Raw genomic sequence first — 230,686 nt, 5'->3', positions numbered from 1 at the left:
ATGGCGTATTGCGCGGTGTAGTCGTAGATGAGGTCGTACTGGCGGCCCATGGTGACGGTCGCCCACGGCGTTTCGAGTCCGACCCAGGCCTGGCGGCCGAACAGGCGGCTGCCCTGGCGTGCCTCGCCATTGAGCGCGTCGAAGCCGTTTTCGAGCGTGAACAGCGCCTTCATGCCGCCGCCCAGGTCTTCGGTGCCTTTGAAGCCGAGGCGGTTCCCGGAGGCGATCGAGTCGTCCATCTTGATGTTGCGGCTGCCGCCTTCGTTGCTCACGTAAGTGGGGCCCACGTCCATGACGCCATAGATGGTGACGCTGCTTTGCGCATGCGCGGCGCTCGCCACCGTGGCGGCTCCGGCCAACGCTGCAAAACGACGGATCGTTCTCATGCCATTTCACTCCCTGTCATTGAAGCTATGGTTAGGAATGCCAATCGATCCCCATGACAGATGCGCCCGCGCGAATCTTTCTTCCTGCCCGACCCCGTAGCGGTTCGTGTTATGTGCGCATCGCGTACAACAAGAATCTTAGGCGTACAGCGCTTTCTGAAAAAGCGTGCGCTATGCTAACATTTGGGCGCAGTGTGAACAAAATAACGTCACGAGTTTTTCGCGAAATTGTGGCGCGAGGCGCAATTTTCTTGTGGGGCGTTCGAGAAAACCCTTAATTCCGCGAGCCAAAAAGGGCCGCGAAACGGGTGCGAACGCTCTGGGAACCCACCGGCCGCCACACTGCGGGTCGAGAATTTATGTGCGCATGGCGCCTGCCAACCTAATCGAGTATCGGAGCAATCAGTGAGCAAAACCTTCCGCGGCAGCTACGGCGTCACCGTGACGCCCTTCACGGACGACGGCAAATCGATCGACGAGGCAGCGCTCAAGCGCTTTCTCGACTGGCAACTGGAAGCCGGTTCGCCCGGCGTCATCATTCTGGGCACCACGGGCGAATTCCTCACTGTGACCGACGAGGAGCGCACGCGCTATGTGGAAGCGACCGTCAATCACGTGGCCGGGCGCATGGACGTGCTGGTGGGCACCATGAACGCCTCCACGGCGAACGCGGTGCGCTACACGCGCGAAGCCGAGGCGCTGGGCGCGGACGGCCTGATGATCGTGCCGCCCTATTACTACACGCCGACCGACGACGAAATTTTCGAGTATTACCGCGCGATTTCCGAGTCCACCTCGCTGCCGATCATGCTTTACAACAATCCGGTGACGACCAATGTGGACATGTCGGCCGCGCTGGTCGCGCGCATGACGAAGGCGTTCGACAACGTTCGCTATATCAAGGAAGCGAGCCTGGACGCGGCGCGCGTGTTCGATATCGTCGAGCTGACCGAAGGCGTCATGAACGTGTTCGCGGGCGAGCGTCCCGTCGAATGCTTCCTGCTCGGTGCGGTCGGCTATGTGAATCCGTACGCGAACTACCTTCCCGAGGCGTCCACGCGCCTGTGGGACGCGCTGGCGGAGGGCGAGATCGACGAAGCCAAGGAGATCCAGAAGCGCATCGCCGCGTTCGACCGCATCATTGCCGAAGGCCATCCGACTTACGGGCATCAGTGCTACTCGAAGGCGCTCGCGGCCGCACGCGGTTATCCGGTCGGCGACGTGCGTCCGCCGCTCACCACCTTCGCCGCGCTCGGCGAGGAAGGTCTCGAACGCCGCGCGCGCATCATGGCGATCCTCGGCGAGATCGACGCCTACGTGCGCGAGTGCGCCGCGCGCCGCGCCCAGCATGCTTGAGCGCACGCCGCCATCGCCCGCGAGCGCGAACGCGCCGGCCGCGCCGAAGGTCCGGGACGTGCCGGACGTGCCGGACGTTGCGGACCTTCCGGGCGAGACTGGCGGCGGCGTGCCCGCGCTGTTCACCCCGTTCGCCAGGCGCGCGCTGAGCGTGCGCAACCGGCTCGTCGTTTCGCCGATGTGCCAGTACCGCGCGCAGGAAGGCCGCGTTGCCGACTGGCATCTGGAGCACCACGCGCGGCTCGCGCTGGGCGGCGTGGGCGCCGCGCTCGTGGAGGCGACCGCGGTGACGCGTGACGGCCGCATCAGCGAAGGCTGTCTCGGCCTTTGGGACGATGCGCAGATCGACGGCCTCGCGCGCATCGCCGCGATCTATCACCGGCAAGGCGCGGCGCTCGGCGTGCAGATCGGCCACGCGGGGCGCAAGGGCAGTTCCGCGCCGCCATGGGACGGCGCGGGGCCGCTCGCGCGCGACGCAAGCGAGCGCGCCTGGCAGACCGTGGCGCCCTCGGCGCTCGCGCACGCGCCCGGCTGGCCCGCGCCCGCCGAACTCGGTGCGGCGCAGATCGCGCGCATTGTCGAAGCGTTCGCCAACGCGGCGCGCCGCGCCGTGCGCGCGGGCGTCGATTTCATCGAGATTCACGGCGCGCACGGCTATTTGATCCACACATTTCTCTCGCCGCTCGCGAATTGCCGCGAGGACGATTACGGCGGCAGCCCGCACGCGCGCATGCGCTTCGCGCTGGACGTAGCGCACGCGGTGCGCGCGGCCATTCCCGCGACCATGCCGCTGTGGTTTCGCGCGTCGTGCGTCGACGGCCTCGAAGGCGGACTCACGCTCGACGACACCATCGCGCTTGCGCGGGCGCTCAAGACGGCCGGCGTCGACGTGATCGACTGCTCGTCGGGCGGCATTCGCGGGCCGGTCGCGAGCGGCGGCGCGCGCGAAACGCCGGGGCATCAGGTGCCCTACGCGGCGGCGATACGGCGCGGCGCGCAAATCGCCACGGTGGCGGTCGGGCTCATCACCGACCCGCACGAGGCCGAGCGCATCGTCGCGCATGGCGACGCCGATCTGGTCGCGCTCGCGCGCGAGTTGCTCGCCGATCCCAACTTCCCGTATCGCGCGGCGTGCGCGCTGGGCTTGCCCGAGCCGCATCGGGTGCTGCCCGCCGCCTTTGCGTTTTTTCTGGCGCGTCGTAACATGCATGCGCGCCCGGTCGACGGCAAGCCGATCGACCCAGCCGATCAACCCGTCGATGCATCCGGCCGACAACGACCGCCGCGGACCTGAGCGCAGGTTCAGCCCGCCCGCGCGCCTCCGACAACCATGACGCAGTCCCCTTCCTTCCGCATGAGCGATGTCATCGTGATCGGCGGCGGCCTTGCCGGCTGCGCCACGGCCTACTATCTCGCGCGCGACGGCGTGTCCGTCACCGTGCTGGAGCGCGGCGAACTCAACACGCAGGCGTCGGGTTCGAACGCGGGCAGTCTGCATGCGCAGATTCCGCATGATCCGTTCGTCAACAAGGGCGCGGCCTGGGCGGCGCAATTCGCGCCGACCGTGGGACTGCTGCGCCGTTCGATCGAAGAGTGGCGCGGGCTCGACGCGCTGCTCGGCGAGCCGCTCGAAGTCGCGCTCAAGGGCGGCCTGCTGGTCGCCACCACGCAGAGGCAAATGGCCGAGATCGCCGCCAAGGCCGAGGTCGAGCGCGGCCAGGGGCTCGACGTGCGGCTGCTCGATCGCGCGGGCGTGCGCGCGATCGCGCCGTATCTCGCCGACAACGTGATCGGCGGCGCCTTCTGTCCCGACGAAGGCAAGGCCAATCCGCTCGCCGCCACGCTCGCCTATGCGCGCGCGGCACGCGCGCTGGGCGTGCGCATCGAGCGCGACATGCCGGTCACGGGCCTCGTGCGCGAGCGCGACGGCTTCGCCGTGCAGACGCCGCGCGGCGGGCTGCGCGCGCGGCGCGTGATCAACGCGGCGGGCGCCAACGCGGGCAACGTCGCGGCGCTGCTTGGCGTGAAGCTCGAGGTGCAGGGTTTCGCCATCCAGGTGGCCGTGACCGAGCGCGTCGATCCGTTCATCGCGCATCTCGTCTATTCGGCCGGCGAAAAGCTCACGCTCAAGCAGAACGGCGCGGGCTCGGTGCTGATCGGCGGCGGCTGGCCCGCGCGCTGGCATCCGCGCGGACACGCCGTGACCGACCCCGACTCGCTCGCGCGCAACATGGCCGTGGCGCTGGCGGCCGTGCCCGCGCTCGCCTCGCTGCGCGTGGTGCGCACCTGGGCCGCCGTGGTCAACGGCACGGACGACTGGAAGCCGGTGGTGGGCGAGGTGCCCGGCATTCCGGGCTTCTACATCAACTTCTTTCCGTGGATGGGCTTCACGGCCGGCCCGGCGATGGCGCGTATCGTCGCGAGTCTCGTGCAGGGCGTGGCCGCGCCGTTCGACATCGACCTTGCGCCGTTCCTGATCGGCGGCACGCCGGTGCCGCACTGAGCGGCAACGCCGTATTCGCTTCTGAGCGGCAACGCCGCATTCGTTTCGACCGGCGGTAACGAAACGGGCCGCGTCCGCGGCCCGCTTTTCTTCGCATTTCCCGTTGCGCCGGCATAGGGAGATGCGCGGCGATGCAGGGCGATGCGCGGCGCTTGCCGCGCCTTCGTCAGTGGCGCAATACCTTGCTCACGAAATCGCGCGTGCGGGATTCTTTCGGATTGCCAAATATCTCCGCGGGCGTTCCCACTTCCACGATCTGCCCTTTGTCCATCATGACGATGCGCGTCGATACCTCGCGCACGAACGCCATTTCGTGCGAGACCAGCAGCATCGTGATGCCGTCGCGGGCGAGTTCGCGCACCGTGTCGAGCACTTCCTGCACGAGTTCGGGGTCGAGCGCGGCCGTGATTTCGTCGAGCAGCAGCAGTTCCGGGCGCAGCGCGAGCGCGCGCGCGATGGCCACGCGCTGCTGCTGGCCGCCGGAGAGTTCCTCGGGATAGCTATGGTGCTTTTCGCCGAGGCCGACGCGGCGCAGCAGCTCTTTCGCCTCGCGTTCGACTTCGTCGCGCGCGCGCTTCTTGATCTTGACGGGCGCGATCGTCACGTTGCGCAGCACGTCCATGTTCTGGAACAGGTTGTACTGCTGGAACACGATCGCCATGCGCTCGCGCGCCTTGCGCACGCTCGCTTTCGAGCGGTAGTCGAGCGGTGCGTCGTCGAGCGCGACTTCGCCTTGCGTCGGCGGCAGCAAGCCCATCAGCACGCGCAGCAAGGTGCTTTTCCCCGAGCCCGACGGCCCGATCAGGCTGACGATTTCACCGCGCTCAACCGACAGAGTGATGTCGCGCAGGACCTGATGTTGCGCGTACGCGCTTGAGAGATTTTTGACTGCGAGGTGTGGCAAGGCGATTCTCCAGATGGGCACCCAGACGGCTCAGCGGGTAAGACAGGATGAAATAGGCGGCCAGCACGGCGCCATAGACGAGGAACGGCGAAAAGCCGCGGTTCATCAGCACCTTGCCGCTGAAGGTGAGTTCGACCACGCCCATTTGCGAGGCGAGCGACGTGTCCTTGATGAACATCACCATGAATGCGAACGCGGGCGGCAGGATCACGCGCCACGACTGCGGCAGCAGCACCGAAAACAGCATGCGCGCGTAGCCGAAGTTCATGACGTGCGCCGCTTCGATCTGCTGGCGCGGCACCGATTCGAGCCCCGCGCGAATCACCTCGGAGAGAAACGCCGTTGCGACGATGCAGATCGACACCGTGGCGATCGTGAAGAGGGAGATATCGGCGCCGAAGCCCTGCAACGCGAACATCACGATGAACAGGTTGACGAGAAACGGAATGCGCCGGAACACTTCCACCAGCACCGTCAGCACGAAACGCAGCGGCGCGAGCCAGCGCGTGTGCGTGAAGCGGACCACGGCAATCGCGAAACCCGCGGCGAGTCCGACCGAACAGCCGAGCGCCGTCATCGCGAGCGTGCGCAGCATCGCGTCGAACAGGAAGGCGAACGTGAAGCGCGTGAAGAAAGTGGGCGCCTGGGCGATGAGTTGGTCGAACATCAGAAGATCCTCGCTTTGACGCGAAAGGCGTAGCGGCCGGTCAGCGCGAGCGCGATCGAGGCGACGAAGGTGAGCGCCACGTAGATGGCCGCGACGACCGAGAACGTTTCGATGGTGCGCATGTTCTCGCTGGAGATGTTGATCGCGCGCCCCGTGAGTTCCTCCACGCCGAAGATCGCGCCGATGGAGCTGCCCAGCACGAGCCACACGAAGAAGTTGCATAGCGGTGCGTAGATGGTGCGCGCGATATGCGGCAGCAGCACGTAACGCACGGTTTGCAGCCGCGACATGCCGAGCGTTTCCGCCGTTTCCAGTTCCGACTGGCGCACGGACACGATGCCGGAGCGCAGGATGTCGGTGAGATACGCGCCCGAGTTGAGCGTGAGACCGATCAGCACGGCGGTCATGGGCGAGAGCGTGATGCCCACGTCGGGCAACGCATAGAACAGGAAGAAGATCTGCACGAGCGCCGGCGTGTTCGTGAAGAACGTCACGTAGAGCGCGACCGCGCGCTTGACGAGCACGCCGCCGTGCATCTTGCCGAGCGCGCCCGCGAGGCCGATCGCCGCGCCCAGCCAGAACGAGACGAAGGCGATTTCCAGCGTCAGGCCGGCGCCGGCGAGCAGATAGGGCAGATGGCGCCAGACATCGGCATATTGAAGGGTATAGGGCATCGAAGTGCGTTCGCTTGGCGCGGCCCGGAAAAGACGGGGCGCCGCGGCGGAGGCGCGGCCGCTGCCGCCTCCGCGCGCCCCACGCGTCAGAAGAACGGTTGCGGCACGACGGGCTTGAGCATCGGCGCGCCGTAAGCCGCTTTCCAGGTGTCGTTGACGTAGCCGCTCGAATGCAGGTCGTACAGCACCACGTTCAGATAATTGCGCAGCGAGTCGTTGCCCTTCGCCACGCCGATGCAGTCGTAATTCACGAAGATCGGATCGTTGAGCGTGCGCCACTTCACGTTCGGGTAGTTCTTCGTGAAGCTCATGAAGAAGTCGATGTTCTCGACGATGGCGTCGCCGCGCCCTTGTGCGACGGCGCGCACGGTGTCGGCGATCGAATCCACGAGCAGCATCTTCGCCTTCGGCAGCTTGTCCTTCACGTAATCCACCGACCAGTTGCCGCGCATGTCCACGAGCGTGACCGAAGGCGAGTTCAGGTCGGTCCACTTCGCGGCCTTGATCTTGTCGGTCGTGAGCACGGCCATCGACTCGGTGTGCAGCGGCACCGTGAAGTCGATCAGCTGCGCGCGCTCGGGCGAGCGCGTGAGCGCGCCGAGCGAGATGTCGATACGGTCCGAAACGAGAAACGGCACGCGCTGCGCGGCTTCCGTCGGCACGAATTGGGCCTTGACGTTCAGCGAGGCGGCAATCTTGTTGCCGACGTCGATATCGAAGCCGGCTAGCTGGTTCTGGGCGTTGTATGCGCTCATCGGCGGGAAATTCGGATTCACGCCGATACGGATCGTGCCGCTCTTGATGATCTGGTCGAGCGGGCGCGCCTGCGCGAAGGAGGCTGTGAAGGCAACGACCGCCGCCAGGGCGTACGTAACTGCTTTAAGCATTTCGAACTCTCCAGGATGGACGACAAAGGAACGGTCCCGGCGGATGTGCTCTCGTTTATAGACCGCCGATAAAAAACTCGTGTAATGACAAAAATCCGCTCACTAAAATGTGCGCCTGACGCACAGATGTTTGCACTATTTCGGGGGATATGCCATCGGAATAAGTGCGAATTGCCCGCAGGCCGATGCGCGAAGCGCGCGGCGGCGCGCTCAGCGCAGATATGTGGCGCCGTTGACGTCGAGCGTCGCGCCGCTCAGGTGGCGCTGGCGGCCGCTGGCGAGGAAGGCGACAAGCTCGCCCAGTTCCTGCGGCGGCACCCATTCGCCCATTGCCAGCGTGCTGTTGATGCGCTCCTCGCCGCCTTGGGTGGCGGCGAAGGCTTCCGACATCTGCGTGCGCACGACGCCGGGCGCGACGATGTACGCGAGCAAGCCTTCGCTCGCATACGCGCGCGCGATCGTTTGGGTCGCGGCGCGCACGGCGGCTTTCGATGCGGCGTACGCGATCGTGTCGGGATTGGTCACGCCGCGCTGCGCGGCCCAGCTCGAAATGGTCACGAGCACGCCCGCGCGCCGGGCGCGGAAGTGCTTCACGGCGCGGCGCATCAGACGGGCGGGCGCGAGCACGTTGACCGCGAGCGTGTCGTTCCAGACGGCGTCCCAGGTGGCTTTGTCGGACTCGAAACCGCCGTGCCAGAGCATGACGGCCGCGTTGTTGACGTACACGTCGATGCCGTCCCACGCCGATTGCGCGGCGTCCCACAGCGCTTCCGTTGCGTCGAGGTCGTGCAGGTCGGCCTGCACGAAGCGCTTGTGCGTCCCGGGCACGCCCGCGAGCGCTTCCTCGGCGCCCGCGCGGTCGCCGCCGTAATGCGCGACGACACGCGCGCCCGCGCGGCCCAGCGCGGCCGCGACGGCGGCGCCGACGCCCTTGGAGGCGCCGGTCACGAGCACGCGGCGATTGTCGAGGCGAATCATGTTAGTCATCCTTACTATTTGCTTCGTGCGTTCAGACGGCGCAGAAGCCTGCGTCCACGGGCAGCATGACGCCGGTGATGCCGCTCGCGAGCGGCGAGGCGAGGAAGAGGGCGCCTTGCGCGACTTCCTCCGCGGTGGCAAGACGCTTGAGCGCGTTGCCTTGCGCAAGCTGTTCGAGCGCGGCGTCGTGCGGCTGGCCGCCGGCGGCGGCGCGATGACGAATGCGTTCGAGCAGCGCGGCCGTGGCGATCGGGCCGGGCGCGAGCGCATTCACGCGCACGCCCGCCGGGCCGAGATCGCGCGCCGCGGCGCGCACGATGCCTAGCACTGCGTGCTTGGACGCCGTGTAGAGCATTTGTTGCGGATGCGCCGTGAACGAGTTGATCGACCCCATCGCCACCACGTTGCCGCGGCTTTCGCGCAGCGCGGGCGCGGCCTGCGCGAGCATCATTGCCACGCCGCGCGCGTTCACGGCCATCACGCGGTCCCATTCGTCGAAATCCAGCGCCTGGGTGGCGCGCCAGCCCGGCACGAGACCGGCGTTGGCGATCAGCACGTCGAGGCGGCCGAAGCGTTCGAGCGTGAGCGCGATGCACGCGCTCACGCTGGCGGCTTGGGTGACGTCGCAGTCGGCGGCGATCAGGGAAGCCGGCGCGGCTTCGCGCGGTGAGCCGGGAAGGTCGGCAAGCACGCCTTGCGCGCCGTGCGTGGCGAACAGCATGCCGATCGCGTGACCGAGACCGCGGCCCGCGCCCGTGATGAGAACGACCTTGTTTTCCAGCAATGACCGCATCGCAGCTTCCCGTTCACTAGTACCGAAAAAGTGAAACGATGTTAGCGCACAGAAGTTCGCGATGCAAACAAAAATAAAAACGAAGATGGGCGCGATGCGTGCGCCACGCGCGCCGGAACGAACGATAAAAAAAGCCACGCGGCGTTACCGCGTGGCTTTTTGTGACGACGAAGGCGGAGTCCGCGCGGCGGGCCGTCAGGCTTGAAGCGCCCGGGTAATGTCGCGCGAAGCTTCCAGCATTTCGGAAAGAATCCGCGTGCGGATTTCGGTGGGGGTGACGCGCTCGGCGGGGCAGCACACGTTGAGCGCGGCGACGACCTTGCCTTCGCGGTCGCGGATCGGCACGGAGATGGAGCGCAGGCTGATCTCCAGTTCCTGGTCGACAATGGACCAGCCTTGCAGGCGCGTTTCATCGACCAGCTCGCGCAGCTTCACCTTCGAGGTCACCGTGTGCGGCGTGAACTTCTGCAATTTGGCGGTTTCCAGATATCGATGAAACTCCGCGTCGGGCAGCGCCGCCAGCAGCACGCGGCCCGTGGAGACGCAGTGCGCGGGCGAGCGGCTGCCGATCGACAGATCGACGTTGACGAGCCGGTTCGACGAGGCGCGCGCCACGTAGATCACCGAGTCGCCGTCGAGCACGGCCGCGAAGCACGACTCCTGAACCGTGGCGGAAAGGCTGTTCATGATGGGCTGCGCGATGTCCCAGATGTTCATCGACGAAAGCGCCGAGAAGCCGATCTCGAGAATCTTCGGCTTGAGGCTGAAGTATTTGCCGTCGGTTTCCGCGTAGCCCTCGCGCACCAGCGTGAGCAGGAACCGCCGCACCGTGGCGCGCGTCATGCCGCTCGCTTCGGCCACTTCGCTCAGCGTGCGGCGCGGCGTGTGGCGGTTGAACACCTTGATGACTTCCAGGCCGCGTGCGAACGAACCTACGTAGTCGCGGTCGCGGATTTCGTCGTCCTCTTCCAGTCCCGCTTCATATGCGGCCATGTTTTTCCTCTCAATTGCGATTGCTTTGGGCGCGATGCGCACAAATCTCGGGCATTTGAAAGTCTATCAGCAGATTTCAGCGATGCACACATATTTGAGTTCGGTGAATTCCTCGATGCCGTGCGCGGAGCCTTCGCGGCCGATGCCGGACGCTTTCACGCCGCCGAACGGCGCGCCCTCGAACGACGTGGCGCCCGTGTTGACGCCCACGATGCCGGTTTCGAGCGCTTCGGAAACGCGCCAGACGCGCGCGTTGTCGCGCGTGAAGAAGTAGGAGGCGAGGCCGAATTCCGTGTCGTTGGCGGCGGCGATGGCCTCGGCCTCGGTTTCGAAGCGGAAGATCGGCGCAACCGGGCCGAAGGTTTCCTCGCGCGCCACCTTCATTTGCGGAGTGACGCCCGCGAGCACGGTGGGCTCGAACCAGGTGCGGCCGAGCGCATGCCGCTTGCCGCCCGTCACCACGCGCGCGCCCTGTGCGAGCGCGTCGGCGATGTGTTCTTCCACTTTCTCCACGGCGCTTTCGTCGATGAGCGGCCCTTGCTGCGTGCCGTCCGCCATGCCGTCGCCGACCTTGAGCGCGGCGACCGCGCGGCCGAGCGCCTCGACGAAGCGATCGTGAATGCCGGCCTGCACGTAGAGCCGGTTCGCGCACACGCAGGTCTGGCCCATGTTGCGGAATTTCGAGGCGATCGCGCCCGCCACCGCGACGTCGAGGTCGGCGTCGTCGAACACGATCAGCGGCGCATTGCCGCCCAGTTCCATGGCCACTTTCTTGATGGTGCCCGAGGCTTTTTCCATCAGCGAACGGCCCACTTCGGTCGAGCCGGTGAACGTCACCTTGCGTACGCGCGGGTGCGTGACGAGTTCCTCGCCGACCACCGAAGCCGCGCCCGTGAGGACGTGAAACACGCCCGCCGGCACGCCCGCGCGCGCGGCCAGTTCCGCGAGCGCGAGCGCGGAGAACGGCGTGGCGCTCGCGGGCTTGAGCACCATCGTGCAGCCTGCCGCGAGCGCGGGCGCCGCCTTGCGCGGAATCATCGCCATGGGGAAATTCCACGGCGTGATGGCCGCGCATACGCCGATCGGCTGGCGCAGCACGAGCATGCGGCGGTGCGCGTGCGGCGCCTGGAGCACTTCGCCGTAAAGGCGCTTGGCGTCTTCCGCGTACCACTCGAAAAACGCCGCGCCGTACAGAATCTCGCCGCGCGCTTCGGCGAACGGCTTGCCTTGCTCGGCCGTGAGGATGCGGGCGAGGTCGTCCACGTTGGCGACGATCAGATCATGCCAGCGGCGAATGATTTGCGAACGTTCGGCCGCAGGGCGCGCAGACCAATCGCGCAAGGCGGCTTCGGCGGATTCGACGGCTTGCGCGGTTTGCGCGCGCGTCGCCTTTGGCACGCGGCCCACGAGCTGGCCGGTCGCCGGGTTCGTGACGTCGATGAAACCGGCCTCCGTATGGGAGATCCACTCGCCGTTGAGGTAAATGGCCTGACGCAGCAAATTCGGATCGGCTAGTTCGAGCATCGAAATTTCTCCCCGCAAAAGGATGGTGGTCGCGTTGATTTATGTTCTCATATCGCCCACAATTGCGCAATGCGCACAAATTATCGTTCGCATATGCGACGAAAGTCAGTTTATGGATTGGTGTTTTCGGGAGAAAAGTGCATGGAATCTGCGGCAGCCGGTCTGGCGTCCGATCTGCATCGGGCCGACCGCAATTATTTTTTCCACCCGTTTACGGCGCTGGGCGATCACGAGCGCAACGGGCCGCTCGTCATCACGGGCGGTAAAGGCGTGTGGCTCGACGACGATCGCGGCAACCGCTATATCGACTCGATGGCGGGGTTGTGGTGCGTGAACGCGGGCTATGGCCGGCCCGAGATCGCCGCCGCGATTCACGAGCAGGCGCTCAAGCTGCCCTACTATCATGCGTTCGCTTCCATGTCGAACGAGGCGTCGATCCGTCTCGCGCAGCAGCTCGTCGAGATGTCGCCGGTGCCGATGTCGAAGGTCTTTTTCGGCAATTCGGGCTCCGATGCGAACGACACGCAAATCAAGCTCGTCTGGTATTACAACGAAGCGCGCGGGCTGCCCGCGAAGAAGAAGATCATTGCGCGGGACCGCGGCTATCACGGCGTGACGCTCGCGACCGCCGGGCTCACGGGCCTCAAGGGTTTGCACAACGGCTTTGGCCTGCCGCTGCCGTTCATCCGCCACACCACGGCGCCGCATCGTTTGTGGCAAGCCGAGCCGGGGCAGAGCGACGCCGGATTCGTCGCGCGCCTCGCCGGCGATCTCGAACGCCTGATTCTCGCGGAAGGCCCGGAAACCGTGGGCGCGATGATCGTGGAGCCGGTGATGGGCGCGGGCGGCGTGATCGTGCCGCCGCCGGGCTATTACGACGCGATCCAGAAGGTGCTCGACAAGTACGACGTGCTGATGATCGCCGACGAGGTGATCTGCGGCTTCGGCCGGCTCGGCAAGACCTTCGGCACCGAGGCGCTGGGCATGAAGCCCGATCTCGTCACCATCGCCAAGGGCGTGACTTCGGCGTATGTGCCGCTTTCGGCGAGCCTCGTTTCCGAAAAGGTGTGGCGCGCGATCGTGGCGGGCAGCGACCGGCTCGGCGTGTTCGGTCATGGTTTCACCTACAGCGGCCATCCGGTGGCGGCGGCCGCGGCGCTCGCCAATCTCGCGCTGATCGAGAAGGAAGGACTCGTCGAGCAGGCGGGCAAGCGCGGCGCGTTGATGCATCAATTGCTGCGCGAGACTTTCGCGGATCATCCGGCGGTGGGCGAAGTGCGCGGCATGGGACTCATGGGCGCGGTGGAGTTCGTCGCGCGGCGCGATCCGGCGCAGCGTTTCGACCCGGCGTTGAAGGTGGCGGGCCGCATCGCGCGCGCGGCGCTCGGGCACGGCCTCATCACGCGTGCGTTGCCCGAGGGCGATTCGATCGCGTTTTCGCCGCCCTTCGTGATTTCCGAGGCGGAAGTCGCGGAGATGGTCGAGCGTGCGCGCCGCGCCGTGGATCAGGTGTTCGCGGAACTCAAGGCGGAAGGCCAGTGGAAAGGCTGAGTCTTTTCGCGCTTCGTTGCGCATGACGCAAACAGAAAGCCGGCGCGTGCCGGCTTTCCTTTCGTTCCCGCGAAAACGGCCTTCGCCGTATCAGGCCGCCGCCTCGCGCGCCCTGGCCTGCTTGCGCTGCCACGCACGCCACGTCATCGCCCAGCGTTGCGGATCTTCGAGCGCTTCGCCGCCGAGCGCGCCGATCGCGTGCCGGTGCGGCGCGCCGCGCACGATCTCCGGCGTCGTGTACGCCTCGTGGCAAACCGTTTCGAGCACCGCGATCCAATAGTCGATATCTTCCTTCGACCACATTTCGCCGGCTTCCGGCGTGAACGGCTGCGGCACGATCCACGGTTCGTGCGCGAGCCAGAACGCGTCCACGCCGAAATCGACCATGCGGTTCTGCACCTGCGCGGCGCTCACGCCGGTCTCCTCGTAGAGCGGCTGGAGACTGAAGCGCGTCATCTCCATGCGCGGCGCTTCGATATGCGGGTGAGACACGCTCACGCCGCGCACCTGCTTGAGCCGCGCCGTCATGTAGTTGTTCGCGAGCACGGAGAGATCGGAGGCGGCCGCGATGCCTTCGCTGCCCATCGCGCGTACCCATGCGTAGGCCTTGAGCACCTGCTGAACGTTGCCGAGGAATTCGCGTACGCGGCCCACGCCGTCCGCCGCGCCCGCTTGCAGCGCGTAGCGCTCGCCTTCCTTCACGACCAGCGGGCCGGGCAGGAACGGCGCGAGCGCTTCGCTGCATCCATACGCGCCCACGGCGGGACCGCCGCCGCCCTTGGGCGCGCCGAAGGTCTTGTGCAGCATGAACATGCACGCGTCGAAGCCCAGCTCGCGCGCGCGGATCTTGCTCATCACGCCGTTGAAGTTCGCGTGGTCGTAGAAGCACAGCCCGCCCGCCTCGTGTACGATGCGCACCCACTCCTTGATATGCGGGTTGTAGATGCCCATGTCGTCGGGGTTGTTGATCATCAGCGCGGCCGTGCGGTTCGACACCACGGCCTTGAGCGCTTCGAGCGACGGATAGCCGTCCTCCTCGATCATCAGCGTGACGACCTTGAAGCCCGCCGTGGCGGCCGTGGCCGGATTGCACGGATGGGTCTGGATCGTCGTGATGATCTCGTCGCGCGTCTCGCCTTCGCCGCGCGCGGCATGCCACGCGCGCGTGAGGCACGCATGCGTGTAGGCGGCGTCGGCGCCCCCCGCGGGCTGGAACACGAAGCGGTCCATGCCCGAGAGTTCGCGCAACGCGAGATCGAGCCGATGCACGATTTCGAGCGTGCCCTGCAACGTGTCGGGATGCTGGCGCGGGTGCGTTTGCGCCAGTTCGTCGCGCGCGGCCAGCGCTTCGTTCACGCGCGCGTTGTACTTCATCGTGCAGGTGCCGAACAGCGAAATGCCCATCATGCCGAGCGTTTCCTGCGAAAGATGCAGATAGTGGCGCAGCACGTCGGGCTCCGACATTTCCGGCAGCGCGGGCGGCGCGCGGCGGCGCAACGCGGCGGGCAGCAGCGCGTCGAGCGGACCGGCCACGCGCGCGACCTCCGGCTCGACGGCGGGCACGCGCAAACCGCGCCGACCCGCGCGCGATTGCTCCATGACGATGGGCTCGTTCCAGACGGCGCCGTGATAGCGGCGCAAGGCGGTGTTATTTGGCATGACTGATCAATTCCGTGAGCGTGTCGGCAAGGCGGTCGATATCCTGCTGGCGATGCAGTTCCGTGACGCAATAGAGCGCGCGCTGGCCGCCTTCGGGGAAGTCCTCCGAGAGATCGTGGCCGCCGAAGATGCGCCGTTCGCGCAGCGCGGCGTTCAGGTCGGCGACGCGCAGCCCCGTGGCGTTGAAGTCCACCACGAACTCCTTGAAGATGGGCCCGTCGAACGCGATCGACACACCCGGAATCGCGGCGAGCCGGCGCGCGGCATAGTTCGCGCGCGCGACCAGCAGCGCGCCGAGTTCCTCGAAACCGCGCGGCCCCATCAGCGACAGGTAGACGGCATTCGCGATCGCCCACAGATACACCGAGTTGCCGGTCCAGTCCTTGCCGTGCTCGCGCGCGCCGTACGACGTTTGTTCGACGAGCGAGAGCCCGAAACCGTAGGTGCCGTGCGCGTCCTGCCCCGCGAGGCTCACGAGCAGCGTGGGATATTCGCGCGCGTAGCGCTCCTCGTCGCGCGTGGCGATAAAGCCGCCGAGACCGCCGCCGCCGTGCATATGCACGCCGAGCGTTTGCGTGGTGCCGACGACGATATCCGCGCCCCAGGCGGGCGGCGGCGCGAGCACGCCCAGCGAGAGCGGATCGACGCCCGCGATCGTCTGTGCGCCCGCCGCGTGCGCCATGGCCGCGACGCGCGGCGCGGCCTGCTCGATCACGCCGAACGCATTGGGCGTTTCCAGATAGACGGCGGCCGTTTGCGGGCCGAGCTTCGCCGCGAGATCGTCCATGTCGATGCCGCCCGTGCGGCGGTCGTGGCGCACGGTTATCACGCGCAGGTGATTCGGCATGTGCGGCGGCTCGCAATAGGTGTCGACGACGAGACGCCGCTCGCGGTCCATCGCCTCGGGCACGAGCACTTCGCGCCGCCCGGTGAGCCGCGCGGCCATGCGCAGCGCGTGCCCCGCGGCGCATCCCCACGTGTAGACCGGCAGGCCGACCAGGTCGCAATCGACCAGTTCGCCGAGCTGGCTGCAAAACTCGAACCATGCCTGATAACGGCCGTGATCGGACGAAGGCGTGCCCCAGACCGAAGTGAGAAATTCGCTGCGCCGAACGATCTCGTCGCACACGGCCGGAACGTGGTGCTGCCAGCAGCCGCCGCCGAGAAAGCTCAGGTAATCCGCGCAATGCGCGTTGCGCGAGAGCAGGTTTTGAAGATCGCGGCGCAGGTCGGCTTCGGCGGGGAGCGCCGCTTCGAGTTGCAGCGGCTCGCGCGCGCGATGATCGGCGGGAATCTGCGCGAACAGGTCGTCGATGCGCGCGGCGCCAATGGCGCCGAGCATCTCGTCGACAACCGCGTCGACCGAATTGGCCATGAAAGGATGGGCGTGAATCGACATTGCCAGACGAGCCTCCCGACGCTCAGCGTCATGAGAAAAGTTTATATTGCGCACTAATGTTTGTATGGCGCACAATATACGCAGTCAAATTCAATGTCGCAAGCGACGTGTTGCTTCACTCGGCGGCGGCGCTGGCCGCGAACATATCCATGAAATTTGTGCTGGGCGTCATCGTGAATCCGTACGCCGGAATGGGCGGCGCAGTCGGGCTGAAGGGCAGCGATGGCGCGCAAATCGTGGCCAGCGCGCGCACACTTGGCGCACGCGCGCACGCTGGCGAGCGCGTGGGGCGCGCTTTATCGGCGTTGCGCAGCGTGGATTGCATGGTGTTGACCGCCGCGGGTGCGATGGGCGCGGCGAGTTGCGAAGCGGCCGGCATTCCCGCGCGCGTCGTCTACACGCCGCCCGGCGCGCAAGCCGGGTATGCGCAGGCAACCGGTGCGCGCGACACGCGCGCGGCGGTGCGCGCCATGCTCGCGGGCGGCGCGCAACTGATCGTGTTCGGCGGCGGCGACGGCACGGCGCGCGACGTGGCCGAGGCCATGAAGGAAGCCGGCGAAAGTGGCGCCGTGCCCGTGATTGGCCTGCCGTGCGGCGTGAAGATGTACTCGGGCGTGTTCGCCACCTCCGTTCAGCGCGGCGGCGAACTCGCGGCGGCTTGCGCGCGCGGCGCCTTCGCCACGCACCGCGTCGAACTGCTCGACCTCGACGAAGCGTCGCTGCGCCGCGATGTGCCCGCAACGCGGCTTTACGGCGAAGTGCTCGCGCCCGTCGATCGTTTGCGCATGCAGGCGTCGAAGGCGAACGTGCCGGCGGCGAGCGATAGCGAGCTGGACGGCGCGTGCCTGCGCTACGTGCGCGAGATGGTGCGCGACCGGCTCTATATCGTCGGGCCCGGCACGACCATGGCGCGCCTGTGCGAACTCGCGGGCGTGGCCGGTTCCCGGCTCGGCGTGGATGCGATCGTGAACGGCGATCTGGCGGGCCGCGATTTGTCCGAGCGCGCGCTGCTCGATCTGCTTGCACGCTGGCCGGATGCGGCCATCGTGGTGGGCGTGATCGGGCGTCAGGGCTGCCTCTTCGGGCGCGGCAATCAACCGATCAGCGCGCGCGTGCTCGCACGCGTGCCGCGCGAGCGCATCGACGTGATCGCGAGTCTCGCCAAGCTGACCTCGCTGGCGGACGGACGGCTGTTTGTCGATACCGGCGACGCCGGGTGCGATCGCCGTCTCGAAGGCGCGTGGCGCATTCGCACCGGTGCGGCGCGCAGCGTGGTCATGCGCGTGCGGCTATAGCGATGCGGGCGCGTGGGCACGACATCGCATCACTGGGATCAACGGAGGAAAGAGCATGGGGACGAGCGGGGCGGAGCGGGAGATTGCCATCGTTGGCGGCGGCAGTATCGGCGTGGGATTTGCGATCGTGTTCGCGCGGGCGGGCCGGCGCGTGAAGATATACGACGCCTCGCCGCAGCGGCGTGACGCTATCGCCGACGAGATCGGCGCGCGGCTTTCCGATCTGCGCGAATACGGGTTGATCGAAGAGACGAACGATGCGGTGCTGGCGCGCGTCGAGGTCTGCGCCGATCTCGCGCACGCCGTCGCCAACGCGTCGCTCGTGCAGGAGTGCGCGCCGGAGCAGCGCGAGCTGAAAGCGCGCCTCTTCGCCGATCTTGACCGCCTTGCGCCCGCCGATGCCATTCTGGCAAGCGCGTCGTCGGCGCTCGTCACGTCGAGTTTCGCGCAGACGTTGGCTGGCCGCGCGCGCTGCCTCGTGGCGCATCCGGGCAATCCGCCGTATCTGATTCCGGTCATCGAGATCGTGCCGGCGCCTTTCACCGACCGCGCCGTGGTCGAGCGCGCGCTCGCCTGCTACGAGGCGGCGGGCATGAGCGCCGTGCGCGTGGAAAAGGAGATCGAGGGCTTCGTTTTCAACCGGCTGCAAGGCGCGGTGCTGCGCGAGGCGTGGTGTCTCGTGCGCGACGGCGTGGCTTGCGTGGACGATATCGACCGCGTCGTGCGCGATGGACTCGGTTTGCGCTGGTCCGTGATCGGGCCATTCGAAACGAGCGATCTGAACGTGCGCGGCGGCATCGAGGCGCACGCGGCGCGCATGGGCGCCGCCTACGAGCGCATGGGCGCAAGCCGCGGACAAAGCGACCCGTGGACGCCGGAACTCGTGAGCGAAGTCAATGGCCAGCGGCGCGCGCTGTTGCCGATAGAACGCTGGGAAGAACGTGTGCGCTGGCGGGATCGCGAGCTGATGCGGGCGATGGCGAGCCGCGCGGCGAAGCGTTCGTGATTGATCAGGAGAGCAGAGCGGTTCGACGGCAATTACCGATACTTCTCGAGAAACAACACGCTGTATTCGTTCCAGGCATCTTCGAAGGCGACCATCGCGGCCATATCGGCATTGCGGATCATCAGATGGTCGAGCCAGTTTGCTCGCCAGATTCCTTCGGGCGCGCGGTCGTCACCGCCAAAATCGCGCGCAAACCGGCCCACCGGATCGTTGCGTTGCGCTTGGGTACGGATCCACGTTTGAAAAGAAGTGATCATTTTCCTACTCTCTTGAGCCGACTGGCGGACGAGCGCGAGTTTCATCGCGACTCGTGCCGCTTCGCTCGAAAACAGGCACGCGGGACGCGTGCCGAGATCCCGATCCCGCTGCCGACGACGCGCGGAATGCGCGGCGAGCAAACGGCCGGGTTCGACGCGAACGATCGCGTTGCAACGGTTAGCGCGTGCTGCGCGAATGCGCGGGCGCGGCGTTATCGGAGAACATCACTTGCGATGCCGCCAGCGCGCCGAACGACATGAGAATGCCGGCGAAGATCGCGCCCGTGAGGGCGAATGTGTGGCCGCTGCGTTCGCTGGCGGCGGCGGGCGCGGAGCGCGGTTGCAGGAGCGCGCAAGTGCCCGTTTTCAGTGCCGATTCTTGATCGGCGATCGAATGATCGCGCGCACGAAGCAGCGAAACGTCGAGCAGGGAAAACGGGCTCATGGCTTTCTCCATCGGAATTGAGTGAACAGATGTCAGGATAGGCGCGGCCTGTTTCGATCTGAATCAGACGAATTCGATAAACGATGCCGGTAGATCGCTCCCTTTTTGAGCGGCTTGTCGTGCGCGGATTTGCGCGCATTGTGCGCGGAGTGCGCGCATTGTGTGAATTGCGCGGCATCGTTGCAATGGAATGCCGTGCGTGAATTTATCTGGATTCCTGACTATTTCGCGCGTCGCGGCACGCGCGACCGCGCGCCTGCGGAATCGCTTAGCGCAGCGGCTTCACTGAAGCGTTCGACACCCAGTAATTCATGCGTCCGCCCGGCCCGGCGACGAGTACCGCGCCCGGATTGGGCACGCCGTCGTCGGTGATCGTGCAGACCACGGTGCCGTCAGGAATCATCGTGACCTGCTGCGCGGCCGTCATGCGCGCGAGAACATCGGCATTGAGCGGATAGAGGTGGCTGAACACGTCATAGCTGATCGCGGCGGGCACGTCGCCCACCACGCGCACCGGCGCGCCGTGGGGGCACGGCTGCGCGTGCGCGGTTGCGGCGCAAGCAATCAGCAGAAGCGAAACGAGCGTTGGTTTCATGATGGAGTTGGCTAGAGACTTGCGCATGGCGCGCGGTTTTTCGTCGAATTTTATCGAATGCGAGCGCACGCAACGCGAAACACCGCGCGGCCGCGAGAAGCGCCGGTTACGACTTGCGCAGATACCGTTGCGCAAGCGCCTCATAGAGCGGCGGCGCGAACAGTTTCGAAACCTGGCTCGAAATGAGCGCGGTTGCCATCAACGAGATCACGAGTGCGTGCCCGTCGATCATTTCGATGACGATGACGAACGCCGTGATCGGGCTTTGCGTCACGGCGGCCAGATAGCCGACCATGCCGAGCGCGATGAGCATCGGCAACTGCATGTTCCCGAAAACCATGTGCAGCGCGTTGCCGATGCCCGCGCCAATGGCGAGCGAGGGCGCGAACAGGCCGCCGGGCGTGCCGGGCAGATAGGAACCCACCATCGAAGCCATCTTGAGCAGCGGATAAGCCGCGCCAAGCTGCACGTGGCCCTCCAGCATGCCGCGCGCTTCGGCGTAGCCGCTGCCGAAAAGGTGGCCGCCGGTCGCCACGCCGATGATGGCGATAAACAGCCCGCATACCGCGCCAAAGGCGACCGGCTGGTTCATGCGCAGCGCGTGGAGACGCCCCGGCATCCATCGCGCCGTGTTGAGCAGCAGCCAGCAGAACACACCGCCCGCGAGTCCCGCGACGACGCCGACCAGAACGACCGCGACAAAGAGCAGGTCGGGCAGATTGCCGTGAATGGCGATCGTGCCGAAGTAGACGTAATTGCCTTGCAGCGCGAGCGAAACGACGCCGGCAAAGATGATGGCCGTGATGATGACGCCGCTCGTGCGCGCTTCGAAGCTGCGCGCGAGTTCTTCGATGGCGAACACGACGCCGGCGAGCGGCGCGTTGAACGCCGCCGAAAGACCGGCAGCCGCGCCCGCGAGCGCCAGCTTGTGTTCGAGACCGACGCCGTAGACGCTGCTGCGCAGCCGCGCGGGATACCAGCGCCGCAACGAGTACATGAGCGCCGCGCCCACGTGGATCGTCGGGCCTTCGCGCCCTATCGTGAAGCCGCCGAGAATGGCGAGGAACGAGATGGCGATCTTGCCGACGAGGATGCGCAGCGTCAGCAGGCGCGGGCCCAGTTCGCGCACGTCGTGCAGCGAAGCGATCACTTGCGGAATGCCGCTACCTTCCGAGCCCGGAAACCACCGGCGCGTGATCCAGACGCCCAGCGCGGCGAACGCGGGCGTCACGATGAGCGGCAGCCACGGCGCGCGGGCCGTGGCGTGCAGGAACATCTCGTAGCCGAAATCGATCAGCCGCGCATAAAGCACCGCAACGAGACCCGTTGCAACGGCGCCGAGCCAGAACATGCCGAAATAAAGCCAGCGCCGCTGCCTGCGCAGCAGCCTGGGGCTTTGAAACATCGAAAGAAAGCGCATGGGCGAGAGGCGAAAAATACCAGTTTAGGCATATTGTGACATAAATTGGCGTGGCGCCCCGGCGGCGGGAACTATCCGCCTGGGCTGTCGGGGCCGTTGAATACCCAGCGAAATACGCCGTAAATCGCCTTGTGCTTCGCGGCGAGGTCGAGCAGCAACTGTTCGCCCGCTGCCGTGAGATGCACCTGGACCTGGCGGCGGTCGGCGGGATCGGGCTTGCGCGTCACGAGTCCGGCCGATTCGCAGCGCGAGACGAGGGCCGCCGTGCCGTTCGGCGCGGCCTGAAGGCGTTCGGCCAACTCGCCCACCGTGGCCCATTGCCGCTCGGGAAACCCGCGCACGTGTAAAAGCAACTGGTATTGGAGCGTGGTGATTCCCGCCGCATTGGCGATTTCTTCCGAGGCGCGCAGGAACTTGCGCAAGTCGTAACGGAACGCCGACATCGCCTGGAGGTCCAGCTTGCTGGGCGCCTTGCGCTTCGTGGGTTTGCTTGCACTCATGTCGTTTCCTTCAAGCAGGGCCGGGCGAGCGGGTTGCGCTTGCGGTGGCATTGCGGCGGTATTGCGTCGATATGCTTTGGTATTGCGTCGATATCGCGGCGAGGTTCGCAATGGCGGCAAGGAGCCGGGCCGCCGGGAGATTATCATGCATGTCGTTTTCGCCCTGGGGCACGCGTTATGGATGGCGTTCGCGATGCTCTGGCAATTGTTCTGGGGCTTGAGCCTCGGCTTCCTGTTTTCGGCGGTCGTGGAAGTCATGGTCTCGCGCGGCGAGATGTCGAAACTGCTGCCCGACGCCGCGCCGCGTTCGATCCTGCGCGCCAGTCTGTTCGGCGCGGCCTCGTCGTCGTGCTCGTATGCCGCCGTTGCGATGGCGCGTTCGCTCGTGCGCAAGGGAGCCGATTTCACGGCGGCGATGGCGTTTCAGTTCGCGGCCACCAATCTCGTGCTCGAACTCGGCGTGCTGCTCTGGGTGCTCGTGTCGTGGCAATTCGCGGCGGCGGAATTCGTCGGCGGACCCGTCATGATCGTCGTGCTGGCGGTGCTGTTTCGCCTGTTCCTGCGCGATGCGCCGAAGCGGCGCGCCGTCGAGCGCGCACGCGGCGAGGCGCGCGGCAAGATGGAAGGCCACGCCGACATGTCGATGGCGCCGGCCGGCGGCGCGTGGACGGCGCGCATCGTATCGAAGGAAGGCTGGATCGCCGTGAGCCACCATTACATGATGAACTGGGCGATGCTCTGGCGCGATATCGGCACGGGGCTGCTCGTGGCCGGCGCGCTGGCCGCCTGGGTGCCCGCCGCGTTCTGGCAGCGCTTTTTCTTCGTCGACCATCCCGCGCTCGCGATGGTGTGGGGCGCATTCGTCGGGCCGCTTATCGCCGTGATTTCGTTCACGTGTTCGGTGGGCAACGTGCCGCTCGCAGCGGTGCTGTGGAATGGCGGCATCAGCTTCGGCGGCGTGGCGGCGTTCATCTTCGGCGATTTGCTGATTCCGCCCATCGTCAATATTTACCGCAAGTATTACGGCTCGCGCATGACGGTGTTCATGGTCGCCGTGTTCTATGCGGCGATGGTGGTCGCTTCGCTCGCGGTCGAGCTGCTGTTTCGCGCTTTGGGCTGGGTGCCCGAGCATCGGCACGCGGCGCCGGTCGAGATGGCGATTCACTTCAATTACACGGCGGTGCTTGATCTGGGCTTCGCGGGCGTGTTCGCGGTGCTGGCCGTGGTGTTTCTGCGCACCGGCGGCCCGGACATGATGCGGATGATGAACGGCGGCGCGTCCGGCGCGCATCGGCATTCGCACTCGCATTCCCATCCCCATCCCCACTCCCATTCCCGCGAGGAATAACTGCTATCGCCGGCACCGGCCTTCTTCGGGCCGGGCCGCCGCTCCATCATGTGTTCATCGCTCACCCACCGAGGAAACCACGATGAACACCTTCAACGCCTACTCCGTCGAAAACGCGCCGGCCGACTCGCGCCCGCTGCTCGAAGGCACGCAAGCCGCATTCGGCTTCGTGCCGAACTTGCAGTCGTACATGGCGGAATCGCCCGAACTGCTGGCGGGTTATTCCGCGCTTTGGGATCTGTTCTCCAAAAGCACGCTGACGCCGCACGAGCAGCAGGTGGTCTATCTCACAGCGAACTTCGAAAACGACTGCCATTACTGCATGGCCGGCCACAGCACGCTCGCGAAGATGATCAAGATGGACCCGGCCGTCATCGACGCATTGCGCGCCGGCACCGCGCTGCCCGATGCGAAGCTTGAAGCGCTGCATCGCTTCGCGACGATCGTGGTGCGCGAGCGGGGCTTTGCCGACGATTCGGACATCGAAGCATTTATCGCGGCGGGCTACACGCGGCGCAATGTGTTCGAAGTGATTCTCGGCGTGGCAACGAAGGTAATGAGCAACTACACGAATCACCTCGTTCATACGCCTTACGACGCCTTCATGAAGGGCAATGAATGGACCAGGCCGGGCACGCCGGGCACGTTGCAAGGGGCGGCCGCGTCCGGCGTCTGAATGCCATTTCACGCTTTCGATACAGGAGAACGACCATGTCGCTGCAAGACAAACTCGACGCCTTCAAGGCCGACTTCAAGGGCGGCAAGCCGCCGTACCATGCGCCGCCCGAAATTCACCCGATCATGGAGCGCGCCACGGCGGAACTGATCGCGAGCGGCCAGGCGGCTCGCGCGATCAAGGCCGGCGATCGCGCACCGGGCTTCTCGCTCCAGGACCAGGAGGGCAACGCGGTGTCGTCGGCCGGGTTGCTGCGGCGCGGTCCGCTCGTCGTCACGTTTTATCGCGGCGTGTGGTGCCCGTACTGCAACCTCGAGTTGCAGGCGATCAACGACGTGCTGCCGCAAATCGAAGCGTACGGTGCGAGCGTCGTCGCCATCTCGCCGCAGACGGCGGTGAACAGCCGCAAGTCGGTGCGCGACAACAAGCTGGAGTTTCCCGTGCTGAGCGACGTGCATGGCGAGGTGGGCGCGGCGTTCGGCCTGCGTTTCGCGCTGCCCGACTATCTCGTCGATCTCTACAAGGCGCTGAAAAACGATCTGCCGGCGTTCAATGCCGACCCGGCATGGACGCTGCCGATGCCGGCGCGCTACGTGATCGGCCAGGATGGAATCGTGCTGTATTCCGAGGTCAATCCCGACTACACGCATCGTCCTGATCCGGTCGAGATGTTCCCGGTGCTGGAGCGTGCGAGCGCGAAGGCTTGAGCGAGCGCGCGCGTAGTGCCGCCTTCGGGCGGCTTTCTTTCTCGTGGCCTTATCGTTTCAATTCACATCATGACTCAACGCGTTTTTCTGGTGACGGGTGCCACCAAAGGCATCGGCCTTGCGCTCAGCGAACGTCTCGTCGCGGCGGGGCATCGGGTGATCGGCATGGCTCGCGCGCAAGCGAAGTTTCCGGGCGAACTCATTACGCTGGACCTCGGCGATCGCGCAGCCACCGAAGCGGCGTTGCGCGAACTGGCGCGGCGTTACCCGGTGGACGGCATCGTCAACAACGTCGGCCTGGTGCGGCCGCAACGCGTCGACGAAGTCGATCTCGACGCGCTCGACGAAGTCTTTTCCGTGAACCTTCATCCGGCCGTTCAGACCGTGCAGGCGTTCTTGCCGGGCATGCGCGAGCGCGGCTGGGGGCGCATCGTCAACCTCTCCAGTCTGACGATATTGGGCGTGACGCAGCGCACCGCTTATGCCGCCGCCAAGGCCGCGCTCGTGAGTTTCGCGCGCACGTGGGCGCTCGAACTCGCGACGACGGGCATCACCGTGAATTCGGTCGCGCCCGGTCCCACCGAAACCGAATTATTCCGCGCCAATAATCCGCCCGGAAGCGAAGGCGAGCAGCGTTATCTTTCGGCGGTGCCGATGAAGCGCTTCGGCAAGCCGGACGAGATCGCCGCCGCAATCGCATTCCTGCTTTCGGACGATGCCGGTTTCATCACCGGGCAGACGCTCTTTGTCGACGGCGGCGCTTCAGTCGGCAAGGCCGGCATTTGAGGCCGCGCGGTTGCCGTTGTCGGCAAAGAGGCTTTCGACGAAGGCGACAAAGGCGCGCGCCTTCGTCGTGGCCATGCGGCCGGAAGGAAACACGGCCCACACGTCGACGCCGGGCAGCGTCCAGTCGGTCAGCACCGCCTGCACCGAGCCGTTCGCGAGTTCCGGCGCGAACATCCACTCCGACGCCACCGCCAGACCCATGTGCGCGAGCACGGCCGCGCGCATGCCTTCGGCGGCGCTGAAGCGCACGCGGCTCGACACGGTGACGGCGGCTTCGGTGCCGTCCGCGTGGCTGAACGCCCACGAGTCTCCGCCGCTGCGCATCGCGTGAACGACGGCGTGATGCTGGCTGAGATCGGCGGGCGTGCGCGGCACGCCATGCCGGGCGAAGTAGTCTTTCGTGCCGACCACGAGCCGCTTTCCGCTTACGATGCGGCGCGCCGTCATGGCGGAGTCGTCGAGCCGGCCCATGCGCAACGCGACGTCCACGCCTTCTTCGAGCAGGTCGATCGGCCGGTCGTCCATCACGATTTCCACGTCGAGCGCGGGGTGCTGTTCGAGAAACGCGCCCAGCGCGGGAATGACGTGCAGTCTCGCGAACGTCACGGCCGCGCCCACGCGCAACCTGCCGGAAAGTCCGCCCGACGACTCGCGCACCGAATGTTCGGCGCGCTCGGCTTCCTCGATGGCGAGGCGGGCATGCTCGTAGAAGCGCTGACCCGCGTCGGTGGGCGTGAGACCGCGGGTCGAGCGCAACAGCAGGCGCGCGTTCAGACGTTCTTCGAGTTGCGCGATCGACTTGGAAACGGCCGGTTGTCCGATCTGGAGACGTCGCGCCGCAGCCGAGAACGAGCCCGCTTCCACCACGGCAACGAAGGTTTCCATTGCGGCCATGCGATCCATGGAGTCGGGTTCCGGATTGAGGATGAATAAAAGTGCTTGTCGTGCGGCGCTGTCGCGCGCCGCGCGGGTGATCGCGCGACTATACCGCAGCAAGGTGCCGCGCGTAGTTGCGCATTCGTTGCGTACTCGTTGCGCCTTCGTTGCGCGTTCCTTGGTCCGCACGCCCGGTTCGCGTTGCGCGTTTCGCCGATACGCTCTCCGTCGATGGATCGCATGCCGCGTAGCCGGTACGCGCGGCGGGAACGTCGCCGGGCTGGATTAGCGATGTCGATGGACCGCGCCGGCGCTTGATATGCGACTAACGGTCGAGCCGATTTTCCGGCCCGCTTACGCCTCGCGGCGCAATAAAAAACAAGCGTCTTTATCGCGGAAACGCGAAGTTTCATGAAGGCGCAACGCCGTGTTCTACGTACCGATTTGCGCGTGACCCGACGAACTCGCGCAGCCGCTTGCGCGAACGCGTCGGCGCATTTCAGGCGGCGCGGACAAAGCGCCCGCTCGTGCTGCCGCCCACGCATCGCGCCTTCGCTCAACGCTGCGCGCCGTCCGCCGCGCCAAACGGCGATTGCAGAACGATCGCGTCGTCGCGCTCGGGGCCGGTGGTGACCATTGCCACGGCAATGCCCGCCTCATGCTGAATCGCCTCGATCAGCGCCACGGCCTCGCGCGGCAGATCGCCGTACGCGCGCACGCCGCGCGTCGAACCTTGCCAACCGGCGAAGCGCTTGAGAATGGGGCGCAGGCGCTGCTGCTCGGCGTCGCTGGCGGGCAGGTAGTCGATGCGCGCGCCATCGAGTTCGTAGCCCACGCACAGTTCGATCGACTCGAAACCGTCGAGCACGTCGAGCTTGGTCAGCGCGAGCAGGTCGATGCCCGCCACCTTGCCGCTCTGGCGCAATTGCACCGTGTCCAGCCAGCCGCAGCGGCGCGGGCGGCCCGTGTTGACGCCGTATTCGCCGCCGCGCCGGCGCAGTTCGTCGCCGAGCGCGCCGGTCACTTCCGAGGTAAACGGGCCTTCGCCCACGCGCGTCGCGTAGACCTTGCTGACGCCGAGCACGCGCCCGAGCCGCGAGGGCGCGAGACCCACGCCGCTGGCCGCGCCGGCCGCCACGGTGCTCGACGAAGTGACGTAGGGATAACTGCCCCAATCGACGTCCAGCATGACCGCCTGCGAGCCTTCGAACACCACGCGCTGACCCGAGGAAAGCGCGCGATCGAGCCGCTCCCAGACGCGCCCCACGAACGGCAGGATGCGCGGCGCCATGGCGAGCAGGGCGCTCAGCATCGGCTCGCGCGGGACCGGTTCGAGGCCAAGACCGCGAAACCACGCGTTATGGTGCGCGAGCAGCCCGTCGAGCTTTTGCGCGAGCAATTCGGGTTGCGCGAGATCGCACACGCGCAGCGCGCGGCGGCCCACCTTGTCTTCGTAAGCAGGACCGATGCCGCGCAACGTGGTGCCGATAGGCTGCGCGCGCAAACGCTCCTGGGCCGCGTCGATCGCGCGATGGACCGGCAGCACCAGCGTGGCCGTTTCGGCAATGTGCAGCAGCTCCGGCGTGACGCGAACGTCCAGCGCGGCCATGCGGTCGATTTCGGCGAGCAGCGCTTCGGGATCGAGCGCGACGCCGTTGCCGATCAGTCCCGGCTTGCCGCGCACCACGCCGCTCGGCAGCAGCGCGAGCTTGTACGTTCGACCGTCCACGACCAGCGTGTGCCCCGCATTGTGGCCGCCGTTATAACGGGCGACAATGTCCGCCTTCTCGGCGAGCCAATCCACGATACGGCCCTTTCCCTCGTCGCCCCACTGCGCGCCGACCACGACGACATTCGACATCCGTTGCTCCCTGGTGAATTTATCGAACAGATTCCAAAGCGAAGCCGTTGCGAAAGGGCTCAATATAGAGCGCTCGTTATGCCGCGAAAAGCGATATAAACTCAACGTACTTGTCAGGAAAAGTCACATAGGATTCGCGCCATGCCACGTCGTCTGCCGCCGTTGAACGCCCTGCGCGTATTCGAAGCCGCCGCTCGCGCGGAGAGTTTTTCCGTGGCGGCCGAGGAGCTTTGCGTCACGCACGGCGCCGTGAGCCGGCAGGTGGCGCAACTGGAAGCGTGGCTCGGGCATGCGCTGTTCGAGCGGCGCGGGCGGCGCGTCGTGCTTACCGCTTCCGGGCGCGCGTATTTGCCCGAGATAGCGGCGGCGCTCGACCGCATCGCATTGGCCACGCACGAGCAGTTGCGCGCCACGCGTCAACAGATCGTGCGCGTGAATGCGCCCACCACGTTTGCGCTGCGCTGGCTGTTGCCGCAGCTTTCCGGTTTTCAACTGACGCATCCGGCCGTGGAAATCCGGCTCACGACATCGGAAGAACCCATCGAAAAACTCGGCGAGGAATGCGATGTGGCGATTCGCGGCAGCGAGCAGAAGTCGGCGGCTTATGCGGCCGACGAGTTCTTGTCGGAAGTGCGCTTGCCGGTCTGCTCACCCAGGTTGCTCGAAGCGCAGCCGCTGCGGCGCGTCGCGGATCTCGCGCATCACACGCTGCTGCACAGCGCGACGTATCCCTCGCTTTGGGCGCAATGGCTTGCGGCAAGCGGCAAGCCCGGACTCGTGGTGCGGCACGCGCAGCAGTTCGATCACTTCTATTTGACGCTGCAAGCCGCGATCGACGGCCTTGGTGTCGCGATGGGACCGACCGCGCTCGTCGCGCTCGACGTGGAAGAGGGGCGCCTCGTGTTTCCGTTCGACGGTCCCGCGTTGCCCGCATGGCGCTATTGCAGCTATGTCCGCAAGACGCGTCTTGAGGAACCGGCCATTCAGCTTTTTCTCGCCTGGCTGCGTGAGCTCGGGCAGCGGTTTTCCCGCACGGCTTAAGCGTCGCGGGCAAACGGCTGCTGAGCGGATTGCGCCGCGCGCTCGACGGCGCCGTGCCAATACAAACGCCGGGGCGGTCGTCGACGAAACTTGCCGCGGCCCGCGCCGGCTCGCGCCTCCCATGACGACGCCCGTGCGCGGCATCGCAATGCGCGGCCTGCGGGCCGGCCGCCTTCCCGGTAACATTCGCGTGGGCAATTTTTCAATGACGATGCGCGGCGCACCGTGAGGTTCGCGGCGTCTCGCGACAGGAAGGAAAGACGCAAACCATGAGCGAACCGTTGCGTAATCTGGAAGTCGTTCCCGAAGCGGAATACGGCCGATATTTGCCGGAAACGGTAGTGGCGGAGCTAACCGGCAAGAACATGACGGTTTTTCTCGTCGACGACCATGCCTCCGATACCGCGCAGTTCAGCGAGCGCTATGGTTTCGGCCTCGAGGACTGCGCCAACACCATCGTGCTGCGCTATCGCAAGGAGGGCGCGGACCACCATGCGGCCATCGTCACGCTGGGCTCGCGCCGGCTCGACATCAACGGCGCGGTGAAGGCCGAACTGGGCGCGCAGCGCCTCTCGTTCGCCAAACGCGAGGCGGCTGTCGAATTGACGGGAATGGAATTCGGCGGCATTACCGCGTTTGGCGCACCGAAAGACTGGCTCGTGCTCGTCGACGAAGCCGTCATGCAGCGCGAGCAGGTGGTGATGGGCGCAGGCGTGCGCGCGGCCAAACTGCTGCTGGCGCCCACTGTGTTGACGTATTTGCCGAACGTGAAGATCGCGGCGCTGGCAAGCGACGTTTAACGACGGGCCGATAACAACGATAACTATCGTGCCGCCATGCCGCCATGCCGCCATGCCGCCGCGAATGAGCCCGGCGGCAACCGGCTTTATCGGAACATGAATAATGACTTACGCGTGCCGTATTCGTGGGCGGGGCGCGATCACGCGAGAACCCGGCTTTAACGGCGTTTTTGGCGAAGTCCACTCACTGCCATTTCAAATAACTCGAAAGCGGTTATTCGACTGCTTCTAGTCGGTCAATCAAAACGTCAAGCATAAAAGACTCCCGTAATTACCCTGATTTAAGTGCGTGTTGACTAGTGGCATTCTTAAACGTGTTGCGTCCGCAACCAGTTTTATTACGAAATCCTGTCGGTTTGCGGATTATGGAGACCTTGAAGCAGGACGGGGATTCCCCTTAATTGAGCGGATAAAGCGCGCGGCTGGAGACAGCGCCGTTTCGCGTAATCAATACGGAATCCTGAGTAATCTGGATAAAGCGGCATGCGCTGGTGGTAAGAGAAGAAAAAGCCCGACGACACGCTGATCGTCGTTTCGAGACGCAAGCACAACATCCTCTTTCTTATGAAAAAAACAATCGTCGCCTTCGTTGCGCTCGGTTCGCTCGCGAGCGCCGCACACGCACAAAGCAGCGTCACGCTGTATGGCATCATCGACGAAGGTCTGGACATGATCACCAATAATAAAGGTGGCCATGTGTATCAGATGGCTTCGAGCGTGATGCAGGGCAACCGTTTCGGGCTAACGGGGAGTGAAGACCTCGGCGGCGGCATGAAAGCGGTATTCACTCTTGAAAACGGTTTCAATCTGAATAGCGGCGGCTTGAGCCAAAACGGCCTGATGTTCGGCCGCCAGGCGTGGGTGGGGATTGCGAGCCAATATGGCACGCTCACGCTCGGCCGCCAGTACGATTCGGTGTTCGATTACGCGGCGCCGCTCGCGGCAGGCCAACTGGGCGCGGGCGTGTACGGCGCGCACCCCGGCGACCTCGACAACTCGAACATCGACTACCACTCGAACAACTCCATCAAGTACGCGAGTCCCACGTATGGCGGTTTCAAGTTCGGCGGCACGTACAGTCTTGGCGGCACGGCCGGCAACTTCAGCAACAACCAGATCTGGTCGCTCGGCGCGTCCTATAACCAAGGGCCGGTCTCTCTGGGCGCGGCGTACCTGAACGCGCGCAATCCGGGCACGGGCATGTTCAGCACGAGCGCTTCGAGCTTGCCCGAAACCTTGATGACGCCGATCTACTCCGGCTTCATGAGCGCGAACACGTTTCAAATCATCGACTTCGGCGGGGCTTATACGTTCGGGCCGGCCACGCTGGGCGCCACGTATACGAACGCGAAGTTCATGAATCTCGGCAGCAATCCCATGCCGGCGGGCGCGAAAGGACCGGCTTCCGGCTACTCGCGAGGCAGCACGGCGACGTTCAACGACGTGCAGGTCAATGTCCTTTATCGCTTTTCGCCGGTGCTGCGCATGATCGTGGCGGCCGACTACGTGACGCGTAATGGATTGACCGAGCAGAACGGCGATTCGGTCGATCGCGCGAAGTATCTGCAATACGACGCGTCGCTCGATTACTCGCTGTCCAAGCGCACCGACGTGTACGTGCTGGCGCTTTATCAGCGAGCGCTCGGCGAGGACTCCACGGGCGGCGCGGCGGTGGCGGCCATTACCGATACCACGGCCATTTCGTCGAACGGCAATCAGTTCGTGGCGCGTATCGGCATTCGTCACAAGTTCTAGGCGCCGAGGCGTGGCCGCGCTCGACGGCGAGTTGAGCGCGGCCTCCTGACGTTGCCGAACTTTCGCGCCGGCGCCTCGCGCGATCACCGCTCGTTACCCTGCGGCGACTGCCCGTTGAACGCCCCGCGCGTTCGAACTGCGCGCGCGCGGCCATCGAAAGACGCATGGCCGCCGTGAGAGTCACGTCGAGCACTTCGCGAAACACCTCGTCGCGGTATTCGTCGAACGGGCGCGCCACGCCCGCCGCATTCACGAGCACGTTGAGCACGTCGAGCACGTCGAGCGTGTCGATGCGCGCCATGAATTGCTGGCCGCGCGCCCAAAACTTGATCGGTGGTTTTCCTGGTGGTCGTCAGTCAATCGAAAGGTCACGATAGACCCATTCCGAGGGCACATTCGGCGAGGAGACCAGCGCGCCAGGATGTGAAAAACGACCATTGCCGCGATGAACGGCGGTTCGTGAGCGTGCCGCCGCGAGCGGCCCCGCGAAGGTGAAGCCCGCATAAAAACGCGGGCTTTTTTTTGCCGCCCGTGACGCGCGTGAAGCCGGTTCGGTCAATCGCGCCGCGCGCGGCGCGCGAGCATGTTCAAGCCCTCCACGAGCGCGGAAAACGCCATCGCCGCGTAAATGTATCCCTTGGGCACGTGCGTGCCGAAACCCTCGGCGATCAGCGTCATGCCGATCACGAGCAGGAAGCTCAACGCCAGCATCACGACGGTCGGATGCCGCTCGATGAAACGCGAGAGCGGCTGCGCGGCGAACATCATCGCGGCAACGGCCACGATGACGGCCGCGATCATGATCGGCAGATGCTCGGTCATGCCCACCGCCGTGATGATGCTGTCGATGGAAAACACGATGTCGAGCAGCACGATCTGGCCGATCGCCGCGCCGAACGACAGCGCTTTCGGCGCGCGCGCCGTGGCGTCGTTGCCGTCGTCGTGCGCGGCGTGCGCGACGTGATGGCGAATTTCCGTCGTCGCTTTCCAGACGAGAAAGAGGCCGCCCGCCGCAAGCACGATGTCGCGCCACGAAAAGCCGTGACCGAAAGCGGTGAACGCGGGTTCCGTGAGCCGCGCGATCCACGCAACGGTGCCGAGCAGGCCGAGCCGCATCAGCAGCGCGAGCAGAATGCCGATGCGCTGCGTGCGCGCCCGCTGTTCGAGCGGCAGCTTGTTGGTCAGAACCGAGATGAAGATCAGGTTGTCGATGCCCAGCACGACTTCCATGACGATGAGCGTGACGAGCGCCGCCCAGACTGCGGGGTCCGCCGCGAGGGCGAGGAGGTTTTCCATGGTGGTCCCGGCAAACGCGTGGCGAAGTTAGCGCAATGGGTCCTTGTCGTGCGGCGAGGCGTTTCTGAACAGGCGCGCGCCGGAAAGGATCAGCAGGGCAATCGCCAGGCTGAAAATGGCAGTGGATTCGCGGCCCATGCCGGCCGCCATGCCGATGCCGGCGGCCACCCAGAGGCTCGCCGCCGTCGTCAGGCCGCGCACTTCGCGCTCGGCGCTGAGCTTCATGATCGCGCCCGCGCCCAGAAAGCCGATGCCGGACACGAGCCCTTGCAGCACGCGGCTCAGGTTGTCCTGCGAAAATCCCGCCTGTAGCGGCACCAGCACGAACAGCGCGGAACCCACCGACACCATCATGTGCGTGCGCATGCCCGCGTCGCGGCCGGCCATCTCGCGCTCGAAACCGAGCACGCCGCCCAGCACCAGCGCCACCACGAGCCGGATGAACAACTGGGTCAGATTCGCCGCCTCGCTCAGATCGGCGAATTCGCTTTGCACCGTGAGCCAAACCTGGTTCCACCAACCTGTCATTGCGGTCTCCCTGGCGCGCGCCGGGCGCCTCGTCAGCACGACTGTAGCGGAAACGAAAGCAAGCGGCCCTCAAGCTGCCGGCGCCGGTTTTTTCGCCGCGGCGATTGCCGGGAAAGCGCGACGCGCGCGGCCCTTTTTCCGCAAAGGTGATTTCGAGGTTCGGCACTTCTGGCGGCGAGGCCGCGCGCCTAAAGTCAGGTCAGCTTTCGGATGCGGTTCCTCGCGATGCCTCGTGACATCAGCGGGACCGCGCAAAGCGCCCTCAATCGTCATAAGGAGCACACCATGCTGACCAGAACGCCCGCCGCGCTGCTCGCGCAATCGCAGACCGAACCTCGCGCCGCGACCGGGGACGCGCAATTCTTCGAGTACACCTCGTCCGCCAATCCCATTGGCGCAAAGCTCATCTCGCGCGTGCCGTTCCGCAATTTTCCGCCGTCGCTCTATGCCGATGGCGCAACGCGCGTCGTGCCGCTCGACTTGTCGGCGGAACTGGGCTGCCCCGGCCCCGCGACCGGCCCGGGCTTGAGCGCGAATTTCCTGCACATCGAAGCGGGCGAGGCGTTGACGCTCGACCCCAACGCCACTTCGCAGGTCTGCTACGTGATCGGCGGCGCGGGCAACGTGCAGCAGGGCGCGGCGCGCTTTCCGTTCGCGCAGGGCGACTTCTTCGCGCTGCCGGGCGGCGAGGCGGCCGTGCTGACCGCCGAGGCCACGGCGTCGCTCTACTACGTCAACGACGCGCCCCTGCTCGCCTATCTGGGCACGAGCGGCGTGCAGCCGCGCTTCGCAGCCACGCGCTATCCCGCCGCCGAGGCGCAGGCCGCGTTGCGCCAGGTCGCGGAGCAGTCGGGCGCGGAGCGCCGCAACCGCATCAGCGTGCTGATGGGCAACGCGAATTTTCCGCAGACGCGCACGGTCACGCACGTGTTGTGGGCGATGTTCGGCATCGTGCCGCCCCATTCGGTGCAAAAGCCGCACCGGCACCAGTCCATCGCGCTCGACTTCATCGCGGGCGGCGGCCCGGGCGTCTACACGCTGGTCGGAACCGAACTGGACGCGCAGGGCAATATCGCCAATCCCACTCGTGTCGATTGGGAAGCGGGCATGGCGTTCGTGACGCCGCCGGGTTACTGGCACGCGCATTTCAATGAAACGGACGACAGCGCGTATGTGATTCCGATCCAGGACGCGGGCTTGCAGACCTATCTGCGCACGCTGGACATCCGCTTCGCGCGTTAAGGCGTATTCGACGGCGCGCGTTCGCGCGCGAGTTCCGCGTCCCAGTAGGGCGGCTCGCCGAACGTATCGGCGTAAAAGTCCACGAACGCGCGCACCTTCGACGAAACGATCTTCTTGGGCGGATAGGCGGCCCAGACCGCGGGTTCGGCTCGTCCGGTGCGCGCCTCCCATTCCGGCAGCACGTGCTGCAAGCGCGCGGCGCGCAGGTCGTCGGCGGCGAGCCAGGTCGGCAGAAGCGCCACGCCGCAACCGGCTACCGCGAGCGCGAGCACGGCTTCGGCGTCGTCGGCGCGCAGGCGTCCATGCAGTTCCACGAGCGCCGGCTCGGGCGCGGGTTTGTCCGCTTGTTCGTGCGCGGCGTGTTCGTCCGTTGGTGCGGCGGCGGGCGTGAAAAACCACTTGTCGTCGGGCACGAGCGGCAGGCGCAGCGTCTCGTGCGCCATGAGATCGGCGGGCGCGCGCGGCACGCCGCTGCGCGCGAAATACGCCGGGCTGCCGCAGACGATACGGCGATGCGGCGCAAGCCGCCGCGCCATCAACGAAGAATCGGGCAGCACGCCGGTGCGGATCGCCACGTCGATGCCCGCGTCGATCATGTTGAGCGTTTCGTCCGTCGAGACGATATCGAGGTCGATGCCGGGAAAGCGCGCGAGAAACGCAGGCAGATGCGGCGCGATATGGCGGCGCCCGAACGCGGGCGGCGTGGTCACGCGCAACACGCCTTGCGGCGTGCGATTGAGCGACGACGTGACTTCGCGCGCGTCCTCGAGCGCCTGCACCGCGACCAGCGCGTGTTCGCGAAAGAGGCGGCCGCCCTCGGTCAGAACGAGCCCGCGCGTCGAGCGGTTGAACAGGGCGATGCCCAGATCCTTTTCCAGTTCGCTGATATAGCGCGAAACCGTCGACGTCTTGACCGCCAGATCGCCGGCCGTCTTGCTGAAGCTTTGCAGCTCCGCTGCGCGAATGAAGGCCCGTACTGCGGCGAAGTAGTCCATGGAGATTCGGCGAGGTTCGCGAAGCGCGCGTTTCGATTGAGGTTTCGGCCGGGATTCGAACGTTAGTGTACTGCCTCGCTGCGGCGCCGCGATCCCGCGAAAGCGCTGTGCCGAAACCGCCGCGCGAAAAAAATGGCGCCGCGGGCGTTCAGCCCGGCGGCGCCATCGCGCGACCTGGTGTAAAGCGGCGGCAAGCCACGGCCCGAATTTCGCGCCGCAGCTTGCCGGCCCGCTTACATCGTCACGGTATCGGCCACTTCCTTGAAGTCCTGGATCTGGTCGAAGTTCATGTACTGATAGATCTTGTCGCCGTTGGCGTCGAGCACGCCCATGTCCGACATGTACTCTTCCTTGCTCGGGATCTTGCCCAGACGCGAGCAGATCGCCGCCAGTTCCGCCGAGCCGAGATACACGTTCGTGTTCTTGCCCAGACGGTTCGGGAAGTTGCGCGTGGACGTGGACATGACCGTCGCGCCTTCGCGCACCTGCGCCTGGTTGCCCATGCACAGCGAGCAGCCCGGCATTTCGGTGCGCGCGCCGGCCGTGCCGAACACGCCGTAGTGGCCTTCCTCGGTCAACTGCTTCTGGTCCATCTTGGTCGGCGGCGCGACCCACAGCTTGACCGGAATGTCGCGCTTGCCTTCGAGCAGCTTCGAAGCCGCGCGGAAGTGGCCGATGTTGGTCATACACGAACCGATGAACACTTCGTCGATCTTCGCGCCGGCGACGTCCGAGAGCGTCTTCACGTCGTCCGGGTCGTTCGGGCAGGCCACGATCGGCTCATGCACGTCGGCGAGGTCGATTTCGATGACGGCCGCGTATTCGGCGTCGGCGTCCGGTTGCAGCAACTGCGGGTCGGCGAGCCACGCTTCCATCGCCTGGATGCGGCGTTGCAGGCTGCGCGGGTCCTGGTAGCCCTGCGCGATCATCCACTTCAGCAGCGTAACGTTGCTGTTGAGGTATTCGATGATCGGTTCCTTGTTCAGATGCACCGTGCAACCGGCCGCCGAACGCTCAGCCGAGGCGTCCGAGAGTTCGAACGCTTGCTCGACCTTCAGATCGGGCAGACCTTCGATTTCGAGAATGCGGCCCGAGAAGATGTTCTTCTTGCCTTGCTTGGCGACCGTCAGCAGGCCCTTCTTGATCGCGTAGAGCGGGATCGCGTTGACGAGGTCGCGCAGCGTGACGCCCGGCTGCATCTTGCCCTTGAAGCGCACGAGCACCGATTCCGGCATGTCGAGCGGCATCGTGCCCGTTGCGGCGGCGAAGGCGACCAGGCCCGAACCCGCCGGGAAGCTGATGCCGATCGGGAAGCGCGTGTGCGAGTCGCCGCCGGTGCCCACGGTGTCGGGCAGCAGCATGCGGTTGAGCCACGAGTGGATCACGCCGTCGCCGGGGCGCAGCGCAATGCCGCCGCGCGTGCTGATGAAGTTCGGCAGCGTCTGGTGCGTCTTGACGTCCACGGGCTTCGGATACGCGGCCGTGTGGCAGAACGACTGCATCACGAGGTCGGCCGAGAAGCCGAGGCACGCGAGGTCTTTCAGTTCGTCGCGCGTCATCGGGCCGGTGGTGTCCTGCGAGCCGACCGAAGTCATCTTCGGTTCGCAGTACGCGCCGGGGCGCACGCCCTGGCCTTCCGGCAGACCGCACGCGCGGCCGACCATCTTCTGCGCGAGCGAGAAGCCCTTGCCGCTGTCGGCGGGCTGCTGCGGCAGGCGGAACAGCGTGGACGGCGCGAGGCCGAGCGCTTCACGCGCCTTGGCCGTGAGACCGCGGCCGACGATGAGCGGAATGCGGCCGCCGGCGCGCACTTCGTCGAACAGCACGTCGGACTTGACCTGGAATTCGGCGATCACTTCGCCGTTCTTGAGCGCCTTGCCTTCGTACGGGCGCAGTTCGACCACGTCGCCCATTTCCATCTTCGAAACGTCGAGTTCGATCGGCAGGGCGCCTGCGTCTTCCATCGTGTTGTAGAAGATCGGGGCGATCTTGCCGCCGAGGCACACGCCGCCGAAGCGCTTGTTCGGGATGTAGGGAATGTCTTCGCCCGTGAACCACAGCACCGAATTGGTGGCCGACTTGCGCGAGGAGCCGGTGCCCACCACGTCGCCCACGTAGGCCACGAGATGCCCCTTTTCCTTCAGCGATTCGATGAACTTGACCGGGCCGCGCTTGCCGTCTTCTTCCGGCGTGATGCCGGGGCGCGCGTTCTTGAGCATCGCCAGCGCGTGCAGGGGGATGTCGGGGCGCGTGGTGGCGTCCGGGGCCGGCGAGAGGTCGTCGGTATTGGTTTCGCCCGTCACCTTGAACACGGTGATGGTGAGGCTTTGCGGCACTTCCGGACGGCTCGTGAACCATTCGGCGTCGGCCCAGCTTTGCAGCACGGCCTTGGCATTCGCGTTGCCTTTATCGGCGAGTTCCTTGACGTCGTGGAACGCGTCGAACATCAGCAGGGTTTTCTTCAGCGCTTCGGCGGCGACGGTGCCCACCGCGGCGTCCGCGAGCAGCTCGATCAGCGGCTGGATGTTGTAGCCGCCCAGCATCGTGCCGAGCAGTTCCGTGGCGCGCTCGCGCGAGATCAGCGTGCAGGCGGTTTCGCCCTTGGCCACGGCGGCGAGGAAACCGGCCTTCACGCGGGCGGCTTCGTCCACGCCCGCGGGCACGCGGTTCGTGATGAGGTCGAGCAGCGTTTGCTCTTCGCCGGCGGGCGGGTTGGTCAGCAGCTCCACCAGTTCGGCGGTTTGCTGGGCCGTGAGCGGCAGGGGAGGAATGCCGAGCGCGGCGCGTGCGGCAACGTGAGCACGAAAGTTTTCAAGCATGGGGGACCTGCTGGTATTTGCGTTTCAGGGAAGGCTTTTCAGGCACTGCTTTGATCGCGATTCTAATTGCAAACACCAGTTAACGTCAAATGTCTTATATCTTATATAAGAGTTGAAAATAGAAATTTCTTTGGAATCAGGCGTGTAGCGATTGTTGGTGCGTCAATTAAATACGAAGGAGTGAATGTTGCGATGCACAAGGCGCGCTGCCGCTTCGTCCTGCCGTCCAGATCGAACGAATAACCGGTGGGCACCACGAGCCCGACCACGCCGCGCGGGCAGCCGAGCCTCTCCAGTTTGTCCGTCAATTGCGGCAGCGCCGCTTCGGAGGCGGACGTGCCGAGCACGATCAGCAATGCGTCGCGAATGAACGCAAGAAAGCGCCAGATGCTGAAGCCGCACAAGCGCGCCACGACGCCCAGCACGACGGCGACGAACAGAACGCGGTGAAATAGAACGCGCCGACGAGCTCGAGCATGGGCAGCAGCGAAACGATGCCGTAGCGCCGATCGTGAAACTCATCGCGCCGAATGCGCCGGTGGGGTGCGAGGCTCGTTATCGTCCGCACGATGCGAAAGAGCGCCTTCGAAAGCGTCTCGACCAGTTGCGTGACGGGCGCGGCCGTTTCGCCCAGCACCGCGAGCGCGGAGCCGGACAGCATCGCCAGCGGCGGGGCAGAATGTCGCCTTGCGCCTGGCGGCGACATGATCGGAGGAAAGCGGCGGCGTCGAGCGCAACGACCCTCACGCCCGACGCCGCTCAAACATCTTATGCAGACCTAAGCATTACCGCGAATTATTGCGCCGCCGGCGACACGACAGTCGGACGCGCCAGCGAGTTGTTGTCCTTGGGCGCGCTGGTGTGACGCGGCGCGCTGTTGCTCGTGCCGTCACGCATGCCCGACTTCGACTGGCCGACCGGCGTGCCGCTGTCCGAGTTGCCGGTGCCCGGCGCGCCATAGCCGCTCGACGTGTCGTTCATCTGGTTCGCCGCCGGGGTGGTCGTGGTGCCCATGTTCGAAGAACCGCCGTTCGAGCCGCCCGCCGTTTGCGCATAAGCGCCGCCCGAGAGGGCAAGTGCCGCCACGGCCGCGATCAGTGTGCTGGTTGCCTTGTTCATGATTCGCCTCCTTTGACTGAACTGAAATATCGACGCAGACGATGTACGCCTGCTTGACGATGATTCGCGCAATCAGCGTGCCGCGCGGACGTGATCAAGGATGAAATTTCGGCTTTCGCGAAGGGTTTGCTGCCGCCTGAGCCCCTGACCGGCCTGCAATCCAGCGGATTTGTAAGCGGATGTAGACGCGGCCGGAGACGCGGAAAACGCTTGCCGGGGAGCGGCTTTGCGTCGTGGTAAGAAAGGGTTATCGGGTCTCGATCGCGAATAATTTGGCTCGCGTGGCTCGGCGCGAGGCGTTGCGTATCGCGGGGTCGTATCGCGAAGCCCTACCGGTCAGGTGCCCGCCGATGCCGCGCAAGCGCCCGATATTAACCACGCTGAAACCGATGCGAGCGCGCGCGGGCCGCGTGTCAGCCGACATTGAAATGAACACGTATCTCCTGTTCGCTCTCGACGGGACGGCCTGCCTTCATCGCCGGAAAGAAGCGCCATTTCCGCAGCGTTTCCAGCAAAAGCTGGTTCAGCCGCGGGTTCTGTGTGGGCCGCACGAGCGCGACGTCGACAGAGCCGTCCGCGTGTACGGTGAAGCGGGCGAGGGCGACCGCCTGATACGCGTATTCGCGCAGATCGTCGGGGAGCGTGGGCAGCGGCTGAAGGATCGCGTGGGCGGCGGCGTCGCCCGAAGTCGTCGAAGTCGTCGAAGTCGAGCCGGCGACGGCGCTGGCGGCAGATGCGGCGGTAGGGGTTTCAGCGGCCGTTGCGTGCGTCGTCGCGCTCTGCGGTGCGGCGACGGGCGAAGGCTGTAGCGCGGGTTCTAAAGGCTCCGGCGGCGCATGAAGCGGCGTAGCGGGCGCATGAGCCGCCGCGCCCGGGCGCGTTACCGAGCGAGTCGCAGCGGCGGCGCGCGGCGCGGCGTGCGCATGAGCCTCATGCGTTGTAGCAGGCGTGGCCGCGGGTGCCGGACGCGCGGGCAACGGCGGTGGCGCGATCTCCACCAAACGCGCGTCGAGCGTCACGCGCCGGGCCGCCGGGATCGTTTCGGACAACTTACCGATAAAGACCGCGACAAAAGCGGACCACAGCGCAATCGCCACCACACAACCGACCAGGACGCGCGGCCCGCGCGCGTCGAGCAGCGCGGCCCAGCGCGCGAGGCTACGGGCGCTCACGCTGAACCGCGATCAGAAAATGGCCCGCGCCGCCTTCGCGTGCCCGCAGCATCGCCTGCACGACGAGGCCGTTGGGCGCGAGCGCATCGGCGGCCACCACGAGATTGCCGTCCGGCCCGATGCGTTGCGCCACCGTTGCGGCGAGGCGATCCAGCGTCACCGTCTGCCGGTCGACCAGAAGCCGGCCGTCGCGCGTCACGCTCAGCGTCAACGGTTGGCGCGCCTGCAAGGGCTGCGCCGTGCCCTTCGGCAGTTCGAGCTTGACCGCGTCGAGCCGCTGCATGCTCAGCGAAGCCAGCATGAACGTGGCGAGCAGAAAGAACATCACGTCGATCATCGGAATGATCTCGATGCGGCCGCGCTTCACGGCTCGCGAACGGCTCAGCTTCATGATGCGCGCGCCTCGCGTTCCTGCCTCAGCCGCAGATTGCCGAGCCACGCGTTCGCGGCCGATTCCAGTTCGTCCACGAGCCGCTCGACGCGCCGCGAAAAGTAGTTGAACGCGAACAGCGACACGAGCGCGATCACGAGGCCGATGGCCGTGGCCACCAGCGCCTGCGCGACGCCGCCCGTTATGCCGCCGGGGTTGACGAGACCGTCGTTGCCGAGCAGCCGGAACGCGCGCATCATGCCGACGATCGTGCCGAGCAGTCCGAGCAGCGGTGCGGCCGTCACGATCGTTTCGAGCATCCACAAACCCTTCGACATGTCGCGTTGAATGTCGAGCGCAAGCGCGTCGGCTCTGGCCTCGATCCACCATGCCGGTTTCGCGGCGTCGCGCATCAACGGCTCGAGCAGCCGGCGCAATGCGTGGCGCGCGGGCAGACGCAGCACGGCGCTGCCGTCTGCGTCTGCTTTTGCGTCGGCGTCGGCGTCGGCGTTGGTGTTCGCATTCGGCGCGGGCACTGCCGCGAAGCGCCAGAACACCCACGCGCGATCCAGAACGATGACGATCGCGACCACGGCAAGCAGCGTCAACGGATAAACGACCCAGCCGCCGACGCGCGCGGCCTGCACGATTCCCAGCCAGTCTTGCATGAACGTGTCCGGTGAGGAGTTGAGATCAGAAGTATTTGGTGACGCCCGCATAGAACGCGCGATACGGTCCATACTGCGGCGCGAACACGCCGATGCCGGAGCCGTCGCGCAATTCGTAAGTTCTGCCAAATGCATTGACCACGACAACACGCCCGTCGACCTTACCGATCATCGGCAGGTCGAAATGCTGGATCACGGCCAGATTGAACTGCGCGTAGAGCGGCAGCTTGCCCGTGTTGGCGAAGCCGTCGCGCAGGCCGCTGCCCACCGTGCCGTCCATCGTGAACGTGGTGCGGTGCCAGTTGTACGCGCCGCCGAACGAGGCGGTCACGCGCTGGTCGTGATCGAGGAACACCCAGTTGCTGGCGATGAACGCGAGTTCGTCGGCGCCGAAGTTGAACTGCGCGGAGTTGACGTTCTTGCCCTGCGCCCGGCTATAGGCGAGATTCAGATAGGCGGAGACGTTCTCGTGCTTGTAGTTGGCCGTGAATTCCACGCCGTACACGCGCCCGTATTGATAGTTGAACGGCGTATAGATGAGCGCCGCGCCGAACTGGCCGAGGTCGAGCAGGTTGTGCGCCTTCTTGTAGTACGCATCGAGACCGAGCGTGAGCGCGGAGCCGATCTGCTGCGTCACGCCCAGATCGAAGTAATCGTCGCGCTCGGGCTGCACGGGATCGTTTTGCGTGACTTCGCTCTGGTTCGTCGTGCCCGCGTAACGGTTGATCGTCGCGCTGGAAACCAGCTCCATCGAAGGCGGCGTGAAGTAGCGCGAGTAACCGGCGTGCAAGGTGGTCGTGGGCGTGAGCTTGAAAACGGCGCCGATGCGCGGGCTCACCTGGTTGGCCTGCACGTATTCGTCCATGCCGTCGTAACGCAGGCCGTAATTGATCGTGAGACGGTCGTTGATCTTCCACTCGTCCTGGAGATAAGCGCTGTAGAGGTAGCCCGTTTTGCCGCTCGAATCGGAGAGCGTGAACGGCACGTCGGAAGTCTGGTTGCCGTCGGCGTCGGCGGGGAACACCGACACGTTGTCCCAGAAGCTTGCGTGTTCCTGCTGAAGGAACAGGCCGGCGCGGATCGTGTGGCGATCGTTGAGCCGGTAAGTGGTGTCGGCTTGCAGGCCGTAGGCCGTGTCGTTGTGAAAATTCTGCGAGGCCACGCCGTTGAAGATCAGGTCGCCGGTGGGGTCGGGATTGAACTGGGTGCGCGTATAGCGCGTGAAGAACGCCACCTGGTAATCGAGCGCGCCGCCGTTGGTGCCCTGCAACGCCACCACCGCGAAATTGTTCAATTCCGACTGCGTTTCGTTGAGGTTGGCGGAGTCGAACGTCGGCACGCCGGCGAGCGAGAAAGCCGGCGCAAGTCCCGGCGTATTCGGAATTTCGAACTGGTTGGCCGTGGTCCCGAACATCACGCTTACGCGCGTGAGCGGATTGAGGATGTACGACATGTAGCCGAACGCATTGCCTTGGCGCGTGCGGTCGTGTACGGGGTCGGGCGACGAGGTGGGCGCCTCGATGCCCAGATTGTTCGCGCCCAGCGAGCCGCTGAAGAAGTAGCTGAAATCGCCCTTGCTGCCGTAGACGTCGGCGCTGGTCTGGAGCGTGCCGCGATTGCCGCCATACACGTCGAGCGAACCGCCGTTGCCGAGATCGCCCGATTTCGTGCGGATGTCGACAATGCCCGCCGTGCGGTAGCCGTATTCGGCGGGCAGCGCGCCCGTAAGCAGATTGACCTGGTCGATGATGCGCGTGTCGAGCGACTGGCCGAAGCCGCTGATCGGCTCGGGTATCAGAATGCCGTTGATGCGGTACTGCAAATCAGCATGGTCGCCGCGCACGTGAAGCTGGCCGTAGGAGTCGTTCGCGACGCCGGGCGCTTGCAGCAGCACCTGATTCAGCGGCGTGTTTTCGCCTTGCGGCATGGCCTGGATATCGGCTTGCGTGATCCGGTAGATGCTGCTGCCCGTTTCCGGCAGCAGGCCGTTGCGCGCGGCGTCGAGCCGTTTTGCGTTCACCTGCACGTCGATCGCCTGATCGCGGCTCATCACGACCGCCACATCGGCCGGTGCGCTCGCGGCGGCGGTGGCGATCTGCGAAGCGGCCGCGAAACCGGGCGCCGACACGCCCACCGCATAAGTGCCGGGCGACACGTGCCGAAGCGCGAAGCGCCCTTGCGCATCGGTCGTGGTCTGGGCGGCGTTCGCGCCGCTGGCATTGGTCAGCACGACAGCGGCTTGCGAAACCGGCTTGCCGGCGGCGTCCGTGACGGTTCCGCCGAGCGTGGCGTCGGCTTGCGCGGCCCAGGCGTGGCCCGCTGCGGCAAAGGCGAACGCAACGAGCGCCGCCTGGGAGATGACTGTGCGGTGGTTCATGATCCCGACTGAAGAAGTTATTTTTGGATGAGCCGGGTCGTCGCGAACCGCCGTGTCATCGGTTTTGCGCGAAATCCCCGGTCGAGCAATCGTAGTGTAATGTTATAACGTTACATTAGGCTTGCGTTTTTTAGTCGGATCGGCAAATTTTTTGGCGGGCGCGTGTTTTGTCGGCGTAAGGCGCCGTTGTTCTGTGTGGCGCGGAAGGCGCCTGGATGGGGGCTAACGCCTTCCAGACGCGTCGGTGGCAGCGCCCGGCGCGGGGCCGCCAGAGCGCTCGGGCGCGGCTTTAACGCCGCACGCGCGGCGCGCGCCAGTTCGACTCCCGCGCGAACTGGACGAACGAGCGCAGATAATCGACGGCTTCGTCGCCCTCGCGCGTGCCGAGAAAAATTTGCTTGGCGATGCCGTGCTTGCCGAGCTTCAGCGCCACGAGCGGCATGCGGTCGGCGTATTCCTCGGCCAGCCAGCGGGGCAGCGCGGCCACGCCGCGACGGCTCGCGACCATCTGCAACATGATGTCCGTGGTCTCGATCGTCTTGTGGCGGCGCGGCGCGATGCTCGCGGGCCGCAGAAACTGGTTGTACACGTCGAGCCGGTCGGTTTCCACGGGATACGTGATGAGCGTTTCGTCGACGAGTTGCTCGGGCTTCACGTAACGCTCGCTCGCGAGCCGATGATCCTCCGCCACCACGAGCACCTGTTCGTAGTCGAACACGGGCTCGAAGCGCAGCCCCGGCCGATTGAGCGGGTCGGGCGTGACCAGCACGTCGATGTCGTAGCCGAACAGCGCGCCGATGCCGCCGAACTGAAAGCGCTGCTTCACGTCGACATCCACGTCGGGCCAGCGCGCGAGATAGGGCGACACGACCTTGAGCAGCCATTGATAGCACGGCGCGCATTCCATGCCGATGCGCAGCGTGCCGCGCTCGCCGGCCGCGTACTGCTTCATGCGTTCTTCCGCGAGTTCGAATTGTGGCAACAGCCTTTCGGCCAGCGAAAGCAGATAGTGCCCCGCCTGCGTGAGCCGCAGGCTGCGCCCCTCGCGTTCCCAGATCGGCGTGCCAAGCTGCTGCTCGATTTTCTTGACCGTGTGGCTGAGCGCCGACTGCGTGAGAAAAAGCGCGGCGGCCGCGGCGGTGAGCGAGCCCTGGCGGGCCACTTCGCGGACGATGACGAGATGAACGCGTTCGAGCATGGAAACGGAGACCTTGGGCGCGGCGAATGTATGAATGAATGAAACTAATGGATGGATGAAATAATGCCATTTTTCTTCATCGACCGATAGCTCTATCATCGCTGCCACTTTCCCTCGTTTTCAGCACTTTCACCCGGACGGCAGCGCATATGGTCACTACCCACAACCTTGGATTTCCGCGCATCGGCGCGAAACGCGAACTGAAGTTCGGTCTCGAACGCTATTGGAAGGGCGCGTCGTCGCGCGATGAACTCAAGGCGCTCGGCGCGGAACTGCGCGCGCGCCACTGGGCGAACCAGAACACGCTCGATCTCGTGCCCGTCGGCGACTTCGCGTTCTACGATCAGGTGCTCGACATGAGCTTCACGCTCGGCAATCTGCCCGAGCGCGTGCGGGATTTTCACGGCGACCCGCTCGACAACTATTTCCGCGTGGCGCGCGGACGCTCCGCGCAGGACGCGGAGGAACACGCGGCGTGCTGCGGCGGCGTGGCGGCCGGGGAAATGACGAAGTGGTTCGACACGAACTATCACTACATCGTCCCGGAATTCACGGCGGACACGCAGTTCAATCTCGACACCTCGCGTCTTGCCAATCAACTGCGCGAGGCGCAGGCACTGGGCGTGAACGCGAAGCCGGTGATCATCGGGCCGCTCACCTATCTCTGGCTCGGCAAGGCCAAGGACGACTCGGACAAGCTTGCGCTGCTGCCGCGCCTGATGTCCGTGTACCGCGCGCTGCTCAGTCATTTCAAGGCGCTGGGCGCGCAATGGGTGCAGATCGACGAACCGATTCTCGTGACGGAACTCGAACCCGCGTGGCGCGAAGCGTTCAAGACCGCGTATGAAGGTTTCGAGCAGCGCAGCGTCAAGCTGCTGCTCGCAACGTACTTCGGAGAGCTAAAGGAAAATCTCGATCTCGCGTGTACGCTGCCCGTCGACGGCCTGCATATCGACGCCATCCAGGCACGCGGCGAGGTGACGCTCGCCGCGCACGCACTGCCCGAGCAAAGCGTGCTGTCGGTGGGCGCCGTCAACGGCCGCAACATCTGGAAGACGGATCTTGCCGCCGCGCTCGAATGGCTCGAGCCGCTGGCGGCGCAACTGGGCGACCGTTTGTGGATCGCGCCGTCGTGCTCGCTGCTGCACGTGCCCGTCGATCTCGCGAGCGAAGCCAGGCTCGATGCCGAGGTGCGTTCGTGGCTTGCTTTCGCGTTGCAAAAGCTCGACGAAGTGAACGTGCTGGCAAAGGCGCTCAACGCGGGCCGCGCTGCGGTTGCAGCGGAACTTGCCGCGAACGCCGCCGCGATCGACGCGCGCCGCCGCTCGCCGCGCGTCAACAACCCGGCGGTGAAGGCCGCCATCTCACGCATCGACGCGAAGCTCGGCCATCGCCGGAGCGCTTATGCCGAGCGCACCGGCAAGCAGGCCGCGCTGCTCAACCTGCCCGCGTTCCCGACCACGACGATCGGCTCGTTCCCGCAAACGGCGGAAATTCGCCAGGCGCGCAGCCAGCACAAGAGCGGCGCGCTCGACCACGCGGGCTATCGCGCGGCGATGCGCGCCGAAATCGAGCGCAGCGTGCGCGAGCAGGAAGCGCTGGGTCTCGACGTACTCGTCCATGGCGAAGCCGAGCGCAACGACATGGTCGAATACTTCGGCGAACAACTCGACGGCTACGCGTTCAGCCAGTTCGGCTGGGTGCAGTCCTACGGGTCGCGCTGCGTGAAGCCGCCTGTCCTGTTCGGCGACATCAGCCGCCCGAAGGCGATGACGGTCGAATGGATCACTTACGCGCAATCGCTCACGAACAAGCCGATGAAAGGCATGCTCACGGGCCCGGTGACGATTCTCAACTGGTCGTTCGTGCGCGACGATCAACCGCGTTCGGTGTCGTGCCATCAGCTTGCGCTTGCCATTCGCGAGGAAGTGCTCGATCTGGAGAGGGCCGGCGTGCGCGTGATCCAGATCGACGAAGCCGCGCTGCGCGAAGGCTTGCCGCTGCGCCGTTCGCAGTGGGCCGAATATCTGCGCTGGGCCGTGGAGTCGTTTCGCATTGCCGCGAACGGCGTGGCAGACGAAACGCAAATCCACACGCACATGTGCTATTCGGAGTTCAACGACATCATTGCGTCGATCGCCGATATGGATGCGGACGTCATCACCATCGAAACCTCGCGTTCGGACATGGAGTTGCTGGACGCTTTCGATACCTTCAGGTATCCGAACGAAATCGGGCCGGGCGTGTACGACATTCATTCGCCGAACATTCCGAGCGAGGCGCATATCGTGCAACTGATGCAGAAGGCGGCCGAGCGCATTCCGGCGCAGCGCCTGTGGGTGAATCCGGATTGCGGATTGAAAACGCGCCAGTGGGCCGAGGTCATTCCGGCGCTCGCCAACATGGTCGCCGCGGCCAAGGCGCTGCGCAGTCAGGCGCGTTGAGGCGAGGCGTCGAAGGGCGAAGCGCCGGGCGTCGTTAACACGCGACGCGCGCCGGTTTCGCCGTGGCGCGCAGTTCGTCGAGCAGCGCGCGCGCCGCTTCCAGACGCTGCCGGAGCGCCGGCGAGGCGGTCGTGATCGGCATGCGCGTTTCTGCCGTCACGCTTGCGTCCAGCGACATCATCGCCTTGATCGCGCTCGGGTTGGGCGCGCTAAAGAGCATGCGCAACACGGGTTCGAGGCCCATGAAGCAGCGGCGCGCGTCTTCGTCGCGGGCTTCGCCGAATAGCCGCTGCACTTCGGCGAGCAGGTCGGCGCAGACGTGCGCGCTCGCGAGTATGCCGCCCGACGCGCCCGCGTACAGGCAGTCGAGAAACGCGTCGTCGCTGCCGCATAGCATGTCGATGGGCAACGCGCCGAAGGCGGCGAAGCGCTCGCGCGCGCACGCCTTGATCGCCTTGACGTTGGCGATCTGCGCCAGCGCGCGCACGCTGGCTTCCTCGATCGCCACGCCGGTTCGGTGCGGCACGTCGTACAGCACGATCGCGCGTTCGGTGGCTTGGGCGATCTGCTCGAAGTGCCACACGACTCCGGCCTGATCCGGGCAAAGATACGCGGGCGCGCAAACCAGATAACCGTCGAGATGCCAGGCTTCCAGGCGGTGGATTTCGTCGACGAACGCGGCGGTGTCGATGCCGCCCACGCCCGCGATGACCGGCACGCGCCCCGCGGCGACCGAGGTGACGGCCTGCAACACCATGGCGCGCTCGCGGCGGTCGAGCAGTGCGGCCTCGCCGGTCGTGCCCAGCGCGACGAGCCCTGCGATGCCGCCGGACACGTGGCGCTCCACCAAGGCTTCGAGCGCCGCCACATCCACCGCGCCCGAGCGGAACGGCGTGACGAGCGGCAACCAGATTCCCGTGAACATGTCAGTGCGCTCCCGTGTTGATGCGCGGGCGCAGCGCGCCGACCGTCGCGGCCGGAACCGCCTTCAACAGCATGTGCAGCGTGAAGCCGAAGTCCTCGGGCGCGATGTCGAGGCGAACCGTGATCGAATCGCCGCGTTCGCGGGTTGCCTTCACGTACACGCCGAGCGGCGAATGCAGCAGCAAGGCCAGATGCGAACGCGTTTGCGCGAGCGATGGGCCTTCGAGCACGATGTCGAGCCAGGCGCGCGCCGCGCGGAACGGCAGGATTTTCGCGCTCGGGCGGCGCGTGACGCGAGGGGTAGCGGAAACGGCGAAGGAAGGTGCGTGAGCCATGCTGTCGGGCACGTCGTGCGTGCGTGGTGTCGATGCCGTTCAGCTTAGCGAGGTTCGCGTAAAACACGCGTAAAAATGCGGGGCGTTGCCGTAACGAACATGACGGGCGCGATGCGCGCCGTCGACGCGAACATCAATCGGGCAGCGCCAGTTCGGGATTGAGTTCCAGATGCAGCGCGACCAGCCAGCGCTTCGGGCAGCGCGCGGCGATCACCACGCTCGCGCCGCGCGCGGCGTCGATAGCCGTGCCGATAAAGCCGTTCTGCTTCGCGCTATGCCACGCGGCGCGCGCATCGGCCACCAGCCATTGACTCACCAGCATGCAGGTCGCGCAACTGAAGATCAGCGTGGGCGTTTCGCCGATGCCGGGGTCGAGGCTTTGCGTGGCAAACGTGAATACGGCCGTGAGCAGTTGATCGACGCCGATGGTCAGCAGCACGACCTTGAGCCAGCCGCGCCAGCGCATCCCCGCGCGCAGATGACGGCGGGTCGCCTCGTCCGAGGTGAGGGGACGTTTGTCGCGAGGTTCCGGCGTGTTCATTGCTGCGCTTCGATCGTTCGACTTGGGTGCGTGCCAGTCTACGTAGCGCGTGCGGGCGTCACAAGAAAAAATGTCGTAAAAATAGCGGGAAAATCGGCGAATTACACGTTCGCCGATGCGGCTTCGAGGCGCGGGACGGGCGTTCGAAACCTTGGCGCCGGACCTTGAAGCCGCGGCGGCGAAGCGATGCCTTCGCAGCCAGCGCGGGCGCCGCTGCCGCTCGCGGTTTTCGTCCACCGAGCCGGACGGCAGCGGCACCCGCCAGCCGATCAGGATCAGCCTGCAAACGCAGGTCCGTTCGGCTTGAGGCGCATGCCGGGCTTGAGATGCCGCCACGGCAGATCGGCGGGATCGGCGGTCATCGGGCCAGGCGCTTTCGCGACGAGCACGGCGCGCGCGATCGGCTCGAAGTCGGCGCGAAAATGCACGGAACTCTTGTTCACGAGAATCTTCATGCGCTCGGGTTCGATGCCGGCCACGCGGTAGAGATTGCGGTCGAGCATTTGCGCTTTCGTGGAACTCACCGCGAGCAGCACGCCGCCGATCCGCAGGCATGCCACCGGTCCCAGCTCCACCTCCATGCCGTGCATCATCGGGCCGTCGTAGCGGCAGCGGCCGTCGGAGAGCGCAACCACTTCGAAATGGCCTTCGAACGGCGTGTCGCCGGGCACGCCGCTCTTGCCGCCGAGCGAGAACGCGAGCGTCGCGCCCACGCCTGCCGCGTGCGCGGCCGCGGCGGCTTCGCGGTCGAAGAACAGGCCCATGGCGGCGTCCTGCACGTTCGCGGCCACGAGCGCGCGCAGCATGCCCGCCGTGTTCGAATCCGCGCCCGCACCGGGGTTGTCCTGCGTGTCGGCGATCACGACCGGCCCGGCTTGCGCGTGCGCCGCGTCCGCGCCAAGGCGCAGCGCTTCGGCCACGGCCGCGTCGGGCGAGAGGAACGGCACTTGCCAGCGGGCTTCGTCGGCGATCATGCGTTCGTAGAGCGCGCCGACCGCCGCTTCGACGGCCTCGGGCGTATCGCCGTAACCCCAGATCACCGGGCCGCATTCGGGGAAATCGGCCGCCGGAAAGCCGGGCGCGAACGACAGCGACTGCACGCCGCCGCGCCGCTCCTGCTCGCCGAGCAGCGCGTACATCGAGCGCGACGGTTCCAGCAGCGTACACATGCCGTTGATCGGGATGAGAAAGGGCAGGCGGCGCACGGCGCGCGCGAACGGCGTGCCGCGCCCGAACAGCGTGTTCAGCAGCGCGGCGGCGCGCGCACCGGTTTCGGCCATGTCCACGTGCGGATACGTGCGGTACGCCACCAATGCGTCGGCGTTCGCGAGCATGCGTTCGGACACGTTCGCGTGCAGGTCGAGCGAAGCGACGACGGGCACCGCCGCGCCCACGGCGCGCCGCACGCGCGCGAGCAATTCGCCTTCGCCGTCGTCGAAATTCTCGCTGACCATCGCGCCGTGCAGGTCGAGATACACGGCGTCGAAGCCGCCGCGCTCCACCGCCGCGAGGATCTCGCCGGCAATGCGCTCGTAGGCGTCGGCGCTCACGTGCGCGGACGGGCTCGCGCCCGCCCACAGCACCGGCACGAGGTTCCAGCCGGCGGACTCGGCGGCGCGGATGAAGCCGCCCGCCGGCAGATTGACGTCGCGCAGTTCCAGCATGGCCGCGCCGCGCGGCATGGCCGGATGGCCCTCGCCGCGCTCGAAATTGTCGTAGTTGGCCCTGGAAGGCGCGAAGGTATTGGTTTCGTGCTGGAAGCCTGCGATGAGGATGGTCTTGGACAAGGCGAAAGTCTCCGGGCTGGCGCTGAGGCGGCGGCGTGCCGCCGCGTGGTGTGGCGCGGTGCGGCGGGCGCGCGCCCGCGCGGTTTAAAAGGCGTGCGGTATCGGGCAAATAAGGGCGAATAAGGGCGAACAAGGGCGGTGCGGGCGAATACGGGCAAATACGGGAGATGCGCGGCGGCGGCAAGGCGCGCCGCCGCCGTGCGTCGGGGCGTGCGTCGCGCGCGTTGTTCGGTGCGCTGTCCGTGCGCGGCCCGTATGCGGTTGGCGTGGCGTTACATGCGGTTCGCGGCGGCGAGCGCTTCCGCCGTGGCGTCGCCGGGCAGCATGTGGCGCCTGGGCACGCGGATCGCCATCAGCAAACCCGCGCCGATCACGAGCAGCGCGACCATGACGTAAAGGCCCGCGTGCAGCGAGCCCGTCATCGACTGCGCGAAGCCGATGATGGTCGGGCTCAAGAAGCCGCCGAGCAAACCGATCGTGTTGATGAGCGCAATGCCGCCCGCCGCCACGTCGCCCTTCAGATACTCGGAAGGAATGGCCCAGAACACCGTGTAGGCGGCCCACATCATCAGCGTGGCGATCGTCATGAACAGCAGCGAGACAACGAGGTGCCCGCCCGACATCGTCGCGACGGCAAGGCTGACGCCCGCCGCGAGCGAAGGCAGCGCGCTGTGCCAGCGGCGCTCGCCGCGGCGGTCGGAACTGCGGCCCACCACGACCATGCCGATCACGGCCGCGAGATACGGAATCGTCGTGTAGAGGCCGATGCGCATCGTGTCGGTCACGCCGTCGGCCTTGAGTATGCTCGGCAGCCAGAAGTTGACCGCGTAGATGCCGCAGATCACGCAGAAGTAGGCGAACGCCATCAAGTAGATGCGCGGGTCGGCGGCCACGCTCAGGAACGAGCCGTGATGCGCCGCCGCGTGGCCGCGCGTTTGCGCGCGCAGCAGCGTGCGTTCCTCGCCGGAGAGCCAGCGCGCGTCCTCGGGGCGGTCGGCGAGCACGAACCACGCGAGCACGCCCAGCACCACGCACGGCAAGCCTTCGATGAGGAACATCCATTGCCAGCCCGCGAGTCCGAGCGCGCCGTTGAAGGCCGTCATCGACCAGGCCGAAAGCGGGCCGCCCACCACGCCCGAGAGCGGCCCGGCCGTCATCACGATGGCGATGGCGCGCGCCATGCGCGCTTCGCCGTACCAATACGTGAGATAGAAGATCATGCCCGGCGCGAAACCCGCCTCGAACACGCCCAGCAGGAAGCGCAGGCCGTAGAACGTGGGCACGTCGCGCACGAACATCATGGCTGCGGAAGTGAGACCCCAGAGCACGAGAATGCGGGCGATGGTGCGGCGCGCGCCCACCTTGGGCAAGAGCAAATTGCTCGGCACTTCGAAAAGCACGTAGCCGAGAAAGAAGATGCCCGCGCCAAGACCGTATACGGCGTCGGAGAGCGAAAGATCGCTTTGCATCTGCAATTTCGCGAAGCCGATGTTGAGGCGGTCGAGGCAGGCGAACAGGTAGCAGATCAGCAGGAACGGCAGGATGCGCCAGTTCAGGCGCCGATAAAGGGCGGCATGGCGCGCGTCGGTTGCGCTCGGCGCGCTCGTCGGGGCAGTGCTCACGGACAGGCTCCTGTGGGATGGGGCTGGCCGGCCGGATGCTGGGAGACCGGCTGGCTTGCGTGGTCGTTCGGCCCGCTTCGGCTTGGGGTTTCGACGATCGTCGGCGGACAATAAACCGTGAGCAATAGCAACTGAAGTCACGTAAAGTTGCCTTTCAGGCAACGCTCGGATCTTTCCCGCCATGCGCGACATCAATCAGAAACGGCTGCGGTATTTCCAGGAAGTGCTCACTCAAGGCTCGATTCGCGGCGCGGCGGACAGCCTGAACACGGCGGCTTCGGTCATCACGCGGCAGATCCGGCTGCTCGAGGAGGAGATCGGCGCGACCTTGTTCGAGCGGCGCGCGCGCGGCGTCGCGCCCACCGAGGCGGCGCAGCATCTCGTCGAATACTGGCGCGGCTGCCAGGCGCAGCAGGAGCAGTTCGAGCACCGGCTTCAGGCGCTGCAAGGGCTACAGCAAGGGCAGGTGCGCATCGCGACGAGCGAAGGCTATATCGACGGCCTGATGGACGAGGTGCTCACGGAGTTCTGCGTGCGCTATCCCAGGCTCGAAGTGGGCGTGGAAGTGTTGCCGGTCAACGACGTGGTGAGCGGCGTGGTGGAAGGGCGCGCGCACATCGGGCTGGCCTACAATCCGCCCGCGCACCCGCATATCGAATACCGCGCGAGCGCCCCCGCGCCCGTGGTGCTGCTCGTGCATCCGCGCCACCCGCTCGCGCAGCGCGCGCCGCCGCTGCGCGTGGACGACCTGCTGCCGTATCCGCTCGCGGTCATGCCGCCCGCGTTCGGTCTCGGCCAGATCGTCCAGATGCTCGCGTATGCCGACAACGTGCATCTCAACGCCACGCTCACGACCAATTCGCTCACGGTGCTCAAGCATTTCGCCAAGAAGGGCGAGGGCGCGACGCTGATGGGGCATTTCGCGGCGATGCACGAAGTGGCGGCGGGCGAACTGCTGGCGCTGCCCGTCCAGCATCCGCTATTTCTTTCCGCGAAGGCGCGCATGCTGGTGCGCGCGGGACGGCCGCTCTCGGCCGCCGCGAACGAATTGTTGCAGTGGATGCTCGCCCGCCTGAGCGCGTTTCGCGAGCGCGAATGACGGCTCGGGCGGCCGTGGCGGCGTTCCCGGCTACGCGCCCAGCTCGATCTGGATGATCGCTTCGTCGTCGGTGAAACGGCCCGTGAGCGTGCCTTCGTGGCCCCGGACGATGGCGTGCGCGATATACAGGCCGAGGCCGAGACCGCCGCGATTCGCGGGATTGTCGAGCGAGCCGCTCTTGAACGGATCGAGCAGCCGTTCGAACGGCAGGGCCGGGCGCTCCAGCACGCGATTGCGAATTTCGATCGAAACGCCCGCCGCCGTGGCGGTGGCCGTGAGCGTGACGGGGTGGCCCGTGTCGCCGTGCTTGCGCGCGTTGCCGAGCAGATTCGTGATGGCCTGGCCGAGCCGGTCGGGATCGACGTGAACGTCGCCGAGCGCGGGATCGAGCCGCGTTTCGAGCGTCATGCCGGGATGCGTGAGGCGCGCCTGTTCGGCAACCGATTCGAGCAGGCCGCGCAGCGCGACATCGACGCGATGTAGCCCGAGGCCCATGCCCGAGCGAATGCGGCTCACGTCGAGGATATAGCCGATCAGCGACTGCATGCGCCGCGTCGAGCCTTCCACGCGCCGCGCGGTGTCGTTGCCCGAAGCGAGGCCGCGGCCCATCAGCAGCATGGCCATGTTGATCGCCTGCAACGGGTCGCGCAGATCGTGGCCGAGCGTGGCGAGCAAGGTGGTGCGCGCGCGCTCGGACTCGCGCATCTGTATGAGCGCCACTTCCTGAAGGATCGAGCGCAGCTCGCGCGCGGCCGCCTGGTCCATGTCGCTCCACTCGCGGCTGCGGCCCGTCACGGTCTGCTTCCAGACTTCGAACGAACCGCGCGGCGTGAGGCGCGGGCCGTTCGGGCCGGTGGCCACCACCTTGTCGGGCGGCCCGCCCCAGTGGATCGTTTCCACGAGTTCGTCGCGCAGCCAGATGATGGTCTTGCGGCTGTCGCCGAGCATCTGGATGGCGAGGCAGCCTGCCACGCCTTCGGCCTTCAGGTCGTTGGCCAGCGCTTCGGGCAGCACGCCGCCGACGCACGCGCTCACGAAAAAATCGACGCTTTCGCGCGCGAGATGGTGCGAGAGTTCGAGCAGCACTTCGCGGCGCATCGCGCGATGGCCGCCGCGCACGGCCACTTCGCCGTCGACGACGATGGCCACCGCCTCGCAATGCACGAGCGCCGCGATGTCGGCCGCCGCGCCCACGAGGCCCGCGAACGGCGACTCCGCCAGCGCGAGCGCGTCGGCGATACGGGCGCGCTGGTCGTGAATCCGGCGGTCGGCGAGGGCGCGCTGGTTCGACTCGATCTGCGCGATCAGGATCGACACGACCTGCGTGAGCACCGTCGACGAAAGCCGCACCGCGTGCGAGGCGCGAAAGGGCTTCATGTGATGGCAGGCGAAGAGACCCCAGAGCTGCCCGTCGCGCACGATGGACACGCTCATGGACGCGCCCACGCCCATGTTGCGCAAATATTCGATATGGATGGGCGAGACGCTGCGCAGCACGGAATGGCTCAGGTCGAACGGCACGCCCGTTTGCGGATGCGTGGGCGGCTCGATGGCGACCGGTTCCGCGTTCACGTCGGCGATCTGCCGGATCGGGTTGAGCACGTAAAGGCGGCGCGCCTGCTGGGGAATGTCGCTGGCGGGATAGCGCTGCTGGAGATACGGCACGAGGTCGTCGCGTTTGGCTTCCGCGATGACTTCGCCGCTGCCGTCCGGCATGAAACGATAGCCCATCACGCGGTCGAAGCCCGTCATGGAGCGGATCGCCTCGGCGGCGGCTTGCAGCAGCTGCGGCACGTCTTCGTGGCGCGCGCCTTGCAAGCGCTGGATCGCGCGTTGGGCGAACAGCGCGAACTGCGTGGCGGCGGGCGCCTTGAGGCTGATCTGCTCGAATTCCACGACGAGCAGATCGCCGGACCAGTGAAGGATGAGGTCGAAGCGTTCGCCGTTCGCGCCCTTGCACTCCACGCTTTCGTCCTGCAAGGCGCGGTCGGCGAGCGCCGCGCGAATCGTCTGGCGCGAAAGCGGGCTCAGATGTTCGTCGCGGATCGTCTCGCCGGGCGCCGGCACCGCGCCGAGCCAGAATGCGGCGTTGGCGCTGCGCGTGACGAGCCGCCCTTGCGCGTCGAAGCACAGCAAGGCGCCGTGCGGCTGGATGCGCCCCAACAGGTGGATGGGCTCGCGGTCGCAGCTCGCAACGATTTCGGTGATTTCAGGTGCGTTCAATGGGATCGTGTCGTGTCGCCGCCAAAAACGGCCTTGGCTCCGCGTGAAAGCGCAACGCCCGCGAAACCTCGTCGTATTGCGGGACGAGCGTTGTTCAGGCGATTCGCGGGAAGCTTTCGCGATTGTACGATTCAGTGGGCGCAATAGGAATATTCCGCGCGTTTTTCGAGGGCGGCGTTGTCGGCAATCATGGGAAACGGGCGCCGCCGCGCGGCGGCCGCAGCGGTTCGCCCTTATGTGGGCTTATGTGGGGCTCGAACGATGCGACTATTTTGCGCAGCGTCGCACGTCTACAGAACCAGCTTGAATCCCGCGCCGTAGACCGACTGCACGATGTCCTCGCCCGGCGCGATCGCTTCGAGCTTGCGGCGAATCTTCCGTACGTGGCTGTCCACGGTCCGGTCCTCGACGACGCGCCCGTCCGTGTAAAGCCGGTCGATCAGCAGGTTGCGCGAAAACACCTGCGCCGGCCGGCTGGCGAGCGTTGCGAGCAGGCGGAATTCGATCGGCGTGAGGTCGAGCGTGACGCCCTGATAACTCGCCTGAAGCTTCGCTTCGTCCAGTTGCAACGGGCTGGTTTCCGGGTGGGCGTGAATGCGCGTGCGCCGCAGGATCGCCTTGACCCGCGCAACCAGTTCGAGCGGGCTGAACGGCTTGCACACGTAATCGTCCGCGCCGATTTCAAGCCCCAGCAAGCGGTCGATCTCGTCGACTTGCGCGGTGACCATGATGACCGGCACGTCGCTGTGCTTGCGCAAATCGCGGCAGATGTCGCGGCCGTCCTTACCGGGCAGCCTCAGGTCGAGGATGATGAGATGCGGCATGCGTTGCGCGATGGCCGCCTCGACCGCGAGGCCGTCGGCGATCCAGCGCGGCGCAAAACCGGCGGCGCGCATGAAATCCACGACGACCAGCGCGAGCTTCGGTTCGTCCTCGACGATCAGAATGTCGATATCGACGCTATTGGTCACGAAACGTCCCTTTGACGTGAAAGCGATCGCGATCCACGGGCCGCGTTGCGCTGCCTGGGCCGCACGGATGTTTCCCGGCCCGGCTCCGGCTGCATGCCTCGCGCGCCGCGACGATGCCGCGACGATGCCGCGGCGGACGCCGGGCCGAGTCCCGCGCCATCGGCGAAAAAAGCGCTTGCCGGGTGCATCGCGCACGGTTGGCGAGATCATCGCGGCGATTCTACTGTGAAGCGCGGGCATTGAACCGCCGCCCGCGCGACTTCCTAATTTCTTGCGAATTTGCTCGGGATAATCGATGCATCGGGCGTAGACCGCGCTCCAGGCATCGAGGCTCATGACATGCAATTCCCGCTTTCCGGGCGCTTGCGCAGTACGGCGCTGCTGGTTGCCGTCGCTTTTTCGGCGCTGCTGGCGGCCTGCTCGCAGTCGTCGAAGCACACCCAGCAAAAAGTCCAGACCGTGCAGGTGCTGACGGTGAAGGACACCGCGTTCACGCAGTCGGTATCGCTGCCGGGGCGCACGACGGCTTATCTGACTTCGCCCGTCACGCCCCAGGTGACCGGCGTGATCCAGAAGCGACTCTTCACGGAAGGCGGTGCGGTGCGTGCCGGCCAGGTGCTCTATCAGATCGATCCCGCGCCGTATCGGGCGACTTTCGATGCCGACGCGGCCGAACTGGAAAAAGCGCAGGCCGCGTTGCTGTCGGCGAAGCCGATCGCCGACCGCGACGAAAAGCTCGCCGCGATCGACGCGATCAGCAAGGAAACGCTGGAAGAAGCGCAAGCCACGCTGAAGCAGGACGAAGCCACGATCGACGCGGACAAGGCCGCGCTCGAAAGCGCCCGCATCAATCTCGGCTATACGCGCGTGAGCGCGCCGGTGAGCGGCACGATCAGCGCTTCGGCCTTCACGCCGGGCGCGCTCGTCACCGCGGACCAGACGACCCCGCTCGCGACCATCTACGCCTATGACCCGATGTATCTCGACGTGACGGAATCGAGCACGCAAGTGCTGGCGTTGCGTAAGCAACTCGCGTCGGGGGCGCTCAAGACCGACGCGCAGGGCAACGCGAAGGTGCGCATCACGCTGGAGGACGGCACGAACTACGCGCATGAAGGCACGCTGCAATTCGCCGGCGTGGGCGTCGATCCCGCTACCGGCACGATCACGTTGCGCGTGATCGTGCCGAACCCGGAAAAGCTGCTGCTGCCGGGCGAATATCTTCATGCGGTGGTGGGGCAAGGCATTGACGAGCGCGCGATTCTCGTGCCGCAGCAGGCGGTCACGCACGACCAGCGCGGCAACGCGACCGCGTTGATCGTGGATGCGCAGAACAAGATCGAGCCGCGCACGCTGACGCTCGCGGGCACCGCCGACAACAATCAGTGGGTCGTGACGGGCGGATTGTCGGCGGGCGAGCGCATCGTGGTGACAGGCTCGCAGTTCGTGAACCAGGGCGATACGGTGAAGGCCGATGAGTTGCCGCAGTCCGCCGCTGACGACGCGGCGCCGGAAGCCGCGAGCGCTCCGTCGGGCCAGGCATCCGCTTCGGCGTCCGCGTCCGCTTCGGCGAACTGACGGAGCCGGCGCATGCGTATCGCACACTTCTTTATTGATCGTCCGGTTTTCGCGTGGGTTCTGGCCATCATCGTCACGCTGGTCGGCGCGTTCGCCATCACGCAGTTGCCGCTTGATCAGTACCCCGAAATTGCGCCGCCGACGATCCAGATCAGCGCCACGTACAGCGGGGCGTCGGCGCAGACCAATCAGGACGCGGTCGTGCAGGTGATCGAGCAGCAGATGGTCGGGCTCGACAACCTCATGTACATGTCGTCGAGCGCGAACGCCGAGGGCACCATTTCGATCAAGCTCACGTTCGCGGCCGGCACCAATCCGAACACGGCGCAAGTGCAGGTGCAGGACCAGTTGCAGGCCGCCAACGCGCTGCTGCCCTCGCAGGTGCAGCAAAGCGGCGTGACCGTGCGGAAGGCGTCGCCGGACACGTTCATGGTGTTCAATCTCGTGTCCGAGGACGGCAAGATGAGCAAGGCTGCCATCGCGGACTATCTGTACAGCGATCTGGAAGAGACGATCGAGCGGCTGCCCGGCGTGGGTCAGGCGCAGCAGTACGGCTATCAATACGCCATGCGGATCTGGCTCGACCCGGGCAAGCTGCAAAAGTATTCGCTCATGCCCTCGGACGTCGTCACGGCCATCGACGCGCAAAACGAAGACGTGGCCGCCGGCGAAGTGGGCGCGACGCCTTCCGTGAAAGGCCAGGAGCTGGACGCCACCATCACGGCGCGCAGCCAGCTCACCACGGCGGCGCAATTCCGCAACGTCGTGCTCAAGACCGGAACCAACGGCGCCCAGGTGCTGCTCGGCGACGTGGCGCGCGTGGATCTCGGCCCGCAGCAATACACGGTGGAGGCGAACTACGACAACAAGCCCGCGGCGGGGCTGGGCCTGCAACTGGCGCCGGGCGCCAACGAAGTGCAGGTCGACAAGGAAGTGCATGATTTCCTGAACAAGCGCGCTTCGACCTTTCCCGCCGGGCTCAAGGTCGAGTATCCGTACGAGATGGTGCCCTTCATCAAGACGGCGATCTCCGAAGTGGTCAAGACGCTGATCGAAGCCATCGTGCTGGTCGTCATCATCATGTTTCTGTTCCTGCAAAACGTGCGCACCACGCTGATTCCCGCTATCGCGGTTCCGGTCGTGCTAATGGGAACGTTCGGCATTCTCGATCTGTTCGGCTATTCGATCAACATGCTGACGATGTTCGGCGTGGTGCTGGCAATCGGGCTGCTGGTCGACGACGCCATCGTGGTGGTGGAGAACGTCGAGCGCCTGATGAGCGAGGAGCATCTGTCGCCGCGCGACGCGACGCGCAAGTCGATGACCGAAATCAGCAGCGCGCTGGTCGCCATTGCGATGGTGCTGTCCGCCGTGCTGTTGCCGATGGCGTTTTTCGGCGGCTCGACCGGCATCATCTACCGGCAGTTCTCCGTTTCGGTGGTGTCGGCGATGGCGCTTTCGGTGCTGGTGGCGTTGACGTTCACGCCGGCGCTGTGCGCGACGATCTTGCGCGACAACCACAGCAAGCCGCAGGGCTGGTTTTTCCGGCGCTTCAATCACGGCTTCGACAAAACCACCAGCCGCTACCGGCGTTACGTCGACAAGCTGCTGCATCATCGCAAGCCCGCCATCGTGCTCTATGTGCTGCTGGTGATCGGCGCGGGCTTCCTGTTCATGCGCCTGCCGACCGCGTTTCTGCCGACGGAGGATCAGGGCGTGCTGATGGTGACGGTCACCGCGCCGGTCGGCGCGACCCGCGAGCGCACCGAGGCGACGATGGCGAAGGTCGAGGACTACATGCTGAAGCAGCCGCCGGTGTCGGCCGTGTTCAACGTGGCCGGCTATGCGGTGGGCAGCAACGGCCAGAACGTCGGCATGATGTACGTGAAGCTCAAGGACTGGAGCGAGCGCACTTCGGCTGCGGAGACGGCGCAGGGTTTCGTCACGAGGGCGTCGCGCGAGCTGGCGCAGTCGGTTCGCGATGCGAAGGTGTTCGTGTTGCAGCCGCCCGCGGTGCGCGGTCTCGGCATCAGTTCGGGCTTCGACATGCAACTGGTCGATCAGGGCAACCTCGGGCACAGCGCGCTCGCCGATGCGCGCGACAAGCTGATCGCGATGGCCAACAAGAGCGGCGTGGTCAGGCAGGTGCGCTTCAACGGCCTGAGCGACACGCCGCAGCTCGCGCTCGACATCGACGACCGGAAAGCGAGCGCGATGGGCCTCGCGATCAGCGACGTCAACACGACGATCGAGGACGCGCTCGGCGGCGTGTTCGTGAACGAGTTCATGGACAACCAGCGCGTGAAGCGCGTCTACGTGCAAGGCGATGCGCCTTTTCGCATGACGCCGGAATCGCTCGAGCAATGGTACGTGCGCAATTCGGCGGGGACCATGGTGCCGTTTTCCGCGTTCGCGACGTCGCACTGGGTGTACGGCGCGCCGGAGCTGGACCGGTATAACGCGCAATCGTCGTTCGAAGTCGTCGGCGATCCGGCGCCCGGCGTCAGTTCCGGGCAGGCCATGAAAACCATGGAGCAACTGGTGGCGAAGCTGCCCAAGGGCATTTCGTTCGCGTGGACGGGGCTCTCGTATCAGGAGCAGTTGTCCGGCAACCAGGCGCCGTACCTGTACGCGGTGTCGGTGCTGTTCGTGTTCCTGTGCCTGGCCGCGTTGTACGAAAGCTGGTCGGTGCCGCTCGCGGTGATTCTGATCGTGCCGCTCGGCGTGCTGGGCGCGTCGCTGGCCACGACGCTGCGCGCGATGTCGAACGACGTGTACTTCCAGGTCGGCTTGCTGGTGACGGTGGGGCTGTCGTCGAAAAACGCCATCCTGATCGTCGAGTTCGCGACGATGCTGGAGCGCGAGGGCGTGGCCACGTTGAAGGCGATCGAGCAGGCGGTCGCGTTGCGCATCCGTCCGATCATCATGACGTCGCTTGCGTTCCTGCTCGGCGTCGCGCCGCTCGTGATCGCATCCGGCGCGGGCGCGGCCGCGCGGCAGTCGATCGGGACGGGCGTGTTCGGCGGAACGTTGATCGGCACGTTGCTGGCGATCTTTTTCACGCCGCTTGCCTATTTCATGGTGCGTACGCTGGGCCGCAAGGGCGGCAACGCGACCGGCCCCGGCGGCGGCCCGGATGCGCCCAGCGACGGCGGAACTTCCCGCGACGGCCGGGACGCCGGGGAAAACGGCACGCCCGGCAAGGACGATGTCGTGCAAACGGATGCGAAGCCACGAGCGACGCCACGAGCGAAGCGCGCCAACCACGCCGCGGAACAGGGAGGCGCGCAATGAATACGGCATTTCGCTGGGCGTTTGCCGGTGCGCTGGTTGCCGGCTTGAGCGCCTGTATCAATCTCGCGCCACAGTATCAAAGGCCGGCGGCGCCCGTGCCGGCTTCGTGGCCCGATGCGGCTTCGTCGCCGTCGGCGGCAACCGGTAGTGCGTCGGGGAACGCCGCGACGGCCGCCGATATCGGTTGGCGCACGTTCTTTGTCGACCCGCGTTTGCAGGACACGATCGCGCTGGCGCTGGCCAATAATCGCGACCTGCGCATCGCCATCCTGAACATCGAAAAAGCGCGCGCCGAATACGGCATTCAGCGCTCGGCGCTGTTCCCCGAAGTCGATCTCGGCGCGCAGCAGGATGCGGGGCGCACGCCCACTTCGGTGCGGCAGGCGCAAACGGACGAATCGCAAAGCGCCACTACGGCCGGGCGCAGCGGCACCACTTCGCATATCTACAGCGCGAATCTCGGCTTCACCTCGTATGAGCTGGACTTGTGGGGCCACGTGCGCAATCTGAGCCAGGCGGCGCTGGAGACTTATCTATCGTCGAAGGAAACGCGCCGCAGCACGCAAATCAGTTTGGTGTCCGAAGTAGCAAGCGACTGGTTGACGCTCGCCTCGGACAAACGTCTGCTCGTGATCGCGCAAGAAACGCTTGCGAGCCAGCAGCGCACGTTCGATCTGGTCGCGCAGGAACATACGCTCGGTGCGTCGAGCGGCCTCGACTACGAGACGGCTCGCGCGAGCCTGCAATCCGCGCGCGACGCCGCGGCGCAGGCGACGACCACCGTCGCGCAGGCGCGCAACGCGCTCGATCTCGTGGCCGGCGCGCCGGTTCCCGACGCCGACTTGCCCGATGCGAGCGTCGATCCGGTGGCGAGCATCACGCGGATTCCGGCGGGCGTGCCGTCCTCGGTATTGCAGCAGCGCCCCGACGTGCTCGCGGCGGAGCATACGTTGAAGGCCGACAACGCCGATATCGGCGCGGCGCGCGCGAACTTCTTCCCGACCATCAGCCTCACGGCGGCACTGGGCTTCGAAAGCCCGGCCCTCGCTTCGCTGTTCACCGGCGGCAATCGGCAATGGTCGTTCGAGCCGGCTGCCTCGCTGCCGATCTTCGACGCCGGTGCGAACCGCGCGACGCTGGAGGCCGCGAAGGTGACGTTGCGCATTGACGTGGCGACGTACGAAAAGACCATCCAGCAGGCCTTCGAGGAGGTCGCGAACGCGCTCGCAACCCGCGCGACGATCAACGAGCAACTCGATGCGCTGACGCAAACGGTCGACGCCGACCAGCACGCTTACGACCTGTCGATGGCGTTGTACCGGGAGGGCAGCGACAGCCTGCTGGATGCGCTGACCGAGCAGCGGCTGCTCTACGCTGCGCAGCAGTCGCTCGTCTCGGCGCAACTGTCGGCGCAGACGAGCCTGGTGACGCTCTATGCGGCGCTGGGCGGCGGCATCGACGAGAACGGCATTGCCGCGCAGCGCACGAAAGCGGCGGTTCGGTGAGGCGCACGCGGTGCGCTAAATCAGCCCGGCCAACTCGCGCAATTTCCCGCGATCGAGCAACGTGATCCATCGCGGCCCCTTGCGCGCTATCGCGCGCTCCGTTTCCAGCGCATTGAGCGCGCGGCTCACTGTTTCGACAGACAGCCCGAGATAGTCCGCCATGTCGCGCCGCCCCATCGGCAGGACGAATTCGCCCGCGAAGCCGTCAGGCGATGCAGCCGCATGCTCGACCCACAGCAAGAACGCGGCGAGCCGCGCGGCGGCCTCGTGTTTTGCCACGGTGATCGTGTGACGCTGCGATGCGCGCAACTCGTGGCACAACTTGCACAGCAGCCCGATGTCGAGGCGCGGATCGCGTTCGAGAATCGCCTCCAGCCCCTCGACCGGAATGCGATACGCGATCAACGGCGTGAGCGCCTGCGCGCTGGAAACATAGCGGCCGTCGACGCTCAAGCCGAGCAGGTCGCGCGGAAAAAGGAATGCCGTGATGCGGCGGTCGCCGTTCGGCTGCGACTGGAACGTTTTGGCGACGCCGCTGATGACGTTGTAGACGAATCGCGCCTCGCCGCCTTCCGCATACATCAGCGCGTTGCGCCGTACGCTCACGAGCTGCGAGATTGCCATGAGCGCATCTTGCTCGGCAACGGAGAGCAACTCGATTGCCGTGCCGTCGCCGCCTTTCTGAAACGGCGCCGCGTAGATGGACGGCCGGTAGCGAAGCGGCGGCTCCACTGGCGTGCTCTCTTGCTCCGGCTTCGCGACTTCGTTGTCGAACCTGTTCATGACTGCCTGTTTCCTTGCTGGCACGATGGCGGCGCGTCGTCCGCGTGAATTGTGTCGTTCACGATACCGGTTCCGCTCCGGTTTCGCTCGTTAGCACCGACGTTCCCGCCGTGTCCTGCACGAGGCGCGCAATGTCCGAAAGCGCGCCGATTGTCGCGCGCCGCCCCGAGCGGCGTGCGAATTCGCTGGCGGCCTCGACCTTCGGACCCATGGAGCCGGCGGCGAAACCGTAGGCCGCGAGCGCGTCCGGATGCGCTTGCCGCACGCGTCGCGCGCGTGCCGTGCCCCAGTCGAGATAAACGCCGTCCACGTCGGTGGCGATCACGAACAGGTCCGCCGCGATCTCATGGGCGAGCAGCGCCGCGCTGCGATCCTTGTCGACGACGGCTTCCACTCCGTCATGCTGCCCGCTTTGCGTTCGAACCACCGGAATGCCGCCGCCGCCCGCGCAAATCACGACTGTGCCGCGCGCGAGCAACGCCTGCACCGCGTCGATCTGAAGAAAGCGCTGCGGCGCGGGGCTCGGCACGACGCGCCGAAAGCCATTGCCGTCGGCGGCGATGCGCCAGCCGTTCGCGCGCGCGGCGGCGTTTGCCTCGTCATGCGTCAGTATCGCGCCAACCGGCTTGTCGGGGCGCGCGAATGCCGGGTCGGCGGCGTTCACTTCCACCATCGTCAGCAGCGTCGCGCACGCGCGGGCGTCGCCCAGACGATTGCGCAACTCCAGCTCGATCAGATAGCCGATCATGCCTTCGGTTTGCGCATCGAGCACGTCCAGCGAAAACCGTTGCGCGGGCGGCGTGTTCTGCGAAAGCGCCGCGAGCAGTCCCACCTGCGGACCGTTGCCGTGCACGATCACGAGTTCGTTGCCCGGCGCGACCGAAGCGAGTTGCGCGGCCGCGTCGCGCACGTTGCGGCGCTGCGCGGCGGGCGTCATCGGCTCGCCGCGCCGCAGTAATGCATTGCCCCCGAGGGCGATCACGATGCGCATGCGAGTTCCCTCAGAGCGCGAGCGTGGCGACCAGCACCGCCTTGATGGTATGCAGGCGGTTTTCGGCCTGCTCGAACACGATGGACGCCTCCGACTCGAACACGTCGTCGGTGACTTCCACGCCGTCGGCCAGCCCGTATTGATCGGCGATCTGCTTGCCGACTTCCGTATGCGAATCGTGCAACGCGGGCAGGCAGTGCATGAACTTCGTGCGCGGATTCCCCGTTTTGGCCAGCAGCGCCGCGTTGACCTGATAGGGCAGCAGCGCCTGGATGCGTTCGCCCCATTTTTCCGGCGGCTCGCCCATCGACACCCAGACGTCGGTATAGATGAAATCGGCGCCCTTGACCGCTTCCCCGGGTTGATCGGTCAGCGTGAGGCGCGCGCCCGTTTTCGCGGCGATCTCGCGGCATTGCGCGATCAGTTCGTCGTGCGGCCACAGATTGCGCGGCGCGCACAGGCGCACGTCCATGCCGAGCTTCGCGCCCACCGTGAGCAGCGAATTGCCCGTGTTGTTGCGCGCATCGCCGATATAGCAGTACGCGATTTCGTGAAGCGGCTTGTCGCTGTGTTCGCTCATGGTCAGAACGTCGGCGAGCATTTGCGTCGGATGAAATTCGTCGGTGAGGCCGTTGTAGACGGGAACGCCCGCGTACTTCGCCAGTTCCTCCACCACCGCCTGGCCGTAGCCGCGATATTCGATCGCGTCGTACATGCGCCCGAGCACGCGCGCCGTGTCTTTCATCGACTCCTTGTGGCCGATCTGCGAACCCGCCGGGTCGATATAGGTGACGTGCGCGCCCTGGTCGTGCGCGGCCACTTCGAACGCGCAACGCGTGCGCGTGGAAGTCTTTTCGAAGATGAGCGCGATGTTCTTGCCCGTGAGGCGCGGCACCTCGGTGCCCGCGTAGCGCGCGCGCTTGAGGTCGCGGGAAAGATCGAGCAGATAGCGAATCTGGCGCGGCGTATAGTCGATCAGCGTGAGGTAGCTGCGATTGTGTACGTTGAACATGATGCAATGTCTCGTGGATAAAGGCCGCGGGTGGCGCGGTTCAGAGGACGATGGGATCGCGCGCGACAGGGCAACTGAGGCAATGACTGCCGCCGCGTCCGCGCCCGAGTTCGCCGCCCGGAATCTCGATCACTTCGACTCCGGCCTGGCGCATCTTGCGGTTCGTGTAGGCGTTGCGGTCGTAGGCAAGCACCACGCGCCGGTCGAGCGCCAGCACGTTGTTGCCGTCGTCCCACTGCTCGCGCTCGCTCTCGTAGCGGTCGCCGCCCGTGGTCAGCACGCGCAGCGATCCCACGCCGAGCGCGTTGGCCACGACGTGGAGAAACTTGCCGCCGTGGCGTTCGTAGCGGATCTGGCCGAGTTCGTCGCCGGGGTAGAGGCTCGTGCAGCGGATCTCGTCGGCGATGTCGGGATAGATGCTCACGAAATCCACATCGAGAAACGAGAACACCGTGTCCAGATGCATGTTCGCGCGCGACTTCGGCATCTGGCAGGCGATCACGCGCCTCGCGCCGTGGCCCGCGAACAGCGCGCGCGCGACCTGGGTGACCGCCTGCGGGCTCGAACGCTCGCCCATGCCGATCAGCACGACGCCGTTGCCGATCGGCATCACGTCGCCGCCTTCGAGCGTTTGCGTGCCGTGATCCTGGTCCGGGTTGCCCCACCAGGTGCGCACCTTGCCGGCAAAGCGCGGATGGAACGCGTAGACGGCCGCGAGCAGCAGCGTTTCCTTGCGGCGCGCGGGCCAGAACATCGGGTGCAGCGTGACGCCGCCATAGATCCACGCGCTCGGGTCGCGCTGGAAGATGAGGTTGACGAGCGGCGGAATCACGAAGTCCGATTGTTCGAGATAGCCGCCGAACAGGCCGCGCGCGTCGAACGGCAATTCCGATTTCGCCACGCCGCCGATCAGCGCATCGGCAAGCCGTTGCGCGGGCAACGACTCCAGCCACAGCCGCAATTCCCGCAACATGCCGGTGCCGACTTCCTCCTCGGAAATGCGGCGGTCGAGAATCCAGTCGCGCGCGGTCGTGTCGAGACAGACCTCGGCGAGCAGATGCTGGAATTCGAGTACTTCCACGTCGTGCTCGCGCAGCACGCGCACGAAGGCATGATGATCCTCGATGGCCTTGTCGACCCAGATCACGTCGTCGAACAGCAGCGCGCCGCAATTCGCGGGGGTGAGCCGGCGGTGCGCGAGGCCGGGCGCGCAGACCATCACGGTGCGCAGTTTGCCCGCTTCCGAATGAACGCCAAAAGACATGGCAAGTTCTCCTGAACGAAGTTATTCGGCGACGACGTAGGTATGGAGCCGCGTGCGCCCGTCGTCGCCGGTCCGGCGGTAGAGGCCCTGGATTTCGTTTTCGAAGCCCGGAAAGCGATTGCCGCCTTCCTCGATCACGCGGAAATAATCGAGCATCGGTTGCGCGTGCGCGTCGTAGCGCTCGCCGGGAACCACCACGCCGATGCCGGGCGGATACACGAGTGCAAGCGTCGCGGCGATGCGGCCCGAGATGCGGTCGATGGGCAGCAGCTCCACGTCGTTGCGCACGAGCGCGTGCATGGCGTCCTGCGGCGTCATGGCGGGCTGCGGGAAGTGCTCGGCGCGGAATTGCTCGCGCTGGAGCCGGCTCACGTCGCACTCGCGATAGAACGCGTGCATCTGCGCGCATAGATCGCGCAAGCCCATGCCCGCATAACGCTCGCGGTGCGCGGCGGCGAACTCCGGCATCGCGTCGTCGAGCGGCGCGTTGTCGTCGTGCAGTTGCTTGAAGCGCACGAGCGCGGAGAGCAGCGTGCCGGCCTTCGACGATTCGAGGCCCGGCGTGAGGAGAAAGAGAATGCTGTTGAGGTCGTTCTTTTCGGGCACGATGCGCTGGCCGCGCAGGAATTCGGCGAGGATCGGAGCGGGAATGCCGTGCTGCGCGTAGCGGCCGCTCGCGCGGTCGAAGCCGGGCGTGAGCAGCGTGAGCTTGTTGGGATCGGTCATCGCGTAGCCGGGCGCGAGCGCACCGAAGCCGTGCCACGCTTCGTTTGGCGCGAGTTCCCAGCAGCGCGGGTTGGAGGCCAGTTCGTCGGTCGACAGGTCTTCCCAGCGTTGCGAAGCGCCGGTCGTGCGCAGCATTTCGAATTCCGGCACGAACTCGGGTACGAACGGATCGAAGAACCAGCGTCGCGCCGGGTCGCTTTGCGTGGCCGCGTATTCGTCGCGCAGCGCGCGAATTTTCTTGCGCAGTTCGATACCCAGCCGGATCGTGTCGTCCCACAGCACTTCGCCCTGACGCCCGCGCATCATCTGCGCGCCCACGTCGAGCGAAGCGAACAGCGGATAGAACGGCGACGTCGACGAGTGCTGCATGAACATCTCGTTGAAGCGCCAGTGACTGACCTGGCGGCGCTGGCCGTTCAGGTGCGCATCCTTGATGTGGATTTGCGAGGCTTGCGAAAAACCCGCGAGCTGTTTGTGCGTCGATTGCGTCGCGATGATGCCGGGCGCGTTTGCGTCGAGCCCGCGCACGCCCATCGCGAAGCGTCCGCGAAACAACGGATGAAACTTCATGAAGCCCGCCCACGCTTCGTCGAACACGATGTAATCGCAAAGCGGCCCCAACTTTTCGACGATCAGTTGCGCGTCGTAGATCGTGCCGTCGTAGGTGCATTGCTCGATCACGGCCACGCGAAACGGTCGTGCGCGCGTGGCCGCATCGGCGTCGTTCACAAGCGGGTGGCGGCGGATCGCGTCGCGAATCGCGGTTTCGTCGAGCGCGGCGAAGTCGATCGGGCCGATCAGGCCGTGCGCGTTGCGCGTGGTCGGCAAGTAGACCGGAATGCCGCCGGCCAGCAGCAGCGCGCCGTGGTGCGCGGCCTTGTGGTTGTTGCGGTCGAACAGCACGAGGTCGCCGGGCGCGACGAGCGCGCTCAAGGCAATCTTGTTCGAAGTCGACGTGCCGTTGAGCACGAAGTAGGTGCGCTCCGCGCCGAAGATGCGCGCGGCCGCTTTCTGCGCGGCAAGCGCCGGGCCTTCATGCACGAGCAGATCGCCCAGCCCGACCACCGAGTTGTCGAGATCGTTGCGAAACACCGCTTCGCCCAGATGCTTGACGAACGCGCGCCCGACCGGGCTTTTCTGATAGAACACGCCGCCGTTGTGGCCGGGGCAGGTCCACATCTGGTTGGCCTCGCCCGCATAGTCGACCATGGCGCCGAAGAACGGCGTCTTGAGCGATTCGGCATAGGCATGCAAATGACCGATGAGGTTGCGTGCGACGAACTCCGGCGTGTCCTCTTCGACGAACACATAACCGGTGACGAGACGCAGCACGCGTACCGGAATCTCCTCAAGCAAATGGCGCTCGGCCAGAATGAAGATCGGCATCTCCAGTCCGCGGTCGCGAACGAACTGCACGAAGGCTTCCACTTCGTTCTCGGGCTCGGCCGACGACCATTCGACGACGATGCAACCGGTCGCGGCGTCGCTGCGCACGGCCGATGCGGCGTCGGCCGTGGTTGCCATTTGCGCGACATCGTAGCCTTGGCGCGAAAGCTCGTCGACGATGCGGCCCACGCGCGACTGCGGGAACGTGCGCGGCTGCGGCGCGGCGCAGCAGAACAGAAAACCGAACAACCGGTCGTATGACATGAGATTCACCTGTTCAGGATGCCGAACGAAATCAGCCGATGGAAACGATGCCTTTGGCGAACAGCACGAGCGCGACCACGGCGGCGAGCACGAGCACGATCACGGCGACGCGCTCGCGCGCGGTGAATACCAGCGCGTGAGGGTCTTTTTCGCGCTGCGCGTACCAGAACACGGGAATGCCGATCACGAAGAAAATCGTCGACATCAGCAGATAGGTCGGCCCGGCGGCATAGAGCAGCCACGCCGAATAGACGGTGCCCAGCACGCCGGTCCAGAGCGACGCGCGCTTGCCTTCGCCCGCGTGCACCTGAAAACCCTTTTGCGTCGCGCACTTCCAGAGAAAGCCGGTGCTCGCGAGGTAAGGCGGCAAGATCATCACGCCCGCCACGCTGATGAGCCACATCCACGCATCGTGCGCGAACAGCACCACGAACATCATGGCCTGCATGACCGCGCTCGACAGCCACAGCGAAGGCGCGGCGGCGTGGTGGCGGTTTTCGTGCGAGAGCACGCGCGGAAAGATGTTGTCCTTCGCGGCGGCATACGGCAGTTCCGCAACCAGCACGGTCCAGGCGAGCCAGCAGCTCAACACCGAGAACAGCAGCGCGACGACCACGAAAATCGCGCCCCAATGCCCGACGAGTTGTTGCAGCACGTAAGCCGACGAAGGATTCTGCAAGCCCGCGAGCGTCTTTTGCGGCATGACGCTGAAGGGCAGCGCGGAGAGCAGGAAGTACAGCGTCGTACACACCGCGAGGCCGATGAACGTGGCGGTGCCGACCTGGTGCTGATCGCGCGCGCGGTCGGAAACGACCACGGCGCCTTCGATGCCGATGAACACCCAGAGCGTCACCATCATCGTGCTCTTGACCTGCGCGAGCGTGCCGCCGAGGTGCTGCTGCTGGCCCCACACGTCGAACGAGAATTGCCCTTTCTGGAAGAACATCGCGATCACGACAATGGCGATCGAGAGCGTGACGATGTTCACGACGCTCGCCATCGAATTGAGGATGGCGGTGCGTTTCACGCCCGAAAGCACCATGAAGTGCATGACCCAGATGAGCAGCGATCCGCCCACGATCGACTGCCAGTTCTTGCCGTCGAGCGCCGGGAAGAAGTAACCGAGCGTCTGCATGATGAGCACGGCGAACGCGACGTTGCCGAACGCGGAGCTGAGCCAGTAGCCCCACGCCATTTCGAATCCGGCGAACTTGCCGAAGCCTTCGCGCGCATACGAATAGATGCCGGCGGTCAGGTCGGGCCGCTGGTCGGCGAGCGTGCGAAACGAGTTGGCGAGAAAGAACATGCCCACGAGCGTGACGACCCACGCGATGGCGATCGCGCCGAGCCCCGCGCCGGCGGCCATGTTCTGCGGCAGGTTGAAGGCGCCGCCGCCGATCATCGAGCCGACCACGATGCCGCTCAACAGCACCACGCCCAGCTTGCGCGTGTCAGGGCCGCCGCCCTTGCCGACGGGCCTGGGTGGCTGCGCAGGCGTGGCGAGGCCGGTTTTTTCCGCTGTCGGTTGATTCATTGTCGTTCTCCGGGAAGGTGGGGCCGGCGGCGTGGCGCGAGCGGCCGGCAATAGCGCATGCGAGAAAAAGGCGGCGGGCGTGGTCAGCGCGGACGAGAGGGCGCAGCGGTCAGTACGCTCAGGCGATAGGTGCCGTCCACGACTTCCACGCCGTGAATGTCGTGGGCGAAGCCCGGAAACGCGCGATCGAACGTTTCGAGCGCCTTGAGGTACGCGAGCGCGGGGCCGTTTGCCGCGCCCGCGTTTTCGCCGGGCATCAGGAGCGGAATGCCGGGCGGATAGGGCACGACGCCCGTGGCGAGCGTGCGCCCCGCGAGCGCGTCGAGCGCGACGGTTTCCACGCGGCCTTTCACGAGCGATTCATAGGCTTGCGCGGGGCTGAGGTCGGGCGAGGGCAGCACGGAAAACGCCTTCGCGAGCCGCTCCGTCGAGTGCAATTCGCGCATCGTGTCGAACATCGACGCGGCCAGGTCGCGCAGGCCGAGACCGGCATAACGCGCCGGATGCGCGCTCGCGAGCGCGGGGATCGCCAGGTCGAGCGGCGCGTTGCTCTCGTAGTCGCGGCGGAATTCGAGCAGCGCGTTGACGAGCGTGCCCCACTTGCCTTTCGTCACGCCGAGGGAAAACAGGAACAGGATCGTGAAATCGGCGGTCTTTTCGGCGACGATCCCGCGCGCGTCCAGATAGCTCGTGACGACGGAGGCGGGAATGCCGGTTTCGGCGAGATCCCCCGAGACCCGCACGCCCGGCGTGACGATCGACACCTTGACCGGATCGAGCAGGCAGTAGCCGGGTTCGAGCGCGTCGAAGCCGTGCCAGGCGTCGCCGGGTTCCAGCGTCCAGCACGACGGATCGCTGGCGAGGCGTTCCGCGCTCGCGAGGTGGAACGGCAGCGCGCCCGCTTGCGCGTCGCGAATCGTTTCGGGCTGCCAGGCTTCGAAGAACCACTCGCCGCGCGCGGCGAATTCGGCATGCAGGCGCGACATCATCTGCCGGAACGCGATGGCCTCGTGTAGCGACTCCGAAGTCAACGCGCGGCCGCCCGGGCCGTCCATCATGGCCGCGCTCACGTCGTTCGACGCGATGATCGCGTATTGCGGCGAAGTCGAGGCGTGCATCATGAACGCCTCGTTGAAGCGTTCGTGCGGAATCGGCTGGCGCCCGTCGCGCACATGGATCATCGACGCCTGCGAGAGTGCGGCGAGCAGCTTGTGCGTGGATTGCGTCGAAAACACCGTGGGCCGCGAAGCATCGTATTCGCGCGGCTCGCCGTGCATCGCGAAGCGGCGCGCATAGAGCGGATTGAAGCGCGCGTAGCCGTACCAGGCTTCGTCGAAATGCAGCCGGTCCACGCTTTCGCCGAGTAGCGTCTCCACGCGCGCGACGTCGTAGCACAGGCCGTCGTAGGTCGAGTTGGTGACGATCGCATGCACCGGTTTCGGGTCGACGCCGTCGCGCACGAGCGGGTTGGCCGCGATGGCCGCTTCGAGCGCGGCGGCCGCGAGCCGCGCGGGCGGGATCGGGCCGATGATGCCGTAGCGGTTGCGCGTGGGCAGCAGATACGTCGGGATCGCGCCGCTGAGCGTCATCGCGTGCTCGACGGATTTGTGGCAGTTGCGGTCGCACAGCGCGACCTGGCCACGCGTGACGCTCGCCATGAGGATCACGCGATTCGACGTCGACGAGCCATTGGTCACGAAGTACGTGCGATGCGCGCCGAACACGCGGGCCGCATGACGCTCGGCCTCGCCGATCGGGCCGGAATGATCGAGCAGCGAACCCAGCTCGCCCACCGAGATCGACAGGTCGGAGCGAAACAGTTCCTCGCCGAAGAAGCTGAAAAACGCGCGCCCGACCGGCGATTTGAGGAACGCCGTGCCGCCGGTGTGACCGGGCGTGTGCCACGAATACTCGTAGACCTGCGAGAACTCGACGAGCGCGCGGAACATCGGCGGCAACACGCGCTCGCGGTAGCGGCGGATCGCGGCGAGAATGCGCCCGCCGATGAAGTCGGGCGAATCCTCGTGCAGCCAGATGAAGTCGTCGACCTGCTCCATCGCCGCGGCCGGAATGGCGGAAGCCGCGTGACGGCTCGCGAGCAGGAACACGGGAAGCTGCGCGTTGCGCAGGCGCGCCTCGTCGAGCACGCGCGTGGCGCCGGCGTGGCCGGGGTCGTCGTGCAGATCCCAGTCGAGCAGCAGGCATTGGATGGAGGCGTCGGAGGCGAGAACCGCGCGGGCGTCGTCGGCGCAATGCGAACGGACGACCTCGATCTGGCGGCTGCCAAGATCCTCGTCGAGCGTGCGCGAGGCGCGGCCGGCGGAGGTGTCGTCGGCGAGTTCGTCGGTGACGAACAGCGCGCGCATGGGGAAGCGGTCGGTGATGGCGCGGATCATGGGCGGGCCTTTTCGCCGCCGCACGGCGCGCAGCCTGCATGGAGCGACGCGAATGGGGCGGAGGCAATGACCGGCGCTCTGCCGTGGCGCCGGCGCGCCGGCGCAGCGGCCGTCACCGTGGTGCATGGATGCATGGTTGAAGCCCGTCCACGTGGTTGGGCGGCGTGGACGCGCAGGCGAGCGACGCCTCGCGCGGGCTCGCTGGCGATGCGCCTGTCCTGGCGAGTCGTGCCGCCACGGTTGGATTCCCGTCGGCCGAATCTCGGTTCGACCGATCGCCTATGCGGCGCCGCCGCCGAGATGAGCGTCACGCGTCCGGCAATCCGGCGGTGACGATCCCAGCGATCTCGGCGATCCCAGCAGCGACGAATAACCGCCTGCGCAAAGGCATCGGCATCTTAGTCCGCGCCAACGCTCGCCAGCATTGACTTCGATCAAGAATGACCGCTTGATATGTAGGGAATTTCGTCGGTGTGTAGGACGCGCGCGGACACTGCACGCGGCCATGGCAGGCCGCAATAGTTGATCTGCGTCAATTTTCAGTGGCTCGCCTCGAGCTTCCCCGCCGCGCCACGGTTTTTCGTTTGCCTTTCAGCGGCGGCGTTGAGGGCATGCGAAATGCTCAGTGCGTTGTCTCAGGCGGATTTCACGCCCTGACTTTTCGCAGCTTCGTCTGCGCCTATCCCACTTCGATGGAAGGAATACAGCAATGAAACCTCGTCAACACTTGATCTCGGCTCTCGCCATGCTTTCGTTCGCGGTGTCCGGCGCCGCGCTGGCACAAGGGGCGGGCGGCGGCAGCAGCGCGGGAACGGGCCCCGGCGCGACCGGCACCGACGGGCAAACCGGCAATGCCTCGGTCAACCAGGCCATCAATCAAAACCCGTCCGGCGCGGCCACGACGACGCACAAGTCCATGCATCGCTCGCACGCCAAGTCGCACGCGACCAAGCCGATGAACGACACGACGAACACGCCGGGCGCCGATGCCAGCAGCGACACCAAGGGCCAGTAAGCCAGGGCGCCCGTAGCGCTTGCCCGTAGCGCTTGAATCCGGTTCGGACGATTCCGGTTTTGCCGCTTTCCGCGCGGGACGGTTGCGCACGGAAACCCGCGGCAGGCCGGATCGGTCATTCGTCGTCCATCAGATGACGGATGACCAGCGCGGGGTCGGCAATGTCCAGAATCAGCCGGCGAAGAATGCGCCTGCGCATGTGATTCTCGTCGAGTATCCAGGGCGCGCCCTTTTCGCTGAGGTAGCGGGCGAGCGCATCGTTCGCGTCGGCGCTCGCCGGAAGGTTGAGGCGAGCGGCCAGCAATCCCGCCACGACGTCGTCGATCTCCATGTCGAGCGGCTTCGAGTCGATGCAAAGTTCGAGTTTCATCTCGGTCTCCGATAATCCGGTAATCCGGTAATCCGGTCGGGTGCCCGGTCGCGGCTGTCGGCCGATGCGCGCATGAAAACCGCATGAAAACCGCATGAAAACCGCATGAAAACGCCGCGCCGCCGAAGTGCTTGCGGCGTCATCGTTTTTCTTCACGTTTTTCTTCACGTATCGCACCGCGCGCCTGGACGCGCTTTCGCGCGTCGTTCGGGCCGCGACGACCTGGCTGTTCACGATTTTTTCGCCGGAAGATCACAGCGCAATCGCGATGCGGGCATCGGCGAACCGCCGCCTCGATAGCCGCGCTGTGTCCGACGGTTAGCGAAATAGAGGTGCCCGGCGGCGCTTCAAGAGTCGCGAAAAGACCGGGTTGTAACGGATTGTTTCTGCGCGCCGCCCAATCTGCCCAATCTGCCCAAGCCAAGCCGCAATGAACCGCGCCGAGACGCGAGATAGCGGGCGCCACCGGCCTGCGCGCCGGAACGAAAGCGCCGGCGAGGCGAGCCGGCGGCCGTGGCGGCGCCTCTTGAAATTTTTATTTCTTGCGCTATTTTTAGCATCGCTCAGGCAGTCGCGATAAGCGCTGCGTGTTTCGATTTGTTTGTCATGGGTTTCCCACGGGCAGACGGACTGGAGCGCGTGGTCCGGTTCGAAGCTTCGTGAGAGGCCCCGATTTCAAGGAGCCAGTCATGAGCGATCTTCTTTTCCGCACCGATCTGCTGGGCGAATTCGACCGCCTGCAACAGCAGATGAGCAGCCTCTTCGCGGGCTTTCCCGCGAGCCTGCGCGCCACGCGCAGCGAAATCTTTCCTCCCGTGAATATCGGCAGTACCGACGACAGCGTCGAAATCGTCGCGTTCGCGCCGGGGCTCGATCCGGCGTCCATCGACGTCTCCATCGACAAGGGGGTGCTGACGATCAGCGGCGAGCGCAAGCCTGACGCGCCGGAGGCCGCGGACGGTGTGCGCGTCTATGCCAGCGAGCGCTTCATGGGCGCGTTCCGCCGGGTGGTCGAGCTGCCGCAGCATGCCGACCCCGACAAGGTTGACGCCCGCTATGCGAACGGCTGTCTGACGATCAGCATCGGACGTTCGGAGGCGTCGAAGCCGCGCGCCATCACCGTGCAATAAGCCAACGGATCAAACATGCGAATCACGGAGGACATCATGAACGACAGCACCGAACTGGCAACCCGTCAGGCGCAAACCGGACTCGTCAACCGCGAGCGCGACAAGGCCGCGAAGCAGATCGCCCGCATCGCGCCCGCCGTGGACGTATTCGAGGACAACCGCGGCATCACGCTCTATGCCGATCTGCCGGGCGTGCCGCGCGAGAAGCTCGACGTGCGCGTGCAGGACGGCAGTCTGAGCATCGAGGCGGAAGCCGTGATCCCAACGCCGTCCGGGCTGCGTCTGCAACACGGCGAGGTGCGCCATCCGCACTTCTGGCGCGTCTTCACGCTTAGCCCGGATTTCGACGCCTCACGCATCGACGCGCAACTGCGCGACGGCGTGCTCAAGCTCAGCATTCCGCGCCGCGACGAGGCGAAGCCGCGCCGCATCCAGGTGAAGGCGGAATAACGCGCGCGCCGGGAAGAGAAGAAGCGCAGCGAGCCGGACTCGCGGCGCTTCTTCTCCGGCACAGGAGAAGGCAATGCTCAGCCCACATGAATTCGCAACGTTGATGCTGGTTCGTCAGTCGCCCGACCAGATCGACATGAATCGCGCCGAACTCGACGCGCTGCTCGAGCGCCAGTTGGTCATGCTGGAACACAACAACGCGGGCCGGCGGCGAGCGCACCTCACGGAGAAGGGCCGATCGTTTCTCGACACGCTGTATCCCGATCCCGCGCGGCATGGCAGACACGCGCGCTCCGAGCCGCGCAGGCCGCACCGTGACGGCAGTTCCGCCGTGCCGCGCGGCGGGACGACGGAGCCGGGATCTCAGGAAACGCCGGCGCAATGACCTGCCGGCCACGCGACGCCATCGACGTTGGTTTATGAATTCCCGTTGATGCGCACCTCAGGCAACAGGCTTTGCCGGCATATCGAACTCGTCGGCCTTGCCCCCGGTGTAGCCCTGACGGGTGCCGGGCGCGTCGATCACCGTATAGGGGAAGATGGGCGCAATCGCGCTCACCGTGTCGAGCTTTGCGATCTGGTCGGCCGAAAGCGCGACCTTCGCGGCTGCGAGATTGCTTTCGAGCTGTGCCAGCGTGCGCGGCCCGATGATGGGGAGCGGGCCTTTCGCCGCAACCCAGGCGATGGCGATCTCACCCGGCGTCACGCCCGCTTCGTTGGCAACGGCGATGAGCGTGTCGAGGATCGCGGAGCGTTGAGGCGAATTTTCAGCCTGGAACACATTGCCGCCGAAGCCTTCGCGTCTACCGGTTTCTCCATTGCGGTATTTGCCGGTCAGCATGCCGCCGCCCAACGGCGACCAGGCGACGATGCCGAGCCCCAAGGCGCGCCCCGCCGGAAGCAGCTCGTGCTCCGTGCTGCGCTCGACGAGACTGTGTTCGACCTGTAGACCGGCAATGGGGACCGTGCCGCGCAATTCGGCAATCGTCGCTGCGCGCGCCACGCGCCACGCGGGAAAATCGGAGAGGCCGGCGTAGAGAATCTTGCCCGCGCGAACAAGGTCGTCGAATCCGCGCACAAGTTCTTCGAGCGGCGTAACGCCGTCCGACATGTGCGCCCACAGCAGGTCGATGCGATCCGTGCGAAGCCGCTTGAGGCTCGCCTCGACCGAGGCAATCATCGCCTTTCGGCTGTTGCCCGTGACGAGAATGCCGTCCTGCGGCGTGGCTCTGAACGTGAACTTCGACGCCAGCACGAAATCGTCTCGCCGGCCCGCGAGCAGTTCGCCGAGGATCTCCTCGGACTGACCGAACTGATAGCCATTGGCCGTGTCGATGAAGTTGCCGCCTGCCGCGGCGTACGCCTCGAAAATGCGGCGGGATTCCTCCGGCTCGGCGCCGTGCCCCCAGCGGGTGCCGAAGTTTCCTGCTCCGAGAACCAGATTCGAAACCCGCAGACCCGTATGCTCGCCAAAAAGCGTGTAACGCATAGAACGTACTCCTTACGATAGTGAACTGTGTGATGCGAAATTGATGCGAAATCGCCGACCGGGTTGTCCAGCTTCGATCGGCGCGCTCCACGGTTGAGACTCGCCGTTCATGTCGGCGGGCCAGGATTTTCGTCGGCGAAACGGAACAACGCGGCGGCTCGAATACGGACCCCGCCTTGATCACCGAGACCGCCGGACCGACGCCCGCTTCGTTCCTTTTGTGTACCGAGCGGTAAGTATGTGACGATGGACTGCATCGTGTCAACGGCTTAACATACCAATCGGTAAAAATCTTTTTGCGAGTAGACGATGGCAATGGGCAGGCCGAGGGAATTCGACGTGGACAAGGCGCTCGATCAGGCCCTGGAGATTTTCTGGGCCAAGGGGTACGAGGGAACCTCGTTGACCGATCTCACGGAGGCAGTCGGCGTCAACAAGCCCAGTCTTTATGCGGCGTTCGGCGGCAAGGAGCAGTTGTTCTTAAAGGCGCTTGACCGTTACCGCGAGCGGCTCGGCGCGTTTGCCGCGCCTTCGTTGATGCTGCCGTCCGCGCGCGAAGGCATCGAGGCGTTTCTTCGTGCCTTGGCGACGTTCCAGAGCAGGGCCGATACGCCGAAAGGTTGCCTGCTCGTTCAAGGCGCGCTGGCCGGGAGCGAGGATTCCCGGGAGGTGATCGGCGTGTTGTGCAAGGTCCGGGAATCGGGACGGGAAATGATCCGCAAATGCCTGGAGCGCGCCCGCGAGCAAGGCGAATTGCCGCCCGACGCCGATGTCGCCGCACTGGCGCGATATTTTCTTACCGTATCGCAGGGCATTTCGGTTCAGGCAAGCAGCGGGGTTCCGACCGAGGAATTGCACAAGACGATCGCTATCGCCATGACCGCATGGCCTGAATTGCGTCCGGTGCGAGGCCGGCAAGCGAAGCGGCCGAAGCCGGGGCCATGATCTTCAGAGATTCGTGTGTACCGCCAAAGCCAAGCCGCTTCGTGGAAATCCGATGACGCGCGAGGATGACCGGAGGAAAGCCGGCGCACATGCCTGGAACGGGGCTTGCTAGAGGCTTGCGTGAACCACAGGGGAAAGCCATGGACGACTCATCTCATCAACACTCCGCGGCAGCTCCGCTCGGCAGCGTGCCGGATTCGAGCAGCCCGGCCTATGCGCGCGGCAATCCCGCAAGCCGGCTTTTCGATTCGCTCGCCGCAGCGGTGACGAGATGGGCGGGGTCGCCGCTCGCCTTCGCGGTTGCCGTTGGCTGCGTGGTGCTCTGGATCGTGACCGGGCCGGTGTTCCATTACTCGGACGGATGGCAGCTCGTTATCAATACCGGGACCACCATCATCACGTTTCTTATGGTGTTTCTGATCCAGCAGAGTCAGAACAAGGACAGCGTGGCGGTGCATCTGAAGCTCAACGAACTTCTCGCGGCGAACCACTCGGCGAGCAACACGCTGATTGGGATCGAGGATGCTTCGGAGGAGGATCTTCGCCGGATCGCGGATGCCTATCTCGCGCTGGCCGAGAAAGCGGGACAACGACGTGGCGGCCAGCGGCCGAATGTCGAAGCTTCGGCGACGGCAGCCCGTGAGAACTGTCACGAACCCGGGCGGAAATAGCCGATACCCGAAGCGGCGAAATCGTTGCCCGTATGCGCCGCTTTCTCAAGCCGAGACTTGGCGGCGAATCGCGGCGAATTGCTCGTCCAGGTATTGCTCCAGCGGACGGCGCGCCTGCTCCGCGCTCCATTGATCGGAAGCCAGACGAATCGCACCGATACCAATCATGGCCGCGGCGCGCAATCCCGGCTCGTCGTCCGCTTCGGGCCATCGCTCCCGCAGCGCAGCCAGAAGCTCGCGTTCGTTTCGCTCATAGCTCGCCTGCTTCAAAGCCCGCAACAATTCCGTCGATCTCATGAAGCGATCGATCGCAATGGCCTGCTCGCTTTCATAACTCGCGATCATGCCGCGCAATGCCGCGTGTATCGCGCGAAGCGGCCGCCAACGCTTCGGCACTTTCGCCAGGGCAAGCCGGAACGCGTCCTCCGCGTCGCCTTGCAGGGCGACGATGATGGCTTCCTTGCCATCGAAATAATGGAAAAAAGTTCGTCGTGCGATTTCCGCCGCGTCCGCGATGGCATCAATCGTAGTGGCTTCGTATCCGCGCTCCAGAAACAGCGACAGCGCCGCCGCAACGATCCGTTGCTGCGTTTGCCGCCGCTTGCGCGCCCGCAGACCCTCTTGCTGTTGTTCTGACATGTCTGGAAATCGCTCCCGCGAGAATTATGCCACGCTTGCAAAATTGCACTACAGTGCAATATTATGGTTTTCCGGGTCGCGCACGTCGTGCATGCCGTGCAGGGCGCGACTGCATGCGCGGCGTGGATCGTTTATCGGGAGCAAACGAGATGGGTTGGTCATTGGCGGATATCCCTTCGCAGGAAGATCGGTTGGCGGTCGTGACAGGAACGGGCGGTTTGGGATACGAAACCGCGCTCGCGCTCGCGCGGGCAGGCGCCGACGTGGTTCTGGCAGGGCGCAACGCCGCCAAAGGAAACGCGTCCGTGGAAAAGATCCGGCGCGCTGTGCCTCGCGCGCGAATAGCTTTCGAAGCGCTCGATCTTGCGAGCCTGCATTCCGTCGAGCAGTTCGCCGCGCGCATGCTGGCGCATCGCCCCAGAATCGACCTTCTGGTCAATAATGCCGGCGTCATGAATCTTCCCGATCGGCAGACGACGGAAGACGGTTTCGAGATGCAGTTCGGAACCAACTACCTGGGGCATTTTGCATTGACGGCCAGGCTGTTCCCGCTGCTGCGCGGCGCACGCGAACCGCGTGTGGTCAATCTGAGCAGTCTTTATCATCGCGCCGGCCGAATCGACTTCGACGATCTTCAGGCTAGCCGGAACTACAAACCGCAAAAAGCCTATGCGCAATCCAAGCTCGCCATGCTCATGTTCGCGCTGGAATTGCAGCGTCGCGCCACCGCGGCGGGGCTGCAACTCATCAGCAACGCGGCCCATCCGGGCTTTGCGCTGACCGAGCTGATACCCAATGGGCCGGGCGCCGACGGCTGGCTGCAAGCAGTTAGCCGATGCCTCATTCAACCGTGGGCGGCGCAGTCTGCCGCCGATGGCGCGCTGCCCACGCTTTTCGCGGCAACGGCCGTGGACGCAAAAGGCGGCGCCTATTACGGTCCTGGCCGTCTTTTCGAGCTGAAAGGGCCGCCCGTCACGGCCAGGATCGCGGCGCAAGCGTTGGACGAGCTCGTTGCGAAGCAGCTATGGCGCGTCTCCGAAAAGCTGGTCGGGCTTTCCCCGCTTTGACCCGGCGCCGGTATCTTCGCGTGCCTCAGGCGGCTGCCGGGCGAAAGCGATGAGCGCCTGGCGGTATCAGATGGGTTCTTCGTGCGATGCCGAAGGGCCGACATATTCGTAGCGCGCCGTGTTCACGTGCGAGATGCGAAGCTCGACGGGTTCCTGATGATACGAATAGGCGACGCGTCGAACTTCGAGCAGCGGCGTACCCGGCGGCACTTCGAGCAACTGCGCGTCGGTCTCGTTCGCCGTCACGACCCGCAGCCGTTCTTCGGTGCCGACCACGTTGATGTGGAACGCGTCCTGATAGAAGTTGTAAAGCGTGCTGGGCCGCTCGCGCAACGCGGCTTCGGTCAGCCCCGCGAAGCGTTCCTCGGCCACGGTGATGCTGTCGATCATGACCGTTTCGCCGTGCAGCGCCAGCCGGTTGACGAACGAAAACACGCGCGCGTTGGGCTCGATACCGAGCGCCGCGGCGACTTCGCGCGACGCTTTGGTCCGCGAAAACGACACGTGCGCCACCGTGGGATAACTCTTCTCCCCATCCTGACGCACCACGCGGAAAAACCGGAAAAAGTAGCGGTCGCGCTGGTGCTGGGCGACGAACGTGCCTAGCCCTTGATGCCGCACGAGGATGTTGTCGGCGACGAGTTCGTCGATGGCCTTGCGCAGCGTGCCGATCGAAACGCCGAAGCGTTCGGAGAGTTTCTTTTCGGACGGAATTGCCTCGCCGCCTTTCCATTCCTTCGCCGACAACGCGGCAAGGATGCCGTTTTTCACTTCCTTGTACCGTGTCCCCCCAATGACAGGCGCGTTGGTTACCGCGCTCGCCTGGGTCACGCCGTTTTTCACTGTGCTCATTGCGCCGTACTCCCTTCCTGGCTTGTCTTTCCAGCGTTTTGCCGATTCTACCCCATCTGTCTGATCCAACACATATATATGATATGGTTGACATGTATGAGTGTGATGACTATTATCCGCTCCATGGCCGCGTGCCAGACCTCGTGAACACAATGGAGACACTCAAATGAGCCAGGCAGCTCAAGCAGCACAACAGGCGAATTCGACGGCACCTCAAGGCGATCCGGCGCGCAGGACGATTCACATCGTGCTGCACGAGGGCAAGGACACGGTTGGCGTCGCGGTCGTGGAGGGCATCAAGGCGGGCACGCAGTTGAATGCGTGGATCATGGACGAAGACGAAGTGGTGACGGTCGCGGCGAGACAGGACATTCCGATCGGTCACAAGGTGGCGCTCAAGGACATGGCGGTGGGCGATACGGTCTACAAATACGGCGTCGATATCGGCAAGGTGGTGGCGCCCATTCAGGCCGGCGAGCACGCTCACGTTCACAACATCAAGACCAAGCGCTGGTAAGCCGCGCCTTCAACGCGGACAGCCCGCCTGCCGCATTCCTCCCATACAGAGAGAGACACCATGAGCGTGATCGACCAGAACACCATCTTCCGCGGCTATCGCCGCACGAACGGCCGCGTCGGCGTGCGCAACCACGTCATCATCCTTCCCGTCGACGATCTTTCGAATGCCGCCGCGCAAGCGGTCGAGCACAACATCAAGGGCACCATGGCCTTGCCGCATCCCTACGGGCGGCTGCAATTCGGCGCGGACCTCGACCTGCATTTCCGCACGTTGATCGGCGCGGGCTGCAACCCGAACGTCGCGGGCGTGATCGTGATCGGCATCGAGGAAGGCTGGACCAAGCGCGTGGTCGACGGCATCGCGAAGTCCGGCAAGCCGGTGATGGGCTTCGGCATCGAACTGCACGGCGACCATGACACGATCATGCGCGCCTCCAAGGCCGCGAAGGAGATGGTGCAGTGGGCGACCACGCTGGAGCGCGAGGAGTGCCCGATTTCCGAGCTGTGGGTGTCGACCAAATGCGGCGAGTCGGATACGACGTCGGGCTGCGGGGCGAATCCCACCGTCGGCAATGCCTTCGACAAGCTTTATGGCCTCGGCACGACGCTCGTGTTCGGCGAGACGTCGGAGTTGACGGGCGGCGAGCAGATCGTTGCGGCGCGCTGCGCGAGCGATGAGGTGCGCGAGCGCTTCCAGTTCATGTTCGACCGCTATCAGGACATGATCAACCGCTGGAAAACCGACGATCTTTCCGAGTCGCAGCCGACCAAGGGCAACATCGCCGGCGGCCTCACCACGATCGAGGAAAAGGCGCTCGGCAACATCCAGAAGATCGGCAAGAAGTGCCGCGTGGACGGCGTGCTCGACAAGGCAGAGGAACCGACGCATTCGGGCTTGTGGTTCATGGACTCGTCGTCGGCCGCGGCGGAAATGGTGACGCTGTGCGCGGCTTCCGGGTTCGCCGTGCATTTCTTCCCGACGGGGCAGGGCAATGTGATCGGCAATCCGATCGTGCCGGTGATCAAGATTTGCGCGAATCCGCGTACCGTGCGCACGATGAGCGAGCACATCGACGTGGACGTGTCGGGCCTGCTCCAGCGCGAGCAGAATCTCGATCAGGCCGGCGACAAGCTGCTCGAGTCGATGCTCGCCACCGTGAACGGACGCTGGACCGCGGCGGAAACGCTGGGTCATCGCGAATTCGTGCTCACGCGTCTGTTCGAAAGCGCATGACGGCTTGAGCGACCCCTCGAAAGTCCGCCGGCGCGGCGGGCTTTGCGAACGTAGTTTCGCCGCAGCGGCGCGCGCCGATACGCAAAAGGCCGAGTGGATACGGCCGCGCAACCGGACCCGGCGGTTCGGTTGCGGTGCGCGACGCTGTTTCACGAAGCAGCAGCGAGTGGAGGAGACACCATCTTGCGCGTGCTCAGACATCTCTATGCCCAGGTCTTGATCGGACTTGCGGCCGGTATTCTCGTCGGCTTTTTCTGGCCGCATTTGGGCGTGCAAATGAAGCCGTTGGGCGACACGTTCATTCGCCTCATCAAAATGCTCATTACCCTGGTGATTTTCTGCACCGTGTCGCTGGGTATTGCCCGCATGGAAAACCTCAAGCATGTGGGGCGAGTGGGCGTCAAAACGATCGCGTATTTCGAAGTCATGACCACGCTCGCACTCGTGCTCGGTCTCGTGGTGGCCAATGTTCTGCATCCGGGGGAAGGGCTCAATATCGACCCGGCCACGCTCGATGCGCAAGCCGTCGGCCGCTACGTGGGCGAAGCGCATGCGGCGGCGTCGCAAAGCTTTCTCGACGAAATCGTGCCGAATTCGGTGATCGGCGCGTTCGCGCGGGGCAACCTGCTCCAGGTGCTGCTGTTCTCGGTGCTGTTCGGCGTGGCCTTGTCGATCATGTCGCGCCGCAGCCGCTTTCTCTCGCGTGTGATCGAGCAAAGCGGCGAGGCGCTCATGCGCATCGTCGAGATGATCATGCGGCTTGCGCCGCTCGGCGCGTTCGGCGCAATGGCGTTCACCGTCGGCAAGTACGGCATCGGCACGTTGCAACAGTTAGGCATGCTGATCGTCTGCTTCTATCTCACCAGCATCCTGTTTATCGTATTGGTGCTCGGCACGATATGCCGCTGGGCGGGCGTCAGCCTTTGGTCGCTGCTCAACTATCTGCGCGAAGAACTGCTGATCGTGCTCGGCACGTCGACGACCGAGTCGGTGCTGCCGCGCCTGATGGAGAAGCTCGAACGCCTGGGTTGCCCTCGCTCGATCGTGGGGCTCGTGCTGCCCACCGGCTATTCGTTCAACCTGGACGGCGCCGCCATTTATCTCACGATGACGTCGCTTTTCATCGCGCAAGCCACCAATACGCATCTGTCGCTCTTGCAGCAACTCGGCTTGCTCGCCGTTCTTCTGCTCACGTCGAAGGGCGGCGCGGGGGTGGCGGGCGCGGCACTCGTCGCGCTTACCGCCACGCTTTCGACGCACAACATCATTCCCGTCGCGGGCATCACTTTGATTATCGGCATCGACCGCGTGCTCAACGAGATTCGCGCGATCGTCAACATGATCGGCAACGCCGTGGCGACGATCGTGGTGGCGCGCTGGGAAGGCGCATTCGACGTGCAGCAGGCGCGAAGCGTGCTGGCCGGACCGCGCGCCGGCTCCCGCGACGACGCGGCGCCGGAGACGGCCCACGGCGTCGACAAGCGCGCGCCGCGCGCCTACGCACAGGAGCGCTCACGTTGAAAAACAACCGGAAGAAAATCGTCGTCAGCGAATTCATGGACGCCTCGGTGGTGGAGGCGTTGCGGCGTCATTTCGACGTGCATGCGCAGGCGTCGCTGGCCGATGCGCCGGACCAGTTGCGCGCGCAGCTCGCCGACGCTCACGCGCTGATCGTGCGTAATCGCACCCAGGTCACCGCCGCGTTGCTGGACGGCGCGCCGGCGTTGTCCGTGATCGGGCGGCTTGGCGTCGGGTTGGACAACATCGCGCTCGATGCGTGCCGCAAGCGCGGTGTGCGGGTTTTTCCGGCGACGGGCGCGAATGCGGCGGCCGTCGCGGAATACGTGATTGCCACGACGCTGATGCTCCTGCGGGGCGCGTATGGAGCAAGCGCCGACGTCGCGCGCGGACGGTGGCCGCGCACGGCGTTGTCGAACGGCCGCGAGGCGGCGGGCAGTACCATGGCCGTGATCGGCTTCGGCGGCATCGGGCGTCTCGTCGCGCAGCTCGCGCGCGGAATTGGCATGCGGGTGGTGGGCTACGATCCGCAAATCGCGGCGGATGCCGACTGCTGGCACGAAACGGGAGCGCGGGGCATGGCGTTCGACGACGCGTTGCGCGCGGCCGACGTGGTGACGCTTCATGTGCCGCTCGTGGAAAGCACGCACAATCTCATCGGCGCGGCGCAACTCGCGTTGCTCAAGCCTCACGCCGTGCTGATCAACACGGCGCGCGGCGGTGTGATCGACGAAAGCGCGCTGGGCGAAGCGCTGGTGCAAGGCCGCCTTGGCGGCGCCGCGCTCGATGTTTTCGCCGACGAGCCCCTCAAGGCGGGCTCGCCGCTCGAGGGCGTGCCGAACCTGATCCTGACGCCGCATATCGCCGGCTTGACGATGCAGTCGAACGAGCGGGTCAGCACGCTGGTCGCCGAGCGCGTGACCGAGGCGCTGCTCGCGGACGAACACGAATCAACCACAACGAGGTCGCTTTGACATGACGCGGATATCGTCTGATGAACTCACGAAGCTGGCCGCGCGCACGCTGCTCGCCGCGGGCGCGACGCCGCGCACCGCCGACGCGACGGCGCGCGCGCTCGTCTACGCCGACGAGCGGGGCTTGTCCTCTCACGGCGTCGCGCGCTTGCCCATGTATGTCGCGCAGTTGCGCAACGGCCGTGTCGATGCGGCCGCGACGCCTGAAATCGTCGCATCGCGCAACGCGGCTGTGCTGATCGACGCGGCGGACGGCATGGCGTTTCCGGCGTGCGAACTCGCCGTCGAAACGCTCGTGAAGCGCGCTCGCGAACACGGCAGCGCCGTCGCGAGCGTCAAGCGCAGCCATCATCTGGGAGCGGGCGCCTGGCATCTGGAGCCGGTCGGCGCGGCCGGGATGGTGGGCCTCGCGTTCAGCAACACGCCGGCGGCCATGCCCGCGTGGGGAGGCCGGCATCCCGTGTTCGGCACCAATCCGGTGGCGGCGGTGTTTCCGCGCCGCGAGGGCCGGCCGTTGATGATCGACCTTTCGCTGTCCAATGTCGCGCGGGGCAAGATCATGGTGGCGGCACGCGAAGGCAAGCCCATTCCCGAAGGCTGGGCAACGTCGCGCGACGGCCGGCCGACGACCGATGCGAAGGTCGCACTGGACGGCATGATGCTTCCGTTCGGCGGCACCAAGGGGGCGATGCTGGCCTTGATGGTGGAACTGCTCGCGGCCGCGCTGTGCGGCGCGAACTTCGGCTACGAAGCGGGCTCGTTCCTGACCGAGGCGGGAGAGCGGTCGCGCGTGGGGCACCTGTTCTGGGCGATCGACCCCGGCGCGCTGGCGGGCAATGCCGTTTATCTGTCGCGCGTCGAGGCGTTGATCGACGTGATGCTGCAAGACCCCGAAGTGCGGTTGCCGGGCCAGCGGCGGGCGCAACTCGCCGAGTCCGCGGCGCGCGACGGCGTGGACATTCCCGAGGCATTGCTCGAACAGTTGAACGTTCTCGCGGGATAGAAACGCGCGCAGCGCCGGTGAAACGCGAATGCGCTAGATCGCCGTGAAATAGCTCTTGATTGCGTCGGTGAACGCCGTGCGGCTGTGCTTGACGCGTTCCAGCAGTCCGACATGGCGCCGCACGTCGACGCCGTCGAGCGGCATGACGCGGATCGCGCTATCGCTTTCGAAATCCACGTTCGCGAGCCTGGGCACGATGGAGATGCCGAAGCCCTGGCGCACGAGCGCGACGATCGCTTCGACCGAGTTCAGTTCCATCGCCTCGTTGACTTCGACCTTGCACTGGTCGAGCACGTTCTGCACCAGATGCCCGGTCCATGTGCCGCGATCGAAACGCATGAATGGCGCATCGCGGAGAATTTCGAGCTGCTCGCCGGCCAGGTCGAAATGCGGCGCGGTCGGCAGGATGAGAATCATCGGCTCCGAATAGAGCGGAGTCCAAAGCAATGTGGATGCGAGCGCGTGCGGCGACTGAGTGACGACCGCCGCATCGAGTTCGCCGATTTCCACCTGGCGCGCGAAGTCGCTCGACATGCCCGCGAGCAAATGCACGTCGAGGCGCGGATGTTGCCGGCGAATGGACCACAAGGCGTCGGCGAACGCGCCCATCAACGCCGAAACGAGCGCGCCCATCACCACGGTCCCCGACATTTCGTCGCAACCGGCGGAGACTTCGAGCAGCTCGTAACGGCGCACGATTTCTTCGATCTCGGGGATAAGCGCGCGGCCAACGGGATTCAGTACCGCCGCTCTTGCATTGCGGTCAAAAAGCTGAACATTGAGATCGCCTTCGAGCGCGCGAATCTGGAGTCCGACGGCGGCGGCCGTGAGTCCGACCTTGTTGCCGGCCGCGGCAAACGTGCCGCACCGCGCGACCGTGAGAAAGATTTTGAGCGTGCGAATAGATGGCATGGTTCGCGATGAGCGGAAAAGACATGCGCGATTCGATTCAGGAAATTCTACGCAAGCTAAAGCATCTCCTGGTCTCAGGAAAACCATTACTGCGTTTATCTTTAGCTAATAGCAGGCAACAATGGACGCAGCGATGCGGCCGCAATGCCGTGCGCGATGTCGTGCTTAGTGTCGTGCTGGATGTCGCGCGTATTTCCTCCTGAACGCTGAAAAACGCACCGAGGCTCTTTATCAATGATCGCCTGGTTGAATGCGCAACTGGCCGCAAGCGCCGTGGGTTTCGGCGCCACTTCGATCGCGGTTGCGGGAAGCGTGGTTGCGTTTGCGTATCTGGTCTATGGCCTTACCGGGTTCGGCTCCTCCATCGTCGCCATTCCGTTGCTGACGCAACTGGTGCCGCTGCGAACGGCCACGCCCGTGATGCTGGTGCTGGATCTCGTCGCCGGGACGCTCGTGGGCATGCGCAACCTTCGGTCGGTGCAAACGCGCGAACTCCAGCGGCTCGCGCCGTGGTTGTGCATTGGCCTTCTGCTCGGCGTGAGCGTGCTTGTTTGCGTGCCGGAAAAACCGCTCGAACTCATTCTTGGCGTGTGCTTGCTCGGGTACTCGCTCTGGCGCGTGACGAGCCGCGGCGAGTTTCGCGAGATAGGCGGGCGCTGGGCTTTGCCGTTGGGATTCTTCGGCGGGTGTCTCACGGCTGTGTTCGGCACGGGCGGCCCCGTCTATACGATCTATCTCGCGGGACGTTTGCGCGATCCCGACGAGCGGCGCGCCACCATCAGCGCGCTCATTACCGCCACGGCGGTGGCGCGCCTCGTTCTCTTCGCGGTCTCCGGGCTTTATCGAAATCCGGCTGTCTTGCCGCTCGCCAGTCTGCTGTTGCCTTGCGGCGCAGCGGGCCTGTTCGCCGGCGCGAGGCTGCGACGCGCCATTTCCGCGCCTCGCGTCTTGCTGCTTCTGTGGATCGTTCTTATTCTCGCGGCGCTCAATTTGATCATTCGTTCGGTACCTGCTTTGTTCGGTTAATGCGCGTGCTTGCTGACACCCGCGAAACGCGCGCGTTCGTTTCGATTCCCGTTAAACAAGGAGAAGACGATGATTCACGCGGTATTGCATGAACACGAAGATACGGTCGGCGTTGCGGTGGTGGAGGGCATCAAGGCCGGCGTGGCGTTGAATGCCTGGATCATGAACGACGACACGCTCGTGGAGATCGTGGCCCAGCAAGACATTCCGATCGGTCACAAGGTGGCGCTCAAGGATATGGCAGTGGGCGACACGGTCTACAAATACGGCGTCGATATCGGCAAGGTGATCGTGCCCATCAAGGCGGGCGATCACGCTCACGTTCACAACATCAAGACGAAGCGCTGGTAGCGCGCCGATCGAGACGTTCGGTCGGGTTTGAAGGCGCGACCGAACGACCGGGACGGCGTGGAATTTTCGCCCGATAGAGGCGACGCCACGCCGTTGACAACGGGTCTGGGAGCTGGGTCTGCGCGGCCCGGCATCGCTCTCTTTCGCGCCGCGCGAACGCGGCCCGAAGCGAGACCAAGGAGACACCCCATGTTGCGTCGTATCTGCAAGCACATCTACGTTCAGGTGCTGATCGCCATTGTGATCGGCATCGCGCTCGGCCACTTTTTTCCGGCCTTTGCCCAATCCCTCAAGCCGCTCTCCGACGCGTTCATTCGTCTGATCAAAATGATCACGCCGCCGCTGATTTTCACCACGATCGTATGTGGCGCTTCGCAGATCGGCGAGATGCGCACGCTCGGAAGAATCGCGGGAAAGACGCTCGTCTATTTCGAGGTGGTGACGACGATGGCGCTGCTGCTGGGCCTGTTGATCGTCAACGTATTCGCTCCCGGCGAAGGGATGAACATCCAGCCCGGCACCGCCGATGTTCACGCGTTGGCGCAGTATCAGACGGAAGTGCATCATGACGGCGGCCTAACGGGCTTTTTTCTCCACATTATTCCGTCGAGTTTTTTGAGCCCTTTTGCTTCGGGCGACATGCTTCAGATCGTCGTGATCGCTTGCCTGTTCGCCGTGGGCCTGTCCTATGTCGGTGAGAAAGGCAAGCCAGTGTTGACGTTCTTCGACGCCGTGTCCGAGGTGTTATTCAAGATCGTGGGTTTCATCATGAAGCTCGCGCCGCTGGGCGCTTTGGGTGCAATGGGCTTCGCGGTGGGGAAATACGGTGTTGCCGCGCTGAACTCGCTCGGCATGCTGCTCGTCACGATCTATGTCGCGACGATTTTCTTTCTCGTTGTCGTGCTCGGCACCATCTGCCGCATGAGCGGGTTCAGGCTGCTCCGTCTGCTCAATCATCTGAAGGGCGAAATTCTTCTGGTTCTAGCCACCACGTCCTCCGAGTCGGTATTCCCCCAGTTGATCCGCAAGCTCGAAGGCATGGGTTGCCCGAAGCAGGTAGTCGGCATCGTGATGCCGATGGGCTATTCCTTCAACCTGGACGGTACTTGCGTGGCCCAGGTGATTTGCGCGCTGTTCATTGCCCAGGCGTATAACGTCCCGCTTTCGTGGGGCGACCAGATCGGCCTGATGGTGCTTTCCATGATCAGCTCGAAAGGCGCAGCGGGGGTTTCGGGCGCGGGATTCGTCACGTTGCTCGCCACGCTCACGGCGTTCAAGCAGATACCCATTGAGGGCGCCGCGCTGATTCTTGGCGTGGACCGTTTCATTTCCGAAGTTCGGGCGGTGACCAACATGATTGGCAACGCCGTGGCCACACTCGTGATTTCCGGACTCGAGAAGGAGCGCGACAACGTGCAGATGGCCGCGGTGCTCAAGCTTCGCCGCGTGCCGGGCGAGGCATAGTAAATCTTTGTCTGAACGCCAGAATTACTCGATTTTTCTTGATGGCGACCTGGTGAACAATGGCTTCATGAAATGGGTTTGGTTCATCGCGTCAGCCACTATTCGAGAGGCATTGTGAATAACGACACACTTCGAGTCAGAGTATGGAGGAGCGCCACGCGAGGGCTTGCCGCCTTCGACGTGCCGCGTTACGAAAGTCAAACGGTGCTGGACGTCGTGACGCTCATTCAACGGCAGTTGCAGCCCGATCTCGCTTACCGGTTCGCCTGCCGCGTCGGTATGTGCGGATCGTGCGCGATGAACGTCAACGGCAAGGCGCGCTGGACGTGCCGCACGCACGTGTCGAAAGTCGCCGTGAACGACGAACTGGAGATCGCGCCGCTCTCGAACCTTCCCGTCATCAAGGACCTCGTGACCGACATGAGCGCCTTCTTCGACAAATGGAGCCGCGCGAAAGGCCAATTCTCCGGCGAGCGCACGCGTCACGACGACTTCGCGAACGTGAGCCCCGACAGCGCGCAACGAAAGGCGGCCGACGCCGGAATCGAGTGCATCGGTTGCGGCGTGTGCTACTCGTCCTGCGACGTCGTGACGTGGCGTCCCGACTATCTCGGGCCGGCGGCGTTGAATCGCGCATGGACGCTCGTCAACGACGAACGCGACACGCAAACGCGTGAACGCCTGCGCGCGGTGGCGGGCGACGCGGGATGTCACTCGTGCCATACGCAGGCGACCTGCACGGAACGGTGTCCTAAACATCTTTCGCCCACGGCCGGTATTGCGGGTCTCAAGCGCATGACGATGAAAGCCGCGCGCGAAGGAGACTTGTGATGCAGGGCATGTCGCTTCGCACGCAAGCGCGTCTTTGGTACTGGCAGCGCATGAGCGCGATGGTGCTCGCGCTTTGTGTGTTCGTTCACCTTGGCGTGATCATTTACGCCGTTCATGGCGGGCTTAGCGCAGCGGGCATTCTCGGGCGCACGCGCGGCAACCTGGTGTTCGGCGTTTTCTACACGTTATTCGTGATTGCTTGCGCGGTCCATGTGCCTATCGGTCTACTAAGAATTTCGGAGGAATGGCTGCATTGGCGCGGAAAGTCCGCTCAACTGGCGTGTTTTGCCTGCTCGGCGGCCCTTGCGGTAATGGGGTTGCGAGCCGTTTATGGAGTCGTATTTTGATGCGAAAGAACGACTACCGCGCCCGCACGCATCCTGCCTGGTGGGCCTTCCTCGTGCATCGACTGTCCGGGATCGGGCTGGCCTTGTTTTTACCGGTTCACTTCTGGGCCCTGGGCCATGCCATCAAGGGCGTAGCCGCGCTCGACGGCTTTCTTCGCGCGACCGATCAGCCCATGTTCCGGTTCGGCGAGTGGGGACTCGTGGTGCTCCTGTCGCTTCATCTGATGGGCGGCATTCGGCTCTTGCTGATCGAATTCCTGCCTTGGGGCGGCTTGAGGAAAAACTGGCTTGCCTTCGGTTTGGGGGCGAGTACCTGCACTGGCCTCGCATTCCTGCTCGCATTGATTCATTGATTCGGCTTCCTGATTATTTATCTGATAATTGGCCGGAATATCGACCGGAATATCGGCACGGAAAAAATCCCCCGCAATTCGTAGTAACGATCTGGAACAGACGACCATGAAACTCGACCTGGAAGTTGTCGAGGAGGCTTCGAAAGCGCTCTATATCCGCGCGCTCAAGTTGCTTCCGCCCGATGTGAAGGAAGGCATAGAAAAACTCTCCGCCAGCGAAACGTCGCCGGTGGCGCAGCAGGTTTTGTCGACGATGCAGACCAATATCCGCGTAGCCGAAGCAACGGAGAACCTGCTTTGCCAGGATACGGGCATTCCGATTTACAACGTCCTGCTGGGCCGGAATGTGGAGTTCGACGGCTTCGAACTGAAGGCGGCCATACGAACGGGCTGCGAGCGCGCGACGCGCGAGCACCCGCTGCGTTCGTCGGTGGTGCATCCGCTCACGCGCAAGAACAATCACACGTCATGCGGTATCGAAGTTCCCGTCATTCACGTCGATTTCACGGACGAGAACGAGACCGCGACCATCGAGATGGTGCCGAAGGGCAGCGGCTCGGAGAACAACTCGTTTCTGAAGATGGCCGTGCCTGCCGAGGGTATCGACGCGATCAAGATGTTCGTCGTCGACTGCGTGGTGGGCGCCGGAGGCAAAACGTGTCCGCCGACGATCGTGGGCGTTGGACTTGGCGGCACGTCCGACCTTTCCGTCGCGCTCGCCAAGCGCGCCGCGACGCGCGCGCTCGGAACGGTCTGCGCCGACCCGCAAGGCGCGGCGCTGGAGCGCGAACTGTCCGACGCGGTGAACCGCCTGGGCGTGGGGCCACAGGGATTGGGCGGGGACAGTACGGCGTTTGCCGTGCATATCGAGCTTGCGTCGACGCACATCACGATGAATCCCATCGCGGTCAACATGCAATGCCATTCCGCGCGGCGCGCCAGGGCGCGGCTCACGCCGGGCGGCATCACTTACGGGTTCTGACATGGCTCACTACGACCTTTACATGCCCGTCGACGAGTCGCAAATTCGCAACCTACGAGTCAACGACACGGTGACTCTGCATCAGACGCTTTTCGGCATTCGCGACGCGACGCAGATTCATCTTTTCGACAAAGGGCGCACGACCCAATTCGATCTTCGCGGACACGCGGTGATTCACACGGCGCCCAACGTGCGCAAGGTCGCGCCGAGTGACGAATGTCCCGCCGGATATCAGCCGATCTGCATCGGCACCACGACGTCGGACCGCATGGAGCGATTCACGCGCCCGCTGATGCAGCAATATGGCGTGCGCATGATCGTCGGAAAAGGCGGCTTGCGCGAGGCCTCGAAGTCGGCGTTCGAGGAACTGGGCGGCGTGTATCTGGCCATCATCGGCGGCACGGCGGCGCTGGAAACGACGTGGATCGAGAAAATCGAAGCCGTCGATCTGGACGACCTGAATCCCGAGTCGCTCTGGAAATTCCGCATCAAGGGTTTTGGCCCGTTGCTCGTGGCCATGGACAGCTACGGCGCGAGCCTTTATGACGAGATCAGGAGCGACACCGCAACGCGCCGCGCCGCCGTGCTCGAAAGCCTGGGAGTACAGATGAAATGAAGATCGAGCGCGTTCAGACGGACATCCTGATTCTGGGATCGGGCGGCGCCGGCCTCTTCGCCGCGCTTCATGCGCACAAGGCGGCGCCGGAACTTTCGATCACCGTCGCGGTGAAAGGGCTGCTCGGAAAATGCGGCTGCACGCGCATGGTGCAGGGCGGCTACAACGTGGCGCTGGCTCCCGGCGATTCGGTCGAGCGTCATTTCATGGACACGATCGAGGGGAGCAAATGGCTGTCGAACCAGGACCTCGCCTGGACGCTCGTGAGCACGGCGGTCGAGCGGGTTCGCGAACTCGAGAATGAGCTTGGCTGTTTTTTCGATCGCAACCCGGACGGGTCGATTCATCAGAAAGCGTTCGCGGGACAGACGTTCGATCGAACGGTGCATAAGGGCGACCTGACCGGCATCGAGATCATCAACCGGTTGTCCGAGCAGGTGTGGAGTCGCGGCATCCGTCGCCTGGAGGAGCATCGCGCGATCGAGCTGATCAAGACCGCCGACGGCGGGCATCTGGCCGGCGTGCTCATGATCGACATGCGAACGGGCAGGTTCGTCTTCGTGCAGGCGCAAGCGGTGCTGCTCGCGACCGGCGGCGGACCCACCATGTACAAGTTCCATACGCCCTCCGGCGACAAAAGCTGCGATGGGCTGGCGATGGCGCTGCGGGCCGGGCTCACGCTACGCGATATGGAAATGGTCCAGTTTCATCCTACGGGTCTGCTGGCCGGCAATCACACGCGAATGACCGGCACGGTGCTGGAGGAAGGACTGCGCGGTGCGGGCGGCTATTTGCTGAACGGCGCGAAAGACCGCTTCATGGAGCGTTACGACAAGCGCGGCGAACGGGCGACGCGCGACATCGTTTCGCGTGGCATTTATGCGGAAATGCGCGCAGGCCGCACCTCGCCGAACGGCGGCGTCTACATTCAGATGAGCCACCTCGGTCCCGACAAGGTTCGCAAGCAGTTCAAGGGCATGGTGGAGCGCTGCGCGGACTGCGGCTTCGATCTTGCGGGCGGCCTGGTCGAAGTGGTGCCGACCGCGCATTACATGATGGGCGGCGTCATGTTCGACACCGACTGTAGCACCGCGTTAAGCGGCTTGTTTGCCGCGGGCGAGGACACGGGCGGCGTGCATGGCGCCAATCGGCTGGGCGGCAACGGTGTGGCGAATTCCACGGTATTTGGCGGAATCGCCGGAGACAGCATGGCGAAGTGGGTGATCGGGCAAGGACGATTTCGCGAGCCCGATCCGCGTGCCGTCGACAGTGCGATCGAGGAAGCGGAAATGCCGTTTTCGAACCGCGGAAAGGGCCTGGAGACGATTCGGGAATCGCTCTACGAATGCATGTGGACGAACGTCGGCATTATTCGCGGCCGCGACGGATTACTGCGCGCGCGCGCGACGTTGAACGATCTCGCGGCGCAGTTGCTGACGACCGGAGTCGTGGACGGCGACCGCGCATTCAACGCGCAGTGGCACGATTGGCTGAACCTGAAAAACCTGATTGCCGTCAGTCAGATCATCGCCGAGGCGGCGCTGGCCCGCGAGAACTCGCGCGGCGCGCATTTCAGGGAGGACTTTCCCGAGGCCGGCGCACTGGAAAGCTCCGCGTTCACGACAATCCGCAAAGGAGCGGGCGCGGTCGAGATCGCACAAGAGCCAGTGACATTTAACCGGGTGCGGCCCGGAGAGACGATTCTCGCCGAGCACATGGCGTAGTGACGCTGCCGCGGACGCCAGGCAGTTGCACGCGGCGCTCGTGGTCCAACCCGGCTCGTTCCGATTCGGGTTGTTTCAGTGCCGAATGACACGATTTCAATGGAGACAACGCAATGACCCGCAAATTCGTTCGCACGATCCGGCGCGGATTCGTGCTCGCCGCCGCCGTTTCCGCAGTCCTGCAAGCACCGTCGAATGCCAATGCAGAGGACGCATGGCCTTCGCAACCGATCCGGCTCATCGTGCCTTTTTCGGCGGGCGGTTCGACCGACGTGCTGGCGCGCGCGCTTGGTCAGGGCTTGGGAACGCTGTGGAAGCAGTCCGTCGTGGTCGACAATCGCCCGGGCGCCGGCGGCATGATCGCGGCCGAAGTGGAGGCGAAGTCGGCTCCCGACGGCTACACATTGATGCTGGCCTCGGGCAGCATGTTCACCGTCAATCAGTTCATCTACAAGAAGCTCCCTTATACGGCCAAGGACTTCAGCTATATCACCACGGTGGCGAGCAATCCGATGGTCGTTGCCGTTGCGCCTTCGCTGCCGGTTGCGAACGTCAAGGAACTGATCGCCTATGGCAAAACGCAGCATCCGAAGTTGAATTTCGGCTCAGCGGGCATTGGCAGCCAGGTTCATATGGCCGACGAAGCCTTCGCGGGCGCGGCGGGCATTCCGATGGTTCACGTACCGTATAAAGGCGAGGTGCTGGCGCTGAACGATCTGATGGCCGACCGCGTGCAGGTCGTGCTGCCGAATATCGCCGCGGCCGTCCCATTCATGAAGGGCAAGACCATCAAGGTGCTGGCCGTGACCGGCGACCATCGGTCCAGTGCGTGGCCGGCTATTCCCACGGTGAGTGAAGCGGGGTTGCCCGGCTTCAACGTAACGGGCTGGTTCGCGCTCGTGGCGCCGGCTGGAACACCGGCGAACGTCATCAGCAAGATTCAGCAAGACACCGTGAAGGTGCTTTCGCAACCGGACACCCGTCAGCGGCTGGCCGTGCTCGGCATGGACCCCGTGGGCGACACGCCCCAGCAGCTTCAAGGCAAGATTGCCGCCGAATCGGCGAAATGGCAAAAGATCGTGAGCGCCAGTCATATCAGCGCGAATTGATAAGCCGGGCGACCCGGCGGACCCGCCCGACCGGAGGGCGCGCGGAGAGTACGAGCGCGGCGCGCCAGTCCGATTTTCGACGATTGAGGCTTGCGACGATTGACGGTTGAAGCGATAAAGCCCGCCAGGATGTCTATCCTGGCGGGCTTTTCCTTTTCAATTGATGAGCCGGATTTCGAAGCGGCTTTTAAAGCGCGCTTTAAATCGACTTTAAGGGCCGCATTGCCAATGCGGCCATCGGGCGAGTTAGCCCCGCTTTGCGCGGCTTTCGACCGTGGCTTTCAAATCTCTAACGTCGTCGTGAAGTTCGAGCAGCCAGCGGCCTGCGGCTGCGATTTGACGTTGAATGCGTTGGAACGTGTCGAAGGAAGTGCGGACGGGAGACAAGGGCGTATTCACTTGAGACTCGGGTTATCAATTAAGTATTAACCCGTATTGTACTCGCGTTGCCGTGCGTGGGTATTGAATTTGCCGATGCCGTGGGGGCCGTTACAACACATTCCTTCGCAATCCTGCGGAAACCCGACGACGGGATGCCCCATGCCGCCCGGCTGCGAACTGACGGGCGGCGCTTTCGATCTCCCGATTCAGTCGCTGCTCGTCGTGGGCATTTCGGTCCGCGTGGCCGCCGCCGATACGCGCTTCGTCTTGTTGGCCCGGCGACGGTGCCGCTGCGCCGAAAACACGACCATCACGACAAGCAACAGCGACGCAACGAGAAATCCGCAACTGATTGGCCGGTCGATGAAGATCGACATGTTGCCGTGAGAAATGAGAAGGGCGCGGCGGAAATTTTCCTCGATCATGGGGCCGAGCACGAAGCCCAGCAGAATTGGCGCGACGGAAAAGCCCAGATAACTGAAAACCGTGCCGATCAAGCCGAATGCCAGCACTTGCCACACTTCGAAGAGACTGTTCTGGGTGCTGAACACGCCCACGGCAATGAAGAACATCGCGGAAGGATAAAGATAGCGATAAGGCAATCGGAGTAATTTGACCCACATGCCTATCATCGGAACATTGAGCAGGACGAGAAGAATATTGCCGATCCAGAAACTCGCAATAAGTCCCCAAAAAATATCGGGGTGTTCCGAAATCAACTGCGGGCCGGGCGTAATGCCTTGAATAATGAGCGCGCCGAGAATCAGCGCCATCACCGGATCGCCGGGTATGCCAAGGCTCATCGTCGGGATGAAGTCGACTTGAGTTTTCGAATGCGACGACGCCTCGGGCGCGGCAACGCCGGCAATCACGCCCGTTCCGAATGTTTCGGGGTGCCTGGAGAGCTTGCGTTCGAGCGCGTACGCGACGAACGTCGTAATGGTGGGGCCGGTTCCCGGCATGGCGCCGAACAGCGCGCCCACTGCGGTTCCGCGTGTCATGGGCCAAAAGGTGGCTTTGAGTTCCGCGCGGGTCGGCCGCATGTCTTTCAGGCGCACGTTGAGCGACTTGCTCGAAACCTGCATCCGGTTGACGTTGCAAAGGAAGTCGGCCACGCCGAACAGGCCCATGGCAATGGCGACCAGTTCGAGCCCGTCGTTCATGTCGGTCAGGCCGAACGTGAAGCGGAACATGCCGGTATTGACGTCGGTGCCGGCCATGCCGCACAGCAGGCCGAACAGCGTCATGGCAACGCCCTTGAGCGCGGAGCCTCTGGACATGGTCGAGCCCGCCAGCAGGCCCAATAGCATGACGGAGAATATCTCCGCCGGGCCGAACTTGAATGCCATTGCCGTGAGCAAGGGCGAAGCGAAAATCATCAGGACAATGCCGGTCGAGGCCGCGAAGAACGAACTCAGCATGGTGATGCCGAGCGCCGCGCCGCCCCGGCCGGCTTTTGCCATGGGATAGCCGTCCAGGCAGGTGATCGCATGCGGCGGGTGAGAAGGAAGATTGAGCAGAATGGCCCCGATCGCGCCGCCGTATTGCGAGCCGTAAAAAATGCCGGCGAGCATGAGTATCGCCGGCACGGGGTGCATGACATAGGTCAGCGGCAGCAGGATGGATATCGCCGACAACGCGCCCATGCCAGGCAGCACGCCCACCATGTTGCCTACGAGAACGCCGAAGAACGACCAGATCAGGTTGGTGCCCTGAAGCGCAACCGAGAAGCCGTAAAAGAGGTCGTGCAAGGATTGTTCGATCATGTTGCTCACTATCCCCAGGCAAATGGCGCCAGTTGGAGTTTTAGCGCCCATGAGAAGACAACGAGGGCGATCGCGCACATGACGATCGACAACGCGGCTGCGCGAAACACGGTGTTGGTCCGGTCCCCGAGTGCGGAGATGAAGACGATGGCGAAGGTGGCGGGAATCAGGCCGCCGTACTTGCCGATCAGAATGAAGGCCAGCGTGCCGGCAATGATGCAAACGGCGCCACGCAAGTCTGGCAGACGGGAATGCGCGTCGGCGGTGTCGCCGCTGTTCGAGGCGGGTTTGGGAAGATCCCTTGCCGCGAGGGCGATCAGGATGCCGACCACCGCGAGCAGCGCCCCCACGGCCACGGGAAAGAATCCGGCGCCCATGCTGGTGAGCGTGCCCACGTCATAGGACATGCCGGCGTACACGGCGCTCATGCCGATCACCACCATCAGCGCGCCCGCGTAGTAGTCCCGGCTGAAAGCAAGTCTGAAATTCAACGCATACCTCCGCCGTGTGAGCGAGTGTGATCGAGCGTCAGCGACTGGCATCCGCAGCGCTGCCCGGCGCGTGAGATCGGCATGGCGAGATCCGGCAGCGCTCCAGGGGCGGCAGGGTCGAGCGAACCACGGCACCAGCGACCCAATGCCGATCGATACTGATCAAACGCCGGTCGAATGGCGCAACCGGGCTGGGATGCGGCGGGCACGACCGGCTCGATGGCGCGCTGTGGGAGACAAAGTCATACAACTCATCTGTATGAGTTAAATGTAGTGTGTTAGCCTTCGATTCGCCATCAGGGAAAACATGGGTGCTGCCGTTCGTTGGCGGCGAGAGGAAGAGAACCTTTCGTTCACTTCAAGAATTACTCACTTTGCACGGCGAGGCGGGGCGCGAATAATCCACTCGCTACCGTCGAATTGCAGCATTCAAAACGTTCTGAACAGGAGATATCGCAATGTCAGATGCACGCCGCGGCGCCGATGCGCTCGTTAAAGCGCTGTCGAAAGCGGGGGTGAAGCATATCTTCACGCTCTCGGGCAACCACATCATGCCGGTGTTCGACGCCTGCGTCGGAGCGGGAATCGAGCTGTTCCATACGCGTCACGAAGCGGCGGCCGTGCATATGGCGGACGCTTATGCGCGCTTGACCGGCAAGCTTGGCGTGGCGTTGGTCACGGGCGGCCCGGGCCACGCCAACGCGGTTTCGGCGCTCTATACGGCGCAGATGGCGGAATCGCCGGTTTTGCTGCTCAGCGGACATGCGCCGCTTAACCAGTTGGGCATGGGGGCGTTTCAGGAAATGCGCCAGGCCGATGTAGCGGCGCCGCTGGTCAAGCTTTCGATGACCGTGCAGCATTCGCAAACGCTCGTCGACGAAATCGTGCATGCGGTGCGCGCGGCGCATTCGGGGCGGCCCGGGCCGGTTCATGTGAGCCTTCCGGTGGACGTGCTGGAAGCCCGCTCGCTCGTTCCCGAGGAACTGGGCGCCGAACGCTTCTTGCCTGCCGTGCAGCGTCTGGATGCTGCAACGGCCGCAAGCTTCGCCGCGAGCCTGATGCAAGCCTCGCGGCCGTTGATCCTCGTTGGCCCTGCGTGCATGAGCGAGGCGGGACGCCGGCGAACCGAAGCGTTCGAGGCTGCGGCCGGCATCCCCGTGATCGGCATGGAGAGTCCGCGCGGAATCAACGATCCGGCGCTGGGTGCGTTCGCTGAAATGCTTTCGCAGGCCGATTGCGTCATGCTGCTGGGTAAGCGCATGGATTTCACGCTCGCGTTCGGGCAAGCGCCCGCATTTGCTCCGGACTGCCAGGTTTTGCAGATTGACCCGGAGCCGCAGGAGATCGCGCGCACGCGGCGCGCTGTCGGCAAGCGCCTGGCGGGAAGCGCGGTGGCGGACAGTTTCGCGGCGCTCGAAGCGCTGGCCGAGGCCTGCCGTGACGGTGAAAGCCGGTGCGACGCATCGTGGGCCGACGAAGTACGAGGCGCTATTGCCTGGCGGCCCGAGCCGTGGGGCAGCGCATCGTCGCCGGTCGAAAAACACGTGCATCCCGTTCAGGCGCTCGCGCCGTTCCAGGCCTTGCTCGACAGTCACCCCGACGCCGTTTTCATATCCGACGGCGGCGAGTTCGGTCAATGGGCGCAAGCGTGCCTGCGTGCGCGCCATCGGGTTATCAACGGCGTTGCGGGCGCTATCGGCGCGGCGCTGCCGTTCGCGCTGGCGGCCCGGATCGCGTATCCCGATTCGCCCGTCGTTGCCGCGATGGGCGACGGCACGTTCGGCTTTCACGCGGCGGAAATGGATACGGCCGTTCGGTATGGCCTGCCGTTTGTCGCGGTCGTGGGCAACGATGCTCGCTGGAACGCCGAATATCAGATCCAGTTGCGCAATTACGGCCCGGAGCGATTGATCGGCTGCGAGTTGCTGCCTGCGCGCTACGATCGTGTCGCCGAAGCATTCGGCGGCGTCGGTGCGCTCGTCGAGCACGCCGAAGCGATGAAGGACGCCATGGAGCAGGCCCAGGCCGCGCAGCGCGCGAAGCTGCCGGCTTGCGTGAACGTCATGATCGAAGGCGTGGCCGCGCCGTCCTTCAAACGCAAAACAGTTTGACGGCGCGCCCGGTCCGGGCTTTCAGATCGCCCACGGCTCGCATTGGGCGCGGGCCGGGTTGCGCGCGACGCAAGTATCGTCCGGGCCGATGATTTAGATCGCCAATTGCGAGTTTTCTTGTGTGCGATGCCTGAATAGGATGCTCACTATCGCTCGCCGCGCAAGCGCATAGGGAGGACTCATGGAACATACGCCCCGCACACAGGACGAAAAGCTCGAAGTCAAAACGACGACCTGCTACATGTGCGCGTGCCGATGCGGCATTCGCGTGCATCTGCGCGGCACAGAAGTGCGCTACATCGACGGCAACCCGGAACATCCGCTCAACCAGGGCGTGATCTGCGCGAAGGGTTCGTCGGGCATCATGAAGCAGTATTCGCCCGCGCGCCTCACGCAGCCGCTGATGCGTAAGCCGGATGCGTTGCGCGGCGCCGCGCAGTTCGAACCCGTTTCCTGGGACGTTGCGTTCGAGGTGCTCGAAAAGCGGCTTGCGCATCTTCGTGCCACCGACCCGAAGCAGTTCGCGCTTTTCACGGGCCGCGACCAGATGCAGGCGTTGACCGGCCTGTTCGCCAAACAGTTCGGCACACCTAATTATGCGGCGCACGGCGGCTTTTGCTCCGTCAACATGGCGGCGGGCATGATCTACACGATGGGCGGTTCGTTCTGGGAATTCGGCGGCCCCGATCTGGACCGCGCGAAACTTTTCTTCATGATAGGCACTGCGGAAGATCATCATTCGAATCCGCTCAAGATCGCCATTTCGAAGTTCAAGCGCGCGGGCGGCCGCTTCATCGCGATCAATCCGGTGCGCACCGGCTATGCCGCGATTGCCGACGAATGGGTGCCGATCCGCCCAGGCACGGACGGCGCGCTGTTCATGGCGCTGATGCACGAATTGATCGCGCACGACGCGTACGACCGCGAGTTTGTCGAACGCTATACGAACGCGGGCGAACTGCTCGACGTTCGCGAGGACAGCGACACGTACGGCTTATTCGTGCGCGACGAAAACGCCGCGGAACGCAATGCGCTGTTCCCGCAGAATCATCTCTGGTGGGACACCGCAAGCCAGAAGGAAGTGCTGCATCACACGCCGGGCGCGCGTCCCGCGCTCGAGGGGCGCTATACGCTGGCGGACGGCACGGCCGTCGCGCCGTCGTTTGCCTTGTTGCGCGAGCAGGTTGCGGCTTGCACGCCGGATTGGGCGGCGGACATCACCGGCATTCCGGCCGCAACGATCCGGCGCCTCGCGCGTGAAATGGCCGACGTCGCCCGCGATCAGAAGATCACGCTGCCGATTCGATGGGCCGACTCGTGGGGCGAAACCCACGACACCGTTACCGGCGCGCCCATCGCCTTTCACGCCATGCGCGGGCTCGCGGGCCACTCGAACGGCTTCCAGACCATTCGCGCGCTGGCGGTGTTGATGTCGTTGCTGGGCACGATCGACCGGCCCGGCGGCTTTCGGCACAAGTCGCCGTATCCGCGCGCGGTGCCGCCTTCGGCCAAACCGCCGAATCATCCCGACGACGTGAAGCCCAACACGCCGCTGACCAACGGGCCGCTCGGCTGGCCCGCCGGTCCCGAGGATCTCTTCGTCCACGACAACGGCGACCCCGTGCGCATCGACAAGGCGTTCTCGTGGGAGTATCCGCTCGCCGTTCACGGCCTCATGCACAGCGTCATCACCAACGCCTGGCGCGGCGATCCGTATCCCATCGACACGCTGCTGATTTTCATGGCCAACATGGCCTGGAATTCGTCGATGAACACGGTGGAGGTTCGCAAGATGCTCGCGGACAAACACGAGAACGGCGAGTACAAGATTCCGTTCATCGTCGTGTGCGATGCCTTTCAGTCGGAGATGACCGCGTTCGCCGACCTGATCCTGCCCGACACCACGTACCTCGAACGGCACGATGCGATGTCGATGCTCGATCGGCCGATTTCGGAATTCGACGGTCCGGTCGATTCGGTGCGCGTGCCGGTCGTGCCGCCCACGGGCGAGTGCAAGCCGTTTCAGGAAGTGCTCGTCGAACTGGCCGGCCGCCTGAAGCTGCCGGCGTTCACGACGCCCGAAGGCGCGCGCAAATATCGCGACTATCCGGACTTCATCGTCAATCATCAAACGGCGCCGGACTCCGGCGTCGGCTTTTTGATCGGATGGCGCGGCAAGAACGGCGACAAGGCGCTGGTCGGCGAAGCGAACCCGCGGCAATGGGAAGCGTACGCGAAGCACAACTGCGTTTATCACTACACGCTGCCCGAGACGATGCAGTACATGCGCAACTGCAATGGTCCGTATCTGGAGTTCGCCGTTGAAAACGGATTCCGCAAATTCAGCGAGCCGATCGTCATCGCGCTTTACTCCGACGTGATGCAGAAGTTCCGGCTCGCCGCGCAGGGCAAGACGCGGGGCAGGCAACCGCCCGAGCATCTGCGCGCGCGCATCGACCGCTACTTCGATCCCTTGCCGTTCTGGTATGCGCCGCTCGAACACGAGACGACCGATCATGCGCGCTTTCCGCTGGCGGCCGTGACGCAGCGGCCCATGGCCATGTATCACTCGTGGGACTCGCAAAACGCCTGGTTGCGGCAAATTCACGGCGAAAACTATCTGTACATGAATCCGCGTACCGCAAGTGCCGAAGGCATTGCCGACGGAGGCTGGATCTACCTCGAATCGCAATGGGGCAAGGTGCGCTGCATGGCGCGTTATAGCGAGGCCGTCGAGCCGGGCACCGTATGGACGTGGAACGCCATCGGCAAGTCGGCGGGTGCGTGGAATCTCGGAGCCGAAGCCAACGAGTCGCAACGCGGCTTTTTGCTGAACCATCTGATCGCGGACGAGATTCTGGGCCAGGGCGCGGATCACGCGCGCACCTCGAACTCCGATCCGGTGACGGGGCAGGCGGCCTGGTACGACGTGCGGGTGCGCGTCTATCCGGCGGAAGCCGACGCGAACCACACGCTGCCGCAGTTCGCGCCCATGCCGACATTGCCGGGCGCGACGGGGCTGATTCATCGCGTCGTGCAGACCTATTTCGCCGGGCGCGGCGAGTTCGCCGCGCGTCTCGCGAAAACGGCCAGAAGCAAGTAACGGGAGAGCACGTTATGACCCAGATGGCGCTCGTGATCGATCTGAATGTCTGCGTGGGATGCCATGCCTGCGTGACGAGCTGCAAGGAATGGAACACATCGGGAGAAGCGGGCGGTCTCGCCGACTTTCGTCCGTATGACGCCGATCCTTCCGGCACGTTCTTCAACCGCGTGCAGACTTTCGAAGCCGGTGAATTTCCGCTTGCCGACACCATTCATTTTCCGAAGTCCTGCCTGCACTGCGAAGACCCGCCCTGCGTGCCGGTGTGTCCGACCGGGGCAAGCTACAAGCGAAAGGAAGACGGCCTGGTGCTGGTCGATTACGATCGCTGCATCGGCTGCAAATATTGCGCGTGGGCATGCCCCTACGGCGCGCGCGAAATCGACGAAGCGCGCAAGGAAATGACCAAATGCACGCTCTGCTCGGATCGCATTCATAACGAAGCGCTGCCCGAGCGCGACCGCAAGCCCGCTTGCGTGCTGGCGTGCCCGACCTCGGCGCGCTTGTTCGGCGACATTCACGATCCCGATTCGGTCGTTTCGCAGGCGATCCGCGAGCGCGGCGGTTATCAGTTGATGCCGGAATGGGGCACGCGCCCGTCGAATCACTATTTGCCGCGCCAAACCGTGACATCGTGCGGCGGGGGCGCGTGTTCGTGCAATACCGCACAAGACGAGCAAGGCGAACCGCGCGCTGCGCTCGAAACCCAGCTCGAACACGGCGCGCTCAATCTGGCGTCGATCGCCACGCGCGTTTGAGCGGCGCTGCATTTTCGCTGATCGAATCCAGAGCAAACGGAGAACGGCATGAATCCGGCTTTTTCAGTAGTATTCCTGACGACGCTCAGCGGCGCGGGCCAGGGACTGCTGCTCGCACTCGTGGGCGTCGAACTGGTCTTGCGGCTCGGTTTCGGCGACGCCGCCTCAGTGCCTGCGCTGTTCTATGTCGTCGGCTCCGGGCTCGCCTGTGCGCTCGGAACCTTGGGGCTGGTCGCGTCGTTTTTTCATCTCGGTCATCCCGAGCGTGCGTGGCGGGCCATTGCCATGTGGCGCACGTCATGGCTGTCGCGCGAATGTCTTTGCCTGCCCGCGTTTCTCGCGTGTACCTTTGCCTACGGGCTGGCGCATTTTTTCGGCGTCTCGCACACACTGGCTATCGGAGGCGTGGCGGTGGTGGCCAGCATGGCGCTGTTCGTTTGCACGGGCATGATTTACGCATGCCTGCGCTTTCTTCAGGAATGGGCGACGCCGCTGACGTTGGTCAATTTCGTGCTGCTCGGCTGCGCATCGGGTTTCACGCTCGCGACGGCATGCGCGGCGGCGTTCGCGCCGTCCATGGCCGTGCCGCTGGCCGTGAGCGCGGCGGGCTTGACGCTGGCGGGCTGCGTGTCGCGCATCGCCTCGCTCACGCGTAATGGCCGCCTTCGTCCGAAATCGACCGTTCAAACCGCCACGGGCATACGCGCGCAACGGGTCGAACAGAAGTCGCGCGGGTTCACGGCGGGAGCCTTCAACCTGCGCGAGTTCTTTCACGGCAGGACGCAGCGGACCCTCAACCGCATCAAGTGGTCATTTCTTCTGGCCGGCTTCCTCGCGCCCTTTTGCCTTGTGATGCTCGGCGCAAGTCTGCCGTCTGTCGGCGCTTCGCTCGCGCTTTTTTGCGCAGCGGCTATCGTGCAGTACGCCGGACTCGTGGCGGAACGCTGGTATTTTTTCGCCGAAGCACGGCACCCTCAGAATCTTTACTACCAGAAATCGTAGGGCTGTCGGGACGCGATTTGCGTCCGCGTGGCCGGCGTTCTGCCGGTCCGCACTTCCAGTCTGGAATCGCGCTTGCAGCGCCTGCGGCGCGGCCATGAAGGCATCTTGCCGGCGATGCACGGTCGACCGCTTGCGGCACGGTGCTTGCGTGAAAGGGGAATCCCGAAGGTCAGTTGAGTGACGTCGTCGGAGTGTTCCAGCGAAACCGCATTCGCCAGTTCAGCGATGCGCCAAAGTCCCTTGAGGATGGCGCTCGCTCGACGCTCGAAGGACGATCTGCTGGAACCCGTAGAGCAAACGACACCGGCCACGCCATTGGCGCTCGGGACCCATTCCTGAGCATCGATTTATTTCTGGAGCAAATCATGGCAACCCACGACGATACGACCCCTTCGGCGCAACCCGATGAAGTTGGCAAGCAGCAAACGCCGGGAAGCGAAGCAGACGATACGTTCGAAACGGACGTGTCCGAGACCGGCGAGGACGGAACGACTGTTCGCCCGGCCGAAGTGCGCGAGGACGATCTCTCCGAAACCAGGCCCGAACAACAGCAAGACTGATCGCGTCGTTCGAAGAAGCGGGCTGGAGTGTCGAGCGCTCCGGCCCGCGTTTAACGCCTTTATTGCGGCACTTGTGTTTGACGGTTGGTTCATCTCATTCGCTGCCCCAATGTCCGCAATTTCATAGAACGGCTGAGTGCATTTGCGCCCCGGTAAAGAAAAGAAAAATATCGCCCGCGCGGCCGGTTCGCGAAATTCGGCTACTGTCGTAAATCCACATTCGTTTTCTGCTTGAGTGGCCGCGCCATGACTCGCGCAAGAACATTCCGCATTCGAAGCCTCGCCGACTCACGGACCGCAGCACCCGGTGAAATATAAAGGATCACTAAGAAAGCGACTCCCGGATTCTTCGGCACGCACGATGCGCTTAACGTCATGAAGTAACGCGCCATTCCAACCCACGGCAAACCGCGCGCCGCATCTTAATCCACTGATCGAATCTTCACTCTCTTCCCGGTCAATCATGTTGACGCGTCTGACGATTCACCTTACCGAAGCGCGGGATATCGCGGGCGTGCATCGCACTCTGCGTGAGAACGACGCTCGCGTGGTTGGCGGCGCGCGGCAGCAAAGTCATCGATCCCTTGATCTCTGCGTCTCGACATCGGGTGCGAACAATATGCATATGCTTGCGCATACGCTCCTTGAACAACAGTTAGCCGAAACGGTGCTCGTGGAGCATCTTTATCCGTAGGTGCCTTTCGTTCGGTGCTGTTGTTATTCAAGCGTTGTTCAAGGCGCAAGTTGTCGGGCGTGGCCGGGCGGGCGAAATGGCGGTGTTTCGTACGGCATCCCGGCTTTGTCGGTATCTATACTTGGCGTGTCCCTCGTATCTCCTGAGGGACGTTTCTTCTCAGGGCACTTCCCAACGCGGTTGCCGGTTCCGGCAGCCGCGTTTTTTCGTCTTGCGGCTCCCAGATAACCAAAGCGCCGAGAGACACATTACTAGCGCGCTTGAGATGCAGCGCATCGAGATGACGCCAAGCGCCAATGCTGTGTGAGGCGAGGAACGCAACTTCCGCAGCACGGGGGTGAGCCTTCTCGCGAGAAAGGAATGGCGCTGACGCCATAGTGACGTAAGCCGAGCGCGATGATGTTATCTGTCGATTGATGCGTTTCCGGCGAACGCCAAGTCCGTCGGGTCGAACGCATCGAGTATTTCAAGCAATGCCGGTAAGGCCCGCGGCTTGGCAACGAATCATGCAAGCGATTTGTTAATAACACGCTGTCGCCCACAATTCGAAACCGGTCGTTTTTGCGCTATAGAGCGGCTTCGCCTCGAATAGCGGAAGTTTGTTCCATACATATGGGCGAAACGGGCGCAACGTTCGCAAATCCAAGCGTCCATGCTGTCCGAAAGCCAGCATTAACGTACAGCCATCGTCCAGTGCGCGTTCACTATACTCAGTTTGGCTTTCGATGCTTGTCAGGTTCGCGAATTGCTAACGTGTTTCGCTTTTTGTATGTCGTCGGCACGCTCCCTGAGCGAACGGCGTGTGTCTTCAGCCCGCTTCGGCGGGCTTTTTTTTGTTTTACGCTGCGACCAAGGTAATTAACGATGCTCAATGCCGCCCAACGACGTGCCAGAAGCGGCGTTGTGCGGCGTCCGCGCAAGTTAATCGAAAGCACGATGAATCTCGATGGTCGAGCCGATGTTCTTGCCATGCCTTCTTTACGATGGTTTCATGCCGACCATGAAGCACGGCGACATCGCGGGCACGAGCGTGTATAGGCGAAGCGGTCGAGGCCGGACACGACAACTCCACATTCAAAGCTGGCGATTGCGTGGTCGTAACCGGGATGAATGAAACCGCGAAGGCGTTTGGCCGCACTACGGCGGCCTGTTTTGCGCGGGACTGGCGTTCAGGACTCGCTGCGGTCGCGCCGGACTTCCGACTCCGCCTGGAGCCAGAATTCGTCGGTGTGATCGTCGGGCGCGCCCGCAGCCTGCCATAGCTCGTACGCGCGTTTCCTGATGCGCTCCTCCTGGTCGTCCCCAACGGAGGCGGGTTCGCCTTCGATTCTCGTGGCCCCGCCATGTGCCGGCGGATCGCTGGCGGGGAAAGTTGCCTCCACGGCATCGTCGATTTTCTCTTCGGATTCGCTATCGGCCATTTCCGGCCTTTGTCGCTTGGTTGCCATCTTTTCCTCCGTGAAATAGCCGACCCCTCGCAATCCTCGTTCCGCTGTGGCGGCCTTGAGGACGTTTCCAACGGCTCTTTGAACGTTCACTAACTCAGGCGCTCCGGCGCGAGCACCCGGAACTCCGGCATTACGCGCAGGCAGTGGCACACGAGCAGCCCGCGCTCGAACAGCGACCGGCCGCGCCGTTCGTGGGGCGGCCGAAAAGCGGATACGTCGATACGCAATCGGGATGATGAATGGTCGTGGCATACCACTGCGGTAAGCGTCATGTTTCACATCGTTTTGTTTAGGATTCCGTTATATCGGCGCTTTAGGCGAGCGATAACCGGATACCGTGGCTACGGCGCGAGCAGGAGGGCGTCGCGTGCGGTCGAGGCAGGATGACAACGGTGTTTCCCTTCACGGCCAGCAGGTGCGAGCGGTTCGGCTCGGTCGCGATATGCACAGCGAGGTCCAGTTCGCGCACGGCGCCGCAAAGCCGTCGTGCGGAACGTCGTTTGCGCGAGCGATCCCGCTGACGCCAGCCTCTTCGATATGTCGCCACTTCCGGGCGCGCTTGAACGGTTGATCGACTTCGACCTGCACTCGGCCGATGGACGAGCCGCCGCCGAGGCCGCGTTGCGGCAGCCCAGCCGCGCGCGGTAGCGTCGATTAAGGGAGCGGATACGAATCATGGCAAGCAGACCGGACGGCAATGACGAGCAGGCAGCGGGGCACGCTTCTCCGCATCTCGACGAGAAGGAGCGCGATCAGGCCTCCGCGCACGCCACGCCGCGCGCGCTCGTCATTCACGAGATCGTGCGCGAGGAGGGCGAAGCCGCGTTGGCGCGCAAGCCGTCCGCGCTGCTCTGGTCCGCGCTGGCCGCCGGGCTTTCGATGGGTTTTTCGTTTCTCACGCAAGCGGTGCTGCAAAGCAAGGTCACGCCGGGTGAGAGCGGCGTCACGCTGATCGGCGCGGCTGGCTATTGTGTGGGGTTCGTCATCGTCGTGCTCGGCCGCCAGCAATTGTTCACCGAAAGCACGCTGACCGTCGTATTGCCGGTGCTTACGCGGCGCGACTTGCGCACGGCGGCGGCCGCGCTGCGGCTGTGGTTGATCGTCCTCGTCGCCAATCTCGCCGGCACGTGGATGTTCGCCGGTCTGCTCGCCGCGCCGACGGCCTATACGGAGGCGCTCGCGCCGATGCTGGAACATATCGGTCGCGGCGCGTACGGTTCGAATTTCGTCACGACGACGCTCAAGGCGACGCTCGCCGGCTGGCTGATCGCGCTGATGGTCTGGCTGTTGCCGAACGCACGTTCGGCCGCGCTGCTGATTATTGCCGTGCTCACCTATGTGGTGGCAATCTGCGGGCTTTCGCACGTCATCGCCGGTTCTGTCGAGGCCGCCTATCTGGTTTTGCGTGGCCTGGCCGACGCGCAGGGCTATCTGCTGCGATTCCTCGCGCCCACGCTGCTTGGCAACGTAATCGGCGGCATTGCGCTCGTCGGCTTGCTGAACCACGCCTCGATCTCGCCCGAGATGCGGGGCCAGCAGTGAAGAAGCTCGGGCGGTAAGTCGCCTTCGTGGTCGGCATCGTGGCACAGCGCGACGACCTGCAAGGCATCCGCCAACCCATTGATGGCGTGCCGAAGCGCCATGAACGTGAAAAAGGGACCGTAGCCGTGCTGCCATGCCGGCGAATGCGAGCCAATTCTCGGGTACGGGGGCGGAAACGCCCGGGGATTCGGGTAGACTTCGGTCTGGCAGCAACGGGCAAAAAGATCGACCGGGAGCGCGGTCCGACCGGAAGCGTCTTTTTGCACCAAACTTTTTTACTATGGATTCAAGCAATGGAAAAGACGCTCGCGCGACTCTCCAGCGATGTTCCTGGACTCGACAGGATAACCGGCGGCGGATTGATCGCCGGTTCTTCGTACATCATTCAGGGGCATCCCGGTGCGGGTAAGACCATCCTCGCGAACCAGATCGCGTTCGCGCAAGCGAGGCAGGGACGAAAAGTCCTGTATGTCACGCTGCTCGCCGAGTCTCATGACCGTCTGTTCCAGTCGCTCTCGACGCTCGATTTTTTCGACGATGCTCGAGTCAGCAAGGATCTTACGTATCTGAGCCTCTTTCGCACGCTTCGCGAAGAGGGTTTGAGCGCGCTCGTCGCCATGCTGCGCAGCGAATTGCTGCGCCATCAGGCCAGCATTCTGGTACTCGACGGGTTACTCAATGCGCGGGAAAGCGGCCAAAGCAATCTCGACGTCAAGACATTCGTGGCGGAGTTGCAGGGGCATGCCGCGTTCACGGGATGCACGGTGCTCTTTCTCACGAGCGCGCATACCGACGGATCGAGCCCGGAGCACACCATGGTGGACGGCGTGCTTCAGCTCGAGGAAAGCCTTTTCGAGTCGCGAACCGTGCGGCACATCCGGGTCGCGAAGTCGCGCGGCAGCCGCGCATTGGGCGGCCTGCACGCCTATGAGATCACCGACCGCGGGATCGAGATCTATCCGCGTCTGGAAGCCGCCTGCGCCGTTCCCACCACCACCGACCGGGCCAGCGCCGACCGCGTGACCACGGGCGTGGACGGGCTGGACTCGCGCATGGGCGGAGGGCTTCCCGGCAGCTCCGTTTCGGTCCTCGTGGGGCCTGCGGGCAGCGGCAAGACCACGTTCGGTCTGGGTTTCCTGCATCCCGCCACGCCCCAGCGGCCCGCCATTCATTTCGGGTTCTACGAGACGCCGGAACGCCTTCACCACAAGGCGAAAGCCTTGGGCATCGACTTGCGGGCGCTGGTGGAATCGCGGGCCGTTACCGTGATGTGGCGTCCTCTCACGGAAAACCTGCTCGACAAGCTCGCCTACGACTTGCTCAAGGCCGTGCGGGAAACCCGCGCCGAGCGCGTGTTCATCGACGGCCTGGCCGGATTCGAGCGCGCGACCGTCATTCCGCACCGGATGGTCGAATTTTTCGCGGCGCTCACGAACGAGCTGCGTGGCGCGGGCGTGACGACCGTCTGCACGTGGGAGGTCAAGGAGCTTTCGGGGCCGTGGATCACCAACCCTTCGCCTGAAATTCTGAGCCAGATCGACAACGTTATCGCTCTCGAACATGTGAGGGAGGACGGCGTGCTCAAACGCAGCGTCACCGTCCTCAAGGTGAGAGACAGTGATTACGACACGTCGGTGGCCGAGGTGAGAATAGACCCGGCCGGCGGTTTGCGCGTCATAGGAACCCTGCTGGCGACGGAAGCTTCGCGCTACGGTTCCAAGGCAGACGATGACCAGCGGTGAGTCAACAGTATGACTACCCTTGTTGTCGTCGACGACGAGTCGCTTGTGACAGAGGTTTTGTCGTTTATCCTGGGCGGCGCCGGTTACGAGATTCATACCGCGTTCAACGGTAGGGAGGCGATCAGCCTGATCCATCGTCAGCGCCCGGCGCTCGTCATCACGGATCTCATGATGCCGGTCATGTCGGGTCTGGCGCTTGCGAAAGCCATTCGCAATGATGACGGGTTGCGCCATCTGCCTGTTATTTTGTGCAGTTCCGCGCGCGATCCTGTAAAGCTTGAGGAGCGCCCGCTTTTTGATGCCATTGTGCGCAAGCCCTGTCCTCCTGATCGTTTATTGGAACTCGTGGCGCAGTTGGTAGGTCGGTCCGCCGCGGGTACGAACGCCGGTGCTCCTTGAGCACGCAATCCAGGGGAGGCGGGCAGCGTCGCCTGAAGCCGGGCTCCGTTGACGTATTCGCTTTCCGGTCGAGCCATGAGACGTGTCCTTTTAGTAGATGACGAGCCTGAGGTTCTGGAAGCGTGGAGTTTCGCACTTGCCTATGCCGGGTATCAGGTGGACTGTGCGCGAAACGGCGCGGAAGCATTGAATCTCGTGACGATCCACATTCCCGATCTGGTCGTTACCGACCTGATGATGCCGGTCATGGGCGGCAAGGATCTCTGCCGCGCGTTGCGTGACAATCCGGCGTGGAGGCACATACCCATCCTCCTCCATACGTCCGCCCGGGTTGGACCGACGGAACTGTGGGACGCCGCGCTGAGAAAGCCTGCCCACATGGAGACTTTTCTCGCAACCGCGGAACGATTGATTCGCGGCTAGACAGCCATTATGCGCGGAGGCCTGAAATTAAACTGAACCATTCGTCCCCGGCGCATTGCCGCGCACGGTGCGGAGCCGCTTCGTGATCGAGGTTCTGTCCTTCCTGGAACATCTGTGCGACCCCTATCTCGTTCTCGACGGCGAACTGGCGTTTGCCGGCGCGAACGCCGCCTGGCGCGAGTTGTTCGAGGATGCGGAGTCATCCGGCTCCTTTGGGGTGAGCGACGACTTGCTGCGGGCCGTCGCGGCCCAGGTGGCGGACAGTCAGTTGCGCCAGTTGCGTCAATCGCCGATGTTCAGGCTCGACATCCGGTCCCGGCAGCAAGGGGGCGGCGAGCGCCGGCGCTATTGGCACATGCACTTTTCGGCAATGCCTGCCGCGCAAGACCGGCCGCCGTTGATCGTTCTCCGCTTCGAGGACGTGACCGCCCAGGTGGCCGTTCGCGACTCCGAACGGCTGGCGAACGCAAAGTTGCGCTCGTATGCACGGTTGCGCCAGATTATCGCGGAAGAAACCGGCGAGGAGCGAAGCTCGCCGATGCGTCTTTCCGAAATCGTGCTCGCGGCGGCGGGGCTGGGAGCCTGGCGGCTTGACCTGGCCACGGGCAACGTGGAGTGCAATGACCCGTGCCTTCGCGATCTCGCGCTGGAGCATGCCACGCAACTGTCCCGCTCGCGGCTCCTGGGCGAAACGGCCGATGCCCATCCCGCACACCCCGCACACCCCGCGCAATCGCTGACTCAAGCGGGCGAGCCGTTCGAAATCGAGCACCGCGTCGAGCAGGGGGATGGACCGCGCTGGGTGCTGGTTCGAGGAACGGCCACTGCCGAAAAGGACGGTGGCGTGCGCTACGTGAGCGGTATCACGCTGGACATCACCGCGCGCAAGACTCGCGAACTCGAAGCTTCGGCGCTGGCGGACGCGGAGCGATACGCCCGCGAGCAAAGCGAAGCGCTTGCCCGCACCATGGACGAATTCGTCGCCGCGGTCAGCCACGAACTTCGCTCGCCGTTGAACGCGATCATTTCATGGGCGGAGCTTTTGCGGCTCTCGGCGGACCCGTCGGCCGTCACCAAGGCCGGCGATGCGATTCGTCGAAACGGGCGTCAGTTGTCGCTGATGGTCGATGACCTGCTGGACAGCGGGGCGATTGCGGCGGGCAAGCTCTCGGTGCAACTGCAACCGCTCGACCTCGGGGCGCTCGCCACCCTGGCGGCGGAAGACGTCCGCAAGCAGGCGGAACGGAAAAACCTCACGTTGAGCGCCGCGAACGTCGCTTCCTGCATTGTGATGGGCGACGACGGCCGCATGCGCCAGGTTGTCTGGAACCTGCTTTCCAACGCGATCAAATTCACGGAAGAAGGCAGCATCGAGATCGCCGTATCGGTCGACGGCGCGTCGGCGCGTTTGACAGTCGAAGATACCGGGCGCGGCATTGCATCGGAACAATTGCCTTTGATCTTCGAACGGTTCGTCCAGATTGACCCGAGTTCGAGCGGACGCGCCGGTGGCCTGGGGCTCGGGCTGTGGCTCGTCAAGCACATCGTCCAGCTTCATGGCGGCACCGTGAGCGCGACGAGCCGCGGCGTGGGGCACGGTTCCGTTTTCACGGTAACGCTGCCGCTCATGTCGTAGGGCCCGGCAAGCGCGTCGCCTATGAGGCGTTGCAACGTCGCCTCTCGGCGCCAACTTCTTCCGTAGAGCATGATTTGCCGCGCGGTGACGGCGCCCGCTTGCGGCGCGAGCCAATACCCGACTGACGATGCCATTTTCTCCGCGCGCACATAGCGGCCGATCGGCGAAAGCACGGGCGTGCCCGGCATTCGTTGCGGGTTTTTGAGCGCCGGCGTTGGCGTCGCGGCGCTCGCGCTTCGTCCGGGAAACGCAACCTGGGCGGCATCGTGGATCTCGCGTGGACGAAAGGCCGGCATTGCCGATTCTTTGCCGATTCCTTGCCGATGCGGCCCGGGCACGCACCATGCAGCCGTCTTGAGTGTGGCGGCAGCCTGCGCAGCCGTTCTTTTCCCATCGCCTTTCTGGAGGACGCCATGTCTGATCATGTCTACAAGCAGATAGAACTTACCGGCTCGTCGAAGACTTCGACCGACGAAGCGATTCGCAACGCCATCGCCAAGGCATCGAAAACGCTGCACAACCTGCACTGGTTCGAAGTTACCGACACGCGCGGCCAGATCGAAGAGGGCAAGATTGCCTACTGGCAAGTGACGATCAAGGTTGGGCTGCGCGTCGAGGACTGACGGTGCCGCACGCGACGCGCGCGGCCAAGAGCCAATCTCGATTGAGCCGCGCCGCGCCGATACGAGGCGACCCGTCAACATGCCTGGCGTCGGGTTCGTCTCGCTTTTTCGTCGTCGTGAGGCCCGGCGCCCTTGCGTCGCGCGACGCGGTTTCCGAATCGGCATCGACGCGCGAACCGGCTGATCGCTGTGCGCGACGCCGTGAAGCGGTGCGCTTTGCGCTGACTGAATAAGGCGACGGCGAACCGCGCGAGAACGGCGGCCGCTCAGGCAGCCCTATCAGGAAAGCAGCGCCACCATTGCCGATGCGAACAGCAACGCCGTCACCGCACGGTCGAACCAGCGCGCCGGCAAGCGCCTGCCCGCGCGCTCGCCGATCGTCACGCCCGCGGCAAATGCGGGCAGCAGCCACACGGCCGTCGTGACGTGCGCGAACGACACCCGGCCTTCGAGCGCGAGCGCCGCCACCGAGCCGCAGAACAGCAGCGCGAAGAAGCCGAGCAGATTCGCGCGCAGCGAAACGCCGCTGGCGCCCCCCGCGAAGTAGTAGAACGCGGGCGGCCCGCCCAGACCGCCGAGCGCCGTCAACGCGCCGCTGGCCAAGCCCGCGCCGAGCGTGGGTATCCAGCCGCCGCCGTGACGCCAGCGCCAGCCCGCGAGATGCATTGCCGTGGCGGCGAGAACCGCGCACGCGAGCAGACGCCGTGTCGTGCGCACGTCGACATGGGCGAACGCATGCGCACACGCGCCCGCGCACAGCACCGCGACCACGCCGAGCGGCACCACCGCGCGCCAGTTCGCCTGCGCCTTCCACTGACGCCAGCCTTGCAGCGACGTGGCGGCATGCACGAGCACGATCAGCACGCCCGCGTCCGGCACCGCGATCAGCAGGCTGAAAAGCGGCGCCATCACCAGTGCGCCGCCAAAGCCCGTGAGTCCTTTCGCCATGCCCGCGAGCGCCGCGATGGCCGCGAGCGCGGCGATCGTCGCGGACGGATACAGGGCCTGCACGGCCTGCCTACAGCGAAGCGATGGTCTCGCGCAGGATGCGCACGGTCGTGTCGATGTGCTCGCGGGTGAAGACGAACTGCGGCGCGACGATCGCGCAATCGCCGGTCGTCTTGAGATGCAGGCCGCGATCGAACAGCATTTTCTGCAAGACGTGACCGCGATGGCCCGGCGCGCCGTCCGACTGCACGTCGATGCCCGCGATCATGCCGTAGCCGCGCGTGTCGGTGACGATCGGCAGTTCTCGCAGCGTTGCGATCTGTTCGAGGAAATAGCCCGAAAGATCGCGCGCGCGCTCGAACAGTTTCTCGTCGCGATAAATGTCGAGCGCCGCGAGCGCGGCCGCGCACGAAACCGGATGCGCCGACCACGTATAGCCGTGGAAGAATTCGATAGCGCCGTCGGGCGCGGCATCGACGATGGCGTCATGCACAGCGTTCGAGACGGCGACGGCGGCCATCGGCACCGCGCCGTTGGTGATGGCTTTCGCCATCGTGATGATGTCGGGCGTCACGCCGAAGCTTTGCGCGGCGAACGGCGCGCCGGTGCGGCCGAAGCCGCAGATCACTTCGTCGAACACGAGCAGGATGCCGTGCGCCGTGCAAATCTCGCGCAGCCGTTGCAGATAGCCGGCCGGCGGCACCAGCACGCCCGTCGATCCCGCGATCGGCTCGACCACGCATGCCGCAATGTTCTCCGCGCCGTGCAACTGGATGAGGCGCAGAAGATCGTCGGCGCGCTCGCGGCCATGTTGCGGCTCGCCGAGCGCGAAGCGGTTGGCTTCCATCCACGTGTCGCGCATATGCACCACGCCATGCACGAGGTTCCCGTACGCGCGGCGGTTGTTGACCATGCCGGACAGCGCCACGCCGCCAAAATTCACGCCGTGGTACGCGCGCTCGCGCGACACGAACATCGTGCGCCCGGATGCGCCCTTCGCCCGTTGATAGGCGAGCGCGATCTTCATCGCGGTGTCGATTGCTTCGGACCCCGAATTGACGAAAAACAGCTTGTCGATGTTCTCCGGCAGCAGCGCCGCCAACCGGTTCGACAACACGAAGGACTTGGGATGCGCGCGCAGAAAGCTCGGCGTGAAATCCAGTTCGAGCAGTTGCGCATGCACCGCTTCGGCGATTTCCGCGCGGCAGTGTCCGGCGGGCGTCGTAAAAAGGCCGCTGCCCGCATCCAGAATGGCGCGGCCTTCGAGATCGTAGAAATACTGGTCCTTCGCGCGGCCGAACAGCTTCGGATCGCCCTTGAATTCGCGGTTCGGCGTGAAGGGCAGCCATTGGTGCTGCATCGAAACGGCGGCGCCCGGCTCGGGCGAGCGCGTCGGCGTGCGTTCGATTGCGGGTGTGCTCATGGCGCGGTTCCTGGAAAAAGGTTGTGGCCATGATTGCAAGATTTTTGGCGCCAGCATAATGCCAGCAATATCAATTCATGGTGCCAGCGAGGACGCCGCGTGCGACTGGGCGAATACGAGCTGATGTGGCGGCAGTTATTGCCGGCGCGGTTGCATGCGGGGGACGGGCCGCCCTTGCAGGTTCAGTTGCGCACGGCGCTGGTCGGCGCGATTCTCGACGGTCGCCTGCCGACCGGGCTGCGTTTGCCTTCGGGGCGCGAGCTGGCGCAACTGGCTGCGGTGTCGCGCAACACGGTGGTGCTCGTGTACGAGCGGCTCGTGGCGGACGGCTTTCTGGAGGCGCGGCCGCGGGACGGTTATTTCGTCAGCAACGGCATTGAGCGCGTGCAGGTGCGCGACGTGCATGCGCACGATGCGCCCGAGCGGCCCGACTGGAATGCGCGCATGGCGCGCGCGGAGGCGGGGCATCGCGCGCTGCGCTGGCTCGACCGGCCCGAAGGCTGGCGGCGCTTTCGCTACCCGTTCGTGTACGGTCAGTTCGATCCGAGGTTGTTCCCGCTTTCCGACTGGCGCGAATGCAGCCGCCAGGCGCTGGAAGTCGGCGCGGTCGAGGCGTGGGGGCAGGACGGGCAGGGCAGCGACTCGCCGCTGCTCATCGATCAATTGATCCGGCGCGTGCTGCCGCGCCGCGGTATCGCCGCGACGCCCGACGAGGTGCTGCTCACGCTCGGCACGCAGCACGGGCTGTATCTGCTGGGCGAGTTGTTCGCGCTGCCGGGCGCGGTGATCGGTATCGAAGACCCCGGATACATGGACGCGCGCAATATCTTCGCGCGGCGCAGCGCGAGCGTTCAGCCTTTGCCCGTCGACGATCGCGGCCTGAGCTTGTCGGCGGAACTCGCCGCGTGCGACTACGTGTATTGCACGCCGAGCCATCAATGTCCCACCGGCGTGACGATGAGCACGGACCGGCGCGTTGCGCTGCTCGAACGCGCCGCGCATCGCGATCAGGTGATTTTCGAGGACGACTACGACCCCGAGACACAATACGTCGGCCAGCCGCTGCCGGCGCTGAAGGCCATCGACAAGTCGGACCGCGTGATCTACCTGAGCAGCCTGTCGAAGATGCTGGCGCCGGGACTGCGGCTCGGTTACGTGGTTGCGCCCGCGCCCGTGATCGCGAAGCTGCGCGTGCTGCGCAGGCTCATGCTGCGGCAGCCGCCGGGCAACAACCAGTTGGCCGCCGCCTTGTTCATCCAGCAGGGCCACTATGACCGCCTGCTTCATCAGATGCGCGAGACCTTGACCGCGCGAGCGGCCGCGGTCAGTCATGCCTTGCAGCGCTATCTCCCCGATGCCTCATTCGGCGCGCCGCACGGCGGCTCGTCGATCTGGCTGCGTCTGCCGGGCCGCGTCGACACGCTTGCGTTGCGCGCTGCGTGCATCGCGCAGGGCGTGCTGTTCGATCCGGGCGAGCCGTTCTTTCATCGTGCGATGACGGAGCCGTTCATTCGGCTGGGCTTTTCGTCGATTCCGCTCGAACGCATCGACGCCGGCATTCGCGAACTGGCGAGGATCGTCGCGCACCACACGCGGTGAGGCGTGTTGCCGTGGTGCATGCGCGCACAAGCATGCGCGCATGCGCACCCGACTGGAGCGTGCCGTACAAGTTTCGTCGTGCTGACGGTCGGCCGCCGTTGCACGCGCGGCCAGCCGTGACGCTGGACCAATGGATAAGTTGCGCTGGCACCATCTCCTGGTCGGAATCGTGCATTGACTGAACCGTGGCGGCGGCGCGTTGCCGTGCGGACGCGGCCATGACTTCAGCTCATCCAACAATCGAGGAACATCGAATGAAAACATTCGTCCAGCGCGCGTTATCGGCTGTATCGAACCTGGCATCGGGGCGTCGTGTGGCAAGCGCGGTTACGTCGGTGATGCTGGCGTGCCTGTCGGTTCAGGCGGCTCCGGCCAATGCCGCCGACAAGGAAGTGACGATCGCGTATCAGGACATGATGGTGCCGTGGCGCTATGCGCAGCAGCTCGACGAAGCGGGCAAGGAAACCGGCTACAAGGTCAGCTATCGCAAGTTCGGCGGCGGCGGCGACGTCATTCGCGCGATGGCCTCGGGCAACGTGCAGCTCGGCGAGGCGGGATCGAGCCCGGTCGCGGCGGGGCTGAGCCAGGGTTTGCCGATCGAGCTGTTCTGGATTCTGGACAACATCAACGACGCCGAGGCGCTGGTCGCGCGCAAGGGCTCGGGCGTGACGAGCGTCACGCAACTGAAGGGCAAGCGGCTTGGCGTACCGTTCGTTTCCACCAGCCACTTCCATGCACTGCTCGCGCTCAAGCAGGCGGGCCTGCAACCCGGCGACGTCAAGGTGCTGAACATGCGTCCCGCGGAAATCGCGGCGGCGTGGGAGCGCGGCGATATCGACGCGGCCTACGTGTGGAATCCGGTGCTCGACCGCGTGGAGCAGAGCGGCACGGTGCTCACGACGTCGGGCAAGATTGCCGCGCAAACCGGGCTCGCGACGTTCGACGGTTTCGTCGTGAATCGCGACTGGGCCAACGACAACCCGCAATTCATGACCGCGTTCGTAAAAATTCTCGCGCAGGGCGATGCCGCGTATCGCGCGCATCCGGACCAATGGAACGGCGATTCCGCGCAGGGCAAGGCCGTCGCGGCCGTGTCGGGCGGCGCGCCGCAGGACGTGGCTTCGTCGCTGGCGCTGTATCAGTTTCTGACGCCGCAGCAGCAGGCGTCGCAGGCGTGGCTCGGCGGCGGCAGCGCGGGCGGCGCGGCGAAGTCCCTGCTTGCCACGGCGACTTTCCTCAAGGAGCAGAAGACGTTGCAGTCGACCTTGCCGGACTACTCCGTGGGCGTCACCGACAAATACGTGAAGCGCGCGATGTCGGCGCAGTAAGGCGTTCGCCCTGCGGCGTTCAGTTCATCCGCGTTGATCCACTTCATCCACGACTACGCTCACGCACATGCTGGAAATCAACGAACTCAGCGTCGAGTATCCGGCGCGCAAGGGGCCGGCGCATCTCGCGCTGCGCGATGTCTCGCTGTCGATCGCGCCCGGCGAATTCGTCGTCGCGCTCGGCGCGTCCGGTTGCGGCAAGACCACGCTGCTCAACACCATCGCGGGCTTCGTCGCACCGACGCTCGGCGAGGTTCGGCTCGACGGCCGCATCATCGAGGGACCGGGTCACGAGCGCGGCGTGGTGTTCCAGAAGCATGCGCTGATGCCGTGGATGAACGTGATCGAGAACGTCGAATTCGGGCTGAAACTGCGCGGCATCGCGCTGCACGAGCGGCGCCGCGTGGGCATGGAATGCCTGCGCCGCGTAGGGCTCGCGCAAGTCGCGGACAAGCCTGTGTACGAGTTGTCGGGCGGCATGCAGCAGCGCGTGGGCGTGGCGCGCGCGATTGCCTCGTCGCCGCAGGTCATGCTGCTCGACGAGCCGCTCGGCGCGCTCGACGCGTTCACGCGCGAATCGATCCAGGAACTGTTGCTGCGGCTTTGGGCCGACGGCGAGCGCCTGTTTTTCTTCATCACGCACGACGTGGAAGAGGCGCTTTTTCTGGCGACGCGGCTCGTCATCATGGCGCCGAATCCCGGACGCATCGTTCACGAGATCGCGTTGCCGTTCAGCCGGCGTTACATCCAGACGGGCGATGCGCGCGCGACCAAGGCGAGCGCGGAATTCATCGCGATGCGAGAGCGCGTGCTGTCGCTCGTTCACGAAACGTCGGCGACCGAGGAGATGCACTGATGGCTTCGACACAAGGCAATGCGCTGCCACGCGCAAAAGCGGCTCGCGCGCCGCGGCAAGCCGTTGCGCGCAGGCGCAGATCGTACGGCATGCCCGGCGAAGGCGACACGCTTGTCATCAGCATCGCGACGACGGCGGCGCTGATCGCGCTGTGGTTCTGTGCAACGCATTTCGGCTGGGTCAAGCCGCTGTTCCTGCCGTCGCCGGGCGCGACTTTCGACGCGTTCGTGAGCGCCGTCAAGGGCAACACGCAAGGCGACACGCCGCTCGCGGAGCACGTCGAGCTAAGCGTGATACGCGTGATCGTGGCGTTTCTGCTGGCGGTAGTGACGGCCGTTCCGCTCGGGATCGCAATGGGCACGTCGCGCATCGCGCGCGGCATCGCCGATCCGCTCATCGAGTTCTATCGGCCGCTGCCGCCGCTCGCGTATTTGCCGCTGGTCGTGATCTGGCTCGGGATCGACGAAAGCGCGAAGATCACGCTGATTTTCCTCGCCTGTTTCGCGCCGCTCGCGATGTCGGCGAAAGCGGGAGTTCGATCGGTCGCAATCGAACAGATCAACGCCGCGCGCTCGCTGGGCGCAACGCGCTGGCAGTTGCTGCGGCTCGTGGTGCTGCCCGCCGCGCTGCCGGAGATTCTCACCGGCATGCGTATCGCTATCGGCTTCGGCTGGACGACGCTCGTCGCGGCCGAGATGGTCGCCGCGACCGCCGGCATCGGGCAGATGGTGCTCAATGCGTCGAACTTCTTGCGCACGGACGTGGTGGTGATGGGCATTCTCATCATCGGCGCGCTCGCCTATGCGTTCGACATGCTGATGCGGCGCATGGAGCGTGTGCTGACGCCGTGGAAAGGAAGGATGTAGCGCGGATCGCGAGGCGGCGAGCCGTCTCGCCGACCTTTGCTCGTGCCGCGTGCGTTGCGCCGTTAGTCTTGATGGCATCGCATGCGGCTCGGCGCGGAAGAATCGCGCGGCCGCCGCGGGGAAGCGATGGGAGCACGATTGAACGCCGGTCCGTGAAGGAAGTCCCCCGCGCATGAAAACTTCCTGACGCCGCTATTTTCGAATTCTGGAAATCCCGTTTGACACGATGCGGGCACAGAATTTCACGCGTTCGGCGATGCGCAATATTTCGTCTTCGCTGATTGCCGTACTCGCCATGGAAACGCTCAGGCTGCCCACCACGGCGTTCTGATTGTCCAATATCGCGGCTGCAATACCGGTCACGCCTTTCGTGACTTCGCTGGTGCTCGAACTCCAGCCCCGATTGCGGGCCTTTGCCAGCGCCGCCTTCACTTCGTCGAGTGTCGAGCCCAGGCCGCTCTGCTTGAATTCCTGCGGGCGCTGTTCATACAAGCGCGCCAGGATACGCCCGGGCAGGTGCGCCATGATGATGCGCGAAGTGGCGCCGCGCAGAAGGGGCCAATCGCGCCCGCGCTCATAGGCGCTCGTAAACGAGTCGCTGGAGCCCTCCTGGTGAACGCACAGCACCTTGTCGCGATAGCGGCGGCACAGCAACACCACGCCGTGTTCCGTCTTCGCCAGTTCCATCATCACGGGTCTTGCCGTGGTGATGAGGGGATCTTGCTGCCGCATCTTGTAGTCGAGTTCGGCGACGCGCGGCCCCAGCGTGTACCCCAGATCCGGTAGCGACGTAATGAGACCTGCCTCCGACAGGATCTTCACATAACGATAAAGCGTCGCCCGCGTGAGCTGCAACGTGTCCTTGATCTGGTCGAACGTCAGGCCGGTCGGGCTTTCCTCGATTACGTCCAGAACCGAAATCATCCGCTCGAGACTGCTGGATGACTGCGCCGGGCCTGTGGAGTGTTCGGATTCCTCGTTGAGACTGGTCATAGGGCTGAGGTTTTGTCCCGGATTGTAGTACTGCGCTGGGTTGAAAAGTCTCCCATTGTATCCAGAAGTATCCAGAAAAACCCTCTATCCAATTCGCGATCGTGACGCGCAACGCCCGGCTGGCGGGCCGCCGGCGTTGGGATGTCATGGTTTGGCAGCGCACGGATCAACGCGGGGGCAGCGTTAACCCCAACTACCCCTGCCGATAAGTTACCGTAATATGCGCCTGACAAAAGTCTCATCTTATAAGACGTTTGTTACGACCCCTGATCGCGAAGAATAATAGAATATGAGGTTTTTAATGAAATCGGAGACCTTCACGAAGCTCATCATCGCGGCGGCAGCCGCGAGTCTGGGCATACCAACGGCAATGGCGCAGTCCTCCGTGACCATGTACGGCATCGTGGATACGGGCGTGGAATTCCTGACCCACGCGAACGCGAATGGTGATTCGCTGGTTCGCGTGCCAAAGATCACCGGAACGATACCCTCGCGTTGGGGCATTCGCGGCAGGGAGGATCTGGGAGGCGGCTATGCGGCGGTTTTCACGCTGGAGAACGGCTTCAATCTGGGTAGCGGCAGCGTGAATCAGGGCGGGCGGTTGTTCGGCCGCCAGGCTTTCGTCGGCATCGCCAGTCCGTACGGGCAATTCACGTTCGGTCGTCAATATACGATGACCAACCCCGTCGGCACCGACGCCAACATCATGGGCCCGGCGATGTACGCAGTGGCCTCGACGGATTCTTATCTGCCGAACGCGCGCACCGATAACACCATTGCCTATAACGGCACGTTCGACGGCCTGACGGTGGGCGCCACCTATTCGTTCGCTCGCGATTCCGGCAGTTCGGAGGGGTCCGGCAATTCCCCCGGGCAGGGCACGTGCGTCGGCGGCGTGGGGGCGGGCATCGGTTGTACGGCCTGGTCGGCGATGCTCAAGTACGACAGGCGCAACGCCTATGGCGTGGCCGCGTCGTATGAATTGCAGCACGGCGGCAAGGGCGCGCTGGCGAACCTGTACAACGGCCTTCCGGCGATCGACTTGTCCCATGCTTCGGACGAGGACATCCGTATCAACGGGAACGGTTATCTGTTCGTCGGGCCGGTCAAGCTCGGCGCGGGCTGGCTCGGCCGCCGCGTCCTCACGCAGACGCAACGCGTGAGCGTGGATACGTTTTATCTCGCCGCCCGGTACTCGATCACTCCGCAATTCGATCTGGAAGGGACGGTGTTTCGCGTGATCAACAACCAGATGGACACGCGGGCAACGGCGCTGGCCGCGCTGGCCGCCTATCACCTGTCGAAGCGCACCGAAGTCTACGCGCAAACCGGTTATCTGATGAACTCGAAGCACGGGCAGTACACCATCTCCTCGGGCGGTGGCGGTTCCACTCCCGGCGCAGGCATGGAGCAGTTGGGCTTCATGTTGGGAATCCGTCAAAACTTCTAGATTTCCGTTGTGGCTCCGCGGCATCTGCAACAGGCTCCGCGGGGCAAATTTATGAGAGAGGAAGATGTCAACAGTACGCCATACGGGTGGCACCACAGCGCTGCACGCATTGCTGGAAGCTCAATCACTGAAGTCCTACCATTTCGTCGTGTTCGGCCTTTGCTTCCTGGGCCTGATGCTCGACGGATTCTGCGCGCAAACGATGGGATACGTTGCACCTGTGCTGAAACAGCAGTTGCATATTCCGCCGAAAGAACTCGGGCGCGTGTTTAGCGCCAGCATTCTCGGTATGTTGCTGGGTTCGATTACCCTGAGCGTTGCGGCTGACCGGTTCGGTCGTCGCCCGGTTATGGTGGGCGCACTGCTCTGGGCCGGCGCACTGGTGACATATACCGCGACGGCGCGCAGCCTCGATCAGTTGATCGTCCTGCGATTTCTCACCGGCCTCGGTCTTGGCACGTTGATGCCGACGCTGCTGGCCTTGATTTCGGAATATGCTCCGCTCAAGAGCCGCTCGACCATCGTCACTGTCGCATGCACCGGTTTCGTTCTTGGGGCAGCCGTCGGCGGCGGTATCGCGTCCTTCCTGATTCCGCATTACGGCCCCTACTCGGTGTTCCTTTTCAGCGGGTTGGCGACGATTGTCATCGCCGTCCTGCTACAGTGTTTCGCGCCCGAATCCATTCAATATCTGGCGAGCAAAAAAGAGCTTCCCGTCGCGCGGATCAGCGCGATTCTCCGGCGCTTCGGCATCGACACCGAGGACGCCGCGGACCTCATCAAGTGTACTCGCGACGCGAACGTCAAGGCCGGCTGGAAAACCATCTTCAGCGGCCGTCAAGGCGTGATTACCGTCCTGCTGTGGATCGTGAACTTCACGAACCTTCTGGACCTGTACTTTCTGTCGAACTGGTTGCCTACGCTGCTCAGGAGTTATGGCCTCGCGCTCGCCGTTGCTATCGCCGGCGCCACGGCGCTGCAATCGGGCGGGCTTCCCGGCTCCCTCGTCCTTGCCGTCCTGATCCGCCGATTCCGCATCGAACATGTGCTGATGATCAACTTCCTGCTCGCAACGGCGGCGATCGCGTCGGTGGGCTACGCGGTGGGAACGGAATTTCTGCATCCTGCGATTTTTATCGCCGGAGTTTGCATCATCGGGGGGCAATCCGCGGTCAACGGACTGTCCGCCCATTCCTATCCGCCCCAGGTCCGCTCCACCGGCATGGGCTGGGCGATGGGCGTGGGCCGTATCGGCTCGATTCTCGGCCCGATCATCGGCGCGAGCATGGTCGCGAATCATCATGGCCCCCAGGACATCATGTTCATGGCCGCCGGCGCGGCGTTCATTTCCTTCGTTGCCGTCACGTTCATGTCCCGCTGCAAATAAGCAGCGCCGTGCGCCCCGCACCACGCCTGGCGGCCGTGCCCTTGACGGGGCACGGCCGCTTTTTTCTTGAGCCGGCGCCGGGTCGCGGCGGTCCCCCGCACGCGGGAACGCCGTTTCGTAAAAAATAAAAAATCGCACAAAGTGAGATTTTGTGTTTAGAATAACTTCATCGGGTTAGCGCTTATGTGATACCCACTACATAGAATAGTCTGGCGATTTTTAGGAAGGAAAGAGACACATGACCCCGGTCGAACAAAACGCACTCCTCACGCAGACTGGCCCAGGCACGCCTCTTGGCAACGTGTTCCGCCGTTACTGGATTCCGGCGCTGCTCTCGCGCGAACTCGGCAGGATCGCCGTGCGTTCGAAGATTCTCTCGGAAGACATGTGGGCCTCGCGCGACGAATCGGGCAAGGTGACGTTTCGCACACGCCAGGTTCCGGATATCGAGCTCGGCGTGGTCTATCAGGAAAACTGGCTTCCGGTCCTGCTCTCCGAAGACCTGCCCGATGTCGATTGCGCGCCGGTGCGCGTGCAGATCGGTGAGGAAAAGCTGATCGCGTTTCGTGACACGTCGGGCCGCATCGGTCTGGTCGATCAATTTTGTGCGCACCGCCGCGTGTCGCTGTTCTTTGGCCGCAACGAGGAAAACGGTATTCGCTGCCCGTACCACGGCTGGAAGTTCGACGTGAACGGCAAGTGCGTGGAAGTGCCCAGCGAAGGCGAAAACAGCAAGACGTGCGAGCGTGTCCAACTGAAGAACTATCGGACCGTCGAAACGGGCGGGGTTGTCTTTGCGTATATCGGCGCCCAAGCCGAACTCCCGGCGCTCGATTTCAAGCCGCAATGGGTTCCCGCAACGGCCAACGAATATCCGGCCATCGAAGTCGGCGACGTGGTGTGGGTTTATATGGGTCCGGCGGACAAGATGCCGGCGGCGCCCGAATTCGAATGGGCAACGGTTCCGGCATCGCATCGCTACATCAACTATCGCGTCCAGCGTTCGAACTGGCTTCAGGCAATGGAAGGCGGTATCGACAGCTCGCACGTTTCCTCGCTGCACTCTGGCGAACTGCACAAGGACCCGTTGCACCACGGCAAGGGCGCGTCGAACCAGGCGGACAAGGCGCCCATTTTCGAAGTCGCGCCGTCGCCGGCGGGCCTGTTGATCGGCGCGAAGCGCAAGACGGCGGAAGGCAACGCGTACTGGCGTATTTCGCAGTACGTATTTCCGTCCTCGACGATGATCCCGCCGTACGGCGAACACCCGCTGCACGGTCACAACTGGGTGCCGATCGACGACAGCTCGTGCCTCGCCTGGAACTTCACGCATACGCCGCATCGCGCGCTGAGCGAAGAAGAAATCCAGACAATGAATGACTACGGCTCGATTTATGCCGAACTGATTCCGGGCACGCATAACACGGTTCAGAACGAGAGCAATGACTGGCTGATCGACCGCGAGAAGCAAAAGACCGGCCGCTACTACTCGGGCATCAAGGGCATCGCCATGCAGGACGCGTCGTTGCAGGAATCGATGGCTGGCGCGAACGGTATCGTCGACCGCACGAAGGAACGTCTGGTCGCAACCGATATCGCGATTGTCCAGGCCCGCCGCAAGCTGGTGGCGACGGCACAGGCTCTCGCAGCCGGTGACGACAGCGCGCTGGCAGGCCTCGACCCCACCTCGCACCACATCCGTCCCGCATCGTTCGAAGCCCCTTATGACACGACGTTGGCGGCAGCCAGCGAAAAGATCGTGGCGGATGCCAGTGTCGCGCCAACCTCGATCTAAGGGGCGGGCATGAGTCAGACTATTAAAGCAGCGGTCGCCTTGCCCGGTCTCGTCACCGAAGTGCGGGAATTTCCGGTTCCGCAGATTCCTGCCGACGGCGGTCTGCTGAAGGTGGAGCGCACGGGCATCTGCGGTTCCGATTGGCCTTACTTCGTGAACTATACGAGGAGCAAGGGGCCGATGATTCTCGGTCACGAAACCGTTGGCCGCGTGGAGCGCGCGGGCAAAGGTACGTTCGAGCGCTGGGGCGTCAAGGACGGCGACCGGGTGACGCTCGAAGAATATCTTCCGTGCGGCTATTGCAAGTATTGCCGTACCGGCGATTTCCGTTTGTGTGACGCAACGGACTCGCTGATCGGAAACGGCATTCGTTATGGTTCCACGCCTGTTGATATCGCGCCCTCGCTCTGGGGCGGCTACGCGGAATACCAATACCTGCATCCGCGCGCGGTATTTCACCGGATTCCGGATCACGTTTCGGCGGAACAGGCAACACTCGCGCTGCCTCTGGGTAACGGGGTGGAGTGGGCGGTGTTGCAAGGCAAGGCCGGTATCGGCGATGCGGTCGTTATTCAGGGACCGGGTCAGCAAGGGCTGGCATGTACGCTCGCGGCGAAGGAAGCGGGCGCGTCGGTGATCATCGTCACCGGCCTCGCGGCGGACTCGCATCGTCTCGCGCTTGCCCGGGAGTTCGGTGCAACGCATACGGTGAATATCGAAGAACAGGATCTGCTGGAGACTGTCGGCGATATGACTGGCGGTCACATGGCCGACGTGGTCATAGATTGCGCGTCGGGCGGCCCCGCAACGATCCTTTCCGCGATCAATCTCGTACGCAAGGGCGGGCGCGTGCTCCTCGGCGGCCGTAAGGGCGTGCCTATCGAGAACTTCGAAAGCGACGTGATCTTTAAAAAGGCGATCAGCATCATCGGCGTTCGCGGCCACAGCTACGACGCGGTGGAAATGGCGATCGGCATCATTGCTTCGGGCCGCTTCGCACTCGACAAGATGTGTACGCATACGTTCAACCTGTCTTCGTTGACCGAAGCGTTGCACACGGTTGCGGGCAAGCGCGACCCGGCTATCCACTGTAGCGTGGTGCCGACGACATAAGCATGGCTCCCATCAGGAAAATCCCGATAACGGTGTTCGTGGGCGCGTCGGGAAAGGCGTTGCCAGGCGATATGTCCTTGAATGGCGCAGCCGTTATCGAAGTCGATCCGGGCGAGATGCGGATCGACCATGATTTCGTGGTGGGAGTCTCCGCTACGCCCGACGAAGCGGGCTGCATCTGTTGCGGTGTTGCCGGAAACGGCCTCGCGGAAATAGTGGAAACGCTGTTCTGGCAACGCCTGCAAGGCAAAGTCGCTTTCGAGCGTGTGATCATCGTTAGCCCGGTTGTTATTCACGAGAATTTATTCAGGCGCGCGCTAATTGCAGAGCGGTTCGTATTGGAGACAACGGTGACCCAAGAGGGTAGTTATCTTAATCATCGAAAGTCGCCGGGTTTTCGCTGGGCCAAAATAGCAAAGGTTTCGGATGAGTAAGATCGATGTCATTGTCGAAAAAATCACGGAAGAGGCAACGGATATCAAATCGTTGCGTCTCGTGAGTCGAACGGGGGCGGCATTGCCTCCCTTCGAGGCGGGCGCACATATCGACGTGCATGTGGGTGGCGTTGCGCGGCAATATTCGCTTTGCGGCGATCCGGCCGACACTTCGGCCTATCTCATCGGCGTAAAACTGGAAGCGCAATCGCGGGGCGGCTCGAAAGCGGTGCATGCGCTGAAGGAAGGCGACTGCCTTCAGATCAGCGAGCCACGCAATCTGTTTGCCCTGGACGCCGGCAATGGTCCCGCATTGCTTATCGGCGCCGGTATCGGCATCACGCCGCTTGTCGCGATGATGCATCAATTGAAGGCGCGGAATACGGCGTTCACGCTGCATTATTTCGCTCGCTCGTCGGAGCATCTTGCGTTCTCCGAAACGCTGCTGCGCACGGACGCCGAACTCGATTTCGGACGCATGCATTTTCACCTGGGACTCGATGCACAAGCTACGGGTGACCAGTTGGACGAGCTTCTGGCGCGTCCGGAACCGGGCCAGCACGTGTACTTCTGTGGTCCGGGGCCGTTCATGGAGGCCATCCGGCAGCGCTGCAAGGACTGGTCGAAAGAGACGGTTCATTTCGAATACTTCTCGGCCGAACCTGTTGAAGTGACGGACGGCGGATTTGAAGTCATCGCGGCCAGAAGCGGCAAGCGCGTATGGGTTGGACCGGACCAATCCATTACCGATGCCTTGAGCGCCGCCGGCGTGGAAGTTTGCGTTTCCTGTGAACAGGGCATTTGCGGCACCTGCCTGACAAGGGTTCTGGATGGCACGCCGATCCATAACGACCTGTTCCTGAACGATGCGGAGAAAGCGAAAAATGACCAGATGCTCCCTTGCATTTCTCGCGCATCGACTCACACCCTGACGCTGGACATTTAAACCAATTCATTAGAGACAATCAATCATGGTCAAAGTCGAGAAGAACCCGAACTACAAGCGCATCGCCACCGAAGAAGCATTTTGCCCTGTCGAAATGCTCGATCTCTGGAAAAAGGTTCTCGCTTCGCCGGACTGCGATCCCGGCTTCAACAGCCTGATCGGCTTCTACATGTCCTCGCAGGCCGCGCGCCCGCAGCACATCATGAAGTGCCTGACCGATCTGGGCGAACAGCGCCTCGCGCACATGGACGAGTCGGGCATCGACCGCCAGGTTATCGCCCTGACGAGCCCCGGCGTGCAGGTTCTGGATTCGGAAACGGCGGTTTCGTTCGTCAAGGTCGCCAACGACGAACTGGCCGAAGCCTGCAAGCATCATCCCGACCGGTTTACCGGCATGATCGCGATCGCGCCGCAGAATCCCGCCGAAGCCGCGAAGGAAATCGAGCGCGCGACGGCATTGGGCCTGAAGGGCATCATCGTGAACTCGCATACGCATGGCGCCTATCTGGACGATCCCGCCTGCGCGGAGATCTTCGCCGCCGCCGAAGCCGCCGGCCAGCCGCTGTACCTGCATCCGAATACGCCGCCGCGCGACATGATCGGCCCGATGCTCGAAAAGGGCCTGGATGGCGCGATCTTCGGCTTCACGGTCGAAACCGGCATGCACGCACTGCGCCTGATCACGGCAGGCGTATTCGACCGTTTCCCCAAGCTGCAAGTCATTCTGGGCCACCTGGGAGAAACGCTGGTGTTCCAGGCCGACCGCATCGACTACATGCATCAGGCAACGGTCAAGTCGAACCGCTATGAGTCGATGAAGCCGATCGGCCGCAAGCCGAGCGAGTACCTGAAGGACAATTTCACGATCACGACTTCGGGCTTCGTGGAAGAAAAGCCGATCAAGTATGTGATGGACTTCATGGGCGCCGAGCGCGTGATGTACGCGATGGACTACCCGTACCAGCACGTCAACGAACAGGTTGTGCAACTCGACAACCTGAACATCAGCGACGAAGACAAGAAGCGGTTCTTCCAGACCAACGCCGAACGCGTGTTCGGCATCGCCTGAGGCTATGCCGGGGCCGCGTCACGTTGGCGGCGCGGTCGACCAAAGAGATGGCGGAGCCGGCCGACCTGATGCCTCCATGCGCATCTTCGTTCTGCCGGCCCTCGCCTGGACGAACCTCTGGGAGTCCACGATGCTTACCAGCCGGATGACCGTGCGTGCCAAACTGGCAGCCACGTTCGGACTTCTTGTGGCTATTGTGTTGCTTGTGTCGGCGCTAGGGCTGATCTCCCTGAGCAACGCCAACAACAGCCTGACGAGCTTTGTGAACGGCGTCGATGCGCGCGCGTGGGTTGCCGAGCAGGTGCGGATCGCGGCGCACGGGCGCCTCAACGCGATGGGCGATCTCGGCCGCGCCACCGCGCCGGACGCCGTCGAGGCGGCCAAGACGGGCCTCGCCGCCGCCGATAAGGACGTTGCGCAAGCGCTCCGGCAGCTTCGGCTCATTACGGCAGACGCGGCCGATTCCACTCCACGCGAGCGTGCCGATTTCGCCACGATGGCCAGGTCGGAAGAGGCCTATCACGCCGCGATGGCGGACGTGCTCAAGGCCGCGGCCGATAACCGGCACGACGATGTCGTTGCGCTGTTGGCGCAGCGCGTACGACCCGCGGTGAAAAATGTGAGTGGCGGCGCGGCGGCCTTTAGCAATGCGAGTCTCGCGCGCGCCAAGGCGCTGATGGCACAGAACAGCGACAACTATGACAGGCAGCGCATGCTGCTCGGCGGTGTGTGTCTCGCGGCGGTGCTCGTTGCCATGCTTGTCGGCACGGGGCTCACGCGCGGTATTACGCGCGCGCTCGGCACGGAACCGGCGCTGCTCGGGCGCATCGCGCAGCGGGTTGCGAAGGGCGACCTGCAACCTGTCGATGCGGCAGGCGCGCCGCCCGGCAGTGTGCTGGCCTCGATGGCACAGATGCAGGGCAGTCTCGTGCAACTGATTGGCGAAGTGCGGTCCTCGGGCGAGAGCATCGCGACAGGCTCGCGCGAGATCGCGGCGGGCAACCTCGATCTCTCCGCGCGCACCGAAGAACAGGCCGCGTCGCTCGGCGAGACGGTTTCCGCGATGGAGCAGTTGACATCCGTGGTCAGGCAGAACACCGAAAATGCCCAGCAGGCCAGCATGCTGGCCCGCAATGCGTCGGCGGTATCGCAGAAGGGCCGGGCGGTCGTGGAGCAGGTCGTCAGCACGATGAACGAGATCAACGCGAGTTCCAGGAAGGTCGCCGAAATCACCGGCATGATCGAAGGCATCGCGTTCCAGACCAACATCCTGGCGTTGAACGCGGCCGTCGAAGCGGCGCGCGCGGGCGCGCAGGGCCGGGGTTTCGCGGTGGTGGCCAGCGAAGTGCGCAGCCTCGCGCAACGCGCATCGGCGGCGGCAAAGGAGGTCAGCGAACTGATCGGCTCATCGGTCAAGAAAGTCGATGACGGCTCGGAACTGGCCGGCGAGGCGGGACGCACGATGTCCGAAGTCACGCATGCCGTGGCGCGCGTCACCGACATCATGGGCGAGATCGCGGCCGCTTCGAGCGAGCAGAGCCGCGGGATCGAGCACGTCAGCGTCGCCATGAACCAGATGGACGAGGTCACACAGCAGAATGCGGCGCTCGTCGAGCAGGCGTCGGCGGCGGCGCAGTCGATGCAGGACCAGGCAACGGGCCTTGCGCGCGCCGTCAGCGTGTTCCAGTTGTAGGCAAGTGGCCGATACCGGTTCCCCGAATGGGCGGCGCAAACCGCTCGGGCCGCGGCTCGCCCGCGCTTCGACATCGCGCAAGCCCAACTCGAAAACGCCGGAGGGCGTGATGCCGGAAGCGGGTTTGAAACCGCTGTTCCGCCGCGACGACTTGCCGATTACGTTGCTGCCAGGGCTCGTGAACTTCGCGAATCTGCGGCGCTCGCTGCTGTGCTCGGCTACGTATGCATGATCGAGTTGCAAAGGCGGGGCCGTCGCTCGAAAACCCGCTGTGGCAGTCGCGACGAGCCGAATGGAAAAGCGGGCCGAGCGCGCCCCGTGCTCATTTGCGCGCCGAAATTGCGTTCGATACGATGCTGGCGCAGAACTTTACGCGTTCCGCGATACGCCGGACTTCCTCGTCTTTCATCGCGGTCTTGCCGACCGTGATGCTCAGGCTGCCCACGACCAGGCTTTGCGTATCGAACACTGCCGCGGCAATGCCGGTCACGCCGCTAGTCACTTCACTCTCCAATGCACACCATCCGGCGTGCCGAATCTGTGCCAGCGACGCCTTCACCGCGTCCAGCGTCCTGCCCAGTCCGCTTGCCGCGAACTCCTGCGTCCGCTCGCGGTACAGCCGGCTCACGACGCGCGCGTGCAATTGCGCAAGGATGATGCGCGACGCCGCACCTTTGAATAGCGGCCAGTCGCGGCCACGCTCATAGGCGCTGCGAAACGTCTCGCTGAAGCCTTCCTGGTGAACGCACAGCACCTTGTCGCGATAGCGCCGGCACAGCAATGCCACGCCGCCGACAGAGCGCGACAACTCGGTCATAACCGGCCTGGCAGCGTGGATGAGCGGGTCCTGCGCGCGCATCTTGTAGTCCAGTTCCGCTACGCGCGGGCCAAGCGTATAGCCGAGGTCGGGAAGCGATGTAATCAGGCCCGCCTCCGAAAGAATCTTCACGTACCGATATAGCGTGGAGCGGGTGAGTTGCAGGACTTCCAGCATTTGGTCGAACGTGAGGCCGGCCGGACTTTCCTCGAGCACGTCGAGCACGGAGATCAACCGCTCAAGGCTGCTGGAAGAAGTGCCTCGCGCGGGGTCGCTTTCTGCGTCGCTGTTCGGCACTGCGTTCTTGCTTACGTGTGCAATCATCGAATCCTATATTCCGATAAACAAGCCGCGTCGCGCTATGTGATAAGTGGCGCTGGGCGGACGCGGTACAGAGCGTGACAGGGCCGTAAGGGCTTCATGGATGATTCGAGGCGATGCACGGCGCGCTGCCCGAACTATCCCGTCACGATTTACTAAAATCCCATAATACGTATAATTGTCACGGGATAACTTCGACGATTTATCCCGTCAGGAAAGTCTACCTCAAGCCGTCGGAGCCAATTTGATCTGCATCATTTGCGCCGATGCTGTGAAGTCCACGCTTAGGAATCCATCTTCGTCGAGACGAACTGGAAAGGGCGAGCCGGTTAAACCTGAACATCCGCGAGGCGTCCGCCGTATCGGCTGGTGCATCGTTTATTGCGCGAATAGAACAGCGGGGGAGAGTTTGATGCAGAACGCAGCAGGGCGTCCGTCCATGCAGCAAGCGAAAGACGGCGAGCAGACCGGCATCAAGCTGGGTTGTGCGATGTTCGCAATCTTGCTCGGCACTTTCATGAGCAATCTCGATGCGGCTATCGCGAACGTTGCGATTCCGGCGATTTCCCTCGACCTGCACAGCGCCCCGGACACAGCGGTCTGGGTCGTCAATGGCTATCAGCTAGCGATGGGCGTTTTCATCCTGCCGCTTGCGGCGTTGGGCGAGCGGTGGGGTTACAGGCGAATCCATCTGGGCGGCGTGGCGCTGTTCGTCATCGGGTCGATTGCCTGTGCCGTGTCGCCCTCTATCGGCGCACTCATCGCGGCGCGCGCGTTCCAGGGTATCGGCGGAGCGTGTCTCGCTACAGTCGGCCCGGCGCTCATACGTATCGTCGTCCCTCAGTCCATGAGCGGGCGTGCGCTCGGCTGGCTCGCCCTCACTGTCGCGTTGTCGGCTTCCACTGGTCCGAGTATCGCCGCTTTCATCCTGCACGCATCGAGCTGGCCGTGGCTCTTTTGGGTCAACGTGCCCATTAGCGCAGTCGTGTTTGCGAGCGCCGGATTCTCCCTGCCGCCCACACGCGGTGCGAAACGATCCTTCGATGCGATCGGCGCAATAATGGGCGGCATCGCGCTCGCGCTCTCGATTATCGGCGTAGCCGGCCTGAACACGGCCGGCAGCCATGCCGGCTTGATGATTGCGGCGGGCGTCGTGTCGACCGCATTTTTCGTCTGGCACCAGCGCCATCGCGAGCACCCGATTCTGCCCAATGATCTGCTGGCCATCCCGTTGTTTTCGATGTCGTTGCTCACGTCGATCTGCGCGTACGCTGCGCAGGCGACGGCATTGGTGTCGCTGCCCTTCATGTTCGAACAGACGTTCGGTCGCAGCATCCGGGTGAGCGGCATGCTGATGACGCCGTGGCCGCTTGTGATCGTGTTTGTCGCGCCCCTGGCCGCGCGGCTGGCCGAACGTTATCGCGCCAGCGTCCTGTGTGGTATCGGTCTGGCACTGCTCGCAGGCGGGCTATGGGAAACGGCCGCGCTGTCCACATCTGCGGGCAATCTGTCGATCGCGTGGCGGCTCGCCATTTGCGGCATAGGTTTCGGCCTGTATCAGACGCCGAACAACAAGCTGGTGATGACGAGCGGGCCGCGTGAGCGCAGCGGCGCGGCGTCTGCCATGATGAGTTTGGCAAGACTGGGCGGCATGACGCTAGGCGCTGCTGTTGCGACCGTGATGCTTGGCAAGGGCATCGACCACGCACCCTTCAAGGCGCTGATACTCGCAGGCGGTATCGCGGCGACAGGTTCGGGGATCAGCCTGCTGCGGTTGCTGTGATGGAGTCCGCGCTTGCGTGGATCGTTACCGGCGAGTATCCCGTTCGGTGGTGCGCCGTATCGACCGGCCACACTGCTGCGCCGCTTCGGCGGCGACAGGTCGTCGAACGCATTGGCAGCGAGTGTCGTGCGCGCGGGACGGTCAACGCAACCGGTGGATTAACCCGATGCGTGACGCACTGCGCGAAGCGGAAGGGGGCTGTGGCGGGGAGACAACTTTCCAGCGGCATTGCCGGGCGTGCATTTGTTCGCCGTCGGTTGACTGCACAAATGGAGGACGAATCAGTGTTTATGTCATGGCCAGATAGAGATGTCGTACGGCCAGTCATTTACAGATGTCGCATCTTTCTCTGTTTCTGTGTTCACTCATTGTTGAAGGTCAGCGGTTGAAGCAGCAGGGCGCTGACCTTCATTCAGCGGGCCCTGGCAGACCGCTGGCCAGGTTTTGAATCTGGCTTTGCCGCCTGCGCCAGCTTCACGACCATCGCTTCCATGTCCGCCTGCGTGTACACGCGCGTCTTCTTCGTGCCCGGCACCCGTTCAGCCCGGCGTACCTCGACGCCGCGGTTCGTGCGCGAAGGCGAGCCCGACGCCCGCCGGTCATCGCGCTGCGCCTGCAGGGCCTGCGCCACCGCGAGCGCGTGGGCAAGACGCTTGTGCTCGATCACCGCACCCTGGTCCACCTCGGTCAGCCGGTCATACTCGCGGTACGGCAGCGGTTGCCCGTCAGCACGGATCTCGATGCGTCCGTCCGGTACTCCCACACGTCGATGTAACGGTGAACGAGCTTGCGGTCCTGGGGCGTGTCGTCCGGCAGGTACATCACGCGGTCGTACTGCACCGTCAAGGCATTGGTCATCGTGATCATCCCAGTGCAGGTCATCGGCGACTCCACGCAGTCCGTGAAAACCGCGCCACCATGCATCTCGTGCCTGGGTACGACATCTGTGCTTTGCCCAACTACGACATTACTATTTTGCTCCTACAGTTTAAAATTTCCATATTTATTTATGTTAAATCTTATTGGACCAGCGCTCACAGATCTCCGGCGCTCCGGGTCGAATCGGGCCGGTCGCCCGTGACTACTCGCCGACGTGATGTTGCAATACGTGTCTGCGTGCGGCCAGCTCCGGTCAGTTCGCCCACGAAGGGCGAATGACCGGAACTGGCGAGATAACCGTCGGGCGACGGGGAATACATCGGCTGTCGTTCGGCAGACTCTCGTCACGGACCGATCCCGATTTGCAGTGCCTTACATGAAGTACGGTTTGTCGCCATCGGTATCTGGCTTGTTCACGCCGATATTCCCGTGCACGTGTAGCTGCGGCGCCTCAATGATCTTGACGATCAGGTCGGCCACACTTTTGCGCGAAACGACCGTGCCAGCGAACGACCGGTCTCGGAGCGTGGTTTCGTAGTCGACCTCATCCTCATCCGTCAGCCAGGCGGGGCGAAGAATCGTATAGTCCAGCCCGGACACCTCAATGGCGTCCGCAGCCCGACGGAAAGGCTTCAAATCTTCGCCGATCGTAGCGTTGTTCCACTCTCCGAACTTGCCAGGCACCTCGTCGTAGATGCCCAGCGAGAGGACAAACACCAGTCGCTTCACGCCCGTGGCCTGCATGGCGGCGATGATGCTTTCGGCCTGCCTGTCGAGATCTTCGCCGGTGAGATTGGCGTAGACGACATCCTGCCTCGCCATCGCCTGCCTGAGCAGTTTCCTGTCCAGCACGTCGCCGATCACGACCCGGGCGTTTGAGGGCTCCCTGCCCGTCAGGCGACTGGGGTTACGCACCAGCAGCGTCAATGAAGTGTCATGGCAGTCGGCCAGCGCCCGAACCACCCATCGCGCAATCTGGCCGCCAGCGCCCAGAATGAGGATGTGCTTCATCACAGGTTTTCCCTGAAGAACGGCACGATCCGGGTCATGGCAATGGCCACCGGTTCCGGCTTGTCATACAGGTCGTAATGCGACCAGCCTTCGGCCACCACGATGTGCTTGTCCTTCGAAGCCGCGCGGCCGTAGATCTCCCAGCCATCGCGGAAAGCGCCAAAACCACCCGCCTTGTCGCCGATGACCACCATCAACGGCTGGGTCAGCAGAACTTCCGCGTTCAGGAATGCGTCCCAGCCCATCGCGGCACTGCTGAACGACATCAGCTGACGGGTGGCGCCATTGGGCTGCCGGCCGCGAGCGGTCTTGTAGTAGTCGGTGGCTTCGAGCACGTCGATATCGGTGATGCCGGCCTGATTGCCGGCCTCTACTGACGCAGGCAGTAAATCGACGACATGGCGCGAGCCGCCGAGTGCTTCCGCCGTGCGCATGCCAGCCATGCTTTCGCTGAATTCCAGCGGTTTGAACTGCGCGAAGCCTTCGCGGATGAGGCGGCCGTAATTCACGCCGGTGACGGATACCAGCGCCCTGAGGCGGTGGTCGGTAATGCCGGCATGGATGGTATAGGCTCCGCCGCCGCACACGCCGATGGCGCCGATACGGTTTTCATCGACATAAGGCAGCGACTGCAGATAATCCACGGCGAAGCGGATATCCGAGACGCGAATCGACGGATCTTCGATAAAACGCGGCTTACCGCCACTCGCGCCCTGGAAGCTCGCATCGTGCACGAGCACGACGAAGCCTTTCTCTGCGAGCCCTTTCGCGTAGATATTCCCGGCGGTCTGTTCCTTGCAGCTACCGATGGGATGGGTGCTGACAATGGCCGGATGCCGCTTCGCCGCGTTGAAGTCGGGCGGCAGATAGAGATCGGCGGCAGTGTCCCAGCCAAGGTTCGGGTAGGTGACGTGCTGAATGATTGTGGGAGTCATGTTGAATGGCCTTTCCTGTGGATGTCGGGCTGGACGAAGCCGCAGCCACTCAAGGGAGTGGCCGGATGCGCCCCTGCATGCTTACTTCAGCGTGCGCTGGAAGAACGGTGCGAGTACGGAAACCGCTTCGTCTACATACTGCGGCACGTCATACAGCTTCATGTGGTTGGAGCCCGCTACCACGTGGAAATGCTTGTCCTCGCTGGCGGCGCGCCTGAACAGGTCGTCGCTCATCCACTTGCTGCCGGCCTCGTCGCCCGCCACGACTTGCAGCGGTTGCGTCAGGAACGATTCGGCCATGTTAAAGGCGTCATACGTGATGATCTGGTTCAGGCTGCGGGCGGTCGCAAAGCCCGGCGCATTCGGATGTTCGGCGCGCGGCGTGTGGTAGTACTCCCAGGCTTGTGCGAGTTCCTCGTTCGGCGCATCTTCCTTGCGCAGTGGCGCAAGCGGGATCGTGACAGTGTCCGCACCGCCAGCTTCAGCGGTACGGGCCTGCGAGCCGGCTTGCAGTACCGGGATTGCATCGGGCGACTTGATACTGTTGTCCCAGCCATTGCGGAACATCGAACCGATATTGACCGCGCTGACGGTGCCGACTGCCTTGATGCGACGATCGTTGATGGCCGCGTTCGCGGCATAACCTCCCCCCGCGCAGATGCCCATCGCGCCGATACGGTCGGCGTCGACGTAGGGCAGCGTCGTCAGATAGTCGATCACCGCGCTGACATCCTCGGTGCGGATATACGGGTTTTCGAGCTGGCGCGGCTCGCCGGTGCTTTCGCCCTGATACGAGGCGTCGAAGGCAATCGCCACAAGGCCTTGCCGGGCAAGCTTGCTCGCATACAGACCCGCGGCCTGTTCCTTTACGCCACCGCCTGGATGGGCCACGACAACGGCAGGATGCTTCGTGTTTTCGTTGAAACCTTCGGGGAAGTGAATCACTGCTGCAATGGTGATGTCCTGACCGTTCCGGCTTTTGAGGCTGACTTTCATGATCTGTTCTCCAGGGTGGGCGGCCGAGCGGCGATTCGCGTGTGCTCGCCATGAACTGCATCATAGGAAACGCAATGGTTCACAGGAAGGCCACAATCCAGACATCACTGGTAAGTCGTGATTTACAATAAAACGCATGGAACCGTCAAAACTCCCTGCCTTGGCCTGGTTCGCTCATATCGCGCAGCACGGCAGCTTTACCAAGGCCGCCGCCGAGATGGGCGTGTCGCGCGCGGCGCTGTCGCAGAATCTCAAGGCGCTCGAAGCGCAGTTGAATGTGCGGTTGATTTATCGGACGACGCGCGAAATGTCGCTGACGGAGGAAGGTCAGAGGTTGTTTGATCAGCTGCGGCCTGCGCTAGGTGCCATTGAGCAGGCGGTGCGGGGACTTGGCGCGGAGAGCGCCACGCCGTCGGGTCTGCTGCGCGTGAACACCTCCCGGATAGCGGCCAGAACACTTGTCGAACCGCACCTTGCCGAGTTCTTCACGCGCTTTCCACAGCTCAAGCTCGAACTCGTGATGAACGACGGTTTCTCCAATATCATCGCGGACGGATGTGATGCGGGCATTCGCATGGGCGAAAGCCTGGCATCGCATGTGGTCGCCGTACCGATCTCGCCCATGCTCGAAATGGCGGTTGTCGCTTCACCCGGGTATTTCGAGCGGCACGGGATGCCGCAGACACCCGCGGATCTTGAGCGGCACGATTGCGTGTCGTATCGGCATACCAGCAGCGGCGCGATTTTTCGATGGGAATTTACTGCGCCTGGGGCCGATGGTCACGCATTCGTGGTCGAGCCACAGGGAACGCTGGTGACCAACGACGACGACAGCATGACCCGTGCGGCGCTGCAGGGGGCCGGTCTGGTTCAGCATGTCGATATCGCCGTGCGCCGGCATCTGTCCGATGGATCGCTGATCCGCGTGCTGCGCGAATGGTGCAGGCCATTCGCGGGGTTCTATCTCTACGTTCCTTCACGCGAGCGAATGCCGTCCAGGGTCCGGGCTTTCATGGACTTTCTTGTCGAAAAGCGCGATCGGCTGGTGACGGGTCAAGGGCGATCCACCCATGGAAAGGCTGCGCAGCGATGAGGATGCGACGACCGCATGCCAAGGGCAAGCCGACGTTCGGTAGATCGGCTTGAGTGCCCGCTTCGGGTCGAGGCTGTGTGAAAACGCATTGATCGCCTAAACTGAATCAACGCGTTCGGGTCGGGGGATTCATGAAGCGATTCATTGAAGGCGAAGACCGCAATCAGATAACGTTGTTGCCAGAATGTCTGGATGATTTCGTTGCCGAGGATAACCCGGTGAGGATCATCGAGGCGTTCGTCGAAGAGCTGGAACTGGAATCGATGGGTTTCGAAGGCGTCACACCATCGACTACAGGTCGCCCCTCCTACCATCCGGCAGTGCTGTTGAAAATATACATCTACGGCTACCTCAACCGCATTCAATCGAGTCGTCGCCTAGCAGGCTGTTGAAAAGCGCCGAGTCTTAACGGCCAAAGCACTGTTTAAAAGGATCGCGCATGCAATCGGTCGCTGATTTCCAGACGAATGGTCGCGGGTACCCGGCTGGCGAACGGAGCAACTGGCATGCGGCCATGCGAGCGCCGCATTTGCATGGCTCATCGTGCTGCTCCCGCAGGAACCGCCGCCATTATTCGAGCCATTCGAGTCAGGTTGCTGGCCAGCATCGTCAGTTTAAAGTGCTGGTCCCCCCGTTTGATACCGCGATACACGGTCTGCCGAATCTTTCCGACGGTCTTGCCCCAACCAAAATGCTCTTCGATGCGTTTGCGCTTGATTTGGCTGATGCCGTAACCGGCGTGCCGCGAGGTTCGTCCATCAATGGCACTGCCGCCCCAGCGCTCATCATGACGCGCAACGTGAGGCGTCACTTTGCGTACCCGGCAATCGCGAACGAAGTCACGCGTGTCATACGCTTTGTCGGCCCCGAGCGTTTTGGCATGACGCCCCGGAACGCAATCGAGCAGACGCAACGCACTCGCGCGTTCAGCGAAACCATCGGCATGGCTGACGACGGCACCGACCACTAGACCCGAGCGGTTCTCCATCAGCACGTGCCCGTGGTAGCACAGGATGGCCGGGGAACCGCTGCTCTTCTTGAACAGCCTGGCATCGGGATCGGTACCCGATTCGTGCGTGTCGTTGCTGCGGCGCCATCCCTTCCAGTCAGTGTCGGCATTGCGTCCGCCGCCGGCCGGTGGATCGTGCGGGCCGTCCTTCGGCCGGAAGCTCTTGTGGCTGGCCCACGCCTGAATCAGCGTGCCATCGACCGAGAAGTGCTCGCGCGAGAGCAGGCCCTGCCGGTCGGCCAGGCTCATGACCTCCGTAAAGAACGTTTCAACCACTTCGTGTTCCAGCAACCGGTCACGGTTCTTCGAGAATACCGAGTGGTCCCATACGGCGTCCTCGATGGCCAGCCCGACGAACCAGCGAAACAGCAGGTTGTAGCGCATCTGCTCCATCAGCATGCGCTCGCTGCGCACCGAATAAAACACCTGCAGAAGCAAGGCTCGCAGCAGTTTCTCCGGCGCGATCGACGCGCGACCGCTGTCCGCATAGATCACGCTGAACAATCCGTTGAGCCGCTTCAGCGCCTGATTGACCAGCAACCGCACCGGCCGCAATGGATGATCGGCCGGCACGAAATCCTCCAGCTTTACCGTCGTGAACAGCGGTTCCTGCATCTCGTCCATTCCGCGCATCGCACTCGTCCACCCAAGATCATGAACACGATATCTCTAACGTATTGCCCTCAGCGCCCGTTTACACCGTTACAAAGATCAACAGCCTGCTAGAGCGCGAATGTCGGCGCAATGTTGAGCTGATGTGGCTCACAGGCCGACTGGTGCCGGACTTCAAAACGATAGCCGACTTTCGGCGAGACAACGGCGCCGGCATCCGCAATGTCTGTCGCCGGTTTGTTGTGCTGTGCCGTGATCTGAAGCGGTTCTCACAGGCACTTGTTGCTATTGATGGAAGCAAGTTCAAGGCATCGAACACTCGCGACCGTAACTTCACGACGGGCAAGATCGGCAAGCGGCAGCAACAGATTGAAGAGAGCATCCAGCGCTACCTGAGTGCATTGGAGACGGCTGACCGGACGCGGCCACCCGAGCTTGAAGCGAAGACCGCGCGGCTGCAGGAGAGGATCGGTCAATTGCGCGATCAAATGCATCGCCTCGAACAGATAAAAGAAGAACTCAAGACGCAACCGGATGGCCAGCTCTCGCTGACCGACCCTGATGCGCGCTCCATGGCGACGAGCGGCAGGGGCTCGGGCATGGTGGGCTACAACGTGCAGGTGGCCATAGAGGCCAGGCACCACCTCATCGTTGCCCATGAGGTAACGAACTCAGGCCACGACCGGGCGCAACTCAGTCCGATGGCGCAAGCTGCTCGTGATTCCATGCGCAAGAGAAGATTGAAGGTGATCGCCGACCGTGGGTACTACAGCGGGCCACAGATAAAAGCTTGTGCAGATGCAGGTATTGCCGCCATTCTGCCGAAGAACCTGACATCAGGCGCCAAAGCCCATGGCCGCTTCGACAGAGCGGACTTCATCTACATTGCCCGGGATGACGAATACCTCTGTCCAGCTGGGCAGCGCGCGATTCACCGCTTCGCCCGCGAAGAGCATGGCATGCAGCTGCATCGTTATTGGAGCAGTGCCTGTCCTCGTTGTGAAATCAAATCACAATGTACTCCGAGTGACTATCGACGAATCACGCGATGGGAACATGAGTCCGTACTGGAAGCTGCGCAGAAGAGACTGGACAGGATGCCGGATGCGATGCCTGGTGCGCAGGCGAACCGTTGAACATGTCTTCGGAACGTTCAAGCACTGGATGGGCTATACGCACTTCCTGACGCGCAGGCTATCCAATGTCAGTACTGAGATGAGCCTGCATGTGCTGGCGTATAACCTCAAGCGCGTGATGGCGATATTGGGATTCTCGCGAACCATGAGGGCCATGCGGCTGGTGGGTGCGTGAGGCAGCTAGGCCTTCCAACATATGCCGGGAAACGGCTTGCGTTAAGGTAGCGCAGCCACCCAACGTCTCTCAGTTGATCGATCGATTCCGAGAGCGCAACGCGGCTCTATAGTCGTCGAATCAGAGTTTTTGCACGTCAAACCTGTGTTTCGCGTTTCCACACAGCCTCGGTCGAGACCGGAAGTTCGCAGCCGGCCGCGGTGTTTGCCGCGGCCGCTCGTCGGCGCCATCCGGCTGGAACCGAGTGGATTGCCCAGTGCGTGGTAACTCAATTATCGTCGCAACGGTGTCACTTTATTACGGTCTACGGCCCCGTGCGAGAATTGCGCATTCGTCATTGCCCAGAAGGAACCGCAATGTCGATCGACCCAACGGAACTCGAAATTGCCACGCTGAAGGCCGAGAAAGGCTTGCTCATTTAAGAACGTGACGGCGATCTAGCAACTGGCGGCTGGACTTGATGCTGGCCCCCCCCGGCAATCCGGATGACCGCAGCCGAAATCACCGCCTTTGCGGATGGCGCTGAGCCGTTACTGGCCGCGCAACGCGCATTCAAGCCCGCCGCGTTTTCCCTGTTTGAGAACTGGGCCGATGCGCAGGCGTACTCGCGCACGCCGTTCGGCCAGGATCTGCTGCCGATAGTGAAGATCGTCGACGAACTCGGAACCGGCTATCTGAGAGCGCTCGCCCAGCACAGCGCGTCCGGCCAGCCGGTAGACTCGTGATTTCCACGGTGCATCGGGCAAAGGGACTGGAGTGGCAGCGGGTGAGGGTGGCGAACGACTTTCGTTTTCGCGGTGCGGACGGCTGTCCCGTGCCAGAGACGATGAACTTTGACTGTCGATCGCAGCGCCTATCAGGCGTCGTTGCACGAGCCGCGCCTCGTGCAACGCGTCGCCACGTTAAAGAAGCGGGCGACCGGCGCACGGATCGACGAGTTTGTCGGTCGTCAGAATCGATGCCGTAATGACAACTTCACCGCGACCTGAGTGGGCGTCGACGACTGTCCGAGCGTGCTGATCGCCGCCACGGCGGCGTGCCCGGTCGAATCGACGCCCGAGGCATGCTGCCACACGCCAACGAGATCGAGGTCGGTGCGCTTCGACAGCACGTAATTCGGGCCGACGTCGATCTGTTGGTACTTCGCCTTGTCTGCCTTCGTGTAGTCGTAAGATGCGCCGACGAAGAGGACAGGCGTGATGGCGTAGCGCCCGTTAATTTCGTAGCTGTTGAACACGGCGGTCCCGGTGTTCGGCGTCGAGGCGGTGCGCAAGATGTCCTGGAAGCGCGTGTTGGTGTACACCGCGTGGAGCGTGGCATTGCCGATCCGGTAACCGAGCGCGGCGCCGAAGATTTTCCAGGCCTTGGCGGACGCATACCCGCCGAACACCGGCGTTTTCGACGGCGACGCGTACCCGGTGGCGCCTGGCGCGAGCGCGCTGTCGAGCACCGAGGTCGACGGATCGTCGATCGAGTCATACGCAAGCGCCGCGCTTAGCGGGCCATGTTCGTAGCGCAATCCGAGCGCATACACACGGTTCGACGCGAAATCGCCGGCTACGCCGCCCGGCGCAAAAAGGCCGGTGAACTGCGCTCCTGCGAAGTTGGGCGAGCGATATTTCACGGCGTTGTTCACCCGGAACGTCGAATTCAGATCGTCGAAGTCACCCGGATGCGTGCCGAGCCACGCCCACATCGAAGTTGCCGCGAATGAGCCGATGATCTCCGTCATCGTGTCGTACTGCCGCCCGAGCGTCAGCGTGCCCAAACGCTTGCTGGCAAGTCCGACGAATGCTTGCCGACCGAACAGCCGGTTGCCTTGCAGCAGTTTGCCGTTCGAGGTGTCGAAGCCGTTTTCGAGCGTGAAGATCGCGCTCAGTCCGCCGCCGAGGTCTTCCGTGCCGCGCAGACCGACGCGGCTACCGTTCGTTGGCCCGGTGACCGATTCGACGTTCGCGTGGCCTGACTGGTTGTTCACGTAGACGAGGCCGGCGTCTACGAGGCCGTACAACGTGACCGAACTCTGTGCGTGCGCGAAGCCGGCTGCGAGCGCAAGACCAGCGGCCAAGGAAATTTTTTTCATGGTGTCTCCGACGTGACGCGTCTATCCATGCTCCACAAGGTGGAGAATGGGGCGCGTCTGTTGTATGCGGTTGGTTTAGGAAACTGCGGGGAACTGGGGGGAAGCTAATGTGCTGCGCCACGTTCGGCGGTGCGGGCGCGGCTGCCGTACACCCGCCCCATCGCGAATACGCCGCAGCCGGCGGCGAGCACTGGCCACGCGGTGAACGAGAAGATTTCGGCGGGCGTCCAGCGCGCGGTGTACAGCATGCCGGCCACGAGCGGCCCGGCGATGCCGCCGAGCCTGCCGATGCCGAGCGCCCAGCCCACGCCGGTGGAGCGCAGGCGCTGCGGGTAGTAGACGGCCGCGAGCGCGATCACGCTTTTCTGTCCGCCGCTGATGCAGAACCCGGCGCAGAACACGGTGACCATCAACCATGCGACGTTGCCGGAGAACGCTCCCGCGACGAGCCACAGAAACACCGCCCCGACGACATACAGCGTCGTGAGCGTGGCATAGGGGCCGATGCGGTCCATCGCGAGCCCGAGCGGCACGGCGGAAAGCACGCCGGCGATCGTCGGCAGCGCGGTTACCCAGACGACCGTCGAAGGCGCGTATTGCAGACCGGTCAGCATTGTCGGCAGCCAGCTCTGCATGAAGTAGAACTCGGCGAGATTCAGGAAGAACACGATCCACAGCAGGACCGTGCCGGCGGCGGTGCGGCCGCGCACGAGCGTCATCACGCTCGCCCGTTGTTCCGATTCGTCTTCGAGGCGAAACGTGCTGCCGGGCGCAATCGCAACGCGCGGAAAGAGCCGTACGAGCACCGCGCGCATTCGGGCAGCGCCGTCGGGACGCCGTTGCAGGAACGCGAGCGACTCCGGCAACCACCAGGCGAGCGGCGCCACGAGCGCGAGCGGGGCCGCCGCGCCGACCAGCATCAGCGACTTCCAGCCGTGCGCCGGCATGAGCACGCCCGCCGCGAGACCGGCGACAACGAAGCCGAGCGAGAAGCCGCAGTAAACGAGCAGCACGAACGTCGAGCGCAGCCGCTTCGGGGCGAACTCGCAGGTGAGCGCGACCGCGCTGGGTGCGGCGGCACCGAGCCCGATGCCGGTCATGAAGCGCAGGCCGATCAGCTCGGTGACGTTGGTCGCGAACACGGTGAGCATCGTGAACACCGCGAACAGCACCGTGCTCGTCATCATCATCCGTTTATGGCCGAAACGCGCGGATAGCGGGGCGACCGCAAGATAGCCGACCATCAGGCCAACCAGCGCGGCCGAGAAGATCGAACCGAGAATCTCGCGCGGCAGGTGCCATTGCTTTGAAAGCGCCGGCACGATGTAGCTGATGGCCTGCGTGTCGAAGCCGTCAAGAAACATCAGCAGCGCGCACAGCAGCACGACGGTGTACTGGCCGGCGCCGGCCTTCTGTCGTTCGATGATTTCGGCCACGTCAATGCTTAGGGATGCCAATTTTTGTCTCCGGTTTCTTGTAGGTATGCCTTGAGGGGACGGCAAGTGCGGGCTAGGCCGCCTGGTCTGTATGAACGAAGGCGTCGCTGAAGAAGTCTTCTTCGGCGAGTCCCGCGCCCATGAATGTGGTGCGCGCGGCGTGAGTCATCGCGGGGTTGCCGCATGCGTAGACCTGATAACCGTCGAGCGAGCCGAAGTCCTCCAGCACGGTTTCGTGAACGAAGCCGCGCCGGCCGTTCCAGCCTTCGTGCGGTTCGGACAGCACCGGAACGAAGCGCACCTTGCCCTGGTTCGCCCATTTTCCGGCGAGGTCGAACAGATACAAATCCTCGAGCCTGCGCGCGCCCCAGTACAGAAAGAGTGGCCGCTCGAGCTTGCGTTTGATTGCGTCTTCGACAATCGACTTGACCGGAGCGAAGCCCGTGCCGGTCGCGATCAGGATTGCCGGCTTGGCCGACGTTTCTTGCAGCGAGAACTCGCCGAACGGCAACTCCACGCGCAACGTGTGCCCCTTGTCGAGGCCGCGCAGCACGCCTTCGGAGAACCGCCCGCCCGGCACGTGCCGCACGTGCAGTTGCACGCTGTCGCTTTCGTGCGGCGGATTCGCCATCGAATAGTTGCGGCGGCTGCCGTCGTCGAGTTCGACCTGAAGGAACTGGCCCGCGCGAAACTTCGCGCGCACGCCGGCCGGCAGCCGCAGTTGCAGCACGCTCACGTCGGCGGCCGGTTGCGTGACGCGATAGACGGCGACGTCGAGGGTCTTGCGAGCGGCGGGGTCGCGCTTATCGATCCGGCGCGGCGCGATGGTCAAGTCGGACGAGGGGCGCAGGCAGCACAGCAGCACGCGTTCCTCCGGCCCTTGGATGCCGCCCTGCACGGTCGAGCGGCCCGCGCCCGCGACGACGCCGCCTTCGCACGTCGAGCACACGCCCTTGCGGCACGAGTACGGCACCGCGTAGCCCGCGCGTTCGGCGGCGTCGAGCACGGTCTCGTTTTCGCCGCAGCGAAACGCAATGTCGTTGCCGGCGATGGAAATCTGGTAATCCACGTTCATACCTCGATAAGTCGTTCAGGACAGCGGCACGGCGCCGGTCGACACGAGCCGGATCGCACCGAGCAGCGCGGCCGGGTCCGCGCGCAGCGTGCCGGCGATGTCGAAGCCGCTGCCGTGGCCGACGCTGGAGAACATCACGCCCGCGCCGATCGACAGCGCGGCCGAATGCCGGCCCGCGCGCAGCTTCACCGGAATGTGGCCCTGGTCGTGATACATCGCGACGAACACGTCGACGGCCGGATTGGCGAGCAGCAGATCGGCGCCTTGCGGACCGATCACCTCGATGCCCGCATTGCGCAGCGCATGCGCGGCCGGTTCGGTGATCGCGACGTCCTCCTGCCCGAACAGCCCGCCTTCGCCCGCATGCGGATTGATGCCCATCAGACCGACGACCGGCTTTTCGACGCCCATCCGCCGGAGCGCGCCGACCGCCGCGCGCGCCGCCCGTTCGACGTGCGGCTGGTCGAGCCGCGCAAGCGCGGACACGATGCCTTCGTGCAGCGTGACGTGCACGATGCGCAGTCCGCCGCCGATCAGCAGCAGATAAACCTCGTCGGCGGCCACGCCCATTTCCGACGCGACGAAGCCGGGATAGCCGGCGAAGCGCACGCCCGAGGCGTTGATCGCCGTTTCCGAATGCGGGCAGGCGATCACGGCGTCGACGCGGCCCGCGCGGGCCGCGCCAAGCGCTGCCGACACATAGGCAAGCGTTGCGGTCCCGGCTGCCGCGGACACCTCGCCGGGCTTGAATGCGTCGGCGGCAAGCGACGGCACGTCGACGAAGTCGAGCGTGCGCGGTGCGGCGGGCGGCAACGCGCCGCCCGCCGCCGTCACCTCGCGCAGCGTCTCGTGCGCGCAGCAGCGTTGCGCATACCAGCGAATCACGAACGCGTCGCCGAACAGCACCACGCGCGGCGCGAGCGGATCGAGCGCGAGTTGCGCAGCCGCCTTCACCGCGATCTCGGGGCCGATACCGTTCGGGTCGCCCAGTGCGAGCGCGATTGTCGGTGCCGGCGTCATAGCGGCAACGCCAGCAGCGTGTCGATGCGCGAGCTGTCGCAAACGACAACCCGCTCGCGCAGCATCGCGCGCTCGCCGTCGAACGCATACACGTCGCAGTAGCGGCCCGTCGCGAAGAGACTCGTCGAGCCGTCGCGCATGATGCGCGCGACCATGAACGCGGTTTCGCTGCGCGCCTCGCCGTCGCTTTCGGCGATCACGAACGGCTGACCCAGCAGGTGCCGGTACGCATGGCGTTCGTAGACGTTCGCGTCCCGCAGCGACGCAATGCGGTCGACCAGCATGCCGCGCGACGCCGCATAGACCATGCTGCCCGCGAGACCGCGCCGATAGTTGTCGGCGGTCGTGATGCGATACGTGCAAGTTTCGGTGAAGAAGTCCGGCCACCGCGCAAGATCGCCGTCGTCGATGCAGCGCACATATTCCGCTTGCGCGCGCGCGATCCTTTGATGAATGTCCTGCGTCATGCTCGTCAATACCCCATTGCGTTGCGGTAGGCCTTCCAGAATCCGCGGATCGAGGCTTCGGTCACGCGGCTCGCGCTGCTTTCGGCGCCGTCGCCGCCCATCTCGATCACCGAGCGATGGTCGCTCGCTCCGCCGATGCCTCGCTGAACGAAGCCGCCGACGCAGCCGTCCTCCATCGAGACGTAGCCGGCCGGGCCGACGAGATTCGACTGGCGCATACGCATTTCGCGCAGCTCCGGCGTGTCGTCTTCGAAACCGAGATAGGTCCAGTTCAGTTCGGTCTGCTGCGTGCCGCGCGGCAGAATCTGGCGAACGGCGATCGCGTTCTGAATCTGCTGAAGGACGAAGCCCGGAAACACGGAGAGGATTTGCAGCGTGGTGCCGTCGCCGAACTCGTCGATGCCGGCGAGCACCGACGTGTCTTCCAGCCGGTGCCCGCTTTCGGAACGAATGTTCTGCTCCGCGTAATCGTTCGACGCCGCGGCCACGGCGTGATCGACGGCCGAGTAGCTCACATGGTTGCCGCCGCCTTCGGACACGAGAATGCCGCCGCGCTGCGAGAGGCGGTTCAACTGAAACGTCGTGAAGAACAGATGCAGGATGCTGGCGTGGTACGAATCCTTCACGTTCTCCACGTACAGCTTCCAGTTGTTCGGCAGCATCTGCGTGAAGCGGCCCAGCACGACCGGCGAGCGGTTTTCGAGCACGCGCGCGATGCGCTCGAGGATTTCCTCGCCGAGGTACTCGTCGAGCGGCGGGACGTCGTCCGAGAAACTGCCGAACACCAGCCCGTGCAGCGTGGCGACGCGCAGCTTGCGCAGGTGGTGGTCGCCCATGCAGAAGTCCGGCTTCATGCCGCCATGGCCGTTGATGCCGTCCTTGAACGCGACGCCGACGAGATCGCCCTGAAGGCTATAGGTCCACGCGTGATACACGCAACTGAAGTCCCTCGCGTTGCCTTCGTCTTCCAGGCAGACCAGCGCGCCGCGATGCGTGCAGCGGTTTTCGAACGCGTAAAGCTCCCCGTCCGCGTCGCGGGTGACGACGACGGGCGCGTCGCCGACATGCGTCGTGCGGAAGTCGCCCGCGTTCGGCACCTCCGCTTCGAGACACAAATAGCTCCAGTGCGGGCCGCGAAAGATGGCGTCCTGTTCGTCCGCGTACACGTTCTCGTCCTGGAACAGCGCGTAGGGCACGCGTGTCAGCCCTTCGGACGGCCACGCGATGCTGGCGCGGCGCGCCGGCTTGATGGGGATGTAGTTCAAGTTGTTCGCTCCATGCAGGACGGAGCCTCGGCGGGTCTCCGTTCCTTTCGTTTTCGATGGCGTTGCGCGCCATGGCAGTTGACTGCTTCGCCAAAATGTGTTCGAATATCGTACGTTGTTCGATATTTAGATTAAATATGACATTGCTCAAAGATCCTGTCAATGGAGAGGAAGGCGCGCGCACGCCGGAAGCAGGGCAGGGCGAAGCGGAAAAAGGCCGCGCAAAGGAAGGCATGGGCGGTCTCGCGAAGGGGCTTGCGATCATCGAGGCGTTTGGCGCGTCAATCACGCGCATGACGGTCTCGGACGCAGCACGCTTCGCGGACCTGAGCCGGCCGGCTGCGCGCCGTTGCCTGTTGACGCTCGTCGAACTCGGTTATCTCGCGCACGACGGCAAGTTCTTCATGCCGTTGCCGCGCATGCTGCGGCTGGGTAGCGCGTACCTCAGCACGTCGTCGTTGCCGCAGATCGCGCAGCCGTTGCTTGCCGACGCGCGCGACGAGTTGCAGGAGTCGGTATCGCTCGCCGTGCTCGACGACGGCTACGCCGTGTTTGTCGCGCGCGCGGAGGCGGTGCGGATCGTCTCGACCGGGGTGAAGCTGGGCGGGCGGCTGCCCGTGTACTGTTCGGCGACCGGCCGCGTGCTGCTGTCGGACATGACCGAGGCCGAGATTCGCCGGCATCTGGAGACGGTGGAGATGCGGCCGCTGACGGCGCGCACGCGTGCGGACGCTGAGTCGGTTATCGAGGCGATCCAGCGCGCGCGAACCGACGGCTATTCGCTCAGCTACGACGAACTCGAAGTCGGCATGTGCGCGATGGCGGTGCCCGTGCGCGGGCGCACGGGCGTGATCGAGGCGGCGGTCAGCGTTAGCGCGTTTTCCGGGCGAGTGAGCGTGGAGGCGCTGGAACAGTCGTTCTTGCCGGTGCTACGGCGTGTCGCGCAGCGAATCGAGCGAGCGTTATAAGAGGCGGTGGTGACGCGGGGCGGGAATGAGCCGGAGCCCGGCGCTCCTTTGCCATAACGATCCAGGAGAAGGCAGGGCCGGCGTCGATGTAGGGCGGCGTTACGCCTCGCCGACCTATTTGTGGGTCAAGTCGATTTGAGGGCGAAAAAGCTCAAGCATGCGTTGCGCTGTCAGCTTGCCGTCGCGGCCAACGTTTCTACCCGTGCAATAGCCGAAGTCACGGCAGGCCGTTGGCCGACGCTGTCGTACCAGCGCGCCACGTTTGGCGTGTCGGTCAGTTCGAGCTCAGGAAACGCGCGCCGCCAGATCCAGCCGAAGTGAGCGATGTCCGCGATCGAGTAATCGTCACCAGCGACGAATTCGTGTTGCGCAAGCGCGCGGTCGAGCAGTCCTAGCTGCCGCTGTGCCTCGTTGCCGAAGCGCTCAATTGCATGGGCGGAGCTTCCTGCGGGGGCCATCTTGCGGAAGTAGCCGGCCTGCCCGAATGCGGGGCTTAGCCCCGAAGCATGAACGAAGAGCTGCTCGAATGTGCGCGCCCGAGCGAGCGGTTCGATCGGCAGCAGCTTGCCGTGGAGTTCCGCCAGATGAACGAGAATGGCGGCCGACTCAGTCAGTACAAAGCTCCGATGCGTATCGGTGAGCACCGGCACCTTGCCGTTGGGATTGAGCGCCAGAAAGTCGTCGCGCTTCTGCTCACCCTTTTTCACGTTGACGGCGCGCAGTTCGTAATCGAGGCCGAGTTCTTCGAGCGCAATGGGTACCTTGACGCTGTTTGGCGTTGCAAAGGCAAAGACGTGATACATGGCAAAAATTCCTGTCGAATGGTGCAATGAAGAAGGACGGAACTTTGCCTTGCCGATACCGGCGACAGAAGCGCGGTGCAGGTCATAGATGTTATTCCGTTGGGGAATGGCCGGGCTGTATTCCGCGACGGAATGGGTGTTATTGCTCGGGGGTGACTTCCGTCGGCAGCGTGCGGCGTCGATGATGACGCTTTTACCACCGCACTATGTCGCTTCCACATGAATACCCTTTTCTCTCCAGTTCGCGTGGGTCCCTATTCGCTTTCTCACCGTGTCGTGCTCGCACCGCTCACGCGGATGCGAACCGAAGCGGATAACGTGCCGGGCGACCTGATGGTCGAATACTACGCACAGCGGTCAAGTGCCGGCGCGCTGCTGGTGACGGACGCGACGACGGTATCGCCGCTCGGCATCGCCTATGTCGGCGCGCCCGGAATCTACACCGATGCGCACGCGCGCGGATGGCGGCGCGTGACCGACGCCGTGCATGCGAGAGGCGCTCGCGTATTCGTGCAGCTCTGGCATGCGGGCCGGCAGGCGCATCCGGCCAATATCGGCGGCGCAGTGCCGGTTGCACCGTCTGCAATCCAGGCGGCCGAACATGCGGCGATTCGCGATGCAGCGGGCAATATCGTCGACGTCGAACAGGTGATGCCGCGCGCGCTGGACACTGCGGAAATCGCGGGCGTCGTCGACGAGTTCCGGCGTGCTGCGAGGCTGGCGATGGAAGCCGGTTTCGATGGCGTCGAGCTCCATGCGGCCAACGGCTATCTGCTCGACCAGTTCCTGCTCGACGGCTCGAACCGCCGTACGGACGAATACGGCGGGTCGATCGAAAACCGTGCGCGTTTCCTGTTCGAGGTGCTCGACGCCGTGGTGTCGGTCTGGGGTGCCGACCGCGTTGCAATACGCGTGTCGCCCAGCGGTACTTACGGCACGATGTCCGACAGCGACCCGCACGCCACCTTCGGCTACGTGAGCCGCCGGCTCGACGGCTACGGCCTCGCGTATCTGCACGTGATCGAACCGCGAGTTCGCGGCAACGAGGATGCTGAGGCCACCGCATCCGCCGTTTCGACCGCCGATATCCGCCGTGTGTTCACTGGCACGATTGTCGCGGCCGGCGGATTTACTGCGGACAGCGCACGACAGGTGATTGACGCAGGCGTCGCCGATCTCGTCGCGTTCGGGCGCCTGTTCATCTCGAACCCCGACTTGCCGGACCGGTTGCGCATGGGCGCACCTCTGAATCGCTACGACCGGACGACGTTCTACGGTGGCGACGCACGCGGCTATACCGACTACGGCTTCTACCAACCTGAAACGGCCTGATTGCAACTGGTTCGACGGTTGCCAGGGACTCTTCAACGCCGGCTGTACCGTGCGTGATTGCCGGTACGGCTGTTTGTCTTTTGCGTCGTCGGGCCGCCCGTTGAACAACATAATCGAGCAGGGGGGTGCATGGACCGGATGGCAGCAATGGAAACGTTCGTCGCGGTAGTCGAGGCGGGGTCGTTCTCGGCCGCTGCGCGGCGCCTGGCATTGGGGCAACCCGCAGTGTCGAAATCCGTCGCGCAGCTTGAAGATCATCTGGGCGCGCGTCTGCTGCTGCGTTCGACGCGTGGTCTGACGCCAACAGACGCCGGGCAGCGCTTTTACGAACATGCGCGCCGCGCGATCGAGGAGGCAGACCATGCGGAACAGGCCGTGCATGAATCGTCCGCGGGTTTGTCGGGCCGTCTGCGCATCAGCGCTGCAGTGACATTTTCGCGGCTGCACGTGCTGCCCGCGCTCAAGGTTTTTCTCGACCGCCACCCGAATCTCGAACTGGACGTCATCCTCGACGACCGCTCGATCGACCTCCTTGAGGAGGGCGTGGACGTCGCGCTGAGAATGTGCTCCCTCGACGATTCATCGATGACCGCACGCCATATCTCGCAGAGCCGCCGTCTCGTGGTAGGTACGCCTGATTATTTCGCACAGATGGGCGTGCCCGGCACGCCGGCCGAACTGAGCCGTCATCAGGCGATCGTCTACTCGCTGCGCGGCGGCGGGGAATCGTGGGCGTTCACCCAGAACGGCACCGAAGTCGCCGTCGTGGTTCGGCTCGGCCGTTGCGCGCTCCATGACCGGATGGACTTCTGGCGGCGCGTTGTACGGCGGCTTGCCGCCCTTGAAGCCGGCGTTGAATGCATCGAGTTTTTGTTGCAGGGACAATTCGTGCCATTAAGAAGGGCTTTGGATGCTTCGGGCGCGTCGTCGACCGTGTATTTCGGAAAGGGTGCTCATCTTGGTCAGGGAGTTGAGTTGCGGTGAGCAGATGACCGGACGGCGTGCGCCACGGAGAAGTCGGCCCGCAGCAATAACAGCCATTACCAGATGGAATGGCGGTCGGACCGGAGGCGACCAGTCACACAAGACGCATTTGCTATATTGTCGAACCCACAGACTTCAGAGAGCCTGCGATGCCACGTATCCAGCGTCCCGGCGTCCCGTCGGCTCCGCCATCGACGCGTAAGATCACGCGTCCGACGGCCGCGAAGACCGTGACCTCGCGCCGTATGGCGCCGGAAGAACGCGAAAAGCAGATCGTTGAAAAAGCAATCGAGCATTTCGCGACGCATGGCTTCTCCGGCAGCACGCGCGAGCTGGCGCGGCAGATTGGCGTCACGCAGCCTCTGCTGTACCGCTATTTTCCGAGCAAGGAAGCACTGATCGATCGCGTGTACAACGAGATCTATCGTTGGGATCCTTCGTGGGACGCACTGATCGCGGATCGCACCGTCGATCTGCAGACGAGACTGACCGCGTTCTATCAGGCGTATTCACGCGTCATGCTCACGCGTCCGCTGATCCGCACGTTCATCTTCGCGGGACTGGCGCGCGAAGGCATCAACACACGGTATCTGGAACGGATGTGCGAGCGCGTGTTCAAGCCGGTGATCAACGCGATCCGCGAGTCATACGGCCTGCCGCGCGCCACCGACAAAGCGACGCATGAAGTCGAAATGGAACTGGTGTGGAGTCTGCATGCGAGCATCTTCTACGTCGGCATGCGTCAGTGGGTTTATGGCATGCCGATTCCCGATGATCTGGACGCGCATGTCGAGCGGCAGGTGGACGCTTTTCTGAACGGTACGCCGGCTGTGCTCAACCATCTGACGAAAGCCGCCGGCGAGAACGGCAAGCAGGCCAAACGCCGCGTGGCGACGCGCCCGAACACCGCGCCACGGGCGCGCCGCAAGACGCCTGCTCAAGGGTAAACACCCTCTATCCATCGCTTGGCCCTCTTTACTTTGCGGCACTACAATTTATCGATCGATAAGTAATCGGTCGATAAATTAGCGTGCGAACGGAAAAGTCAGGCTTGCTGCGCGAAGTCCTGCCGCGCGCACGACAGAATCCAGTCGCGGAACGCGACGCTTTGCGGCAGCGGCTGATCGCCGGCGGGAAGGAAGAGGTAGTAGCTCATTCCCGTGCGCAGCGGCCGGTCGATCGCGAGCACGACGGCGCCCGCCGCGAGTTCGTCTTCGACCAGAAAGCTCGGCACGAGCCCGATGCCGATGCCGGACGACACGGCTTCGATCAGGTGCGAGGTGAGTTCGAATTGCGGGCCGACGTTCATCGAGCGCTCGTCGATCTGCTGATCCTCGAACCAGCGGATCCATGAATCGGATCGTGCCGCCACGCGCAGCAGTAAATGGCGCGTCAGATCGCGCGGTTCTTGGATCGGGTGGGTCCGCGCGAGTGAAGGACTGATGATCGGCAGAAGGGTCTCGTCGCAGAGTTTGTATGACACGAGGCCCGGCCACGTTCCGTCACCGACGCCGATCGCCGCGTCAATGCCGTTGCGTTCGAGGTCGAACTGGCCAATGCGCGAATGCAGATTGATCAGCACGCCTGGATGGCGCTTGTAGAAGTCGGATAGCCGAGGCATCAACCACTTGCTCGCGAATGTGGGCAGTGCGGCGAGATCGAGGCTGCCGCGTCCCGTCTGCGATGCGATCGCCTGCAACGAGGCGCTGCGCACACGCTGCAACGCCTGGCCGATATCCCGGTGGTAAACCGCACCGATCGCCGTGAGCGTCAACTTGCGATTCATACGGCGAAACAGCGGCACACCCAGCAATTCCTCAAGCGCCTGGACCTGGCGGCTGACTGCGCTCTGCGTCAGGGAGAGATCGGAGGCCGCATCGGTGAAGCTCAGTCGGCGCGCGGCTGCGTCGAAGGCGATCAGGAGCGACATCGAAGGAGTCAGACGACGGGGGTTCATTCATAAACCTCATTGAAAAGCCGACCAAAATTCGTTTGAGCGCCGAGTATGAGACGTCCAGACTACGAGAACTACAGGGGGAATTGCCAGGTAGCGAACCACGGCGCTGGCGCACGAACGCGAAGCCCCTCGTAAGCACGCATTCAATCGAACGGAGACACAAAATGAGTCAGGACATTTCGGCCGCATTCCCTTATGACATGCAGCGCGTGCAGGTGCGTGACGCGCAGATGGCGTACGTCGATGTGGGCGAGGGTGATCCGATCGTGTTCCTGCACGGCAACCCGACCTCGTCCTACACGTGGCGCAACGTCATTCCGTATCTCGAACCGCTTGGCCGCTGTCTCGCGCCGGATCTGATCGGCATGGGCCAGTCGAGCGGCTCGCCGACGTATTCCTATCGCTTCGACGATCACGCCGACTATCTCGACGCGTGGTTCGAGCAGCTGGGCCTGCGTGAAAACATCGTGCTGGTCGTGCAGGACTGGGGCGCGGCGCTCGGCTTTGATCGCGCGGTGCGGTTCCCGGAATCGGTGTCGGGCATCGCGTACATGGAGGCGATGGTGCGCCCGCGGCTGTGGACCGACATGCCGCCCGAGCGCCAGGCAGTGTTTCGACGTCTGCGTGGCGAAGAGGGCGAGAAGATGGTGCTCGAAGACAACTACTTCGTCGACAAGATGCTGTTCGAGTATGGCGTGAAGCGCGCGCTGACCGAAGAGGAAAAGGACGTGTACGCGCAGCGGTTCCGTGAGGCCGGCGTGTCGCGTCTGCCCACGCTGGTGTTTCCGCGGCAGATTCCGTTCGACGGCGATCCGCCGGAAACCTGGGCGCGTGTCAAGCACTATAGCGACTGGCTGTCGCGAAGCGCGCATTTGCCCAAGCTATTCATCAACGCCGACGAAGGTCACGGCACCGCGGGCGCCGCGCGCGAATTCTGCCGCGCGTGGCCGAACCAGCAGGAAATCACCGTCAGCGCGAAGCACTACGTGCCTGAAGACTGTCCACATGAGATCGGAGAAGCGGTAGCGAAATTCGTCAAGCGATTGCGCAGTTGATACGAGTCGCGTTCTCAGCCGCCTCGTCAACCGCGCCGTCAACCGCATCGTCCATGAAAACGGTCCGAACCTCTTTATGTCGTCAATGATTTCTCCTCCGACCGACGCGGGCTTTTCCGCGTCGGATACCGCTGATATGAAGCCGCCCGAGCGGGCCTCGCTGGCGTTGCAGCGCGATCTGCGGCACACGCTTGGCGCTTCGGTGCATTTCGATCGCGGGCATCTCGCGACATACGCGTCCGACGCATCGAACTACCGGCAGGTGCCGGTCGCGGTGGTCGTGCCGCGCTCGCTCGATGAACTTGCCTCCGGCATCGACGCATGTCGCCGCTATGGCGCACCCGTGCTGATGCGCGGCGCGGGCACGTCGATGAGCGGACAGACGGTCAACACGGCCGTCGTGTTCGACGTGTCGCGGCACTGCGCGGCGATCGTCGATCTCGATCCGTCGGCGGCCAGCGCCGTTGTCGAACCCGGCGTGATCTGCGATCAGCTGCGCGACGCCGCGGAGCAGCACGGCCTGACCTTCGCGCCCGATCCGTCGACGCATAGCCGCTGCACGCTCGGCGGCATGATCGCGAACAACTCGTGCGGGCCGCATTCGGTGATGGCGGGCAAGACGCTCGAAAACGTCGAAGCGCTCGAAGTGATGACCTACGACGGCGCGCGCTTCTGGACCGGACCGACCACCGACGCGCAGCTCGACGCGATCATCGCCGCGGGCGGCCGCCAGGGCGAGATCTACGCCGCGCTGCTCGCGCTGCGGGATCGCTACGCGCCGCTGATCCGCGCGCGTTTTCCGACGCTCAGACGCCGCGTGTCCGGCTACAACCTCGACCAGTTGCTGCCGGAGAACGGCTTTAACGTCGCGCGCGCGCTGGTCGGCACCGAAGGCACCTGCGCGCTGACGCTGCGTGCGAAAGTGCGTCTCGTGCACAGTCCGGGTGAACGCGTGGTGCTCGCGCTCGGTTTTCCGGACATCTACACCGCCGCCGACGCGGTGCCCGAATATCTGCGCTGCGAGCCGATCGCAGCCGAGGGGCTCGATCGCGAGATCGTGCGCGGTCTCCAGGCGCGCGCGCTCGCCGCCGCCGAAATCGCGATGCTGCCCGAAGGCGACGCCTGGGTGCTGCTCGAATTCGGCGCCGACACCGCCGATGCCGCAATCGCATTGGCCGAACAGGCACGCGACGCCCTGTGCAATCGCAATAACGGACCGCGCCCGACGAGCCGCCTGATCACGAGCCGCGACGACCAGCGGCGCATCTGGTCGATCCGCGAGAACGGCGCATCGAGCACACAACTGTCGATCGATCCGAACGTGGTCGATCCGAAAGTCGGCTGGGAAGACGCTGCCGTCGATCCCGCGCGGCTTGGCGACTATCTGCGCGGCTTTCAGGCGCTCGTCGACCGTTACGGCTATCGCACGTCGCTGTTCGGCCACTTCGGCGACGGCTGCGTGCATGCGCGCGTGACCTTCGATCTGCGCACCGCGCAAGGCGTGTTCGACTATCGCAACTTCGCGCGCGAGGCCGCGCAACTGGTGGTCGATTTCGGCGGTTCGCTGTCCGGCGAGCACGGCGACGGCCAGGCGCGCGCCGAACTGCTGCCGATCATGTTCGGCGACGAACTGATGGAAGCGATGCGCGCGTTCAAGCGCATCTGGGATCCGCAGAACCGGATGAATCCGGGCAAGGTCGTCGACGCTTACCGGATCGACGACAACCTGCGCGCGGGACCGGCATACAAGGTCGTCAATTTTTCGACGAAGCTGCAATTCCGCAGTGCCGAGGGCGACGGCTTCCAGCGCGCGCTCGAACGCTGCGTGGGCATGGGACGCTGCCGCGCGCAGAAGGGCGGCACGATGTGCCCGAGTTTTCGCGCCACGCAGGACGAGCGGTTCTCGACACGCGGGCGAGCCCGGTTGCTGTGGGAAATGCTGCAGGGCGATCTGATCGACCACGGCTGGCAGAGCGAGGAAGTCAAGGAGGCGCTCGATACGTGTCTCGCCTGCAAGGGTTGCCGCAGCGATTGTCCGACGCATACCGACATGGCCTCGTACAAGGCCGAGTTCCTGTCGCATTACTACGAGAAGCGCTGGCGTCCACGCCAGGCGCTCGCGATGGGGCGCATCGGCGACTGGGCTCCGCTCGCCGCGCGTGTGCCCGGTCTCGTCAATCTGGTCAATCGCGCGCCGGGGCTTTCCCTGATCGCCAAGCGCATCGCCGGCGTCGATCCGGCGCGCACGTTGCCTAAGTTCGCAAAAAAAAACTACCGGCGTCTTGCGACGCATCGCATTGGCAACGCGACGCAAGGCGGCAAGCGCGTGATCCTGTGGGTCGATACGTTCTGCGAGCACTTCCATCCGGAGATCGCTGAAGCGGCGGCGCGCGTGCTCGAACATGCCGGCTTCGTCGCCGTGCTGCCGCCGACGCCGCTGTGCTGTGGCCGGCCGCTATACGACTTCGGCTATCTCGATCGCGCCCGCAGCCGGCTCGCGGCGATCCTCGATTCGCTCACGCCGATGTTCGCCGCCGCCGACGCGCCGATCGCGCTGGTCGGACTGGAGCCCGGCTGCATGTCGGTGTTCCGCGACGAACTGCTGAAGACCTTCCCCGACGATCCGCGCGCGCATGCGTTGAGCGCAAAAGCGCAGATGCTCGGCGATTTCCTCGTCGCGCACGATTACCGGCCGCCGCGCCTGAACGCGCAGGTTCTCGTGCACACCCACTGTCACCAGAAGTCGCTGTTCGGCGCGCAAGGTGACAAGGCGTTGCTCGACGCGATGGGCGCACAAGCCACGCTGCTCGACAGCGGCTGCTGCGGTATGGCCGGGTCGTTCGGCTTCGACGAGAAACATGCGGAGATTTCCGCGCAGGTCGGCGAACTGGTGCTGCTGCCGGCCATGCGCCGCGCGCCGCCCTCGGCGTTCATTCTCAGCAACGGTTTCAGTTGCCGCGAGCAGATCGAGCAGCGCGCCGGCCGCAAGGTCGTGCATCTCGCGGAACTGCTGGCGCTCGCGCATGACGCCGCGTCGCCAGCGCAGACGCCGCCCGGCGATCTCATGCATCGCGCTTCAACCGTAGACGAGCCCGCCTGAACCCGGCCGCTTTCACTTTCTCACTGACGCAGACGGATTAACGATATGACTCACGCCGATACCACACCGACTCACGCCGCGATGACCGGCGTCCTCGCGCCCGCGCTCACACCGTTCGATGCGGCGGGCGACATCGATCAACCCGCGTTCGAAGCGCACTGTCGCTGGCTGCTGGATGCGGGAGTCGGGCTCGCGGTGTTCGGGACGAACTCCGAAGCCGCATCGCTATCGTTCGGCGAGCGCCTGCATGCGCTAGAGGCGTTGATCGCCGCGGGACTCGATCCCGAGCGGTTCATGCCGGGCACGGGCACGTGTTCGATGCGCGAAACCGTCGATCTGACGCGCCAGGCGCTCGGACTCGGCATTCATCGCGTGCTCATGTTGCCGCCGTTCTATTTTCCGCAGCCGTCGGAAGAAGGTTTGCTGCGCTACTACTCGGACGTGATCGAACGCGTCGGCGACGAGCGGCTGCGCGTGTACCTCTATCACATCCCGCAGATGACCGGCGTGCCGATCACGCTGCCGCTGATCGAGCAGTTGCGCCGCCGTTATCCGGCGATCGTGTGCGGCATCAAGGATTCTTCCGGCGACTGGGCGAATCTCGAAGCGACGCTGAAGGCGTTCGCCGCCGATGGCTTTTCCGTGTTTCCCGCCAGCGAGGCGCTTCTCGCGCGCGCGCTGCCGCTCGGCGCGGCCGGCTGCATCAGCGCGACCGCGAACCTGAACCCGGCGGGACTCGCGCGCTACTTCGCGGCGCTGTCGTCGGGCTCCGCCGCGCCCGACGAGGAAATGGCGCTCGCGGTGCGCCGCATCTTCGCGTCGCTGCCGATGATCCCCGCGATGAAATATGTGATGTCGCGCAGTGCGGGCGCTGACTGGGCTCAGTTGCGCGCGCCGCTGACGGCGCTCAGCGATTCTCAGGGCGACGCACTGATGAATTCGCTGCACGAGGTCGGGTTCCGCCTCGAAGGATTGAGCGTCAGTGCGTGATGGGCGCTGCGGCGCGGCGCGTCGAACGTGAGTGGGATGGTACAGAAGAGTTCGTGCGATTCGCGGGCGGCGACGCCGCCGGAACGGATACGGACCGTCGGATGCATATCCAGGAGACAACGATGAACGGCATGCAAGGCTATGCGCAACACGACGTGGTGACGACCGCTCCAGGACGCCTGTCGCGGTCGATGCTGATCATGGTGATGTGCCTGCTCGGCACGTCGTACATGTTCAACGCGATGGACCGCCAGGTGTTTCCGTCGCTGCTCACCGCGATCCGCACGTCGTACGGACTGTCGCTCGCACAGGCGGGATTCGTGAGCACGGTGTTCACTTTCAGCGTGGCGATCGTCGGTCCGGTCGCCGGCTGGTTCTATGCGCGCTATACGCGCAAGTCGATCCTGGTTGGCGGGCTGATCGGCTATTCGCTGTTCACGCTGATTACGCCGCTGGCGCAGGGCTTCACGACGCTGGCCGCGTTTCGTGGTCTGACGGGCGTTGGCGAAGCGTTGCAGGTGGGCGCGGTGTATTGCTGCCTGGGCGGCTACTTCGGCCGCACACGCGGCGCGGCGATGGGCTGGATGCAGGCGTTCTTCGGCTTCGGCGCGTTGACCGGACCGGTGATCGGCGTGCATCTGCATCATGCGTTCGGCCAGTGGGAAATGTCGTTCTACGTATTCGGCGTCGCGGGTATCGTAGTCGCGCTCCTGCTCGCGCGCTTCATGCCCAGCAGTTTCAGCGAAGCGATCGAGCCTGCCGAACGCCTCGGCGTCTTCGAAACCATGCCCTCGCTGCCGCGGCTGCTGAACCGCAACGTGTGTCTCGCTTCTGCGTCGTTCGCGCTCGTCGGGCTGTCGTTCTTCTCCTATACCGCGCTGTATGCGACCTATCTGCGCGAACACCTGGGCTACACGTCGGTGGCCGCGGGCTCGGCGCTCGGCATGTACGGGCTCGGCGCGATGGGCGCGGTGATCGGCGGATGGGCGGGCGACCGCCTTGGCAAGCCCGGCATCTTCGGCGGACTGGCGACCCTCGCCGGCGCCAGTTTCCTGATGTTCAACGGCACGGTGCAGCCGCTCGCGCAAGCCGGGCTGTCGCTGCTATTCGGGCTGATGGTGAGCGGCTTTTTCTACGCGCGCTTTGTCTCGGTGATCCAGCGCAGCGCGCATCCGCTGCAGATCGGCTATGCGGTGTCCGCCGCGATGACGGGCTTCTATCTGAGCGGACCGTTCGCCGGATTCCTGTTCGGCGAGCTGGCCGAGCACTGGGGCTGGCCGGTGGCGGCGAACGTGATGGTGGTCGCGCCGCCGTGCGTCGCCATCGTCCTGATGGCTTTCTTCGACTACTCGCGCCTGCGCGACGCGTGACGTCACTGATGCGAAGCGGGCCGCCGCGCCCGCGCGCATGCGCATCTCTTTCTCCACTCCTACGGGCACTGTCGTGAGGTTCAAGCGATGAACAAACATTCCACTCATCCGGCGCGGCCGCGCGCACTGGTGATCGGCGCGTCGATGGCGGGGCTATTCGCCACCGCGCTGCTGCAAAAAACGGGCTGGTCCGTCGATCTGTTCGAGCGTTCCGACGTCGAACTGTTCGGACGCGGCGCGGGCATCGTCACGCATGCCGAACTGCTGGACGCGCTCGTCGAAAGCGGCGCGGACATCGAACATCTGGGCGTGGCGATCAACGACCGCATCGCGATCGATCAGTCGGACAACGTGCTGGAGCATCTCGACTATCCGCAGATCGTCACGTCGTGGGACCGGTTGCATCAACTGATGCGCGCGACGATTCCTGAAGGGCATCATCATCTCGGCTGCAATCTGGTGTCGGTTGAACAGCACGACGACGGCGTTATCGCGCGTTTCTCGAATGGCCGCGAGGAGCACGCCGATCTGCTGGTCGCCGCCGACGGCTACCGATCAGGCATTCGCGGCATGGTGATGCCGTCGGTGCAACCGGTCTACGCGGGCTACGTGATCTGGCGCGGCGTCGCGGACGAAGCAGCGATGCCGGCTTCCGCGCGCGACGCCATCTTCGACAAGTTCGCGTTCTATCTGCCGCCGAACAACAAGATCATCGGCTATCCGATTCCGGGCCTCGATCATGCGCTCGAAGCGGGCCGGCGCCGCTACAACTGGGTGTGGTACCGGCCGGTCGATCCCGCGACGCTCGATACGATGCTCGTGGACGAACACGGCAATCGCCACCCTGTGTCCATTCCGCCGCCGCTCGTGCGTCAGGAACTGATCGACGAGCTCAAGGACGCGGCGCGCAGGCTGCTGCCGCCGTCGTTCAGCGACACGCTCGCCGTGATCGACCGGCCGTTCTTCACGCCGATCTACGACCTGTTCTCGCCGAAGATGGTGTTCGGCCGCGTGGCGCTGATCGGCGACGCGGCGTCGGTCGGACGGCCGCATATCGGCATGGGCGTCGCCAAGGCCGCGTCCGATGCGCAGGTGCTCGCGCATGCGCTGGGCAACCGGTCGCTGTCGATCGACGAAGCGCTCGCGCACTTCGAGAAGGAGCGGCTCGTCGAAGGGCGGATGGCGTTCGAGCGCGGCCGCACGCTCGGCGAATATCTGCTGGCCAACGAAGCGTCGGAGCAGGCCGCCGATGACGCGCATTGGCGCGAGTTCCACAGCGTCAACGGCATCCTGCGCAACACCGCGTCGTCCGACTTCCTCAAGGCGCTGTAACGGCGCGATCCGATCGATTTCCACTGGCTTCCACGGGAGAAAGTCATGTCTGCAGTACAGCTTCCGGTTCCCGATTTCGCGCGCGACATGCGCCTGATCGGCTATTGCGATCAAGGCGGCCGCCCGGACGGCGTCCAGCTCATGGTGCATCGCGGCTACGCGTACGTCGGCCACATGTTTTCGAAAGGCTTCAGCGTGATCGACGTGCGCGATCCGCGCCGCCCAACGCCGGCCAACTACGTCGCCGCGCCGCCCGAGACGTGGAACATCCATCTGCAGGCGCACGACGATCTGCTGCTGGTCATCAACGCGAAGGACATGTTCGCCGCGACCGAGTTTCAGGACGAGCGCGCGTATTACTGCGGCGCGCTCGGCGAGAAGGTAGGCACGGCGAGTCGGTCCAGCGCGTCGCGACACTGGCGGGCGGGCCTTGCGGTGTACGACATCTCGAAGCCGGACGCACCGCGGGAGATCGGCTTCATGCCCGTCGAAGGCGGCGGCATTCATCGCGTGTGGTACACGGGCGGCCGGTGGGCGTACGCATCGGCATTGCTCGATGGTTTCACCGACTACATTTTCATCACGATCGACATGGATGATCCGCGTCGTCCGGTCGAAGCGGGGCGCTACTGGATTCCGGGCATGCACGCGGCAGGTGGCGAAACACCGGGCTGGGACCGCACGCGTCGCTTCGGGCTTCACCATCCGATCGTGCATGGCGACACCGCGTATTGCGCGTGGCGCGACGCCGGCATGGTGATCCTCGACGTCGCCGAGCGCAGCGCGCCGAAGCTCATCACGCATCGCAACTGGTCGCCGCCGTTCGGTGGCGGAACGCACAACTGCCTGCCGCTACCCGATCGCGATCTCCTCGCAGTGCTCGACGAAGCCGTGCTCGACAACCAGGCAGACGGCGAGAAGTTCATCTGGATGTTCGACATCCGCGAGCCGTCGAATCCGGTCAGCATCGCCACGTTACCGTCGCCGTCGGAGATCGATTACGCGGCCAAGCCCGGCCACTTCGGGCCGCACAATCTGCATGAGAACCGGCCCGGCAGCTTCGTGAGTTCGGAGATCGTCGTCGCGACATATCAGAACGCCGGCGTGCGCGTGTTCGACATCCGCGATCCGTACCGGCCGGCCGAAATCGCCGCGCTGGTGCCGCCCACGCCGGACCGGCTTGTCGACAGCCGGCAGAACCGGCCGCTCGTGATCCAGTCGGCGGATGTGTTCGTCGATGCGAACGGCATCATCTATTCGACCGACTACAACGGCGGCCTCTACGTGATGGAGGTCGAGTCATGGCGGTGAGAGCGGCGCTCGTCGGGCTCGGCTGGTGGGGACGGCATCTGCTCACGCAGATGCGCACGTCGCCGGTGTTGCGGTTTGTTGCCGCGGTGGGCAGCCGCGACGGGCACCGTGCGGTCGCCGACGAATTCGGCATGCCGTTCACCACCCGCTACGAAGCGATGCTCGCCGACGAGGAGATCGATCTCGTCGTCATCGCGACGCCGCATGGGCTGCATGCGCAGCAGGTGATGCTCGCCGCGGCGCACGGGAAGCACGTGTTTTGCGAGAAGCCGCTCGCGATGAGCGTCCACGACGCGCACGCCTGCGTTCGGGCATGCACGTGTGCTGGCGTGCGGCTCGGCATTGGGCACGAACGGCGTTTCGAGGCGGCGATGATCGCGCTCGCGAAGCTGCTGCGCGAAGGCGAACTCGGCACGATCGTCCACGCGGAGGCCAACTTCAGCCACGACAAGCTGACGAACCTTGCCGCCGACAACTGGCGCGTGGCCGAAAGCGACGCCGTGCCGCTCGCCATGACCGGCACGGGCATTCACATGACCGATCTGCTCGCCGATCTGCTCGGCGACATCGGCGAAGTGTTCGCGACGGCGCCCGCGCGGCAGCTTTCGCGCCCGGGCCGCACGCTGTCGCTTCAGCTGCGATTCGCGTCCGGCGCGACCGGCTATGTCAATTCGATCCTTGAAACGCCGCTTTATATGCGCGTGGCGGTGTTCGGAACGAAGGGCTGGGCGGAGGTCCGCAATGCCGATCATCCCGACTCGAAAGGCGCGAGTCGCCTGCTGGTTCGGCACGCCAACGGATCGGAGCAATCGGCGGCGTTCGACTGGAACGATTCGGTAAGAGACAACCTCGAGCGCTTCTGCGCGGCAATCGGCGGGAAGGCGTCCTATCCGGTGAGCGTCGATCAGATGATCGCGAACGTTGCGGTGATGGAAGCGGTGGCGCAGTCGCTTCAGCAGGGCAGGCCGGTGCGCGTCGGCTAGCGCCGCGTCGGCGGTCGTAGCGCTGGCACGGCGCAGGCGCGGCGCGAACAACGAGCAGGCACACAAAGCAGGTCATAAAACCATGGAAGAGACACATGCGAATCCATTTATTTAGACATCCTAGGTATTTTGCCGCGATGTGCGCCGCCGGACTATTCGGCGCGTCCAATCTCGCGCACGCGCAGGTATCGACACTTCAGTTGTACGGGTTGCTCGACACGGTGATCGGAAACTTCAAGGCGAGCGGCGATCCATCGTCGACGGTCGGCATGCTCAACGGCGGACAGATCACGTCGTTCTATGGGCTGCGCGGCACCGAAGATCTCGGCGGTGGGCTAAAGGCCGGTTTCGCGATCGAGAGCTACATCTTCGTGACCAACGGTCAGGGCGGCCGTTTCGCGGGCGACGGCATGTTCTCGCGCAATGCGTATGTCGAGCTCGCGAGCCCGTACGGAATGCTGCGTTTGGGGCGCCAGGTGACGCCGCTGTTCTACATCATGGCGCGCACCAATCCGATGGGCGGCTCGTTTCGCTTCAGCCCGCTGATGACGCAATCGTGGATCGTGAATTACGGCAGAACCGTGCTGGGCGATACGGGCTGGGACGGCTCGGTGCTGTACCAGTCGCCGTCGCTCGGCGGCGTCACGTTCTCCGTGCAGGCGACCGCGCCCGGAAACGGCGCGCACAACGAAACCGCCACGCTCGTCTACGATCGGGGGCCTTTGTACCTCGCGGGCGTCGTTCAGCGCGTCAGGACCGGACTGGGCATTGCCGCGCCCGTCGATCGCCAGGATGCGTGGTATCTGGGTGCGAGCTACAACTTCAATTTCATGCAGCTGTACGCGACCTACACGCACACGGCGTCGTTCGATTTCGGTACAACCAACAATACGTATCACGGCGGCGTGTCCATTCCGATCGGCGTATCGGCACTGGAACTGGCTTACTCGCGCACCAACACGCGGTTGTCGGTGAATTCGGCGTATTACTACCGCAATACGGCGGGCGCGACGTTCGATTATCCGCTGTCTAAACGCACCGACCTGTATGCAAGTTACATGTACGACAAGCTGAGCAACGCCGGAACGTCGAACAGCTTTGGCGTAGGCGTGCGGCATCGTTTCTGACCGGTGAGACGAGTCGGGTGTGCGGCCAGGGTGCTGGCGCTGCGTGAAGGGCCGAAAGCGTGCAAAACAGACGTTCGTGGTTTCGCGCGGGTCGCTACATCGAGCCAGCCGACGCTGCGCTCTGGCAATTCGTCTCTTTCCGCTGAAAGCGAGAGAGCTAATCACCTGGCCTTCGGAGTGGCGGCAATGGCGCAAGCTGGGCACGCGCTGGTGCGATCACTCCTTCCAGCAGCGCTTTTTCTGGACGAAGGCGAGCCAGTACGCGGCCCCCCATCAGATACTGGGCGAGACTTCGGCTGGGACGGCTTTTCGTTTGAGGGGTTTATGTTGGTCGCTTCACATCGTCCTCATCAGGAAAGCAGAATTTTGATTCAAAGCAGTCGTCATGACTTGACGTATGCTTGCACGCATCGTCATTCACCGATGCGCCAGGCCATGCTCAGCCTTCGTCACATTGAAATTTTCCACGCTATCATGCGTACCGGCTCGATCACGGCAGCGGCCGAGTCGCTGAACGTCACGCAGCCTTCGGTCAGCACTGTGCTAAAGCACTTCGAAAGCCGTCTGCATATGCCGCTGTTCGATCGCGTGAACGGCCGTCTGCGGCCGACGCCCGAAGCGCAGGCGCTTTTGCCCGATGTCGCCGAAATTTTCAACCGGCTCGAAGCGGTCGAACGTCTGTCGCGCGATCTCGCTGGCGGCCTGCGCGGATCGCTCTCGCTCGCCGCGACTTCGCCGCTCGCCAACGGTCTGCTTGCGAGCGCGGTCGCGTCATTCTCGACGCTGCGTCCGCACGCGCGCATTGCGCTGCAATCGCTCGGCTCGCCTGTCGTGCTAGAACGCGTGATCAACCGCGAAGCCGATCTCGGCGTCGCCTATGAGCCGATAATCAGCCCCGAAGTCGAGACTGAAGTGCTCGCCGCCGGCAGCATCGCGTGTGTGCTGCCGAAGTCGCATCCGCTCGCGAAAAAACGCTCGATTTCCCTCGCCGATCTGCGGACTTATCCGGTGATCACGTATCTGCCTCAGGCGCTACTGCGCCCCTACGTCGACAAGGCGATGAGCGACGCGGCCGTGGCGCTCAACGTAACGATCGAAGTGGGGCTTTCCGTGACGGCCATCATGCTCGCATTCAACGGTGCAGGTATTGCGCTCGTCGAACCCGATCTGCTCGACGCAATGCGCCTGCCGGACATGGTCAGCCGGCCGCTCGTGCCGCGCGTGTCGTTCAAGACGCTGCTGATCCGCAATCGCTCGGCGCCGCGGGCCCGCATCGTTGACGATTTCGTCGATCACCTGCGTGCGCAGCTTACGAAAACCCCGGCATCCAGCTTATAGGGCAAACCCCAATCCATTGACTGGATTTATGCCTTTCGGCGATTTCATTATTGGCGCATGCAAAACGCGCTCTCTACACTGGACGCCAGTCCGATCACAAAAGAGAGTGCCTCATGCAGCAACGCGTCGAGCCGAAAACCGTCTATCGCCCGAAGCAAGAAGGGCTTTATTTCCCGCAATTTCCGACCTTCGCGACGGTCGAGGAAGAGCGTTTGCACCGCAAGCAGCGGCTTGCCGCCGTATGTCGCGTATTTGCCAAATTCCGTTATGAATACGGCTTCGCGGGTCACATGACCGTGCGCGACCCCGAGCACACCGATCTCTACTGGACCAATCCATTTGCGATGGATTTCGGCCGCGTGCGCGTGTCCGATCTGCTGCTTGTCGATCATGAAGGCACGGTAATCGAAGGTTCGTGGGCAGTGAACCGTGCTGGCTTCGTGCTGCATTCGGCGATCCATCAGGCCAATCCGCATATCGTTGCGTCGTGTCATGCCCATACGACCAATGGCATGGCGTGGGCCGCGCTCGGACGGCCGCTTGACCCGATCACACAAACTGCCTGCGGGTTCTATGAGGATCACGCGGTCATTACTGAGGAAGCGGGCGCCGTCGTGGTGGACCGCGATGCCGGTGCGAACGTCGCTGCCGCATTCGGCAACAACAAGGCTGCGATTCACCAGAATCACGGGCTGTTTTCAGCGGGCCGCGAAAGCATCGACGAAGCGGCGTGGTGGTTCATCGCGCTCGAACGCGCCTGCGAAATTCAGATCAAGGCCGAGTCGACGGGTTCGCCGCTCAAGCTGATCGGACGCGAAGCGGCCTTGCATTCGCGCAATCACCTCGCGACGCCGTTCATGGCCTGGCTGCATTTCCAGCCGATCTACGATGCGATCGCCCGCGAGCAGCCGGATCTGTTCGACTGAGAGCCGTCGCGCGAATCGACCCGGGGTCGGCCCCGGCATTGGACCAATAACGACAGCAACAGGAGACTTCACATGGCTAACACCCTGGATACGGCGGACGCTGCGTCCGCCCGCGCAAGTGCGAGCGCGCCTATGCCTCGTTCGCGCTGGCTCAGGATGGGCACGCTGATTTTTCTCGCGTACCTCGGCTGCTATGTCGACCGCAGTAACATCAGCGTTGCCGCCCCCGACATGGTGCGCGACTTCGGCATGACCGGCGTAGTCACAGGCTTTTTGCTCGCAGCGTTCTTCTGGGGCTACGTGGTCATGCAGATTCCGGGCGGTTGGCTCGCCAATCGCTTTGGCCCGAAATGGGTAATTGTCGGCAGTCTTACCGTCGTCGGTATCACGGGCATCGCATCCGGGCTCGCGACGACCTACGACCACATCGTCGCGATCCGCTTCGTGATGGGCGTCGCGGAAGGCGTCATCTGGCCGAGCTTCGCGACGATCATCATGCGCTGGTTCCCGAGTCACGAACGCAGCCGTGCGGTCAATCTCGCCCAATATGTGTTGCCGGTGTCGTCCGCGTTGATGGCGCCTATTGCCGGTGCGCTGATTCACATGTCCGACTGGCGTCTTATGTTCATCATCCAGGGCATTCCGGTGCTGCTGCTCGCGGTGGCATGGGCGTGGCTCGGCAACAGCGCGCCGGAATACGATTCGCGCATTTTGCCCGAAGAGAAGCAGATGATTCTCGCGAGCCGCGACGTCGAAACGAGTGCGCCCGCGCCTTTCACCGACGTGCTGCGCCGTCCGCTGATCCTGGGTCTCGGTGTCGCGTATTTCCTCTGGTTGACGGGTCTGTACGGCTTCGGTCTGTGGCTACCGGTATTGATCAAGCAGCTGTCCGCGGCGGGTATCGGCAACGTTTCGGTGCTCACGGCCATACCGTTTGCGTTCGCCGCGCTCGGCCTCTACGTCAACACGCGCTGGTCGAACCGCGCACGCCATTCGAGCAACTGGCACTTCGTCGTGCCGCTCGTGATCGGCGGGACCGCGATTCTCGTCGAGCCGATGTTCGCGAGCAATCTGTTCATCTCGATGGCGCTTCTCGTCGTGACCGGGATCTGCCTCTACTCGGGCATCGGCATCTGGTGGTCATGGACGCTCGGTCTCGTGCCGCGCAACCAGATCGGCTCGTCGGCAGGCGTGGTCAACTTCATCGGCAACTGGGGCGGCGCGGTCGGCCCGATCCTCGTCGGCTGGGCGGCGCGCGGTGGCGCCGCGAGCAGCGGGCTGTACGTGGTCGGCTATGCGCTGTTCGCCTCGGCGGCACTCAACGCGCTGATGTGGCTCGTCTCGAAGCGACAGTCCGCACAACTCGCGACCCAACACTGACAGATCGACATAACGACATGGCTTATCCGACCTCGTTCAGCTTCTGCACGCCGACGGTCATCGAATACGGCGCGGGACGGCTCGCGCAACTGCCTGCCTTCGTGCAACGTCTTGGCGGCCATCGTGTGCTGGTGGTGGGAGACCCCGGCGTGAAAGCCGCGGGCATCGTCGACCGCGTGCTCGATACGCTGCGTCGCTCCGACATCGAAGCGTTTGCGTTCACCGATGTCGAAAGCGATCCGGCCGTGCAATCGGTGCGTGACGGCACCGCGGCGGCGCGCGACGCGCGTTGTGATCTGATCGTCGGCGTGGGCGGCGGCAGCGCGCTCGACACGTCGAAGGCGATCGGCCTTATGCTGCGCAATGCTGGCGACATTCGCGACTATGTCGGCATCGATAAGGTGCCGCAAGCGGGCGCGCCCGTCATCGCGATTCCGACGACTTCGGGCACCGGCAGCGAACTAACGATCTGGTCGGTGCTCTCCGACGTCGAGACCGACACCAAGATTTCGGTCGGCAGCGTGCTCAATTGCCCGCGTATCGGCCTGCTCGATCCCGAACTGACCGTGAGCCTGCCCGCGCCGATCACCGCCGCCACCGGCATGGATGCGCTCACGCACGCGGTCGAATCGTGCGTGAACCTCGCCAGTCAGCCGATTACCGAAGCGCTCGCACATCAGGCGATCTCGCTGATCGGCAAATCGTTGCGGCGCGCCGTACACGAAGGCACGAATCTCGAAGCGCGCGGCGACATGCTGCTCGCGAGCGCGATGGCCGGCATTGCGTTCAATGCGACGCGGCTTGGCCTCGTGCATGCGTTCGCGCTGCCGCTCGGCAACAAGTTCGGCATTCCCCACGGCCTCGTCAACGCGATCATGCTGCCGCCGGTCATTGCCTATAACGCGTCGGCCAACGTCGACGGGTATGCGCGTGTCGCCGCGCTGCTGGAGCCGGAGACGGGAGCGCGCCTGGCCGATGCTGCCGCCGCGCATGAAGCGGCGGTCATCGTCGCGCGTCTGCGCGCCGACATCGGCATCACGAAGACCCTTGCGGACTTCGGCGTGAGCGAGCCGCGTTTCGGCGCGATCGTCGACGAGGCGATGCTGTCGGGCAATGTCGCTGTCAACCCGCGCGCACCGAGCCGGGAAGACATGTTTGGCCTGCTGCGCCATGGCGTGGCAGGCACGTTCTAGCCGGCCGTTTTATTGTGACGGACGGCATCGGCGCTCTGTCATAGTCGAGAGACGCGCTCGTCACGACCGCGAGATGGCTGAGCGCGAGGGGGAAATTTCCGCTGAGATGCTGGCCGCGCACAGGAACAGCGTGGAATGCGCGCTGCATACAATAAGGCCGAATATGCCGAGCAGCGAAGGGGATGCTACAGGCATGGGCTGATGGTTGACGGGTGGAGTGTGACGGACCCTGAAACAGTCAACGGCGCAAGGGTATATAACACCAGCCTCACCCGTGAGGGCTGGCTCGAGACTTACATGTCCACGAATAGATGGTTCGGGCGAATCCGCCGGGGTTACAACACGCCCGAGACCTGAGAGCCGGAAGATTTTGGAGCCTTTCTCCTGTTGCCACTTTCGTCTTCTATACGTTAGCTCTCGTTGCCGACCTCGGGGAGCTTACGCGGCATGCGGTCCGCACCCGTCGCAACGAACGTGAGCGTTGCCTCCGTGACCTTCACAATTACCTCGTTAAGCCCCATCCGCTGCGCAAATACCTCGACATTCACGGTAACCGACGTGTTGCCTTTCCGGACGATCCGCGCATAGAAGCTCAATAGATCACCGATAAAGACCGGCTGCCGGAACGTGAACGAGTTGACCGCAACCGTGACGACCCTTCCGTTCGCGCACTGGCTTGCAGGGATCGAGCCGGCGATATCGACGTGCGACATGATCCAGCCGCCGAACACGTCGCCGTGCACGTTCGCGCTGCTCGGCTGCGGCACGACGCGCAGCACGGGGATTTCATCGGCGGGCAGTGTCGTCGCCGCGCTGGGGCTTTCGGACATAAGGGATTCCTCGATGACGGACGCGCGCCGCGATGCCTGCCGGCGCGCGCGAGAATGGACGGAAAGGCGGTGTTCAGCCGTATACGCGGGTCAGCCAGTGTGCGTGGGCCGGCGAGCGCCCGGCGACGGCGTCGAAGAAGCGCGTTTGCAGCGCCTCCGTGATCGGCCCGCGTGCGCCCGCGCCGATCGTGCGGTCGTCCAGTTCGCGTATCGGCGTGACCTCGGCGGCGGTGCCGGTGAAGAACGCTTCGTCCGCGCAGTAGATTTCGTCGCGCGTGATCCGCTTTTCGACGACCGTCAGCCCCGCTTCCTTCGCCAACTGGATCACCGACGCGCGTGTGATGCCGTCGAGGCACGACGCGAGGTCCGGCGTGTACAGCACGCCGTTGCGCACGACGAACACGTTTTCTCCCGCGCCCTCGGACACGTACCCTTCGGTGTCGAGCAGCAGCGCCTCGTCGTAGCCGTTGCGCGTGACTTCACGGTTCGCGAGGATCGAGTTGATGTAATAGCCGCTCGCCTTCGCGCGCACCAGCGACACGTTCACGTGATGGCGCGAGTACGACGACGTCTTCACGCGAATGCCGCGCGTCAGGCCCTCTTCGCCGAGATAACTGCCCCACGGCCACGCGGCGATGCCGACGTGCACGGTGTTGCCGCGCGCGCCGAGGCCCATCTGCTCGCTGCCGAGCCACACGAGCGGCCGGATGTAGCAGGCCTTCAGCCCGTTGCTGCGGATCACTTCGAGCTGCGCGTCGCGCAGCGTCGCGAAGTCGAACGGCACGTCCATCTCGAAGATCTTCGCCGAGTTGAACAGCCGCCGCGTGTGGTCGTCGAGCCGGAACACCGCCGCGCCTTGCGCGGTTTCATACGCGCGGACGCCTTCGAACACGCCCATCCCGTAGTGCAGCGAGTGCGTGAGGAAATGAAGCTGCGCGTCGCGCCAGTTCACGAAATGGCCATCGAGCCAGATAACGCCGTCGCGGTCGTGCATGGAAGGTTTCATTGCGAGATCGATCCAGTGAGTGAGGAAAAAAGAGTGGTTTGAGCCGTTGCCGCTGCGCCGTCGTATTCGGCCAGCAGGCGCGCGCGTTTCGCTGCGACGGCGCGCAGGTTGCGCGTCTTCACGTGGCCGAAGCCGCGGATTTCGTCGGGCAGCGTCGCGAGGCGGATCGCGGTTTCGAGGCGCGGGGCGTCGAGCGTCGCGCAGAAGCGGTCGATCATCGCGACGTATTCGTCGATCAGCGCGCGTTCGTGGCGTCGTTCCTCCGTGTGGCCGAACGGGTCGAAACACGTGCCGCGCAGCGCCTTCAGACGCGCGAGCACGCGGAACGCCGGCAGCATCCACGGGCCGAACGTCCGCTTGCGTAACTGGCCGCGTTCGTCGCGTTTGGCGAGCAGCGGCGGCGCGAGATGGAACGTGATGCGGTAGTCCTTGCCCGGCTCGCCTTCGAACTGCGCGCGCAGCTTGTCCAGATACGCGGGGGCGCCGTACAGGCGGGCGACTTCGTATTCGTCCTTGTAGGTCATCAGCTTCGCGAGATTGCGCGCGACTGCCTTTGTCAACCGAAGGCCGCCCGCGTTCGGCAGATGGGCTTCGGCGTCGCGGATGCGCGCGACCAGGCCACGGTAGCGCGTCGCGTATTGCGCATTTTTCCACGCGGTCAGCCACGCCACGTTGCGCTCGACGATCTTTTCCAGCGACTCGGGCAGGTGCAGCACGATGGCTTGCGCCCGTGCCTCGGCCGAGTGCGTGCCCGTTTCGATGAACGGCTTTGCCGCATCTGCGCCGTGGTGTGCGAGATAACGGCCCCACGAAAACGCGAGCCGGTTCTTGTCGATCGACACGCCGTTCAGTTCGATTGCCCGCATCAGGCTCGCGTGGGCGAGCGGCACGAGGCCCTGTTGCCACGCGTAACCGAGCAGCAGCGGATTTGCGTAGATCGTGTCGCCGAGCAGCCCGACGGCCTGTTCGTTCGCGTCGATGAACGAGCACGCGTCGCCGAGCACGTCGCGCAGCGCGCGCTGCGCATCGGCGGCGGGGAAGGTCCAGTGCGGGTCGTGCACGAACTCGGCGGTCGGCGTCGCGCCGATGTTGATGGCCGCGCGCGTGAGGCCGAGGCGGACCTTCGAGCGCACTTCGGCCGACGCGGACACGATCGCATCGCAGCCGAGAATCGCGCGCGCTTCGCCGGCGGCGATCCGGGTCGCGTGCAGTTCGTCAGCGCGGCGAGCAAGCCGCACGTGGCTCAGCACCGCGCCGCCTTTCTGCGCGAGGCCGGCCATGTCGAGCACAGTGACGCCCTTGTTTTCCAGATGTGCGGCCATCCCCAGCAGCCCGCCGATCGTCACGACGCCGGTGCCGCCGACCCCGGTGACGAGCAGCCCGTATGGCCGGTCGAGCGCGGGCAACGCAGGCTCCGGCAACGCGGCGAAGTCCGGAGCGGCTGCGCGTTTCGCGCCGGCCGGCTTCTTCGGCTGCGCGCCTTCGAGCGTGACGAAACTCGGGCAGAACCCGTTCACGCACGAAAAGTCCTTGTTGCACGACGACTGGTTGATCTTGCGCTTCGTGCCGAACGGCGTGGACAGCGGCTCGACCGACAGGCAGTTCGACTGCACCGAGCAGTCGCCGCAGCCTTCGCAGACCGCATCGTTGATGAACGCACGGGTCGCCGGATCGGGCCAGGTGCCGCGCTTGCGGCGGCGGCGTTTTTCGGTCGCGCAGGTCTGGTCGTAGATCAGCACCGTGGTGCCGGTCGTGTCGCGCAGTTCGCGCTGGATGCGGTCCAGCTCGCGGCGATGGAACACGGCGACGCCGCTGGGGAGCGCAACGCCTTCGTATTTGGGCGGCTCGTCGGTGACGACGACAACCTTGCACGCGCCCTCCGCGACGATCTGATACGCGATCTGCGGCACCGTCAGCACGCCGTCCACCGGCTGGCCGCCGGTCATCGCGACCGCGTCGTTGTACAGCACCTTGTAAGTGATGTTCGCGTGCGCGGCGATCGACGCGCGGATCGCGAGCAACCCGGAATGAAAATACGTGCCGTCGCCGAGATTCGCGAACACGTGCTTTTCCGCAGTGAAGCGCATCTGGCCGAGCCACGCGACGCCTTCGCCGCCCATCTGGCTGAACGTTTCCGTGTTGCGGTCCATCCACATCGCCATGTAGTGGCAGCCGATGCCGGCCAGCGCGCGCGAGCCTTCGGGCACGCGCGTCGATGTGTTGTGCGGACAGCCCGAGCAGAACCACGGCTGACGCGCGGCCAGCGGCGCGGGCGTCGCTGCCTCGCGCTCCTTCGCGTCGATGATCGCCAGCCGAGCCTCGATGCGCGCGCGCAGTTCGTCGCTGACGCCGATCTTCAGCACGCGGCGCGCGACGGCCTTCGCGATCAGCGCCGGCGAAAGCTCGTATTGCGTGGGCAGCAACACCGGGCCGCGCGGCACCGACCATTCGCCGCCTTCGTCGCCGTCGCGTTCGTCGTACTTGCCGTAGATGCGCGGGCGCACGTCCTCGCGCCAGTTGTACAGCGTCTCTTTCAGCGCATATTCGAGGATCTGGCGCTTCTCCTCGACGACCAGAATCTCGTCGAGGCCGGACGCGAAGTCGCGCACGTCCTGCGCGTCGAGCGGCCACACGCAGCCGATCTTCAGCACCCGCACGCCGATCTGCGCGCAGGTGGCGTCGTCGAGCGACAGGTCGGCCAGCGCCTGGCGCACGTCGAGATACGCCTTGCCGGCCGTGACGATGCCGAGCCGCGCATCCGGCGCATCGACGACCACCCGGTTCAGCCGGTTCGCGCGCACGTAGGCGAGCGCCGCATACCACTTGTGGTTCACGAGCCGCGCTTCCTGCGCGAGCGGCGGATCGGGCCAGCGAATGCCGAGGCCGTCGGGCGGCATCTCAAAGTCGTCCGGCGTGACGATCTGCACGCGGTCCGGGTCGATCTCGACGGACGCGCTCGATTCGACGACGTCGGTTACGCACTTCATCGCGACCCACAGGCCCGAATAGCGGCTCATCGCCCAGCCGTGCAGTCCGTAGTCAAGATATTCCTGCACGTTCGACGGATACAGCACCGGAATGCCGCTCGCGACGAACATGTGCTCGGACTGGTGCGCGACCGACGACGATTTCGCCGCGTGGTCGTCGCCGGCCAGCACGAGCACGCCGCCGCGCGGATCGGTGCCGGCCGAGTTCGCATGCTTGAACACGTCGCCGGTGCGGTCCACGCCCGGCCCCTTGCCGTACCACATGCCGAACACGCCGTCGACGGTCGCGCCGGGCCACAGGTTCAACTGCTGCGTGCCCCAGATCGAGGTCGCCGCGAGGTCTTCGTTCACGCCGGGCTGGAACACGACGTCGTGTGCGTCCAGATGCTTCTTCGCTTTCCACAGGCTCTGGTCGAGCGCGCCGAGCGGTGAGCCGCGATAGCCCGAAACGAAGCCGGCCGTATTGAACCCGGCGCGGCGGTCGCGTTCGCGTTGCAGCATCGGCAGGCGTACCAGCGCCTGCGTGCCGCTCAGATAGACGCGGCCTTTTTCGAGCGTGTATTTGTCGTCGAGCGTGACGGCGTTCAAGACCTGCTGCTGTTGCGGCGATAACGGGGCATTCATTTTTTCGTCTCCAGACCTCGATCGACGCGGAGTATAGGAAGCCGATTTCCTATCGTAAAATCACAAATACCAAACCCTGATATGCGAAAAACAGATGGCCAAGGACGTATCGAAAGACGTGACGCTGCGGCAGTTCCGCTACTTCGTGGCCGCCGCGCAGAGCGGCCAGTTCTCGATGGCGGCGGCAGCCGAGCACGTGTCGCAGTCCGCGATCACGAACGCGGTGCTCGCGCTGGAGAACGCGCTCGGCCTGCGTCTGTTCGTGCGTCTGCCGCAGGGCGTCGAGCTGACGCCGGACGGGCAGGACTTCCTGACCCACGCGCGGCACGTGCTCGATTCGGTGCGCGACGCGCTTCACAAGCCGCCGTTTCGCGCGCACAGCCTGCGCGGCACCGTGCGGATCGCCGCGTCGTACACGTTGCTCGGTTATTTCCTGCCGGACCTGCTCGCGCGGTTTCGTGCGACGTATCCGGCGATCGAGCTGGACCTGCGCGACCTCGAGCGCCCGGCGATCGAGGCGGCGGTGCTCGCGAAAGACGTGGAACTGGGCGTCGTGCTGCTGTCGAACGTCGAGCGCCGCACGCGCTTCGGTCATCATGTTCTGATGCGTTCGCGCCGCCAGTTGTGGGCCGCGCCGACCCATCCGCTGATGCAGATGGGCTCGCCGACGCTGCGCGACGTCGCGCGTTATCCGTACATCCAGTTGACCGAGGACGAAGGCGAGCAGTCGACGCTGCGCTACTGGAAACGCAGGCGGATCGCGCCGGACATCGCGTTCCGCACGAGTTCGATGGAGGCGGTGCGCGGGCTCGTCGCGCACGGTTTCGGCGTGACGATCCTCTCGGACATGGTGTTCCGGCCGTGGTCGCTCGAAGGCCGGAGGATCAACGCGTGCGCGCTGCACGACGCGATTCCGCAGATGGAGGCGGGCATGCTATGGCACCCGACCATGCCGCTCGGCGATCCCGCTCGCGCGCTGCAACAGTTTCTGATCCACGCGTGCGGCAGTTGAGCCGCGGGTTGCGGCCGGGTTATCGCTGGTTGCCGCCCGGTTGCCGGCCCGCGCGAAACCGGACCGGCGCGCGGGCCGATTTGCTTCCTGCCCGCGCGAGCCTTAAACTCGGTGCAACGATTCACTGAAATTGGCGTTTTTCTTCTCTCCTGTCCGGATTCCCATGCCCGCAAAGAAACCGGCCGATACGGCCAACCCCGCCACGCGCAGCCGCAAGTCGCCGCAAGGCGCACCGACCGTGCAGGACGTCGCGAAACTGGCGAAGGTGTCGGTCGGCTCGGTGTCGCGGGTGCTGAACGGGCGGGAGAACGTCGCGCCGGAGATCCAGGACGCGGTCCGCAAGGCCGTCGCGCAGTTGAACTTCGTGCCGAACGTGGTCGCGCGCAGTATGCGCAAGGGCAGTTCGAAGGCGATCGGCTGCCTGATTTCGGATATCGCGCAACACACCGCCGCGCAGATGGTCAGCGCGGCCGAGGCGCGGCTGCGCGAGCAAGGCTACGAGATCCTGATCGCGAACTCGCACTACGACCTGGAACGCGAGCGCGCGATTCTCGAAAGCCTGAAGCAGCGGCGGCTGGACGGCTTCATCGGCGCGATTTCGGACGACGAGACGCCCGCGTACTTCAACCTGCTGCGCACGCTGAACATGCCGGTCGTGCTGTGGGAGCGCGACGCGCAGGGCGAATTCAACTCGGTGCTGACCGATCACGCGGACGGCTGCCGGCAGGCCGTCCGTTACCTGACGTCGCTCGGGCACCGGCGGATCGCGCTCGTCGCCGGTCACGAGCACACGTGGGTCGGCCGCGAGATGGTGCGCGGCTACACGGCCGCGTGCGAGGCCGCCGGCGTCGGCGCCGATCCGGCGCTGATCCTGCGGACCGACGGGTTCGGTGAGGATGCGTGCCGCCGCCTGCTCGGCGGCGCTGCGCGCCCGTCGGCGATCATCGCGACGCTGAACGATGCGGCCACGGTGCTGGAAGTCGTGCGCGACCTCGGCCTGACCGTGCCGGGCGACCTGTCGGTCGTGTCGATCGGCGACCACCAGTACGCGGGCATCTCCGCGCCCGCGCTGACGGTCGTTACGCAGGACCCGCGCGCGGTGGGGACCGAGGCCGCCGACATGATGCTGCAACTGCTCGACGGCGCGGGGCCGTCCGGCATCCGGCGCTCGAAGCATCCGATGCGGATGATCATCCGCGAATCGTGCGCCGCGCCCGCGCAGCAGCCGAAGCGCGGTCGTTCGCGGGCGGCCTGACTACCTGACTACCTGACTACCTGACTACCTGACGTTTACCCCATTCGTCTGCCGCTTGACAGCCGGATTATGGTCCCCGATTCTTGGTGAATCGATTCATATACGGCTTTTTGATGCGGAGGCGACGATGGGGGACAGCAGGAGGGACGACGGACTGAGCCGGCGTTCGTTCATCAGGATGGCGACGGCATCGGCCGGCGCGGTCGCGATCGGCGCGGGGCTCGACGGCTGCGGCGGAGGCGGCGTGTCGGTGGCGGCCGCGCAAACCGCCGAGCCGCCGGTGCCGCCGATCGTCGCTGCAAGCACGGCGCTGGTGGTCATGCATTACCAGAGCGACGTGCTGAACGTCGTGTCGTCCGCCGCGCCGACGCTGCTCGCGAACACCCGCAAGCTGTGCGATCTCGCGCGCGCGAAAAACGTGCAGGTCTATTTCGCGAAGATCCAGTTCAGTCCGGGTTATCCGGAGGTCAGTCCGCTGAACAGGAGCGGGCAGGGGCTGAAGGCGTCGGGCCTGTTCGTCGGCGACACGATCGCGCCGGAACTCGCGCAACAGGCGAACGAGCCGTTGATCGTGGGCCATCGCATCAGCGTGTTCTTCGGCACCGACCTGCACGCGCGGCTGTCCGCGGCCGGCATCGACACGCTGATCCTGGCCGGCGTCGAATCGACCGGCGTCGTGCTGTCGACCGTCGCGTATGCGAGCGACGCGGACTTCCGTCTGTACACCGTGAAGGACTGCTGCTACGACCGCGACCAGGTCGTGCACGACCACCTGTTCTCGACCGCGTTCGATACGCGTAGCTACGTGCTGTCGCTCGCGGACGCGGCGGTGCTGCTCGCGTGACGCGAACGGATGCGCGGCGACGGTGGACGGTCGCCGTCGCCGTCGCCGGCAACGCGGCGGAACACGGATGAAACAGGACCGGCGGCACAGCCGGCGCGAAGTATGGGGTACAGGATGAGCGGTTTTCTGAAGAGCATCAGGTTCACGATCGCGCTGGCGTTTTCGGTCAGCGCGCTGCTGCTGTGCGTGCTGGGCGCGTTCTGCATCAGCGGTCTCGCCGCGCTGAACGGACAGATGCGGATGGCGCACGAGAGCGGCGCCGCGTCGATCGTCGATCTCGCGAAGATCCAGGCGGCGGCGCTCGATACGCGGCTGCATCTGCGCTCGATCCAGACGATGACGTCGGACGATGACGTGCGCGCGGCCGTCGATGCGATTCGCCGCAACGCGCGCGCGATCGACGCCGCGTTCCGCGACTACTACCCGGCCCGCGTCGCGAGCGACGAAGAGCGGGCGGCCGCGCAACGCGTCGGGCACACGATTCCGGCGTTCGCGTCGCTCGTCGACGCGGCGGTGCAGCGGGTCGGCATGTCCGACTACGCGGAGGCGTTGCAGCGGATCGAGCAGTTGCCGCGGAGCGGGCTCGGGCCGCTGATGGCGCTGAACGAACGGAAGGTCGCCGCGCTCGCGGAGCAGGGCGAGGCCCGCTTCGAACGGTTCCGCAACTGGGCGCTCGCAATGCTGGCGGCGGGGCTCGCGGCCTCGGTCGGCGTCGCGGTTTATCTGGTGACGTCGATCGACGCGCCGCTCGGTCATGCGGTGCGCGTGGCGGGCGCGATCGCGGACGGCCGGCTCGGGCAGCCGGTTCCGCCCGGCCGCCGCACGGAGTTTGCGCGGCTGCTCGATGCGCTGGCGCGAATGGACGGACGCCTCGGCGCAATCGTGCAGTCGATTCGCAGTTCCAGCGACACGATTGCGGGCGCGACGTCGCAACTTGCGTCCGCGAACGTGGATCTGTCGTCGCGGACCGAGGAGCAGGCCGCGTCGTTGCAGCAGACCGCGGCAGGCATGCACGAACTGACCGAAAGCGTGTCGCAGACCGCCGCCAGTTCCCGTCAGGCGACGACGCTGGCGGGCGAAACGTCGTCGCTCGCGACGACGAGCCGCGAAACGATGGCGCGCGTGACGGCGGTGATGGCCGAGATCCGCGCCCATTCGGAGCGGATCGCGGAGATCACCGGCGCGATCGACGGCATCGCGTTCCAGACCAACATCCTTGCGCTGAACGCGGCGGTCGAGGCCGCACGGGCGGGCGAAGCGGGGCGCGGTTTCGCGGTCGTCGCAGGCGAGGTGCGGGCGCTTGCGCTGCGGGCGTCGACCGCTGCGCGCGAAGCGGGTTCGGTGATCCGCGAATCGACGGCCACCGTCGCGCGCGGCGCGGCGCTCGCGGACGACGCGGCAAACGCGCTGGGCGAGGCGCAGCGGGGCGTCGAAGGCGTCGCGACGGTCATCGCGTCGATCGCGGACGCCGCAACGGAACAGAGCCGCCGCATCGCGGAAATCAGCGTGGCGCTGGCCGCGATCGACACCGTCACGCAGCAGAACGCCGCGCTCGTCGAACAGGCCGCCGCCGGTTCGCAGGCGCTGGAACACGAGGCCGTCCGGCAGAAGGAACTGGTCGGCGTGTTCCGGTCGTAACGGGGAATCCAGGCGTTTTCCCCGAGCGTCAGGGTTTCCGATATTTTTGACACGTTGACTCGCAACGCCCCGGGCCCTATTGTTTGTGAATCGATTCACGAAGCGCCGTTGCAGGCGCTGCACCAAGCGACCAAGGACATCATCACCCATGAGTATCGACAGAACCAGACGCCGGCTCCTGCACGCGGGGGCGGCGGGCGCCGCCGGTTTCTCGCTGCCGTTCGCGTTCGGCAACCGCGCGTTCGCCGCGGACGGCGGCGTGCTGACGGTCGCGATCCCGAGCAATCCGCAGACGCTCGATCCGCTGAACCAGCCGAATCACGACGTGATGGCGATCAACCAGTTGATCTTCGAGAACCTCGTCGGCATCGACGCGCGCGGCCAGCGCGTGCCGCAGCTCGCGCGCGCGTGGACGATCTCGCCGGACAAGCTGACCTACACGTTCGATCTGCAGCGCGACGTCACGTTTCAGAACGGCCAGCCGTTCACGTCGGCGGACGTGAAGTACAGCTTCGACTACGTGCTGAATCCGGCGAACAAGGCGTTTCGCCGGCCGTTCTGGACCGTGATCGACTCGGTGTCCGCGCCCGATCCGGCGACGGTCGTGATCCGTCTGAAGCGGCCGTACCGCCCGTTGCTCGACTACATGTCGAAGTACATGGGCATCTTCCCGGCCGGCAGCCGCGAGCAGCATCCGGCCGACTTCTTCCGCCAGGCGCCGGTCGGCGTCGGCACCGGGCCGGGCATCTTCGTGCAGTCGCGCGCGAACGACTTCGTCGAACTGCGGCGCAATCCGAACTACTGGCGCAAGGGGCTGCCGCACTGGGAGCGGGTCGTGTTCCGGATCATTCCGGAGGAGTCGTCGCGGCTCGCGTCGCTGATGGCGACGCAGACGCAGATCATCAGCGCGCCGCCCGCGCAATTGTTCCCGCAGATCCGCCATTCGCCGGGCATCGCCGGCGACAGCCGGCCGTCGCCGACCAGCCCGCTGATGATGTGCCTGAACACGCGCAAGGCGCCGTTCGACGACCCGGTGTTCCGCCGCGCCGTGTCGCTCGTGATGGATCGCGCGAAGATCAGCCGTGATCTCTGCTACGGCGCGGTGAAGGCGAGCAGCATGTCGTTCGCGCCGGATTCGCCGTGGTTCGACGCGGCCTCGGCCGCGCACGCCGATTTCAATCCGGATGCGGCGCGCGCCGCGCTGAAGGCGTCGAAATACGCGAACGGCGCGTCGTTCGATCTGCTGTACGTGCAGCCCGCGTATCTGATCGACACGTCGTCGACCGCGCTGTTCGTGCAGGCGCAGCTTGCGTCGCTCGGCGTGAAGGTGAACCTGCGGCCGCTCGACTTCGGCCAGATGATCTCGCAGGCGATGGTCGGCAACCATCAGGCGGTGCTGACCGGCTTCATCGCGCCGCCGGAGCCGACGTATCTGCTGAACGCGCTGTTCCGCCCGACCGAGAGCCTGTGGAAAGCGACCGGGTATTCGAACGACGCATTCCTCGGCCTGATCGACGACAGCTACGCAGCCGACGATCCGGCCGCGCTGAAGCCGATCCTCGCGAAGCTGCAACAGATCATCGCGCGCGACTGCCCTGCGATCTGGATCGGCGCGCTCGAAGTGCAGAACCTGTGGCGCAGCCAGGTGAAGAATTTCGAGGTGAGCACCGGCTTCTCGCTCGCGCTCGGCCAGGTCGCCGTTTCCGCCGGATGAGGTCGCGATGAAAGTGATTTCCCGCCTGTTGTCGTCCGCGCTGCTGCTCGTCGTCGTCAGCGCGCTGCTGTTCGCGATGTGCCGCGCGACGCCGGTGTCGCCCGCGCGGCTCACGCTCGGCAGCGACGCGACCGTCGACCAGATTGCCGCGTTCAACCATCAGTACGGGCTCGACCGGCCGGTCGCCGAGCAGTACGGGCACTGGCTCGCAAACGCGGTGGCGCTCGACTTCGGCACGTCGTACGTGTCGGGCGGCGCGATCGGGCCGCAGATCGGCGAGACGCTGCCCGCGACGGTCGAACTGGTGAGCCTGTCGTTCGTGTTCACGGTCGTCGTGTCGATCGTGCTCGGCACGGTCGCCGCGCTGAAGGAGAACAGCGCGGCCGATCATCTGCTGCGCGTGATCGCGATCGTCGGCCTGTCCGTGCCGTCGTTCTGGCTCGGGCTGCTGCTGATCCGCTATGTCGCACTGAAAACGGGATGGTTTCCGGTCGGCGGGCTGACGTCGTGGAGCGACGGCGGATTCGCGCATATGCAGTCGCTCGCGCTGCCCGTGCTCACGATGTCGGTGTACTACATCTCGGTGTTGAGCCGGCTCGTGCGCACGAGCATGGTCGACGCGCTGTCGCAGGACTACGTGAGAACCGCGCGCGCGCTCGGCCTGCCGCGTGCGCGCATCCGCATGTACGCGCTGAAGAACGCGCTGCCGCCGCTCGTCAGCACCGCCGCGATGAGCTACGGCTACATGTTCGGCTGGGCGCTGATCGTCGAGCAGATCTTCAACCTGCCGGGCCTGTCGCGCGCGCTGCTGGCCGCGATCTTCCAGCGCGACTATCCGACCGTGCAGGCGATCGTGCTGGTGATCACCACGATCTTCATCTTGTCGAACACCTGTGCGGATCTTCTGCACGGTTATCTGGACCCGAAGGCGAACCGAAAATGATGGCTGATTCCTCCATGCGCGCGCTGCCCGACAGACCGTCCGCGCTCGCGTCGATCGCGCGCGGCGCGGGCCGTCTCGTGCGCGCGCTGATGCGCGAGCCGACCGGCGCGATTGGCGTCGTGCTGATCGCCGCGCTCGTCGCGCTCGCGGTCTGCGCGCCGCTGCTGCCGCTGAAAGACCCGCTGCAACTGTACGTTGAGCATCGTCTCGAAGCGCCCGGCGCCGCGTTCTGGTTCGGCACCGACCAGGTGGGCCGCGACATCCTGAGCCGCACGATCTGGGGCGCGCGCGCTTCGCTGTCGATCGGCGTGTGTGCGGTCGCGATCGGCGTCGTGCTCGGCACCGGCATCGGGCTCGTCGCCGGCTACAAGTCCGGCTCATGGATCGACCAGGCGTTGATGAAGACGATGGAAGTGCTTGCGTCGATCCCGCTGCTGATCTGGGCGATCGCGCTCGTCGGCATCACCGGCACCGACACGCTGCACGTCGGCCCGTTCGCGCTGACCAACGAGACGAAGCTCGTGCTGCTGATCGGCGTGCTGTACGCGCCCGGTCTCGCGCGGCTCACGTACAGTCTCGCGAAAACCGAGGTGCAGGCCGAATACGTGGCCGCGCGGCATCTGCAGGGCGCGGGCGCGGCGCGCATTCTGCTGTCGGACGTGCTGCCGAACATCGTGTCGCCGGTGCTGGTGCAGGCGACGCTGCTGCTCGGCGTGACGATCATCGTCGAGGCGTCGCTGAGCTTCATCGGCCTCGGCGTGCAGCCGCCGACGCCGAGCTGGGGCGCGATGCTGTCCGACTCGCGCGCGCTGATCTTCACCGACGACTGGTGGGTGTCGATTTTCCCCGGCGCGGCGGTGTTCGTCAGCGTGCTTGCGTTCAACCTGGTCGGCGACGCGATGCGCACGGTGCTGGACCCGCGCCGCCGCCAGCGCGCCGCGGAAACGACGGGAGGTGCCGCATGAGCGATCTGCTGCTTTCGGTCGAAGACCTGCGGGTCGCGTATGGCGAGGGGCGGGCGGCCACCGAGGTGCTGCACGGCCTCGACTTCCAGGTGTCGGCGGGCGAGGCGGTCGGCCTCGTCGGCGAATCCGGCTCGGGCAAGAGCGTCGCGTCGCTCGCGGTGCTCGGGCTGCTCGGCAGCGGCGGGCGCGTGAGCGGCGGCCGCATCCTGTTCGAAGGCGAGGACCTCGCGCATGCGAAGGAGTCGCGGCTGCGCGCGCTGCGCGGCAGCCGGCTGTCGATGATCTTCCAGGACCCGGCGACCGCGCTGAATCCGGCCTTCACGATCGGCACGCAGCTCGCGGACGTGATCCGCGCGCACCGCCCGCTGCGCGGCGAGGCGCTGCGCGACGAGATCGAGTCGGTGCTGGAGCGGGTCGGTTTTCGCGATCCGCGCCGCACGGCGAAGGCATATCCGCACGAACTGAGCGGCGGGATGAAGCAGCGTGCGATGATCGCGGCGGCGATCGTCTGCGAGCCGTCGCTGCTGATCGCGGACGAGCCGACCACCGCGCTCGACGTGACCGTGCAGGCGCAGATCGTCGAACTGCTGCGCACGCTGGTCGACGAACTGCGGATCGGGCTCGTGTTCATCACGCACAACCTCGACCTGATGGCTGAACTGTGCTCGCGCGCGGTCGTGCTGAAGCAGGGCAACGTGGTCGAGCACGGCGACGTCGAGTCGATTTTTCTGCGGCCGGCGCATCCGTACACGCGGCAGTTGATCGACAGCATTCCGCGCCTGCCCGCATCCGGGCCGGCGCATCACGAAACGGGACCGGGAGCGGGCCATGTCAACTAGCGGCGTCGCGCAGCACGCGCTGTTTCAACTATCGGGCGTCGGCAAGTCGTATGCGTCCGGGCGCTCCGCCGTCGAGCGGCTGTTCAGCCGGCAGCGTTTTCACGCGGTGTCCGGCGTGGACCTGCGCGTGACGAAGGGCGACTCGCTCGCGATCGTCGGCGAAAGCGGCAGCGGCAAGTCCACGCTCGCGCGGATGATGGTGCAATTGACCGAGCCGAGCGCCGGCGAGATCCGCTTCAAGGGCGTGCCGTTCGCGCGGATGTCGCGCGGCGAGCATGCCGCGTTTCGCCAGCAGGTGCAGATGGTGTTCCAGAGCACGACGAATTCGCTGAACCCGCGCAAGACGATCGCGACGACGCTGGCGGAAGCGATCGGCCGCGACGGCGTGCCGGTGGCCGAACTGCTGGAGATGGTGCGGCTGCCGCGCGTGGTGCTGTCGCGCCTGCCGCATCAACTGTCGGGCGGGCAGCGGCAGCGGGTCGGCATCGCGCGCGCGCTCGCGCGGCGGCCGGAACTGATCGTCGCGGACGAGCCGACGTCGGCGCTCGACGTGTCGATCCAGGCGGAGATCATCCGGCTGCTGCGCGATCTGCATCGCACGGCCGGCGTCACGCTCGTCGTGATCAGTCACGACCTCGCGCTGGTCGGCGAACTGTGCGAGCGCGTCGCGGTGATGCGCGACGGCCGCGTGGTCGAGTCCGGGCCGGCCGCGCGGGTGCTGTTCGAGCCGGCCGAACGCTACACGGCCGAACTGCTGGCGGCGATCCCGAAGGGAATCGCCCGACGGCGAGGGGATTGAGCCGATTGCGTCACGCGAGCGGGTCGATCCCCCGAAGCGGTGTGGGCTTCATGTCGCCTCTTTATGAATCGATTCACTAGCGAATATCAACCTTGTCGCCGCGCAGCGGGGTGCCTGCGACGCCTTGTTTGGAGATGCTGCAGTGAAAGTCAGATGGATTGCCATGGCGGTGCTGGCCGGGGTAGGCGGTGCGGCGCACGCGCAGAGTTCGGTCACGCTGTACGGGATCATCGATCAGGCGCTGACCTGGTCGTCTAACCAGGGAGGCAGCAGCGCGGTGCAACTGACCGGCAACGGCGAATACGGCAGCCGCTGGGGGCTCAAGGGCGCGGAGGATCTGGGCGGCGGCTACCGGGCGATATTCACGCTCGAAAACGGCTTCAATCCGGTGAACGGCGCGCTCGGGCAGAACAACCGGATGTTCGGCCGCCAGGCGTTCGTCGGGCTGTCGCATCCGCAGTACGGGACGCTGACGTTCGGGCGTCAGTACGATGCGATCGTCGGCACGCTGCAGACGATGACGTCGAACGGCGCATGGGGTGGCGTGATGTTCTCGCATCCGTACGACAACGACAACACCGACGACTTCCTGCGCGTGAACAACTCGGTGAAGTACACGTCGCCGAACATCGGCGGCTTCACCGGCACCGCGATGTACGCGTTCAGCAACGCGCCCGGCGACTTCGCGAACAACCGGATGTGGTCGCTCGGCGCGCTCTACACGCGCGGCCCGTTCGCGATCGCGGCCGCGTACTCGCTGTACGACCGGCCCGGCGTGAACACGACGTCGACCGTGAACACGAACGGCGCGATCACCTGCTGCGACGCGCCGATCACATCGAAGCGCGAGCAGATCGCGGGCGTCGGCGCGTCGTACGTGTTCGGCTCCGCGAAGTTCAGCCTGATGTACAGCAACGCGATCTACGACGACGTCGGCACGACGCTGACAAGCGGCGTCAACTACCGGTTCAACAACTACGAGGCGAACCTGCGTTATTCGATCTCGCCGACGCTGCTGGTCGGCGCTGCGTACACGTACACGAGCAACGACATCAGCGGCGGGCCGCAGGGGCCGACCCAGGTGCACTGGCATCAGGTGAACCTGCTGGTCGACGAGTTCATCTCGAAGCGCACGTCGGTCTATGCGGAACTGATCTGGATGCGCACCGGCGGCGGCGTGTTTCCGCGGCCGACCGGCGGCCCGATCCCGGCGACGCCGGACGGCTCGCCGGCCGCGCAGATCGAAACGATGCTGCCTTCGACGTCGCGCAACCAGACGGTGGCCAGCATCGGCATCGTGCATAAGTTCTAGCGAAGGACCGCCGCCGCGTTACAAAAAAGCCTTTGGTGAATCGATTCACTAAATGCTATCTTGCGATGGCATTGGCGGCGGAGAGGCCGGCTGACGGCTTCGAACACGGAAGGCAAGCAGCAGGCAGCAACTGGGCGCGGCGCCGGCGGGTTCGGCGCCGCATCGATACGGAGCAAGGTGGGCAATGGGTGCAATGGCGGAAAGACTTTACCGGGCCGGCGTGGATATCGGCGGGACGTTCACCGATATCGTGGTGATCGGCGACGACGGTGTGGTGCATACGAAGAAGGTGTCGTCGACACCGGACGATTACGGTCTCGCGATCGTGTCGGGTTTGGAGGCGCTGCTGTCGTCGCTCGGTGCGCATCCCCGGCAGGTCACCGAACTCGTGCACGCGACGACGGTCGCGACGAACACGGTGCTGGAGGGCAAGGGGGCGAAGACCGCGCTGGTGACGACGCGCGGCTTTCGCGACGTGGTCGAGATCGGCCGGCTGCGGGTGCCGATGCTGTACAACCTCGGCTACCGCAAGCCGGAGCCGCTCGCGAAGCGTCGCCATCGCTACGAGGTCGACGAGCGGCTGAACGCGGACGGTTCGGTCGAACGGTCGCTCGACGATGCGCAGGTGCTCGACGTCGCGCGCCGCATCGCGGCCGAACGCATCGACGCGGTGGCGATCAGCCTGATCCACGCGTATGCGAATCCGGCGCACGAAATTCGCATTCGCGACCTGCTGCGCGGCGTGCTCGGCGACGACGTGTACCTGACCTGCTCGCACGAGATCCTGCCGGAAATCCGCGAGTACGAACGCACCAGCACGACGGTGGTGAACGCGTATCTCGGGCCGGTCGTCGTCCGGTATCTGCATTCGCTGATCGACAAGCTGCGCGCGATCGGGATGACCGGTCCGGTGCAGATCATGCATTCGAACGGCGGCGTGATGAGCGCGGCAGCGGTGATGCAGAAGCCCGCCGCGATCATCGAGTCGGGGCCGGCGGCCGGCGTGATCGCGGGCGCCTCGGTCGCGGCGGCGTCCGGCTACGCGGACTGCATCACGGTGGACATGGGCGGCACGACCGCGAAGGCGGCGATCATCGAACGCGGCGAGCCGGCGCGCACGACCGAATACGAAGTCGGCGCGGGCATCAACGTCAGCAGCAAGCTCGTGAAGGGCGGCGGCCATGCGGTGAAGCTGCCGTTCATCGACGTGTCCGAGATCGGCGCGGGCGGCGGCAGCATGGTGCGCATCGACGCGGGTGGTCTCGTGAAGGTCGGCCCGGATTCGGCCGGCTCGGTGCCGGGGCCGGTCGCGTACGACGCGGGCGGCACGACGCCGACGCTGACCGACGCGGTGCTCACGCTCGGTTACCTGAACCCGGAATATCTCGCCGGCGGCGAATTGCGGATCAACCGGCAGAAGGCGCTCGACGCGATGCGCGCACAGGTCGCGGAGCCGACCGGCACCGACCTGCACGAGGCGGCGTACGGCGTGTTCTCGATCGCCGCGTCGACGATGACGCGTGCGGTGAAGGCCGTGTCCACCTATCGCGGCCGCGATCCGCGCGAGTTCGCGCTGTTCGCGTTCGGCGGCAACGGCCCGATCATCGTGCACGCGATCGCCGAACTGCTCGACATGCGCACGGTGATCGTGCCGCCGAGCCCCGGCGTGTTCAGCGCGCTCGGGCTGCTGTTCTCGACCACCCAGCACGAATTCATGCAGACGATGTTCTGCCGTCTCGACGCTGCGGCGGCCGGCCTGCTCGGCGATGCGCTCGAAGACCTCGTTGCGCGCGCGAAGGCCGACATGGCGGCCGAAGGCAACGCGCGCAGCGACATCGAGGTGGCGTGCGCGCTCGACCTGCGTTACGCGGGGCAGGCGTACGAACTGACCGTGCCGCTTGCCTGGCGTTCCGGCGACGCGGTGGACGCGGCCGGCATCGCGCGCGCGTTCCATGCGGAGCACGCGCGCACCTATGGCCATGCGTCGGAAGAGGATGCGATCGAACTGGTGAACCTGCGCGCGGTCGGCAGCCTCGCCTCCGAAAAGGCGCGCGCATACGACGCCCGCCGCGCGGGCGGCAGCCGCGGCGCTGCCGGCGCGCGCGCGTCGCGCCGCGCGTATTTCGGCAAGACGCACGGTTTCGTCGATACGCCGGTCGTGTCGCGCGCGGACCTGCGCGAACGCGAGCGGCCGGGGCCGCTGATCGTCGAGGAATACGACTCGACCTGCGTGGTGCCGCCGGGCGCGACCGCGCGCGTCGACGGGCACGAAAACATTGTGATTACGCTTACGGAGCAACCCGCATGAATGCCGACCAGACCTCGCCCGCGACGACCGACGCGATCACGCTGGAGATCGTGAAAAACGCGCTCGGCTCGATCGCCGACGAAATGGCGCTCGTCGTGCTGCGTTCCGCGTATTCGCCGATCGTGCGCGACTCGATGGACTTCTCGACCGCGGTGTTCGACCGCGAAGGCCGGGTGATCGCGCAGGGCCTCACGCTGCCGATCCACCTCGGCGCGTTTCCGGCCGCGATGCGCAACGTGGTGAACCGCTATCGCGACGCGGGCAAGCCGGGCGACGTGTACATCATGAACGACCCGTATACGTCGGGCGGCATGCACCTGCCGGACGTCTACCTGATCCAGCCGGTGTTCTTCGGCGACCGCATCGAGGGTTATGTCGCGACGATCGTGCATCACACCGACGTCGGCGGAATGGCGCCGGGCAGCATGGCGATCGGCGCGACCGAGATTTTCCAGGAGGGCCTGCGCATTCCGCTGATGAAGCTCGTCGACGGCGGCGAGCAGAACGACACGCTGCTCGCGCTGCTCGAAACGAACTCGCGGATGCCGGACCAGCTGCGCGGCGACCTGCGCGCGCAGATCGCATCGTGCCGCGCGGGCTCGCGCGGACTCACGCAACTGTTCGAGAAATACGGCGCGGACGGTTTCGCGCGGCTCGTCGATGCGCTGCACGACTACGCGGACCGTCTCACGCGCCAGGCGATCCGCGCGATGCCGGACGGCGAGTATCGCTACGAGGACTTCATCGACGGGCTCGGCGACGAGCCGAAGCCGATCGCGTTCCGCGTGAAGGTGACGATCGCAGGCGACGAAGTGTCGATCGACTGGGCCGGCACCGACGGGCAGGTGGCCGGCGCGATCAACGGGCCGTTCGCGACCACGCAGTCGGTCGCGTATGCGGCGGTGCGCTGCGCGATCGGCGTCGACGTGCCGAACTGCGAAGGCTTTTCGCGCGCGGTGAGTGTGTTCGCGGTGCGCGGATCGATCGTGAATCCGGTCGAGCCGGCTGCGTGCGCGGCGCGCGGGATCATGGCGTACCGGATGTTCGACGTGCTGCAGGGGGCGTTCGCGCAAATCGTGCCCGACGCGATTCCGGCGCTCGGCGAAGGCGGCCCCTCGGTCGTCTCGATTTCCGGCCGCGCGCGCGACGGCGGGAACTGGCTGATCACCGACGGCATTCTCGGCAGTTGGGGCGGCGGCGGTCGCAACGACGGCAGCGAAGGCATTGCGAATCCGCTCGGCAATCTGTCGAACCAGCCGGTCGAACTGATCGAGGCACGGCTGCCGCTGAAGGTCTCCGAATACAGTTTCGTCACCGATTCGGGCGGCGCGGGCAAGCATCGCGGTGGCCTCGCGATGCGGCGGACCTATCAGTTGCTGGCGGACCATGCGTCGCTCGGGCTGCGTTCCGATCGCCGCGCGCATCGTCCGACCGGATCGCATGGCGGGCTCGACGGCTCGCCGTCGCTGAACGTGCTCACGCGCGACGGCGCATCGACGCTGCTGCCGAGCATGCCGAGTTCAGTCACCGCGTTGACGCGCGGCGATGCGGTGTGCCACATCGCGGCGGGCGGCGCGGGTTACGGCCATCCGTGGGAGCGCGACGCGCAGGCCGTGCTGGACGACGTGCTCGACGAGCGGATCTCGGCGCGGATGGCGGCGGACGTGTACGGCGTCGTGATCGACCGCCGGCGGGTGAGCGTCGATCCGGCGGCGACCGACGCGGCGCGCGTGCAGTTGCGCTCGCTGTCGAACCAGCAGTTGCGCGAGCGGCAGGACCGCGAGTTCGCGCGCTCGAATGGTATCGCCGCGGCCGTTGTCGACAGTCTTTGAGGAGCGTTCGCATCATGTACGAAAACGATCCGCAAGCGCGTGAATTGAGACTGTTGCGGCCCGCGTGGGCGGAAATCGATCGCGGCGCGATCGGCGCGAACCTCGCGGTGGCGCGTTCGCTGGTGCGCGACGGTGTGAAGGTGTACTTCGTCTGCAAGGGCAATGGCTTCGGCTTCGGCGCGGCGACTGTCGCACGGCTCGCGGCCGCCGCGGGCGTCGACGGATTTTGCGTCGGCAGTCCCGAAGAGGGAGTGGCGATTCGCGCGGCGGGCATCGACCGGGAAGTGCTGCTGTTCGCGTCGACGTTGCCAGAGGATGCCGCGCGCGTCGCGTCGCTTGGATTGACGGTGACGATCCAGAGCATGGAAAGCCTGCATGCCTTCGTGTCGGCCGGCGTCGCGGTGGACGCGTTCGTCGAGATCGATCCGGGATTCGGGCGTTTCGGCTTCCTGCCGTCGCAATGGGCGGATGCGTTCTGCGCGCTCGCCGCGCAGTCGGTCGTGCGGTTGAAGGGCATCTATACGCACCTCAGTTCGCCCGGCGACGAGACGATCACCGCCCGTCAGGCCGGCGTATTCGATGCCGCGCTCGCCGATGCGAGCGCGGCAGGGTTCGACAACGTGACGACGATGCTTGCCAGTTCGCGCGTAATGATCGCGCATCCAGACCTGAACTATCGCGCGGTCGATCCGGGGCGGCTGCTGTACGGGGCGCTCGATCGCGAATGGATGGAGCAGGTATCTCTGCGGCCGATGCTGCGAGCGGTACGTGCCAGGATCATTCATGTACAGCAGCATCCGGCCGGATCGATGCTCGGCATCGGTTATTCGGCGCCGATTCGTCTCGAGCGGGCGATGCGTGTGGGTGTCATCCCGATCGGCTTTGGCGACGGACTTAATCATGTGCCGCCGCTCGGCCGCGTGTTGGTAAGCGGTGTGCAGGCACAGGTGATGGGTCGTCGTTCGTTGCAGCATACGGTGATCGATTTGACGGATCTGCCGGCCGTGGGTGTTGGGAGTGTCGTCACGCTAGTCGGCGAAGATGGAAGGGAGCGGATCACGATTGATGAACTGGCCGACGTGTTGAAGTTACCGGTAATGGAATTGCTGCCGCGACTTGTGCGAAGTTTGCCTCATGTTTCATTGCCCTAGAAACATACGGTAGCCTCGCAGGCAGCGGCCCGCGGGCCGCTGCCTGAACCGCCCGGCGAACTGCCGGACCAACTGGTCAAGCGGTCGATGACGCCTGCCGAGGTTCAGGATCTGATGATCGCGTTCGACAGGGCGCTCATCGAGCGCGCAATGGATGCCGAGATGAATCCGCACATGGGCCACTCGCCGGGCGCGTCGGAGCCACCCGGGCAGGCCAACGAACGCAACGGCGCCAGCGGCAAGACCGTGATCACCGATCGGGGGGGCGGTACGCGTCGAAGTGCCCCGCGACCGCGACGGCAGCTTCGAACCGATCTTGATTCCCAAACACGAGCGTCGCTTCACCGGCTTCGACGAGCGCATCATCGCGATGTACGCGCGCGGCATGAGCGTGCGCGAGATCCGGGCCTTTCCGGCCGAGAAGTCCCAACATCCATTCATCGTTCGGCGCCAGCATGTCGGTCCACCAGTTCGGCTCCGTCGCGCGGTATCTTCCGAGTTGCAGTGCTTCCCTCAGGAGCGAGGGATACAGGGTGACCCATTCATCGAGCAACCGGTCGAAGTTGGTGAAAGCCATTCCGTCCTCGCGCTCGATGAGGTCCTTACGCTGCAGTTGCGTTTGCACGGTGGTGTGCGCGGTGCCGGTGCTCACGCCGGCGAACACTGCGATCGTGCGTCTGCTTTCGTGGAGTAGCGCTGGCCTGACGAGCAGCGCGAGGATGACCTGAAGCGATCGCTTGGACCAGAGGCTGGGTCGACGTAGTACCCTGACGCGCGGTCGACCGGAAATCAGGACCAGAGTGTTGCCGTCTTTCACGAATGCGTTGCCAGCCTCGTCGATCGCGTTCACGCCAAGGCTACGGCAGGCGTTGATCAGGGCAGGTGAAAGATACGACGTCACGAGAAGGAGGTGCCGGGCGTCGTGGAGGCCGCCGGTGGCGGCCTGGTGGTCAGATCAGACTGGTCCGGCGTCCCTTCCTCGGAACCAGGCGCGTCATTGCCTGTACGGCTTGCCTTATGTCGTCGAACGGGCTTCCATCGTCGTAATAGTGAAAACGTCACAGAATTCAGTCGAATTTGACAGACACGGTGCTTCGTTCAGGAAAGAATAACGACCGGGACGGCACTTCGGTTGGTCAGACCCGACTACATTCGCAACCGCGAGCCGGCGAAGAGAAAGCGCGTGGCCGGTTGCTCATCTAAGAATCGACGAACGAAACCCCAGAACAGGGGACCGACTGCGCGGCCCGTGATCGCCGCGCAAATGTGATGCCTCGTTGCAGCGGCGACGACGAAGCATCGCACTTACCTTGGACTCACACCTATGATCCGCATCGGCTCGCTGGACGTCGATCTCGACCGTCGACAGTTGCTGCGCAATGGCGCGCCGCTACGCGTGGGCGGCCGCGCGTTCGACGTGCTCGCCGTGCTGATCGAAGCGCGCGGCGAGCTCGTATCGAAGAACGATCTGCTGAGACAGGTCTGGCCGCATACGGTGGTCGAAGAAAACAATCTCCATGTTCATCTGTGCCGCCTGAGAAGCCTGTTGGGAGACAGCCGGGGCCTTCTTCAGATGATATCCGGACGCGGCTACCGACTCTCCCGCGCGATGACGCAAGAGAGCCCGGACGCAGCGTCGCACGATGCTTTGTTTTCCACGGAAGCGGACATCGGGCAGTTCGCGCCGAATAATCTTCCCGTGAGTGCAACCGAGATAATCGGACGCGATGACGCAATCACCGAGATCATCGACTCGCTCGGCACCGGCAGGCACGTCACCCTTTTGGGCGCGGGCGGCATAGGCAAGACGAGACTCGCCATCGAAGTCGGTCATCGCGCGCTCGAGTTGTTCCCGGACGGCGTGTATCTGATTTCGCTCGCGTCCGCCACGGACCATGAAAGCATGCTGGATGCAGCGTCGAGCGCATTGGGCATCAACCCGGTGGAAGGGCCGCTTTCGCTTGCGCGCATTGGCAAGGAAGTGGGCGGGCCGCGGATACTTTTCGTGCTCGATAACTGCGAGCAGATTGTCGGGCCGGCCGCTGAACTGGCGGCATCGCTCATCGGGATCGGCGATCAGACGCGCGTGCTGGCGACCAGCCGGGAACTGCTCAAGGTCGTCCATGAAAGTGTGTATCGCGTGGAACCGTTGCACGTGCCCGCGCAGCCCGGTCCTGAACATGACACCGCGCAATGCAGCGCCGTACAGTTGTTTTGCTCGCGCGCCCGCGCCATCGACCCGCTTTTTCCATCCGACGAACGCAGTGTCGAGCTGATTCACACGATCTGCCGACGTCTCGATGGTATCCCGCTCGCAATCGAACTCGCCGCCGCGCGCGCGACGATCCTCGGTTTGGAAACCCTGGCATCGCTTCTCGATGACCGCTTTCGCGTACTGACCGGAGGAAACCGTTCCGCGTTGCCGCGGCATCAGACACTGAGGGCGACGTTCGACTGGGGCTATGCACTGCTCGATCCGACCGAGCGCGCAACGCTCCGGCGTTTGAGTATCTTCTCCGCCGGCTTCACGATGCCCGCCGCTATCGCAGTCGTGGCCGACGGCTCGTTGGACGAATACGGCATCATCGCGGCCGTCTCGGGTCTCGTGGAGAAGTCTCTGATCGTGGGATCGAGCGGCGTGAATGGGACCCTGTATCGGCTGCTCGAAACGACCCGCGCCTATGGACTCGAAAAGCTCGATCACAACGGCGAGCGACGCACTGCGCGTCTGAGCCATGCACGATATTTCGCGACGCTGTTGGGCGATGCATCGGACGCGGCGTTGTCACGGAATTCATGGGCGTGGCAGCGCAATATGCGCGAATTGCTCGAAGACGTGCGCGCGGCGCTTGCGTGGGCGTTCTCTCCGCAAGGCGATAAATCCATTGGCGAGGCACTGTCGGTCCGCTTCGTGCGGCTACTGTTCGAACTATCGTCGGTCGACGAATGCTGCTCCTGGGCGCGCCGTTCGCTCGATGCAATCCAGAACGCGCCCGATGGCATCGCCACACGGAGTTCGAAGCGCGTGTGCATGGAGTTGAAGGCGGCGCTTGCGGCGGCGCTTGTCTATGTGCAAGGTCCGATCAACAAGACGAGTGCCTTGTGGTCCGAGGTACTGTCACTGGCGATCGCGTTCGGCGATACTAACTTCGAAGCGCGTGCGCTATGGGGCATGTGGAACGCTGCCACGAGTGCCGGCGACGCGTCTGACGCTTTGTCGTTTGCCAGGCGCTTCAGGGCGCTGGAGCAGCGCGCGTGCGATGCCGATGCAAGCGACGCATGCAACGTTAATAGCGACCGGCTGCTGGGGCACCGCATCGTGGGCATCGCGTCACACTATGCGGGCGACCAGCACGAAGCCTATACCGCGCTGCGGCGCTTTTTATTGCGTGCGCGGGAGTTGCTGTTCTGGATGCCCTTGGGCCGCTCCATCGATCAGCACGTCGTCAGCAGCGCGACATTCGCGCGCGTCTTGTGGATGAGAGGAGAGCGAGACAGAGCACTGCAAATTGCCGAACAATGCGTAATCGACGCGCTCGCGCAGGAGCAAGCCATCGTCATTTGTTACGTATTGATCGAGGCCGCGATTCCTGTTGCGCTGCTGTCGGGCGAGCTGGAGCGTGCGGCTGAAGCCGTCGGCACGTTGCATGAAATCTCGACGCGCATGGGGCTCAACATCCCGCAGGCGTGCAGCCACGCGTTTTCCGGATATCTCGCCTCTCTCGATGACGCGAACGCTTTGCAGTTGCGTGAATTCGCCGAGTCGATCACGAAACTGGATGCCCTCGGCTTCCGCGCGCCAAACGCGATGCTGATCGCTCAATACGCGAGCGCGCTGGGGCGAGCCGGCAGGCGCGACGAAGCGGCGACCATAGTCGCTCGCGCTTTAGAGCGTTGCGAGGAAACCGGGGACATGTGGTTCGCGAGCGAACTCTATCGTCTTCGCGGAGAGTTATCGATCAGTGAGCCGGTCGAACTCAATGGATCGAAGACCAACGGAGCCTCGACCGAGGCAGAACGGTGCTTCATCAAGGCGCTGGACACGGCGGTGAGTCAGGGCGCGTCTTCGCTGCAACTGCGAGCGGCTCTCAGTCTTGCGCTGTTCCGCTATACAAAGGGCGATTATGTACGGGCTCAGAGCGTGCTGGAAGCGGCATGCGCCTTCTTTCCGGGAGGGCGGGAATGGCACGACTATCGAGAGGCCGCGCACTTGCTGCAAGCCGTGCGGAAGGCGATGCACGTTGGCAATGCGGTATCGTCTATCCACGCATACGGCATGGACACGCATTCGTTCTCGGCACTTTGCGCGGCAAACGGCAGAGGGCCGCTCGGCGACGATCAAGTCATGGGTAGTGACTGGTGTCTCGTGCAGCATAGTCGCGGTCACGACAACTGAGATGACTTTCGATTCTTTGCCATGAATTTGGAACTCGCTTTGCTTCGTTGTGAGGCGAAGCATATGCGCACGCCTATAAGGTGCAGAGCAAAAAAATTGGAGCGGAAAAGAAACAATTAAAAGATTCCGATTCAATTTCCCATTCGTATAGACCAAAAAGCATGCTTTCTATTTTCCAAAACATAATTAAATAAAATTAAGAGTGTTTAGCGACCGTTCGACCTACACTCGAACAGGCATCTCAGTCATGGAGAGGCTATTTACTCCAAAATTGCATTTGAGACGCAATGCTTTTCGGCTGGCCGTCAAGGCAGCAGCGCCAGGGTCCGCGGAATCGAACAAGGAGAAGCAATGACGGCGCAGGTCGCGGGAGTCGAGATACCGGACAGCGATATGGCGCGATGTGCGGTCGCCCTTGTCGCGCAGGAGATGCCGGATGTTCTGCTCGGCCACGCATTCCGCGTCTTCCTGTTTGCGTCGCTCATAGGGCGGTACAGGACGGTCGATTATCCAAAGGAACTTTTGTTCGTTGCGGCGACCTTTCACCACCACGGACTCGCGCGGCGTTTCGGCGACTCTAATCGCCGCTTCGAGTTGGACAGTGCGGACGCCGCATGCGAGTTCTTAATGTCGCATGGGATATCCGGGGTCGAATTGCGCAACGTATGGCACGCCATCGTGCTGCACTCGACATTCGGGCTGGATGAAATCGATTCCCCGCTCGTCAGCTTGTTGCGAGCCGGCGTCGAAACGGATTTGATGGCATTGCACTTCGACGAGATATCGGATAACGATCGCGCCGCAGTGGTTCGTGCGTATCCGCGCGAATCAGCGTTCAAAGTGCTTGTCATCAACGCATTGGCCGATGGCATGCTATGGCGACCAGAATCAACGTTTGGGAACGTCAACGCGGATGTGCTGGAGCGGTGTAATCCCGACTTCCACCGCGTCAATTTTTGCGGCCTGATTCTGGGCTCGCAATGGGAAGACTGAGAGCCTGGCCGCGCGGATTAACCCAACAAGCTCGTCAAGATCTGATGCCCAACAGGGATCAGTTGCACGCCGATCACCATCCCCAGCAGCCCCACGAGCGCCACGATGGGCGGCGCAGGCGAACGCACGCGAATGGCGCTGTAAATGACGCCAGCGAGAAGGCCGGCGAGAAGGGAAAGAATATAGGGTTCCATTAATCCGGGTTCAACTTGGCAAATGTCGATAGTGCGGGCAATCCATCGGCCCGGAGCAAGAACACTCAACCCATTCCGCTGCGAGCCTCTTAGGTTCAAGAATGCAGCACCGCTCAGCCCTTCGCCGGAACAGCTGCGAGAGACTCGTGCTTTTTTTGCGTGCGCTGGGGCGCTTTGTGGACCATCGTGTACGCGTAATCGACGCCCATGCCGTAAGCACCGGAATGCTCTTTCGCAATTCCCATCACGGCGTCGTACGTTTCGCGGCGGGCCCAGTCGCGTTGCCACTCCAGCAGAACCTGTTGCCAGGTCACTGGCACGGCGCCCGCCTGAACCATCCGTTGCATTGCATAGTCATGTGCGTCCTTCGACGTCCCACCAGACGCGTCCGCCACCATGTAAATTTCGTAGCCGCCTTCCAGCATCGCGCAGAGAGCGAATGTGGTATTGCAGACTTCCGTCCATAGACCGGCCACCACCACCTTGTTCCGGCCATTCGCCTTTAGCGCGTCTCGAACCTTCTGGTCGTCCCATGAGTTCATCGACGTTCGCTCCAAGGTGGGATGGTCCGGGAAGACATCGAGCAACTCGGGATACGTGAAGCCAGAAAAGGATTCGCTTTCGACCGTCGTAATGGTGGTCGGAATATTGAATGTCTTCGCGGCTTTGGCCAGACCGACTACGTTGTTCTTCAGCGTTTGCCGGTCAATAGACTGGACCCCAAATGCCATTTGCGGCTGTTGATCGATAAAGATGATCTGGCTATTCGTCGGGGTAAGAACTTCCAGTTTCTCTTTGCTCATGATGTCGTCCATTTGAAGAGAGATTTCAATCGCTACGCTCGGGTCCGCAAGGGAACGCCAGCCTGTATGCCTCGTTGAAGCCGCGAAATAGGGCTACGCGTTACCGCTTGGCCGAGGCGCGCCATTACATAAAGCATAGTCGAGAGTCTCACAATGTTTGACGGTCAGATGCTTTATTAAGAACTATTAATTCGTTAAGTCTACTGAGGGTACTTATATTGGGAGGCATGAAATCCCTGGCTATGCGGCGCGTCCGCCGTTATCGGCTTGGCCGGCGCGAAGAGATACCCGGGGATCTGCGGAGATAGTTCGATGAAAGCGTATGTGCTGTCACTTCTCGCCGGAATTCTCATAGGCGTGGTCTACGGCTGGATCGGCGTGCCGTCACCGGCGCCGCCTCTCGTCGCATTGATCGGCCTGCTGGGCATTCTGGCGGGCGAACAGATCATTCCCGTAGCAAAGAAGATGTTCTCGGGCGTTCATTTTCGCGCGGCCTGGAACGAGGAACACTGCAATCAACATGTGTTCGGGTCGCTGCCGGGCCGAAATCCAGGCGCGTCTCGACCCACGACGGGCACTTCATCCGAGGAGAAGCGTTCATGACATCGCACCAGGATAAGGCTGAGCTGATTCTTTTCAATGGTCGGTTCACGACCTTGGATAAATCGAATCCGGCTGCAAGCGCGGTCGCCATCAAGGGGGGCAAATTCATTGGCGTCGGCAGCGACAGCGAAATGAATCTATTGAAATCCGACAGCACGCGGATGATCGATCTCAAGGGCCGTTCAGTTCTGCCGGGCCTGATCGATAATCATCTCCATATCATTCGCGGCGGATTGAATTTCAACATGGAGCTTCGCTGGGACGGTGTGCGTTCTCTTGCAACCGCGATGGAGATGCTGAAGGCGCAAGTGGCCATCACGCCGCCGCCGCAATGGGTGCGCGTTGTTGGTGGATTCACCGAGCATCAGTTCGACGAGAAGCGTCTGCCGACCATCGATGAACTGAATGCGATAGCGCCCGACACCCCCGTCTTCATGCTTCATCTCTATGATCGCGCGATGCTCAATGCCGCTGCGCTACGCGTGGTCGGATACACGAAAGACACGCCGGAGCCGCCGGGAGGCGAGATCATGCGCGATACCGCGGGCAATCCGACGGGCCTGTTGCTCGCAAAGCCAAACGCGGGCATTCTCTATGCGACTCTCGCAAAAGGGCCCAAGCTCCCTTTCGAGTATCAATTGAACTCGACGCGTCACTTCATGCGCGAGTTGAATCGTCTAGGCGTGACGGGCGCCATCGACGCGGGTGGAGGTTCGCAGAATTTCCCCGACGATTACGACGTCGTAAAGAAGCTCGATGCCGATGGTTTGCTGACCGTCCGGCTCGCGTACAACCTGTTCACGCAAAAGCCGAAGGGTGAGAAGGACGACTTTCTCAACTGGACGAAAGCGTCGAAGTACAAGGACGGCAACGATTACTTTCGTCACAATGGTGCGGGCGAAATGCTCGTATTCTCGGCGGCGGACTTCGAAGACTTTCGCGTTGCGCGGCCGGAGATGCCGGCCGAGATGGAGGACGATCTCGAAGGCGTCGTCCGCGTGCTTGCGGAAAACCGCTGGCCGTGGCGCATGCACGCAACTTACGACGAAACCATTAGCCGCGCGCTCGACGTGTTCGAGAAAGTGAATCACGATACGCCGCTCGCAGGGCTCAACTGGTTTTTCGACCATGCCGAAACCATCACCGAGAAGTCGATGGATCGCATCGCGGCTCTGGGGGGAGGCATTGCGGTTCAACATCGAATGGCTTATCAGGGCGAGTATTTCGTCGAGCGCTACGGCGAAAGAGCTGCCGAGGCCACGCCGCCCGTCGCGCGCATGCTCGAAAAGGGTGTGCAGACATCAGCGGGTACGGATGCAACCCGTGTGGCGTCGTATAACCCCTGGGTTTCGCTGTCGTGGCTCGTGACTGGCCGGACGGTTGGCGGCATGCGCATCTATCCGCAGCGTAATTGTCTGGACCGGGAGACGGCCTTACGCATGTGGACCGAGAAAGTCACTTGGTTCTCGAACGAAGTCGGCAAGAAAGGGCAGATTGTCGAGGGACAACTCGCAGATATCATCGTTCCGGACCGCGACTATTTCGGTTGCGCGGAAGACGATGTTGCGGGAGCTTCATCCTTGCTGACGGTTGTAGGCGGCAAGGTCGTGTATGCCGCCGGCGAATTCGCTTCGCTGGACGACAGCCCGCCGCCTCCCGCGATGCCCGACTGGTCGCCCGTGCGGAAGTACGGCGGATTTGCCGCGTGGAAGCAATACGGCGAGTCCGGCGCGCCGCTTCAGCAAATCGCTGCCGGATGCGGATGCGCGCGCGCGTGCGGCGTGCACGGCCACGACCATCGTCGTGCATGGGCCGGCAATGCGCCGACCTCGGACTACAAAGGCTTCTGGGGAGCATTGGGATGCGCGTGCTGGGCGGTCTAGAGGGGAATCCGATGCCGGACAGTCCATCGTGGGTCGTCGCGCTCTTGCGTCAGCCGTGGGTCATGCCGATCGTTCGAATCAGCCTCGTTTCGGCGTACCTCATCGGCGGCATCGCAAAGCTGCTGCATTTCGACGTCGCGAGCGCCGAGCAGGTGCACTTCGGGCTGCATCCGGGTTGGCTCTGGGCGTGCATCGCCATCTTCGTGGAGCTGGCCGGATCGTTATGCATCGTCTTCGCCAGGTTCACATGGCTCGGGGCGGGCGGCTTGGCTGCGCTGACGCTGGTGGCCATGTTCATGGCGAACGCTTTCTGGCGTCTGAACGGCGCCGCGCACTTCATTGCACTGAACAGCTTTTTCGAGCATTTGGGGCTCATTGCTGCATTCGTGATGGTCACTCGCCTGGTTGACGTCGGGCGGCGTTCGCCTGAATAACTAGAGAGGAAATTCACTACCATGCTCAACATTCGATCTTTCTGTGTCTCCGTTGCGGTAGCTTTCGGTGTAGTCGCGACCGTGCCATCGCCTTCATTTGCGAAAGCCTCCAGTGGGTCGTCGCAATCGGCTTCGCTCGCGGTGGGTCCTCAATACGATACGACTCATATTTACGTCGCACCCGAAGACTTCGACAAGTTCACTGATAGCTTCGTCGCCACGTTCGGAGGCCACAAGTCGCAGCAGGGTGTATTTCAGGTGACGCCGACTCCCAGTCAGACGATGTCGCAACTGGTCTTCACGCCGGTCGGGACGGTGTCGGTATTCGGCTTCAAGACGCCGGTTCCCTATCCGTTCGGTGACGAGCGCACAGGCTATCTCGTCACGGATATGGACGCTGCAGTGAAGTCGGCGAAAGCGCACGGCGCCGATGTGGTCGTCGATACATTCCCGGATCCGATCGGACGCGATGCCATCGTATCGTGGCCGGGTGGCGTGCACATGCAGCTCTACTGGCACACGAAGGCGCCGAACTACAATCCGCTGGAAGCCGTCCCGGAAAACAGGGTGTATGTTTCGCCGGCGAGCGTAAACGCGCTCGTGACCGACTGGCTCGCGTTCTCGCATGGCAAGATCGTCTCGGACAATCGCCGCGCGCCGGGCGTGGAAATCGGCCGTCGTGACGACACCTTCCATCGCGTGCGGCTCACGTCAGGCTTCGGCAATCTCACGATATTCGCGACGGACGGCCATCTGCCTTATCCGTATGGACGAGAGACGACCGGGTATGAAGTAAAGGACTTCGACGACACGATGAAGAAGGCCGAGGCCGCTGGCGTGACGGTTCTCGTGCAGCCTTTCACATCGGATCAGAGGAAGTCGACGGTCGTTCGATTTCCCGGCGGATACATCGCAGAGATTCATGCGGCGGCGAAATAGAGCATGGTGGATTCTCGCTGAGCACTCTTGGTGGAACGGCACATGAATGACGACAACGTGCTCTCCGCGATTGCCGGATACCTCGACACGCTGAGCTTTGTCGCGCTATTCGGTCTGTTCACGGCGCACGTGACGGGGAACTTCGTGCTCATCGGCGCAGGAATCGCAGGATACGGGCAGGGCGTCTTTCTTAAGCTAATGGCGTTTCCTGCGTTCATCATTGGCGTCGTGCTCAGCAGTTTCATCATTCGTACTTGCAACCCTGACACGCCAATGCGCGGCGCACGCATGCTGTATGGGGTACAGGCGGCGCTGCTTCTGGCGTTCTGCATTGCCGGAGTCAATCTCGGACGGCAATTCACCCCCGATGGCTGGCCGGCTGTGATTTGCGGAATGATCGGCGCGAGCGCGATGGGTGTCCAGAACGCTCACAGCCGGTTGGTCGCGCGACCCGGTGTGCCGAATACCGTCATGACGGGCAACGTGACCCAGGTCATCCTCGACGTGCTCGATCTCTGTTCGCCGCGCGTCACGGCCGATGCAAAGCGCACTTCGCGAGCGCGTGCCGCAAAGATGCTTCCGGCAATCGTTGCATTCGGCCTGGGTGCAATCGCCGGTGCTTTGGCCTACAGCACCGTCGGATTCTGGGCTTTATTGCTGCCGTTTGCGGGCGTGACCTTGCTGGCCATACGGGCGTGGATGCACCGTAATGCGGTCGATAAAGTCGTCTCGTGAAACTTCGCTATCGCTGCTGGCGTGTTCGAGGCCGGACCTACGACGTTCAACTGGGCGGAGGCCCCGGGACGATGCAACTCGCAGCATGTACAGGAATTGCGGTTGCCGGGCTTGCGCTCGGCCTTTGTCAGGATGCACGGGCGGACGGCGAAGCATCACAACTTCACGATGCCGCCGCGCCCGAGCAAACCTGTAACGCGAAGCGGCCAACCGTTTCGTTCAACCGCTGGCAGGAGGACTGGAGTGTCCTCAAGAATCCCTGCGTGCCGCGCAAGCCGCTGGACAGTCTCAAGTACATCCCGCTGGGAGGTGATCCGGACTCCTATATATCGCTAGGCGCTAATCTTCGTGAGCGGCTCGAGGTGAGCGAAACACCGCTGTTCGGTCTGAGCACGATGGCGAAGTCGGACACCTATTTGATCCAGCGCGCACAGGTTCATGCCGACGCACACGTCGGTCAAAATCTTCAGTTCTTCGTTCAACTCGAAGATGCGAGAGCCTTCGGCAAGGACGTAGTGAGACCGACGGATAAGAATCCACTGGACCTGGAGCAAGCGTTTGCTGCGTGGGTCAGCCCGCTCGGGCCGGGTACCATCAAGCTGCGCGTCGGACGACAGGAAATGGCGTTCGACTTGCAGAGATTCATTTCCGTTCGTGATGGGCCCAACGTGCGGCAGGCATATGACGCGCTATGGGCAGACTATGAATGCGAGAAATGGCGATTCATCGCATACGCGACGCGGCCCGTTCAGTATCGAGACGTCTCGGCATTCGATGACACTTCGAACCGTCATCTGACCTTCAGCGGCGTGCGTTTCGAACGTCAGGGCGCGGGCCCGGGAGATCTCTCCGGCTATTATTCGCTCTACACGCGCGCCGACGCTCAGTTTCTCGATGCGCAAGGCAACGAGCACCGGAACGTTTTCGATCTGCGATACACAGGAAAAGCGGCGGCCTTCGACTATGACGTGGAGTCGATGTATCAGACCGGTCATGTGGGCGACAAGACGATTGCCGCCTGGGCTGTGGGTTCGTTATTCGGCTATACGCTGACCTCGCCGTGGACTCCGCGCCTGGGCCTTCAGGTCGATGCCGCTTCGGGCGATCGTCATCCGAACGACGGGCGCGTGGAGACATTCAATCCCCTCTTTCCGAACGGCTATTACTTCACGCTCGCGGGTTACACGGGCTATGCCAATCTTGTCCACGTGAAGCCATCGCTCACGCTCAAGCCGTCCAGCAAACTAACCTTGTTGTTTGCGTTCGCGTTTCAGTGGCGAGTAACCACGAACGATGCAATCTATCAGCAAGGAAGCGCCGTCGTTCCTGACACAGCCGGGCACGGTACGCGATGGACCGGAACCTATGCGCAAGTACGCGCTGATTGGAATGTTGCCACGAATCTGATTGCATCGGTCGAAGCCGTTCATTTCCAGATCGGCGATTCGATCCGTGAGCTCGGCGGCAGCAACTCCGACTACATCGGCGTGGAAATGAAGTACGGCTGGTGAGCTGTCGCACGGTCGAGCGATAAGAACGCAAAGGCGGTCAAGACCACGAAGCTATCGCGTGATTAATTTTCGAATCCTTCCAAATCTATTCGGCTGTATTAAGATACATTACACACGAGTGCCAGCGCGGGAGCGCCGGTGCTGTACCTTGTCGGCAAGTGGTCCGTTGCAGGCTCCTTAGCGTTCGAGGAGGATTCATTGAAAGCTGACTTGACCCGCTCCTTAGCCATACCTGAATCACATTGGAGCCAGCGCCCGGTACTTCTTACGCGGGAAGACAGCTTTCGCGCGATTCTCAGCAAGTGGAGCCTTCCTAAGCCGAAGCAACCCATCGAGTTCAGACACGAGTTCACCGACGGCACCCATACGATAACCATCAACCGGAGCGTGAGCGCGGGTCGGTTTCTCGTCGGAAAAAAAGAAGTCTCGCTAGGCGATGTACCCATTCGCTCGAGCCTGCTCGTGCCGCCGGGAGAAGTGACCCGTATTGTTTTCACCGAGGCGGCCGAGGCCTATCGTCTCTATCTTTCTCCCGTATTGCTGGCTGAATGCCACGAACATATTTTCGGCGATCCCGCCAGTAGCGATATCGTGCTCTCGAACGTTACCTTCCTGGACGACAAGCCGATTCGTCATCTGGTCCACGCCATTATGGAAATCAGCGAAGAGGATTGCCCCGCCAATCGCCTGGTTTTCGAAAGCGTCAGTCTCGCCATTGCGTCGCGGTGCGTATCGTTGAATCTGCGGAGGCCTGTCAAGAAGGCTCGCGTGGCGCCCTTGGCCAACTGGCGGCTTCAGCGCGTAACCGAATATATTCACGCGCACTTGTTCGACCCGATTTATCTGGCCGATTTGAGTAATATCGCCGGGCTCACAAGAATGCATTTCCTGACGCAGTTTCGCCTGGCAACAGGCTTCACGCCAAATGCTTATGTCATGAGAATGAAAATCGAGCATGGACGGCGGCTGCTTGCGGAGACTGATCTTTCGATCGTGGATATCTCTCAAATGCTAGGGTTTAAAAGCCAGAGTCATTTCACACTGGTCTTCCGGAAAATCGTCGGCAATACGCCGGCTCGGTGGCGAACCGCATCCAAGTAAAGCACATTCGTGCGTTTCGAACGCGAGTCAGTGGGTAGCTAGTCCGATGACAACCGGACGCAGACATGAACCGCACCGAATTTTGTGGAGGCTCGAATTCTTGAGAGAATCGAGCCATGAACAAGAAGGTAACGAAGTTTTCCCCGGAAGTTTTCTTCGCGTAAACAGCGCTTATCCGACTTCCGATCAAATTCCGGCGATTACATCATTACGCGCGCGTGGAATCTGATCGGATAAGCTGGGACACAAAACTGTCAATTGCCGTAACCGGCAATCGCCTTGATCTCCAGATAATCGCCCAGACCGAATTCCGCGTGCTCGCGGCCATTGCCGGATTGCTTGTAGCCGCCGAACGGCGCGTTCGAATCCCACGGCGCTTCGTTGATATAGACGTTGCCCACGCGCAGCTGTGCCGCCACGCGCCGCGCGCGCGCCCGATCTTTCGTCTGCACGTAGCCCGCGAGTCCGTAGGGACTGTCGTTGGCGATGGCGATGGCTTCGGCTTCGTCGTCGAACGGAATGATCGACAGCACTGGCCCGAAGATTTCCTCGCGCGCGATGCGCATGTCCGGCGATACATCCGCGAACACCGTGGGTCGCACGAAATAGCCTTTCGACGTGCCCTCCGGGCGGCCCGGGCCGCCCGCCGCGAGCGTCGCGCCTTGCTCGATGCCGCTTTCGATCAGCGACTGGATATGCGCGTATTGCTTTGCGTTGACGACCGGGCCGAGATCCGTGCCTTCCTGCCCAGGCGCGCCGACGCGAATGCTGTTCGCCGTTTGCGCCGCGATGCGCGCGGCGCGGTCCATCAGCGCGCGCGGCACCAGCATGCGCGTGGGCGCGCTGCACGACTGCCCGCAATTGAGGTAGCTCGCGCGCACGCCGAAAGCCACGGCGCGTTCGAGATCGGCATCTTCGAAAATGATGTTGGCGGATTTTCCGCCCAGTTCCTGATGCACGCGCTTGACGCTTTGCGCCGCCGCTGTGGCCACGGCAATGCCCGCGCGCGTCGAACCGGTGATCGACACCATATCGACGCGCGGATCGCGCGACAGCGCTTCGCCGACCACTGCGCCGTCGCCGTTGACGAGATTGAACACACCGGCGGGAAAGCCCGCGTCGTGAATCATCTGCGCGAACCGCAGGGCGCTGTAAGGCGAGAACTCGCTCGGCTTCACCACCATCGTGCAACCGGCCGCGAGCGCGGGCGCGACCTTGACGACGAGCTGGTTCATCGGCCAGTTCCACGGCGTGATGAGGGCGCACACGCCGATCGGCTCTTTCGCGAGCAAGGTCGCGCCGCGCTGCTCGGTGAACGCGAAATCGCGCAGCACGCGAATCGCGGTTTCCAGATGCGCACGGCCCAGCGCGATTTGCGCCGAGCGCGAAAAGCCGCTCGCCACGCCCATTTCCGTCGTCATCAACTGCGACATTTCCTCTGCGCCCGCGTTGTACAACTCGAGCAGCCGCGTGAGCAATTCCAGGCGCGTTTCGCGCGTCGTCGACGACCACGCGTCGAAGGCGCGGTGCGCGGCCGCCACCGCGTCGTCGGCGTCCTGCGCGTCGCCCATCGCCAAATGTCCCGTCACGGCCTCGGTTGCCGGATCGATCGTGGCGAACGTGTCGTTGCCGTGCGGCGCAACCCATTGGCCGTCGATATAGAAGCGATTCGTGTCGATCATCGCCTGTCTCCTGTCAGTGGAAGTAGATGCCGCCGCAGACGTTCAACGCCTGGCCGGTCACGAAGTCCGCTTGCGCCGAAGCGAAGAACAGTGCGGGTCCGACGATGTCTTCGGGCTTGCCGAGCCGTTTGAGCGCCGCGACGTCTTCCCAGTGGCGCATGGCTTCCTCGCTGCCGAGATTATTGCGGCCCATCTCGGTCAGAATGATGCCGGGGCAGATCGCGTTGACCGTCACCCCGTCCATGCCCACTTCCTGCGCCAGCACGCGCGTGAGCGTGATGACCGCGGATTTGGTCGCCGCATAGTGGCCTTGCGTGGCCACGCCTTGCCGCCCCGCGATCGAAGCGATGTTGACGATGCGCCCCGACTTGCGCGCGCGCATGTGCGGCGCGACGGCCTGGCACATCATCAGCACGCCTTTCACGTTGACGTCGAAATGCAGATCGAAGGTTTGTTCGTCGAGATCCTGCAACAGCGAAGGCTTGAGCACGCCCGCGTTGTTGATCAGCACGTCGATGCGGCCGGCTTCCGCCAACGCTCGCCGCGTCATCTCGTCGATCTGCGCGCGGTCGCTCACGTCGAGCAGATAGAGATACGCCTTGCGGTCGCGCAGGCCGATCATCTCGGCGGTCTTGCGCAGTTCCGCTTCGGTGTGCGGCAAGTCGGTCACGATGACGTCATAGCCGGCATCGGCGAAACCCAGCGCCAGTGCTTGCCCGATGCCGCGGCTCGCGCCCGTGACCAGCGCGACCTGGCGCGCCGTGTGATTGCTTTCCATGTCGATGTACTCCGCGAGTGGGATCAGAATTGAGGGGCGGTCAGCGGCGCGTTCTGCCGCACGGGCAGCGAGCGCATCGCTTCGAGGGTGTCGTCGAACGACTTGAGCTTGCCTTGGGAGCCAAGGCCCATCGCCACTTTCGCCGCGACCGCCGAGGCGAAGCGCGCGCATTCGCGCAACGCCCAGCCTTGGGTCAGGCCGACGATAATGCCCGCCGTGAAACTGTCGCCGCAGCCGGTGGTGTCGGACACGGCGATGTCGAACGCGGGCAGGCTGAACGCTTCGCCGTGCTCGGGCGCGACATACACGCCGTGCGCGCCGAGCGTCAGAATGCAGTTCTTCACGCCGCGCTCGCGGAAAAAGCGCGCCACGTCTTCCACATTGTTCGTGCCGGCCATCTCCGCCGCTTCGTCGATGCTCGGCACGAAATAGTCGAGATAAGGCAGGCACGGCTCGACCAGCGCGATGGTTTCCGGGGTCGCCTGGATCAGGTCGAAAGTGGTGATGCGCCCCAGCGCCTTCGCGCGCTTGAGCAGCGCGATGGTGGGCTTGCCGTCGAACGCTTTCATGAGGCCCGTGCCGCCCACATGCACGATGCGCGCGTCGAGCGCCGCGTCGAGATCGCGCGCGGGCACCGTGAAGGCATTGGCGCTGCCCGGCACGTGCAGCGCGGGGCGTTCGCCGTTGGGGCGCACGGGCAGGATCGTCGCGGAAGTCTGCACGTCTTTCGTGCGCGAGACCAGCGCGCAATCCACGCCGTAGCCTTCCATCTTCGAAAGCAGGAAATCGCCCACGTCGTCGCTGCCGACGGTCGTGACCGAGCGCGTGCGGATGCCGAGCATCGCGCAGGCCACCGAAGTCGCGCCCGCCGTGCCCGCCACGGTCATGCAGATTTCTTCGATATAGGCCGCGCGCCCGCCGGGCGGAATTGCCGTGACCGGCCGCCCGAGCACGTCCAGCACGTGAAAGCCGATGCAGCTAACGTCGAATGTAGTCACCTTGAACTCTCCGCCTTAATGTGAGCGGCGGCCCAGCGCGAAGCTGGCCGCGAGAACCACGAACACCAGCACGCCGATCCCGACCTGCTGCCAATAGAAATTCCAGCCGACCAGCAACAGCCCGTTCTTCATCGCGGCGAGCATCAGCACGCCGATCAGCGTGCCGGGCACGCTCGGGCGTCGTTCGCTGCTGAGCGTGGTGCCGATAAAGGTTGCGCCGATCGCGTCGAGAAGGAATGCGTTGCCCGACAGCGGCACATACGATTTGACGGTGGCCGACAGCAGAATGCCGGCGATGCCCGCGAGCAGCGCGCACGCGACATACACCCACGACAGTTGCCGCGCGACGCGAATGCCCGAGTAACGCGCAACGCCGGGCTGCACGCCGAGCGCGACGATCTGCCGGCCGAACACCGAGCGATGCAGCAGCAGATACACGGCGATGCCGCACAGAATCAGCACGATCACGGGCGTCGGCACCTGCAGCAGCGTCGAGCGCGCGATGCCGTCGAACGCGGCGGCCGGTGCGCCGGTGATGAGGTAGATCGGCTGGCCGCCGCCGGTCGCGAGTTGCTGTGTGCTCTGGCCGATGAACAGCACGCCGAGGGTCGCGAGAAACGGGCTGATCTTCAGGCGCGTGATAAGAATCGCGTTCAGCACGCCGACCAGAACCGCCACGCCCAACGCCGCCGCAATGCTTGCCAGCACGCCGTGGCCGGCGGCGAGCAGCATCACGAACACCATGCTGGAGAGATCGACGGCCACGCCCACGGAAAGATCGATGCCGCCCGACGATACGACCAGCGTGAGGCCGAGCGCCACGATCGCCAGCAGCACGACGTTGTTGACCAGCATGTTGAACAGATTCGCCGGGCTCAGGAACGTGTTCGTGACGAGCGAGAACACGAGGCAGATGAGCGCGAACACCACGATCAGGCTGTAGTTGGCGGCGAGCCTGCCGAGCTGCGAAAAGTGGCGCGAGCGCGCGCCGCCGTGCGAGGGAAGGGTGCTCATCGTGCGCTCTCCGGTTTGCGGGCGAAGGAGGTGGTCGCGACCACCAGCAGGATCAGCGCGCCCTGCACGCCGTTGACCCAGTAGCTCGATACGTTCAGCAACTGGAAGCCGTTGGCGAGGCAGCCGATAAACAGCACCGACATCAGCGTGCCGCCGATGGTCGGCACGAAGCGGCGCGAAAACACGGTGCCGAGCAGCGCGGCGGCGAGCACCGAGAGCAGCATGTCGCCGGAACCGGGCGTGCTCGAACTGAGCCGCGAGACCGTCAGCACGGCGGCGACCGCCGCACAGAAGCCGCTGAACAGGTACGTGAACATCACATAGCGGCCCACGCCGATGCCGGCGGAGCGCGCCGCTTCGGGATGGCCACCGACCGCGTAGAGGCGCAGGCCGAAGCCGGTGTAGTGCACGAGCAGGATCATCGCGACGGACGCCAGGATGAAGGTCCACGCGAGCGCCGAGATGCCCAGCAACGAGGCCGAACTGATGAAGGTCATGACCGGCGAGGACACGCTGATGACGGTGTTCTGCGTGACGGTCAGCTCGACGCCCGCCGCGATGTTCATGACCGCGAGCGTGGCGAGCAGCGGCAGAATGCCGAGCCGCACGACCGCGATGGCGTTCAGCAGGCCGATGACGATGCCGGTCAGCGCGACGGAGGGCAGCGCGAGCGCGTCCGGATAGCCGAGCGTGAGCATCTTCGCGTAGACGGCCGCGCAGACGCCCATGTTGGCCGCGATGGAAAGATCGATGCCGCCGTCGGTCACGTTCGAGCCGCCGCCGATGATGACCATCGACATGCCGAAGGCCATCACGCCGAGAATCGCCGACTGTTCGACGATGTTGATGAGATTGCCCGGCGTCGTGAAACCCGGCGCGCCGAAGGCGAAATACAGCAGGATAGCGACGAAGGTGCCGACGGCGGCAAGCCGGATCGCCCAGCCGCCGACGGCTTTGCGGCGGCGCGCGGGCGCGGCGGTTTCTCCGGCGACCTCGTGTAGCAGGGCGCGTTGCACGGCTGTCATGCGGTGACTCCTTCCGAAACGAGAGAACCCGACGAGGCGGCGAGTAGCTGATCGCTGTTCAGGCGCTCGCCGCTGAATTCGCCGACCAGCGCGCCGCGATACACCACCAGCACGCGGTCGCAGAAGTCGGAGAGTTCGAGCAGGTCGGACGAGAGCATGAGGATCGCCGCGCCTTCGCTCGCGAGACGGTTGAGCAGCGTGTAGATCTCGACCTTCGCGGCGACGTCGACGGCAACCGTCGGTTCGTCGAGCACATAGACCTTGGACTGGCAGGAAAGCCACTTGGCGATGGCCACTTTCTGCTGATTGCCGCCCGACAGATTGCGCACGAGCGCATCGCCGCCGGGCGTCTTGATCGACAGTTCGCGGATAAAGTCGCCCACCGCCGAGCGTTCGTCGCCGCCGCGCATGAAACCGGCGCGGCTATAGCGCGTGAGACTCGCGAGGCTCATGTTTTCCCGCACAGAGAGCCCGAGCGCCACGCCGTGCGCCCGGCGGTCTTCGGGCAGCATGGCGATGCCGTTTTTCACCGCATCCATCGGCGAAGCAAGCGATACGTTGCGGCCATCCACCGAAACCGTGCCGCCGTCCGCCTGACGCAGCCCGAACAGGCACTGCACCAGTTCCTTCGCGCCCGAGCCGAGCAACCCGGTCAGCCCGACGATCTCGCCGCGCCGCACGCTCAAGGTGACGTCGCGGAAGCTGCCGTCGCGCGACAGGTTCGCGACTTCGAGTCGCGGCGGTCCGAGCGCCGCGTTGCGCGAGGGAAACATCTCGCCGACGTCGCGCGCGATCATCATCGAAATGATCTTGTCCATCGAGGTGGTTTTCGGCGATACGACGCCGACGTTGGTGCCGTTGCGCATCACCGTGACGGTGTCGCACAGCGACTCGATTTCCTGCATATAGTGCGAGATGAAGATCACGGCGATGCCGTCGTCGCGCAAACGGCGCAGCACGGCGAACAGGCTGTCCACTTCCTTCTTGACGAGCGCCGCGGTCGGTTCGTCGAGCACCAGCACTTTTGCCTGCTGCGCGAGCGCGCGCGTGATCTGCACGATCTTTTGCTGCGCCGTCGTCAGGTCCTGAATCAGCAGGTTGTGCGGCAGTTCGAGATCGAAATACTTCTTGAGCAGTTCGGCCGCGCCGCGCTCCATTCGCCGCTTGCTGACGAACGGCCCGACGCGCAATTCGTGGCGCAGAAATACCGCTTCGCCGACCGTCGCCGTGGGCACCAGCAGCCGGTCCTGGTGGATGAAATGCACGCCGAGCGCCTCGACGCGCGCGGGCGTGAGCTTGTCCACGCGCTCGCCCATGATGCGGATCTCGCCCGCATCGGGCACGTTGATACCCGCCAGCACCTTGATGATGGTGGACTTGCCCGCGCCGTTCTGGCCGACGAGTCCGTGAATCGTGCCGCATTCGACTTCGAGATCCGCATCCGCGAGCGCCTGAACCGCGCCGAAGCGTTTGCTGATGCCCTGCATCGAAATCGCGATGCGCCGTTCTTCGTTGCGCATGCTGCCTCCGTTGAACGTGCGGCCATCGGCGCGAAAGGCCGATGGCGCAGATGCAAAACGTACCGACTACGTACTGATTGATCGGCTTATTGGCGCGCTTACTTGCCGCCGACCTTGGCCGCTTCGTCGAGAATCGGCTTAGACGTGACGGCGGCGTTCTTCTTCGTCACCAGCACGGAAGGCACGAAGGTGAAGGGCGGCACCTGCTCGCCGGAAAGATACGCCGCCACGTTCGCCGCCGACTGCTTGCCGATCTCGTATGGGCGCTGTGCGCCGACCGCGCCGGCCGGCGAGCTGGGGTCTGCGACCATCTTCACGACATCCGGGCTGCCGTCGATCGCGTAGGTCTTGATCTCGTTGCGCCTGGCCGCCTGCACGGCCTGCGTCGCGCCGATCTGCGGCACGTCCCAGCACGACCAGATCGCGTTGATCGAGCCTTTGGTCGGGTACTTGGTGAGCATGTCGGAGACGTTCGAATAAGCGCTTTGCACCGTATTCGGAATCACGTCGCGCAGTTCCGGCTGAATGATCTTGACGTCGGGGAACGCGCTCAGCACGTACTTCATCTGGTCGTAGCGAATTTTGCAGACGGGCACGCTATAGAAGCCGTTGAAAACCAGCACGTTGCCCTTGCCGCCCATGTCCGACACCATCTGCAAGGCGATTTCCGCGCCCAGATCGTAGTTGTTCGAGGTCGTCACGTTGAGCGAGTAAGGCGTGGCCGTGTCGATGGTGAACAGCGGAATCTTCGCCGCGCGGATTTTCTCCAGCCACGGATCGAGGACCTTGACGTTGCCCAGAATTTCGATGATGGCGTCGGGCTTCTGCGCGATCAGCGTTTGCAGTTGCGCGATTTGCGTCTGGTCCTTGCGGCCCGCGTCGAGCGCGATCGCGGTGCCGCCGAGGCGCTTGATTTCGTCCTGTGCGCCGCGGAAAGCCATCAGGTCCCAGTAGTGGTCGGTACCGGTGATCGACACGCCGATGCGCTTGCCTTTGAGCGAAGGCTCGGCGTGCGCGGGCTGCGCGGCGAAGGCGAAGGCGGCCACGAGCGCGGCGGCGAGCGGAAGGATGCGCAGCGCGCGGGGAAGCGTTGTTGCGGAAGTCGGGTTTTGCATCGTTGTCTCCTTGGTTATGGTGTGCCTAGTCGCGGTGACCGTAGTTGCCCATGCGCGCGATCACGTTGTCGATTTCCTCGTGGGACAGCAGCGGCGGGTCTTCGACCTGAAGACACGTCAGATACTGGTGCGCCAGCGTTTCGACTTCGACGGCCAGCCACATGGCCTTGTCGAGCGACGAACCGGTGGCGATCATGCCGTGATGCGCAAGCAGGCACGCTTTGCGGCCTTCGAGTGCGGCCAGCGCGTTGGCCGAGAGTTCTTCGGTGCCGAAGGTGGCATACGGCGCGCAGCGGATGTCGCTGCCTCCTGCCACGGCAACCATGTAATGGATCGGCGGAATCGGGCGTTCGAGAATCGACAGCGACGTGCAGAAAACCGGGTGCGCGTGCACGACGGCATTCGCATCAGGGCGCGCGCGCAGGATGTCGAGATGGAAGCGCCATTCGCTCGACGGCTGACGCTTGCCGCGCGGCTCGCCGTCCATCGTCAGAAAAACGATGTCGTCGGGCTGCATCGCATCGTAGGGCAGGCTCGTCGGCGTAATCAGCATGCCGTCTTCGTGCCGCACGCAGATATTGCCCGAGGTTCCCTGGTTGATGCCCAGCGCATTCATGCGCCGGCAGGCGTCGATAATCGACTGGCGGGTCTTGAGGTCGTGTTCGCTCATGTTGTGTCTCTCTTGACTGTGCCTTACCAGGACGTGTAGCCGCCGTCGATCGAAACGATCGAGCCGGTCATATAGGACGAGGCGGCCGAGGCGAGAAACACCACCGCCGAGGCGATTTCGGCCGGCTCGCCGCAACGGCCCATCGGCGTCATATCCATCCAGACGTCGAAGAGTTCAGGGCGCGCTCGCATCGCGAGGGTCATTTCCGTGCCGATATAGCCGGGCGCGAGCGCGTTGACGCGCACGTTGTCCTTCGCCCATTCGGTGGCGAGCGCTTTGGTCAGCATGTGCACCGCGCCCTTGCTGGTCATATACGACGCCGCCGTTTGCGGCCGGTTGACCACGAGCCCCGACATCGAGCCGAGATTGACGATGCTGCCCGCGCGTTGCGCCACCATGTGCCGCCCGAACGCGCGCGACATCCAGAAGGTGCCGTTCACGTTGATGTCCATGACCTGGCGCCATTCGTCGTCGGGCGTGTCGAGCACCGGGTTCAGTCGCGCGATGCCGGCGCTGTTCACGAGCGTGTCGACACGGCCTTCTCCGGCAACAACTCCGTCGGCGACGCGGCGCACGGCGTCTGCGTCGGTGACGTCGACGGTGTAGATAGCGGCCTCGATAGCCTCTTCGCGCAGCGCTTGCTGTGCGCGTTCGAGCGCGCCGGCATCGCGGTCGAGCAGGATGGGGCGCGCGCCGCACTGGGCGAGCGCGCGCGCCGACTCGTAACCGATGCCGCTCGCGCCGCCGGTGACGACAGCCTGCGTTCCGCGAAGATCGAAACGCTCGGGATAGCGAAGCGGAGTAGACGACATGTATTTCCTCGGTGAGCGGGAAGTTTAGTACCGACTGATCGGTACAATAATCGGGCAAAACACGGCCTTGCGGCGAAGTCTTGCGGGCGAAATTCAGGTGCAATGGTGCGGCGGCGGGCGCGCGGAACAGCTTCAGGCGGAAGGAAGCGGGACTTTCTGCATGAGGGTTCGTCTCCAATATCGTCGGTCTTTGAAGACCTTGACGTGGTAGTTACCAGTTGGTTATAACCAGAATCATGGTCAACGTCATTCGTCCTGTCAAGATGAAATTGACCCTGGGCGCATAGGCGGGACATGGCAACCGACCGGATAACCGATAATTGATACACCAGCACAGACCGACCGTATGACAGACATCGCAGAATCCATCGATCTACACGAACTTCTCGGCGGACCCGAGCAGTTCGATCGCTCCAGCGCGCTTCCGCTTTGGGTGCAGGTCAAGAACGTGCTCGAAGCCGCGATCCGTCATCCCGGCGTGAGCGCGCGGGCGCGGGTGCCGTCCGAGCAGAATCTGTGTGAACTGCTGGGCGTGTCGCGGCCGATCGTGCGGCTCGCGCTCGACTCGCTCGTCAAGGCGGGGCTTATTACGAAGGTGCCGCGGCAGGGCATTTACGTCGCCCCGCGCAAGACCGACGTGGATTTCGCGTCGATGAACGAAAGCCTGTTCGCCGAAATCAGCCGCGGCCACAAGGTCACGACGCGCGTGCTCGCAATGGAGCGCGAGCGGCCCACGCCGCGCGAGCGCGACATGCTCGCGCTGCCGCCCGGCGCGGACGTGTTCCGCCTGTATCGCCTGTATTCCGTGGACGATGTGCCGACTGCGCTTTCGTGGCTGATGCTCGCCGGTCATCGCGTGCCCGGCATCGAGGCGTTGATCGCGGACAACGTCTCGGCCTATGGCGTCATGCGCGAGCGCTACGACTTGCGCATCGAGTTTTCCGAGCGCTGGTTCGAGGCGGCGGTGCCGAGCGAGGAACAGGCCGCGCTGCTGCAACTGAGCGGTCAGCCGGTGTTGTCGATCGAATCGGTGGGGCGCACCGGCGACCGCCAGCCGCTCGAATACTATCGCTGCCTCTACAGCACGGCGTTCAGCCGTATCCACGTAACGGCGCAGACGCGCGCGCTGCCGCCAGCATCGACGTAAGCGCGGTTTCTACGCGGTCGGCGCGCGGTCGGTGTAAACCCGCGCGCGCCCACAAATGCTTTGACGCATATCGTAGGCCGCTTTACTGTACCGATCAGTCGGTACGAAGCGATACGAACACCGATCCGGGAAAAGACCTATGAGACACGACGCCTCGCCGCTCTGGCAGCCCTCGCCAGACGCATTCGAAAGCTCCCAGCTCGCGCGGTTCGCGCGCAGCAACGGCTTCGATCCAAAGGACTACGAAACGCTGCATCGCTGGTCGATCAGCGATATCGACGGTTTCTGGAATGCGCTGTGGGATCTCGCGGGCGTGATCGGCACGCGCGGCGAGGTGGCGTTGCAGCGTGCCGGCGACGGCGAAATGTTCGGCGCGCAATGGTACCCGCAAGGCGAACTCAATTTCGCGGAAAACCTGCTGGTGGGCGACGACGCGCGGCTTGCCGTCATCGAGGCGAACGAAAGCGGCGTGGTCGCGCGCATCGCGATGGGCGAATTGCGCGAGCGCGTCGCGCGGGCGCAGCGCGGCTTGCGAAAGCTGGGCGTCACGAAAGGCGATTGCGTCGCCGGCATCTTGCCCAATAACGCCGATGCGCTCGTTGCGCTGCTCGCCACGGCTTCGATCGGCGCGATCTGGGCTTCGTGCTCGCCGGACTTCGGCGCGCCCGGCATCATCGACCGCGTGGGCCAGGTGCATCCCAAAGTGATCGTCGCCGCGCGCTCGTATGTGTACGGCGGCAAGCACTTCGGTATCGACGACAATCTGCGCGCGGTGCTCGCAGGCATGCCCGGCGTGCGCCATCTCGTGATTGCAGGCGACGATGCCGCGCCGCTCGAAGGCGTTGCTGCGCACAGCCTCACGTGGCGCGAACTATGCGGGGACGCAGCGGGCGCGGCGGCGGCCAAAGTCGAGTTCGAGCGGGTGCCGTTCTCGCACCCGCTCTATGTCATGTTCACGTCGGGCACGACCGGTCTGCCGAAGGGCATCGTCCATACGACGGGCGGCGTGATTCTCCAGCATCGCAAAGAGCATTTGATGCATTGCGACGTGCGGCCCGGCGAAGTCATGAGCTGGTACACCAACACCGCCTGGATGATGTACCACTGGCTGATCTCGGGTCTCGCGAGTCACGCGGCCATCGTGCTCTACGACGGCGCGCCCATCGTCAAGCGCGCGGACGGGCTCGACTACGGCGTGCTGTGGCGGATCGCGGAAGAGGCCGGCATCGCGCACTTCGGCACCAGCCCACGCTATCTCGGCTCGCTGGCGGAAGCGGGTTATGCGCCGGGCGAGCGGCACGATCTGAGGGCGCTGCGCGCCGTGCTGTCGGCGGGCGCGCCGGTCACGCCGGAGCAATTCGACTGGCTCTACGCGGCGGTCAAGCGCGAGATGATGTTCGCGTCGATTTCGGGCGGCACGGAAATCATCGGCTGCTTCGTGCTGGGGTCGCCGCTGCATGCGGTATATCGCGGCGAAATCGCCTGCAAGGGACTCGGGCTCGCGGTGGACGTGCTCGACGAACGCGGCGCGTCGGTCATCGGGCGCAAGGGCGATCTCGTCTGCACCGAGCCGTTCCCCAGCATGCCGCTTACGTTCTGGGGCGAAAACGGCGACGCGCGCTATCGCGCCGCATACTTCGAGGCGCGCCCCGGCATCTGGACGCACGGCGATCTCGCGGAGCAGAATCCGCGCGGCGGCGTGGTCATCTACGGCCGCACGGACACCACGCTCAAACCCGGCGGCGTGCGCATCGGCACGGCGGAGATTTATCGCGTGATCGATACGCAGCCGGAAATTCAGGACTGCATCGTATTCGGCCGGCCGGTGGGCGACGACGAGGAAATCGTGCTGTGCGTGGTGATGAAGCCGGGCTTCGCGTGCGATCCCGCGCTGATGGACCGCCTGCGCGCGGAAGTGCGCAAGAAGGCGTCGCCACGCCATGTGCCGCGCGATATCCACGCGGTCGCCGCGGTGCCCTACACGATTAATGGCAAGCGCGTGGAAGGCGCGGCGCGCTCGGCGGTCGCGGGCGTGGCGGTGAAGAATCTCGGTTCGCTGTCGAACCCCGAATGCCTGGCCGAATTCGCCGCGCTCTACGCGAAGGAGCCCGCGTGAACCGGCACTCTCTCGGCGCGATCGCGGGCATCGCCGAACTGAAGTCGGTGCGCCGTACGCAAGGCGCGACCACGCTGCAATTCATCGCGCAGGCCGTGCTGCGCGCGGTCGAAGACGCCGGGCTGGACAAGGATGCCATCGACGGATTACTGGTCGGGCCGCAAGTCGGCGAGACGCCGCAGCATGTGCCCGCCACGGTTGCGGAATATCTCGGCATCGAACCGCGCATGTCGAACGTGGTCGATCTCGGCGGCGCGAGTGGGGCGGGCATGGTGTGGCGCGCCGCGGCGGCTATCGAGGCGGGCATGTGCGAAGCGGTGGTGTGCGTGCTCGCGAACGTGCGCGAGGAAGTCGCGCCGCGCTCGCCGAACCGCAATCCGATCCGCGAGTTCGACGTGCCGTTCGGCGCGTCGGGCGCCAATATTTCCTACGCGTTGCCGATGCAGCGCCACATGGCCGAATTCGGTTCGACGCCCGCGCAGTTCGCGCGTATCGCGTCCATCGAGCGGCAGAACGCGCAACGCAATCCCGATTCGATTTTTTACGGTCATCCCGCGAGCGTCGAGGAAGTGCTGGCGTCGCCGGTGATCGCGAGTCCCTTGCATCTGTTCGAGATCGTGATGCCGGTGGCGGGCGGTTGCGCGCTCGTCGTGACCAGCGCGCAGCGGGCGCGGACGCTGCGGCATCCGCCCGTGCATCTGCTCGGCGCGGGCGAAAAGATCACGCATCGCGCCATCAGCCAGATGCCCGTGCTCACCAGCGGCCCGCTCGGTCCGGCGATGCATCAGGCGCTCGCCCGCACGGGTTTGAGCGCGCGCGACGTCAGCCTGTTTTCGCTGTACGACTGCTACACGATCATGGTCGCGCTGACGATGGAAGACGCGGGCCTGTGCGGGCGCGGTCAATTCGGCCATTGGATGGACGAACACCGCTTCGGTCACGACGGCGATTTTCCGCTCAACACGCACGGCGGCCAGCTCGGCTGCGGTCAGGCGGATCTCGCGGGCGGCATGGCGCATATCGTCGAAGCGGTGCGGCAGCTTCGCCACGCGGCGGGCGACCGGCAGATTGCCAACGCGCAGACCGCGCTCGTCACCGGCAATGGCGCCACCGTGAGCGAAGCCGTTGCGCTCGTTCTGGGAGCAGACGCATGAACGACATCTACAGCACGCTCGACGTGCCCGGCCCGATTCCGACTGCCATCAGCGAGCCGTTCTGGAGCGCGCTTCAGCGCGGCGAATTCGCCTTGCAACGCTGCGAATCGTGCGGCGAGGCGATCTTCTATCCGCGTGCGCATTGCCCGCATTGCTGGAGCGAAAAGCTGACGTGGCGCACGGCGAGCGGACGCGGCACCGTGAAAAGTTTTTCGGCGATCCATCGTCCGGGGCATTTTGCCTGGAGCGCGGTTGCGCCTTACGTGATCGCGTTGATCGAGCTCGAAGAAGGCCCGACGATGCTGTCGCAATTGATCGTCGACGCTCCCGCCGATGCGCGCGTCGGCATGCACGTGACCCTGCGCGCGGTGCAGATCGGCAAGTACACGCTGCCGTTTTTCGAGCCGGCGCGCGAAACGCGGCAGGAGACATGATGCAAGACACCCGGACAAACGACGCGTGGCTGCTCGACGGCGTGCGCACGCCGTTCGGCAAATATCGTGGCGCGCTGGCGCCGTTGAATTCGCTCGAACTCGGCCAGCGCGCCATCGGCGAAATGATCACGCGGCATCCGCAGGCGAGAACGCCCGACGCGGTGCTGATGGGCTGCGTCGTACAGGCGGGGCTCGGCCAGAATCCCGCGCGCATCGCCAGCGTGCGCGCAGGCGTAGCGCGGATCACGCCCGCGCTCACACTCAATAGCGTGTGCATTGCGAGTCTCGAAGCCGTGTGCGACGCGACGCGACGGATTCGAAGCGGCGAAGGCAAAAGCTATCTCGTCGGCGGTTTCGATTCGATGACGCGTGCGCCCACGCTTTCGCCGTCCGGATTCGATCCTGCCGATGCCGCGCCGACGCGCAGCGCGCTCGACAGCGACGGCTTGCGCTGCGCGCTCACCGGCGAATCGATGGGCGTGCTGTCCGAGGCGTGCAACAAGGAGTTGGGCATCGGCCGCGAGGAGCAGGACGAATGGGCCTTGCTTTCGCAACTGCGCGCGGCACGCAGCGCGGCATGGCGCGAGGAGCGCGAGATCGTCGCGGTCGAAACGACTGACGGCATCGTGACTTCCGACCAGGGCATTCGTGCGGATTCGACGCTCGCGAAACTTTCCTCGCTCAAGGCGGCGTTCGGCGATGGCGGCACCATCACCGCCGGCAATGCCTCGCAGATGTCGGACGGCGGCAGCGCGGGTCTCGTGGTCGGCAGCGCGGCGCTGGAGCGCGGCGGCGCCACGCCGCTCGCGCGCATCGTCGATTGGGGCTGGGTGGCCGGCCCCGACGCCACGCTGCATCTGAAGCCCGCCAACGCCATTCGCAAGCTGCTCGACAAGCGCGGCCTGAAGCCGTCCGACATCGACCTGTACGAAATCAACGAAGCCTTCGCGGGCGTGACGATCGCCTCGGCGCGCGCGCTCGGGCTGCCCGACGACGTCGTCAACGTGAACGGCGGCGCGATCGCGATCGGTCATCCGCTCGGCGCTTCGGCGTTCCGGCTGCTGCTCACGCTCGCGCTCGAACTGCGCCGCCGCGGTGCGCGGCGCGGCATCGCCTCGCTATGCGGCGGCGGCGGGCAGGGCATGGCGGTCCTGATCGACAACCCCGCGCTGTGACCTCGCACGGCGACGTGCGTTTCGTCGCCACACATCGACAACCGGAAACTGGAGAACATCATGAGCGACAACAACGGCTGGACCCGCACGCTGAACGGCATGCCCGCGGCGGGCGCGAGCGCCGAGCGCAGCAAGACCATGAGCATGCGCGATATCGAACTGTTCACGCAGATCAGCGGCGACCGCAATCCGCTGCATTACGACGAGGCGCTGGCGAAGGCATCGCCGTTCGGCGGATTGATCGTGCAGGGCGGCGTGACGTCGGGAATTCTGAACGCGATCGTGGCCGAATCGTTGCCCGGTCCCGGCTCGGTTTTTCTCGGCATGGAACTGAAGTTTTCGAAGGGCGTGCTGGTCGGCGACACGGTCACGGGCAAAGTGACCGTCAAGACCGTGCGCGAGGATAAGCCGATCTGCACGATCGAAGTGAGCGTGACGAACCAGCACGGCGACATCTGCCTGAGCGGCACGGCTACGACTTACACGACGCCGCTCAAGCAGGACTGAATCCGGGCATCACCGCAACTGCATCACGGCAACCGCAGCATCGAAACGCAACACCGAGGACACGCAATGAGCTGAAGCAGCACCCACGAAAAAATACAGGAGACGGCAATGACGGCAAGAGTGGCGGACGGTCAGGTCATGACCGGCCAGGTAGCGGCGGCGGAACACCGCAAGGTGGCGGTCGCGAGTCTGGTCGGCACGGCAATCGAGTGGTACGACTATTACTTGTACGGAACCTGTGCGGCGCTGATTTTTCCGCACCTGTTTTTTCCGTCGATGGATGCGTGGGTCGGCACCATCGCGGCATTCGCCACCTATGCGGTGGGTTTCATCGCGCGGCCCGTGGGCGCGGCCGTATTCGGCCACTACGGCGACCGCGTGGGCCGCAAGACGATTCTCGTGCTGTCCTTGTGGATGATGGGCGGCAGCACCATCGCCATCGGTTTTCTGCCGACTTACGACAGCATCGGGCCGTGGGCGGCGGTGCTGCTGAGCGTGTTGCGTCTGGTTCAAGGTTTTGCCGTGGGCGGCGAATGGGGCTCGGCGGTCGTGATGGCGGTCGAGCACGCGCCCGCCAACCGGCGCGGCCTGTTCGGCTGCTTTCCGCAGATCGGCGTGCCGGCGGGTCTGCTGCTATCGACGCTGGCGTTCTTCATCACGTCCGTGAGCATGAGCAGCGCCGATCTGATGGCGTGGGGCTGGCGCATTCCGTTCATTGCGAGCATCGTCATGGTAATGACCGGCATGTTTATCCGCCTGAAACTACACGAATCGCCGGTTTTCGAGCAGATGAAGCGGCGCAACGAAGAAGTGAAGGCCCCGGCGATGGAAGTGATGAGGTCGCATCGCCACGCGCTGTATCTGACCATCGGGATGAAGCTGCTGCAAAACGCGGTGTTCTATCTGTACAGCGTGTTCATGCTGAGCTATATCACCGGCACGCTGAAAATGGACCGCGCCGTTGGGCTTGGCGCGATTCTGCTGTCCAGCGTGATCGGATTCGCGACCTTGCCGGCGTGGTCGTATCTGTCGGACCTGATCGGGCGCAAGAAGGTGTATCTGTTCGGCACGATTGCCTCGACCCTGTTCATCGTGCCGTTCTTCTGGATGGTGAACACCGGCTCGGTCGTGCTGGTGGTGATCGGCATGGTGATCGGCCTGAACGTGCTGCACGACGCGATGTACGGCCCGCAGGCGGTGTACTTCTCCGAGCTGTTCGGCACCAACGTGCGGCTGTCGGGCGCGAATATCGGCTATGCGGTGGGCGCGGTGCTGTCGGGCGGTTTCGCGCCGATGATCGCCACGGCGTTGCTCAAGTGGAACCACGGCGGAACGTGGGGCATTTGCGCCTATCTCATGGTGCTCGGCCTGATTAGCGTGGTCTGCACGCTCATGGCGCGCGAGACCTGGCAGGACCGGCTCGAACAGGATACGCGGTGACGATTTTCGAACTTTCCATCAGCAACATGACATGGGTACGACCTTGAGCGCCATGCCCGGGCGGGCATGGCTGCTGAACCGGCTCGGTCCGGTCGCGACGATTTCGCTCGCGCAACTGTTCGGCACATCGCTCTGGTTCAGCGCCAACAGCGCCGCCGACGATCTCGCGCGCGTCTGGCACGCCAGCGCCACCGACATCGGCTGGCTCACGAGCGCGGTGCAGGCGGGCTTTATTTTCGGCACGCTCGGCATGGCGCTTTCCGGTTGCGCGGACCGCTTTCGCGCGAGCGCGGTTTTCGTGGTGGGCGCGCTGCTGGGCGCGATATTCAACACGGCGTTCGCGTGGTGCGCGCACGGCGTCGTCGCGGGCGCGGCGCTGCGGTTCTGCGTGGGCATTTGCCTCGCGGGCATCTACCCGATGGGCATGAAGCTGATCGTGAGCTGGTCGCCGGAGCGCACTGGCGCAGCGCTCGCGCAACTCGTCGCCATGCTCACGCTCGGCACCGCGTTGCCACATGCGCTGCGAATGGCGGGTGCGACCTTGCCTTGGCAGGACGTGATCACGGCGTCGTCGGTGCTGGCGTTGTGCGGGGCCGTCGTGATCGCACTGCTGGGCGACGGGCCGCATCTGAAGACGAAGGCGCCTTCGGCGGACGGCGTGCAACCGGCCGCGCCCGGCGTGTTGAGCGCGTTTCGCTACGAAGCGTTTCGCTCGGCCGCATTCGGCTACTTCGGGCATATGTGGGAGCTGTATGCGTTCTGGGCGGTCGTGCCGCTGTTTCTTGCCAGGGCGTCGATCGCTTCGGCGCTGCATCTGCATGGCGTGTACGGCCTTTCGTTTCTCGTGATCGGCACGGGCGCGCTGGGATGCATCGTCGGCGGCGCGCTGTCCAGACGCATCGGCAGCGCGAAGGTCGCCGCCGGTGCGCTCGCGTTGTCCGGCGCGTGCGCCGTGCTGTTCGCGCTGAGCTGGCGAAGCGTGCCGCCAGTTTTGCTGCTGGCGCTGCTGGTCGTGTGGGGCGCGGCCGTTATCGCCGATTCGCCGCAGTTTTCGGCGCTCTCGGCGCGAGCGTGTCCGCCCGCGCTGGTCGGCGGTGCGCTGGCGATCCAGAACTCGATCGGTTTTGCCATTACGGTGGTGTCGATTCCGGCGACGACGGCGCTGTTCGAGCACATCGGCCTCGACGCCGCCTGGGTGCTGGTGCCCGGCCCGCTGCTCGGGCTGATCGGGTTCCGTGCGGCGCTGAAGCGAAACATAGCCTGACGGTACAATGACACGCACTGAATCAAACGGTCGATCGCGGCATCGCGCAGGCGGCTGATTTACAAGGGATCGAGATGGGGACGTCAGAACCACGCGGCGAAACCGGCCAACGCGAGCGCATCCTGAAGATCGCCGCCCGACTGTTCGCGGAGAAGGGTTATCACGCCATCGGCATGACGGAACTCGGCGAAGCCGTGCAACTCGGGCGCGGCGCGCTGTATCACCACATTCGGAGCAAGGAGGACTTGCTCTACGACATCTCGCGCGAATACATTGCCGATCTCGCCGACTTCGCCGAAAACGAGGCGAGTGCCGAGCCCGACCCGCGCAAACGCATCGTGATGCTGGGCAGGGAACTCGTGCTGAAGATCGCGGCCAACCAGGCGGAACTCACGGTGTGTTTCCGCGAGATCAATTCGCTCACCGAGCCGCGCCATTCGGAAGTGCTCACGCTGCACCGGAAATACGAACGGGCGTGGCGCGACACGATGGTGGACGGCGCCGACCTCGGCGTGTTCCGTCCGTACGATCCGATCGTGCTGAAGGGCGTGCTCGGCATGTACTTCTACAGCTATCTCTGGATGCGCGCGGACGGGCGTTTGTCACCGCTGCATATCGCGGAGCGCCTGAACGAACTGGCGCTGCGGATGGTGAGTTTCGAAGGCTAGCGATAGTATCCGGCGTATGCCGCTTGGCGCGCGCCACTCGCGCGCCGATAGCAAGGTCGATTTCAGCACCGCGCCAAGGCTGTCCGCAGCGGCGGCGGTCACATCATTAATTTAACATAAATGATTTTATCGATTTTCTTCGTTGTAGCGGCTAAGTTGTAATGTCCGCTTCTAGCTAAGTTCAGATGTCCGCTTTTCGATCCGTCGTAAGCTGATCGGCCGCTGGAGATCCAGCGCCGGAGGCTTCTTCGATGGCAGAACGGATCACGATGACGATGCGAGAACTGGACAGATTCAAGGTTATCCAGGACGTGGCGGACGGTAAGCTGAAGCCGTGGTGACCTGCCCCCTGCAAACAGGGCCAGCTGGAGTCTAGTAAAGTTCGTTTTTGGAGAAGAATACGAACATGCAGAAGCGCTTTACGGAACAGCAAATCATCGGGTTTCTGAAGGAAGCCGAGGTCGGTATGCCGGTCAAGGAACTGTGCAGGAAGCACGGGTTCAGTGACGCGTCGTTCTACACCTGGCGCGCGAAGTTCGGCGGCATGGAGGTCTCGGAAGCCCGCCGGCTCAAGGACCTCGAGGTGGAGAATGCCCGGCTGAAGAAACTGCTGGCCGAAGCAATGCTCGATATGGAAGCGTTGAAGGTCGTCGTCAAGGGAAAGCCCTGAGCCCGCAAGCCAAACGCGAGGCAGTGTCGGCGATTCGGGAGAAGGTCAACCTCTCCGAGCGCCGCGCCTGCCGGCTTGTCGGGCTGTCTCGCAGCGTGCTGCATTACGACGCGAAGCCGGATCATGAGAATGAGATGCTAGCGGCGCGTCTGGTGGAGTTGGCGCACGGACGTCGTCGATTCGGTTACCGCCGACTGCATGCCCTGGTGGAGCGCGAAGGCACGCACGCCAATCACAAGCACATCTATCGCCTGTACCGTGAGGCAGGGCTGCTGTGCGGCGCCGTCGCAAGCGCCACGGCGTAATGAT

General features: G+C 64.4%; 196 protein-coding genes and 9 pseudogenes (1 of these 205 cut by a window edge). 120 read left to right on the top strand and 85 right to left on the bottom strand.

What is annotated here, in order from left to right:
* A protein-coding gene (locus U5805_RS09965) for a porin (protein ID WP_322103302.1) crosses the window boundary here: on the bottom strand, positions 1-386 show its 5' portion. The gene continues 748 nt to the left of window position 1, outside the view; 386 of the gene's 1,134 nt are visible here — the first part of the coding sequence; it begins with the start codon at positions 384-386; its stop codon lies beyond the left edge, outside the window.
* 405 nt (positions 387-791) lie between these two features.
* Here U5805_RS09965 and U5805_RS09960 point away from each other — a divergent pair, with 405 nt between their 5' ends.
* Genes U5805_RS09960 through U5805_RS09950 form a run of 3 tightly spaced genes read left to right on the top strand, consistent with a single transcriptional unit; the run spans position 792 to position 4,245 of the window.
* Positions 792-1,742, top strand: coding sequence for a dihydrodipicolinate synthase family protein (locus U5805_RS09960; RefSeq protein WP_322103301.1), 951 nt, complete (start codon positions 792-794; stop codon positions 1,740-1,742).
* Positions 1,735-3,036 carry an NADH:flavin oxidoreductase/NADH oxidase gene (locus U5805_RS09955; RefSeq protein ID WP_322103300.1) on the top strand — a complete coding sequence of 434 codons (1,302 nt, stop codon included), beginning with the start codon at positions 1,735-1,737 and terminating at the stop codon, positions 3,034-3,036. Before U5805_RS09960 ends, U5805_RS09955 begins: the two co-directional genes overlap by 8 nt.
* Positions 3,037-3,072: 36 nt before the next feature.
* Complete coding sequence (locus tag U5805_RS09950) at positions 3,073-4,245, top strand: FAD-binding oxidoreductase (RefSeq protein ID WP_322103299.1); 1,173 nt, start codon at positions 3,073-3,075, stop codon at positions 4,243-4,245.
* 166 nt (positions 4,246-4,411) lie between these two features.
* Here the strand turns inward: U5805_RS09950 and U5805_RS09945 are convergent, their stop codons facing one another.
* The 8 genes from U5805_RS09945 to U5805_RS09910 form a co-directional block, all read right to left on the bottom strand.
* A complete protein-coding gene (locus tag U5805_RS09945) occupies positions 4,412-5,170 on the bottom strand; it encodes an amino acid ABC transporter ATP-binding protein (protein ID WP_322103298.1) in 759 nt (252 codons plus the stop codon).
* Positions 5,070-5,816 carry an amino acid ABC transporter permease gene (locus tag U5805_RS09940; RefSeq protein WP_322103297.1) on the bottom strand — a complete coding sequence of 249 codons (747 nt, stop codon included), beginning with the start codon at positions 5,814-5,816 and terminating at the stop codon, positions 5,070-5,072. The genes U5805_RS09945 and U5805_RS09940 overlap by 101 nt, the downstream gene beginning before the upstream one ends.
* Complete coding sequence (locus U5805_RS09935; protein WP_322103296.1) at positions 5,816-6,490, bottom strand: amino acid ABC transporter permease; 675 nt, start codon at positions 6,488-6,490, stop codon at positions 5,816-5,818. Before U5805_RS09935 ends, U5805_RS09940 begins: the two co-directional genes overlap by 1 nt.
* Positions 6,491-6,576: 86 nt before the next feature.
* Entirely contained in the window at positions 6,577-7,377 is an 801-nt protein-coding gene (locus tag U5805_RS09930; protein WP_322103295.1) for a transporter substrate-binding domain-containing protein, read from the bottom strand.
* 210 nt (positions 7,378-7,587) lie between these two features.
* Positions 7,588-8,355 (bottom strand): SDR family NAD(P)-dependent oxidoreductase, encoded by a 768-nt coding sequence (locus U5805_RS09925; protein ID WP_322103294.1) that lies wholly within the window; start codon positions 8,353-8,355, stop codon positions 7,588-7,590.
* Between the two features lie 31 nt (positions 8,356-8,386).
* Positions 8,387-9,148 carry an SDR family oxidoreductase gene (locus U5805_RS09920; RefSeq protein ID WP_322103293.1) on the bottom strand — a complete coding sequence of 254 codons (762 nt, stop codon included), beginning with the start codon at positions 9,146-9,148 and terminating at the stop codon, positions 8,387-8,389.
* Positions 9,149-9,343: 195 nt separating this feature from the next.
* Positions 9,344-10,141 carry an IclR family transcriptional regulator domain-containing protein gene (locus U5805_RS09915; protein ID WP_322103292.1) on the bottom strand — a complete coding sequence of 266 codons (798 nt, stop codon included), beginning with the start codon at positions 10,139-10,141 and terminating at the stop codon, positions 9,344-9,346.
* 66 nt (positions 10,142-10,207) lie between these two features.
* Positions 10,208-11,665 carry an NAD-dependent succinate-semialdehyde dehydrogenase gene (locus U5805_RS09910; protein ID WP_322103291.1) on the bottom strand — a complete coding sequence of 486 codons (1,458 nt, stop codon included), beginning with the start codon at positions 11,663-11,665 and terminating at the stop codon, positions 10,208-10,210.
* Positions 11,666-11,806: 141 nt separating this feature from the next.
* Here U5805_RS09910 and U5805_RS09905 point away from each other — a divergent pair, with 141 nt between their 5' ends.
* Positions 11,807-13,216: an aminotransferase gene (locus tag U5805_RS09905; protein WP_322103290.1), complete on the top strand. Its 1,410-nt coding sequence runs from the start codon at positions 11,807-11,809 to the stop codon at positions 13,214-13,216.
* A gap of 90 nt (positions 13,217-13,306) precedes the next feature.
* On the opposite strand, the gene gcvPB is transcribed toward U5805_RS09905, so the two are convergent.
* Positions 13,307-14,875 carry an aminomethyl-transferring glycine dehydrogenase subunit GcvPB gene (gene gcvPB, locus U5805_RS09900; RefSeq protein ID WP_322103289.1) on the bottom strand — a complete coding sequence of 523 codons (1,569 nt, stop codon included), beginning with the start codon at positions 14,873-14,875 and terminating at the stop codon, positions 13,307-13,309.
* A complete protein-coding gene (gene gcvPA / locus U5805_RS09895; protein WP_322103288.1) occupies positions 14,865-16,274 on the bottom strand; it encodes an aminomethyl-transferring glycine dehydrogenase subunit GcvPA in 1,410 nt (469 codons plus the stop codon). The genes gcvPB and gcvPA overlap by 11 nt, the downstream gene beginning before the upstream one ends.
* A 149-nt stretch (positions 16,275-16,423) precedes the next feature.
* Here gcvPA and U5805_RS09890 point away from each other — a divergent pair, with 149 nt between their 5' ends.
* Both U5805_RS09890 and U5805_RS09885 read left to right on the top strand, forming a co-directional pair.
* Complete coding sequence (locus U5805_RS09890; protein WP_322103287.1) at positions 16,424-17,569, top strand: ATP-NAD kinase family protein; 1,146 nt, start codon at positions 16,424-16,426, stop codon at positions 17,567-17,569.
* A 55-nt stretch (positions 17,570-17,624) separates the two neighbouring features.
* Complete coding sequence (locus tag U5805_RS09885; protein ID WP_322103286.1) at positions 17,625-18,575, top strand: 3-hydroxyacyl-CoA dehydrogenase; 951 nt, start codon at positions 17,625-17,627, stop codon at positions 18,573-18,575.
* Between the two features lie 32 nt (positions 18,576-18,607).
* Here U5805_RS09885 and U5805_RS09880 read toward each other — a convergent pair whose 3' ends face one another.
* The 5 genes from U5805_RS09880 to U5805_RS09860 all read right to left on the bottom strand — a co-directional run bounded on the left by U5805_RS09880 (position 18,608) and on the right by U5805_RS09860 (position 21,792).
* Complete coding sequence (locus U5805_RS09880; protein ID WP_322103285.1) at positions 18,608-18,877, bottom strand: YozE family protein; 270 nt, start codon at positions 18,875-18,877, stop codon at positions 18,608-18,610.
* A gap of 133 nt (positions 18,878-19,010) precedes the next feature.
* Entirely contained in the window at positions 19,011-19,277 is a 267-nt protein-coding gene (locus U5805_RS09875) for a hypothetical protein (protein ID WP_322103284.1), read from the bottom strand.
* Positions 19,278-19,545: 268 nt separating this feature from the next.
* On the bottom strand, positions 19,546-19,872 hold the full coding sequence (locus U5805_RS09870) for a hypothetical protein (protein ID WP_322103283.1): 327 nt from the start codon (positions 19,870-19,872) through the stop codon (positions 19,546-19,548).
* A gap of 106 nt (positions 19,873-19,978) precedes the next feature.
* Complete coding sequence (locus tag U5805_RS09865) at positions 19,979-21,277, bottom strand: chloride channel protein (RefSeq protein ID WP_322103282.1); 1,299 nt, start codon at positions 21,275-21,277, stop codon at positions 19,979-19,981.
* 86 nt (positions 21,278-21,363) lie between these two features.
* Entirely contained in the window at positions 21,364-21,792 is a 429-nt protein-coding gene (locus U5805_RS09860) for a MarR family winged helix-turn-helix transcriptional regulator (RefSeq protein WP_322103281.1), read from the bottom strand.
* A 145-nt stretch (positions 21,793-21,937) separates the two neighbouring features.
* On the opposite strand from U5805_RS09860, the gene U5805_RS09855 reads away from it, so the two are divergent.
* The 4 genes from U5805_RS09855 to U5805_RS09840 all read left to right on the top strand — a co-directional run bounded on the left by U5805_RS09855 (position 21,938) and on the right by U5805_RS09840 (position 25,309).
* Positions 21,938-23,140: a permease gene (locus U5805_RS09855; RefSeq protein ID WP_322103280.1), complete on the top strand. Its 1,203-nt coding sequence runs from the start codon at positions 21,938-21,940 to the stop codon at positions 23,138-23,140.
* A gap of 82 nt (positions 23,141-23,222) precedes the next feature.
* On the top strand, positions 23,223-23,816 hold the full coding sequence (locus U5805_RS09850) for a carboxymuconolactone decarboxylase family protein (protein ID WP_322103279.1): 594 nt from the start codon (positions 23,223-23,225) through the stop codon (positions 23,814-23,816).
* Positions 23,817-23,851: 35 nt separating this feature from the next.
* Positions 23,852-24,523 carry a peroxiredoxin-like family protein gene (locus U5805_RS09845; RefSeq protein ID WP_322103278.1) on the top strand — a complete coding sequence of 224 codons (672 nt, stop codon included), beginning with the start codon at positions 23,852-23,854 and terminating at the stop codon, positions 24,521-24,523.
* A gap of 69 nt (positions 24,524-24,592) precedes the next feature.
* Positions 24,593-25,309: an SDR family oxidoreductase gene (locus U5805_RS09840; RefSeq protein WP_322103277.1), complete on the top strand. Its 717-nt coding sequence runs from the start codon at positions 24,593-24,595 to the stop codon at positions 25,307-25,309.
* Here the strand turns inward: U5805_RS09840 and U5805_RS09835 are convergent.
* Complete coding sequence (locus tag U5805_RS09835; protein WP_322103276.1) at positions 25,286-26,212, bottom strand: LysR family transcriptional regulator; 927 nt, start codon at positions 26,210-26,212, stop codon at positions 25,286-25,288. The genes U5805_RS09840 and U5805_RS09835 overlap by 24 nt on opposite strands.
* Positions 26,213-26,741: 529 nt before the next feature.
* The gene (locus tag U5805_RS09830; RefSeq protein WP_322103275.1) at positions 26,742-28,046 is read right to left on the bottom strand and encodes an adenylosuccinate synthase; all 1,305 of its coding nucleotides are present in this window, start codon (positions 28,044-28,046) and stop codon (positions 26,742-26,744) included.
* 141 nt (positions 28,047-28,187) lie between these two features.
* Between U5805_RS09830 and gcvA the strand changes: the two genes are divergently transcribed.
* The 3 genes from gcvA to U5805_RS09815 all read left to right on the top strand — a co-directional run bounded on the left by gcvA (position 28,188) and on the right by U5805_RS09815 (position 31,642).
* Positions 28,188-29,087 (top strand): transcriptional regulator GcvA, encoded by a 900-nt coding sequence (gene gcvA, locus U5805_RS09825; protein ID WP_322103274.1) that lies wholly within the window; start codon positions 28,188-28,190, stop codon positions 29,085-29,087.
* A 269-nt stretch (positions 29,088-29,356) separates the two neighbouring features.
* Positions 29,357-29,887 carry a YbaK/EbsC family protein gene (locus U5805_RS09820; RefSeq protein ID WP_322103273.1) on the top strand — a complete coding sequence of 177 codons (531 nt, stop codon included), beginning with the start codon at positions 29,357-29,359 and terminating at the stop codon, positions 29,885-29,887.
* A 564-nt stretch (positions 29,888-30,451) separates the two neighbouring features.
* On the top strand, positions 30,452-31,642 hold the full coding sequence (locus U5805_RS09815; protein ID WP_322103272.1) for a porin: 1,191 nt from the start codon (positions 30,452-30,454) through the stop codon (positions 31,640-31,642).
* On the opposite strand, the gene U5805_RS09810 is transcribed toward U5805_RS09815, so the two are convergent.
* The 3 genes from U5805_RS09810 to U5805_RS09800 all read right to left on the bottom strand — a co-directional run bounded on the left by U5805_RS09810 (position 31,569) and on the right by U5805_RS09800 (position 33,466).
* Complete coding sequence (locus tag U5805_RS09810) at positions 31,569-31,943, bottom strand: hypothetical protein (RefSeq protein WP_322103271.1); 375 nt, start codon at positions 31,941-31,943, stop codon at positions 31,569-31,571. The two genes, U5805_RS09815 and U5805_RS09810, sit on opposite strands and share 74 nt — an antisense overlap.
* Before the next feature lie 254 nt (positions 31,944-32,197).
* The gene (locus U5805_RS09805; RefSeq protein WP_322103270.1) at positions 32,198-32,938 is read right to left on the bottom strand and encodes a TerC family protein; all 741 of its coding nucleotides are present in this window, start codon (positions 32,936-32,938) and stop codon (positions 32,198-32,200) included.
* A 27-nt stretch (positions 32,939-32,965) separates the two neighbouring features.
* Positions 32,966-33,466 (bottom strand): MgtC/SapB family protein, encoded by a 501-nt coding sequence (locus U5805_RS09800; protein ID WP_322103269.1) that lies wholly within the window; start codon positions 33,464-33,466, stop codon positions 32,966-32,968.
* A 285-nt stretch (positions 33,467-33,751) separates the two neighbouring features.
* On the opposite strand from U5805_RS09800, the gene U5805_RS09795 reads away from it, so the two are divergent.
* On the top strand, positions 33,752-34,708 hold the full coding sequence (locus U5805_RS09795) for a cupin domain-containing protein (RefSeq protein ID WP_322103268.1): 957 nt from the start codon (positions 33,752-33,754) through the stop codon (positions 34,706-34,708).
* Here U5805_RS09795 and U5805_RS09790 read toward each other — a convergent pair.
* The 9 genes and pseudogenes from U5805_RS09790 to U5805_RS09750 form a co-directional block, all read right to left on the bottom strand.
* Positions 34,705-35,703, bottom strand: a complete 999-nt coding sequence (locus U5805_RS09790; protein WP_322103267.1) for a LysR family transcriptional regulator — start codon at positions 35,701-35,703, stop codon at positions 34,705-34,707. The genes U5805_RS09795 and U5805_RS09790 overlap by 4 nt on opposite strands.
* Positions 35,704-35,936: 233 nt before the next feature.
* On the bottom strand, positions 35,937-38,522 hold the full coding sequence (gene acnB / locus U5805_RS09785; RefSeq protein ID WP_322103266.1) for a bifunctional aconitate hydratase 2/2-methylisocitrate dehydratase: 2,586 nt from the start codon (positions 38,520-38,522) through the stop codon (positions 35,937-35,939).
* A 221-nt stretch (positions 38,523-38,743) separates the two neighbouring features.
* Positions 38,744-39,189 (bottom strand): annotated as a pseudogene (locus U5805_RS09780) (cation:dicarboxylate symporter family transporter); the annotation flags it as partial.
* A 128-nt stretch (positions 39,190-39,317) separates the two neighbouring features.
* A complete protein-coding gene (locus U5805_RS09775; RefSeq protein WP_322103265.1) occupies positions 39,318-39,641 on the bottom strand; it encodes a hypothetical protein in 324 nt (107 codons plus the stop codon).
* Positions 39,642-40,054: 413 nt separating this feature from the next.
* A complete protein-coding gene (locus U5805_RS09770; protein WP_322103264.1) occupies positions 40,055-40,813 on the bottom strand; it encodes an energy transducer TonB in 759 nt (252 codons plus the stop codon).
* A complete protein-coding gene (locus tag U5805_RS09765; protein ID WP_322103263.1) occupies positions 40,800-41,204 on the bottom strand; it encodes a biopolymer transporter ExbD in 405 nt (134 codons plus the stop codon). Before U5805_RS09765 ends, U5805_RS09770 begins: the two co-directional genes overlap by 14 nt.
* A complete protein-coding gene (locus tag U5805_RS09760; RefSeq protein WP_322103262.1) occupies positions 41,201-41,851 on the bottom strand; it encodes a MotA/TolQ/ExbB proton channel family protein in 651 nt (216 codons plus the stop codon). The genes U5805_RS09765 and U5805_RS09760 overlap by 4 nt, the downstream gene beginning before the upstream one ends.
* A 25-nt stretch (positions 41,852-41,876) precedes the next feature.
* A complete protein-coding gene (locus tag U5805_RS09755; RefSeq protein ID WP_322103261.1) occupies positions 41,877-44,228 on the bottom strand; it encodes a TonB-dependent receptor in 2,352 nt (783 codons plus the stop codon).
* A gap of 289 nt (positions 44,229-44,517) precedes the next feature.
* The gene (locus U5805_RS09750) at positions 44,518-45,426 is read right to left on the bottom strand and encodes a LysR family transcriptional regulator (protein WP_322103260.1); all 909 of its coding nucleotides are present in this window, start codon (positions 45,424-45,426) and stop codon (positions 44,518-44,520) included.
* Positions 45,427-45,575: 149 nt separating this feature from the next.
* Here U5805_RS09750 and metE point away from each other — a divergent pair, with 149 nt between their 5' ends.
* Positions 45,576-47,870, top strand: a complete 2,295-nt coding sequence (gene metE / locus U5805_RS09745; protein ID WP_322103259.1) for a 5-methyltetrahydropteroyltriglutamate--homocysteine S-methyltransferase — start codon at positions 45,576-45,578, stop codon at positions 47,868-47,870.
* A 34-nt stretch (positions 47,871-47,904) separates the two neighbouring features.
* Here metE and U5805_RS09740 read toward each other — a convergent pair whose 3' ends face one another.
* From U5805_RS09740 to U5805_RS09720, 5 genes are all read right to left on the bottom strand, one after another.
* Positions 47,905-48,795 carry a 4-hydroxy-tetrahydrodipicolinate synthase gene (locus U5805_RS09740; RefSeq protein ID WP_322103258.1) on the bottom strand — a complete coding sequence of 297 codons (891 nt, stop codon included), beginning with the start codon at positions 48,793-48,795 and terminating at the stop codon, positions 47,905-47,907.
* Position 48,796: 1 nt separating this feature from the next.
* Positions 48,797-49,129, bottom strand: a complete 333-nt coding sequence (locus U5805_RS09735) for a hypothetical protein (RefSeq protein WP_322103257.1) — start codon at positions 49,127-49,129, stop codon at positions 48,797-48,799.
* Positions 49,130-49,262: 133 nt separating this feature from the next.
* Complete coding sequence (locus U5805_RS09730; RefSeq protein WP_322103256.1) at positions 49,263-49,670, bottom strand: hypothetical protein; 408 nt, start codon at positions 49,668-49,670, stop codon at positions 49,263-49,265.
* A 275-nt stretch (positions 49,671-49,945) separates the two neighbouring features.
* Entirely contained in the window at positions 49,946-51,457 is a 1,512-nt protein-coding gene (locus U5805_RS09725; RefSeq protein ID WP_322103255.1) for a M81 family metallopeptidase, read from the bottom strand.
* A 272-nt stretch (positions 51,458-51,729) separates the two neighbouring features.
* Positions 51,730-53,079 (bottom strand): MFS transporter, encoded by a 1,350-nt coding sequence (locus tag U5805_RS09720; RefSeq protein ID WP_322103254.1) that lies wholly within the window; start codon positions 53,077-53,079, stop codon positions 51,730-51,732.
* A 181-nt stretch (positions 53,080-53,260) separates the two neighbouring features.
* On the opposite strand from U5805_RS09720, the gene U5805_RS09715 reads away from it, so the two are divergent.
* Complete coding sequence (locus tag U5805_RS09715) at positions 53,261-54,178, top strand: LysR family transcriptional regulator (protein WP_322103253.1); 918 nt, start codon at positions 53,261-53,263, stop codon at positions 54,176-54,178.
* 30 nt (positions 54,179-54,208) lie between these two features.
* Here the strand turns inward: U5805_RS09715 and U5805_RS09710 are convergent, their stop codons facing one another.
* The gene (locus U5805_RS09710) at positions 54,209-56,401 is read right to left on the bottom strand and encodes a GAF domain-containing protein (RefSeq protein ID WP_322103252.1); all 2,193 of its coding nucleotides are present in this window, start codon (positions 56,399-56,401) and stop codon (positions 54,209-54,211) included.
* Positions 56,402-56,691: 290 nt separating this feature from the next.
* On the bottom strand, positions 56,692-57,372 hold the full coding sequence (locus tag U5805_RS09705; protein ID WP_322103251.1) for a response regulator: 681 nt from the start codon (positions 57,370-57,372) through the stop codon (positions 56,692-56,694).
* Between the two features lie 339 nt (positions 57,373-57,711).
* Between U5805_RS09705 and U5805_RS09700 the strand changes: the two genes are divergently transcribed.
* The 3 genes from U5805_RS09700 to U5805_RS09690 are packed head-to-tail and all read left to right on the top strand — an operon-like array spanning position 57,712 to position 63,749.
* Entirely contained in the window at positions 57,712-58,950 is a 1,239-nt protein-coding gene (locus tag U5805_RS09700) for an efflux RND transporter periplasmic adaptor subunit (protein WP_322103250.1), read from the top strand.
* Positions 58,951-58,968: 18 nt separating this feature from the next.
* Positions 58,969-62,244: an efflux RND transporter permease subunit gene (locus tag U5805_RS09695; protein WP_415914567.1), complete on the top strand. Its 3,276-nt coding sequence runs from the start codon at positions 58,969-58,971 to the stop codon at positions 62,242-62,244.
* On the top strand, positions 62,241-63,749 hold the full coding sequence (locus U5805_RS09690) for an efflux transporter outer membrane subunit (protein ID WP_322103248.1): 1,509 nt from the start codon (positions 62,241-62,243) through the stop codon (positions 63,747-63,749). The genes U5805_RS09695 and U5805_RS09690 overlap by 4 nt, the downstream gene beginning before the upstream one ends.
* 15 nt (positions 63,750-63,764) lie before the next feature.
* On the opposite strand, the gene U5805_RS09685 is transcribed toward U5805_RS09690, so the two are convergent.
* The 7 genes from U5805_RS09685 to U5805_RS09655 form a co-directional block, all read right to left on the bottom strand.
* Positions 63,765-64,532: a Crp/Fnr family transcriptional regulator gene (locus U5805_RS09685; protein WP_322103247.1), complete on the bottom strand. Its 768-nt coding sequence runs from the start codon at positions 64,530-64,532 to the stop codon at positions 63,765-63,767.
* A 58-nt stretch (positions 64,533-64,590) separates the two neighbouring features.
* A complete protein-coding gene (locus U5805_RS09680; RefSeq protein WP_322103246.1) occupies positions 64,591-65,523 on the bottom strand; it encodes a carbamate kinase in 933 nt (310 codons plus the stop codon).
* 10 nt (positions 65,524-65,533) lie between these two features.
* Positions 65,534-66,538, bottom strand: coding sequence for an ornithine carbamoyltransferase (locus U5805_RS09675; RefSeq protein ID WP_322103361.1), 1,005 nt, complete (start codon positions 66,536-66,538; stop codon positions 65,534-65,536).
* A gap of 37 nt (positions 66,539-66,575) precedes the next feature.
* On the bottom strand, positions 66,576-67,799 hold the full coding sequence (locus tag U5805_RS09670) for an arginine deiminase (RefSeq protein ID WP_322103245.1): 1,224 nt from the start codon (positions 67,797-67,799) through the stop codon (positions 66,576-66,578).
* Between the two features lie 21 nt (positions 67,800-67,820).
* Positions 67,821-70,175, bottom strand: coding sequence for an Orn/Lys/Arg decarboxylase N-terminal domain-containing protein (locus U5805_RS09665; protein ID WP_322103244.1), 2,355 nt, complete (start codon positions 70,173-70,175; stop codon positions 67,821-67,823).
* Positions 70,176-70,206: 31 nt separating this feature from the next.
* Positions 70,207-71,709 (bottom strand): basic amino acid/polyamine antiporter, encoded by a 1,503-nt coding sequence (locus tag U5805_RS09660; protein ID WP_322103243.1) that lies wholly within the window; start codon positions 71,707-71,709, stop codon positions 70,207-70,209.
* An 83-nt stretch (positions 71,710-71,792) separates the two neighbouring features.
* Positions 71,793-74,105, bottom strand: a complete 2,313-nt coding sequence (locus U5805_RS09655; RefSeq protein WP_322103242.1) for an Orn/Lys/Arg decarboxylase N-terminal domain-containing protein — start codon at positions 74,103-74,105, stop codon at positions 71,793-71,795.
* A 709-nt stretch (positions 74,106-74,814) separates the two neighbouring features.
* Between U5805_RS09655 and U5805_RS09650 the strand changes: the two genes are divergently transcribed.
* The gene (locus tag U5805_RS09650) at positions 74,815-75,120 is read left to right on the top strand and encodes a hypothetical protein (protein WP_322103241.1); all 306 of its coding nucleotides are present in this window, start codon (positions 74,815-74,817) and stop codon (positions 75,118-75,120) included.
* 115 nt (positions 75,121-75,235) lie between these two features.
* On the opposite strand, the gene U5805_RS09645 is transcribed toward U5805_RS09650, so the two are convergent.
* Positions 75,236-75,490, bottom strand: coding sequence for a hypothetical protein (locus U5805_RS09645; protein WP_322103360.1), 255 nt, complete (start codon positions 75,488-75,490; stop codon positions 75,236-75,238).
* A gap of 689 nt (positions 75,491-76,179) precedes the next feature.
* On the opposite strand from U5805_RS09645, the gene U5805_RS09640 reads away from it, so the two are divergent.
* The 3 genes from U5805_RS09640 to U5805_RS09630 all read left to right on the top strand — a co-directional run bounded on the left by U5805_RS09640 (position 76,180) and on the right by U5805_RS09630 (position 77,455).
* Positions 76,180-76,620, top strand: coding sequence for an Hsp20/alpha crystallin family protein (locus tag U5805_RS09640; RefSeq protein WP_322103240.1), 441 nt, complete (start codon positions 76,180-76,182; stop codon positions 76,618-76,620).
* A 36-nt stretch (positions 76,621-76,656) separates the two neighbouring features.
* Positions 76,657-77,070 (top strand): Hsp20/alpha crystallin family protein, encoded by a 414-nt coding sequence (locus U5805_RS09635; protein WP_322103239.1) that lies wholly within the window; start codon positions 76,657-76,659, stop codon positions 77,068-77,070.
* A gap of 73 nt (positions 77,071-77,143) precedes the next feature.
* Complete coding sequence (locus U5805_RS09630; protein WP_322103238.1) at positions 77,144-77,455, top strand: hypothetical protein; 312 nt, start codon at positions 77,144-77,146, stop codon at positions 77,453-77,455.
* 57 nt (positions 77,456-77,512) lie between these two features.
* On the opposite strand, the gene U5805_RS09625 is transcribed toward U5805_RS09630, so the two are convergent.
* Positions 77,513-78,559, bottom strand: coding sequence for an aldo/keto reductase (locus U5805_RS09625; protein ID WP_322103237.1), 1,047 nt, complete (start codon positions 78,557-78,559; stop codon positions 77,513-77,515).
* A gap of 339 nt (positions 78,560-78,898) precedes the next feature.
* Here U5805_RS09625 and U5805_RS09620 point away from each other — a divergent pair, with 339 nt between their 5' ends.
* A complete protein-coding gene (locus tag U5805_RS09620; RefSeq protein WP_322103236.1) occupies positions 78,899-79,504 on the top strand; it encodes a TetR/AcrR family transcriptional regulator in 606 nt (201 codons plus the stop codon).
* Between the two features lie 140 nt (positions 79,505-79,644).
* On the top strand, positions 79,645-80,175 hold the full coding sequence (locus U5805_RS09615) for a low affinity iron permease family protein (RefSeq protein WP_322103235.1): 531 nt from the start codon (positions 79,645-79,647) through the stop codon (positions 80,173-80,175).
* A 45-nt stretch (positions 80,176-80,220) separates the two neighbouring features.
* Here the strand turns inward: U5805_RS09615 and U5805_RS09610 are convergent, their stop codons facing one another.
* Positions 80,221-80,814: a helix-turn-helix domain-containing protein gene (locus tag U5805_RS09610; protein ID WP_322103234.1), complete on the bottom strand. Its 594-nt coding sequence runs from the start codon at positions 80,812-80,814 to the stop codon at positions 80,221-80,223.
* Between the two features lie 113 nt (positions 80,815-80,927).
* On the opposite strand from U5805_RS09610, the gene U5805_RS09605 reads away from it, so the two are divergent.
* Entirely contained in the window at positions 80,928-81,881 is a 954-nt protein-coding gene (locus tag U5805_RS09605) for an oxidoreductase (RefSeq protein WP_322103233.1), read from the top strand.
* 66 nt (positions 81,882-81,947) lie between these two features.
* Here the strand turns inward: U5805_RS09605 and U5805_RS09600 are convergent, their stop codons facing one another.
* Positions 81,948-82,733 (bottom strand): GntR family transcriptional regulator, encoded by a 786-nt coding sequence (locus U5805_RS09600; RefSeq protein ID WP_322103232.1) that lies wholly within the window; start codon positions 82,731-82,733, stop codon positions 81,948-81,950.
* 247 nt (positions 82,734-82,980) lie between these two features.
* Here U5805_RS09600 and U5805_RS09595 point away from each other — a divergent pair, with 247 nt between their 5' ends.
* The 5 genes from U5805_RS09595 (at position 82,981) to U5805_RS09575 (ending at position 87,981) form a co-directional block, all read left to right on the top strand.
* On the top strand, positions 82,981-83,250 hold the full coding sequence (locus U5805_RS09595) for a UxaA family hydrolase (protein ID WP_322103359.1): 270 nt from the start codon (positions 82,981-82,983) through the stop codon (positions 83,248-83,250).
* Between the two features lie 60 nt (positions 83,251-83,310).
* Positions 83,311-84,486, top strand: a complete 1,176-nt coding sequence (locus U5805_RS09590) for a UxaA family hydrolase (protein WP_322103231.1) — start codon at positions 83,311-83,313, stop codon at positions 84,484-84,486.
* Between the two features lie 183 nt (positions 84,487-84,669).
* Positions 84,670-86,007, top strand: a complete 1,338-nt coding sequence (dctA, locus tag U5805_RS09585) for a C4-dicarboxylate transporter DctA (protein ID WP_415914564.1) — start codon at positions 84,670-84,672, stop codon at positions 86,005-86,007.
* A complete protein-coding gene (locus tag U5805_RS09580; protein WP_322103230.1) occupies positions 86,004-86,978 on the top strand; it encodes a hydroxyacid dehydrogenase in 975 nt (324 codons plus the stop codon). Before dctA (U5805_RS09585) ends, U5805_RS09580 begins: the two co-directional genes overlap by 4 nt.
* A gap of 1 nt (position 86,979) precedes the next feature.
* Complete coding sequence (locus U5805_RS09575; RefSeq protein ID WP_322103229.1) at positions 86,980-87,981, top strand: Ldh family oxidoreductase; 1,002 nt, start codon at positions 86,980-86,982, stop codon at positions 87,979-87,981.
* Positions 87,982-88,014: 33 nt separating this feature from the next.
* Here U5805_RS09575 and U5805_RS09570 read toward each other — a convergent pair whose 3' ends face one another.
* Positions 88,015-88,893, bottom strand: coding sequence for a LysR family transcriptional regulator (locus U5805_RS09570; RefSeq protein WP_322103228.1), 879 nt, complete (start codon positions 88,891-88,893; stop codon positions 88,015-88,017).
* On the opposite strand from U5805_RS09570, the gene U5805_RS09565 reads away from it, so the two are divergent.
* From U5805_RS09565 to U5805_RS09510, 12 genes are all read left to right on the top strand, one after another.
* Entirely contained in the window at positions 88,887-89,096 is a 210-nt protein-coding gene (locus tag U5805_RS09565) for a hypothetical protein (protein ID WP_322103227.1), read from the top strand. The genes U5805_RS09570 and U5805_RS09565 overlap by 7 nt on opposite strands.
* A 31-nt stretch (positions 89,097-89,127) precedes the next feature.
* Positions 89,128-89,919 (top strand): sulfite exporter TauE/SafE family protein, encoded by a 792-nt coding sequence (locus U5805_RS09560; protein ID WP_322103226.1) that lies wholly within the window; start codon positions 89,128-89,130, stop codon positions 89,917-89,919.
* Positions 89,920-89,988: 69 nt separating this feature from the next.
* On the top strand, positions 89,989-90,270 hold the full coding sequence (locus tag U5805_RS09555; protein ID WP_322103225.1) for a UxaA family hydrolase: 282 nt from the start codon (positions 89,989-89,991) through the stop codon (positions 90,268-90,270).
* A 189-nt stretch (positions 90,271-90,459) separates the two neighbouring features.
* On the top strand, positions 90,460-91,734 hold the full coding sequence (gene dctA / locus U5805_RS09550) for a C4-dicarboxylate transporter DctA (protein WP_322103224.1): 1,275 nt from the start codon (positions 90,460-90,462) through the stop codon (positions 91,732-91,734).
* Positions 91,735-91,806: 72 nt separating this feature from the next.
* Positions 91,807-92,565 carry a succinate dehydrogenase/fumarate reductase iron-sulfur subunit gene (locus U5805_RS09545; protein ID WP_322103223.1) on the top strand — a complete coding sequence of 253 codons (759 nt, stop codon included), beginning with the start codon at positions 91,807-91,809 and terminating at the stop codon, positions 92,563-92,565.
* The gene (locus tag U5805_RS09540) at positions 92,565-92,912 is read left to right on the top strand and encodes a succinate dehydrogenase (RefSeq protein WP_322103222.1); all 348 of its coding nucleotides are present in this window, start codon (positions 92,565-92,567) and stop codon (positions 92,910-92,912) included. Before U5805_RS09545 ends, U5805_RS09540 begins: the two co-directional genes overlap by 1 nt.
* The gene (locus U5805_RS09535) at positions 92,912-93,265 is read left to right on the top strand and encodes a succinate dehydrogenase (protein WP_322103221.1); all 354 of its coding nucleotides are present in this window, start codon (positions 92,912-92,914) and stop codon (positions 93,263-93,265) included. Before U5805_RS09540 ends, U5805_RS09535 begins: the two co-directional genes overlap by 1 nt.
* 106 nt (positions 93,266-93,371) lie before the next feature.
* A complete protein-coding gene (locus U5805_RS09530; RefSeq protein WP_322103220.1) occupies positions 93,372-94,247 on the top strand; it encodes a fumarate hydratase in 876 nt (291 codons plus the stop codon).
* Between the two features lies 1 nt (position 94,248).
* A complete protein-coding gene (locus U5805_RS09525) occupies positions 94,249-94,863 on the top strand; it encodes a fumarate hydratase C-terminal domain-containing protein (protein WP_322103219.1) in 615 nt (204 codons plus the stop codon).
* Entirely contained in the window at positions 94,860-96,587 is a 1,728-nt protein-coding gene (locus tag U5805_RS09520; protein WP_322103218.1) for an L-aspartate oxidase, read from the top strand. Before U5805_RS09525 ends, U5805_RS09520 begins: the two co-directional genes overlap by 4 nt.
* A gap of 113 nt (positions 96,588-96,700) precedes the next feature.
* Positions 96,701-97,696 (top strand): tripartite tricarboxylate transporter substrate binding protein, encoded by a 996-nt coding sequence (locus U5805_RS09515; RefSeq protein ID WP_322103217.1) that lies wholly within the window; start codon positions 96,701-96,703, stop codon positions 97,694-97,696.
* A 129-nt stretch (positions 97,697-97,825) separates the two neighbouring features.
* Entirely contained in the window at positions 97,826-98,125 is a 300-nt protein-coding gene (locus U5805_RS09510) for a hypothetical protein (protein ID WP_322103216.1), read from the top strand.
* A gap of 158 nt (positions 98,126-98,283) precedes the next feature.
* On the opposite strand, the gene U5805_RS09505 is transcribed toward U5805_RS09510, so the two are convergent.
* Positions 98,284-99,843 carry a tripartite tricarboxylate transporter permease gene (locus U5805_RS09505; protein WP_322103357.1) on the bottom strand — a complete coding sequence of 520 codons (1,560 nt, stop codon included), beginning with the start codon at positions 99,841-99,843 and terminating at the stop codon, positions 98,284-98,286.
* 8 nt (positions 99,844-99,851) lie between these two features.
* The gene (locus U5805_RS09500) at positions 99,852-100,286 is read right to left on the bottom strand and encodes a tripartite tricarboxylate transporter TctB family protein (protein WP_322103356.1); all 435 of its coding nucleotides are present in this window, start codon (positions 100,284-100,286) and stop codon (positions 99,852-99,854) included.
* A gap of 506 nt (positions 100,287-100,792) precedes the next feature.
* On the opposite strand from U5805_RS09500, the gene U5805_RS09495 reads away from it, so the two are divergent.
* From U5805_RS09495 to U5805_RS31775, 5 genes are all read left to right on the top strand, one after another.
* Positions 100,793-102,445: a thiamine pyrophosphate-binding protein gene (locus tag U5805_RS09495; protein ID WP_322103215.1), complete on the top strand. Its 1,653-nt coding sequence runs from the start codon at positions 100,793-100,795 to the stop codon at positions 102,443-102,445.
* 181 nt (positions 102,446-102,626) lie between these two features.
* Positions 102,627-105,548, top strand: a complete 2,922-nt coding sequence (locus U5805_RS09490) for a molybdopterin oxidoreductase family protein (protein WP_322103214.1) — start codon at positions 102,627-102,629, stop codon at positions 105,546-105,548.
* A gap of 14 nt (positions 105,549-105,562) precedes the next feature.
* Positions 105,563-106,306 carry a 4Fe-4S dicluster domain-containing protein gene (locus tag U5805_RS09485; protein ID WP_322103213.1) on the top strand — a complete coding sequence of 248 codons (744 nt, stop codon included), beginning with the start codon at positions 105,563-105,565 and terminating at the stop codon, positions 106,304-106,306.
* A gap of 48 nt (positions 106,307-106,354) precedes the next feature.
* Positions 106,355-107,308: a dimethyl sulfoxide reductase anchor subunit family protein gene (locus U5805_RS09480; RefSeq protein ID WP_322103212.1), complete on the top strand. Its 954-nt coding sequence runs from the start codon at positions 106,355-106,357 to the stop codon at positions 107,306-107,308.
* A 365-nt stretch (positions 107,309-107,673) separates the two neighbouring features.
* Positions 107,674-107,868 carry a hypothetical protein gene (locus U5805_RS31775; RefSeq protein ID WP_415914566.1) on the top strand — a complete coding sequence of 65 codons (195 nt, stop codon included), beginning with the start codon at positions 107,674-107,676 and terminating at the stop codon, positions 107,866-107,868.
* A 1,863-nt stretch (positions 107,869-109,731) separates the two neighbouring features.
* Here U5805_RS31775 and U5805_RS09470 read toward each other — a convergent pair.
* Positions 109,732-110,010, bottom strand: coding sequence for a DUF2934 domain-containing protein (locus tag U5805_RS09470; protein WP_322103211.1), 279 nt, complete (start codon positions 110,008-110,010; stop codon positions 109,732-109,734).
* A gap of 675 nt (positions 110,011-110,685) precedes the next feature.
* Here U5805_RS09470 and U5805_RS09465 point away from each other — a divergent pair.
* The 5 genes from U5805_RS09465 (at position 110,686) to U5805_RS09445 (ending at position 115,752) form a co-directional block, all read left to right on the top strand.
* A complete protein-coding gene (locus U5805_RS09465) occupies positions 110,686-111,552 on the top strand; it encodes a formate/nitrite transporter family protein (protein ID WP_322103210.1) in 867 nt (288 codons plus the stop codon).
* A gap of 293 nt (positions 111,553-111,845) precedes the next feature.
* Entirely contained in the window at positions 111,846-113,294 is a 1,449-nt protein-coding gene (locus tag U5805_RS09460; RefSeq protein ID WP_322103209.1) for an ATPase domain-containing protein, read from the top strand.
* 9 nt (positions 113,295-113,303) lie between these two features.
* Positions 113,304-113,693, top strand: coding sequence for a response regulator (locus U5805_RS09455; RefSeq protein WP_322103208.1), 390 nt, complete (start codon positions 113,304-113,306; stop codon positions 113,691-113,693).
* Positions 113,694-113,768: 75 nt separating this feature from the next.
* Entirely contained in the window at positions 113,769-114,116 is a 348-nt protein-coding gene (locus tag U5805_RS09450; protein ID WP_322103207.1) for a response regulator, read from the top strand.
* 82 nt (positions 114,117-114,198) lie between these two features.
* On the top strand, positions 114,199-115,752 hold the full coding sequence (locus tag U5805_RS09445; RefSeq protein ID WP_322103206.1) for a sensor histidine kinase: 1,554 nt from the start codon (positions 114,199-114,201) through the stop codon (positions 115,750-115,752).
* Here the strand turns inward: U5805_RS09445 and U5805_RS09440 are convergent.
* Complete coding sequence (locus U5805_RS09440; protein WP_322103205.1) at positions 115,671-116,177, bottom strand: hypothetical protein; 507 nt, start codon at positions 116,175-116,177, stop codon at positions 115,671-115,673. The two genes, U5805_RS09445 and U5805_RS09440, sit on opposite strands and share 82 nt — an antisense overlap.
* Here U5805_RS09440 and U5805_RS09435 point away from each other — a divergent pair.
* Positions 116,166-116,375, top strand: a complete 210-nt coding sequence (locus U5805_RS09435) for a dodecin (protein WP_322103204.1) — start codon at positions 116,166-116,168, stop codon at positions 116,373-116,375. The genes U5805_RS09440 and U5805_RS09435 overlap by 12 nt on opposite strands.
* 279 nt (positions 116,376-116,654) lie before the next feature.
* Here the strand turns inward: U5805_RS09435 and U5805_RS09430 are convergent, their stop codons facing one another.
* Both U5805_RS09430 and U5805_RS09425 read right to left on the bottom strand, forming a co-directional pair.
* Positions 116,655-117,386, bottom strand: coding sequence for a sulfite exporter TauE/SafE family protein (locus tag U5805_RS09430; RefSeq protein ID WP_322103203.1), 732 nt, complete (start codon positions 117,384-117,386; stop codon positions 116,655-116,657).
* Between the two features lie 7 nt (positions 117,387-117,393).
* On the bottom strand, positions 117,394-118,746 hold the full coding sequence (locus U5805_RS09425; protein WP_322103202.1) for an aminotransferase class III-fold pyridoxal phosphate-dependent enzyme: 1,353 nt from the start codon (positions 118,744-118,746) through the stop codon (positions 117,394-117,396).
* A gap of 99 nt (positions 118,747-118,845) precedes the next feature.
* Between U5805_RS09425 and U5805_RS09420 the strand changes: the two genes are divergently transcribed.
* The 4 genes from U5805_RS09420 to U5805_RS09405 all read left to right on the top strand — a co-directional run bounded on the left by U5805_RS09420 (position 118,846) and on the right by U5805_RS09405 (position 123,395).
* Positions 118,846-120,345, top strand: coding sequence for a PLP-dependent aminotransferase family protein (locus U5805_RS09420; protein WP_322103201.1), 1,500 nt, complete (start codon positions 118,846-118,848; stop codon positions 120,343-120,345).
* 338 nt (positions 120,346-120,683) lie between these two features.
* Positions 120,684-121,673: a taurine ABC transporter substrate-binding protein gene (tauA, locus tag U5805_RS09415; protein ID WP_322103355.1), complete on the top strand. Its 990-nt coding sequence runs from the start codon at positions 120,684-120,686 to the stop codon at positions 121,671-121,673.
* Positions 121,674-121,740: 67 nt separating this feature from the next.
* Positions 121,741-122,529 carry a taurine ABC transporter ATP-binding protein gene (locus tag U5805_RS09410; protein WP_322103200.1) on the top strand — a complete coding sequence of 263 codons (789 nt, stop codon included), beginning with the start codon at positions 121,741-121,743 and terminating at the stop codon, positions 122,527-122,529.
* Complete coding sequence (locus U5805_RS09405; protein ID WP_322103199.1) at positions 122,529-123,395, top strand: ABC transporter permease subunit; 867 nt, start codon at positions 122,529-122,531, stop codon at positions 123,393-123,395. Before U5805_RS09410 ends, U5805_RS09405 begins: the two co-directional genes overlap by 1 nt.
* Positions 123,396-123,587: 192 nt before the next feature.
* On the opposite strand, the gene U5805_RS09400 is transcribed toward U5805_RS09405, so the two are convergent.
* Positions 123,588-124,388 carry an IclR family transcriptional regulator gene (locus tag U5805_RS09400; protein WP_322103198.1) on the bottom strand — a complete coding sequence of 267 codons (801 nt, stop codon included), beginning with the start codon at positions 124,386-124,388 and terminating at the stop codon, positions 123,588-123,590.
* 301 nt (positions 124,389-124,689) lie between these two features.
* Here U5805_RS09400 and U5805_RS09395 point away from each other — a divergent pair, with 301 nt between their 5' ends.
* From U5805_RS09395 to U5805_RS09360, 8 genes are all read left to right on the top strand, one after another.
* Complete coding sequence (locus tag U5805_RS09395) at positions 124,690-125,838, top strand: porin (protein ID WP_322103197.1); 1,149 nt, start codon at positions 124,690-124,692, stop codon at positions 125,836-125,838.
* Between the two features lie 64 nt (positions 125,839-125,902).
* Positions 125,903-127,225: an MFS transporter gene (locus U5805_RS09390; protein ID WP_322103196.1), complete on the top strand. Its 1,323-nt coding sequence runs from the start codon at positions 125,903-125,905 to the stop codon at positions 127,223-127,225.
* A gap of 238 nt (positions 127,226-127,463) precedes the next feature.
* Entirely contained in the window at positions 127,464-129,020 is a 1,557-nt protein-coding gene (locus U5805_RS09385) for a Rieske 2Fe-2S domain-containing protein (protein WP_322103195.1), read from the top strand.
* Between the two features lie 111 nt (positions 129,021-129,131).
* The gene (locus U5805_RS09380; protein ID WP_322103194.1) at positions 129,132-130,133 is read left to right on the top strand and encodes a zinc-dependent alcohol dehydrogenase; all 1,002 of its coding nucleotides are present in this window, start codon (positions 129,132-129,134) and stop codon (positions 130,131-130,133) included.
* A 2-nt stretch (positions 130,134-130,135) separates the two neighbouring features.
* Entirely contained in the window at positions 130,136-130,567 is a 432-nt protein-coding gene (locus U5805_RS09375) for a hypothetical protein (protein WP_322103193.1), read from the top strand.
* The gene (locus tag U5805_RS09370; RefSeq protein ID WP_322103192.1) at positions 130,560-131,513 is read left to right on the top strand and encodes a PDR/VanB family oxidoreductase; all 954 of its coding nucleotides are present in this window, start codon (positions 130,560-130,562) and stop codon (positions 131,511-131,513) included. The genes U5805_RS09375 and U5805_RS09370 overlap by 8 nt, the downstream gene beginning before the upstream one ends.
* Positions 131,514-131,538: 25 nt before the next feature.
* Entirely contained in the window at positions 131,539-132,582 is a 1,044-nt protein-coding gene (locus tag U5805_RS09365) for an amidohydrolase family protein (RefSeq protein ID WP_322103191.1), read from the top strand.
* Between the two features lie 76 nt (positions 132,583-132,658).
* Positions 132,659-134,275: a methyl-accepting chemotaxis protein gene (locus U5805_RS09360; RefSeq protein WP_322103190.1), complete on the top strand. Its 1,617-nt coding sequence runs from the start codon at positions 132,659-132,661 to the stop codon at positions 134,273-134,275.
* Between the two features lie 322 nt (positions 134,276-134,597).
* On the opposite strand, the gene U5805_RS09355 is transcribed toward U5805_RS09360, so the two are convergent.
* On the bottom strand, positions 134,598-135,389 hold the full coding sequence (locus tag U5805_RS09355; RefSeq protein ID WP_322103189.1) for an IclR family transcriptional regulator: 792 nt from the start codon (positions 135,387-135,389) through the stop codon (positions 134,598-134,600).
* A gap of 463 nt (positions 135,390-135,852) precedes the next feature.
* Here U5805_RS09355 and U5805_RS09350 point away from each other — a divergent pair, with 463 nt between their 5' ends.
* The gene (locus U5805_RS09350; protein WP_322103188.1) at positions 135,853-137,196 is read left to right on the top strand and encodes an MFS transporter; all 1,344 of its coding nucleotides are present in this window, start codon (positions 135,853-135,855) and stop codon (positions 137,194-137,196) included.
* Between the two features lie 412 nt (positions 137,197-137,608).
* Here the strand turns inward: U5805_RS09350 and U5805_RS09345 are convergent.
* The 4 genes and pseudogenes from U5805_RS09345 to U5805_RS09330 all read right to left on the bottom strand — a co-directional run.
* A pseudogene (locus U5805_RS09345) lies at positions 137,609-138,054 on the bottom strand (ISNCY family transposase); the annotation flags it as partial.
* Between the two features lie 393 nt (positions 138,055-138,447).
* Positions 138,448-139,086 (bottom strand): SDR family oxidoreductase, encoded by a 639-nt coding sequence (locus U5805_RS09340; RefSeq protein WP_322103187.1) that lies wholly within the window; start codon positions 139,084-139,086, stop codon positions 138,448-138,450.
* Complete coding sequence (locus U5805_RS09335) at positions 139,086-140,021, bottom strand: alpha/beta hydrolase (RefSeq protein WP_322103186.1); 936 nt, start codon at positions 140,019-140,021, stop codon at positions 139,086-139,088. The genes U5805_RS09340 and U5805_RS09335 overlap by 1 nt, the downstream gene beginning before the upstream one ends.
* 81 nt (positions 140,022-140,102) lie before the next feature.
* A pseudogene (locus U5805_RS09330) lies at positions 140,103-141,023 on the bottom strand (alpha/beta hydrolase); the annotation flags it as partial.
* A 130-nt stretch (positions 141,024-141,153) separates the two neighbouring features.
* Here U5805_RS09330 and U5805_RS09325 point away from each other — a divergent pair.
* Together U5805_RS09325 and U5805_RS09320 are read left to right on the top strand one after the other, a co-directional pair.
* Positions 141,154-142,110: a LysR family transcriptional regulator gene (locus tag U5805_RS09325; protein ID WP_322103185.1), complete on the top strand. Its 957-nt coding sequence runs from the start codon at positions 141,154-141,156 to the stop codon at positions 142,108-142,110.
* 131 nt (positions 142,111-142,241) lie between these two features.
* A pseudogene (locus U5805_RS09320) lies at positions 142,242-142,490 on the top strand (transposase); the annotation flags it as partial.
* 158 nt (positions 142,491-142,648) lie between these two features.
* Here the strand turns inward: U5805_RS09320 and U5805_RS09315 are convergent.
* Positions 142,649-143,743, bottom strand: coding sequence for an IS5 family transposase (locus tag U5805_RS09315; RefSeq protein WP_322103184.1), 1,095 nt, complete (start codon positions 143,741-143,743; stop codon positions 142,649-142,651).
* A 98-nt stretch (positions 143,744-143,841) separates the two neighbouring features.
* On the opposite strand from U5805_RS09315, the pseudogene U5805_RS09310 reads away from it, so the two are divergent.
* Together U5805_RS09310 and U5805_RS09305 are read left to right on the top strand one after the other, a co-directional pair.
* Positions 143,842-145,042: pseudogene (locus U5805_RS09310) on the top strand (IS1182 family transposase); the annotation flags it as partial.
* Between the two features lie 485 nt (positions 145,043-145,527).
* A complete protein-coding gene (locus U5805_RS09305) occupies positions 145,528-145,767 on the top strand; it encodes a hypothetical protein (protein WP_322103183.1) in 240 nt (79 codons plus the stop codon).
* Positions 145,768-145,991: 224 nt separating this feature from the next.
* Here U5805_RS09305 and U5805_RS09300 read toward each other — a convergent pair whose 3' ends face one another.
* From U5805_RS09300 to U5805_RS09275, 6 genes are all read right to left on the bottom strand, one after another.
* The gene (locus tag U5805_RS09300; protein WP_322103182.1) at positions 145,992-147,125 is read right to left on the bottom strand and encodes a porin; all 1,134 of its coding nucleotides are present in this window, start codon (positions 147,123-147,125) and stop codon (positions 145,992-145,994) included.
* Between the two features lie 104 nt (positions 147,126-147,229).
* Positions 147,230-148,582 carry an MFS transporter gene (locus U5805_RS09295; RefSeq protein ID WP_322103181.1) on the bottom strand — a complete coding sequence of 451 codons (1,353 nt, stop codon included), beginning with the start codon at positions 148,580-148,582 and terminating at the stop codon, positions 147,230-147,232.
* A 52-nt stretch (positions 148,583-148,634) separates the two neighbouring features.
* The gene (locus U5805_RS09290; protein WP_322103180.1) at positions 148,635-149,630 is read right to left on the bottom strand and encodes a 2Fe-2S iron-sulfur cluster-binding protein; all 996 of its coding nucleotides are present in this window, start codon (positions 149,628-149,630) and stop codon (positions 148,635-148,637) included.
* 21 nt (positions 149,631-149,651) lie between these two features.
* On the bottom strand, positions 149,652-150,656 hold the full coding sequence (locus tag U5805_RS09285; RefSeq protein WP_322103179.1) for a PdxA family protein: 1,005 nt from the start codon (positions 150,654-150,656) through the stop codon (positions 149,652-149,654).
* Positions 150,653-151,123, bottom strand: coding sequence for an aromatic-ring-hydroxylating dioxygenase subunit beta (locus U5805_RS09280; protein WP_322103178.1), 471 nt, complete (start codon positions 151,121-151,123; stop codon positions 150,653-150,655). Before U5805_RS09280 ends, U5805_RS09285 begins: the two co-directional genes overlap by 4 nt.
* Positions 151,124-151,128: 5 nt before the next feature.
* Positions 151,129-152,388 carry an aromatic ring-hydroxylating dioxygenase subunit alpha gene (locus U5805_RS09275; protein ID WP_415914563.1) on the bottom strand — a complete coding sequence of 420 codons (1,260 nt, stop codon included), beginning with the start codon at positions 152,386-152,388 and terminating at the stop codon, positions 151,129-151,131.
* A 137-nt stretch (positions 152,389-152,525) separates the two neighbouring features.
* Between U5805_RS09275 and U5805_RS09270 the strand changes: the two genes are divergently transcribed.
* Complete coding sequence (locus U5805_RS09270) at positions 152,526-153,356, top strand: IclR family transcriptional regulator domain-containing protein (protein WP_322103177.1); 831 nt, start codon at positions 152,526-152,528, stop codon at positions 153,354-153,356.
* Positions 153,357-153,526: 170 nt separating this feature from the next.
* On the opposite strand, the gene U5805_RS09265 is transcribed toward U5805_RS09270, so the two are convergent.
* Positions 153,527-154,159: a glutathione S-transferase family protein gene (locus U5805_RS09265; RefSeq protein ID WP_322103176.1), complete on the bottom strand. Its 633-nt coding sequence runs from the start codon at positions 154,157-154,159 to the stop codon at positions 153,527-153,529.
* Between the two features lie 219 nt (positions 154,160-154,378).
* On the opposite strand from U5805_RS09265, the gene U5805_RS09260 reads away from it, so the two are divergent.
* The 3 genes from U5805_RS09260 (at position 154,379) to U5805_RS09250 (ending at position 157,422) form a co-directional block, all read left to right on the top strand.
* A complete protein-coding gene (locus U5805_RS09260; protein WP_322103175.1) occupies positions 154,379-155,491 on the top strand; it encodes an alkene reductase in 1,113 nt (370 codons plus the stop codon).
* Between the two features lie 129 nt (positions 155,492-155,620).
* A complete protein-coding gene (locus tag U5805_RS09255) occupies positions 155,621-156,475 on the top strand; it encodes a LysR family transcriptional regulator (protein ID WP_322103174.1) in 855 nt (284 codons plus the stop codon).
* A 149-nt stretch (positions 156,476-156,624) separates the two neighbouring features.
* Positions 156,625-157,422 (top strand): TetR/AcrR family transcriptional regulator, encoded by a 798-nt coding sequence (locus tag U5805_RS09250; protein ID WP_415914562.1) that lies wholly within the window; start codon positions 156,625-156,627, stop codon positions 157,420-157,422.
* A gap of 98 nt (positions 157,423-157,520) precedes the next feature.
* Here U5805_RS09250 and U5805_RS09245 read toward each other — a convergent pair whose 3' ends face one another.
* The gene (locus tag U5805_RS09245; protein ID WP_322103173.1) at positions 157,521-158,432 is read right to left on the bottom strand and encodes a LysR substrate-binding domain-containing protein; all 912 of its coding nucleotides are present in this window, start codon (positions 158,430-158,432) and stop codon (positions 157,521-157,523) included.
* 164 nt (positions 158,433-158,596) lie between these two features.
* Here U5805_RS09245 and U5805_RS09240 point away from each other — a divergent pair, with 164 nt between their 5' ends.
* From U5805_RS09240 to U5805_RS09185, 12 genes are all read left to right on the top strand, one after another.
* Entirely contained in the window at positions 158,597-159,487 is an 891-nt protein-coding gene (locus U5805_RS09240) for a haloalkane dehalogenase (protein WP_322103172.1), read from the top strand.
* A gap of 136 nt (positions 159,488-159,623) precedes the next feature.
* Positions 159,624-162,587, top strand: coding sequence for an FAD-binding and (Fe-S)-binding domain-containing protein (locus tag U5805_RS09235; RefSeq protein WP_322103171.1), 2,964 nt, complete (start codon positions 159,624-159,626; stop codon positions 162,585-162,587).
* Positions 162,588-162,632: 45 nt separating this feature from the next.
* Entirely contained in the window at positions 162,633-163,577 is a 945-nt protein-coding gene (locus U5805_RS09230; protein WP_322103170.1) for a dihydrodipicolinate synthase family protein, read from the top strand.
* 122 nt (positions 163,578-163,699) lie between these two features.
* Positions 163,700-164,947 (top strand): MFS transporter, encoded by a 1,248-nt coding sequence (locus U5805_RS09225; protein ID WP_322103169.1) that lies wholly within the window; start codon positions 163,700-163,702, stop codon positions 164,945-164,947.
* A gap of 87 nt (positions 164,948-165,034) precedes the next feature.
* A complete protein-coding gene (locus tag U5805_RS09220; RefSeq protein ID WP_322103168.1) occupies positions 165,035-166,279 on the top strand; it encodes an FAD binding domain-containing protein in 1,245 nt (414 codons plus the stop codon).
* Between the two features lie 45 nt (positions 166,280-166,324).
* A complete protein-coding gene (locus tag U5805_RS09215; protein ID WP_322103167.1) occupies positions 166,325-167,590 on the top strand; it encodes a hypothetical protein in 1,266 nt (421 codons plus the stop codon).
* On the top strand, positions 167,581-168,573 hold the full coding sequence (locus U5805_RS09210) for a Gfo/Idh/MocA family oxidoreductase (protein ID WP_322103166.1): 993 nt from the start codon (positions 167,581-167,583) through the stop codon (positions 168,571-168,573). Before U5805_RS09215 ends, U5805_RS09210 begins: the two co-directional genes overlap by 10 nt.
* Before the next feature lie 95 nt (positions 168,574-168,668).
* The gene (locus tag U5805_RS09205) at positions 168,669-169,700 is read left to right on the top strand and encodes a porin (protein ID WP_322103165.1); all 1,032 of its coding nucleotides are present in this window, start codon (positions 168,669-168,671) and stop codon (positions 169,698-169,700) included.
* A 186-nt stretch (positions 169,701-169,886) separates the two neighbouring features.
* Complete coding sequence (locus U5805_RS09200) at positions 169,887-171,038, top strand: LysR family transcriptional regulator (protein WP_322103164.1); 1,152 nt, start codon at positions 169,887-169,889, stop codon at positions 171,036-171,038.
* Between the two features lie 113 nt (positions 171,039-171,151).
* Positions 171,152-171,964 carry a class II aldolase/adducin family protein gene (locus U5805_RS09195; RefSeq protein WP_322103163.1) on the top strand — a complete coding sequence of 271 codons (813 nt, stop codon included), beginning with the start codon at positions 171,152-171,154 and terminating at the stop codon, positions 171,962-171,964.
* A 72-nt stretch (positions 171,965-172,036) separates the two neighbouring features.
* Positions 172,037-173,344 (top strand): MFS transporter, encoded by a 1,308-nt coding sequence (locus U5805_RS09190; RefSeq protein WP_322103162.1) that lies wholly within the window; start codon positions 172,037-172,039, stop codon positions 173,342-173,344.
* A 17-nt stretch (positions 173,345-173,361) separates the two neighbouring features.
* On the top strand, positions 173,362-174,537 hold the full coding sequence (locus U5805_RS09185) for an iron-containing alcohol dehydrogenase (RefSeq protein ID WP_322103161.1): 1,176 nt from the start codon (positions 173,362-173,364) through the stop codon (positions 174,535-174,537).
* A gap of 410 nt (positions 174,538-174,947) precedes the next feature.
* Here the strand turns inward: U5805_RS09185 and U5805_RS09180 are convergent, their stop codons facing one another.
* The 3 genes from U5805_RS09180 to U5805_RS09170 all read right to left on the bottom strand — a co-directional run bounded on the left by U5805_RS09180 (position 174,948) and on the right by U5805_RS09170 (position 179,984).
* Positions 174,948-175,367 (bottom strand): acyl-CoA thioesterase, encoded by a 420-nt coding sequence (locus U5805_RS09180; RefSeq protein WP_322103160.1) that lies wholly within the window; start codon positions 175,365-175,367, stop codon positions 174,948-174,950.
* Positions 175,368-175,440: 73 nt separating this feature from the next.
* Entirely contained in the window at positions 175,441-176,373 is a 933-nt protein-coding gene (locus tag U5805_RS09175; protein ID WP_322103159.1) for a branched-chain amino acid transaminase, read from the bottom strand.
* On the bottom strand, positions 176,370-179,984 hold the full coding sequence (locus U5805_RS09170) for an indolepyruvate ferredoxin oxidoreductase family protein (RefSeq protein ID WP_322103158.1): 3,615 nt from the start codon (positions 179,982-179,984) through the stop codon (positions 176,370-176,372). Before U5805_RS09170 ends, U5805_RS09175 begins: the two co-directional genes overlap by 4 nt.
* Positions 179,985-180,078: 94 nt before the next feature.
* Between U5805_RS09170 and U5805_RS09165 the strand changes: the two genes are divergently transcribed.
* The 14 genes and pseudogenes from U5805_RS09165 to U5805_RS09100 all read left to right on the top strand — a co-directional run.
* Positions 180,079-180,996, top strand: a complete 918-nt coding sequence (locus tag U5805_RS09165) for a LysR family transcriptional regulator (protein WP_322103157.1) — start codon at positions 180,079-180,081, stop codon at positions 180,994-180,996.
* A 130-nt stretch (positions 180,997-181,126) separates the two neighbouring features.
* The gene (locus tag U5805_RS09160) at positions 181,127-182,251 is read left to right on the top strand and encodes a LacI family DNA-binding transcriptional regulator (protein WP_322103156.1); all 1,125 of its coding nucleotides are present in this window, start codon (positions 181,127-181,129) and stop codon (positions 182,249-182,251) included.
* Positions 182,252-182,378: 127 nt separating this feature from the next.
* Positions 182,379-183,095, top strand: coding sequence for an isochorismatase family cysteine hydrolase (locus tag U5805_RS09155; RefSeq protein WP_322103155.1), 717 nt, complete (start codon positions 182,379-182,381; stop codon positions 183,093-183,095).
* Positions 183,096-183,104: 9 nt separating this feature from the next.
* Positions 183,105-184,733, top strand: coding sequence for a methyl-accepting chemotaxis protein (locus U5805_RS09150; RefSeq protein WP_322103154.1), 1,629 nt, complete (start codon positions 183,105-183,107; stop codon positions 184,731-184,733).
* 148 nt (positions 184,734-184,881) lie between these two features.
* Positions 184,882-186,447, top strand: a complete 1,566-nt coding sequence (locus U5805_RS09145; protein ID WP_322103153.1) for an ABC transporter substrate-binding protein — start codon at positions 184,882-184,884, stop codon at positions 186,445-186,447.
* Positions 186,448-186,454: 7 nt separating this feature from the next.
* Positions 186,455-187,390, top strand: a complete 936-nt coding sequence (locus tag U5805_RS09140) for an ABC transporter permease (protein ID WP_322103152.1) — start codon at positions 186,455-186,457, stop codon at positions 187,388-187,390.
* A complete protein-coding gene (locus tag U5805_RS09135; protein ID WP_322103151.1) occupies positions 187,387-188,355 on the top strand; it encodes an ABC transporter permease in 969 nt (322 codons plus the stop codon). Before U5805_RS09140 ends, U5805_RS09135 begins: the two co-directional genes overlap by 4 nt.
* Complete coding sequence (locus U5805_RS09130) at positions 188,352-189,194, top strand: ABC transporter ATP-binding protein (RefSeq protein WP_322103150.1); 843 nt, start codon at positions 188,352-188,354, stop codon at positions 189,192-189,194. Before U5805_RS09135 ends, U5805_RS09130 begins: the two co-directional genes overlap by 4 nt.
* A 115-nt stretch (positions 189,195-189,309) precedes the next feature.
* Positions 189,310-189,993 (top strand): ABC transporter ATP-binding protein, encoded by a 684-nt coding sequence (locus U5805_RS09125; RefSeq protein ID WP_322103149.1) that lies wholly within the window; start codon positions 189,310-189,312, stop codon positions 189,991-189,993.
* Positions 189,994-190,135: 142 nt separating this feature from the next.
* Positions 190,136-191,305, top strand: coding sequence for a porin (locus U5805_RS09120; protein WP_322103148.1), 1,170 nt, complete (start codon positions 190,136-190,138; stop codon positions 191,303-191,305).
* 193 nt (positions 191,306-191,498) lie between these two features.
* Positions 191,499-193,613 (top strand): hydantoinase/oxoprolinase family protein, encoded by a 2,115-nt coding sequence (locus U5805_RS09115; protein ID WP_322103147.1) that lies wholly within the window; start codon positions 191,499-191,501, stop codon positions 193,611-193,613.
* The gene (locus tag U5805_RS09110) at positions 193,610-195,445 is read left to right on the top strand and encodes a hydantoinase B/oxoprolinase family protein (RefSeq protein ID WP_322103146.1); all 1,836 of its coding nucleotides are present in this window, start codon (positions 193,610-193,612) and stop codon (positions 195,443-195,445) included. Before U5805_RS09115 ends, U5805_RS09110 begins: the two co-directional genes overlap by 4 nt.
* Before the next feature lie 14 nt (positions 195,446-195,459).
* Positions 195,460-196,596, top strand: a complete 1,137-nt coding sequence (alr, locus tag U5805_RS09105) for an alanine racemase (protein ID WP_322103145.1) — start codon at positions 195,460-195,462, stop codon at positions 196,594-196,596.
* A 39-nt stretch (positions 196,597-196,635) separates the two neighbouring features.
* Positions 196,636-197,017, top strand: a pseudogene (locus U5805_RS09100) (transposase); the annotation flags it as partial.
* 48 nt (positions 197,018-197,065) lie between these two features.
* Here U5805_RS09100 and U5805_RS09095 read toward each other — a convergent pair.
* Positions 197,066-197,173: pseudogene (locus U5805_RS09095) on the bottom strand (type IV toxin-antitoxin system AbiEi family antitoxin); the annotation flags it as partial.
* A gap of 747 nt (positions 197,174-197,920) precedes the next feature.
* On the opposite strand from U5805_RS09095, the gene U5805_RS09090 reads away from it, so the two are divergent.
* Together U5805_RS09090 and U5805_RS09085 are read left to right on the top strand one after the other, a co-directional pair.
* Positions 197,921-200,992, top strand: coding sequence for an ATP-binding protein (locus tag U5805_RS09090; protein WP_322103144.1), 3,072 nt, complete (start codon positions 197,921-197,923; stop codon positions 200,990-200,992).
* 351 nt (positions 200,993-201,343) lie between these two features.
* Positions 201,344-201,985: a phosphohydrolase gene (locus tag U5805_RS09085; protein WP_322103143.1), complete on the top strand. Its 642-nt coding sequence runs from the start codon at positions 201,344-201,346 to the stop codon at positions 201,983-201,985.
* A 32-nt stretch (positions 201,986-202,017) separates the two neighbouring features.
* Here the strand turns inward: U5805_RS09085 and U5805_RS09080 are convergent.
* Positions 202,018-202,179, bottom strand: a pseudogene (locus U5805_RS09080) (DUF1427 family protein); the annotation flags it as partial.
* A 113-nt stretch (positions 202,180-202,292) separates the two neighbouring features.
* Entirely contained in the window at positions 202,293-202,982 is a 690-nt protein-coding gene (locus tag U5805_RS09075) for a hydrolase (protein ID WP_322103142.1), read from the bottom strand.
* Positions 202,983-203,294: 312 nt separating this feature from the next.
* Between U5805_RS09075 and U5805_RS09070 the strand changes: the two genes are divergently transcribed.
* From U5805_RS09070 to U5805_RS09040, 7 genes are all read left to right on the top strand, one after another.
* A complete protein-coding gene (locus U5805_RS09070) occupies positions 203,295-203,585 on the top strand; it encodes a XapX domain-containing protein (RefSeq protein WP_322103141.1) in 291 nt (96 codons plus the stop codon).
* Entirely contained in the window at positions 203,582-205,468 is a 1,887-nt protein-coding gene (locus tag U5805_RS09065) for an amidohydrolase (RefSeq protein ID WP_322103140.1), read from the top strand. The genes U5805_RS09070 and U5805_RS09065 overlap by 4 nt, the downstream gene beginning before the upstream one ends.
* Positions 205,447-205,902 (top strand): DoxX family protein, encoded by a 456-nt coding sequence (locus tag U5805_RS09060; RefSeq protein ID WP_322103139.1) that lies wholly within the window; start codon positions 205,447-205,449, stop codon positions 205,900-205,902. Before U5805_RS09065 ends, U5805_RS09060 begins: the two co-directional genes overlap by 22 nt.
* Before the next feature lie 21 nt (positions 205,903-205,923).
* A complete protein-coding gene (locus U5805_RS09055) occupies positions 205,924-206,841 on the top strand; it encodes a glyoxalase (RefSeq protein ID WP_322103138.1) in 918 nt (305 codons plus the stop codon).
* Positions 206,842-206,883: 42 nt separating this feature from the next.
* Positions 206,884-207,576 carry a YoaK family protein gene (locus tag U5805_RS09050; RefSeq protein WP_322103137.1) on the top strand — a complete coding sequence of 231 codons (693 nt, stop codon included), beginning with the start codon at positions 206,884-206,886 and terminating at the stop codon, positions 207,574-207,576.
* Between the two features lie 71 nt (positions 207,577-207,647).
* A complete protein-coding gene (locus U5805_RS09045; RefSeq protein ID WP_322103136.1) occupies positions 207,648-209,087 on the top strand; it encodes an alginate export family protein in 1,440 nt (479 codons plus the stop codon).
* 138 nt (positions 209,088-209,225) lie between these two features.
* Positions 209,226-210,188, top strand: a complete 963-nt coding sequence (locus tag U5805_RS09040) for an AraC family transcriptional regulator (protein WP_322103135.1) — start codon at positions 209,226-209,228, stop codon at positions 210,186-210,188.
* 254 nt (positions 210,189-210,442) lie between these two features.
* Here the strand turns inward: U5805_RS09040 and U5805_RS09035 are convergent, their stop codons facing one another.
* The 9 genes from U5805_RS09035 to U5805_RS08995 form a co-directional block, all read right to left on the bottom strand.
* Positions 210,443-211,870 carry an aldehyde dehydrogenase family protein gene (locus U5805_RS09035; protein WP_322103134.1) on the bottom strand — a complete coding sequence of 476 codons (1,428 nt, stop codon included), beginning with the start codon at positions 211,868-211,870 and terminating at the stop codon, positions 210,443-210,445.
* A 13-nt stretch (positions 211,871-211,883) separates the two neighbouring features.
* Positions 211,884-212,648, bottom strand: a complete 765-nt coding sequence (locus U5805_RS09030; protein WP_322103133.1) for an SDR family NAD(P)-dependent oxidoreductase — start codon at positions 212,646-212,648, stop codon at positions 211,884-211,886.
* A gap of 23 nt (positions 212,649-212,671) precedes the next feature.
* On the bottom strand, positions 212,672-213,646 hold the full coding sequence (locus tag U5805_RS09025) for a sugar kinase (RefSeq protein WP_322103132.1): 975 nt from the start codon (positions 213,644-213,646) through the stop codon (positions 212,672-212,674).
* Positions 213,647-213,661: 15 nt separating this feature from the next.
* On the bottom strand, positions 213,662-214,660 hold the full coding sequence (locus U5805_RS09020; protein ID WP_322103131.1) for an ABC transporter permease: 999 nt from the start codon (positions 214,658-214,660) through the stop codon (positions 213,662-213,664).
* Positions 214,657-215,685 (bottom strand): ABC transporter permease, encoded by a 1,029-nt coding sequence (locus U5805_RS09015; protein ID WP_322103130.1) that lies wholly within the window; start codon positions 215,683-215,685, stop codon positions 214,657-214,659. Before U5805_RS09015 ends, U5805_RS09020 begins: the two co-directional genes overlap by 4 nt.
* The gene (locus U5805_RS09010; RefSeq protein WP_322103129.1) at positions 215,682-217,205 is read right to left on the bottom strand and encodes a sugar ABC transporter ATP-binding protein; all 1,524 of its coding nucleotides are present in this window, start codon (positions 217,203-217,205) and stop codon (positions 215,682-215,684) included. Before U5805_RS09010 ends, U5805_RS09015 begins: the two co-directional genes overlap by 4 nt.
* Positions 217,206-217,303: 98 nt before the next feature.
* Complete coding sequence (locus U5805_RS09005) at positions 217,304-218,320, bottom strand: sugar ABC transporter substrate-binding protein (RefSeq protein ID WP_322103128.1); 1,017 nt, start codon at positions 218,318-218,320, stop codon at positions 217,304-217,306.
* Between the two features lie 25 nt (positions 218,321-218,345).
* Positions 218,346-218,990 (bottom strand): L-fuculose-phosphate aldolase, encoded by a 645-nt coding sequence (locus U5805_RS09000; protein WP_322103127.1) that lies wholly within the window; start codon positions 218,988-218,990, stop codon positions 218,346-218,348.
* Positions 218,991-219,013: 23 nt separating this feature from the next.
* Positions 219,014-219,802 carry an SDR family NAD(P)-dependent oxidoreductase gene (locus U5805_RS08995; protein ID WP_322103126.1) on the bottom strand — a complete coding sequence of 263 codons (789 nt, stop codon included), beginning with the start codon at positions 219,800-219,802 and terminating at the stop codon, positions 219,014-219,016.
* A 346-nt stretch (positions 219,803-220,148) separates the two neighbouring features.
* Here U5805_RS08995 and U5805_RS08990 point away from each other — a divergent pair, with 346 nt between their 5' ends.
* The 10 genes and pseudogenes from U5805_RS08990 to U5805_RS08945 all read left to right on the top strand — a co-directional run.
* Positions 220,149-220,949: a GntR family transcriptional regulator gene (locus U5805_RS08990; RefSeq protein ID WP_322103125.1), complete on the top strand. Its 801-nt coding sequence runs from the start codon at positions 220,149-220,151 to the stop codon at positions 220,947-220,949.
* A 139-nt stretch (positions 220,950-221,088) separates the two neighbouring features.
* Positions 221,089-223,065, top strand: a complete 1,977-nt coding sequence (locus U5805_RS08985; RefSeq protein ID WP_322103124.1) for an acetoacetate--CoA ligase — start codon at positions 221,089-221,091, stop codon at positions 223,063-223,065.
* Positions 223,062-224,219, top strand: a complete 1,158-nt coding sequence (locus U5805_RS08980) for a thiolase family protein (RefSeq protein WP_322103123.1) — start codon at positions 223,062-223,064, stop codon at positions 224,217-224,219. Before U5805_RS08985 ends, U5805_RS08980 begins: the two co-directional genes overlap by 4 nt.
* Positions 224,216-224,653, top strand: a complete 438-nt coding sequence (locus U5805_RS08975; RefSeq protein WP_322103122.1) for a Zn-ribbon domain-containing OB-fold protein — start codon at positions 224,216-224,218, stop codon at positions 224,651-224,653. Before U5805_RS08980 ends, U5805_RS08975 begins: the two co-directional genes overlap by 4 nt.
* Complete coding sequence (locus U5805_RS08970) at positions 224,650-225,828, top strand: thiolase family protein (RefSeq protein WP_322103121.1); 1,179 nt, start codon at positions 224,650-224,652, stop codon at positions 225,826-225,828. The genes U5805_RS08975 and U5805_RS08970 overlap by 4 nt, the downstream gene beginning before the upstream one ends.
* A 60-nt stretch (positions 225,829-225,888) precedes the next feature.
* On the top strand, positions 225,889-226,335 hold the full coding sequence (locus U5805_RS08965) for a MaoC family dehydratase (RefSeq protein ID WP_322103120.1): 447 nt from the start codon (positions 225,889-225,891) through the stop codon (positions 226,333-226,335).
* A 108-nt stretch (positions 226,336-226,443) separates the two neighbouring features.
* Positions 226,444-227,775 (top strand): MFS transporter, encoded by a 1,332-nt coding sequence (locus U5805_RS08960; protein ID WP_322103119.1) that lies wholly within the window; start codon positions 226,444-226,446, stop codon positions 227,773-227,775.
* Between the two features lie 31 nt (positions 227,776-227,806).
* Positions 227,807-229,039, top strand: coding sequence for an MFS transporter (locus tag U5805_RS08955; RefSeq protein WP_322103118.1), 1,233 nt, complete (start codon positions 227,807-227,809; stop codon positions 229,037-229,039).
* 74 nt (positions 229,040-229,113) lie between these two features.
* Positions 229,114-229,707 (top strand): TetR/AcrR family transcriptional regulator, encoded by a 594-nt coding sequence (locus tag U5805_RS08950; protein WP_322103117.1) that lies wholly within the window; start codon positions 229,114-229,116, stop codon positions 229,705-229,707.
* A 406-nt stretch (positions 229,708-230,113) separates the two neighbouring features.
* Positions 230,114-230,686: pseudogene (locus U5805_RS08945) on the top strand (transposase); the annotation flags it as partial.

Source organism: Paraburkholderia sp. J41, from assembly GCF_905220235.1.
Taxonomy (GTDB): domain Bacteria; phylum Pseudomonadota; class Gammaproteobacteria; order Burkholderiales; family Burkholderiaceae; genus Paraburkholderia.
Note: the sequence above shows the minus strand (reverse complement) of the source record. Positions and strands in the feature narration are given on the sequence as shown.

Coding starts and splice junctions, on each gene's coding strand:
- gcvA (WP_322103274.1), top strand. CDS start 28,188: ATGCCACGTCGTCTGCCGCCGTTGAACGCCCTGCGCGTATTCGAAGCC.
- U5805_RS09800 (WP_322103269.1), bottom strand. CDS start 33,466: ATGACAGGTTGGTGGAACCAGGTTTGGCTCACGGTGCAAAGCGAATTC.
- U5805_RS09820 (WP_322103273.1), top strand. CDS start 29,357: ATGAGCGAACCGTTGCGTAATCTGGAAGTCGTTCCCGAAGCGGAATAC.
- U5805_RS09020 (WP_322103131.1), bottom strand. CDS start 214,660: ATGAGCACCCTTCCCTCGCACGGCGGCGCGCGCTCGCGCCACTTTTCG.
- U5805_RS09145 (WP_322103153.1), top strand. CDS start 184,882: ATGAGTATCGACAGAACCAGACGCCGGCTCCTGCACGCGGGGGCGGCG.
- U5805_RS09410 (WP_322103200.1), top strand. CDS start 121,741: ATGCTGGAAATCAACGAACTCAGCGTCGAGTATCCGGCGCGCAAGGGG.
- U5805_RS09505 (WP_322103357.1), bottom strand. CDS start 99,843: ATGATCGAACAATCCTTGCACGACCTCTTTTACGGCTTCTCGGTTGCG.
- U5805_RS09765 (WP_322103263.1), bottom strand. CDS start 41,204: ATGAAGCTGAGCCGTTCGCGAGCCGTGAAGCGCGGCCGCATCGAGATC.
- U5805_RS09170 (WP_322103158.1), bottom strand. CDS start 179,984: ATGAATGCCCCGTTATCGCCGCAACAGCAGCAGGTCTTGAACGCCGTC.
- U5805_RS09000 (WP_322103127.1), bottom strand. CDS start 218,990: ATGAGCGAACACGACCTCAAGACCCGCCAGTCGATTATCGACGCCTGC.
- U5805_RS09870 (WP_322103283.1), bottom strand. CDS start 19,872: ATGAAACCAACGCTCGTTTCGCTTCTGCTGATTGCTTGCGCCGCAACC.
- U5805_RS09740 (WP_322103258.1), bottom strand. CDS start 48,795: ATGTTCACGGGAATCTGGTTGCCGCTCGTCACGCCGTTCCGCTCGGGC.
- U5805_RS09650 (WP_322103241.1), top strand. CDS start 74,815: ATGAAACCTCGTCAACACTTGATCTCGGCTCTCGCCATGCTTTCGTTC.
- U5805_RS09860 (WP_322103281.1), bottom strand. CDS start 21,792: ATGAGTGCAAGCAAACCCACGAAGCGCAAGGCGCCCAGCAAGCTGGAC.
- U5805_RS09195 (WP_322103163.1), top strand. CDS start 171,152: ATGCAGCAACGCGTCGAGCCGAAAACCGTCTATCGCCCGAAGCAAGAA.
- U5805_RS09655 (WP_322103242.1), bottom strand. CDS start 74,105: ATGATCCGCGCCATCACCGACCGCTTCCCCATGCGCGCGCTGTTCGTC.
- U5805_RS09435 (WP_322103204.1), top strand. CDS start 116,166: ATGTCTGATCATGTCTACAAGCAGATAGAACTTACCGGCTCGTCGAAG.
- U5805_RS09455 (WP_322103208.1), top strand. CDS start 113,304: ATGACTACCCTTGTTGTCGTCGACGACGAGTCGCTTGTGACAGAGGTT.
- U5805_RS09815 (WP_322103272.1), top strand. CDS start 30,452: ATGAAAAAAACAATCGTCGCCTTCGTTGCGCTCGGTTCGCTCGCGAGC.
- U5805_RS09140 (WP_322103152.1), top strand. CDS start 186,455: ATGAAAGTGATTTCCCGCCTGTTGTCGTCCGCGCTGCTGCTCGTCGTC.
- U5805_RS09305 (WP_322103183.1), top strand. CDS start 145,528: ATGACCGCAGCCGAAATCACCGCCTTTGCGGATGGCGCTGAGCCGTTA.
- U5805_RS09360 (WP_322103190.1), top strand. CDS start 132,659: ATGCGCATCTTCGTTCTGCCGGCCCTCGCCTGGACGAACCTCTGGGAG.
- U5805_RS08960 (WP_322103119.1), top strand. CDS start 226,444: ATGACGGCAAGAGTGGCGGACGGTCAGGTCATGACCGGCCAGGTAGCG.
- U5805_RS09045 (WP_322103136.1), top strand. CDS start 207,648: ATGCAACTCGCAGCATGTACAGGAATTGCGGTTGCCGGGCTTGCGCTC.
- U5805_RS08995 (WP_322103126.1), bottom strand. CDS start 219,802: ATGTCGTCTACTCCGCTTCGCTATCCCGAGCGTTTCGATCTTCGCGGA.
- U5805_RS09880 (WP_322103285.1), bottom strand. CDS start 18,877: ATGAAACTCGCGCTCGTCCGCCAGTCGGCTCAAGAGAGTAGGAAAATG.
- U5805_RS09220 (WP_322103168.1), top strand. CDS start 165,035: ATGAACAAACATTCCACTCATCCGGCGCGGCCGCGCGCACTGGTGATC.
- U5805_RS09750 (WP_322103260.1), bottom strand. CDS start 45,426: ATGCTCGAACGCGTTCATCTCGTCATCGTCCGCGAAGTGGCCCGCCAG.
- U5805_RS09950 (WP_322103299.1), top strand. CDS start 3,073: ATGACGCAGTCCCCTTCCTTCCGCATGAGCGATGTCATCGTGATCGGC.
- dctA (WP_322103224.1), top strand. CDS start 90,460: ATGTTGCGTCGTATCTGCAAGCACATCTACGTTCAGGTGCTGATCGCC.
- U5805_RS09265 (WP_322103176.1), bottom strand. CDS start 154,159: ATGTATCACGTCTTTGCCTTTGCAACGCCAAACAGCGTCAAGGTACCC.
- U5805_RS09795 (WP_322103268.1), top strand. CDS start 33,752: ATGCTGACCAGAACGCCCGCCGCGCTGCTCGCGCAATCGCAGACCGAA.
- U5805_RS09575 (WP_322103229.1), top strand. CDS start 86,980: ATGACGCGGATATCGTCTGATGAACTCACGAAGCTGGCCGCGCGCACG.
- U5805_RS08975 (WP_322103122.1), top strand. CDS start 224,216: ATGAACGACATCTACAGCACGCTCGACGTGCCCGGCCCGATTCCGACT.
- U5805_RS09405 (WP_322103199.1), top strand. CDS start 122,529: ATGGCTTCGACACAAGGCAATGCGCTGCCACGCGCAAAAGCGGCTCGC.
- U5805_RS09155 (WP_322103155.1), top strand. CDS start 182,379: ATGGGGGACAGCAGGAGGGACGACGGACTGAGCCGGCGTTCGTTCATC.
- U5805_RS09370 (WP_322103192.1), top strand. CDS start 130,560: ATGAGTAAGATCGATGTCATTGTCGAAAAAATCACGGAAGAGGCAACG.
- U5805_RS09465 (WP_322103210.1), top strand. CDS start 110,686: ATGGCAAGCAGACCGGACGGCAATGACGAGCAGGCAGCGGGGCACGCT.
- U5805_RS09615 (WP_322103235.1), top strand. CDS start 79,645: ATGGACGACTCATCTCATCAACACTCCGCGGCAGCTCCGCTCGGCAGC.
- U5805_RS09690 (WP_322103248.1), top strand. CDS start 62,241: ATGAATACGGCATTTCGCTGGGCGTTTGCCGGTGCGCTGGTTGCCGGC.
- U5805_RS09875 (WP_322103284.1), bottom strand. CDS start 19,277: ATGAGCCCGTTTTCCCTGCTCGACGTTTCGCTGCTTCGTGCGCGCGAT.
- U5805_RS09215 (WP_322103167.1), top strand. CDS start 166,325: ATGTCTGCAGTACAGCTTCCGGTTCCCGATTTCGCGCGCGACATGCGC.
- U5805_RS09640 (WP_322103240.1), top strand. CDS start 76,180: ATGAGCGATCTTCTTTTCCGCACCGATCTGCTGGGCGAATTCGACCGC.
- U5805_RS09245 (WP_322103173.1), bottom strand. CDS start 158,432: ATGAACCCCCGTCGTCTGACTCCTTCGATGTCGCTCCTGATCGCCTTC.
- U5805_RS09270 (WP_322103177.1), top strand. CDS start 152,526: ATGACATTGCTCAAAGATCCTGTCAATGGAGAGGAAGGCGCGCGCACG.
- U5805_RS09760 (WP_322103262.1), bottom strand. CDS start 41,851: ATGCAAGACTGGCTGGGAATCGTGCAGGCCGCGCGCGTCGGCGGCTGG.
- U5805_RS09085 (WP_322103143.1), top strand. CDS start 201,344: ATGACGGCGCAGGTCGCGGGAGTCGAGATACCGGACAGCGATATGGCG.
- U5805_RS09660 (WP_322103243.1), bottom strand. CDS start 71,709: ATGAATCAACCGACAGCGGAAAAAACCGGCCTCGCCACGCCTGCGCAG.
- U5805_RS09450 (WP_322103207.1), top strand. CDS start 113,769: ATGAGACGTGTCCTTTTAGTAGATGACGAGCCTGAGGTTCTGGAAGCG.
- U5805_RS09790 (WP_322103267.1), bottom strand. CDS start 35,703: ATGGACTACTTCGCCGCAGTACGGGCCTTCATTCGCGCAGCGGAGCTG.
- U5805_RS09335 (WP_322103186.1), bottom strand. CDS start 140,021: ATGACTCCCACAATCATTCAGCACGTCACCTACCCGAACCTTGGCTGG.
- U5805_RS09565 (WP_322103227.1), top strand. CDS start 88,887: ATGGCATGGTTCGCGATGAGCGGAAAAGACATGCGCGATTCGATTCAG.
- U5805_RS09425 (WP_322103202.1), bottom strand. CDS start 118,746: ATGAGCACACCCGCAATCGAACGCACGCCGACGCGCTCGCCCGAGCCG.
- U5805_RS09850 (WP_322103279.1), top strand. CDS start 23,223: ATGAACACCTTCAACGCCTACTCCGTCGAAAACGCGCCGGCCGACTCG.
- U5805_RS09075 (WP_322103142.1), bottom strand. CDS start 202,982: ATGAGCAAAGAGAAACTGGAAGTTCTTACCCCGACGAATAGCCAGATC.
- U5805_RS08990 (WP_322103125.1), top strand. CDS start 220,149: ATGACAGACATCGCAGAATCCATCGATCTACACGAACTTCTCGGCGGA.
- U5805_RS09180 (WP_322103160.1), bottom strand. CDS start 175,367: ATGTCCGAAAGCCCCAGCGCGGCGACGACACTGCCCGCCGATGAAATC.
- U5805_RS09535 (WP_322103221.1), top strand. CDS start 92,912: ATGCGAAAGAACGACTACCGCGCCCGCACGCATCCTGCCTGGTGGGCC.
- U5805_RS09340 (WP_322103187.1), bottom strand. CDS start 139,086: ATGAAGCACATCCTCATTCTGGGCGCTGGCGGCCAGATTGCGCGATGG.
- U5805_RS09630 (WP_322103238.1), top strand. CDS start 77,144: ATGCTCAGCCCACATGAATTCGCAACGTTGATGCTGGTTCGTCAGTCG.
- U5805_RS09390 (WP_322103196.1), top strand. CDS start 125,903: ATGTCAACAGTACGCCATACGGGTGGCACCACAGCGCTGCACGCATTG.
- U5805_RS31775 (WP_415914566.1), top strand. CDS start 107,674: ATGGCAACCCACGACGATACGACCCCTTCGGCGCAACCCGATGAAGTT.
- U5805_RS09805 (WP_322103270.1), bottom strand. CDS start 32,938: ATGGAAAACCTCCTCGCCCTCGCGGCGGACCCCGCAGTCTGGGCGGCG.
- alr (WP_322103145.1), top strand. CDS start 195,460: ATGTACGAAAACGATCCGCAAGCGCGTGAATTGAGACTGTTGCGGCCC.
- U5805_RS09230 (WP_322103170.1), top strand. CDS start 162,633: ATGACTCACGCCGATACCACACCGACTCACGCCGCGATGACCGGCGTC.
- U5805_RS09635 (WP_322103239.1), top strand. CDS start 76,657: ATGAACGACAGCACCGAACTGGCAACCCGTCAGGCGCAAACCGGACTC.
- U5805_RS08950 (WP_322103117.1), top strand. CDS start 229,114: ATGGGGACGTCAGAACCACGCGGCGAAACCGGCCAACGCGAGCGCATC.
- U5805_RS09400 (WP_322103198.1), bottom strand. CDS start 124,388: ATGACCAGTCTCAACGAGGAATCCGAACACTCCACAGGCCCGGCGCAG.
- U5805_RS09545 (WP_322103223.1), top strand. CDS start 91,807: ATGGGTTTGGTTCATCGCGTCAGCCACTATTCGAGAGGCATTGTGAAT.
- U5805_RS09065 (WP_322103140.1), top strand. CDS start 203,582: ATGACATCGCACCAGGATAAGGCTGAGCTGATTCTTTTCAATGGTCGG.
- U5805_RS09560 (WP_322103226.1), top strand. CDS start 89,128: ATGATCGCCTGGTTGAATGCGCAACTGGCCGCAAGCGCCGTGGGTTTC.
- U5805_RS09280 (WP_322103178.1), bottom strand. CDS start 151,123: ATGACGCAGGACATTCATCAAAGGATCGCGCGCGCGCAAGCGGAATAT.
- U5805_RS09485 (WP_322103213.1), top strand. CDS start 105,563: ATGACCCAGATGGCGCTCGTGATCGATCTGAATGTCTGCGTGGGATGC.
- U5805_RS09755 (WP_322103261.1), bottom strand. CDS start 44,228: ATGAACCACCGCACAGTCATCTCCCAGGCGGCGCTCGTTGCGTTCGCC.
- U5805_RS09005 (WP_322103128.1), bottom strand. CDS start 218,320: ATGCAAAACCCGACTTCCGCAACAACGCTTCCCCGCGCGCTGCGCATC.
- U5805_RS09845 (WP_322103278.1), top strand. CDS start 23,852: ATGTCGCTGCAAGACAAACTCGACGCCTTCAAGGCCGACTTCAAGGGC.
- U5805_RS09175 (WP_322103159.1), bottom strand. CDS start 176,373: ATGAAACCTTCCATGCACGACCGCGACGGCGTTATCTGGCTCGATGGC.
- U5805_RS09250 (WP_415914562.1), top strand. CDS start 156,625: ATGCCACGTATCCAGCGTCCCGGCGTCCCGTCGGCTCCGCCATCGACG.
- U5805_RS09395 (WP_322103197.1), top strand. CDS start 124,690: ATGAAATCGGAGACCTTCACGAAGCTCATCATCGCGGCGGCAGCCGCG.
- U5805_RS09590 (WP_322103231.1), top strand. CDS start 83,311: ATGAGCGTGATCGACCAGAACACCATCTTCCGCGGCTATCGCCGCACG.
- U5805_RS09665 (WP_322103244.1), bottom strand. CDS start 70,175: ATGTCATACGACCGGTTGTTCGGTTTTCTGTTCTGCTGCGCCGCGCCG.
- U5805_RS09865 (WP_322103282.1), bottom strand. CDS start 21,277: ATGTTTCAAAGCCCCAGGCTGCTGCGCAGGCAGCGGCGCTGGCTTTAT.
- U5805_RS09365 (WP_322103191.1), top strand. CDS start 131,539: ATGGTCAAAGTCGAGAAGAACCCGAACTACAAGCGCATCGCCACCGAA.
- U5805_RS09190 (WP_322103162.1), top strand. CDS start 172,037: ATGGCTAACACCCTGGATACGGCGGACGCTGCGTCCGCCCGCGCAAGT.
- gcvPA (WP_322103288.1), bottom strand. CDS start 16,274: ATGTCGATTCACGCCCATCCTTTCATGGCCAATTCGGTCGACGCGGTT.
- U5805_RS09385 (WP_322103195.1), top strand. CDS start 127,464: ATGACCCCGGTCGAACAAAACGCACTCCTCACGCAGACTGGCCCAGGC.
- U5805_RS09730 (WP_322103256.1), bottom strand. CDS start 49,670: ATGAACACGCCGGAACCTCGCGACAAACGTCCCCTCACCTCGGACGAG.
- U5805_RS09480 (WP_322103212.1), top strand. CDS start 106,355: ATGAATCCGGCTTTTTCAGTAGTATTCCTGACGACGCTCAGCGGCGCG.
- U5805_RS09930 (WP_322103295.1), bottom strand. CDS start 7,377: ATGCTTAAAGCAGTTACGTACGCCCTGGCGGCGGTCGTTGCCTTCACA.
- U5805_RS09260 (WP_322103175.1), top strand. CDS start 154,379: ATGAATACCCTTTTCTCTCCAGTTCGCGTGGGTCCCTATTCGCTTTCT.
- U5805_RS09810 (WP_322103271.1), bottom strand. CDS start 31,943: ATGGCGCGCATCGACACGCTCGACGTGCTCGACGTGCTCAACGTGCTC.
- acnB (WP_322103266.1), bottom strand. CDS start 38,522: ATGCTTGAAAACTTTCGTGCTCACGTTGCCGCACGCGCCGCGCTCGGC.
- U5805_RS09890 (WP_322103287.1), top strand. CDS start 16,424: ATGAAATTTGTGCTGGGCGTCATCGTGAATCCGTACGCCGGAATGGGC.
- U5805_RS09715 (WP_322103253.1), top strand. CDS start 53,261: ATGCGCGACATCAATCAGAAACGGCTGCGGTATTTCCAGGAAGTGCTC.
- U5805_RS09050 (WP_322103137.1), top strand. CDS start 206,884: ATGAATGACGACAACGTGCTCTCCGCGATTGCCGGATACCTCGACACG.
- U5805_RS09520 (WP_322103218.1), top strand. CDS start 94,860: ATGAAGATCGAGCGCGTTCAGACGGACATCCTGATTCTGGGATCGGGC.
- U5805_RS09010 (WP_322103129.1), bottom strand. CDS start 217,205: ATGCGCAACGAAGAACGGCGCATCGCGATTTCGATGCAGGGCATCAGC.
- U5805_RS09510 (WP_322103216.1), top strand. CDS start 97,826: ATGTCTATCCTGGCGGGCTTTTCCTTTTCAATTGATGAGCCGGATTTC.
- U5805_RS09130 (WP_322103150.1), top strand. CDS start 188,352: ATGAGCGATCTGCTGCTTTCGGTCGAAGACCTGCGGGTCGCGTATGGC.
- U5805_RS08970 (WP_322103121.1), top strand. CDS start 224,650: ATGATGCAAGACACCCGGACAAACGACGCGTGGCTGCTCGACGGCGTG.
- U5805_RS09325 (WP_322103185.1), top strand. CDS start 141,154: ATGGAACCGTCAAAACTCCCTGCCTTGGCCTGGTTCGCTCATATCGCG.
- U5805_RS09060 (WP_322103139.1), top strand. CDS start 205,447: ATGCGCGTGCTGGGCGGTCTAGAGGGGAATCCGATGCCGGACAGTCCA.
- U5805_RS09610 (WP_322103234.1), bottom strand. CDS start 80,814: ATGTCAGAACAACAGCAAGAGGGTCTGCGGGCGCGCAAGCGGCGGCAA.
- U5805_RS09855 (WP_322103280.1), top strand. CDS start 21,938: ATGCATGTCGTTTTCGCCCTGGGGCACGCGTTATGGATGGCGTTCGCG.
- metE (WP_322103259.1), top strand. CDS start 45,576: ATGGTCACTACCCACAACCTTGGATTTCCGCGCATCGGCGCGAAACGC.
- U5805_RS09440 (WP_322103205.1), bottom strand. CDS start 116,177: ATGATCAGACATGGCGTCCTCCAGAAAGGCGATGGGAAAAGAACGGCT.
- U5805_RS09110 (WP_322103146.1), top strand. CDS start 193,610: ATGAATGCCGACCAGACCTCGCCCGCGACGACCGACGCGATCACGCTG.
- U5805_RS09910 (WP_322103291.1), bottom strand. CDS start 11,665: ATGCTCGAACTAGCCGATCCGAATTTGCTGCGTCAGGCCATTTACCTC.
- U5805_RS09200 (WP_322103164.1), top strand. CDS start 169,887: ATGGCGCAAGCTGGGCACGCGCTGGTGCGATCACTCCTTCCAGCAGCG.
- U5805_RS09055 (WP_322103138.1), top strand. CDS start 205,924: ATGCTCAACATTCGATCTTTCTGTGTCTCCGTTGCGGTAGCTTTCGGT.
- U5805_RS09500 (WP_322103356.1), bottom strand. CDS start 100,286: ATGGTGGTGATCGGCATGAGCGCCGTGTACGCCGGCATGTCCTATGAC.
- U5805_RS09090 (WP_322103144.1), top strand. CDS start 197,921: ATGATCCGCATCGGCTCGCTGGACGTCGATCTCGACCGTCGACAGTTG.
- U5805_RS09925 (WP_322103294.1), bottom strand. CDS start 8,355: ATGATTCGCCTCGACAATCGCCGCGTGCTCGTGACCGGCGCCTCCAAG.
- U5805_RS09935 (WP_322103296.1), bottom strand. CDS start 6,490: ATGCCCTATACCCTTCAATATGCCGATGTCTGGCGCCATCTGCCCTAT.
- U5805_RS09255 (WP_322103174.1), top strand. CDS start 155,621: ATGGACCGGATGGCAGCAATGGAAACGTTCGTCGCGGTAGTCGAGGCG.
- U5805_RS09670 (WP_322103245.1), bottom strand. CDS start 67,799: ATGTCTTTTGGCGTTCATTCGGAAGCGGGCAAACTGCGCACCGTGATG.
- U5805_RS08965 (WP_322103120.1), top strand. CDS start 225,889: ATGAGCGACAACAACGGCTGGACCCGCACGCTGAACGGCATGCCCGCG.
- U5805_RS09555 (WP_322103225.1), top strand. CDS start 89,989: ATGATTCACGCGGTATTGCATGAACACGAAGATACGGTCGGCGTTGCG.
- U5805_RS09285 (WP_322103179.1), bottom strand. CDS start 150,656: ATGACGCCGGCACCGACAATCGCGCTCGCACTGGGCGACCCGAACGGT.
- U5805_RS09210 (WP_322103166.1), top strand. CDS start 167,581: ATGGCGGTGAGAGCGGCGCTCGTCGGGCTCGGCTGGTGGGGACGGCAT.
- U5805_RS09530 (WP_322103220.1), top strand. CDS start 93,372: ATGAAACTCGACCTGGAAGTTGTCGAGGAGGCTTCGAAAGCGCTCTAT.
- U5805_RS09185 (WP_322103161.1), top strand. CDS start 173,362: ATGGCTTATCCGACCTCGTTCAGCTTCTGCACGCCGACGGTCATCGAA.
- U5805_RS09225 (WP_322103169.1), top strand. CDS start 163,700: ATGAACGGCATGCAAGGCTATGCGCAACACGACGTGGTGACGACCGCT.
- U5805_RS09205 (WP_322103165.1), top strand. CDS start 168,669: ATGCGAATCCATTTATTTAGACATCCTAGGTATTTTGCCGCGATGTGC.
- U5805_RS09115 (WP_322103147.1), top strand. CDS start 191,499: ATGGCGGAAAGACTTTACCGGGCCGGCGTGGATATCGGCGGGACGTTC.
- U5805_RS09540 (WP_322103222.1), top strand. CDS start 92,565: ATGCAGGGCATGTCGCTTCGCACGCAAGCGCGTCTTTGGTACTGGCAG.
- U5805_RS09735 (WP_322103257.1), bottom strand. CDS start 49,129: ATGGCTCACGCACCTTCCTTCGCCGTTTCCGCTACCCCTCGCGTCACG.
- U5805_RS09835 (WP_322103276.1), bottom strand. CDS start 26,212: ATGGATCGCATGGCCGCAATGGAAACCTTCGTTGCCGTGGTGGAAGCG.
- U5805_RS09240 (WP_322103172.1), top strand. CDS start 158,597: ATGAGTCAGGACATTTCGGCCGCATTCCCTTATGACATGCAGCGCGTG.
- U5805_RS09495 (WP_322103215.1), top strand. CDS start 100,793: ATGTCAGATGCACGCCGCGGCGCCGATGCGCTCGTTAAAGCGCTGTCG.
- U5805_RS09830 (WP_322103275.1), bottom strand. CDS start 28,046: ATGTCGAATGTCGTCGTGGTCGGCGCGCAGTGGGGCGACGAGGGAAAG.
- U5805_RS09700 (WP_322103250.1), top strand. CDS start 57,712: ATGCAATTCCCGCTTTCCGGGCGCTTGCGCAGTACGGCGCTGCTGGTT.
- U5805_RS09570 (WP_322103228.1), bottom strand. CDS start 88,893: ATGCCATCTATTCGCACGCTCAAAATCTTTCTCACGGTCGCGCGGTGC.
- U5805_RS09940 (WP_322103297.1), bottom strand. CDS start 5,816: ATGTTCGACCAACTCATCGCCCAGGCGCCCACTTTCTTCACGCGCTTC.
- U5805_RS09775 (WP_322103265.1), bottom strand. CDS start 39,641: ATGAACAAGGCAACCAGCACACTGATCGCGGCCGTGGCGGCACTTGCC.
- U5805_RS09070 (WP_322103141.1), top strand. CDS start 203,295: ATGAAAGCGTATGTGCTGTCACTTCTCGCCGGAATTCTCATAGGCGTG.
- U5805_RS09920 (WP_322103293.1), bottom strand. CDS start 9,148: ATGCGGTCATTGCTGGAAAACAAGGTCGTTCTCATCACGGGCGCGGGC.
- U5805_RS09235 (WP_322103171.1), top strand. CDS start 159,624: ATGAAGCCGCCCGAGCGGGCCTCGCTGGCGTTGCAGCGCGATCTGCGG.
- U5805_RS09490 (WP_322103214.1), top strand. CDS start 102,627: ATGGAACATACGCCCCGCACACAGGACGAAAAGCTCGAAGTCAAAACG.
- U5805_RS09165 (WP_322103157.1), top strand. CDS start 180,079: ATGGCCAAGGACGTATCGAAAGACGTGACGCTGCGGCAGTTCCGCTAC.
- U5805_RS09300 (WP_322103182.1), bottom strand. CDS start 147,125: ATGAAAAAAATTTCCTTGGCCGCTGGTCTTGCGCTCGCAGCCGGCTTC.
- U5805_RS08955 (WP_322103118.1), top strand. CDS start 227,807: ATGGGTACGACCTTGAGCGCCATGCCCGGGCGGGCATGGCTGCTGAAC.
- U5805_RS09315 (WP_322103184.1), bottom strand. CDS start 143,743: ATGGACGAGATGCAGGAACCGCTGTTCACGACGGTAAAGCTGGAGGAT.
- U5805_RS09955 (WP_322103300.1), top strand. CDS start 1,735: ATGCTTGAGCGCACGCCGCCATCGCCCGCGAGCGCGAACGCGCCGGCC.
- U5805_RS09030 (WP_322103133.1), bottom strand. CDS start 212,648: ATGGAAAGCAATCACACGGCGCGCCAGGTCGCGCTGGTCACGGGCGCG.
- U5805_RS09470 (WP_322103211.1), bottom strand. CDS start 110,010: ATGGCAACCAAGCGACAAAGGCCGGAAATGGCCGATAGCGAATCCGAA.
- U5805_RS09525 (WP_322103219.1), top strand. CDS start 94,249: ATGGCTCACTACGACCTTTACATGCCCGTCGACGAGTCGCAAATTCGC.
- U5805_RS09905 (WP_322103290.1), top strand. CDS start 11,807: ATGGAATCTGCGGCAGCCGGTCTGGCGTCCGATCTGCATCGGGCCGAC.
- U5805_RS09350 (WP_322103188.1), top strand. CDS start 135,853: ATGCAGCAAGCGAAAGACGGCGAGCAGACCGGCATCAAGCTGGGTTGT.
- U5805_RS09885 (WP_322103286.1), top strand. CDS start 17,625: ATGGGGACGAGCGGGGCGGAGCGGGAGATTGCCATCGTTGGCGGCGGC.
- U5805_RS09915 (WP_322103292.1), bottom strand. CDS start 10,141: ATGGCCGCATATGAAGCGGGACTGGAAGAGGACGACGAAATCCGCGAC.
- U5805_RS09680 (WP_322103246.1), bottom strand. CDS start 65,523: ATGCGCATCGTGATCGCCCTCGGGGGCAATGCATTACTGCGGCGCGGC.
- U5805_RS09375 (WP_322103193.1), top strand. CDS start 130,136: ATGGCTCCCATCAGGAAAATCCCGATAACGGTGTTCGTGGGCGCGTCG.
- U5805_RS09150 (WP_322103154.1), top strand. CDS start 183,105: ATGCGCGGCGACGGTGGACGGTCGCCGTCGCCGTCGCCGGCAACGCGG.
- U5805_RS09605 (WP_322103233.1), top strand. CDS start 80,928: ATGCGCGGCGTGGATCGTTTATCGGGAGCAAACGAGATGGGTTGGTCA.
- U5805_RS09685 (WP_322103247.1), bottom strand. CDS start 64,532: ATGAACAGGTTCGACAACGAAGTCGCGAAGCCGGAGCAAGAGAGCACG.
- U5805_RS08985 (WP_322103124.1), top strand. CDS start 221,089: ATGAGACACGACGCCTCGCCGCTCTGGCAGCCCTCGCCAGACGCATTC.
- U5805_RS09460 (WP_322103209.1), top strand. CDS start 111,846: ATGGAAAAGACGCTCGCGCGACTCTCCAGCGATGTTCCTGGACTCGAC.
- U5805_RS09600 (WP_322103232.1), bottom strand. CDS start 82,733: ATGAGCACAGTGAAAAACGGCGTGACCCAGGCGAGCGCGGTAACCAAC.
- U5805_RS09515 (WP_322103217.1), top strand. CDS start 96,701: ATGACCCGCAAATTCGTTCGCACGATCCGGCGCGGATTCGTGCTCGCC.
- U5805_RS09015 (WP_322103130.1), bottom strand. CDS start 215,685: ATGACAGCCGTGCAACGCGCCCTGCTACACGAGGTCGCCGGAGAAACC.
- U5805_RS09135 (WP_322103151.1), top strand. CDS start 187,387: ATGATGGCTGATTCCTCCATGCGCGCGCTGCCCGACAGACCGTCCGCG.
- U5805_RS09035 (WP_322103134.1), bottom strand. CDS start 211,870: ATGATCGACACGAATCGCTTCTATATCGACGGCCAATGGGTTGCGCCG.
- tauA (WP_322103355.1), top strand. CDS start 120,684: ATGCTGGCGTGCCTGTCGGTTCAGGCGGCTCCGGCCAATGCCGCCGAC.
- U5805_RS09625 (WP_322103237.1), bottom strand. CDS start 78,559: ATGCGTTACACGCTTTTTGGCGAGCATACGGGTCTGCGGGTTTCGAAT.
- U5805_RS09645 (WP_322103360.1), bottom strand. CDS start 75,490: ATGAAACTCGAACTTTGCATCGACTCGAAGCCGCTCGACATGGAGATC.
- gcvPB (WP_322103289.1), bottom strand. CDS start 14,875: ATGCCAAATAACACCGCCTTGCGCCGCTATCACGGCGCCGTCTGGAAC.
- U5805_RS09840 (WP_322103277.1), top strand. CDS start 24,593: ATGACTCAACGCGTTTTTCTGGTGACGGGTGCCACCAAAGGCATCGGC.